The sequence below is a fragment of the Mycobacterium sp. NTMscope_MAC_269 genome (assembly GCF_976985695.1).
This window is the reverse complement of sequence record NZ_OZ335668.1, coordinates 897,330-1,123,440: the sequence shown is the minus strand read 5'-3', so window position 1 is coordinate 1,123,440 and position 226,111 is coordinate 897,330. Positions and strand designations below refer to the sequence as shown.

Annotated in this window: 223 protein-coding genes and 3 pseudogenes (2 of these 226 only partly in view); 96 read left to right on the top strand and 130 right to left on the bottom strand. The window is 68.7% G+C overall.

Features of this window, described 5'->3' with window-relative positions; all coding sequences use genetic code 11:
* Positions 1-1,244: the 5' portion of a sigma-54-dependent Fis family transcriptional regulator gene (locus ACZ50Z_RS05665; RefSeq protein WP_464482650.1), read on the bottom strand. It extends 541 nt beyond the left edge of the window; only the first 1,244 of its 1,785 coding nucleotides appear in the window; the start codon lies at positions 1,242-1,244; the stop codon falls past the left edge of the window.
* Between the two features lie 569 nt (positions 1,245-1,813).
* On the opposite strand from ACZ50Z_RS05665, the gene ACZ50Z_RS05660 reads away from it, so the two are divergent.
* From ACZ50Z_RS05660 to ACZ50Z_RS05570, 19 genes are all read left to right on the top strand, one after another.
* Positions 1,814-4,609, top strand: a complete 2,796-nt coding sequence (locus ACZ50Z_RS05660) for an ATP-binding protein (RefSeq protein ID WP_464482649.1) — start codon at positions 1,814-1,816, stop codon at positions 4,607-4,609.
* Positions 4,610-4,699: 90 nt separating this feature from the next.
* Entirely contained in the window at positions 4,700-7,507 is a 2,808-nt protein-coding gene (locus tag ACZ50Z_RS05655; protein ID WP_464482648.1) for a helix-turn-helix transcriptional regulator, read from the top strand.
* A 680-nt stretch (positions 7,508-8,187) separates the two neighbouring features.
* Entirely contained in the window at positions 8,188-10,467 is a 2,280-nt protein-coding gene (locus ACZ50Z_RS05650; protein ID WP_464482647.1) for a LuxR C-terminal-related transcriptional regulator, read from the top strand.
* Between the two features lie 516 nt (positions 10,468-10,983).
* On the top strand, positions 10,984-11,373 hold the full coding sequence (locus ACZ50Z_RS05645; RefSeq protein ID WP_464486106.1) for a four-helix bundle copper-binding protein: 390 nt from the start codon (positions 10,984-10,986) through the stop codon (positions 11,371-11,373).
* A 58-nt stretch (positions 11,374-11,431) separates the two neighbouring features.
* The gene (locus ACZ50Z_RS05640; protein WP_464482646.1) at positions 11,432-11,899 is read left to right on the top strand and encodes a DUF5709 domain-containing protein; all 468 of its coding nucleotides are present in this window, start codon (positions 11,432-11,434) and stop codon (positions 11,897-11,899) included.
* A 36-nt stretch (positions 11,900-11,935) separates the two neighbouring features.
* A complete protein-coding gene (locus ACZ50Z_RS05635; RefSeq protein WP_464482645.1) occupies positions 11,936-13,348 on the top strand; it encodes an NAD(P)H-quinone dehydrogenase in 1,413 nt (470 codons plus the stop codon).
* On the top strand, positions 13,335-13,856 hold the full coding sequence (locus tag ACZ50Z_RS05630) for a DM13 domain-containing protein (RefSeq protein WP_464482644.1): 522 nt from the start codon (positions 13,335-13,337) through the stop codon (positions 13,854-13,856). Before ACZ50Z_RS05635 ends, ACZ50Z_RS05630 begins: the two co-directional genes overlap by 14 nt.
* Positions 13,857-14,181: 325 nt before the next feature.
* On the top strand, positions 14,182-15,309 hold the full coding sequence (gene tal / locus ACZ50Z_RS05625) for a transaldolase (protein WP_464482643.1): 1,128 nt from the start codon (positions 14,182-14,184) through the stop codon (positions 15,307-15,309).
* Positions 15,306-15,905 carry a molybdopterin-dependent oxidoreductase gene (locus ACZ50Z_RS05620; RefSeq protein ID WP_464482642.1) on the top strand — a complete coding sequence of 200 codons (600 nt, stop codon included), beginning with the start codon at positions 15,306-15,308 and terminating at the stop codon, positions 15,903-15,905. Before tal (ACZ50Z_RS05625) ends, ACZ50Z_RS05620 begins: the two co-directional genes overlap by 4 nt.
* 18 nt (positions 15,906-15,923) lie before the next feature.
* Entirely contained in the window at positions 15,924-16,664 is a 741-nt protein-coding gene (locus tag ACZ50Z_RS05615; RefSeq protein WP_464486105.1) for a ferredoxin reductase, read from the top strand.
* A gap of 14 nt (positions 16,665-16,678) precedes the next feature.
* Positions 16,679-16,954, top strand: coding sequence for a DUF6510 family protein (locus ACZ50Z_RS05610; protein WP_464482641.1), 276 nt, complete (start codon positions 16,679-16,681; stop codon positions 16,952-16,954).
* A gap of 29 nt (positions 16,955-16,983) precedes the next feature.
* Positions 16,984-17,604: an RraA family protein gene (locus ACZ50Z_RS05605; protein ID WP_464482640.1), complete on the top strand. Its 621-nt coding sequence runs from the start codon at positions 16,984-16,986 to the stop codon at positions 17,602-17,604.
* Positions 17,605-17,663: 59 nt separating this feature from the next.
* Positions 17,664-18,254, top strand: coding sequence for a GNAT family N-acetyltransferase (locus ACZ50Z_RS05600; RefSeq protein ID WP_464482639.1), 591 nt, complete (start codon positions 17,664-17,666; stop codon positions 18,252-18,254).
* Between the two features lie 215 nt (positions 18,255-18,469).
* On the top strand, positions 18,470-18,985 hold the full coding sequence (locus ACZ50Z_RS05595; RefSeq protein ID WP_464482638.1) for a YkgB family protein: 516 nt from the start codon (positions 18,470-18,472) through the stop codon (positions 18,983-18,985).
* Between the two features lie 241 nt (positions 18,986-19,226).
* Positions 19,227-19,997 carry an SDR family NAD(P)-dependent oxidoreductase gene (locus ACZ50Z_RS05590; protein WP_464482637.1) on the top strand — a complete coding sequence of 257 codons (771 nt, stop codon included), beginning with the start codon at positions 19,227-19,229 and terminating at the stop codon, positions 19,995-19,997.
* A 50-nt stretch (positions 19,998-20,047) separates the two neighbouring features.
* Positions 20,048-20,542 carry a peptide-methionine (R)-S-oxide reductase MsrB gene (gene msrB, locus ACZ50Z_RS05585; RefSeq protein WP_464482636.1) on the top strand — a complete coding sequence of 165 codons (495 nt, stop codon included), beginning with the start codon at positions 20,048-20,050 and terminating at the stop codon, positions 20,540-20,542.
* Positions 20,539-21,087 (top strand): peptide-methionine (S)-S-oxide reductase MsrA, encoded by a 549-nt coding sequence (gene msrA / locus ACZ50Z_RS05580; RefSeq protein ID WP_464482635.1) that lies wholly within the window; start codon positions 20,539-20,541, stop codon positions 21,085-21,087. The genes msrB and msrA overlap by 4 nt, the downstream gene beginning before the upstream one ends.
* Positions 21,088-21,157: 70 nt before the next feature.
* Positions 21,158-22,864, top strand: a complete 1,707-nt coding sequence (ctaD, locus tag ACZ50Z_RS05575; RefSeq protein WP_464482634.1) for an aa3-type cytochrome oxidase subunit I — start codon at positions 21,158-21,160, stop codon at positions 22,862-22,864.
* A 62-nt stretch (positions 22,865-22,926) separates the two neighbouring features.
* Positions 22,927-23,877, top strand: coding sequence for an NAD(P)/FAD-dependent oxidoreductase (locus ACZ50Z_RS05570; RefSeq protein WP_464486104.1), 951 nt, complete (start codon positions 22,927-22,929; stop codon positions 23,875-23,877).
* A gap of 15 nt (positions 23,878-23,892) precedes the next feature.
* Here ACZ50Z_RS05570 and ACZ50Z_RS05565 read toward each other — a convergent pair whose 3' ends face one another.
* On the bottom strand, positions 23,893-24,318 hold the full coding sequence (locus tag ACZ50Z_RS05565) for a hypothetical protein (RefSeq protein WP_464482633.1): 426 nt from the start codon (positions 24,316-24,318) through the stop codon (positions 23,893-23,895).
* Positions 24,319-24,452: 134 nt separating this feature from the next.
* Here ACZ50Z_RS05565 and ACZ50Z_RS05560 point away from each other — a divergent pair, with 134 nt between their 5' ends.
* Complete coding sequence (locus tag ACZ50Z_RS05560; RefSeq protein ID WP_464482632.1) at positions 24,453-24,986, top strand: DUF421 domain-containing protein; 534 nt, start codon at positions 24,453-24,455, stop codon at positions 24,984-24,986.
* Here the strand turns inward: ACZ50Z_RS05560 and ACZ50Z_RS05555 are convergent.
* Genes ACZ50Z_RS05555 through ACZ50Z_RS05525 form a run of 7 tightly spaced genes read right to left on the bottom strand, consistent with a single transcriptional unit; the run spans position 24,976 to position 31,328 of the window.
* Complete coding sequence (locus ACZ50Z_RS05555; RefSeq protein ID WP_008258091.1) at positions 24,976-25,323, bottom strand: metal-sulfur cluster assembly factor; 348 nt, start codon at positions 25,321-25,323, stop codon at positions 24,976-24,978. The genes ACZ50Z_RS05560 and ACZ50Z_RS05555 overlap by 11 nt on opposite strands.
* Positions 25,298-25,798: a Fe-S cluster assembly sulfur transfer protein SufU gene (gene sufU / locus ACZ50Z_RS05550; protein ID WP_464486103.1), complete on the bottom strand. Its 501-nt coding sequence runs from the start codon at positions 25,796-25,798 to the stop codon at positions 25,298-25,300. The genes ACZ50Z_RS05555 and sufU overlap by 26 nt, the downstream gene beginning before the upstream one ends.
* On the bottom strand, positions 25,795-27,096 hold the full coding sequence (locus ACZ50Z_RS05545) for a cysteine desulfurase (protein ID WP_464482631.1): 1,302 nt from the start codon (positions 27,094-27,096) through the stop codon (positions 25,795-25,797). Before ACZ50Z_RS05545 ends, sufU begins: the two co-directional genes overlap by 4 nt.
* Before the next feature lie 2 nt (positions 27,097-27,098).
* A complete protein-coding gene (gene sufC, locus ACZ50Z_RS05540; protein WP_464482630.1) occupies positions 27,099-27,881 on the bottom strand; it encodes a Fe-S cluster assembly ATPase SufC in 783 nt (260 codons plus the stop codon).
* A complete protein-coding gene (sufD, locus tag ACZ50Z_RS05535; protein ID WP_464482629.1) occupies positions 27,878-29,068 on the bottom strand; it encodes a Fe-S cluster assembly protein SufD in 1,191 nt (396 codons plus the stop codon). Before sufD ends, sufC begins: the two co-directional genes overlap by 4 nt.
* On the bottom strand, positions 29,068-30,522 hold the full coding sequence (gene sufB, locus ACZ50Z_RS05530) for a Fe-S cluster assembly protein SufB (protein ID WP_464482628.1): 1,455 nt from the start codon (positions 30,520-30,522) through the stop codon (positions 29,068-29,070). The genes sufD and sufB overlap by 1 nt, the downstream gene beginning before the upstream one ends.
* Positions 30,519-31,328 (bottom strand): helix-turn-helix transcriptional regulator, encoded by an 810-nt coding sequence (locus ACZ50Z_RS05525; protein ID WP_464482627.1) that lies wholly within the window; start codon positions 31,326-31,328, stop codon positions 30,519-30,521. Before ACZ50Z_RS05525 ends, sufB begins: the two co-directional genes overlap by 4 nt.
* 79 nt (positions 31,329-31,407) lie before the next feature.
* Here ACZ50Z_RS05525 and mptB point away from each other — a divergent pair.
* The 4 genes and pseudogenes from mptB (at position 31,408) to ACZ50Z_RS05505 (ending at position 36,050) form a co-directional block, all read left to right on the top strand.
* Positions 31,408-33,214, top strand: a pseudogene (gene mptB, locus ACZ50Z_RS05520) (polyprenol phosphomannose-dependent alpha 1,6 mannosyltransferase MptB).
* Positions 33,215-33,316: 102 nt separating this feature from the next.
* The gene (locus tag ACZ50Z_RS05515; RefSeq protein ID WP_464482626.1) at positions 33,317-34,252 is read left to right on the top strand and encodes an ABC transporter ATP-binding protein; all 936 of its coding nucleotides are present in this window, start codon (positions 33,317-33,319) and stop codon (positions 34,250-34,252) included.
* Entirely contained in the window at positions 34,249-35,025 is a 777-nt protein-coding gene (locus ACZ50Z_RS05510; RefSeq protein ID WP_464482625.1) for an ABC transporter permease, read from the top strand. The genes ACZ50Z_RS05515 and ACZ50Z_RS05510 overlap by 4 nt, the downstream gene beginning before the upstream one ends.
* Before the next feature lie 62 nt (positions 35,026-35,087).
* Positions 35,088-36,050 carry a COX15/CtaA family protein gene (locus tag ACZ50Z_RS05505; protein WP_464482624.1) on the top strand — a complete coding sequence of 321 codons (963 nt, stop codon included), beginning with the start codon at positions 35,088-35,090 and terminating at the stop codon, positions 36,048-36,050.
* On the opposite strand, the gene ACZ50Z_RS05500 is transcribed toward ACZ50Z_RS05505, so the two are convergent.
* Complete coding sequence (locus tag ACZ50Z_RS05500) at positions 36,000-36,653, bottom strand: hypothetical protein (RefSeq protein WP_464482623.1); 654 nt, start codon at positions 36,651-36,653, stop codon at positions 36,000-36,002. The two genes, ACZ50Z_RS05505 and ACZ50Z_RS05500, sit on opposite strands and share 51 nt — an antisense overlap.
* A 19-nt stretch (positions 36,654-36,672) precedes the next feature.
* Between ACZ50Z_RS05500 and ACZ50Z_RS05495 the strand changes: the two genes are divergently transcribed.
* The gene (locus ACZ50Z_RS05495) at positions 36,673-37,647 is read left to right on the top strand and encodes a quinone oxidoreductase family protein (RefSeq protein WP_464482622.1); all 975 of its coding nucleotides are present in this window, start codon (positions 36,673-36,675) and stop codon (positions 37,645-37,647) included.
* 98 nt (positions 37,648-37,745) lie between these two features.
* Here the strand turns inward: ACZ50Z_RS05495 and ACZ50Z_RS05490 are convergent, their stop codons facing one another.
* Positions 37,746-38,672 (bottom strand): heme o synthase, encoded by a 927-nt coding sequence (locus ACZ50Z_RS05490; protein WP_464482621.1) that lies wholly within the window; start codon positions 38,670-38,672, stop codon positions 37,746-37,748.
* A gap of 255 nt (positions 38,673-38,927) precedes the next feature.
* Here ACZ50Z_RS05490 and tkt point away from each other — a divergent pair, with 255 nt between their 5' ends.
* The 7 genes from tkt to ACZ50Z_RS05455 are packed head-to-tail and all read left to right on the top strand — an operon-like array spanning position 38,928 to position 46,762.
* Positions 38,928-41,027: a transketolase gene (tkt, locus tag ACZ50Z_RS05485; RefSeq protein WP_464482620.1), complete on the top strand. Its 2,100-nt coding sequence runs from the start codon at positions 38,928-38,930 to the stop codon at positions 41,025-41,027.
* Between the two features lie 16 nt (positions 41,028-41,043).
* A complete protein-coding gene (tal, locus tag ACZ50Z_RS05480) occupies positions 41,044-42,165 on the top strand; it encodes a transaldolase (protein ID WP_464482619.1) in 1,122 nt (373 codons plus the stop codon).
* On the top strand, positions 42,162-43,706 hold the full coding sequence (gene zwf / locus ACZ50Z_RS05475) for a glucose-6-phosphate dehydrogenase (RefSeq protein ID WP_464482618.1): 1,545 nt from the start codon (positions 42,162-42,164) through the stop codon (positions 43,704-43,706). Before tal (ACZ50Z_RS05480) ends, zwf begins: the two co-directional genes overlap by 4 nt.
* A complete protein-coding gene (gene opcA / locus ACZ50Z_RS05470) occupies positions 43,706-44,617 on the top strand; it encodes a glucose-6-phosphate dehydrogenase assembly protein OpcA (RefSeq protein ID WP_464486102.1) in 912 nt (303 codons plus the stop codon). Before zwf ends, opcA begins: the two co-directional genes overlap by 1 nt.
* The gene (gene pgl, locus ACZ50Z_RS05465) at positions 44,614-45,369 is read left to right on the top strand and encodes a 6-phosphogluconolactonase (protein WP_464482617.1); all 756 of its coding nucleotides are present in this window, start codon (positions 44,614-44,616) and stop codon (positions 45,367-45,369) included. Before opcA ends, pgl begins: the two co-directional genes overlap by 4 nt.
* Positions 45,370-45,414: 45 nt before the next feature.
* Positions 45,415-45,813 (top strand): ATPase, encoded by a 399-nt coding sequence (locus tag ACZ50Z_RS05460; RefSeq protein ID WP_464482616.1) that lies wholly within the window; start codon positions 45,415-45,417, stop codon positions 45,811-45,813.
* 19 nt (positions 45,814-45,832) lie between these two features.
* A complete protein-coding gene (locus ACZ50Z_RS05455) occupies positions 45,833-46,762 on the top strand; it encodes a histone deacetylase family protein (RefSeq protein ID WP_464482615.1) in 930 nt (309 codons plus the stop codon).
* A gap of 13 nt (positions 46,763-46,775) precedes the next feature.
* Here ACZ50Z_RS05455 and ACZ50Z_RS05450 read toward each other — a convergent pair whose 3' ends face one another.
* The 4 genes from ACZ50Z_RS05450 to ACZ50Z_RS05435 form a co-directional block, all read right to left on the bottom strand.
* Complete coding sequence (locus tag ACZ50Z_RS05450) at positions 46,776-47,765, bottom strand: aldo/keto reductase (protein ID WP_464482614.1); 990 nt, start codon at positions 47,763-47,765, stop codon at positions 46,776-46,778.
* 107 nt (positions 47,766-47,872) lie between these two features.
* Positions 47,873-48,664 (bottom strand): bestrophin-like domain, encoded by a 792-nt coding sequence (locus ACZ50Z_RS05445; protein WP_464482613.1) that lies wholly within the window; start codon positions 48,662-48,664, stop codon positions 47,873-47,875.
* A gap of 73 nt (positions 48,665-48,737) precedes the next feature.
* A complete protein-coding gene (gene ppc / locus ACZ50Z_RS05440) occupies positions 48,738-51,554 on the bottom strand; it encodes a phosphoenolpyruvate carboxylase (RefSeq protein WP_464482612.1) in 2,817 nt (938 codons plus the stop codon).
* Complete coding sequence (locus ACZ50Z_RS05435; protein ID WP_464482611.1) at positions 51,547-51,996, bottom strand: DUF1398 family protein; 450 nt, start codon at positions 51,994-51,996, stop codon at positions 51,547-51,549. The genes ppc and ACZ50Z_RS05435 overlap by 8 nt, the downstream gene beginning before the upstream one ends.
* Positions 51,997-52,082: 86 nt before the next feature.
* Here ACZ50Z_RS05435 and ACZ50Z_RS05430 point away from each other — a divergent pair, with 86 nt between their 5' ends.
* Positions 52,083-52,523, top strand: coding sequence for a MarR family winged helix-turn-helix transcriptional regulator (locus tag ACZ50Z_RS05430; RefSeq protein ID WP_464482610.1), 441 nt, complete (start codon positions 52,083-52,085; stop codon positions 52,521-52,523).
* 5 nt (positions 52,524-52,528) lie between these two features.
* Here ACZ50Z_RS05430 and secG read toward each other — a convergent pair whose 3' ends face one another.
* From secG to ACZ50Z_RS05400, 6 genes are all read right to left on the bottom strand, one after another.
* Positions 52,529-52,762: a preprotein translocase subunit SecG gene (gene secG, locus ACZ50Z_RS05425; protein WP_293044621.1), complete on the bottom strand. Its 234-nt coding sequence runs from the start codon at positions 52,760-52,762 to the stop codon at positions 52,529-52,531.
* A 30-nt stretch (positions 52,763-52,792) separates the two neighbouring features.
* Entirely contained in the window at positions 52,793-53,578 is a 786-nt protein-coding gene (gene tpiA / locus ACZ50Z_RS05420; RefSeq protein WP_464482609.1) for a triose-phosphate isomerase, read from the bottom strand.
* Between the two features lie 14 nt (positions 53,579-53,592).
* Entirely contained in the window at positions 53,593-54,822 is a 1,230-nt protein-coding gene (locus tag ACZ50Z_RS05415) for a phosphoglycerate kinase (RefSeq protein ID WP_464482608.1), read from the bottom strand.
* A gap of 4 nt (positions 54,823-54,826) precedes the next feature.
* Positions 54,827-55,846 carry a type I glyceraldehyde-3-phosphate dehydrogenase gene (gene gap / locus ACZ50Z_RS05410; protein WP_064934385.1) on the bottom strand — a complete coding sequence of 340 codons (1,020 nt, stop codon included), beginning with the start codon at positions 55,844-55,846 and terminating at the stop codon, positions 54,827-54,829.
* A 123-nt stretch (positions 55,847-55,969) separates the two neighbouring features.
* Positions 55,970-57,394 (bottom strand): phytoene desaturase family protein, encoded by a 1,425-nt coding sequence (locus tag ACZ50Z_RS05405; protein ID WP_464482607.1) that lies wholly within the window; start codon positions 57,392-57,394, stop codon positions 55,970-55,972.
* On the bottom strand, positions 57,387-59,195 hold the full coding sequence (locus ACZ50Z_RS05400; RefSeq protein WP_464482606.1) for a DUF3556 domain-containing protein: 1,809 nt from the start codon (positions 59,193-59,195) through the stop codon (positions 57,387-57,389). Before ACZ50Z_RS05400 ends, ACZ50Z_RS05405 begins: the two co-directional genes overlap by 8 nt.
* A 279-nt stretch (positions 59,196-59,474) precedes the next feature.
* Here ACZ50Z_RS05400 and ACZ50Z_RS05395 point away from each other — a divergent pair, with 279 nt between their 5' ends.
* The 4 genes from ACZ50Z_RS05395 to ACZ50Z_RS05380 all read left to right on the top strand — a co-directional run bounded on the left by ACZ50Z_RS05395 (position 59,475) and on the right by ACZ50Z_RS05380 (position 64,627).
* On the top strand, positions 59,475-60,215 hold the full coding sequence (locus tag ACZ50Z_RS05395; RefSeq protein WP_464486101.1) for a lysophospholipid acyltransferase family protein: 741 nt from the start codon (positions 59,475-59,477) through the stop codon (positions 60,213-60,215).
* A gap of 4 nt (positions 60,216-60,219) precedes the next feature.
* Positions 60,220-61,839 carry an acyl-CoA ligase FadD12 gene (gene fadD12 / locus ACZ50Z_RS05390; RefSeq protein ID WP_464482605.1) on the top strand — a complete coding sequence of 540 codons (1,620 nt, stop codon included), beginning with the start codon at positions 60,220-60,222 and terminating at the stop codon, positions 61,837-61,839.
* Positions 61,839-63,116, top strand: coding sequence for an alpha/beta hydrolase (locus ACZ50Z_RS05385; protein ID WP_464482604.1), 1,278 nt, complete (start codon positions 61,839-61,841; stop codon positions 63,114-63,116). Before fadD12 ends, ACZ50Z_RS05385 begins: the two co-directional genes overlap by 1 nt.
* A 146-nt stretch (positions 63,117-63,262) precedes the next feature.
* Positions 63,263-64,627 carry an HNH endonuclease signature motif containing protein gene (locus tag ACZ50Z_RS05380; protein ID WP_464482603.1) on the top strand — a complete coding sequence of 455 codons (1,365 nt, stop codon included), beginning with the start codon at positions 63,263-63,265 and terminating at the stop codon, positions 64,625-64,627.
* 69 nt (positions 64,628-64,696) lie between these two features.
* Here the strand turns inward: ACZ50Z_RS05380 and ACZ50Z_RS05375 are convergent, their stop codons facing one another.
* From ACZ50Z_RS05375 to uvrC, 5 genes are read right to left on the bottom strand one after another with little or no spacing between them, the layout of a single operon-like run.
* A complete protein-coding gene (locus tag ACZ50Z_RS05375) occupies positions 64,697-66,097 on the bottom strand; it encodes a WS/DGAT/MGAT family O-acyltransferase (protein WP_464482602.1) in 1,401 nt (466 codons plus the stop codon).
* Between the two features lie 53 nt (positions 66,098-66,150).
* The gene (gene whiA, locus ACZ50Z_RS05370) at positions 66,151-67,128 is read right to left on the bottom strand and encodes a DNA-binding protein WhiA (protein ID WP_026071328.1); all 978 of its coding nucleotides are present in this window, start codon (positions 67,126-67,128) and stop codon (positions 66,151-66,153) included.
* A complete protein-coding gene (gene yvcK, locus ACZ50Z_RS05365) occupies positions 67,125-68,201 on the bottom strand; it encodes a uridine diphosphate-N-acetylglucosamine-binding protein YvcK (protein WP_464482601.1) in 1,077 nt (358 codons plus the stop codon). The genes whiA and yvcK overlap by 4 nt, the downstream gene beginning before the upstream one ends.
* Entirely contained in the window at positions 68,198-69,091 is an 894-nt protein-coding gene (gene rapZ, locus ACZ50Z_RS05360; protein ID WP_464486100.1) for an RNase adapter RapZ, read from the bottom strand. The genes yvcK and rapZ overlap by 4 nt, the downstream gene beginning before the upstream one ends.
* A gap of 14 nt (positions 69,092-69,105) precedes the next feature.
* Entirely contained in the window at positions 69,106-71,061 is a 1,956-nt protein-coding gene (uvrC, locus tag ACZ50Z_RS05355; RefSeq protein WP_464482600.1) for an excinuclease ABC subunit UvrC, read from the bottom strand.
* 113 nt (positions 71,062-71,174) lie between these two features.
* On the opposite strand from uvrC, the gene ACZ50Z_RS05350 reads away from it, so the two are divergent.
* The 3 genes from ACZ50Z_RS05350 (at position 71,175) to ACZ50Z_RS05340 (ending at position 74,493) form a co-directional block, all read left to right on the top strand.
* Positions 71,175-72,350: a cupin domain-containing protein gene (locus ACZ50Z_RS05350; protein ID WP_464486099.1), complete on the top strand. Its 1,176-nt coding sequence runs from the start codon at positions 71,175-71,177 to the stop codon at positions 72,348-72,350.
* A 228-nt stretch (positions 72,351-72,578) separates the two neighbouring features.
* On the top strand, positions 72,579-74,051 hold the full coding sequence (locus tag ACZ50Z_RS05345) for a PPE domain-containing protein (RefSeq protein WP_464482599.1): 1,473 nt from the start codon (positions 72,579-72,581) through the stop codon (positions 74,049-74,051).
* Positions 74,052-74,154: 103 nt separating this feature from the next.
* Positions 74,155-74,493 (top strand): hemophore-related protein, encoded by a 339-nt coding sequence (locus ACZ50Z_RS05340; RefSeq protein ID WP_064936546.1) that lies wholly within the window; start codon positions 74,155-74,157, stop codon positions 74,491-74,493.
* A gap of 93 nt (positions 74,494-74,586) precedes the next feature.
* Here ACZ50Z_RS05340 and ACZ50Z_RS05335 read toward each other — a convergent pair whose 3' ends face one another.
* From ACZ50Z_RS05335 to ACZ50Z_RS05320, 4 genes are all read right to left on the bottom strand, one after another.
* Positions 74,587-75,054, bottom strand: coding sequence for a PH domain-containing protein (locus tag ACZ50Z_RS05335; RefSeq protein ID WP_464482598.1), 468 nt, complete (start codon positions 75,052-75,054; stop codon positions 74,587-74,589).
* Positions 75,051-75,533: a 6,7-dimethyl-8-ribityllumazine synthase gene (ribH, locus tag ACZ50Z_RS05330; RefSeq protein WP_464482597.1), complete on the bottom strand. Its 483-nt coding sequence runs from the start codon at positions 75,531-75,533 to the stop codon at positions 75,051-75,053. The genes ACZ50Z_RS05335 and ribH overlap by 4 nt, the downstream gene beginning before the upstream one ends.
* Before the next feature lie 34 nt (positions 75,534-75,567).
* Positions 75,568-76,845: a bifunctional 3,4-dihydroxy-2-butanone-4-phosphate synthase/GTP cyclohydrolase II gene (locus tag ACZ50Z_RS05325; protein ID WP_464482596.1), complete on the bottom strand. Its 1,278-nt coding sequence runs from the start codon at positions 76,843-76,845 to the stop codon at positions 75,568-75,570.
* A gap of 121 nt (positions 76,846-76,966) precedes the next feature.
* A complete protein-coding gene (locus ACZ50Z_RS05320; RefSeq protein ID WP_464482595.1) occupies positions 76,967-77,566 on the bottom strand; it encodes a riboflavin synthase in 600 nt (199 codons plus the stop codon).
* 118 nt (positions 77,567-77,684) lie between these two features.
* On the opposite strand from ACZ50Z_RS05320, the gene ACZ50Z_RS05315 reads away from it, so the two are divergent.
* Positions 77,685-78,392 carry an LppX_LprAFG lipoprotein gene (locus tag ACZ50Z_RS05315; RefSeq protein ID WP_464482594.1) on the top strand — a complete coding sequence of 236 codons (708 nt, stop codon included), beginning with the start codon at positions 77,685-77,687 and terminating at the stop codon, positions 78,390-78,392.
* Positions 78,389-79,942: an MFS transporter gene (locus tag ACZ50Z_RS05310; protein WP_464482593.1), complete on the top strand. Its 1,554-nt coding sequence runs from the start codon at positions 78,389-78,391 to the stop codon at positions 79,940-79,942. The genes ACZ50Z_RS05315 and ACZ50Z_RS05310 overlap by 4 nt, the downstream gene beginning before the upstream one ends.
* On the opposite strand, the gene ribD is transcribed toward ACZ50Z_RS05310, so the two are convergent.
* The 4 genes from ribD to fmt form a co-directional block, all read right to left on the bottom strand.
* Entirely contained in the window at positions 79,939-80,964 is a 1,026-nt protein-coding gene (gene ribD / locus ACZ50Z_RS05305; RefSeq protein WP_464482592.1) for a bifunctional diaminohydroxyphosphoribosylaminopyrimidine deaminase/5-amino-6-(5-phosphoribosylamino)uracil reductase RibD, read from the bottom strand. The two genes, ACZ50Z_RS05310 and ribD, sit on opposite strands and share 4 nt — an antisense overlap.
* Complete coding sequence (gene rpe / locus ACZ50Z_RS05300) at positions 80,961-81,668, bottom strand: ribulose-phosphate 3-epimerase (protein ID WP_464486098.1); 708 nt, start codon at positions 81,666-81,668, stop codon at positions 80,961-80,963. Before rpe ends, ribD begins: the two co-directional genes overlap by 4 nt.
* Positions 81,669-81,764: 96 nt before the next feature.
* Complete coding sequence (locus tag ACZ50Z_RS05295) at positions 81,765-83,216, bottom strand: RsmB/NOP family class I SAM-dependent RNA methyltransferase (protein ID WP_464482591.1); 1,452 nt, start codon at positions 83,214-83,216, stop codon at positions 81,765-81,767.
* The gene (fmt, locus tag ACZ50Z_RS05290; RefSeq protein WP_464482590.1) at positions 83,213-84,151 is read right to left on the bottom strand and encodes a methionyl-tRNA formyltransferase; all 939 of its coding nucleotides are present in this window, start codon (positions 84,149-84,151) and stop codon (positions 83,213-83,215) included. The genes ACZ50Z_RS05295 and fmt overlap by 4 nt, the downstream gene beginning before the upstream one ends.
* Positions 84,152-84,335: 184 nt before the next feature.
* Between fmt and ACZ50Z_RS05285 the strand changes: the two genes are divergently transcribed.
* A complete protein-coding gene (locus tag ACZ50Z_RS05285; protein WP_464482589.1) occupies positions 84,336-85,163 on the top strand; it encodes a class I SAM-dependent methyltransferase in 828 nt (275 codons plus the stop codon).
* A 5-nt stretch (positions 85,164-85,168) separates the two neighbouring features.
* Here ACZ50Z_RS05285 and ACZ50Z_RS05280 read toward each other — a convergent pair whose 3' ends face one another.
* The 3 genes from ACZ50Z_RS05280 to ACZ50Z_RS05270 all read right to left on the bottom strand — a co-directional run bounded on the left by ACZ50Z_RS05280 (position 85,169) and on the right by ACZ50Z_RS05270 (position 88,656).
* Entirely contained in the window at positions 85,169-85,654 is a 486-nt protein-coding gene (locus ACZ50Z_RS05280) for a MarR family winged helix-turn-helix transcriptional regulator (RefSeq protein ID WP_464482588.1), read from the bottom strand.
* Between the two features lie 129 nt (positions 85,655-85,783).
* Positions 85,784-87,748 (bottom strand): primosomal protein N', encoded by a 1,965-nt coding sequence (locus ACZ50Z_RS05275; RefSeq protein ID WP_464486097.1) that lies wholly within the window; start codon positions 87,746-87,748, stop codon positions 85,784-85,786.
* Positions 87,749-87,885: 137 nt separating this feature from the next.
* Entirely contained in the window at positions 87,886-88,656 is a 771-nt protein-coding gene (locus tag ACZ50Z_RS05270) for a lysoplasmalogenase (protein WP_464482587.1), read from the bottom strand.
* Between ACZ50Z_RS05270 and ACZ50Z_RS05265 the strand changes: the two genes are divergently transcribed.
* Positions 88,655-89,629 (top strand): alpha/beta hydrolase, encoded by a 975-nt coding sequence (locus tag ACZ50Z_RS05265; RefSeq protein ID WP_464482586.1) that lies wholly within the window; start codon positions 88,655-88,657, stop codon positions 89,627-89,629. The genes ACZ50Z_RS05270 and ACZ50Z_RS05265 overlap by 2 nt on opposite strands.
* A gap of 46 nt (positions 89,630-89,675) precedes the next feature.
* Positions 89,676-91,163, top strand: coding sequence for a flavin-containing monooxygenase (locus ACZ50Z_RS05260; protein WP_464486096.1), 1,488 nt, complete (start codon positions 89,676-89,678; stop codon positions 91,161-91,163).
* Positions 91,164-91,190: 27 nt separating this feature from the next.
* Here the strand turns inward: ACZ50Z_RS05260 and ACZ50Z_RS05255 are convergent, their stop codons facing one another.
* Positions 91,191-92,048, bottom strand: coding sequence for an LLM class flavin-dependent oxidoreductase (locus tag ACZ50Z_RS05255; protein ID WP_464482585.1), 858 nt, complete (start codon positions 92,046-92,048; stop codon positions 91,191-91,193).
* 170 nt (positions 92,049-92,218) lie between these two features.
* On the opposite strand from ACZ50Z_RS05255, the gene ACZ50Z_RS05250 reads away from it, so the two are divergent.
* Together ACZ50Z_RS05250 and ACZ50Z_RS05245 are read left to right on the top strand one after the other, a co-directional pair.
* Positions 92,219-93,202, top strand: a complete 984-nt coding sequence (locus tag ACZ50Z_RS05250; protein WP_464482584.1) for an Lrp/AsnC family transcriptional regulator — start codon at positions 92,219-92,221, stop codon at positions 93,200-93,202.
* 9 nt (positions 93,203-93,211) lie between these two features.
* On the top strand, positions 93,212-93,772 hold the full coding sequence (locus tag ACZ50Z_RS05245) for a pyridoxamine 5'-phosphate oxidase family protein (protein WP_464482583.1): 561 nt from the start codon (positions 93,212-93,214) through the stop codon (positions 93,770-93,772).
* Positions 93,773-93,785: 13 nt separating this feature from the next.
* On the opposite strand, the gene metK is transcribed toward ACZ50Z_RS05245, so the two are convergent.
* From metK to mihF, 5 genes are all read right to left on the bottom strand, one after another.
* Positions 93,786-94,997: a methionine adenosyltransferase gene (gene metK, locus ACZ50Z_RS05240; protein WP_464482582.1), complete on the bottom strand. Its 1,212-nt coding sequence runs from the start codon at positions 94,995-94,997 to the stop codon at positions 93,786-93,788.
* A 95-nt stretch (positions 94,998-95,092) separates the two neighbouring features.
* On the bottom strand, positions 95,093-96,358 hold the full coding sequence (coaBC, locus tag ACZ50Z_RS05235) for a bifunctional phosphopantothenoylcysteine decarboxylase/phosphopantothenate--cysteine ligase CoaBC (protein WP_464482581.1): 1,266 nt from the start codon (positions 96,356-96,358) through the stop codon (positions 95,093-95,095).
* A 21-nt stretch (positions 96,359-96,379) separates the two neighbouring features.
* Positions 96,380-96,706: a DNA-directed RNA polymerase subunit omega gene (rpoZ, locus tag ACZ50Z_RS05230; protein ID WP_464482580.1), complete on the bottom strand. Its 327-nt coding sequence runs from the start codon at positions 96,704-96,706 to the stop codon at positions 96,380-96,382.
* A 72-nt stretch (positions 96,707-96,778) separates the two neighbouring features.
* Positions 96,779-97,450 carry a guanylate kinase gene (gene gmk, locus ACZ50Z_RS05225; RefSeq protein ID WP_464482579.1) on the bottom strand — a complete coding sequence of 224 codons (672 nt, stop codon included), beginning with the start codon at positions 97,448-97,450 and terminating at the stop codon, positions 96,779-96,781.
* 88 nt (positions 97,451-97,538) lie between these two features.
* Positions 97,539-97,853, bottom strand: coding sequence for an integration host factor, actinobacterial type (mihF, locus tag ACZ50Z_RS05220; protein ID WP_007171927.1), 315 nt, complete (start codon positions 97,851-97,853; stop codon positions 97,539-97,541).
* 652 nt (positions 97,854-98,505) lie between these two features.
* Here mihF and ACZ50Z_RS05215 point away from each other — a divergent pair.
* On the top strand, positions 98,506-98,928 hold the full coding sequence (locus ACZ50Z_RS05215) for a TOBE domain-containing protein (protein WP_064940711.1): 423 nt from the start codon (positions 98,506-98,508) through the stop codon (positions 98,926-98,928).
* 23 nt (positions 98,929-98,951) lie between these two features.
* On the opposite strand, the gene pyrF is transcribed toward ACZ50Z_RS05215, so the two are convergent.
* Genes pyrF through pyrR form a run of 7 tightly spaced genes read right to left on the bottom strand, consistent with a single transcriptional unit; the run spans position 98,952 to position 107,609 of the window.
* The gene (gene pyrF / locus ACZ50Z_RS05210) at positions 98,952-99,776 is read right to left on the bottom strand and encodes an orotidine-5'-phosphate decarboxylase (RefSeq protein WP_464482578.1); all 825 of its coding nucleotides are present in this window, start codon (positions 99,774-99,776) and stop codon (positions 98,952-98,954) included.
* Positions 99,773-103,138 (bottom strand): carbamoyl-phosphate synthase large subunit, encoded by a 3,366-nt coding sequence (gene carB, locus ACZ50Z_RS05205; protein ID WP_464482577.1) that lies wholly within the window; start codon positions 103,136-103,138, stop codon positions 99,773-99,775. Before carB ends, pyrF begins: the two co-directional genes overlap by 4 nt.
* Positions 103,138-104,274 carry a glutamine-hydrolyzing carbamoyl-phosphate synthase small subunit gene (gene carA, locus ACZ50Z_RS05200; RefSeq protein ID WP_464482576.1) on the bottom strand — a complete coding sequence of 379 codons (1,137 nt, stop codon included), beginning with the start codon at positions 104,272-104,274 and terminating at the stop codon, positions 103,138-103,140. Before carA ends, carB begins: the two co-directional genes overlap by 1 nt.
* Positions 104,271-104,786 (bottom strand): PH-like domain-containing protein, encoded by a 516-nt coding sequence (locus ACZ50Z_RS05195; protein WP_464482575.1) that lies wholly within the window; start codon positions 104,784-104,786, stop codon positions 104,271-104,273. The genes carA and ACZ50Z_RS05195 overlap by 4 nt, the downstream gene beginning before the upstream one ends.
* Positions 104,783-106,075: a dihydroorotase gene (locus tag ACZ50Z_RS05190; RefSeq protein ID WP_464482574.1), complete on the bottom strand. Its 1,293-nt coding sequence runs from the start codon at positions 106,073-106,075 to the stop codon at positions 104,783-104,785. Before ACZ50Z_RS05190 ends, ACZ50Z_RS05195 begins: the two co-directional genes overlap by 4 nt.
* The gene (locus tag ACZ50Z_RS05185) at positions 106,072-107,040 is read right to left on the bottom strand and encodes an aspartate carbamoyltransferase catalytic subunit (RefSeq protein WP_464482573.1); all 969 of its coding nucleotides are present in this window, start codon (positions 107,038-107,040) and stop codon (positions 106,072-106,074) included. Before ACZ50Z_RS05185 ends, ACZ50Z_RS05190 begins: the two co-directional genes overlap by 4 nt.
* Positions 107,037-107,609: a bifunctional pyr operon transcriptional regulator/uracil phosphoribosyltransferase PyrR gene (gene pyrR, locus ACZ50Z_RS05180; RefSeq protein ID WP_464482572.1), complete on the bottom strand. Its 573-nt coding sequence runs from the start codon at positions 107,607-107,609 to the stop codon at positions 107,037-107,039. Before pyrR ends, ACZ50Z_RS05185 begins: the two co-directional genes overlap by 4 nt.
* 135 nt (positions 107,610-107,744) lie before the next feature.
* Here pyrR and ACZ50Z_RS05175 point away from each other — a divergent pair.
* A pseudogene (locus ACZ50Z_RS05175) lies at positions 107,745-107,885 on the top strand (class I SAM-dependent methyltransferase); the annotation flags it as partial.
* Between the two features lie 16 nt (positions 107,886-107,901).
* On the opposite strand, the gene ACZ50Z_RS05170 reads toward ACZ50Z_RS05175, so the two are convergent.
* A complete protein-coding gene (locus tag ACZ50Z_RS05170; RefSeq protein WP_464486095.1) occupies positions 107,902-108,510 on the bottom strand; it encodes a MerR family transcriptional regulator in 609 nt (202 codons plus the stop codon).
* 117 nt (positions 108,511-108,627) lie between these two features.
* On the opposite strand from ACZ50Z_RS05170, the gene ACZ50Z_RS05165 reads away from it, so the two are divergent.
* Genes ACZ50Z_RS05165 through ACZ50Z_RS05155 form a run of 3 tightly spaced genes read left to right on the top strand, consistent with a single transcriptional unit; the run spans position 108,628 to position 110,853 of the window.
* Positions 108,628-109,059, top strand: coding sequence for a hypothetical protein (locus ACZ50Z_RS05165; protein ID WP_464482571.1), 432 nt, complete (start codon positions 108,628-108,630; stop codon positions 109,057-109,059).
* 32 nt (positions 109,060-109,091) lie between these two features.
* A complete protein-coding gene (locus tag ACZ50Z_RS05160; RefSeq protein WP_464482570.1) occupies positions 109,092-110,306 on the top strand; it encodes a serine hydrolase domain-containing protein in 1,215 nt (404 codons plus the stop codon).
* A gap of 7 nt (positions 110,307-110,313) precedes the next feature.
* Positions 110,314-110,853, top strand: a complete 540-nt coding sequence (locus ACZ50Z_RS05155; RefSeq protein WP_464482569.1) for a GNAT family N-acetyltransferase — start codon at positions 110,314-110,316, stop codon at positions 110,851-110,853.
* Here the strand turns inward: ACZ50Z_RS05155 and ACZ50Z_RS05150 are convergent, their stop codons facing one another.
* From ACZ50Z_RS05150 to ACZ50Z_RS05125, 6 genes are read right to left on the bottom strand one after another with little or no spacing between them, the layout of a single operon-like run.
* Positions 110,854-113,568, bottom strand: a complete 2,715-nt coding sequence (locus tag ACZ50Z_RS05150) for a fumarate reductase/succinate dehydrogenase flavoprotein subunit (protein WP_464482568.1) — start codon at positions 113,566-113,568, stop codon at positions 110,854-110,856.
* Positions 113,565-114,314, bottom strand: coding sequence for an ABC transporter ATP-binding protein (locus ACZ50Z_RS05145; RefSeq protein ID WP_464482567.1), 750 nt, complete (start codon positions 114,312-114,314; stop codon positions 113,565-113,567). The genes ACZ50Z_RS05150 and ACZ50Z_RS05145 overlap by 4 nt, the downstream gene beginning before the upstream one ends.
* Positions 114,311-115,168, bottom strand: a complete 858-nt coding sequence (locus tag ACZ50Z_RS05140) for an ABC transporter permease (RefSeq protein WP_464482566.1) — start codon at positions 115,166-115,168, stop codon at positions 114,311-114,313. The genes ACZ50Z_RS05145 and ACZ50Z_RS05140 overlap by 4 nt, the downstream gene beginning before the upstream one ends.
* Positions 115,165-116,553 (bottom strand): ABC transporter substrate-binding protein, encoded by a 1,389-nt coding sequence (locus ACZ50Z_RS05135; RefSeq protein ID WP_464482565.1) that lies wholly within the window; start codon positions 116,551-116,553, stop codon positions 115,165-115,167. The genes ACZ50Z_RS05140 and ACZ50Z_RS05135 overlap by 4 nt, the downstream gene beginning before the upstream one ends.
* A 25-nt stretch (positions 116,554-116,578) precedes the next feature.
* Positions 116,579-116,809, bottom strand: coding sequence for a 4Fe-4S dicluster domain-containing protein (locus ACZ50Z_RS05130; protein WP_008258228.1), 231 nt, complete (start codon positions 116,807-116,809; stop codon positions 116,579-116,581).
* Positions 116,806-117,564 carry a GntR family transcriptional regulator gene (locus ACZ50Z_RS05125; RefSeq protein ID WP_464482564.1) on the bottom strand — a complete coding sequence of 253 codons (759 nt, stop codon included), beginning with the start codon at positions 117,562-117,564 and terminating at the stop codon, positions 116,806-116,808. The genes ACZ50Z_RS05130 and ACZ50Z_RS05125 overlap by 4 nt, the downstream gene beginning before the upstream one ends.
* 281 nt (positions 117,565-117,845) lie before the next feature.
* Here ACZ50Z_RS05125 and ACZ50Z_RS05120 point away from each other — a divergent pair, with 281 nt between their 5' ends.
* Both ACZ50Z_RS05120 and ACZ50Z_RS05115 read left to right on the top strand, forming a co-directional pair.
* A complete protein-coding gene (locus tag ACZ50Z_RS05120; RefSeq protein ID WP_464482563.1) occupies positions 117,846-118,172 on the top strand; it encodes a hypothetical protein in 327 nt (108 codons plus the stop codon).
* 144 nt (positions 118,173-118,316) lie between these two features.
* Positions 118,317-118,985, top strand: coding sequence for a response regulator transcription factor (locus ACZ50Z_RS05115; RefSeq protein WP_464482562.1), 669 nt, complete (start codon positions 118,317-118,319; stop codon positions 118,983-118,985).
* Here the strand turns inward: ACZ50Z_RS05115 and ACZ50Z_RS05110 are convergent.
* Entirely contained in the window at positions 118,967-120,394 is a 1,428-nt protein-coding gene (locus ACZ50Z_RS05110) for a sensor histidine kinase (protein WP_464482561.1), read from the bottom strand. The genes ACZ50Z_RS05115 and ACZ50Z_RS05110 overlap by 19 nt on opposite strands.
* A gap of 59 nt (positions 120,395-120,453) precedes the next feature.
* On the opposite strand from ACZ50Z_RS05110, the gene ACZ50Z_RS05105 reads away from it, so the two are divergent.
* Positions 120,454-120,738, top strand: coding sequence for a hypothetical protein (locus ACZ50Z_RS05105; RefSeq protein ID WP_464482560.1), 285 nt, complete (start codon positions 120,454-120,456; stop codon positions 120,736-120,738).
* A 4-nt stretch (positions 120,739-120,742) separates the two neighbouring features.
* Here ACZ50Z_RS05105 and ACZ50Z_RS05100 read toward each other — a convergent pair whose 3' ends face one another.
* The 6 genes from ACZ50Z_RS05100 to ACZ50Z_RS05075 form a co-directional block, all read right to left on the bottom strand.
* Positions 120,743-123,604 carry an aminotransferase class I/II-fold pyridoxal phosphate-dependent enzyme gene (locus ACZ50Z_RS05100; RefSeq protein WP_464486094.1) on the bottom strand — a complete coding sequence of 954 codons (2,862 nt, stop codon included), beginning with the start codon at positions 123,602-123,604 and terminating at the stop codon, positions 120,743-120,745.
* Positions 123,605-124,060: 456 nt separating this feature from the next.
* Entirely contained in the window at positions 124,061-124,450 is a 390-nt protein-coding gene (locus tag ACZ50Z_RS05095) for an antitermination protein NusB (protein WP_464482559.1), read from the bottom strand.
* A complete protein-coding gene (gene nusB, locus ACZ50Z_RS05090; RefSeq protein WP_464482558.1) occupies positions 124,447-124,956 on the bottom strand; it encodes a transcription antitermination factor NusB in 510 nt (169 codons plus the stop codon). The genes ACZ50Z_RS05095 and nusB overlap by 4 nt, the downstream gene beginning before the upstream one ends.
* Positions 124,953-125,516 (bottom strand): elongation factor P, encoded by a 564-nt coding sequence (gene efp / locus ACZ50Z_RS05085; RefSeq protein WP_464482557.1) that lies wholly within the window; start codon positions 125,514-125,516, stop codon positions 124,953-124,955. The genes nusB and efp overlap by 4 nt, the downstream gene beginning before the upstream one ends.
* Before the next feature lie 126 nt (positions 125,517-125,642).
* Positions 125,643-125,867, bottom strand: coding sequence for a hypothetical protein (locus tag ACZ50Z_RS05080; RefSeq protein ID WP_464482556.1), 225 nt, complete (start codon positions 125,865-125,867; stop codon positions 125,643-125,645).
* Between the two features lie 110 nt (positions 125,868-125,977).
* Entirely contained in the window at positions 125,978-127,087 is a 1,110-nt protein-coding gene (locus ACZ50Z_RS05075; RefSeq protein WP_464482555.1) for a M24 family metallopeptidase, read from the bottom strand.
* 33 nt (positions 127,088-127,120) lie between these two features.
* Between ACZ50Z_RS05075 and ACZ50Z_RS05070 the strand changes: the two genes are divergently transcribed.
* On the top strand, positions 127,121-127,822 hold the full coding sequence (locus ACZ50Z_RS05070; RefSeq protein ID WP_464482554.1) for a B-4DMT family transporter: 702 nt from the start codon (positions 127,121-127,123) through the stop codon (positions 127,820-127,822).
* Here ACZ50Z_RS05070 and aroQ read toward each other — a convergent pair.
* The 4 genes from aroQ to aroC are packed head-to-tail and all read right to left on the bottom strand — an operon-like array spanning position 127,819 to position 131,126.
* A complete protein-coding gene (aroQ, locus tag ACZ50Z_RS05065) occupies positions 127,819-128,256 on the bottom strand; it encodes a type II 3-dehydroquinate dehydratase (RefSeq protein WP_464482553.1) in 438 nt (145 codons plus the stop codon). The genes ACZ50Z_RS05070 and aroQ overlap by 4 nt on opposite strands.
* The gene (gene aroB, locus ACZ50Z_RS05060; protein ID WP_464482552.1) at positions 128,253-129,347 is read right to left on the bottom strand and encodes a 3-dehydroquinate synthase; all 1,095 of its coding nucleotides are present in this window, start codon (positions 129,345-129,347) and stop codon (positions 128,253-128,255) included. Before aroB ends, aroQ begins: the two co-directional genes overlap by 4 nt.
* 49 nt (positions 129,348-129,396) lie before the next feature.
* Positions 129,397-129,921 carry a shikimate kinase gene (locus ACZ50Z_RS05055; RefSeq protein ID WP_464482551.1) on the bottom strand — a complete coding sequence of 175 codons (525 nt, stop codon included), beginning with the start codon at positions 129,919-129,921 and terminating at the stop codon, positions 129,397-129,399.
* Complete coding sequence (aroC, locus tag ACZ50Z_RS05050) at positions 129,921-131,126, bottom strand: chorismate synthase (protein ID WP_464486093.1); 1,206 nt, start codon at positions 131,124-131,126, stop codon at positions 129,921-129,923. Before aroC ends, ACZ50Z_RS05055 begins: the two co-directional genes overlap by 1 nt.
* A 164-nt stretch (positions 131,127-131,290) precedes the next feature.
* On the opposite strand from aroC, the gene ACZ50Z_RS05045 reads away from it, so the two are divergent.
* Positions 131,291-132,364: an LLM class flavin-dependent oxidoreductase gene (locus ACZ50Z_RS05045; RefSeq protein ID WP_464482550.1), complete on the top strand. Its 1,074-nt coding sequence runs from the start codon at positions 131,291-131,293 to the stop codon at positions 132,362-132,364.
* 2 nt (positions 132,365-132,366) lie between these two features.
* Here ACZ50Z_RS05045 and ACZ50Z_RS05040 read toward each other — a convergent pair whose 3' ends face one another.
* From ACZ50Z_RS05040 to ACZ50Z_RS05015, 6 genes are all read right to left on the bottom strand, one after another.
* The gene (locus tag ACZ50Z_RS05040; protein ID WP_464482549.1) at positions 132,367-132,807 is read right to left on the bottom strand and encodes a prepilin peptidase; all 441 of its coding nucleotides are present in this window, start codon (positions 132,805-132,807) and stop codon (positions 132,367-132,369) included.
* Positions 132,808-132,817: 10 nt separating this feature from the next.
* On the bottom strand, positions 132,818-133,705 hold the full coding sequence (locus tag ACZ50Z_RS05035; RefSeq protein ID WP_464482548.1) for a shikimate dehydrogenase: 888 nt from the start codon (positions 133,703-133,705) through the stop codon (positions 132,818-132,820).
* Entirely contained in the window at positions 133,683-134,927 is a 1,245-nt protein-coding gene (locus tag ACZ50Z_RS05030) for an endolytic transglycosylase MltG (RefSeq protein ID WP_464482547.1), read from the bottom strand. Before ACZ50Z_RS05030 ends, ACZ50Z_RS05035 begins: the two co-directional genes overlap by 23 nt.
* Positions 134,920-135,438 (bottom strand): Holliday junction resolvase RuvX, encoded by a 519-nt coding sequence (gene ruvX / locus ACZ50Z_RS05025; protein WP_464482546.1) that lies wholly within the window; start codon positions 135,436-135,438, stop codon positions 134,920-134,922. Before ruvX ends, ACZ50Z_RS05030 begins: the two co-directional genes overlap by 8 nt.
* The gene (gene alaS / locus ACZ50Z_RS05020) at positions 135,439-138,150 is read right to left on the bottom strand and encodes an alanine--tRNA ligase (RefSeq protein ID WP_464482545.1); all 2,712 of its coding nucleotides are present in this window, start codon (positions 138,148-138,150) and stop codon (positions 135,439-135,441) included.
* A gap of 131 nt (positions 138,151-138,281) precedes the next feature.
* The gene (locus ACZ50Z_RS05015; protein ID WP_464486092.1) at positions 138,282-138,671 is read right to left on the bottom strand and encodes a secondary thiamine-phosphate synthase enzyme YjbQ; all 390 of its coding nucleotides are present in this window, start codon (positions 138,669-138,671) and stop codon (positions 138,282-138,284) included.
* A 165-nt stretch (positions 138,672-138,836) separates the two neighbouring features.
* On the opposite strand from ACZ50Z_RS05015, the gene ACZ50Z_RS05010 reads away from it, so the two are divergent.
* The gene (locus tag ACZ50Z_RS05010; RefSeq protein WP_464482544.1) at positions 138,837-139,460 is read left to right on the top strand and encodes a hypothetical protein; all 624 of its coding nucleotides are present in this window, start codon (positions 138,837-138,839) and stop codon (positions 139,458-139,460) included.
* A gap of 4 nt (positions 139,461-139,464) precedes the next feature.
* Here the strand turns inward: ACZ50Z_RS05010 and ACZ50Z_RS05005 are convergent, their stop codons facing one another.
* The gene (locus ACZ50Z_RS05005) at positions 139,465-139,800 is read right to left on the bottom strand and encodes a hypothetical protein (RefSeq protein ID WP_464482543.1); all 336 of its coding nucleotides are present in this window, start codon (positions 139,798-139,800) and stop codon (positions 139,465-139,467) included.
* 7 nt (positions 139,801-139,807) lie between these two features.
* Positions 139,808-141,163 carry a replication-associated recombination protein A gene (locus ACZ50Z_RS05000; RefSeq protein WP_464482542.1) on the bottom strand — a complete coding sequence of 452 codons (1,356 nt, stop codon included), beginning with the start codon at positions 141,161-141,163 and terminating at the stop codon, positions 139,808-139,810.
* 109 nt (positions 141,164-141,272) lie between these two features.
* On the opposite strand from ACZ50Z_RS05000, the gene ACZ50Z_RS04995 reads away from it, so the two are divergent.
* Positions 141,273-142,163 (top strand): hypothetical protein, encoded by an 891-nt coding sequence (locus ACZ50Z_RS04995; protein ID WP_464482541.1) that lies wholly within the window; start codon positions 141,273-141,275, stop codon positions 142,161-142,163.
* A 36-nt stretch (positions 142,164-142,199) separates the two neighbouring features.
* Positions 142,200-144,857 carry a circularly permuted type 2 ATP-grasp protein gene (locus tag ACZ50Z_RS04990; RefSeq protein ID WP_464482540.1) on the top strand — a complete coding sequence of 886 codons (2,658 nt, stop codon included), beginning with the start codon at positions 142,200-142,202 and terminating at the stop codon, positions 144,855-144,857.
* Here ACZ50Z_RS04990 and ACZ50Z_RS04985 read toward each other — a convergent pair whose 3' ends face one another.
* From ACZ50Z_RS04985 to ACZ50Z_RS04975, 3 genes are read right to left on the bottom strand one after another with little or no spacing between them, the layout of a single operon-like run.
* Complete coding sequence (locus ACZ50Z_RS04985) at positions 144,858-145,526, bottom strand: DUF6629 family protein (RefSeq protein WP_464482539.1); 669 nt, start codon at positions 145,524-145,526, stop codon at positions 144,858-144,860. It abuts the gene before it with no gap.
* Positions 145,527-145,540: 14 nt separating this feature from the next.
* On the bottom strand, positions 145,541-146,596 hold the full coding sequence (locus ACZ50Z_RS04980) for a zinc-binding metallopeptidase family protein (RefSeq protein WP_464482538.1): 1,056 nt from the start codon (positions 146,594-146,596) through the stop codon (positions 145,541-145,543).
* Positions 146,589-147,530: a transglutaminase family protein gene (locus ACZ50Z_RS04975; protein WP_464482537.1), complete on the bottom strand. Its 942-nt coding sequence runs from the start codon at positions 147,528-147,530 to the stop codon at positions 146,589-146,591. The genes ACZ50Z_RS04980 and ACZ50Z_RS04975 overlap by 8 nt, the downstream gene beginning before the upstream one ends.
* Positions 147,531-147,628: 98 nt before the next feature.
* On the opposite strand from ACZ50Z_RS04975, the gene ACZ50Z_RS04970 reads away from it, so the two are divergent.
* On the top strand, positions 147,629-148,018 hold the full coding sequence (locus ACZ50Z_RS04970; protein WP_464482536.1) for an MmcQ/YjbR family DNA-binding protein: 390 nt from the start codon (positions 147,629-147,631) through the stop codon (positions 148,016-148,018).
* A 3-nt stretch (positions 148,019-148,021) separates the two neighbouring features.
* On the opposite strand, the gene ACZ50Z_RS04965 is transcribed toward ACZ50Z_RS04970, so the two are convergent.
* Genes ACZ50Z_RS04965 through aspS form a run of 3 tightly spaced genes read right to left on the bottom strand, consistent with a single transcriptional unit; the run spans position 148,022 to position 151,299 of the window.
* Entirely contained in the window at positions 148,022-149,089 is a 1,068-nt protein-coding gene (locus ACZ50Z_RS04965) for an FUSC family protein (protein ID WP_464482535.1), read from the bottom strand.
* A 3-nt stretch (positions 149,090-149,092) separates the two neighbouring features.
* Positions 149,093-149,527, bottom strand: a complete 435-nt coding sequence (locus ACZ50Z_RS04960; protein ID WP_464482534.1) for a nitroreductase family deazaflavin-dependent oxidoreductase — start codon at positions 149,525-149,527, stop codon at positions 149,093-149,095.
* Positions 149,524-151,299 (bottom strand): aspartate--tRNA ligase, encoded by a 1,776-nt coding sequence (aspS, locus tag ACZ50Z_RS04955; protein ID WP_464482533.1) that lies wholly within the window; start codon positions 151,297-151,299, stop codon positions 149,524-149,526. The genes ACZ50Z_RS04960 and aspS overlap by 4 nt, the downstream gene beginning before the upstream one ends.
* A gap of 188 nt (positions 151,300-151,487) precedes the next feature.
* Between aspS and ACZ50Z_RS04950 the strand changes: the two genes are divergently transcribed.
* From ACZ50Z_RS04950 to ypfJ, 4 genes are all read left to right on the top strand, one after another.
* Positions 151,488-152,429, top strand: coding sequence for an alpha/beta hydrolase (locus tag ACZ50Z_RS04950; RefSeq protein WP_464482532.1), 942 nt, complete (start codon positions 151,488-151,490; stop codon positions 152,427-152,429).
* 89 nt (positions 152,430-152,518) lie between these two features.
* Positions 152,519-153,406 (top strand): oxidoreductase, encoded by an 888-nt coding sequence (locus tag ACZ50Z_RS04945; RefSeq protein ID WP_464486091.1) that lies wholly within the window; start codon positions 152,519-152,521, stop codon positions 153,404-153,406.
* Positions 153,407-153,415: 9 nt separating this feature from the next.
* A complete protein-coding gene (locus ACZ50Z_RS04940) occupies positions 153,416-153,913 on the top strand; it encodes an SRPBCC family protein (protein WP_464482531.1) in 498 nt (165 codons plus the stop codon).
* Between the two features lie 9 nt (positions 153,914-153,922).
* Positions 153,923-154,801: a KPN_02809 family neutral zinc metallopeptidase gene (gene ypfJ / locus ACZ50Z_RS04935; protein WP_464482530.1), complete on the top strand. Its 879-nt coding sequence runs from the start codon at positions 153,923-153,925 to the stop codon at positions 154,799-154,801.
* Between the two features lie 53 nt (positions 154,802-154,854).
* Here ypfJ and ACZ50Z_RS04930 read toward each other — a convergent pair whose 3' ends face one another.
* The gene (locus tag ACZ50Z_RS04930; RefSeq protein WP_464482529.1) at positions 154,855-155,739 is read right to left on the bottom strand and encodes a dihydrodipicolinate synthase family protein; all 885 of its coding nucleotides are present in this window, start codon (positions 155,737-155,739) and stop codon (positions 154,855-154,857) included.
* A gap of 36 nt (positions 155,740-155,775) precedes the next feature.
* Positions 155,776-156,573 (bottom strand): aldolase, encoded by a 798-nt coding sequence (locus tag ACZ50Z_RS04925; RefSeq protein ID WP_464482528.1) that lies wholly within the window; start codon positions 156,571-156,573, stop codon positions 155,776-155,778.
* Positions 156,574-156,650: 77 nt separating this feature from the next.
* On the opposite strand from ACZ50Z_RS04925, the gene ACZ50Z_RS04920 reads away from it, so the two are divergent.
* Positions 156,651-157,175, top strand: a complete 525-nt coding sequence (locus ACZ50Z_RS04920) for a helix-turn-helix domain-containing protein (protein ID WP_464482527.1) — start codon at positions 156,651-156,653, stop codon at positions 157,173-157,175.
* Here the strand turns inward: ACZ50Z_RS04920 and ACZ50Z_RS04915 are convergent.
* Positions 157,150-157,593 carry a hypothetical protein gene (locus tag ACZ50Z_RS04915; protein WP_464482526.1) on the bottom strand — a complete coding sequence of 148 codons (444 nt, stop codon included), beginning with the start codon at positions 157,591-157,593 and terminating at the stop codon, positions 157,150-157,152. The genes ACZ50Z_RS04920 and ACZ50Z_RS04915 overlap by 26 nt on opposite strands.
* 101 nt (positions 157,594-157,694) lie before the next feature.
* On the opposite strand from ACZ50Z_RS04915, the gene ACZ50Z_RS04910 reads away from it, so the two are divergent.
* The gene (locus tag ACZ50Z_RS04910) at positions 157,695-159,278 is read left to right on the top strand and encodes a purple acid phosphatase family protein (RefSeq protein WP_464482525.1); all 1,584 of its coding nucleotides are present in this window, start codon (positions 157,695-157,697) and stop codon (positions 159,276-159,278) included.
* A gap of 1 nt (position 159,279) precedes the next feature.
* Here the strand turns inward: ACZ50Z_RS04910 and ACZ50Z_RS04905 are convergent, their stop codons facing one another.
* On the bottom strand, positions 159,280-160,305 hold the full coding sequence (locus ACZ50Z_RS04905) for an Rv2578c family radical SAM protein (protein WP_464482524.1): 1,026 nt from the start codon (positions 160,303-160,305) through the stop codon (positions 159,280-159,282).
* 161 nt (positions 160,306-160,466) lie between these two features.
* On the opposite strand from ACZ50Z_RS04905, the gene ACZ50Z_RS04900 reads away from it, so the two are divergent.
* From ACZ50Z_RS04900 to ACZ50Z_RS04890, 3 genes are all read left to right on the top strand, one after another.
* A complete protein-coding gene (locus ACZ50Z_RS04900) occupies positions 160,467-160,766 on the top strand; it encodes a hypothetical protein (RefSeq protein WP_464482523.1) in 300 nt (99 codons plus the stop codon).
* Between the two features lie 68 nt (positions 160,767-160,834).
* Positions 160,835-161,329, top strand: a complete 495-nt coding sequence (locus ACZ50Z_RS04895; RefSeq protein ID WP_464482522.1) for an SRPBCC family protein — start codon at positions 160,835-160,837, stop codon at positions 161,327-161,329.
* A 25-nt stretch (positions 161,330-161,354) separates the two neighbouring features.
* Entirely contained in the window at positions 161,355-161,579 is a 225-nt protein-coding gene (locus ACZ50Z_RS04890) for a deoxyribodipyrimidine photolyase (protein WP_464482521.1), read from the top strand.
* Positions 161,580-161,608: 29 nt separating this feature from the next.
* Here the strand turns inward: ACZ50Z_RS04890 and ACZ50Z_RS04885 are convergent, their stop codons facing one another.
* On the bottom strand, positions 161,609-161,953 hold the full coding sequence (locus ACZ50Z_RS04885) for a hypothetical protein (protein WP_464482520.1): 345 nt from the start codon (positions 161,951-161,953) through the stop codon (positions 161,609-161,611).
* A 179-nt stretch (positions 161,954-162,132) separates the two neighbouring features.
* On the opposite strand from ACZ50Z_RS04885, the gene ACZ50Z_RS04880 reads away from it, so the two are divergent.
* A complete protein-coding gene (locus ACZ50Z_RS04880) occupies positions 162,133-163,365 on the top strand; it encodes an IS256 family transposase (RefSeq protein WP_464486090.1) in 1,233 nt (410 codons plus the stop codon).
* 55 nt (positions 163,366-163,420) lie between these two features.
* Here the strand turns inward: ACZ50Z_RS04880 and ACZ50Z_RS04875 are convergent.
* From ACZ50Z_RS04875 to ACZ50Z_RS04865, 3 genes and pseudogenes are all read right to left on the bottom strand, one after another.
* A pseudogene (locus tag ACZ50Z_RS04875) lies at positions 163,421-164,527 on the bottom strand (HNH endonuclease signature motif containing protein); the annotation flags it as partial.
* A gap of 54 nt (positions 164,528-164,581) precedes the next feature.
* The gene (gene hisS, locus ACZ50Z_RS04870; RefSeq protein WP_464482519.1) at positions 164,582-165,844 is read right to left on the bottom strand and encodes a histidine--tRNA ligase; all 1,263 of its coding nucleotides are present in this window, start codon (positions 165,842-165,844) and stop codon (positions 164,582-164,584) included.
* 3 nt (positions 165,845-165,847) lie between these two features.
* Positions 165,848-166,504: an MBL fold metallo-hydrolase gene (locus tag ACZ50Z_RS04865; RefSeq protein WP_464486089.1), complete on the bottom strand. Its 657-nt coding sequence runs from the start codon at positions 166,502-166,504 to the stop codon at positions 165,848-165,850.
* Positions 166,505-166,622: 118 nt separating this feature from the next.
* On the opposite strand from ACZ50Z_RS04865, the gene ACZ50Z_RS04860 reads away from it, so the two are divergent.
* On the top strand, positions 166,623-167,516 hold the full coding sequence (locus tag ACZ50Z_RS04860; protein WP_464482518.1) for a peptidylprolyl isomerase: 894 nt from the start codon (positions 166,623-166,625) through the stop codon (positions 167,514-167,516).
* A gap of 82 nt (positions 167,517-167,598) precedes the next feature.
* Positions 167,599-169,302 carry a protein kinase domain-containing protein gene (locus ACZ50Z_RS04855; protein ID WP_464482517.1) on the top strand — a complete coding sequence of 568 codons (1,704 nt, stop codon included), beginning with the start codon at positions 167,599-167,601 and terminating at the stop codon, positions 169,300-169,302.
* A 9-nt stretch (positions 169,303-169,311) separates the two neighbouring features.
* Here ACZ50Z_RS04855 and ACZ50Z_RS04850 read toward each other — a convergent pair whose 3' ends face one another.
* From ACZ50Z_RS04850 to yajC, 6 genes are all read right to left on the bottom strand, one after another.
* Complete coding sequence (locus tag ACZ50Z_RS04850; RefSeq protein ID WP_464482516.1) at positions 169,312-171,690, bottom strand: RelA/SpoT family protein; 2,379 nt, start codon at positions 171,688-171,690, stop codon at positions 169,312-169,314.
* 44 nt (positions 171,691-171,734) lie between these two features.
* A complete protein-coding gene (locus ACZ50Z_RS04845; RefSeq protein ID WP_464482515.1) occupies positions 171,735-172,277 on the bottom strand; it encodes an adenine phosphoribosyltransferase in 543 nt (180 codons plus the stop codon).
* Positions 172,278-172,284: 7 nt separating this feature from the next.
* Positions 172,285-173,886 (bottom strand): ABC transporter substrate-binding protein, encoded by a 1,602-nt coding sequence (locus ACZ50Z_RS04840; protein WP_464486088.1) that lies wholly within the window; start codon positions 173,884-173,886, stop codon positions 172,285-172,287.
* A 98-nt stretch (positions 173,887-173,984) separates the two neighbouring features.
* On the bottom strand, positions 173,985-175,262 hold the full coding sequence (gene secF, locus ACZ50Z_RS04835; RefSeq protein WP_464482514.1) for a protein translocase subunit SecF: 1,278 nt from the start codon (positions 175,260-175,262) through the stop codon (positions 173,985-173,987).
* Positions 175,263-175,266: 4 nt separating this feature from the next.
* Positions 175,267-177,114, bottom strand: a complete 1,848-nt coding sequence (gene secD, locus ACZ50Z_RS04830; protein WP_464482513.1) for a protein translocase subunit SecD — start codon at positions 177,112-177,114, stop codon at positions 175,267-175,269.
* Positions 177,115-177,226: 112 nt separating this feature from the next.
* Positions 177,227-177,550: a preprotein translocase subunit YajC gene (gene yajC / locus ACZ50Z_RS04825; protein WP_464482512.1), complete on the bottom strand. Its 324-nt coding sequence runs from the start codon at positions 177,548-177,550 to the stop codon at positions 177,227-177,229.
* Between the two features lie 231 nt (positions 177,551-177,781).
* Between yajC and gabT the strand changes: the two genes are divergently transcribed.
* Together gabT and car are read left to right on the top strand one after the other, a co-directional pair.
* On the top strand, positions 177,782-179,131 hold the full coding sequence (gene gabT, locus ACZ50Z_RS04820; protein ID WP_464482511.1) for a 4-aminobutyrate--2-oxoglutarate transaminase: 1,350 nt from the start codon (positions 177,782-177,784) through the stop codon (positions 179,129-179,131).
* A 139-nt stretch (positions 179,132-179,270) separates the two neighbouring features.
* Positions 179,271-182,783 carry a carboxylic acid reductase gene (gene car, locus ACZ50Z_RS04815; RefSeq protein ID WP_464482510.1) on the top strand — a complete coding sequence of 1,171 codons (3,513 nt, stop codon included), beginning with the start codon at positions 179,271-179,273 and terminating at the stop codon, positions 182,781-182,783.
* A gap of 64 nt (positions 182,784-182,847) precedes the next feature.
* Here the strand turns inward: car and ACZ50Z_RS04810 are convergent, their stop codons facing one another.
* The 6 genes from ACZ50Z_RS04810 to ruvC form a co-directional block, all read right to left on the bottom strand.
* The gene (locus tag ACZ50Z_RS04810) at positions 182,848-183,540 is read right to left on the bottom strand and encodes a hypothetical protein (RefSeq protein WP_464482509.1); all 693 of its coding nucleotides are present in this window, start codon (positions 183,538-183,540) and stop codon (positions 182,848-182,850) included.
* A gap of 132 nt (positions 183,541-183,672) precedes the next feature.
* Complete coding sequence (locus ACZ50Z_RS04805) at positions 183,673-184,056, bottom strand: DUF1304 domain-containing protein (protein ID WP_464482508.1); 384 nt, start codon at positions 184,054-184,056, stop codon at positions 183,673-183,675.
* Between the two features lie 99 nt (positions 184,057-184,155).
* Complete coding sequence (locus ACZ50Z_RS04800) at positions 184,156-184,845, bottom strand: hypothetical protein (RefSeq protein ID WP_464482507.1); 690 nt, start codon at positions 184,843-184,845, stop codon at positions 184,156-184,158.
* Positions 184,846-184,964: 119 nt separating this feature from the next.
* Positions 184,965-186,026: a Holliday junction branch migration DNA helicase RuvB gene (gene ruvB, locus ACZ50Z_RS04795; RefSeq protein ID WP_464482506.1), complete on the bottom strand. Its 1,062-nt coding sequence runs from the start codon at positions 186,024-186,026 to the stop codon at positions 184,965-184,967.
* Positions 186,023-186,631, bottom strand: a complete 609-nt coding sequence (gene ruvA, locus ACZ50Z_RS04790) for a Holliday junction branch migration protein RuvA (protein WP_464482505.1) — start codon at positions 186,629-186,631, stop codon at positions 186,023-186,025. Before ruvA ends, ruvB begins: the two co-directional genes overlap by 4 nt.
* Entirely contained in the window at positions 186,628-187,182 is a 555-nt protein-coding gene (gene ruvC, locus ACZ50Z_RS04785; RefSeq protein ID WP_464482504.1) for a crossover junction endodeoxyribonuclease RuvC, read from the bottom strand. Before ruvC ends, ruvA begins: the two co-directional genes overlap by 4 nt.
* A 181-nt stretch (positions 187,183-187,363) precedes the next feature.
* On the opposite strand from ruvC, the gene ACZ50Z_RS04780 reads away from it, so the two are divergent.
* The 5 genes from ACZ50Z_RS04780 to ACZ50Z_RS04760 are packed head-to-tail and all read left to right on the top strand — an operon-like array spanning position 187,364 to position 191,005.
* Positions 187,364-187,975, top strand: a complete 612-nt coding sequence (locus ACZ50Z_RS04780; RefSeq protein WP_464482503.1) for a DUF4178 domain-containing protein — start codon at positions 187,364-187,366, stop codon at positions 187,973-187,975.
* 19 nt (positions 187,976-187,994) lie between these two features.
* Positions 187,995-188,510, top strand: a complete 516-nt coding sequence (locus ACZ50Z_RS04775) for a DUF2617 family protein (RefSeq protein ID WP_464482502.1) — start codon at positions 187,995-187,997, stop codon at positions 188,508-188,510.
* Positions 188,507-188,938 carry a DUF4247 domain-containing protein gene (locus ACZ50Z_RS04770; RefSeq protein ID WP_464482501.1) on the top strand — a complete coding sequence of 144 codons (432 nt, stop codon included), beginning with the start codon at positions 188,507-188,509 and terminating at the stop codon, positions 188,936-188,938. Before ACZ50Z_RS04775 ends, ACZ50Z_RS04770 begins: the two co-directional genes overlap by 4 nt.
* Positions 188,939-188,963: 25 nt before the next feature.
* Positions 188,964-189,419 (top strand): DUF350 domain-containing protein, encoded by a 456-nt coding sequence (locus ACZ50Z_RS04765; RefSeq protein ID WP_464482500.1) that lies wholly within the window; start codon positions 188,964-188,966, stop codon positions 189,417-189,419.
* Positions 189,416-191,005, top strand: coding sequence for a polyamine aminopropyltransferase (locus tag ACZ50Z_RS04760; protein ID WP_464482499.1), 1,590 nt, complete (start codon positions 189,416-189,418; stop codon positions 191,003-191,005). The genes ACZ50Z_RS04765 and ACZ50Z_RS04760 overlap by 4 nt, the downstream gene beginning before the upstream one ends.
* Before the next feature lie 9 nt (positions 191,006-191,014).
* On the opposite strand, the gene ACZ50Z_RS04755 is transcribed toward ACZ50Z_RS04760, so the two are convergent.
* The 10 genes from ACZ50Z_RS04755 to thrS all read right to left on the bottom strand — a co-directional run bounded on the left by ACZ50Z_RS04755 (position 191,015) and on the right by thrS (position 200,709).
* Positions 191,015-191,770: a YebC/PmpR family DNA-binding transcriptional regulator gene (locus ACZ50Z_RS04755; RefSeq protein ID WP_464482498.1), complete on the bottom strand. Its 756-nt coding sequence runs from the start codon at positions 191,768-191,770 to the stop codon at positions 191,015-191,017.
* 125 nt (positions 191,771-191,895) lie between these two features.
* Positions 191,896-192,486: a pyridoxal 5'-phosphate synthase glutaminase subunit PdxT gene (gene pdxT, locus ACZ50Z_RS04750; protein WP_464482497.1), complete on the bottom strand. Its 591-nt coding sequence runs from the start codon at positions 192,484-192,486 to the stop codon at positions 191,896-191,898.
* Entirely contained in the window at positions 192,483-193,322 is an 840-nt protein-coding gene (gene tesB / locus ACZ50Z_RS04745; RefSeq protein ID WP_464482496.1) for an acyl-CoA thioesterase II, read from the bottom strand. Before tesB ends, pdxT begins: the two co-directional genes overlap by 4 nt.
* A 9-nt stretch (positions 193,323-193,331) precedes the next feature.
* On the bottom strand, positions 193,332-194,243 hold the full coding sequence (pdxS, locus tag ACZ50Z_RS04740) for a pyridoxal 5'-phosphate synthase lyase subunit PdxS (RefSeq protein WP_464482495.1): 912 nt from the start codon (positions 194,241-194,243) through the stop codon (positions 193,332-193,334).
* A 70-nt stretch (positions 194,244-194,313) separates the two neighbouring features.
* Positions 194,314-195,339 (bottom strand): NUDIX hydrolase, encoded by a 1,026-nt coding sequence (locus ACZ50Z_RS04735; RefSeq protein WP_464482494.1) that lies wholly within the window; start codon positions 195,337-195,339, stop codon positions 194,314-194,316.
* On the bottom strand, positions 195,339-196,463 hold the full coding sequence (locus ACZ50Z_RS04730; RefSeq protein WP_464482493.1) for a glycosyltransferase family 4 protein: 1,125 nt from the start codon (positions 196,461-196,463) through the stop codon (positions 195,339-195,341). The genes ACZ50Z_RS04735 and ACZ50Z_RS04730 overlap by 1 nt, the downstream gene beginning before the upstream one ends.
* On the bottom strand, positions 196,463-197,443 hold the full coding sequence (locus tag ACZ50Z_RS04725) for a phosphatidylinositol mannoside acyltransferase (RefSeq protein WP_464482492.1): 981 nt from the start codon (positions 197,441-197,443) through the stop codon (positions 196,463-196,465). The genes ACZ50Z_RS04730 and ACZ50Z_RS04725 overlap by 1 nt, the downstream gene beginning before the upstream one ends.
* Entirely contained in the window at positions 197,440-198,081 is a 642-nt protein-coding gene (gene pgsA / locus ACZ50Z_RS04720; RefSeq protein WP_464482491.1) for a phosphatidylinositol phosphate synthase, read from the bottom strand. The genes ACZ50Z_RS04725 and pgsA overlap by 4 nt, the downstream gene beginning before the upstream one ends.
* On the bottom strand, positions 198,078-198,662 hold the full coding sequence (locus ACZ50Z_RS04715) for an ATP adenylyltransferase (RefSeq protein ID WP_464482490.1): 585 nt from the start codon (positions 198,660-198,662) through the stop codon (positions 198,078-198,080). Before ACZ50Z_RS04715 ends, pgsA begins: the two co-directional genes overlap by 4 nt.
* Positions 198,655-200,709, bottom strand: a complete 2,055-nt coding sequence (gene thrS, locus ACZ50Z_RS04710) for a threonine--tRNA ligase (RefSeq protein ID WP_464482489.1) — start codon at positions 200,707-200,709, stop codon at positions 198,655-198,657. Before thrS ends, ACZ50Z_RS04715 begins: the two co-directional genes overlap by 8 nt.
* Before the next feature lie 97 nt (positions 200,710-200,806).
* Here thrS and ACZ50Z_RS04705 point away from each other — a divergent pair, with 97 nt between their 5' ends.
* Complete coding sequence (locus tag ACZ50Z_RS04705) at positions 200,807-202,513, top strand: Na+/H+ antiporter (RefSeq protein WP_464482488.1); 1,707 nt, start codon at positions 200,807-200,809, stop codon at positions 202,511-202,513.
* Positions 202,514-202,669: 156 nt separating this feature from the next.
* Here ACZ50Z_RS04705 and ACZ50Z_RS04700 read toward each other — a convergent pair whose 3' ends face one another.
* Both ACZ50Z_RS04700 and ACZ50Z_RS04695 read right to left on the bottom strand, forming a co-directional pair.
* Complete coding sequence (locus tag ACZ50Z_RS04700) at positions 202,670-203,296, bottom strand: PaaI family thioesterase (protein WP_464482487.1); 627 nt, start codon at positions 203,294-203,296, stop codon at positions 202,670-202,672.
* A gap of 38 nt (positions 203,297-203,334) precedes the next feature.
* Entirely contained in the window at positions 203,335-204,219 is an 885-nt protein-coding gene (locus ACZ50Z_RS04695; RefSeq protein WP_464482486.1) for an aldo/keto reductase, read from the bottom strand.
* A gap of 58 nt (positions 204,220-204,277) precedes the next feature.
* Here ACZ50Z_RS04695 and ACZ50Z_RS04690 point away from each other — a divergent pair, with 58 nt between their 5' ends.
* Positions 204,278-204,778 carry a DUF1990 family protein gene (locus tag ACZ50Z_RS04690; protein WP_464482485.1) on the top strand — a complete coding sequence of 167 codons (501 nt, stop codon included), beginning with the start codon at positions 204,278-204,280 and terminating at the stop codon, positions 204,776-204,778.
* A gap of 9 nt (positions 204,779-204,787) precedes the next feature.
* Here ACZ50Z_RS04690 and ACZ50Z_RS04685 read toward each other — a convergent pair whose 3' ends face one another.
* The 6 genes from ACZ50Z_RS04685 to fdxA form a co-directional block, all read right to left on the bottom strand.
* Positions 204,788-205,243, bottom strand: coding sequence for an Rv2617c family stress response/phage resistance protein (locus ACZ50Z_RS04685; protein WP_464482484.1), 456 nt, complete (start codon positions 205,241-205,243; stop codon positions 204,788-204,790).
* A gap of 179 nt (positions 205,244-205,422) precedes the next feature.
* Entirely contained in the window at positions 205,423-206,364 is a 942-nt protein-coding gene (locus ACZ50Z_RS04680; protein ID WP_464482483.1) for an NAD(P)H-dependent flavin oxidoreductase, read from the bottom strand.
* A gap of 5 nt (positions 206,365-206,369) precedes the next feature.
* On the bottom strand, positions 206,370-206,714 hold the full coding sequence (locus ACZ50Z_RS04675; protein ID WP_067168174.1) for a cupin domain-containing protein: 345 nt from the start codon (positions 206,712-206,714) through the stop codon (positions 206,370-206,372).
* A 54-nt stretch (positions 206,715-206,768) separates the two neighbouring features.
* A complete protein-coding gene (locus tag ACZ50Z_RS04670) occupies positions 206,769-207,194 on the bottom strand; it encodes a hypothetical protein (RefSeq protein ID WP_464482482.1) in 426 nt (141 codons plus the stop codon).
* A complete protein-coding gene (locus tag ACZ50Z_RS04665; protein WP_464482481.1) occupies positions 207,191-207,934 on the bottom strand; it encodes a helix-turn-helix transcriptional regulator in 744 nt (247 codons plus the stop codon). The genes ACZ50Z_RS04670 and ACZ50Z_RS04665 overlap by 4 nt, the downstream gene beginning before the upstream one ends.
* 23 nt (positions 207,935-207,957) lie before the next feature.
* The gene (gene fdxA / locus ACZ50Z_RS04660; protein WP_464482480.1) at positions 207,958-208,314 is read right to left on the bottom strand and encodes a ferredoxin; all 357 of its coding nucleotides are present in this window, start codon (positions 208,312-208,314) and stop codon (positions 207,958-207,960) included.
* A 57-nt stretch (positions 208,315-208,371) separates the two neighbouring features.
* Here fdxA and ACZ50Z_RS04655 point away from each other — a divergent pair, with 57 nt between their 5' ends.
* From ACZ50Z_RS04655 to ACZ50Z_RS04640, 4 genes are all read left to right on the top strand, one after another.
* Positions 208,372-208,677, top strand: a complete 306-nt coding sequence (locus tag ACZ50Z_RS04655) for a DUF2249 domain-containing protein (RefSeq protein ID WP_464482479.1) — start codon at positions 208,372-208,374, stop codon at positions 208,675-208,677.
* Positions 208,677-209,507 carry a class I SAM-dependent methyltransferase gene (locus tag ACZ50Z_RS04650; RefSeq protein WP_464482478.1) on the top strand — a complete coding sequence of 277 codons (831 nt, stop codon included), beginning with the start codon at positions 208,677-208,679 and terminating at the stop codon, positions 209,505-209,507. Before ACZ50Z_RS04655 ends, ACZ50Z_RS04650 begins: the two co-directional genes overlap by 1 nt.
* Positions 209,508-209,665: 158 nt before the next feature.
* A complete protein-coding gene (locus tag ACZ50Z_RS04645; protein WP_464482477.1) occupies positions 209,666-209,878 on the top strand; it encodes a hypothetical protein in 213 nt (70 codons plus the stop codon).
* A gap of 181 nt (positions 209,879-210,059) precedes the next feature.
* Positions 210,060-210,323: a hypothetical protein gene (locus ACZ50Z_RS04640; RefSeq protein WP_464482476.1), complete on the top strand. Its 264-nt coding sequence runs from the start codon at positions 210,060-210,062 to the stop codon at positions 210,321-210,323.
* A gap of 10 nt (positions 210,324-210,333) precedes the next feature.
* Here the strand turns inward: ACZ50Z_RS04640 and ACZ50Z_RS04635 are convergent, their stop codons facing one another.
* Genes ACZ50Z_RS04635 through ACZ50Z_RS04615 form a run of 5 tightly spaced genes read right to left on the bottom strand, consistent with a single transcriptional unit; the run spans position 210,334 to position 214,393 of the window.
* On the bottom strand, positions 210,334-211,560 hold the full coding sequence (locus tag ACZ50Z_RS04635; RefSeq protein WP_464482475.1) for a lyase family protein: 1,227 nt from the start codon (positions 211,558-211,560) through the stop codon (positions 210,334-210,336).
* The gene (gene pcaG, locus ACZ50Z_RS04630) at positions 211,557-212,123 is read right to left on the bottom strand and encodes a protocatechuate 3,4-dioxygenase subunit alpha (RefSeq protein WP_464482474.1); all 567 of its coding nucleotides are present in this window, start codon (positions 212,121-212,123) and stop codon (positions 211,557-211,559) included. Before pcaG ends, ACZ50Z_RS04635 begins: the two co-directional genes overlap by 4 nt.
* Complete coding sequence (pcaH, locus tag ACZ50Z_RS04625) at positions 212,116-212,880, bottom strand: protocatechuate 3,4-dioxygenase subunit beta (protein ID WP_464482473.1); 765 nt, start codon at positions 212,878-212,880, stop codon at positions 212,116-212,118. The genes pcaG and pcaH overlap by 8 nt, the downstream gene beginning before the upstream one ends.
* Positions 212,881-212,939: 59 nt before the next feature.
* Positions 212,940-213,425 carry a hemerythrin domain-containing protein gene (locus tag ACZ50Z_RS04620; RefSeq protein WP_464482472.1) on the bottom strand — a complete coding sequence of 162 codons (486 nt, stop codon included), beginning with the start codon at positions 213,423-213,425 and terminating at the stop codon, positions 212,940-212,942.
* The gene (locus ACZ50Z_RS04615) at positions 213,422-214,393 is read right to left on the bottom strand and encodes a Rieske (2Fe-2S) protein (protein WP_464482471.1); all 972 of its coding nucleotides are present in this window, start codon (positions 214,391-214,393) and stop codon (positions 213,422-213,424) included. The genes ACZ50Z_RS04620 and ACZ50Z_RS04615 overlap by 4 nt, the downstream gene beginning before the upstream one ends.
* 273 nt (positions 214,394-214,666) lie before the next feature.
* Between ACZ50Z_RS04615 and ACZ50Z_RS04610 the strand changes: the two genes are divergently transcribed.
* Genes ACZ50Z_RS04610 through phtC form a run of 5 tightly spaced genes read left to right on the top strand, consistent with a single transcriptional unit; the run spans position 214,667 to position 218,312 of the window.
* Positions 214,667-216,013, top strand: a complete 1,347-nt coding sequence (locus ACZ50Z_RS04610) for an aromatic ring-hydroxylating dioxygenase subunit alpha (RefSeq protein ID WP_464482470.1) — start codon at positions 214,667-214,669, stop codon at positions 216,011-216,013.
* A complete protein-coding gene (locus ACZ50Z_RS04605) occupies positions 216,010-216,528 on the top strand; it encodes a 3-phenylpropionate/cinnamic acid dioxygenase subunit beta (protein ID WP_464482469.1) in 519 nt (172 codons plus the stop codon). Before ACZ50Z_RS04610 ends, ACZ50Z_RS04605 begins: the two co-directional genes overlap by 4 nt.
* Positions 216,525-216,770: a dihydrodiol dehydrogenase gene (locus ACZ50Z_RS04600; RefSeq protein WP_464482468.1), complete on the top strand. Its 246-nt coding sequence runs from the start codon at positions 216,525-216,527 to the stop codon at positions 216,768-216,770. The genes ACZ50Z_RS04605 and ACZ50Z_RS04600 overlap by 4 nt, the downstream gene beginning before the upstream one ends.
* Positions 216,754-217,572 carry a 3-(cis-5,6-dihydroxycyclohexa-1,3-dien-1-yl)propanoate dehydrogenase gene (gene hcaB, locus ACZ50Z_RS04595; protein ID WP_464482467.1) on the top strand — a complete coding sequence of 273 codons (819 nt, stop codon included), beginning with the start codon at positions 216,754-216,756 and terminating at the stop codon, positions 217,570-217,572. The genes ACZ50Z_RS04600 and hcaB overlap by 17 nt, the downstream gene beginning before the upstream one ends.
* Positions 217,569-218,312, top strand: a complete 744-nt coding sequence (phtC, locus tag ACZ50Z_RS04590) for a 3,4-dihydroxyphthalate decarboxylase (protein ID WP_464482466.1) — start codon at positions 217,569-217,571, stop codon at positions 218,310-218,312. Before hcaB ends, phtC begins: the two co-directional genes overlap by 4 nt.
* 14 nt (positions 218,313-218,326) lie before the next feature.
* On the opposite strand, the gene ACZ50Z_RS04585 is transcribed toward phtC, so the two are convergent.
* Positions 218,327-219,142, bottom strand: coding sequence for an IclR family transcriptional regulator (locus ACZ50Z_RS04585; RefSeq protein ID WP_464482465.1), 816 nt, complete (start codon positions 219,140-219,142; stop codon positions 218,327-218,329).
* Positions 219,143-219,192: 50 nt separating this feature from the next.
* Between ACZ50Z_RS04585 and ACZ50Z_RS04580 the strand changes: the two genes are divergently transcribed.
* Both ACZ50Z_RS04580 and ACZ50Z_RS04575 read left to right on the top strand, forming a co-directional pair.
* On the top strand, positions 219,193-220,002 hold the full coding sequence (locus tag ACZ50Z_RS04580) for an SGNH/GDSL hydrolase family protein (protein ID WP_464482464.1): 810 nt from the start codon (positions 219,193-219,195) through the stop codon (positions 220,000-220,002).
* A 36-nt stretch (positions 220,003-220,038) separates the two neighbouring features.
* Positions 220,039-220,710, top strand: a complete 672-nt coding sequence (locus ACZ50Z_RS04575; RefSeq protein WP_464482463.1) for a DedA family protein — start codon at positions 220,039-220,041, stop codon at positions 220,708-220,710.
* On the opposite strand, the gene ACZ50Z_RS04570 is transcribed toward ACZ50Z_RS04575, so the two are convergent.
* Positions 220,711-221,328, bottom strand: a complete 618-nt coding sequence (locus ACZ50Z_RS04570; RefSeq protein ID WP_464482462.1) for a TetR/AcrR family transcriptional regulator — start codon at positions 221,326-221,328, stop codon at positions 220,711-220,713.
* A 153-nt stretch (positions 221,329-221,481) separates the two neighbouring features.
* Here ACZ50Z_RS04570 and ACZ50Z_RS04565 point away from each other — a divergent pair, with 153 nt between their 5' ends.
* Positions 221,482-221,919, top strand: coding sequence for an anti-sigma factor antagonist (locus ACZ50Z_RS04565; RefSeq protein WP_464482461.1), 438 nt, complete (start codon positions 221,482-221,484; stop codon positions 221,917-221,919).
* A gap of 32 nt (positions 221,920-221,951) precedes the next feature.
* Positions 221,952-223,037: a glutamate--cysteine ligase gene (locus ACZ50Z_RS04560; RefSeq protein WP_464482460.1), complete on the top strand. Its 1,086-nt coding sequence runs from the start codon at positions 221,952-221,954 to the stop codon at positions 223,035-223,037.
* Between the two features lie 26 nt (positions 223,038-223,063).
* Here ACZ50Z_RS04560 and ACZ50Z_RS04555 read toward each other — a convergent pair whose 3' ends face one another.
* The 3 genes from ACZ50Z_RS04555 to ACZ50Z_RS04545 form a co-directional block, all read right to left on the bottom strand.
* Positions 223,064-223,834: a sulfite exporter TauE/SafE family protein gene (locus tag ACZ50Z_RS04555; protein WP_464486087.1), complete on the bottom strand. Its 771-nt coding sequence runs from the start codon at positions 223,832-223,834 to the stop codon at positions 223,064-223,066.
* A gap of 72 nt (positions 223,835-223,906) precedes the next feature.
* Positions 223,907-224,848, bottom strand: coding sequence for a catalase family peroxidase (locus ACZ50Z_RS04550; protein WP_464482459.1), 942 nt, complete (start codon positions 224,846-224,848; stop codon positions 223,907-223,909).
* Positions 224,849-224,883: 35 nt separating this feature from the next.
* Positions 224,884-225,675: an SDR family NAD(P)-dependent oxidoreductase gene (locus tag ACZ50Z_RS04545; protein ID WP_464482458.1), complete on the bottom strand. Its 792-nt coding sequence runs from the start codon at positions 225,673-225,675 to the stop codon at positions 224,884-224,886.
* A gap of 154 nt (positions 225,676-225,829) precedes the next feature.
* On the opposite strand from ACZ50Z_RS04545, the gene ACZ50Z_RS04540 reads away from it, so the two are divergent.
* Positions 225,830-226,111 carry the beginning of a hypothetical protein gene (locus ACZ50Z_RS04540; protein WP_464482457.1) on the top strand. The gene runs 297 nt beyond the window's last position, so only the first 282 of its 579 coding nucleotides appear in the window; the start codon lies at positions 225,830-225,832; its stop codon lies beyond the right edge, outside the window.

The following is a 226,111-nucleotide window of genomic DNA, read 5'->3' as shown; positions in this document are numbered from 1 at the left end:
TCGGCGATCACCACCGCGAAGTCCTCGTCGGCGGCCAATGTCGCCAGTTCGGCGACGAAAGACGCGGCGCTCGCGAAGGTTTCGGTGCGCATCACGCGAATCGTTCGGTCCGGCTTCACGTACTGCCCCACCGCCTGCGCCAGCTTTGCCCGGCCGGATCCTTTTTCTCCCTCGATCATCACCCATTCTCGGTCGCGACAACACTGCCGAACCTGCTGGCAGCATCGCAGCCAGGCGCTATTGCGCCCTGCCAGGCCAGGAATATGGGTGGGTGCCAGGCGGCCGGTTTGACGCGATGGCGAGCCGGTCTCGCCGGAAAGATCAACGCGGAAAACGGCATTGGGGCACCCGCCGCGTGTCGTCGACCGGTCGGCGGCAGTGATTTTGGCGATGTGTCCCCTCGGCAGAACAACCAGCGCGGTGCCCGACAGCGTGGAGGTGAGCAGATCCGAGGCGTGTTCAAGCAGTGCGATTTGCTCGTTCCCGTCGAGCGTGCGACGCAGGTAGGGGTTCATCAACACCACATCGCCGCCGATCGCCAACACGCCGCCCGAATACCGGCGTGCCTGTTGCAGATAGGCTTCCAGAAGTGCCGTCTCGCTCTCATGAGCCACCGCGCGCAGGCGATCCTCAATGTGGCGACTGGTGCTGGTAGCCAGCGCGAGCAGCAGTGGATCGGATCGGTCGGCGAGACAGCTCAGATTGACGGCGCCGATGAGTCTGCCCGTTATCGGATCACGGATCGGTGACCCCGCGCATGCGAAACCGGTGAACATAGCGACGTAGTGCTCGCTGCCACCGATGAACGTGGGCTGTCCGGTTTCCAGGGTCGTGCCTATCCCGTTGGTGCCGGCCACCTCTTCAGCCAAGCTATAGCCCGGTGCGAGGCTCACCGTGTCCAATGCGTCGAGGATGGACACTGCCGCAGCGGTCCGGTCAACGACCACACCGTCAGCTGAGGTCAGGACGACGCTGACATCTTGTGCGGCCAGGTCAACGGTGACGCGCTGCAGCACCGGCGCAGCCGCACGCGCCAGGCGCGAACCCCTGTCGGGTGCGCGCACATAGGGCAACTCGACCTGGTCGGGGTGAACTTGCAGGGCCTGGGACCGACGCCACGAATCGAGGACGCTGCGCCGCGGAATGTCCTCATCGAGCGAGCGCATGACGTCAAGGGACTCCACGGGCAGGAAAGTTTCCTTGGCCTGCTCGAGTTCGGCCGTGCGGCGCGCCTGTGCACCCATCCCCAACTACCTCGACTCCGGGTCACCGTCGCGAAGCGGCGGGCTGGCACCCGCCGACCGCGACCGGAGACTTGGTGTCCCTTCGCTGCAGACAGCAAACATTTATCTTCGGCGATTACCCTACGCGCGCGACGGTGGCGTTGCTCAGATGAACCGGCACACCCGCCCGAAGCCAAGCGGAAAGACCATGACGGACCGTCGGCCGCCGTCTCACTTTGAGACACCCGTTCACCTCATGTTGAGACGCTCACCATCCGCACTCGGCGATGTCATGAGTTGGCAGGGGTCGATACATCGACGCAACGAGGAGACATACGGTGAGCGGGCACAGCATGGGCGCGGATCAGCAGAAAATCATGAGGTCCTTGGGGCTAGGGCCCGCCAGCAAAAGCGGGCGCACACCGGGCGTAATTGCTGGGAACGCGGATCCAGTCGGACGCGACGCACAGTGCTCGCGCAGGAGGGACACGCCTACACTGACTGCCAGCGCAAACGGTGGCGAGAACTGTGGATTGCATAACTTGGATGTCCACCGCCCGCCTACAGCACGTCGGTGGGCGGCGGTTCGTGTGAGCACCGCGAGTGCGTCGGGGCAGGTCCGCACACCGCCGATTCGCGGGCGGGCGGGCGAGCTGAAAGCCATCGATGTGCTGATCGCAGCGCTCGCTCAAGGGCGCGGGGGCGTACTGGTCATCGAAGGGCCACCGGGCATCGGAAAGAGCCGCTTGTTGACCGAGGTCTTGGCGCGCACCGAGAAGGCCGGCGTTCGGGCACTGTTCGGTGAGGCCTTCGAGTACCAGCAGACGGTGCCATTCTTTTCGCTCTTCATGGCGACCCTGCGCGCAGATCCGCCCGTCGGTGATGCGGAGGCCTTGCGCCGCTTGGGCACTTCGAGCGATCTGCGCTACTGGGTGGTGCGCGATTTGCAAGCCGCCATACATGCGGCCGCGTCCCGCACGCCCCTGGCGGTCCTCCTCGAGGACATCCATTGGGCCGACAACGCCACCCTGCTGGCGCTGCGGTCGCTGGCCGCGACCCGGCCGGATGTGCCGGTGCTGTGGGTGCTTACCGCGCGAACCGGTGCCGGCGGGCCGGTCGCTCGTGAAACGCTGACCGCGCTGGAACGCGAGGATGCCACGTTTCTGCGGTTGACGGCCATGCCGCCGAGCGCGGTCGCCGACATTGTGCAAGACGCCGTGCAAGCCAACGCGGATGCGTCGCTCTTGAGTCTGGCCGACAAGGCGCACGGCAACCCGTTCCTGCTCACGGAGCTGCTGCGCGGACTGGACGAGGAGGGCCGACTCGAAGTCAGCGGCGGCCGCGCGGGTGCCACCGGGGAGACGTTGCCACGACGACTCAGCGACACCATGCAGCAACGACTCGAGCAGCTCTCCCCCGTTGCGAGCCAAGTTGTGCGCGTCGCCGCGGTGCTGCCCGACCGGTTCTCGGCCCGGCTGCTCGCCGCGATGCTGGAACGCAGTCCGGCCGCCCTGGTATCGGCGGTCGAAGAAGCGGTCCGCGCCGACCTGCTCATCGAAGACGGTGAACAGATGAGGTTTCGCCACGACCTGCTGCGCGAAGCGACGCGACAGTCTTTGCCCCAGTCGCTGCGCCGAGCAATGGAGCGGCAGTCGGCGAGCGTCATGCTGGACATGGGTGCGGCGCCCGAGGAGGTCGCAACCCAGCTGGCCCGCAGCGCCGACGTGGGAGATCAGGCCGCGATCGCCGCGCTCCGCGAAGCCGCTCAGTCGGTGGCCAACAGCGATCCGGGCGCCGCATCGGATTTGAGCAAGCGCGCGTTGGAACTCCAGCCGCCCCAAGACCCGGGACGCGGGCCACTCGTGGCAGAAACGATCGTCCTGCTCAATCGGGCCACACGCTACGAGGAGGCGGAAAGGTTGGCCGGCACAACCCTGTCCGCCGCGCTGGCACCCGAAGAAGAGGCGGAGATTCTTCTCCGGCTCCGGACGCCGATCACCGATACGACCTCGCGGCACATCGAAGACAACCGCCGCGCACTTCAGTTGCCTCAGCTCACCGACGTCACCCGCGCACGACATGAGGCGTGGCTCGCGTACAACCTGGCGATGTACGGCCTCCACGGACAGGACAGCGCGGCAGCCGACGAGGCGGCGGCGGCCGCGGCAACCACCGGCGATCTCGAGTCGAGAATGTTGTCCGGGGTTGCACTCGCCTGCCTCGACTGCGCGAACGGGTACGCGGGTCGCGCACTGCACCGCGTCGAAGAGCTGCAAACCCTCTCGCCCGCGGGCGACATGACGGCCCACAACCTCGCCGCGTGCCACCTGGCAAACCTGCTCGCCGTGGTGGGACGACTGGAAGATGCCACGCGGCTGGTCGCGAGCCGCACGCAAAAATCCCAGCAGGAACACGACGGCATGGCGCTACACATCTGGGCCCTGACGGCGGGGGTGGTGCAGGTGGCAGCGGGCCGGTTGTCGGCTGCCCGCACCACCACCGAGCGGCTGCCCACGCCCGAGCGGACGGGATCGACCTTCGTCACAGCAATGCGCATGTTCACCCTGGCAGAGGTCGCGGCCCGTACCGACGACCGAACGTTGTTGGCAGCGATGACGGGTGAGGCGCGCGATGCGTATATCACCGGTTCACCGGCCGTGCGTCGCGGGGCGGCGTGCGCGCTGGGGCTGGCGGCGTGGCAGCGCGACGACCTTCATGACGCGGTCCGCTGGCTTGGTGGCGATATCTCGCTCGTCGTGACACCGTTCTTGCCGACGGTGTTGGATCAGCTGACCTTGACAGCTCGGGTGGCGTCGGCCGCCGGCGATGCCGGCCTGCGAGCACGTCTCCTGGACGCCGTTGACCTGCTCGAACGCGAGCGGCCGCCGGTACGGTTGTTCGTCACGGTCGCGCAGCACATTCGCGGCATCCTCGAACGTGACGCCCAGGCGCTGATGGTTGCCGCGGAGTCACTCCGCTCGTCGCAGCGTCCGCTTCTCTACGCCAGCGCGGCCGAGGACGCCGGTGGCGAACTGAGTCGCGCACAGCGCAACGCCGAGGCACTCGACCACCTCAACGGCGCATTCGACACCTACATCGGGTGCGGGGCGACCGCCGATGCTCGCCGAGTCGGCCGCGCACTGCGCCGATTGGGCGTGGAACGACGCATCGTTACCCACCCGCGGGCAAAAACGGGCTGGGACAGCCTCACCGACTCGGAACTCACGGTCATCCATCTCATCGCAGAAGGCGCCACGAACCGCTCCGCCGCACAGCAACTGCACCTCTCCCCCCATACCGTGAAAACCCACGTACGCAACGCGTTCACCAAGCTCGGCATCACGTCCCGCGCCCAATTGACGCAGCTCATGGGCGGCTTGGATTGATCCGTAGCAAATCGCTCGGCGGCCATGCACGGCCTACAATGACGTGCACTGCAACGGCAATCCGCTAACTGAACCAAGACAGGACACTCGATGGGTCCTTCAGCCGGCCTTTTCGACGTCGGCGGCCAGCGCGTGGTCACTCCACCGATCCGCGGGCGGACGGACGAGCTGAAAATGATTGGCGCACTCGTTACCGCGCTGGCCCAGGGACGCGGGGGCGTGCTGGTGATCGAAGGCCCACCGGGCATCGGAAAGAGCCGATTGCTCACCGAGGTCATGGCGCTGGCAGAGAAGTCTGGGGTGCGCGCCTTATTCGGTGAGGCGTTTGAGTATCAGCAGACGGTGCCGTTTTTCTCGCTGTTCATGGCCACGTTCAACGCCGATCCGCCGGTGGGTGACGCCGAGGCGTTGCGGCAACTCGGCGGCTCGGCCGATCTGCGCTATTGGGTGGTGCACGATCTAGCCGATGCGATTCATGCCGCGGCCGCGCAGACCCCGCTGGTGATTGTGCTGGAGGACATGCACTGGGCCGACAACGGCACTCTGTTGGCGCTGCGGTCACTCACGACCGCGCGGCCGGATGCGGCCGTGTTGTGGATATTCACCGCGCGCACCGGGGCCGGCGGGCCGGCGGCGCAAGAGACGTTGTCGGTCCTGCAACGCGCGAATGCCACATTCCTACGACTGGGGGCCATGACGCCCGATGCGGTCGCCGACATGGTCTGCGACGCCGTACGGGCGAAAGCCGATGTGTCGCTGCTGAATCTGGCCGCCAAGGCGCACGGCAATCCGTTCTTGGTCAGTGAGCTTGTCCGCGGGCTGGGCGAGGAGAACCGACTGAACGTCACCGATGGCCGCGTGGTGGCCACTGGATGTGAACTGCCGCGACGGCTCGGCGCCAGCATGCATCAACGGCTCGACCTGCTGTCCGACGCTGCTTCGGAGGTGGTCCGGGTGGCCGCGGTGCTGCCGGACCGGTTCTCGGCCGGCTTGCTGGCCGCGATGCTCGAACGATCCCCGACGTTGTTGCTGTCGGCGCTCGAGGAGGCGGTGCGCGCGGATCTTTTCGTCGAGGACGGCGAGCAGTTGAGGTTCCGGCATGACTTGCTGCGCGAGGCCACCCGGCAGTCCCTGCCACAGTCATTGCGTCGGGCGATGGAACGCCAGTCGGCGTCGGTCATGCTCGGGATGGGCGCGGCGCCGGCCGAGGTCGCCACTCAACTGGCGCGCAGCGCCGAGCCCGGCGACCGAGAGGCGATCGATGCGCTGCGCCAAGCCGCGCAATCGGTGGGCCGCGGCGATGCGAACGCGGCCGCGGACCTGAGCAAGCGCGCGCTGGAGCTGTTGCCCGCCGACGACGTCGAGCGCGGATCCCTGGTCGGGGAAACCGTGGGCTGGCTCAACCGGGCCAGCCGTTATGGCGAGGCCGAAAAATTGGCCGACGTGGCGCTCGCGGAGGCAGCGTCGCCCGAAGTCGAGGCCGAGATCCGTCTCCGGCTCCCGGTCCACACCAAGCACACCGACCAGCGGCGGGTGGCCGAGAATCGGCGGGCGCTCGAGTTGAGCGGCATCAGCGACGTCACTCGGGCACGGCATCTGGCCTGGCTGGCCTACAACCTCGTGTTCGACGAAGGTGGGCAACGCCGCGCCGCCGCCGACGAGGCTGCCGCGGCAGCAGCGGCAACCGGTGATCTCGAGGCCACGATCATGGCCGGCGTCACCCACGCACTGCTCGATGCTGGTGAGGGGTACCCGTCCCGCGCACTAGGCCGTTTCGAAGATCTCAGCCCGCTCGCTCACACGAATGACACGGCGTTGGCGCATGCCTACGCCGGCATGTACGACGCAAACCTCCTGGCGGTGATCGGCCGGTTGGACGACGCGACGGCCCGGATCGCCGGCGGCATAGAGCAAGCCCGCCGCGAAGGCAATGCGATGACCCTCGCCATGTGGGCGGTCTTCGGCGGGCTCGTCCACCTCGCTGCGGGCCGGCTGTCGGCCGCTCGCGACGCGACTGAGTCCCTTCCGCCCCCACAGCCGACGGGGGCAACCGAGCATGACGTCCTTCGCACGGTGATTCTCGCCGAGGTGGCGGCGCACACCGACGACCGAAACTTGTTGCAGCAGATGGTCAATGATGCACGCGATGCCCACTCCACTGGCTCTGCAGGAATACGCCGAGGGTCGGCGTATGTGCTCGCACGGGCGGCGTGGCAACGTGACGACCTTCATGACGCGATGCGCTGGCTTGGCGACGTCATCTTATTGGCGACACCATTTTTCCCGCATGCACTGGTCCGGCTGATCTTGGGTGCGCGGGTGGCCTCGGCCGCCGGTGATGCCGGCTTGCGGGCGCGGGTCTTGCAGGCCGCCGAGGTGCTCGAGCGCGAGCGGCCCGCGGTGCCGCTGTTGGCGGTAGTGGCGGGGTATGCCCGCGCGATCCTCGAACGTGACGCCCCGGCATTGGCGGCTGCCGCGGACGCGCTTCGGCCGTCGTCGCGGCCGCTCCTTTATGCCAGCGCCGCCGAGGACGCCGGCGGCGAGCTGAGTCGCGCACAGCGCAACGCCGAGGCGATCGACCACCTCAATGCCGCATTCGACACCTACATCGAGTGCGGGGCGACCGCCGATGCCCGCCGGGTCGTCCGCGCGCTGCGCGCGTTGGGTGTGGAACGGCGTATCCCCACGCACCCGCGGGCAAAAACGGGCTGGGACAGCCTCACCGACTCCGAACTCACCATTGTTCATCTCGTCGCAGAAGGCGCGACCAACCGCTCCGTCGCGCAACAACTGCACCTTTCCCCGCACACCGTGAAAACCCACGTGCGCAACGCGTTCGCCAAGCTCGGCATCACTTCTCGCACTCAATTGGCACAGCTCATGCGCGGCTCGGATTGACCGGTCCGTCGAACATCAAAGCCACTAGGCATACACCGGCCCCGCGCTAAAGATCACCCGTCGGGCGATGGTGCCGCCGTGTGGGCTCTGCCACCGTAGTCATTGAGCTCTGGACCGCCGCGATCGCGCGGCCGTTTAACCAGAGACCGGCGCCGGAGAGCAGCGGCGCAGAGGAATTGAGACGACGATGATGAGCACGCTGTTGGGGATGTTGATGATGATGCCGGTGGTCTTCGGCGTGGGTGGCTACGTGTTGGTGTCCCGGCGACCATGAGCGCGCCGACGACCATGGCGGGCCCCCATGCCTGCTCACGGTGTCTCCTTTCGAGACGCCCCGCATCCGCACAAGACGGTGTTATGGGTTGCAGGAGTTCAGGATTCGGTGATCACATGGGAGGGACACAGTGAGCGGGCACGGCGTGAGCGCGGCTCACCAAACCACTATTAGTCCCCCGGCGGGACGCGGGTCCGTCAGCCCGAACGGCCACCGCTCGCGTGCGCCTGCGGCATGTCCGGACAACACATCTGATTCAATAGAGTCGCCGCGACTACCGAGCAGAACGAGCCCGGGCGGCCCCGCAAGGACAAACTGGGATGCCGAGAGGGCGTCCGCCCAGGACGCGTCAACGCCGACTTTTCCCGCCCGGCTACTGGATTCAACATATTCGCGGAGTTCGGACATGAGCGGCTCAGCTGGGCGCAGCGACAACGGCGTCGGGGATGCCGCCGCGCGAGCAATCCTGCTCGCCACCAAGCTGCACGTCCCGGCCATCGGCGCGCAGCTCGTTCAACGGTCCACCCTGCTCGACGCACTATCGGCGGGCCGCCGCCGCAAGCTGACCCTATTGAGTGCGCCGGCGGGCTGGGGCAAGACGACATTGCTGGCGCAGTGGGCTTTGGGTGCGGGCGAGGACGAACAGTTCGCGTGGCTGTCGCTTGACTCGTCCGACAACGACCCGGTGTGGTTTTGGATGTACGTGGTCGCCGCGCTGCAAAAGGTCAGTCCCGGGACGGGAATTCGCGCGGTAGAACTCCTAGCGATGGGTGCCGACCCGGTGCAGGTCGTTTTGCCTACCCTGCTCAATGATCTCGACACAATCGCCAGCCCGGTGGTGCTCATCCTTGACGACTACCACCAGGTCGTGCGTCGAGCGGTGCACGAGCAGCTTGCGTTCTTCATCAGCCGGATGCCGGCCAACCTGCACCTGGTGTTGGCCACCCGATCCGACCCGACGTTGCCGTTGGCTCGGCTCAGGGCCAGCGGCGAGCTTGCCGAGGTGCGAACCGACGACTTGCGTTTCGGTCCGATCGAGGCGGACCATCTGCTGAACGATGTCCTCGGGCTGGGCTTGGCCCCCACAGACATTCACCTCTTGCACCGACGCACCGAAGGGTGGGCCGCCGGCCTCTACCTTGCCGCCCTCTCGCTTGCCGGGCGTGCTGACACCGCCGCGTTCATCAGGACCTTCGCGGGCGATAACCGTCATATCGTCGACTACCTGATGGCCGAGGTGCTCGACGGTCAGCCACCGCACCTGCGCAGCTTTTTACTACGTACGTCGGTCCTGGGACGACTCAGCGGTGCGCTGTGCGACGCGGTGCTGCAAACGTCCGGTTCCGCCTCGGTCTTGCAAGACATCGAGCGCGAAAACCTGTTTGTGGTGCCACTGGATACGTCGCGTCGTTGGTATCGCTATCACCAGCTGTTCGGCGAGCTGCTGCGCACCGAGCTGCGCCGTACCGAGCCCGATCTCGTCGCCGACCTGCACCGTCGAGCCGCGGCGTGGTTCGAGGCCGAGGGGCTCATCGATGAGGCGGTGCGCCACCTGCTCGCTGCCGGTGACATCGCGCGCAGTGCTGACCTGATCGCCGCGGACTGGGTCGGCGAATTCAATGGGGGCGGCATGTCGACCATCTCCGGCTACCTCGATCTGCTTCCCGAGGAGACCGTTCGACAGGATGCGCGGCTGAGCGTGGCCCACGCCTGGATCGCCCTCAGCGACGGTCAACTCGATGACGCCGCCGAGTGGATGGAGGCGGCCGAGACCCGAGCCACGGCCGACACCGCGGAAGGCCGCGCCATCAGCGCTCAAGTCGTCGTATTGCGCGCGATTCACTCGTTCAAGACGGCGGACGTCGCCGCGGCGCTGGAGACCGCGCGCCGGGCGCTCACCCTCGATCTCGCCGAAGTGCCGCTGGCCCAAACACGGGCCTACTGCATCTATGGTGCCGCACTGTACTTTTCGGGCGATACTCCTGAGGCGCAAGCAAACTTCCGGCGCGCCGTAGGCCTGGCCGAGAATGTTGGCGATCGTCGCGCCCGCAGCTACGGGTTGGGATACCTGGCGCTGATTTCGGCCGAACATGGCCGGCTCGCAGACGCCGAGCGTCAGATCCGCGAGGCTTCGGGCAGCTCCCGAGACCTGGCGGATGCCGAACATCTCGTGGAAGTGATGGTGGCGCTTGCCACGGCCGAACTCCTCGCCAGGCGCGGTGACGCGACTGCGGCGGTGGCCGCCGCCGACATGGCCGTCATGTCGGCCCGCCAAGGAGGAGCGATCCTCGAGGTGGCCAAGGCACTGTCGGTCAGAGCGGAGATCTTCGCGGATCTCGGCGACCACCAAGCCGCGAAGGCGAGCTTCGACGAGGTCGACACACTGGTGCGCGGTTGCCCGGACGCTTCCATCGCCTCGACGCTGATCGCTTCGGCCGAACGCAACCCCGCCGGCGCGGTGACGACGCCGCGCAACGAGGGCTACGCGGTCTGCGAGGAGCTGACTCCCAAGGAGCTTGAGGTGCTCCGCCTGCTCGCCACCCGGTTGTCGCGACGCGAAATCGGTGAGCGGCTCTACGTTTCGCTCAATACCGTGAAGACACACCAGCGCGCCGTGTACCGCAAGCTCGGCGTCGAGCACCGCGGAGCGGCGGTCAGTCGGGCGCGAGAACTCGGCCTCCTGTAATTCATCCGCCGGCACCGCGCCCGATGCGCCAGGCCACGAAACGCCTTGTCGGAGAACGTCGTTAATCAACCACCCAGGTGAACAGGCGTCGGGTTTGAGGACGCTTCACCCGATGCGGCGCCGGCCTCACAGGACAGCAGTGGACATGGCACGGTTACCGGTCGTCCGCGGTGAATTCGCGTCTGACCGGCTATGAGCACACGGTCGCTTTCGTCGAATCAGGCTGCGGGTTGCGCAGGATGCTGGCCATCATTCGCCTGCAGCAGTTCGAGGCGGTTTAGGTGCGCAACACCCGCCAGACCGGCCTGCTCCGTTGCTGGCGATTGTCAATTGTGGTTACGGCGGATCGGTCACGTCGTTTATCACCCGGGTGAGCGACTCAGGTGGGCGAGGACAGTTCACCCCTTCGTGCGCCATGCTTTTGACGTCTACACGCGCAGCCGTGCCTGTTGTGTGAGACCACCTCCAACTAGGAGGACCCTGACAGGGAGGACCAGAGTGAGCGCCGCCGGGAGAATGCTGGAGACCTATCCCCGAGATCTGGGCCGGATCGACATCGCCAAGCTGATCGCATGTATCGACGCCTGCATTGAATGTGACCAAGCATGCACAGCGTGTGCAGACGCTTGCCTCAGCGAAGATGACGTCAATCACTTGACCAAATGCATCCGTACTTGCCTTGACTGTTCGGATGTCTGCGCCACAACCGGCCGCGTCCTTTCCCGGCACACGGACTACGACGCCAACGTGACCAGGACGGTGCTCCAAACGTGCGTCACCGCATGTAAGGCAAGCGCAGACGAGTGTGACAAGCATGCGGCGAAGCACGAGCATTGCCGCGTGTGCACCGAAGTGTGCCGTCGCTGCGAACGAGCCTGCCGCGACCTCGTCGGTGCGCTCGGTTGAGACAAGCACCGAGCGGGCGCGCGCTCTCGCTGAGCGAGTGTGACCTTGCCGAGACGGAATGGAGATGGCGCTGATGGGGATTTCTGAATTCGACGACGTGCAGGCCCACCTGCTCGAGCCAGAAGAAAGCGTGGACTCTGAACAGACGGGCATCGACCTGGACGAGGGCTATTCACCTCCGGAACGCCCGCAAGAATTGCGGGCGTGGGGCCTCACCGCGAGGGAAGCGCGCACCCACGAAAGTCTGGCGCGCCGGCTGGCCCGTGAGCTGCCCGACGTGACCGACCGGTGGGACGGCGACGGAATCGGTGACAGCGCCGATAGCGACGGCGAGCCCATAGACGATCAGGTCGGCGGCAGGCGCGCAGGCCGACTCGTCGCCTTCGACGTCGACCCGACAGATCCGGCGACGGACTACCTTGCCTACGACGTCGGCATTGACGGAGGCGCCGCGTCGGCCGAGGAAGCCGCCATCCATATCGTCGGCGACGAGGACACCAACGCCGTTGGGGGATGGCGTCTTTGATGACCTGTCCTCCGACCACGCGGTGAGGTTCGAGCCGTGCCGACCCGCATTGTGATCCTCGGCGGTGGCCCGGGAGGTTACGAGGCGGCACTGGTCGCCGCCGCCCGCGGGCCCGAGGTCGCGCAGGTGAGCCTCGTGGACGCCGACGGTATCGGCGGTGCGGCCGTGCTGTGCGACTGCGTACCATCGAAGACGTTCATCGCCTCCACCGGACTACGCACCGAACTGCGCCGGGCGCCGCTGGGATTGGACATCGATATCACCGACGCCGAAATCTCGTTGCCCGAAATTCACCAGCGGGTCAAAACATTGGCCGTCGCCCAGTCCGCCGACATCACCGCCGACCTGCTCAGCATGGGCATCGAGCTGATCGCCGGTCGCGGCGAGTTGATCGACTCGACTGCCGGGCTGGCGCGTCACTGCATCAAGGTGACGGTGCCCGACGGCACCACGATGGTGCGAGATGCCGACGTGGTGCTGATCGCGACCGGCGCCAGCCCCCGAATCCTGCCGTCGGCGCAGCCCGACGGCGAGCGCATCCTGACCTGGCGCCAGCTCTACAACCTGACCGCTCTCCCCGACCACCTCATCGTCGTCGGGTCGGGTGTCACCGGCGCCGAGTTTGTCAACGCCTACACCGAACTCGGTGTCACGGTGACCGTCGTGGCCAGTCGGGACCGGGTGCTGCCCTACGAGGACGCCGACGCCGCGTGGGTGCTGGAGGAATCGTTCGCCGAACACGGCGTCAAACTTGTCAAAAATGCACGCGCACAATCGGTTTCCCGCATCGAGGGCGGAATCGTGGTCACCCTGACCGACGGGCGCACCGTGGAGGGCAGCCACGCCCTGATGACGATCGGTTTGGTGCCCAACACCGATGGCCTGGGCCTGGAGCGGGTCGGCATCGAGCTGGACCGCGGCGGCTACCTGACCGTGGACCGGGTGTCGCGAACCTCGGTGCCCGGGATCTACGCCGCCGGTGACTGCACCGGCCTGCTGCCGCTGGCCTCGGTCGCCGCCATGCAGGGCCGCATCGCGATGTATCACGCGCTGGGCGAGGGCGTCACCCCGATCCGGTTGCGCACGGTGGCGGCGACGGTGTTCACCCGCCCCGAGATCGCCGCCGTCGGCGTGCCGCAGACGATGATCGACGACGGTTCGGTGTCGGCCCGGACCATCATGCTGCCGTTTGAAACCAATGCGCGCGCCAAGATGTCGGAGCTGCGTCACGGCTTTGTCAAGCTCTTCTGCCAACAGTCCACCGGGGTGGTGATCGGCGGGGTGGTGGTGGCGCCCATCGCCTCCGAGCTGATCCTGCCGATCGCCGTGGCCGTGCAGAACCGCATCACCGTCAACGAGCTGGCACAGACGCTCGCGGTGTACCCGTCGCTGTCCGGCTCGATCACCGAAGCGGCCCGGCGGCTGATAGCTCACGATGATCTGGGCTGACGCCGGCCGACGGTTCGCGCCGCGGCTCGTAGCTCGCACGGCGCTTGTCATCGCCGCAACGCCTGTCGCCTTCTGGTGGCTGGCACCGTGGAAGTTGTTCATCAGGACCTCAATCGATGAGATGCTGCCGCGCGGAGCTCAGACCACCCAGTCAGGAGAATTCGCCAGCCACATCCACCGAACCAGCGGTGCCGCGCGGCTAGCGACCTTGCCTGATGGGTCACGGATTCTGCGGCTGGAGAATCTCCATGCCACGTTGGGACCGCAGCTGCGCGTCTGGCTAAGTGATGCACGAGTAGCCAACGGCCGTAGCCGATCTCGAAGGTTTGGTCGTGGCCATCACACCGATCTCGGTGCCCTGCGCGCCAACCGCGGCAACGCCAACTACGCCATACCCGACGATGTCGACACCGCCGGAGTCGGCAGCGTCATTCTGTGGTGCGCCCGCTTCGGTGTGTCCTTTGGCGCTGCGGAGTTGCGCCCGCTGCGGCAATTATCACCCGGGTGAACCGCGGCGGAGGGTGATGACAGCCGGGCCCGGTCCGGGCGACGCTCAGAACACCGCCCGGCAGGTGCCGATACACCGCCTGGCCATCGACCGGACGGCCATGCGTTCCGCAGCAACGGGCTTGCACGCGGGGTCGTGAAAACAACGCCCTACGAAGGCCTGGTAACGGAGGATGTGTGACCCAAACTGCGCGCCGCTTTAGCTTGACGGCGCGGGATCGGCGGATGCTGGCCGGCGCGTACTGGCCGGCCATCGCGTTCGCCGCCGCACTCGTCAGCGCACGCATCGCTCGGTGCCACCGAGACCGGCAGGAGGCCGCGGTCCAATGACACAAAACCCCACCCTGACCGCGCTGTCGGCGGCCGGCGTGTCGATTTGGCTGGACGACCTGTCCCGCGAACGCCTGGTATCTGGCAACCTACAGCGGCTGATCGACACCAGAAGCGTCGTCGGCGTCACCACCAACCCCTCGATCTTCCAGCGGGCCATCTCACACGGCCATGCCTACGACCAACAGATCACCGAACTGGCAGGACGCGGCGCCGACGCCGAATCGGCGATCCGCACCGTCATCACGGACGACGTCCGGCAAGCATGCGACGTCCTGCGCCCGCAGTGGGAAGCCTCCGCCGGTGTCGACGGGCGGGTGTCGATCGAGGTCGACCCGCGGGCGGCCCACGACGCCGAGAAGACGGTCAGCCAAGCCGTCGAGCTGTGGAAGATCGTCGATCGACCGAATCTGTTCATCAAAATTCCCGCGACCTCGGCCGGCATGTCCGCGATCACCGCCACTGTTGCCGAAGGCATTTCAGTCAACGTGACCCTCATCTTCTCGGTCGAGCGCCACCGTGCGGTGATGAACGCCTACCTGGCCGGACTGGAAGCCGCGCAACGCGCCGGCAAAGACCTCACCCAAATCCATTCCGTGGCATCCCTGTTCGTCTCCCGCATCGACACCGAAGTCGACCGGCGGCTGGAGTCAATCGGCAGCGAGGCGGCTCTGGTCCTGCGCGGACGCGCTGGAGTCGCCACCGCCCGGCTCGTCTATGCCGCCTATCAGGAGGTGTTCCAAGCCGGGCACCGCTATGCCGCGCTCGGCGCCGACGGGGCCCATGTGCAGCGCCCGCTGTGGGCCTCCACCGGGGTGAAAAACCCCGCATATCCCGACACCCTGTACGTCACCGAGCTGGTCGCACCACACACGGTCAGCACCATTCCGGAAAAAACCTTGGAAGCCCTCGCCGACCACGGCGTGATCACCGGTGACTCCATCACCGGCACGGCCACCGGCGCCCGAACGGTGCTCGACAGCGTCAGCGCAGCAGGCGTCGACCTCATGGGCGCCGCCAGGATGCTTGAAGACGACGGCGTCGCCAAATTCGAAGCATCCTGGCGGCAACTGCTCGGCTCCTATCCCGCTCCGCAAAATCCGCTGCCAGGAGGACACCAATGACTGTCGTCAACAAAGGCTTTCGCGGACGCCGAGCTGAGTCGGTCCTCGAGTTGCCGCCCGGCCAGCATCTGACCGCGGACTTCCCCGTCCTGCAGGCAGGACCGACCCCACACATCGATCTCGATCGTTGGCGTTTCACCATCCGCGACGAGCGTGGCACCGAACACGCGTGGACCTGGGCCCAGATGAAGCAATTGCCAAGCGAGCGGCCCACCGTCGACATCCACTGCGTCACCACGTGGTCCAAGCTGAACACGATGTGGGAAGGCGTATCGGTGGACACCCTCTTCGAATCGATCGACACGGCCGCCCGATTCGCGCTGGTCGGTTCCTACGGCGGCTATACCACCAACCTCCCGTTGCATGACCTTCTCGGTGGCAAGGCGTGGATCGTCTACGCCTACGGCGGTGCGCCGCTCAGCCCGATGCACGGCGGCCCGGCCCGATTGCTGGTGCCGCACCTGTATTTCTGGAAGTCCGCAAAATGGGTGACGTCCATCGAGTTGCGCGACAGCGACATACCGGGGTTCTGGGAAGGGTTGGGCTACCACAACTACGGCGACCCGTGGCGAGAACAACGCTACGCCGGGGACTGACGACAATTGACAACGACTGTGGACGTCGACGTGAAACCGACGCTACGGTGGCGGGTCGCACAGGTGTTGAGCTCGCGACCCGAGACCGAGTCTGCGCAGACGATCAGATTGACCGTCCCCGGCTGGGGCGGCCACTTGGCGGGCCAGCACATCGATCTCAAACTGACCGCCGAGGACGGTTACAGCGCACAACGCAGCTACTCACTGGCCAGACCGGCAGAAGGTGACCACATCGAGCTCACCGTGCAGCGCATCGCCGACGGAGAGGTGTCGCCGTATCTCATCGGACTCGCTGCCGGCGACGAGATCGAACTGCGCGGCCCGATCGGTGGCTGGTTCGTGTGGCGGCCGGACGTCAAGGCTCAGGTTCTGCTCGTCGGCGGCGGATCGGGAATCGTGCCGTTGATGGCGATGCTTCGTCAGCGGGTCGCGGCGGGCGGCGCCAACTTTCGGCTGGTCTATTCGGTGCGCGGCCCCGCCGATGTGTACTACGCCCAAGAGCTGTCGCGACTCGAGCGTGACTGTGATTGGCTTCAGCTGACGCTGCTCTATACCCGCTCGGCCCCGCCGCAGACCACGCGGCCGCCGGGCCGGGTGCGCGCCGCCGACCTCGCCACGACTCGGTGGGAAATCCACGAGGGGGTGCGCTCCTACGTCTGCGGCCCAACGGGATTCGTGGAATCAGTCACCGCGAAGCTGACCGAGTTGGGGCATCGGCCATCAGCCATCCGGACCGAGCGATTCGGACCGAGCAACTAATCCAGAAACGAGGAATGATGACCGAACCAATGCACGTCGACGGCAACGCGGCGGCGGGCGCCTTCGCGGAGTTTCTGGGATTCGATGTCACCACCGCGATGCTCACCTGCGGAAAATGTTGTCACGCCACGGCGTTCGCCGAGGGGCACGTCTACAACCGCGGCCCCGGCATCGTGGTGCGCTGCCCGGGCTGCGATGACGTGCTGGCCCGGCTCGTGCGAACGAGCACCGACATGTGGCTCGACTTCCGTGGCGCCCAGTCCTGGCGTGTCGCGATCCCCGACCGGTGATGGAATCTCTCGACGCACTCGCCGGTCGCGTGCGCACCGCCGACATCGTGGACGCCGTGGGGCGAGACCACCGACATCGCTGCCACCTCCTCGATCTGGTGAGCCCGACGCCGGGTCGCCGGCTCTTCGGTCCCGCCGTGACGATCTCCTACTTCCCGGCGTGCAGGGCCGCCCTCCCGCCCGAGCGCTACAGCTTCAAGAGGTTGTTCTACGACGCCATCGCAAGTGGTGCCGACGGACGCGTTCTGGTTCTGGCCAGCAACGGCTGTAGCGATGCCTCGCTGGGCGGCGGGACAAAGCTGTCGCGCGCCCAAAACCATCGGCTTGCCGGCATTCTCGCGGACGGGCGGCTGCGCGACTTTGCCGAGCTGGCGCACTACGACCTCGCCGTCTATTGCCGCGGCGAGACAACGAGGTCGGGTGGTGATTTCGTCACCCCGTACGAGGCGAACCGTCCGGTAGTGATCTCGGGGGTTGCCGTCCGTCCCGGCGACTATGTCTTCGCCGATGCGTCCGGGGCCGCGGTGATACGCGCCGAGGACGTGCGCGCCGTGCTGCGCGCCGCCAACCAGGTCGTGCTGGAGGATGCGGAGGCCATTGCCACGATCAGGTGTGAGGCGCCAAACACATTGGAAGCCAACGAGAACTGACGAACCGGGGTGAGCACCCGTCACTTTGGTTACCGCACACGACAACGCTAGGGGCCGGAATGGTTGAGCATCACCACGCCGACTGGGACACGGGCACGCGGCGCATCGAGACACCCCGGCTACTCTTGCGGCCGTGGCAGCTCGATGACGATCTCGCCGCGTACGCGACATACGGTGCGCCGGAAGTGGCGCGTTGGCTGTGTCCGGCCTTGCCTCCCATCGCCGACACGCTCGAAATGCGACACGTCCTGACGGCATGGATCGCCGAAAACGACCCGACCGGGCTGCCGTTGGGCCGGTGGGCCATCACCGACAAGAGCTCCGGACACGTGCTCGGGGGCGTGGCCCTGCTACCGCTGCCCCCGGGCGGAACGGATCTGGAGATCGGGTGGCAACTGTCTCCGGAGTCCTGGGGCTACGGGTACGGCGCGGAAGCCGGGCACGCGGTTGCCCATCAGGCTTTCGAGAACCCGGGTATCAGTGAGGTCTTCGCGGTCGTGCGACCGGAGAATCGCCGTGGTGTGGCTACCGCCCGGCGAGTTGGGATGGAATGGGTTGGCGAGACCGACAAGTACTACAACCTCACGCTGCAGGTCTACCGCCTGACGAAGGCCGATCTGGACCTCCCGGAACCGGCTTGCGCGCAATGAACAGCACTGCCGCACATCGACTTATCGTCCTCTCACCCGGGTGAATTACACGCGGGGATGAGGACAACTCACCCCGTGCGCAGACATAGTGGTCGCTGACTGAGCCGCGACCAAAACCGCCTCGATGACCGTGTGACCAACTGCACCGCCCGACCACGGCAGTGCGGGGTCGGTAGCGGTCGCGCGGTGAGCGAAACACACAGAACGGAGACCACATGTCGCAGAGTGAGGCCACCGCCATCACGAGCGCCGGACCGGGAAACTCTCGAACGACCGTCATCGCGCCCCTCGTCGCACGCTACGGTCTGGCCATAGTTCTGGCCTGGTTCGGGGCCATGAAATTCACTCATTATGAGTCCCAGGGCATTTCGCATTGGGTAGCCAACAGCCCCTTTTTGGGTTGGGTCTATGAGGCCATGTCCATCGACGCCTTCGGTCGATTGAACGGAACGGTCGAACTGATTACTGCGGCACTGTTGGCTCTCAAGCCCTGGTATCCAAAGGCTGCCGTGGTGGGCGGCATCGTCGCCTCTCTGTTCTTCGTGACCACACTGAGTTTCATGATCACGACCCCCGGTGTTGGCGAGGCGTCCGCCGGTGGCTTTCCCGTTTTGTCCGCCGACGGGGAGTTCTTGATGAAAGACATCGCGCTCATCGGCTTAGCGCTCTGGCTGCTGGTGGACGCCATCGACGCGGCCCGCGAACAGGCGAGCGTCGCCAAATCACATTGATACTAAGCGCTGATGAAGTTGCCCGCGACGAGGAATCTGGTGTCCGCCTACGGAAATCGGGCACGTAACTCCGCAGCAATCACCCGGGTGAACAGGGGGTTGGGGTGATGCCGACTCACCCCGCGGAGTTGCAGTCTCGTTAGGACTGGAAGCGGGCGGGAATGTCGGCCCGCACTCGCTCGAATCCAAGACGTCGGCGGCCCGGCTGGAGCCGTCAAGGAATCCAAGAAGGGACCCGAACATGCATTTTGACGACAAGAAGGTCATCGTTGTCGGCGGCAGCGCCGGCATGGGTCGGCAGGTCGCTCTCGATGTCGTCGACCATGGCGGCAGTGCGGTAATCGTCGGACGTTCGAAAGACCGTGTCGATGACACCGTCGCTGAGCTGACGAACCGGCGTGGCCAAGCCTGGGGCATCGCCGCCGAGTTGACGGATCGTGCCGCCGTGGCCGATGTGCAGCGTGCGCTGTCCGAGCAGCACGACGACGCGACCTTGCTCGTCAATGCGGCCGGATTCTTCATCCCGAAGCCATTTCTGGAATACGACGCGCTGACCTATGACTCCTACATGGAACTCAACTATGCGCTGTTTTTTCTGACCCAAACCGTTGTCGCGGGCATGATCGCCAATGGTGAGGGTGGGTCCATCGTCAACATCGGCAGCATGTGGGCACATCAAGCCATCGGTTTGACACCGTCGTCTGTGTATTCGATGCAAAAGGCCGGCCTGCATGCGCTCACCCACAATCTGGCCATCGAGCTTGCGGAGCACAAGATTCGCGTCAACGCGGTGGCGCCGGCGGTTGTCAAGACGCCGCTATATGAAGGCTTTATCCCGAAGGACGAAATCGACGCCACGCTAGACACTTTCGCGCCGCTTCATCCGCTGGGACGAGTCGGCACCCCCGTCGACGTCGCCAACGCCGTAACCTATCTGCTTTCCGAACAGGCAACCTGGGTCACCGGCGCGATCCTCAACGTCGACGGCGGCATCATGGCCGGCCGCAACTGAAGTTCCTGCCGCACCAGCCAATTGACCACGCACCCAGCCAAGGAGCATCAGTGTCACACGAATACAACAAAAACCCGGCGGCGATCGACGCGCTGAGTCCCGAGCAGTACCACGTCACCCAGGAGAGCGGGACCGAGCGTCCATTCTCCGGCGAATACTGGGCCAACAAGGAACCGGGCATCTACGTCGACGTCGTCTCCGGTGAGCCGCTGTTCGCATCGGTCGACAAGTTCGAGAGCGGCACCGGCTGGCCCAGCTTCACCCAGCCGATCGATGCGGACAACGTCGTCGAGAAGACCGACCGCAGCCACTTCATGGAACGCACCGAGGTGCGCTCGGCGCACGGCGACAGCCACCTCGGGCACGTCTTCAGCGACGGCCCGAGGGATCAAGGCGGCCTACGCTACTGCATCAACTCGGCGTCGCTGCGTTTCATTCACCGCGACAACCTCGACGCCGAAGGTTACGGGCAATACCTGAGCCTGTTCTCCGACGCGGCCGCAAAGCGACGCGGCGGCGCACCCGTGAGCGAGCAGCGGTCATGACACAGAAGGTTGCCATCCTGGCGGGTGGATGCTTTTGGGGCATGCAGGATCTGATCCGCAAGCAGCCCGGCGTGGTGTCCACCCGGGTCGGCTACACCGGCGGCCAGAACGCACACCCTACCTATCGCAACCATCCCGGCCACGCCGAGGCGATCGAGGTCACTTACGACCCCGACCAGACCGATTATCGGACGCTGCTGGAGTTCTTCTTCCAGATCCACGACCCGACCACCAAGAACCGCCAGGGCAACGACGTCGGGACCAGCTACCGCTCAGCGATCTTCTATCTGGACGACGATCAGAAGCGGATCGCGCTCGACACCATCGCTGACGTCGACGAGTCGGGACTGTGGCCCGGCACGGTGGTCACCGAAGTGGCCCCGGCCGGCGAGTTCTGGGAGGCGGAGCCCGAGCACCAGGACTACCTCGAGCGGTATCCGTCGGGCTATACGTGCCACTACGTCCGGCCAGGCTGGAAGCTGCCACACCGCAGCGGTTTTCGCGATGTCACGTCGCCGTCAACGCACGCGAACCGCGATGGGTGATCGCGGTCGTCCGGCGCCGACGCCGTTGACCGCCGGCGGGAGACAGATCCAGCATTAGGAGACCATTCTGATGTCCGTCGACGCACCTCCGGTGGGTGAGCTGCGCGCCCACCGGGCCTTTCCGGCGCGCATCGGGCCCAAGGGCAACCTGATCTACCGCCTGATCACCACGACCGATCACAAGCTGATTGGGATCATGTACATCGTCGCGTGCTTCGCCTTCTTTTTCGTCGGCGGGCTAATGGCGCTGTTCATCCGCACCGAGTTGGCCGCACCGGGGCTGCAGTTTTTGTCGAACGAGCAGTACAACCAGCTGTTCACGATGCACGGCACGGTGATGCTGCTGTTTTACGCCACCCCGATCGTGTTCGGGTTCGCCAATCTCGTGCTGCCCCTGCAGATCGGCGCCCCCGATGTGGCCTTTCCGCGGCTCAATGCATTGTCGTTCTGGCTCTTCGTGTTCGGGGCCCTGATCGCCCTGGCGGGATTCATCACCCCGGGCGGCGCCGCGGATTTCGGCTGGACGGCCTACACCCCGCTTTCCAACGAGGTCCATTCCCCCGGCGCCGGAGGCGACCTGTGGATCTTGGGGCTCATCGTCGGTGGCCTGGGCACCATCCTGGGCGGGGTCAACATGATCACCACGGTGGTGTGCCTGCGCGCGCCGGGTATGACGATGTTCCGCCTGCCGGTCTTCACCTGGAACATCCTGGTCACCAGCACCATGGTGATAGTGGCGTTCCCACTGCTGACGGCCGCACTGTTCGCCGCCGCCGCCGACCGCCACCTCGGCGCGCACATCTTCGACGCGGCAACCGGCGGAGTCCTGCTGTGGCAACACCTGTTCTGGTTCTTCGGCCACCCGGAGGTCTACATCATCGCGCTGCCCTTCTTCGGCATCATCACCGAGGTCGTCCCCGTGTTTTCCCGCAAGCCCCTGTTCGGCTACACCACGATGGTGTACGCCACCATCAGCATCGGAGCGCTGTCGATCGCGGTCTGGGCGCATCATCTCTATGCCACCGGCGCGGTGCTGCTGCCGTTCTTCTCATTCACGACGTTCTTGATCGCGGTCCCCACCGGGATCAAGTTCGTCAACTGGATCGGCACCATGTGGAAGGGCCAGCTGACCTTCGAGACACCGATGCTGTTCGCGATGGGCTTCCTGGTCACGTTCCTGCTGGGCGGCTTGTCGGGGGTGCTGCTGGCCAGTCCTCCGATCGACTTCCACGTCACCGACACCTATTTCGTGGTCGCGCACTTCCACTACGTGCTGTTCGGCACCATCGTGTTCGCCACGTATGCGGGAGTGTACTTCTGGTTCCCGAAGATGACCGGCCGCCTGCTCGACGAGCGGTTCGGCAAGCTCCACTTCTGGCTGACGCTGATCGGCTTTCATACGACGTTTCTGGTGCAGCACTGGCTGGGCAGCATGGGCATGCCGCGTCGGTACTCCGACTATCTGCCCACCGACGGCTTCCAGCCGCTCAACGTCGTCTCGACGATTGGCGCGTTCATCCTCGGCTTCTCGATGCTGCCGTTCGTGTGGAATGTGTTCAAGAGCTGGCGTTACGGCGAGCCGGTCACCGTCGACGATCCATGGGGACACGGCAACTCGCTGGAGTGGGCCACCTCGAGCCCGCCGCCACGACACAACTTCACCGAGCTCCCCCGTATCCGCTCCGAGCGACCCGCCTTCGAACTGCACTACCCGCACATGGTCGACCGATTGCGCGCTGAATCCCACGTGCGGTACGGGACCGCGGATGCGCGGTGAGCGTGACGACGGAATTGTTGTCGCCCAGACCTTTCGGCACGTTTACCCCGTCCGCTCCCGCGGTGCCGGCACCGGGCCGCATCCACGACGTCATCATCGTCGGCTCGGGTCCGGCGGGGTACACCGCAGGGATTTATGCGGCGCGAGCGCACCTCGACACGGTGTTGATCGAAGGGACTGCGCGTGGCGGGGCGCTGATGGCCACCACGGTCGTCGAGAACTATCCCGGCTTCCGCGAGGGCACCAGCGGGCCACTTCTGGTGCAGGACATGCGCGCCCAGGCCAAACGGTTCGGCGCCCGGCTGCATCCCGACAAAGTCGATGATTTCCGGTTAGACGGTGACGTCAAGATCGTGGGGGCCGCCGGGAAGGTCTGGCATTCCCGCGCCGTGATCCTTGCCATGGGTTCGGCCCCGCGGGCGCTTGGCGTCGCCGGCGAGAAGAGGCTACAGCGCCGAGGCGTCAGTACCACCGCCAAGGATGCGGGTTTGTTGTTGCGCGGTAAGGATGTCGCCGTTGTCGGCGGAGGGGACGCCGCGATGGAGGAGGCGCTCTTCCTGACGGGGATCGCGCGCAGCGTCACCATCATTCATCACCGCAATACCTTTCGCTCATCGCCGATCACCACCGCCCGGGTAAGCGCACACGACAAGGTCGCCGTGCTGACCAACACCTCGGTCCTCGCCGTCCAAGGGAGGCGGTGGGTGACCGGCCTGCGGCTGCGACAACGCTTCGACGGCGCCGAGCGCGATCTGCCGGTTTCCGCGGTGATCGTGGCCGCCGGGCAAGGCCCCCGTTCGGAGCTGCTTGTGGGCATCGTCGATCTCGATCCCCACGGGTATGTCCTCACTCGAGACGCGACCAGCCACACCTCGGTCGACGGCGTATTCGCCGCCGGCGACCTGGTTGACCGCCGCTACCGACAGGCCATCACCGCGGCCGCCAGCGGTTGCGCATCCTCCGTCGACGCCGAACGCTGGTTAGCGAAATCCGTTCTGGGGCAGCGTCAATGATCAAGGGTTGCCCGGCTAGATCATCACCACGACCTGCAGAATATCGGCGGCGGATCGGATCGTTCTATCGCAGGACGGGCATCGAGCGACGCGTCGGGACAGCCGCCGCGAGGGAGACGCCGGGTGCAGCTCCCGCGCGGTGCACTCGGCTGTGTACTCCAACGCATCGAGATGGCCGGCGCACACGAAACCGCAGGCATTACCTTCCTCGTCACAGTCATCGCGTTTGCAGTAACCCACCATGTGAAACTCCACATACGCCGCCGCCGGCCGGGCGCACCGAAAACCATTGTCGAGGAAGGCCAGCTGACACTGTGGCGAGAAATCGAGATGTTCGATGCCGCAGGAAGTGGCGATCGGGCTCCGCGCCCGAACCGGCGAGTCTGTGATCGTGGCGGTGGGTCTCGGCGCGACCTCCTGGGCCTCCGCAGGTCTGGTCATACAGTTGAGCCTGACGCGCGGCGGGGTTAACCGTCATCACCCCCGCCGTTCATTCACCCGGGTGATTGGTGGCGAAGGGTGATGACAGTCCACAACGGTCGGGGCCAGGCTCACAACCTGGAACGGAGGCACACGTGGACCCACTATTTCATGCCCTGCTCGGCGACTCGGCCGGTGTCGCCGGTGCCGCCATCAAATCCTCGACGCTGTTTCTCACCGCCGCAGTCCTGTTCCGCTTCACGGAGCGACGCACACTGGCCGAATTCGCGCCGTTCGACTGGATCGCCGCGGTCGCCGCAGGCGCCATCGTCGGTAGGGCCGCCACCGCCAGTGACGCGTCGTGGCTCAGCGCAACCACGGCGCTGATCTGCCTCCTTGTCGCCCACGCGGTGTTGGCGAGATTGCGCTTCATTCCGGGGGTCCGACGGTTCATCGATCCACCCCTGAAAGTGCTGGTCCGCGATGGGCAGGTAGACCGACGCAGCCTGCGTCAATGCGGGTTGACCGTCGCCGACCTCGAGGCCGTGTTACGCCTGCACGGGCACCCCAACGCCGACCGCATCAATCTCGCGATCTTCGAGGCCAAAGGCGCCATTTCCGTTCTGCGCAAAGACGATGACTGCGGAGCGGCGCGAGTTTCGAACCGATACCGGGGTTCTAGACCGTGAAGCCGAGAGCGCGCAGTTGTTCCCGCCCGTCGTCGGTGATCTTGTCCGGGCCCCACGGCGGGTTCCACACCCAGTTGATCTTCAGCTCGTCGACCAAGCCGGCACCGACGAGTGCGCTGCGCGACTGGTCTTCGATGACGTCTTGCAACGGGCAGGCCGCCGAGGTGAGCGTCATGTCGATCAACGCCACCGGGCCCATCTCGCCGTGCTCGACCTCCAAGCCGTAGACCAGGCCCAGATCCATGACGTTGATGCCGAGTTCGGGGTCGACGACGTCATGCATCGCTTCCTCGACATCGGCGAGCAACTCGTCATGCGGTGTGGTGGTCTCGCTCATCTGTAACCTCCTCGAGGGCTGCCAATTTCTTTGAGTAAGCCTGTGCCAGCGCGTCTTTGCACGCCATCCATCCCAGCAGCGCGCACTTCACCCGCGCGGGGTATTTGGCCACCCCGGCGAACGCGACCCCGTCGCCGAGCACGTCCTCGTCGCCCTCGATGGTGCCACGCGAGGACACCATCTCGGTGAACGCGGTGATCGTCTTGAGGGCATCGCCGACACTTTGACCGATCACCTGCTGGGTGAGGACCGAAGTGGCCGCCTGGCTGATCGAGCAGCCCTGCCCGTCATACGACACGTCGGCGACGGTTTCGCCGTCGTCGGATAGCGCGACGCGCAGGGTGACCTCGTCACCGCAGACCGGGTTGACGTGGAAGACCTGGGCGCCGAACGGCTCCCGCAGCCCGCGGTGCTGCGGGTGCTTGTAGTGATCGAGGATCACGTCCTGATACATCTGTTCGAGGCGCAAGGTCAGTCTCTCCCAATCCTTGGCGACGACCCGCTGTGCCCGCCGGGCTTGCGATCGCCGACGAAGAAATCCAGCGCGCGGCGCACGCCCGTCACCAACCGCTCGACCTCCTCGGCGGTGTTGTACACCGCGAAGGACGCCCGGGCGGTGGCCGCCAGTCCGAACCGGCGGTGCAGCGGCAGCGCGCAGTGGTGCCCCACTCGCACCGCGACACCATCGTCGTCGAGCACCTGGCCAACGTCGTGCGCGTGCACGCCGTCGACGACGAAAGCCACTGGCGATCCACGGTTTTCCAGCGAGGTAGGCCCGATGATCCGCACGCCGTCGAGCCCGGACAGGCCCTCGATGGCGGCGGCGACCAGCTCGCGTTCGTGCGCCTCGACGGCGTCCATGCCGATGCCCTCGAGATAGCGGGCCGCCGCGGCCAGGCCGACCACCTGCGACGTCATCGGGGTGCCGGCCTCGAACCGCTGCGGGGGCGCGGCGTAGGTGGAGGCGTCCATGGCCACGTTCTCGATCATCGAGCCGCCGGTGAGGAACGGTGGCATCGCCGACAGAAGATCGCTGCGCCCGTAGAGCACGCCGATCCCGTTGGGGCCCAGCATCTTGTGCCCGGAGAAAGCGGCAAAGTCGACGTCGAGTGCGTGGAAGTCGACCGGGCGGTGCGGCACCGACTGGCAGGCGTCCAGCACGGTGAGCGCGCCGACGGCTTTGGCGCGGGTGACCAGTTCGGCCACCGGCGCGAGCGCGCCGGTGACGTTCGAATGGTGGCTGAAGGCAACCACTTTGACGCGCTCGTCGAGCTCGAGGGAGTCCAGGTCGATGCGGCCCTCGTCGGTGATGCCGTACCAACGCAGCGTGGCACCGGTGCGGCGGGCCAGCTCCTGCCAGGGGACCAGGTTGGCGTGGTGTTCGAGCTCGGTGGTGACGATGACGTCGCCGGGACCGACGGCGCGCTCGAAGCGGTCGTCGCCCAGCACGTAGGAGACCAAATTGAGCGCCTCGGTGGCGTTCTTGGTGAAGATCAGCTCTTGCGGGTCAGCGCCGACGAACGCCGCGATGTCGGCGCGGCCCTGCTCGTAGGCATCGGTGGCCTCCTCCATCAGCTGGTGCGCGCCGCGATGCACGCCGCCGTTGGACGTCAGCAGAAATTCGCGCTCGGCGTCGAGTACCTGCAGCGGGCGCTGCGCCGTCGCCCCGGAATCCAGATACGCCAACTGATTTCCGCCGCGCATGACTCGCTTGAGGATGGGGAAGTCGGCGCGAATGGCCGCCACGTCCAGCGGAGACACGGAGGCAGACATGCTTACGCCCCGGTAACCGCCGGTTGCGAAAAGCGCACGTAGCCGTTCTGCTCGAGTTCGTCGGCCAATTCCGGCCCGCCGGATTCCGCGATGCGGCCGCCGACGAACACGTGCACGTATTCGGGGTGAATGTAGCGCAGGATCCGCGTGTAGTGCGTGATCAACAGGAGTCCGCCATGTTCGGTCTCGGCGTAGCGGTTCACGCCCTCGCTGACCACCCGCAGCGCATCGACGTCGAGCCCGGAGTCGGTTTCGTCCAGGATGGCGATCTTGGGCTTGAGCAGTTCGAGTTGCAGGATCTCGTGACGCTTTTTCTCACCGCCGGAGAAGCCTTCGTTCACATTGCGCTCGGCGAAGGCCGGGTCGATCTCGAGCGAGGACATCGCGGCCTTGACCTCTTTGACCCAGAGCCGCAACTTCGGGGCCTCGCCGCGCACGGCGGTCGCCGCCGAACGCAGGAAGTTCGACACCGAGACGCCCGGCACCTCGACCGGATATTGCATGGCCAGAAATATTCCCGCGCGTGCGCGCTGGTCGATGCTCATCTCCAGCACATTCTCGCCGTCCAGCGTGATGGAGCCCGAAGTAACCGTGTACTTGGGGTGACCGGCGATGGCGTAGGACAGCGTCGACTTGCCCGAACCGTTGGGACCCATCAGGGCATGCGTCTCACCGGATTTCACCGTCAAGTCGACGCCGTTGAGGATGGGAATCTCTTGTTCGCCCTCGGCGGCGTTCGGGTTCTCAACGCTGACGTGCAGGTCTTTGATTTCCAAAGTCGTCATGAAGCTGTCGCTCTCGATTCGGTAATGGCCAATTCATGTTCGATGGCTGCGGTGAGGCGTTCCCGTACCTCGGGCACCGCGATCTTGGAGATGATCTCGCCGAAGAAGCCGCGAACCACCAGTCGGCGGGCCTCCTCTTCGGGGATGCCGCGGGAACGCAGGTAGAACAGTTGCTCGTCGTCGAAACGTCCGGTGGCGCTGGCGTGTCCGGCGCCGACGATCTCCCCGGTCTCGATCTCCAGGTTCGGTATCGAGTCGGCGCGCGCGCCGTCGGTCAGGACCAGATTGCGGTTCACCTCGAACGTTTCGGTATCGGTGGCTTCGGCCCGGATCAACACGTCGCCGACCCAGACGGTATGGGCATCGGGGCGCTGCGATTCCGAATCACCCTGTAGCGCACCTTTATAGAGCACATTGGACTTGCAATTCGGCTGCGCGTGGTCGACGAGCAGCCGCGACTCGAGGTGCTGGCCGTCGTCGGCGAAGTACAGGCCCAGCATTTCCGCGTCCCCGCCGGGGGCCGAGTACCGCACGTTGGCCGTCATCCGCACCACCTCACCGCCGAGTGTGACGGCGACGTGGCGCAGCACCGCGTCCTTACCGAGCCTGGCGTGGTGCATGCTGACGTGCACGGCGTCGTCGGCCCAGTCGGCGAGCCACACCACGGTGAGCCGGGCGGCATCGTCGACCACGAATTCGACGTTGTCGGCCAGGGTTCCGCTGCCCCGATGGTCGATGACGACGACCGCCTCGGCGAGCTCACATACCCGGATCTGCAGGTGCCCATAGGCCACCGCACCCTCGCCGGGGCCGGTGACGGTGACGCCGACCGGCTCGGCGATGCGTGTATCGCGCTCGACGGTGATCAGCGTCGCGGAGTTGAACGAGGAAAACGCCTGTGCTGCAACACGGTCGGTCGGGACACCGCCCTGGCCGAGCCGCTCGTCACCGCGGCGGACGGTCTCGACCCGCAGGCCGGGTTGTTCGCCGGCGCTGACGTCGACTTTGCCGGTCGCGTGCGCCGAGCCGTCGTGCAGGCCGCGTAACCGGCGCAGCGGGGTGAATCGCCAGATTTCGTCGCGGCCGTGCGGAACCTCGAAGGCGTCCACATCGAACGAGGAGAACAGCTCCCCCTTGTTCAACGCGGCCAGGGCCGAGCCCTCAACCGCTTCAGTCAGATTCGTCACTAGCCGACCGCGCCTTCCATCTGCAGCTCGATCAGCCGGTTGAGCTCCAGGGCGTACTCCATGGGCAGCTCTTTGGCGATCGGTTCGACGAAACCGCGCACCACCATCGCCATGGCCTCGTCCTCGGTCATCCCGCGACTCATCAGGTAGAACAGCTGGTTCTCGCTGACCTTGGACACCGTGGCCTCGTGGCCCATCGTGACGTCGTCCTCGCGGATGTCGACGTAGGGGTAGGTGTCGCTGCGGCTGATCGTATCCACCAGCAGCGCATCGCATTTCACGCTGGATCGCGACCCGTGCGCGCCCTTGTTCATCTGCACGAGACCGCGGTATGAGGTGCGACCGCCGCCGCGGGCCACCGACTTCGAGACGATGTTGCTGGAGGTGTTGGGCGCCAGGTGCAGCATCTTGGCGCCGGCGTCCTGGTGCTGGCCGTCCCCGGCGAACGCGACCGACAGCACCTCACCTTTGGCGTGCTCGCCGGTCATCCAGACGGCGGGGTACTTCATGGTCACCTTGGAGCCGATGTTGCCGTCGACCCATTCCATGGTGGCGCCGGCTTCGGCGCGGGCGCGCTTGGTGACCAGGTTGTAGACGTTGTTGGACCAGTTCTGGATCGTGGTGTAGCGGCACCGGCCGCCGGGCTTCACGATGATCTCCACCACCGCCGAGTGCAGCGAGGCCGAGGAGTACACCGGCGCGGTGCAGCCCTCCACGTAGTGCACGTAGGCGCCCTCGTCGACGATGATCAGCGTCCGCTCGAACTGGCCCATGTTCTCGGTGTTGATCCGGAAGTAGGCCTGCAGCGGGATGTCGACGTGTACGCCCGGCGGCACATAGATGAACGACCCGCCGCTCCACACCGCGGTGTTCAGCGCGGAGAACTTGTTGTCCCCGGCCGGGATCACGGTGGCGAAGTACTGCTTGAACAGATCCTCGTGCTCGCGCAGACCGGTGTCGGTGTCGACGAAGATCACGCCCTGGGCTTCGAGGTCCTCGCGGATCTTGTGGTAGACCACCTCGGACTCGTACTGCGCCGCCACACCGGCGACGTAGCGATTCTTCTCGGCTTCCGGGATCCCCAACCGGTCGTAGGTGTTGCGGATGTCCTCGGGCAGGTCGTCCCAGGTCTGGGCCTGCTGCTCGGTGGACCGCACGAAGTACTTGATGTTGTCGAAGTCGATGCCACCGAGGTCCGAACCCCACGTCGGCATCGGCTTCTTGGCGAAGGTCCGCAGCGCCTTCAGCCGGGCTTCCAGCATCCACTCGGGCTCGTTCTTCTTCATCGAGATGTCACGCACGACCGCCTCGGACAGCCCGCGCTTGGCGCTGGCGCCCGCGACGTCCGAATCGGCCCACCCGTACTCGTACCGACCCAGCGAGGCAATCGCCTCTTCCTGGGTCAGCGGCTCGGCGTCAATAGCGGCCTTGGTGGCTTCTGGGCTGAGTGTCATAGTGACGCTCCTTCGATGCTCGTGGACTTGCGGCGCGGGCTGGGCGCCTTCGAAGTGGGCACTGTCAGTGGTACGTGCGTGGTGCAGGCGCAGTCGCCGTTGACGATGGTCGCCAGCCGCTGCACATGGGTGCCCAGCACCTCGGCCATTGCCTGCTGTTCGGCGTTACACAGCTCCGGGAATTCCTCGGCGACGTGGGATACCGGGCAGTGATGCTGGCAGATCTGCACGCCGTGGATCGGCCCGCCGACCTGCGTGGTGCTGGCGACATAGCCGGCCTTGGTCAACGCGGTGGCGATCCGTTCGGCGGCGGCCTCGACGTCCGCGTCCGCCGCGCTGTCGGCCGCGGTCACCTCGGTCAAAATGGCGTCGATCCGCTGCCGGGCGAACGCCTGAACCGCCTCTTCACCACCGATTTCGCGCAGCTGCCGCATGGCCGCCGCCGCCAAGTCGTCGTAGGCGTGGTCGAGCTTGGCCCGGCCGCCGGCGGTCAACCGGTAGCGCTTGGCGGGACGCCCGCGTCCCGCCTGCTGCCATGCCGCGGCGGCCGTGGCCTCGGCATCGCCGGCCTCGATCAACGCATCGAGATGCCGGCGCACACCGGCGGCGGCCAGGCCCAGCCGGTCACCGATCTCGCCGGCGGTGATCGATCCGGATTCCAGCAGCAGGCGCACGATGGCGCGGCGGGTGTGGCCATCCGCTGTGAGACCCGTCGATGCGCCGGCGTCGGCCGCGGCGGCACCATCGAGGCTGGTTCGGATTTTCACAACACCAGTGTGACGCAATTCCGACGATCGGTCTAGCAAGGGTCCCCTGTCTTGGCGTTGCGCTGGTCACACGCAGCGGCCCGCTCTGCGACGTTGGACCGACGGCTACGCTGCTCTGATGGCAGCCCGCCACCACACGCTGAGCTCGTCGATCGCGAGTCTGCACGGCGACGAGCAAGCGGTGGGTTCGCCGCTGAACGATACCGAGCTCACCGCGCTGCGCCGCACCCGCCTGTGCGGTGCCACCGGCACCATGCTGATGGCGATCGGCGCGCTCGGCGCCGGGGCCCGGCCCGTCGTGCAGGACCCGACGTTCGGGGTGCGGCTGCTCAACCTGCCGTCGCGCATCCAAACCGTGTCGTTGACGATGACGACGACGGGCGCGGTCATGATGGCGCTGGCCTGGCTGATGCTCGGGCGATTCGCGCTGGGCAACCGGCGGATGTCCCGCGGCGACCTGGACCGCACCCTGCTGCTGTGGGTGCTGCCGCTGCTGATCGCCCCGCCGATGTACAGCAAGGACGTCTACTCCTATCTGGCGCAGAGCCAGATCTCCCTGGAGGGCCTCGATCCGTACCGGGTCGGCCCGGCCTCGGGGCTGGGACTGTCCCACATCTTCACCCTGTCCGTGCCGACCCTGTGGCGAGAGACGCCCGCGCCCTACGGCCCGCTGTTCTTGTGGATGGGACGCGGCATTTCGGCGGTCACCGGCGACAACATCGTCGCCGCGGTGCTGTGTCACCGGCTCGTGGAGCTCCTCGGCGTCGGACTGATCGTGTGGGCGACGCCGAGGCTGGCCCGGCGCTGCGGTGTCGCCGAGGTCAGCGCCCTGTGGCTTGGTGCGGCCAATCCGCTGCTGATCATGCATCTGGTGGCCGGGGTGCACAACGAGGCCCTGATGCTGGGCATGATGCTGGCCGGGGCCGAATTCGCGCTGCGCGGCGTCTCAGACGTCGTGACGTCTGGTGGCCGGGGTGCACAACGAGGCCCTGATGCTGGGCATGATGCTGGCCGGGGCCGAATTCGCGCTGCGCGGCGTCTCAGACGTCAAAGCCCCGCGCCTGCTGCCACACTCCTGGAAATTCGGGCCCGACTGGGAACCGCTGGGCATGCTGGTGGCGGGCGCGGTCCTGATCACGCTGTCGTCGCAGGTAAAGCTGCCGTCGCTGCTGGCGCTGGGCTTCGTCACGATGGCGCTGGCCTACCGCCGGGGAGGAACCCTGCGCGCCCTGCTGCTGACGGGCGGCGGCATGGCGGCGCTGTCGCTGGCGGTGATGGCCGTCGTCGGCTGGGCCAGCGGGCTGGGCTTCGGCTGGATCTATACGCTGGGCACCGCGAACGTGGTGCGCAGCTGGATGTCGCCGCCGACGCTGCTGGCGCTCGGCACCGGGCAGGTGGGCATCCTGCTGGGCCTGGGCGATCACACCACCGCGGTGCTGGGGCTGACCCGCGCGATCGGCGTGCTGATCATCACGGTCATGGTGGCGTGGCTGCTGCTGGCCGTCTTCCGCGGCAGGCTGCACCCGATCGGCGGGCTCGGCGTCGCGCTGGGCATCTGCGTGCTGCTGTTTCCGGTCGTCCAGCCCTGGTACCTGCTGTGGGCGATCATCCCCCTGGCCTGCTGGGCCACCCGGACCGGCTTCCGGGTGGCGGCGATCGTCATCAGCCTCGTCGTCGGCATCTTCGGCCCGACCGCCAACGGCGACCGGTTCGCGCTGTTCCAGATCATCGACGCCACACTGGCCAGCACCGTCATCGTGGTGGCGCTCATCGCGCTGACCTACACGCGGTTGCCGTGGCGGCGGCCGCCGGTGCCGGCCCAGCAACCCGAGCCCCCGGCGGCCGTCGACCCCGCGTCGCCCGCGCAGCCTGCCCCGACCCCGCGGCCGGCGCCGGCCCATGACGCCTACGCTGATTCCACGTGAGCCGCGCCGACGACGATGCAGAGCGAAGCGATGAGGAGGAGCGGCGCTCGTGAGCCGCGCCGACGACGATGCAGAGCGAAGCGATGAGGAGAAGCGGCGCAGGTGACCTCCGACGTTCCTGAAACCGTCGTGCGCCTGCGCGGCGTGAGCAAGCACTACGGATCCGTCACGGCCGTCTCCGATCTCGACCTGGAGGTGCACGCCGCCGAGGTGCTGGCCCTGCTCGGTCCCAACGGCGCCGGCAAGACCACGACGGTCGAGATGTGCGAGGGTTTCGTGCGCCCGGACGCCGGCACCATCGAGGTGCTGGGCCTGGACCCGATCGCCGACAACGCGCGGCTGCGGGCGCGGATCGGTGTGATGCTGCAGGGCGGCGGCGGCTACCCCGCGGCCCGCGCCGGCGAGATGCTCGACCTGGTGGCCGCCTACGCCGCGGACCCGCTGGACCCGGCATGGCTGCTGGACACGCTGGGCCTCACCGACGCCGCGCGCACCACCTACCGGCGGCTCTCCGGCGGCCAGCAGCAGCGGCTCGCGCTGGCGTGCGCGCTGGTCGGGCGGCCCGAACTGGTCTTCCTCGACGAGCCCACCGCGGGCATGGACGCCCACGCGCGGCTGCTGGTGTGGGAGCTGATCGACGCGCTGCGCCGCGACGGCGTGACGGTGCTGCTGACCACCCACCAGCTCAAGGAGGCCGAGGAGCTCGCCGATCGGATCGTCATCATCGACAACGGGGCGACGGTGGCCTCGGGCACGCCCGCGGAGCTGATGCGCAGCGGGGCCAAGGACCAGCTGCGGTTCAGCGCGCCGCCGCGGCTCGACCTGTCCCTGTTGTCCGCCGCGCTGCCCGAGGATTACAAGGCCACCGAGGTGACGCCGGGCGAGTACCTGGTCGAGGGCCCGGTCGACCCGCAGGTGCTCGCGACGGTCACGGCGTGGTGCGCCCGGATCGACGTGCTGGCCACCGATATGCGCGTCGAGCAACGCAGTCTCGAGGACGTGTTCCTCGACCTCACCGGCAGGAAGTTGCGGCCATGAGCGAATCACCGTTTCCCGCAGGCACTTTCGCCCCCGACCCGCGCCCCAGCGCGGTGCCGAAAATGCTGGCGGCGCAGTTCGCTCTGGAGCTCAAGCTGCTGCTGCGCAACGGCGAACAGCTGCTGCTGACGATGTTCATCCCGATCACGCTGCTGGTGGGGCTCACGCTGCTGCCACTCGGCTCGTTCGGGCAGCACCGGGCCGCCACCTTCACCCCGGTCATCATGGCGCTGGCGGTGATCTCCACGGCGTTCACCGGGCAGGCGATCGCGGTCGCCTTCGATCGTCGCTACGGGGCTTTGAAACGGCTTGGCGCCACGCCACTTCCGGTCTGGGGGATCATCGCGGGCAAGTCCCTGGCCGTCGTCACTGTGGTGTTCCTGCAGGCAATCCTGTTGGGCGCCATAGGTTTTGCGCTCGGCTGGCGACCCGCCCTGATCGCGTTGGCCTTCGGCGCCGCGGTCATCGCGCTGGGCACCGTCGTGTTCGCGGCCCTCGGCCTGCTGCTCGGCGGGACGCTGCGGGCCGAGATCGTGCTGGCGGTCGCCAACCTGATGTGGTTCGTCTTCGCCGGCCTGGGCGCGCTGACCGTGGAAACCGAGATCATCCCGGCGGCGGTGAAATGGGCGGCCCGGCTGACCCCGTCGGGCGCGCTGACCGAGGCGCTCTCACAAGCGATGACCGTGTCGGTGGACTGGTTCGGGGTGATCGTCCTGGCGGCGTGGGGTGCGCTGGGCGCGCTCGGCGCACTGCGCTGGTTCCGGTTCACCTGACGGCCGCCCGGCAACCCCGGGCGTACTACGGCATGTAGTTTTCGGTGCCTTAGGATCGGGCCGTGCTTGGACGAACGCTGTTGCGGCTGGTGGACCTGCTCCCCAATCCCAGTCTGGGCGTCCAGCGGCTGATCGCCGTGGCCGTCATCCTGACCCAGGGCGGCATCGCCATCACCGGCGCGATCGTGCGCGTCACCGCCTCGGGGCTGGGCTGCCCCACCTGGCCGCAATGCTTCCCGGGCAGCTTCGTCCCGGTGGCCCACGCCCAGGTGCCGCGCATCCACCAGGCCGTCGAGTTCGGCAACCGCATGGTCACCTTCGCGGTGGTGATCACCGCGGCGCTGGCCGTGCTCGCGGTGACCCGGGCCCGGCGGCGACGCGAGGTGCTGGTCTATGCCTGGCTGATGCCGGTGTCGACCGTCGTGCAGGCCGTCATCGGCGGGATCACCGTGCGCACCGGGCTGCTGTGGTGGACGGTGGCCATCCACCTGCTGACGTCGATGACGATGGTGTGGCTCGCGGTGTTGCTCTACGTCAAGATCGGCGAGCCCGATGGAGACGGGTCCGCGGCGGTGCGCGTGCTGATCCCCACGCCGCTGCGCGCGCTGACCGCGCTTTCCGGCGTGAACCTGGCCGCGGTGCTGGTCACCGGAACGCTGGTGACGGCCGCCGGGCCCCACGCGGGTGACCGCAGCGCCACGCGGACGGTGCCGCGGCTCAAGGTCGAAGTCGCCACGCTCGTGCACATGCACTCCTCGCTGCTGGTCGCCTACCTGGCGCTGGTCGTGGGGCTGGGCTTCGGCCTGCTGGCGGTGCGGGCCACCCGCCCCGTCCTGCGGCGGCTCGGGGTGCTGCTCGTCCTGCTCTGCGCGCAGGCCGCCGTCGGCACCGCCCAGTACTACACCGGTGTCCCCGCCGCGCTGGTCGCGCTGCACGTGGCGGGGGCGGCCGCCTGCACCGCGGCCACCGCGGCGCTATGGGCCTCGATGCGAGAGCGGGCCGAGCCCGAGCCGCTCGCAACCTGACTCGACCGCCAGGGCGAAGCGGCGCTGCGCGAGCTCCCGGGTGGCGGTGTCCAACTGCCGCCAACCCATTTGCGGCGCAACGAGATCCAGCTTCACCAGCCGGTTCCCCGCCACGTCGGCGCGCGCGTAGAGCAGCTCCCGCGCGCGGATCCCAATGCGGCCGGCGGCCGCCGCCAGCGCCGCGTGGCCGAGGTCCCAGGACTCGAACTCCGGCTCGCCCGGCCAGGCGTGCGATTGCTCCCCGCCCAAGAAAACCAACGACGACTGCGCCGTCGCGCCGGGTTCCGTCGGGACCCCGTCGTCCTCGAGAGCGCCCAGATACCGCTCGGCGATATTCCAGGCGATCGCGGCGGGCGGGTTGAGCAGGTGACGCACCCGCCGGGTCCAGGTGAGGAATTCGTCACGCCGGTCCGGTTCGACGGGGGCGGCCCGCAGGATCACCAGGTCGGCCCCGGCGGTCCCCGGATCGTCCCAGGGCAGCCGGCGTGCGTGCAGGCCACGGCGGCGTAGCGCCGCCACCAGCCCCGCGTCGTCGGGGTCGTCGCCGGGCCCCGCCGCCAGCACGATGCGGGGATGGAAGACGTCCGGACGAGCGAGCTTCATGCCCGGGCATGATAAGCACATGCACGCAATCGAAGTCAGCGAAACCGGCGGCCCCGAGGTGCTGCGCTACGTCGATACGCCACAACCCTCGCCCGGCCCGGGCGAGGTGCTGATCGAGGCCGAGGCCATCGGCGTCAACTACATCGACACGTATTTCCGCTCGGGGCAATATCCGCGCCAGCTGCCGTTCATCCTCGGCCAGGAGACGAGCGGCACGGTGGTGGACACCGGCGAGGGCGTCGACGGTTTCACCGCGGGCGACCGGGTCGTCACCGCCGCGGCTTCCGGCGCGTATGCCGAATACGCCACTGCCCCAGCCTCTTTCATCGCCGCGGTGCCCGACGGAGTTGCCGCCGACGTGGCCGCCTCGGCGCTGCTGAAGGGCCTGACCGCCCATTACCTGTTGAAGTCGGTGTATCCGGTGCAGGCCGGCGACACGGTGCTGGTGCACGCGGGCGCCGGCGGTGTCGGCCTGATCTTGACCCAGTGGGCGCACCTGCTCGGCGCTCGGGTGATCACGACGGTCTCGACGCCGGAGAAGGCGCGGATGTCGGCGAAGGCCGGCGCCGACGAGGTGCTGTCCTACCCCGACGACGCCGATGAGTTCGGCGAGCGGATCCGCGCGTTGACCGATGGCGCCGGGGTGGCCGCGGTGTACGACGGCGTGGGCGCGAGCACGTTCGACGCCAGCCTGGCCAGCCTGGCCGTGCGGGGCACGCTCGCGCTGTTCGGCGCGGCCAGCGGGCCCGTTCCGCCGTTCGATCCGCAGCGCCTCAATGCCGCCGGCTCGGTGTTGTTGACCCGGCCGTCGCTGGCGCATTTCGTGCGGACCGGGCAGGAATTCAGCTGGCGGGCAGAGGAACTGTTCGCCGCGATCGCCGGCGGCGACATCACCGTCGAGGTCGGCGGGCGCTACCCTCTGGCCGACGCCGCGCGCGCCCACCAGGATCTGCAGGGACGCAAGACCACGGGGTCGATCGTGCTGGTGCCCTAGTTTCCAGCCGCCGAACGTGGGGCGTCTGGACGAATTCGAGGCGGATTCCGTACGTAGGGCCCACGTTCGGCGATCGGAGCTGAAGCGACCCCGGACCGTCAGAACAGGTGCGGCAGCCCGATGGCCGAGTCGATCGCCAACGCGCAGAACACCACCGCCAGGTAGTTGTTGGACTGCAGGAACAGCCGCAGCGGCTTGACCGGCTCACCCACGCGCACCCCCGCGTACAGCTGGTGGGCCATCGCCAGGAACCACACGCCGGCCACCACGGCGACCGCCGCGTACAGCCAGCCGGTCGCCAGCGCCAGCGCCAGCGTGGACAGCACCGTCAGCCAGGTGTAGATCAGGATCTGCTTGGTCACCTGGCGCTCGGTCGCCACGGCCGGGAGCATCGGGACGCCCGCCGCTTTGTAGTCGTCCTTGTAGCGCATCGCCAGCGCCCAGGTGTGCGGTGGCGTCCAGAAGAAAATGATGGCGAACATCACCAGGGCCGGCCAGCCGATGGTGTTCGTCACGGCCGACCAGCCGATCATCACCGGCATGCAGCCGGCGGCGCCGCCCCACACGACGTTCTGCGAGGTGCGGCGCTTGAGCAGCAGTGTGTAGACGAACACATAGAACGCGATCGTCGCCAGGGCCAACAGCCCCGACAGCAGGTTCGTCGTCCACCACAGCCAGCAGAACGACCCGACCGTCAGCACCAGCCCGAACACCAGGGCGTTGCGGGTGGGCACCGCCGCCCGGGCCAGCGGGCGGCGCGCGGTGCGCTTCATCACTTTGTCGATGTCCGCGTCTGCCACACAGTTCAGCGTGTTGGCACCCCCGGCGGCCAGCATGCCGCCGATCAACGTGTTGACGATCAGCAGCGGGTTCACCGTGCCGCGCTGGGCCAGGAGCATCGCGGGGATCGCCGTCACCAGCAGCAGCTCAACAACCCGCGGTTTGGTCAGCGCCAGATAAGCCAGCACCGTGCCTTGTACCCGGCTTGGCAATCGGCTCGGCGCGGCGCGCCCGCGAACGCTCACGCAATAACTCCTTGGGGTCGCAGCGGCGCGCAGCATCTACTACAGACGATGGTAGACCGAGTAGCGGCGATGCCCCGCCCGTGGGTCCATTCCGGCAGATTTCTCCCAGATTTCCGAACTGAATGTTAAGGCCTTTCGACGGGCGCGTAATTTTCACACCTGCCGGCCGCGGGTACCCGAAATCCTGCTCTGCAAGAGCCGGCCCTCCCGCACTAGGGTGGGATTGATCAGCTCGATGACCCAAGGACTGAGTCTGTGACGACACTCGAAGAGATCTCCACGCTGACCCAACCGCACCTCCCCGACGACTGGTCCGAGCTCGACTCGGCCGCCGTCGACACCATTCGGGTGCTGGCCGCCGACGCGGTGCAAAAGGTCGGCAACGGCCACCCCGGGACGGCGATGAGCCTGGCTCCGCTGGCGTACACGCTGTTCCAGCGGACGATGCGCCACGACCCCAGCGACACCCACTGGCTGGGTCGCGACCGGTTCGTCCTGTCATGCGGGCACAGCAGCCTGACGCTGTACATCCAGCTGTATCTGGGCGGTTTCGGTCTGGAGCTCTCCGACATCGAGTCACTGCGCACCTGGGGATCCAAGACGCCCGGGCACCCGGAGTTCCGCCACACCAAGGGCGTTGAGATCACCACCGGTCCGCTTGGGCAGGGCCTGGCGTCCGCGGTCGGCATGGCGATGGCAGCCCGCTACGAGCGCGGCCTGTTCGACCCCGACGCCGCCCCCGGCACCAGCCCGTTCGACCACCACATCTACGTGTTCGCGTCCGACGGCGACATCGAGGAGGGCGTCACCTCGGAAGCCTCGTCGCTGGCGGCGGTCCAGGAACTGGGCAACCTCATCGTTTTCTATGACCACAACCAGATTTCGATCGAGGACGACACCAACATCGCGTTGTGCGAGGACACCGCCGCGCGCTACGAGGCCTACGGCTGGCACGTGCAGAGGGTCGAGGGCGGCGAGAACGTCGTCGGCATCGAGGAGGCCATCGCGGCCGCCAAGGCCGTCACCGACCGGCCGTCGTTCATCGAGCTGCGCACCATCATCGGCTACCCCGCGCCGAAGCTGATGAACACCGGCAAGGCGCACGGCGCGGCGCTGGGCGACGAGGAGGTCGCCGCCGTCAAGGAGATCCTCGGCTTCGACCCGGACAAGAACTTCGAGGTGCGCGACGAGGTGATCGCCCACACCCGCAAGCTGGTCGACCGCGGCAAGGAAGCGCATGAGAAGTGGCAGGCGGATTTCGACGCGTGGGTGCAGCGCGAGCCCGACCGCAAAGCGCTGCTGGACCGGTTGACCGCCGAGGAGCTGCCGGACGGCTGGGACGCCGACATCCCGGTCTGGAAGCCGGGCGACAAGGACCTGGCCACCCGCGCGGCCTCAGGCAAGGTGCTCAACGCGATCGGGCCGAAACTGCCCGAGCTGTGGGGCGGCTCGGCCGACCTGGCGGGCAGCAACAACACCACCATGGACAACGTCAAATCCTTTGGCCCGCCGTCGATTTCGACCAAGGACTACACGGCGGACTGGTACGGACGCACGCTGCACTTCGGCGTTCGCGAGCACGCGATGGGCGCCATCCTGTCCGGCATCGTGCTGCACGGCCCCACCCGGGCCTACGGCGGCACGTTCCTGCAGTTCTCGGACTACATGCGTCCCGCGGTGCGGCTGGCCTCGCTGATGGACATCGACACCATCTACGTGTGGACGCACGATTCCATCGGGCTCGGCGAGGACGGGCCCACCCACCAGCCGATCGAGCACCTCGCGGCGCTGCGCGCCATCCCCAAGCTGTCGGTGGTGCGCCCGGCCGACGCCAACGAGACCGCGCACGCCTGGCGCACGATCCTGGCCCGCGGCAACGGCAGCGGCCCGGTGGGGCTGATCCTGACCCGTCAGGGCGTTCCGGTGCTCGAGGGCACCAGCGCCGACGGCGTCGCCCGCGGCGGTTACATCCTGGGGTCGGACGGTGAGGAAGCCGGCCAGGATCCCGACGTGGTTCTGATCGCCACCGGCTCGGAGGTCCAACTCGCCGTCGAGGCGCAGAAGTTGTTGGCGGACAAGGACATTGTGGCGCGAGTGGTTTCCATGCCGTGCGTCGAATGGTTCGAGTCCCAGCCCGACGACTACCGCGACAGCGTGCTCCCCCCGTCGGTGTCGGCGCGGGTGGCCGTCGAGGCCGGCGTCGCGCAGAGCTGGCACAAGCTGGTCGGTGACACCGGCAAGATCGTTTCGATCGAGCACTACGGCGAATCGGCCGACTATAAGACCTTATTCCGTGAATTCGGCTTCACCGCCGAAGCCGTCGCGGCCGCCGCGGAACAAGTAGTGGATAACTGAGGAAAGGGTAATTCACATGACCGCTCAGAACTCGAATCTGGCGGCGCTGTCCGCCGCCGGCGTATCCGTCTGGCTCGATGACCTGTCGCGTCAGCGGCTGCAGTCAGGCAACCTGCAGGAGCTGATCGACACCAAGAGTGTCGTCGGGGTGACCACCAACCCGTCGATCTTCCAGAAGGCGTTCGCCGAGGGCGACGCCTATGACGGCCAGATCGCCGAGCTGGCCGAGCGCGGCGCGGATGTCGACGCCACCATCCGCACCGTCACCACCGACGACGTGCGCAACGCGTGCGACGTGCTCAAGCGTGAGTGGGAAAACTCCGACGGCGTCGACGGCCGGGTGTCCATCGAGGTCGACCCGCGGTTGGCCGCTGAGACGGAAAAGACGATCGCGCAGGCCGTCGAGCTGTGGAAGATCGTCGACCGACCGAACCTGTTCATCAAGATTCCGGCGACCAAGGCCGGCATTCCGGCGATCACCGCGGTTCTGGCCGAGGGCATTTCGGTCAACGTCACTTTGATCTTCTCCGTCGAGCGGCACCGTCAGGTGATGGACGCCTACCTGGCGGGCCTGGAGAAGGCGCGCGAAGCCGGACACGACCTGTCCAAGATCCATTCGGTGGCTTCGTTTTTCGTCTCCCGGGTGGACACCGAGGTCGACAAGCGGCTGGAGAAGATCGGGTCCGACGATGCGAAGGCGCTGCTGGGCCAGGCCGGGGTGGCCAACGCCCGGCTGGCGTATGCGGCCTACCAGGAGGTGTTCGACGGTGGCGAGCGCTATCAGGCGCTCAAGGCCGACGGGGCTCGTGTGCAGCGTCCGCTCTGGGCGTCGACCGGAGTCAAGAACCCCGACTACTCCGACACCCTCTATGTCACCGAACTGGTGGCGCCCAACACGGTGAACACCATGCCGGAGAAGACAATTGACGCGGTCGCCGACCACGGTGAGATCAAGGGCGACACGGTCACCGGTACCGCCGGGGATGCCCAGGCGGTCTTCGACAAGCTCGAACAGATCGGCATCGACCTGACCGACGTCTTCAAGGTCTTGGAAGACGAAGGCGTGGAGAAGTTCGTGGATTCGTGGACCGAGCTGCTGGAGGAGACACAGAAGCAGCTGGGTTCCGCCTCCAAATGAGCCCAGCCCGCACCGCGCAACAATGGCATAACCCGTTACGGGACAAGCGCGACAAGCGGCTGCCGCGCATCGCCGGGCCGTGCGGGATGGTCATCTTCGGTGTCACCGGCGACCTGGCGCGCAAGAAGGTCATGCCCGCCATTTATGACCTGGCCAATCGCGGGCTGTTGCCGCCGAGCTTCTCGCTGGTGGGTTTCGCCCGCCGGGATTGGAGCACGCAGGATTTCGGCAAGGTGGTCTACGAGGCGGTCAAGGAACACTGCCGCACTCCCTTCCGGGAGGAGAACTGGGAGCGGCTGGCCGAGGGATTCCGTTTCGTGCCAGGCGCTTTCGACGACGACGAGGCGTTCGGTCGGCTCGCCGAGACCCTGGACAAGCTGGACGCCGAGCGGGGCACGGGCGGCAACCACGCCTTCTACCTGGCCATCCCGCCGAAGTCCTTCCCGGTGGTGTGCGAACAGCTGCACAAGTCCGGCCTGGCCCGCCCGCAGGGCGAGCGGTGGAGCCGGGTGGTCATCGAGAAGCCGTTCGGCCACGATCTGGAGAGCGCGCAGGCGCTGAACAAGTCGGTGAACGCCGTCTTTCCCGAGGAGGCGGTCTTCCGGATCGACCACTACCTGGGCAAGGAGACGGTCCGCAACATCCTGGCGCTGCGGTTCGCCAACCAGCTGTTCGACCCGATCTGGAACGCGCACTACGTCGACCACGTGCAAATCACCATGGCCGAGGACATCGGCCTGGGCGGGCGGGCCGGCTACTACGACGGCATCGGCGCCGCGCGTGACGTCATCCAGAACCATCTGATGCAGCTGCTGGCGCTGACCGCGATGGAGGAGCCGGTCAGCTTCAGCCCGTCGGCGCTGCAGGCCGAGAAGATCAAGGTGCTCTCGGCGACACAGCTCGCCGAGCCGCTCGACGAGACCACCAGCCGCGGCCAGTACGCCGCGGGCTGGCAGGGCGGCGAGAAGGTCGTCGGGCTGCTCGACGAGGAGGGGTTCGCCAAGGACTCGATCACCGAGACGTTCGCCGCCATCACGCTCGAGGTGGACACCCGCCGCTGGGCGGGCGTGCCCTTCTACCTGCGAACCGGAAAACGGTTGGGCCGCAGGGTGACCGAGATCGCCCTGATCTTCAAGCGGGCGCCGCACCTGCCGTTCGACGCGACCATGACCGACGAGCTGGGCACCAACGCCATGGTGATCCGCGTGCAGCCCGACGAGGGCGTCACGCTGCGGTTCGGCTCCAAGGTGCCGGGCACCGCGATGGAGGTCCGCGACGTCAACATGGACTTCTCCTACGGCTCGGCGTTCGCCGAGGAATCGCCGGAGGCCTACGAACAGTTGATCCTCGACGTGCTGCTGGGCGAGCCGTCACTGTTCCCGGTCAACGAAGAGGTCGAATTGGCTTGGCAGATACTCGATCCCGTGTTGGATAACTGGGCCGCCGGGGGCAAGCCCGAGCCGTACGAGGCGGGCACCTGGGGTCCGGACTCCGCGTTCGAGATGCTGCATCGCACGGGCCGGGAATGGCGGCGGCCCTGATGATCATCGACATGGAAGACACCACCACCACCGCGGTCAACAAGAAACTCGACGAACTGCGGGAACGCGTCGGCGCCGTCGCGATGGGCCGGGTGCTGACGCTGATCATCGCGCCGGACAGCGAGGAGATCCTCGAAGAGACGCTGCAAGCGGCCAACGACGCCAGCCACGAACATCCCAGCCGGATCATCGTCACGATGCGGGGCAATCCGTATGCGGACGAGCCCCGGCTGGACGCGCAGCTGCGCGCCGGTGGCGACACCGGCGCCAGCGAGGTCGTGGTGCTGCGGCTGTCGGGCGCGTTGTCCGGCCACGCCGCCAGCGTCGTCACCCCGTTCCTGCTCCCCGACATCCCGGTGGTGGCCTGGTGGCCCGACGTCGCGCCGGCGGTCCCCGCGCAGGACCCGTTGGGCCGGTTGGCGATTCGACGCATCACCGACGCGACCAACGGGGTCGACCCGCTGGCGGCGATCAAGAGCCGGCTGCCGGGCTACACCGCGGGTGACACCGACCTCGCCTGGGCGCGCATCACCTATTGGCGGGCGCTGCTGACCTCGGCCGTCGACCTGACCCCGCACGAACCGATCTCCTCGGCGCTGGTGTCCGGCCTGGCCACCGAACCGGCCCTCGACGTCCTGGCGGGGTGGCTGGCCAGCCGGATCGACGGCCCGGTGCGCCGGGCGGTCGGCGAGCTCAAAATCGAATTGACCCGCAGCAGCGAGACCATCGTGTTGAGCCGCCCGCAGGAAGGCAGGACGGCCACGCTCAGCCGGACGTCGCGGCCGGACGCCCTGCTTCCATTGGCGCGCAGGGAAACCGGCGAGTGTCTCGCCGAAGACCTGCGTCGCCTGGATCCCGACGAGATATACCAAACCGCGCTCGAAGGCATTGAGAAAGTGCAATACGTGTGAGCACCAGCATCGAAATCTTCCCGGACAGCCAGGCCCTGGTCGTCGCCGCCGCGACGCGACTGACCGACACCATCGCGAACGCCGTCGCGGCCCGGGGGCGCGCGCTGGTCGTGCTGACCGGCGGCGGCAACGGCATCGGCCTGTTGCAGTCGCTCATGGACCGACCGATCGAGTGGTCCAAGGTGCACCTGTTCTGGGGCGACGAACGCTACGTTCCCGAAGACGACGACGAGCGCAACGACAAGCAGGCGCGGGCCGCACTGCTCGACCATGTCGACATTCCGTCCAGCCAGGTGCACCCGATGCCGGCCAGCGACGGCGAATTCGGCGGCGATCTGGCCGCGGCCGCGCTGGCCTACGAGCAGTTGCTGGCGGCCAACGCCGCGCCCGGGCAGCCGGTACCGAATTTCGACGTGCACCTGCTGGGCATGGGCCCCGAGGGTCACATCAACTCGCTGTTCCCGGACACCCCGGCCGTGCTCGAAACCGCCCGCATGGTGGTGTCGGTGGAGGACTCCCCCAAGCCGCCGCCGCAACGAATCACGTTGACGCTGCCCGCCATTGCCCGTTCGCGTGAGGTCTGGCTGATGGTGTCGGGCGCGGGGAAGGCCGAGGCGGCGGCCGCGGCCATCGGTGGCGCCGCGCCGGTCGCGGTGCCGGCCGCCGGGGCGATCGGGCTGGACACCACGCTGTGGCTGCTCGACGAGGACGCCGCGTCCAAGCTGCCGTCGGACCCGTCCGGCGTGGCCTGACGCGATTTTCGTCCTGAGGTTTGCGGCCGGCCCGTCCGGGTCATAATGGCGGTCATGGCAGACAGAACCGTGCGCGGGGGGCAAGAGCGAAGCCGAATCAAGACGCTCACCCAGGCCGCGTTGAACGCCGACAAGACAGTGGAACAGGTCGAAGACGTCCTCGACGGTTTGAGCAACACCATGAAAGAGCTCAACAGTTCCCTGTCAGCGCTGAACGCCACGGTGGAACGCCTGGAAACCGGCCTGGACCACCTGGACGGCACCATGGCCAGCCTGGACGATCTGGCCAAGCGGTTGATCGTGCTGGTCGAACCGGTGGAGGCCATCGTCGCGCGGATCGACGAGATGGTGAAGGTGGGCGAGACCATGATGTCTCCCCTGGCGATCACCGAGCACGCGGTGCGCGGCGTGCTGGACAGGCTGCGCAACCGGACCGCGCAGTAGGCGCCCGGCGGGAACCCCGATGGCCACGTTGCTGCTGCACCACTCCGCCTTCGCCGCGCATCGGACCGCCCCCGGGCATCCGGAGCGGCCGGACCGCTACCGCGCGGTGGAAGCGGCGCTGAGCCGACCCCAGTTCGACGCGCTGGTGCGCGAGACGGCCGAACCGGCCGAGCTCGCCGCCGCGCGCTACGTGCACTCCAACCGCTACGTGGACGCGCTGGAGGCGGCGCGCCCCGAGCACGGCTACGTCTACCTCGACGGCGGCGACACCATGATGGAGCCCTCGACGTGGGAGACGGCCTTGCGCGGGGTGGGCGCCACGCTGCGGGCGGTGGACCAGGTGGTGGCCGGCGACGTACAAAACGCGTTCGTCGCGTGCCGGCCGCCGGGGCATCACGCCGAAACCGAACGCGCCATGGGGTTCTGCCTGTTCAACAACATCAGCATCGGCGCGCGGCACGCGCAGCGCAAACACGGGCTGACGCGGGTCGCCATCGTCGATTTCGACGTCCATCACGGCAACGGCACGCAGCAGATCTTCTACTCCGACCCGAACGTGCTCTACGCGTCTACGCACCAGATGCCGCTGTTCCCCGGCACCGGCGCGCCACGAGAAACCGGAGTCGGCAACATCTTCAACGCGCCGCTGGCGCCCGGGGACGGCGGCGCCGAACTGCGCGCGGCCTTCACAGACCGGATACTGCCTGCGCTGCAGGCCTTTTCGCCCGAACTGATCATTGTGTCCGCCGGGTTCGACGCGCACGAGCGCGATCCGCTCGGCTCACTGAGCATGACGGCCGACGACTTCGCCTGGGTCACCAGGGAATTGATGAAGTCGGCGGAGGCGCTCTGCGACGGCCGGCTGGTGGCGGTGCTCGAAGGCGGTTACGACCTGCAAGCTTTGGCCGATTCGGTCACCGCGCACGTCGGCGAGCTTGTGAAAGGCTGAGCCCGCCCCTAACTCAGCTCGCCTTTTTCTCGTGCATCTCGGGCGCCGGGCCGCCGACCGGCGTCGCCGACTTCATGATGTCCTCGATCGCGGCGAGGTCCGCGTCGGTCAGCGTGACGTCGGCCGCACCGGCGCTGTCCTGCAGGTAGGTGACGTGTTGCGCGCCCATGATGGCGGTGTGCACGCCCGGCTGCGCGAGCGTCCAGGCGATGGCCAACTGGCTCGTCGTGACGCCGAGATCGATGGCCAAATGCCCTAGGTCCTCAACGACTTTCAGGTTGCGCAGGTAGTCCTCACCGGTGAAGATGGGGCTCTTGCCGCGCCAGTCACCATCGGCAAAGCTGGTGTCGGGCTTCATGGTTCCCGTGAGCAGGCCGTGCGCCAGGGGTCCGTACACCATCACCCCGATGTCGTTGGCGTGGCAATAAGGCAGCAGGTCGCCCTCGATGTCACGGCGGAACAGGTGGTAGGGCGGCTGCACCGCTTCCACCGGAAGCGTGGCCGAGAGTTCCTCGATCTGGGCGGTGTCGTAGTTCGACACGCCGACGTGCCGAATCTTGCCCTCCGACACCAGTTCTGCGAGCGCTTCACCCGTCTCGGCCGCCGGCGTCGTGGGATCGGGCCAGTGCACCAGGTAGAGGTCGATGTAGTCGACGCCCAGGGCGCGCAGGCTGGACTCGACGCCGCTGCGAAGGTACTCACGGCTGGCGTCGCGGACCAGGCCCGTGTCGGTCTTGCGCAATCCGCCTTTGGTGGCGATCACCAGCTCGTCGCGGGCCCGCGCGAAATCGGCGCGAAGGGCCTTGCCGAGGATGCGCTCGGATTCGCCGAACCCGTATTGCTGGGCGGTGTCGAAGAAGTTGATCCCCAGGTCACGCGCGCGATGGATCATGGTGATCGCGGCGTCCTCGTCGGCTTGGCCCCAGTCACTACTGAACGCCCAGGTACCGAAGGCCAACCGGGAAACCTCAAGCCCCGTCTTGCCGAATGTGATGGATTTCAAATGCCAACCTCCCCCGTTGGATAGTTGTCCCTGCGTGTGCGGGCCCCCGTAGCGACGCCACGACTCAACCATAACGACGCCGCCACCACGTGCCGCAACACCAATGGTCAGCGCGGAAAGTACCGGCTGTCGTTGTCGACCGCGTCGAAAATATCCAATGCGTGCTGAAACGGCCCGGACGTGATCCGCTGATCGCTCGCATACGAGTGGTCGAGTTCGAACACGATGCACAGCAGCAGGCCGAGCAGCACCGCGACCGTGCTGGACACGACGAGGTGTCCGACGGTGCTGCCCAGCCGCAGGAAACCGGTGAAGGCGACCAGCACCACCGCGCCGAAGATCAGTCCCGCCCACATCAGGGCCGGTATGCGCGGCTTGGTGCCGACGATTCGTTCGTTGCGGTCGGACGCCAAATCGCCCAGCTGGTTGAGGAATTGCTGGTTGATCGGCTTGGCCGCGATGTTGGGCTGCTGGCGGCCGACGGTGCGGTACATCCGGGTGATCGCGGCCCGCGCGCCGTCGTCGTGCTGCTTGTTCCATTCGGGACCGGCCACCGCGCCCGCGTACTTGCGCAACAACTCCTGGATCTCGGTCCGTTCCGGTTCGGGCATGGCGACCGTTTGCCGATACATCGTCGTCAGCGCCGATGCCTCACCGGACACGACGACCTGGGTGGACGAGAAGTGCTCCCAGGTGGCCACCACGGTGAATCCCAGCAGCGCGCCGTACACAAAGCCCACGACGGTCAGATACGACGTCATCGCCGGATTCTGTTGGCTGCCATACCGCTCTTCCGGCAGGATGCGCCGCCCCAGCCACAGGGAGCCCGCCGCGATCGCGATCGCCACCGCGACGACACACACCAGCAGCAGCCACAGGGGTAGTCCGGATCCGCTCACTGGTCTCCTTGCTCGGTGCCGCGCCGATCAGCGTATTGCGGCCCGGCCGGCCCGGGACCCGATTCGCGCGTTCTCAGCCGCTGTTTCGCAGCGCGCTGGCCAGCCCGTTCATCGTCAGCAAAATCCCGCGCTGCACCAATTCGTCGTCGTCGCCGGAGCGGTAACGGCGCAGCAACTCCACCTGGAGGTGATTCAGCGGCTCGAGATACGGAAAGCGATTGAACACCGACCGCGCCAGCGCCGGGTTGTCGGCGAGCAGGTTGTCCTGCCCGGTGATGAGCTTGTGCATGGCGATGGTTCGCCGGTGCTCGTCGACGATCTTGCCGAAGACCCGGTGTCGCAGTTCCTCGTCGTCGACCAATTCGGCGTAGCGCGCCGCCAGGCCGAGGTCGCTTTTGGCCAGCACCTGAGCCAGATTGGACAGCACACTGCGGAAAAACGGCCACCGCTGGTACAGGTCGGCCAGCATGGCGACCCGCTCGCCCTCGCTCTGCGGCCCCGCCGCGATCCACTGTTCGAATGCCGACCCGGTGCCGTACCAGCCGGGCAGCATGACCCGCGACTGGCTCCACGCCAGCACCCACGGGATGGCCCGCAGGTCCGAGATCGACTCGGTCGGTTTGCGCGACGTCGGCCGGCTCCCGATGTTCAGCGAGCCGATCTCGCTGACCGGCGTGGAGGCCATGAAGTAGTCGACGAAACCCGGTGTGTCGTGGACCAATTCGGCATAGGCGCGCTGGGCCAGCGCGGCCACTTCGTCGAGCACCGCGTACGCCGGTTCCGCGGCGTCGCCCAGGCCCTCGACGTCCAGCAGCGTGGACTCCAGCGTGGCGGCCAGCAGGCTTTCCAGATTGCGTTGTGCCACTTGCGGTTCGGCGTATTTGGCGGCAATCACCTCGCCCTGCTCGGTGAGCCGCAGCGAGCCGTTCACGGCCCCGGGCGGCTGTGCCAGGATCGCCTCGTAGCTCGGGCCGCCGCCGCGGCCGACCGTGCCGCCGCGACCGTGGAAGAGCCGCAACCGGATTCCGGCTTTGCGCGCCACTTCCACCAGCGCCAGCTCGGCCCGGTACACCGCCCAGCTGGACGCCAGATACCCGCCGTCCTTGTTGGAGTCCGAGTAGCCCAGCATCACTTCCTGGATATCGCCGCGCGCGGCCACCAGCGCCCGGTAGATCGGAAGTTCGGTCATCGCGTGCAGGATCGTCGCGCCGTTGTGCAGGTCGTCGATGGTTTCGAACAGCGGGGAAATGCCCACCGGGCAATACGGCCGGGGCCCGGACGCGTCGATCAGCCCCGCCTCTTTCAGCAGGATCGCGGCCTCGAGGACGTCGGAGACCGAGCGGCACATCGAGATCACGTAGTTGGGGACGGCGGACGGCCCGTAGCGCTTGATGGCGTGCGCGGCCGCGCGCACCACGCCCAGCTCGGTGCGGGCCAGGTCGGACAGCTGCGCGTCGTCCCCGACCAGCGGGCGGCGGGTGCCCAGCTCGGCCGCCAACAGCTCGACGCGCTCGTCTTCGGGCAGCGAACGGTAATCCGGGTGCACGCCGGCCCAGGCCAGCAGCTCGCCGACCACCTCTTCGTGCGCGTCGGAGTTCTGCCGCATGTCCAAGCCGGACAGGTGAAACCCGAAGACCCGCACGCCTTCTCGGAGCAGCGCCAGGCGATCGTCGGCCAGCAGCGCGCTGCCGTGCCCGCGCAGGGACTCGTCGATGGTGTCGAGGTCGGCTCCCAGTTCGGCCGGGGTTTCATACGGCGGCAACCCCAGATCCAACAACCCCTGTGGTGTCCGGTCCAGGATCTCGGCGCTGGTCGCGCTGAGCCGGCCGCGGATCACCCGCACCGCCCGCCGGTACGGTTCGTCGGCGCGGGCTTTCTCCCCGCAGCCCTCGGCCAGGTCGATCAGCGCCGGGGTGACCGAGACCAGGCGCGCCGACATCGACAGCTCCTGCTCCAGCGCGGTCAGCTCGGCCAGGTAGTGCGCCAGCGCGGTGAACGCGGCGCTGCCGGTGGCCTGGCGCACCACGTCGGCCGTCACGTTCGGATTGCCGTCGCGGTCCCCGCCGATCCAGGAGCCGGGCTGCAGCATCGGCTCGCCCACCAGGTCGGCCTCGGGCCAGCGGGCCCGCAGGGCGTTGCGGACCTCGGCGTTGACCTGCGGGATCACCTTGAAGAACGCGGCGGCGTAATAGCGCAGGCCCACCTCGATCTCGTCGGTGATCTGCAGCCGCGACAGCCGGGTCAGCGCGGTCTGCCACAGGTTGAGGACCTGGCGGCGCAACTCGAGTTCGATGTTGCGGCCCTCGTCGGTCGCGGCGTGCCCTTCGGCGTGCAGCCGCATCAGCTCGGTGATGCGGTGCTGGGTGACGAAGACGGTGCGCCGGCGGGTCTCGGTGGGGTGGGCCGTGATCACCGGAGCGACCACGGCGCCCTTCAGCGCCTCGGCCACCGTTGCCGAATCGAGTTGTGCCTCATCGAGTTTGGCGTAGGTCGCGGCCAGGGTGCTGTCCTGCGGCGGTTCGCCGGCGGCGACGTGGACCGCGCGGCGGCGCTCGCGGTGGATGTCTTCGGCCACGTTGGCCAGCAGTGCGAAGTGGCTGAACGCGCGGATGACCGGGACGGCCTGGTGGATGTCGATGCCCTCGAACATCTCAGCCAGCTGCGCCCGGTCGATCTCGGAGCGTCGCACCCGGAACGATTCCACCCGCGCGCGTTCGACGAGCTCGAACACCTCGCGGCCGTTCTGCTCGCGCACCGTGTCGCCCAGGATGGCGCCCAGCAGCCGGATGTCGGCCCGCATCGGCTCGGTCGCCTCGCGCCCCACCAGGGTGCGCTGGACGGCGCCGATCGGTTCCAGCGTGCTGTCGGAGACTTCGGAGGCGTCAGCCATGCGTCTCAGTATCGGCGTTCGGCTCGATCGGCAGGCCGACGGCCGGATAGCTCTCGACGTAGCGCTGGTCGTCGGGCCCGAAGTAGGTGCAGGTTCGGGCCGCGGTATCGACCTCGAACCGGTATACCCCGGCGTTGAGCGCCCTTTCGACGAATTCCGGAAAACTGGATTCGCCAGCCTGGTCGGCACGCAGCGCGCGCACCAACGCGTCTTTGTCGAACGGCGGCAACTCGACCATTCCCTGCCGGATCGGGGCGCCCACCTGCAGCACGGCGCCGCCCGATGTCGTGTACACAGTCGATGCCGACGCGACGTCGAAGAAATACCCGGTGACTCCCGCGCGGCGAAGCGCTTCCGCGAGGAAGGGAAACCCACCCCTCTGCGGCCGATTCGCGGCTGCGTATTCCAGGGCCGCGCGGATGGACTGCACAGTTAAGCTCACTGGTTCTCCTGTCTGGAACGAAACTGACAACAGGAGATCATTTTGACAAATGATTGTCAATATTGCAATGAGTTACCATTAGCGCTGTGACCAAACAGATGGAGATCCTCTACTCCGAGCTTTTCGAAGCGGCCGGAGTCGGCCGGAGAATGGGCGAGGCCATCGCGGCGCGGCAGTCCCAGACCCAAGGTCGCTGGCAGGCCATGTGGACCATCGAGGAGGTGCCTCTGACGGTCCCGCAAATCGCGCGCCGGCTTGGCATGACGAGGCAGAACATTCAGCGGGTTGCCAGTGAACTGGTCGAGCGTGACCTGGCCACGTTCGTGCCCAACCCGGATCACAAGACCTCGCAGCTGCTGCAGCTGACCGCCACGGGCCGCTCAACACTGGATCGGCTCAACTCCACCGCGAATCGCTGGCACCAGGCGATACTTGCGACGTTTACCGCTGACGACGTCGCCTCGCTTCGGCGGCTGCTAGAACGATTTGTCGCTGCTATGCGCGACTTGGACGATTTACAAGCCTAGGCCGATCAGTGGTATTTGATCAGCAGGGCCATCGCGATGATGCACACCAGCCAGATGGCGGTGATGAAATACGTCAGCCGGTCCAGGTTTTTTTCCACCACGGTGGAGCCGGACAGGCTGGACTGGACGCCACCACCGAACAGCGTGGACAGGCCGCCACCCTTGGCGCGGTGCAGTAGCACCAGCAGCACCACCAGGATGCTGGTAACGACCAGGGTGATCTGCAAAGCCAACTGCATGACGGCCAGCCTACCGGCCCCGACGGCGCATCACGGCAGGGGCCCGCCGGCGGCGATGGCCGCCAGCGTGGCGAATTGCTCGCCGTCCAGCGACGCGCCGCCGACCAGACCGCCGTCGATGTCGTCGCGGGCGATGAGCTCGCCGACGTTCTTGGCGTTGACCGAGCCGCCGTAGAGCACCCGCACCGAGTCGGCGACCTCTTCAGTGGCGAGCGAGGCCAACTCCTTGCGGATCGCCGCGCACACCTCCTGGGCGTCGGCGGCGCTGGCCACCCGCCCGGTGCCGATCGCCCACACCGGCTCGTAGGCGATGACGACCTTGCCGATCTGTTCGGCCGACAGCCCGGCCAGCGAGCCGCGCAGCTGCTCCTCGCAGTGGATGACGTGGTTGCCGGCTTCGCGGACGTCGAGGTGCTCGCCGATGCAGACGATCGGGGTCAGTTCGTGCTTGAGGGCCGCGGCGGTCTTGGCGGCGACGACCGCGTCGTCCTCGTGGTGATACGTCCTGCGCTCGGAATGCCCGACGACGACGAACGTGCAGCCCAGTTTCGCCAAAAAGGCGCCGCTGACCTCCCCGGTGTAGGCGCCGGAGTCGTGCTGGGACAGGTCCTGCCCGCCGTAGGTCAGCCGCAGCTTGTCGCCGTCGACCAGCGTTTGCACGCTGCGCAGGTCGGTGAACGGCGGCAGCACCGTGACGTCGACCTTGTCGTAGTACTTGTCCGGCAGCGCGAACGCGATCTTTTGCACCAGCGCGATTGCCTCGAAGTGGTTGAGGTTCATCTTCCAGTTGCCGGCGATCAGTGGCTTGCGGCTCACGACTCAGGGCCTCCCTAGTTGTGGTCGGGCTGGGGTCGGCTCAACACCTCGATACCCGGAAGCGTCTTGCCCTCAAGGTATTCCAGCGACGCTCCCCCACCGGTGGAGATGTGCGAGAAGGCGCGCTCCGGGATGCCCAGCGCGCGCACGGCGGCCGCGGAGTCCCCGCCGCCGACCACGGAAAAGGCGCCCTTGCCGGTGGCGGCGGCGATCGCTTCGGCGACGCCCTTGGTGCCCGCGGCGAACGCCGGGAACTCGAACACGCCCATCGGCCCGTTCCAGAAGACGGTCTCGGCGTTGGACAGCAGGGTGGTGAACCGTTTGACCGATCCCGGACCGATGTCCAGGCCCATCAGGCCGTCGGGGATGGCGTCCGCGGCGACGGTCTGCGGTGTCGCGTCGGCGGCGAACTTGTCGGCCACCACGATGTCCACCGGCAGCCGCAGCACGTCGACGTAGGTGTCCAGCAGCCGGCGGCAGGTGTCCACCATCTCGGTCTCCAGCAGCGACTTACCGACCGAAAAGCCTTGCGCGGCCAGGAAAGTGAAGCACATGCCGCCGCCGATGACGATGCTGTCGGCCTTGGTGGCCAGCGACTCGATGACGCCGAGCTTGTCGGACACCTTCGACCCGCCGAGCACCACCGCGTAGGGGCGCTTGGTCGAGCTGGTCAGCTGCTCGAGCACCTGGATCTCTTCGGCCACCAGCGTGCCGGCGTAGTGGGGCAGCAGGGTGGCGATGTCGTACACGGAGGCCTGTTTGCGGTGCACCACGCCGAAGCCGTCGGAAACGAAAGCCCCTGTCGGGCCGACCAATTCGGCCAACTGCCGGGCGAGCGCGAGCCGCTCGGCGTCGTCCTTGCTGGTTTCGCGGGGGTCGAAGCGGATGTTCTCCAGCAGCAGGACGTCGCCGTCGGTCAGCCCCTCGGCGCGCGCCAGGGCGTCGGTGCCCACGACGTCTCCGGCCAACTGCACGTGGCGGCCCAGCTGCTCGGACAGCGCCGCGGCGACCGGCGCCAGCGACAGCTTCGGATCCGGTCCGCCCTTGGGACGCCCGAGGTGCGCGGTGACCACCACCTTGGCGCCCGCGTCGACGAGCGCCTTGAGCGTCGGCACCGAGGCGGTGATGCGCCCGGGATCGGTGATCTTGCCGTCATCCAGTGGCACGTTCAAGTCCGAACGCACCAGCACGCCGCGACCCGAAACCCCCTCGCCGAGAAGGTCTTTGAGAGTGTGGACGGCCACGGGGCTACAGCGACTTACCGACCAGGGCGACCAGGTCCACCAGGCGGTTGGAGTAGCCCCATTCGTTGTCGTACCAGGACACCACCTTGGCCTGGTCGTCGATCACCTTGGTCAGCCCGGAGTCGAAGATCGAGCTGTGCGGGTCGGTGACGATGTCGCTGGAGACGATCGGCGCGTCGTAGTACTTGAGGATGCCCTTCATCGGCCCCTCGGCGGCGGCCTTCATCGCGGCGTTGATCTCGTCGGCGGTGGCGGACTTCTTGAGCTCGGCGGTCAGGTCGGTGACCGAGCCGGTGGGGATCGGCACCCGCAGCGCGTAGCCGTCGAGCTTGCCCTTCAGCTCAGGCAGCACCAGGCCGATGGCCTTGGCCGCGCCGGTCGAGGTCGGCACGATGTTCAGCGCGGCGGCGCGGGCGCGGCGCAGGTCCTTGTGCGGCCCGTCCTGCAGGTTCTGGTCCTGGGTGTAGGCGTGGATCGTGGTCATCAGGCCCTTGACGATGCCGAACTCGTCGTTGAGGACCTTGGCCAGCGGCCCCAGGCAGTTCGTGGTGCACGAGGCGTTGGAGATGATGTTCTGGCTGCCGTCGTACTTGTCGTCGTTGACGCCCAGCACGATGGTGATGTCCTCGTCGGTGGCGGGCGCGGAGATGATCACCTTCTTGGCGCCGGCGTCCAGGTGGCCCTTGGCCTTGGCGGCGTTGGTGAAGATGCCGGTGGACTCGACGACGACGTCGACGCCCAGGTCGCCCCAGGGCAGCGCCGCCGGGCCTTCCTTGACCTCGAGCGCCTTGATCTTGGTGTTGCCGACAACGATGGTGTCGTCGCCCTCGAGGCTGACGTCGTGCGGCAGGCGGCCCAGGATGGAGTCGAATTTCAGCAGGTGCGCCAGGCTGGCGTTGTCGGTGAGGTCGTTGACCGCGACCACCTCGATGTCCGCGGTGCCTTGCTCCTGTTGAGCCAGCAAGGCCCGGTAGAAGTTCCGCCCGATTCGACCGAAGCCGTTGATACCTACTCGGACCGTCACTTTTCTCTCCTCTGTCTTCTTTCCTGTGTCCGCTGATTTGCGCTCGTCGCCAGCCTAGATCAGCGGCGCCAACCGTTGCCGCGCTGGTACATCAGCCGTGACGTCGGCCACAGGCGGCCGGCGCTACCGGCGGCGCTTGCGCAGCCAGCCCAGCGCCGCCTCGGCGGCGTGGTAGCCGCACAGCCCGTGGATGCCGGCCCCCGGCGGGGTGGACTGCGAACACAGGTAGACACCGGGGACACCGGTCGCGTACGGGTTGACCGAGACGCGCGGCCGCAGGATCACCTGGAGCCCGTCGTTGGCGCCGCCGATGATGTCGCCGCCGATGAAGTTGGGGTTGTAGGCCTGCAGATCGGCGGTACCGCTGGTGACGGTGGCGACGACCCGGTCGCGGAATCCGGGCGCGAAGCGCTCGATCTGGTCGGTGATGATCTCGGTGGCATCGCCGGTGTAGCCGAACGGCACGTGGGCGTAGGCGTAGATCGGGTTGATATTGCCCGCCGAGCGCGACGGGTCGGCCAGGTACTGCTGCCCAAGGATGATGAACGGCCGCCGGTACATCCGTCCTTGCGACCGCTCGCGTTCGCTGTGTGCGATCTCGGCGAATGTCCCGCCCAAGTGCACGGTGCCGGCGTGACCGCAGTCGGGATTGGTCCAGGGAATGTGGCCCTCGATGGCGTAGTCGACCTTGAAGGCCGAGGACCCCTGGCGGTAGCGCCGGTAGGAGCGCTTGATGCGGCCGGGCATGGCGTCGCCGTAGAGCCGCAGCGCCGCGGCCGGGGTGAGGTCGAGCATGACGATGTCGGCGTCGGGAATGTCTTTGCGGCTGCTCACGGTGACGCCGGTGGTGATCGCAGCGCCGTGTTCGGCCAAGACGGCTGCCAGCGCCGCGATGATCGACCCCGATCCGCCCTCAGCCACCGGCCAGCCGTAGTGGTGCCCGCTGGCCATGAACATCAGCGCCATTGCGGCCGTCAGCGGCCGGTCGAGCCGGGTGTAAGCGTGCGCGGCCTGGCCGCCGTATAGCGCGCGCACCCGCTCGGTGCGAAACCCGCGAGCCAGCACCGTGGCCGGCAGCAGCGCGCGCGGCCCGAAGGCAGCAAGCCGGATGGGGTGGCGCGGAACATGCAGGACCGGGCGCATCAGGTCTTGGCATAGCTCGTCGAAGCCGGCGGCGAGATCGCCCACCGCGAGCCGCCACCGCCGTCCGTCGTCGCCCATTTCGGCCACGGTTCGGTCGATCGACCGATACAGCAACCCCGCGGTGCCGTCGTCGAGCGGATGCGCGCAGTCGATCTCCGGCCACTTCCACACCAGCCCGTAGCGCGGCAGGTCGATCTCCTCCCAGAACGGTGAACCCACTGCCATGGGATGCGCAGCCGAGCAGACGTCGTGGACCACGCCGGGCACCGTCAGCTCGGCCGAGCGCGCTCCCCCGCCGGCGGTGTCGCGGGCCTCCAGCACCTGCACGTCGAGGCCCTGGCGGGCGAGGTGGATCGCGGCGGCCAGTCCGTTGGGCCCGGCGCCGACGACGACCGCCTTAGCCATGGGCGGTCCGCGGCGATCGCAAGCGCGGCGAAGCCGGGCCCGGCGGGTCGCCGCCACCGATGATGACGTGGACGGGATAGTCGTCGCCGGGCTCGGGCCAGGGCTGGCGGGTCAGCATGTCCGCCACGTCGACGTAACCCTGCTCGATCAGGCCGGCCTTGGCGTCGACGATGCGGTAGGCCTGCGTCTGGCGGTGGATCGGTTGGGCTTCCAGGATGATCACCCGCACGTCGCCCTCGTCGAAGTCGCAGCGCCGCTGGACCGCGGCCAGCAGCTGTTCGTTGTGCAGGTGGCCCTCGCCGAAGTTCCAGCCGATCAGCGGCCCGGCGATGATCTCGCCGTCGCGCAGCAGGTAGTCGGCCTCGTCGGCGCCCTCCGGAAGGGCGCGGGGCACCAACCCACCCAGCGCCCGCCCGTGGGTGTGCATGGATCGCCAGCCCATCAGCTTGTCGATCATGAGCTCGGCGGTGGCCGGATCGTAAAGCCTGGCAAGCTGATTGGGAGCCAGCGCCGACGCCTTGGTGACGTTCGCCTCGATCGTGTCTTCGGCGCCCTTGCGCAAGCACCAGGTGCTGGTGGCCCAGTTCCCCGCGTAGTAGCGCATCGCCGGCAGGAACGAAACCTGTTGGGGGAAGAAGTTTCCCACGATCGGCACCACCGCGAGCGCGGCGATCAGGATGGCCAGCAGCAGCGGCGAGCTCAGCCCGGTGGCCGTGACGCCGGCGTAGTGCCCGAACAGGTAGAACAGCGAGAAGATGAAGAAGACGTTCCACTCCAACGGAACTCCCATCGGAATGGTGGACGTGATGTTGAGGTGGAACAACAGCATGAAGGCGATCAAGAACCACGCCCACCGATGGCCGTCGGCGACGAACACCAGAACAAGCGGAACCAAGAATTCCGCGGTCGTTCCGCCGACGTGGGCCATCACCTTCGGAATCCACGAGGGCCGCAGGTCGTCGACCGGATCCAGATACAGCCGCCGCTTGAACCAGTTGAACGCCCGGCTGCGCAACAGCGGGCTGTTGCTCATCATGACCGCCACGACATACGGGAAGTGGTGGTTGAGCTTCGAGGTCGCCGCGCCCCACCACAGCGCCAGCATGATGATCTTGTAGGCGGCGATCTGGTCGGTGAAACCGAAGAAGAACACCAGCAGCGTCAGCCCGTAGTGTTCGCCGCGCGCCGCGAGGAAGATCGTTTTGTCCCGCAACCCCAGCAGCGCCAGCGCGACGATGGCCGGCGCGACCAGGACGGGGTCGATCAGGCCGACGTCGCCGCCCGCGGTGACCGGACCGCCGCGCCCTGGCGAGAGCAACGCCCAGACGCCCGAACCCAGCACCACGAGGTAAAGCGCGACGTCGACGATGGTGCGGTTGTCGCCGCGGGTGAACGGAACCTTGTCCGGCCACGCCGGCAGCCGAATCGTGTTGGGCCGCAACCAATACAGGAAGCCGCCGAACGGCGGCCAGAACCGGGCGGTCAGCGGCCCCGATCCGCAGCCCAGGCCCAGGATCTCGAACAGCAGCGTGAAGACGACCACCTTCTGGTACACGATCGGCTGTGTCCACCAGTCGGCGATGTGCCCGAGATCGCCGAGGCCGGGCGTCAGCGAGATGACGGCGGCAGCGCCGACGACGTACGCGGCGATCTTGAACACGTAGAACAGATACACCGCATACGGGGAGCCGAAGCCATGTTCGACCCAGTGCCGGGTCATGATCTGGCGTCTGGTCGAACGCGGCAAGCCGAGCCACGTGTCGGCCTCGACGTCGGGAAACTCCGGACTCATGAATCCCACGGGCGGCCTCGTTCCGATCGGGAAAACCAGCTGGCCCATCGAATGTATCGGCACCGCCGGCCGCGTGCGCCGATATCGCGTTGCGCCGCGGACCGCGCCGCTTACGCGGGCGAAAATGCCGAAACACCATGACAGCGGCCCCGGCCCGGTCGCTACGATCGAGGGACTCGACTCGGCGATCCGGCCCCGCGCGAGCGTCAAGGGAGGAACGTGACCGACAGCGATAACCCCGAGGGCGGGGACATCGGCAAATTCGACCCCGTCTTGACCCAGCGCCTGATGGCGGTGATGCGCCCGGTCCTCAAGACCTATTTCCGGTCGGAGGTGCACGGCCTGGATTCGTTCCCGCCCGGCGGGGCGCTGGTGGTCGGTAACCACTCGGGCGGCATGTTCCCCATGGATGTCCCGATCTTCAGCGCGCATTTCTACGACAAGCTCGGCTACGACCGGCCGGTCTACACGCTGAGCCACGACATCCTCATGACCGGCCCCACCGCGGACTTCTTCCGCCGCACCGGATACATCCGGGCCAACCGGGAGAACGCCGCCGTCGCGCTGCGGTCCGGCGGCGTGGTGATCGTGTTCCCCGGCGGCGACTACGACGCCTACCGACCCACCCTGTCGGAGAACGTCATCGACTTCAACGGCCGCAAGGGCTACATCCGCACGGCCATCGACGCCGGCGTCCCGATCGTGCCGGCGGTGTCCATCGGCGGGCAGGAGACGCAGCTCTACCTGACCCGCGGCACCTGGCTGGCCGAGCGGCTGGGTATCAAACGGTTGCTGCGCAGCGCGATCCTGCCGTTGTCGTTCGGTTTCCCCTTCGGCTTGAGCGCGGTCATCCCGCCCAACCTGCCGCTGCCGACCAAGATCGTGACCCGGGTGCTCGAGCCGATCGACATCGCCGAGAAGTTCGGCGAGGACCCCGACATCGACGAGGCCGACGAGTACGTGCGGTCGGTGATGCAGGAGGCCCTGACCGAGCTCGCCGCCAAGCGCCGGTTCCCGATTCTCGGCTGAGCCAATGCCAAACCCGTTGAGCGAGACTCTTGGTCTGATCGGCACCATGCGCCGCGCCGGACTGATCGCACCCATGCGCCCGGACCGCTACGTGCGGATCGCCGCGGCTATGCGCCGCGAAGGCATGGGCATGACCTCCGGCTTCGCCAGCGCCGCCCAGCGCTGCCCGGACCGGCCGGGGCTGATCGACGAGCGCGGCAGCCTGACCTGGCGCGAGCTCGACGAGCGGTGCAACGCGCTCGCCGCCGCGCTGCAGGGGTTGCCGTCGGGCCAGGCCCGGGTCATCGGGATCATGTGCCGCAATCACCGCGGATTCGTCGAGGCCCTGGTCGCCGCCGACCGGATCGGCTCGGACATCTTGCTGCTCAACACGTCGTTCGCCGGGCCGGCCCTGGCCGACGTGGTCACCCGCGAAGGCGTCGACGCGGTCATCTATGACGAGGAGTTCACCGCGACGGTGGACCGCGCGCTGGCCGGCACCCCCGATGCGACCCGCATCGTGGCGTGGACCGACGCCGAGCATGAGCCGAGCGTCGAGGGGCTGATCGCCGCCCACACCGGGGCGCAACCGAAGCGCACCGGGCGCAAGGGCAAGATGATCCTGCTCACCTCCGGCACCACCGGAACACCCAAGGGCGCCAAGCAATCTGGCGGCAACGCGGGAATCGGCACGCTGAAGGCGATCCTGGACCGCACGCCGTGGCGGGCCGAGGAGCCCATCGTGATCGTGGCGCCGATGTTCCACGCCTGGGGCTTTTCCCAACTGCTGCTCGCGGCGTCGTTCGCCTGCCCGGTGATCACCCGGCGCAAATTCGACCCGGAGGCCACGCTGGATCTGATCGACCGGCACAAGGCGACCGGCCTGGTGGTGGTGCCGGTGATGTTCGACCGGATCATGGAGCTGCCGGCCGAGGTGCGGCGCCGCTACAGCGGCCGGTCTCTGCGGTTCGCCGCGGCATCGGGTTCGCGGATGCGTCCCGACGTCGTCACCGCGTTCATGGACGCGTTCGGCGACGTGATCTACAACAACTACAACGCCACCGAGGCGGGCATGATCGCCACGGCCACCCCGGCCGACCTGCGCGTCGCGCCCGACACCGCCGGCCGGCCCGCGGGGGGCACCGAAATCCGCATCCTGGACCCGGAATTCAACGAACTACCCGCCGGCGAGGTCGGCAGCATCTACGTGCGCAACAACACCCAGTTCGACGGCTACACCTCGGGCAGCAACAAGGACTTTCACGCCGGGTTCATGTCGTCGGGCGACATCGGGTATCTGGACCCCGCGGGGCGGCTGTTCGTCGTGGGCCGCGACGACGAGATGATCGTGTCCGGCGGTGAGAACGTCTACCCGATCGAGGTGGAGAAGGCGCTCGCCGCGCATCCCGACGTGGCGGAGGCATCGGTGATCGGCGTGGACGACGAAGAATACGGGCAGCGGCTGGCGGCGTTCGTGGTGCTGGAGCCGGGCGCTGGCGCCACCCCCGACGTCCTCAAGCAGCACGTGCGGGACAACCTGGCCAACTACAAGGTGCCCCGCGAAATCACCGTGCTGGACGAACTTCCCCGCAGCAGCACCGGGAAGATCCTGCGCGCGGAATTGCAAGCACGGGTCGGCGGCTGATGGGGTTCACCCGGACGATCAGAAGGCCCAAGCCCCGGCCCCTGGGGCGCGCCGCGCTGGAATTGGCTAACGCCGCCAACGGATTACGGCCACTGGCCCGCAAGGGCTACAGCACCGTACTGGTGTTCTGGTTCGGTTGGCCGGCATCCGAGGTGCCGGGCGTGTACTTCTCCGCGTCGCTTTTGGACGTCCTGCGACGGGGTCGCCGCGGCGATTTCGCGGGACGGAGCGGAAAGGCGGCGCTGGCGCTGACGGCCGCGTCGTGGGCCATCCTGGCGGTGATCAAGTATCGCGGCGTCACCACCCCCGGACCGGTGCTGGAGGCGGGGCTGCGCGAGCAACTCGGCGACGACTACGAAGAGGCGCTCGACAAACTGCCGCAGTCCAAGCCCACCCGCCGTGGGCGTCGCACCCTGCCGTTGGGTAACACGGTGGCGCGGCGCCGCTACGTCGAGAAGACGAACGTGGTGTCGTACGGGCCGCACGGCCGCGCCAACCTCGCCGACATCTGGCGACGGCACGACCTGCCGCGCGACGGCAAGGCGCCGGTGCTGTTGCAGGTGCCGGGCGGCGCCTGGGTGATCGGCATGCGCCGCCCCCAGGCCTATCCGCTGATGAGCCACCTGGCCGCGCGCGGCTGGGTGTGCGTGTCCATCGGCTACCGGGTTTCGCCGCGGCACACCTGGCCCGACCACATCGTCGACGTCAAACGCGCACTGGCCTGGGTCAAGGAGAACATCTCGCGCTACGGCGGGGATCCGAACTTCGTGGCGATCACGGGCGGGTCGGCCGGCGGCCACCTGTGTTCGCTGGCGGCGCTGACGCCGAACGACCCGGCGTTCCAGCCCGGCTTTGAGGAGGCCGACACGTCGGTGGTGGCCGCCGTTCCGGTGTACGGGCGTTACGACTGGTTTTCCACCGAGGGCGAGGGGCGGCGCGAATTCGTCGAGCTGCTCGAAAAGTTCGTCGTCAAGCGGAAATTCGACACCCACCGAGACATCTACGTGGACGCCTCGCCGATCCGGCGGCTGCGCGCCGACGCACCACCGTTCTTCGTTCTGCACGGTCACGACGATTCACTGATCCCGGTGGGCGAGGCGCAGGAATTCGTCGAGGAGCTGCGCGCGGTGTCGAAGTCCCCGGTCGCCTACGCCGAATTGCCGCACGCCCAACACGCTTTCGATATCTTCAGTTCCCCGCGCGCGCACCGGTCCGCGGAGGCCGTGGCGCGATTCTTGTCGTGGGTGTACGCGACACGCCCGCCCGAGCGCGACTGAGAGGTTTCCTGCCGCCCGCCGCCCCTCTCACCCACCCGCGGGCGTTTTCGGATATCGGAAACGGATAACGAAATCCCTTGTGTCACTGTGGTTTCAGGGGCCACAAAGCGGCGATTCTTGTCGGTGGGCGCCGATAGTTTGGCGCTGTGAGTCCAAGTGGTCAGGCTGAGGTCGAGGCGGTGTTCGCCGCGCTCGACGCCGACTTGGACCGGGCTTGCGCGTTGTCGTTGGACGCGTTGAGCATTCAGCAGCAGCTGGCAGTGTTGGAGCGCTGCGAGAGGCTGCGTCGGCGGCTGCCGGTCATTGAGCATCCACTGCTCAATTCCCTTGCCCGCCAGGTCCCATCCCAGGAACTGGGCGGCGGGCTCGCCCACGCCCTGACCGAGCGCACCCTGATCAGCCGCAACGAAGCCTCTCGGCGCATCAAAGAGGCCGCCGATTTAGGTCAACGCCATGGCCTGACCGGTGAACCCCTGCCGCCCACCTTGGCCGCGACGGCCGCCGCCCAGCGCGCTGGAGATCTCGGCGCCGGTCAGGTGGGCGTGATCCGCACGTTCTACCACCAACTGCCCGGCTGGGTGAGCGCTGCGGCCCGCGAGGTCGCCGAGGCCAGGCTCGCCGAGCTGGGCACCCAGTTTCCCCCCGAACACCTCGCCGCGCTGGCCCGCACGATGACCAACACCCTCAACCCCGATGGCACCTTCACCGACGAGGACCGCGCCCGCAGCCGCGGGGTAACCCTGGGCAACCAACAACCCGACGGCATGTCGGCGCTACGTGGCCTCATTTCTCCTGAGCTGCGCGCCACCCTGGAAGCCGTGGAAGCCAAACTGGGCGCCCCGGGCATGTGCAACTTCCTCGACGAGATGCCCTGTGTGGATGGTTCGCCCAGCCAAGAAGCCATCGAGGGCGACCCCCGCTCAGCCGCCCAACGCAACCACGACGCGCTTTTGGCCGCGCTGCGCGCGCTGTTGGCCTCCGGGAAGTTGGGCCAGCACAACGGGCTGCCGGCCTCGATCATCGTGACCACCACCCTGCGTGAGCTCGAGGCCGCCGCCGGGCGAGGCCTGACCGGCGGGGGCACGATTTTGCCGATGAGTGATGTGATCCGCCTGGGTCGCCACGCCAACCATTACCTGGCGATCTTCGACAAAGGCAAGGCACTGGCGCTCTATCACACCAAGCGGCTCGCTTCACCCGGACAGCGGATTGTGCTCTACGGCAAGGACCGCGGCTGCACCGCACCGGGCTGCACCGTATCCGGCTACTACTGCGAGGTCCATCACGTCACCGACTACAGCACGTGCCGCACCACCGACGTCAACGACCTCACCTTCGCCTGCGGCCCCCATCACCGCATGCTGCAACCCGGCGGCTGGAGCACCCGCAAAAACGCCAATGGCGACACCGAATGGAAACCACCTCCAGAATTCGACCGCGACCAACCCCGCACCAACACCTACCACCACCCCGAAAAACTGCTACGCGACGGCGACGACGACGCGCCATAGCTCACGGGACCCCTTCTGCCAGAACGTCATCGAGTGGATCATGCGCGATGCCGCTGGCTGGCCGCAGGCCTAGCTCGAGTTGTTCTCCCCCGCGGCGGCCTTCTCGAGGTCGGTCAACGCCGCCTCGATCCGGTCGGCCATGTCGTCGATGTCGTTGGCCACCTCGGGCGTCGTCACGAAGCCGAAGTCCAGGTAGTCCTGATAGGAGAAGCAGGTGATGTTCAGCGCGACGTCCATCACCGGCGGGCCCAGCGGCACCAGCGAGTCCAATTTGGCGCCGGCCATGTACAACGGGAACGGCGGGCCGGGCACATTCGACACAACCAGGTTGATAGGGGCCAGGTTTCGCGATAGACCGCTGGCGGTGTAGGCCCGCGCGGCCAGCTGCAACAATCCCGGCGGTGTGGTCTCGGTCAGCCCCATGATCTGATGGGCCGACAGCGCCTTGGCCATCAGCTTGGCGTTCTGGGTGCTTTCGTGGATGGACCGCAGCCGCTTCCCGGGGTCTTCGATGTGGGTGGCCAACGAGACGGTCATCGAGCTCACCTTGTTGCCGATGTCGTCCTTGTTCTCGTCGGTGCGCGTCGACACGGGGATCTGCGCGATGAGCGGTTTGGCAGGCAGCTCACCACGTTTGAGCAAGTAGTCACGCGCCGCACCGGCCACCAACGCCAGCACGACGTCGTTGAGCTTGACGCCGTACGCATCCTTGATGGCCTTGGCGCGGGCCAGTTCGACGCGGCAGCCGGTGATGCGCCGGTGCGGCGACACCGACGCATTGAAGCGGGTTTTCGGGGCTTCGAAGTAGCGCGGCGGCCTGCTGCTCACACCCAGCGTCGCGATCTGTTGGCGCACGGTCTGCTCGACCAGCCGCGCGACACGGAACGGCGTCTTGACGCCGACGTTGATCAGCGCGCCCACCGCGCGCCGTTCGATGCCCGGAATCTGCAATCCCACCAGGGATCCCACCGTTTCCTGTTGCGGTGGCCGCGGTTCCGGCGTGACGTCCAAAAGGATTTCACCCAGGCCGGCACCCGAGACGCCGTCGACGATGGCGTGGTGCATCTTGGTCAGCGACGCGATCCGGCCGCCCTCGACGCCCTCGATCACCCACATCTCCCACAGCGGCCGCGAACGGTCCAGCTTGTAGGACATCAACCGGCCGACCAGTTCCTCGACCTCGCGGCGACCACCGGGCGCGGGAACGCCGATGCGCCGGATGTGGAAGTCGGGGTCCAGGTCCTCGTCCTCGACGAACCACGGCCGGTCCAGGCCGAGCGGCGCGCCGGTGACCCGCCACCGCAACTGTGGCAGCTCCGGCAGCCGCTCAATGATCAGCTCGCGCAGTCGCTGAAAGCTGTACTCCGGCGCGTCCTTCGGGTCGCAAATCGCGAGTGCGCCCACATGCATGTGCCAGCCCGCGGTTTCGGCCGACCAAAACGCCGCATCAACGCTCGAAAGCCGTTTCATTCCCCGACCGTAGCCCTCCCCCACCCGTTGTGCCCAGCAAATTCGCTGGTTCGTCAGGCGTCTTCCAGCAAATCCGGCGTCACCGCCGACTCGGTGTCGGGAATGCCCTCGATCTTCGCCTTGCGGTCGGCCATCGACAGCAACCGCCGAATACGGCCGGCCACAGCGTCTTTCGTCATCGGCGGATCGGCGAGCCTACCGAGCTCCTCCAGCGACGCCTGCCGGTGCTCGACGCGCAGCTTGCCGGCCGAGGCCAGATGGTCGGGGACGGTGTCGCCGAGGATCTCCAGCGCCCGCTCCACCCGGGCGGCCGCCGCGACCGCCGCCCGCGCCGAGCGGCGCAGGTTGGCGTCGTCGAAATTGGCGAGCCGGTTGGCAGTCGCGCGCACCTCGCGGCGCATCCGGCGCTCCTCCCACACCAGCCGGGTGTCCTGGGCGCCCATCCGGGTCAGCAACGCGCCGATCGCCTCGCCGTCGCGCACCACCACCCGGTCGGCGCCGCGCACCTCGCGGGCCTTCGCGCTGACCCCCAACCGGCGCGCCGCGCCCACCAGCGCCAGCGCCGCCTCCGGGCCGGGGCAGCTGACCTCCAGCGCCGAGGACCGTCCCGGCTCGGTCAGCGACCCGTGCGCCAGGAAGGCTCCCCGCCACGCGGCTTCGGCGTCGCCGACGCTGCCGCCCACCACCTGCGCCGGCAGCCCGCGTACCGGGCGGCCGCGGTTGTCGAGCAGCCCGGTCTGGCGGGCCAGCGCCTCACCGTCATTGGCCACCCGCAACACATATCGGGTGCTCTTGCGAATCCCGCTGGCGGACAACACATGCACGACTGCGGTGTAGCCGTAGAGTTCGAAAATGTCCTTGCGCAGCCGCCGCGCGACGTTGCCGAGATCGACCTCAGCCTCGACCACGACGCGACCGCCGACGATGTGCAGCCCGCCGGCGAACCGCAGCAGGGACGTGACCTCCGCCCGGCGTGCGCTGACCGATTTCACGACCAGGCGGCTCAGTTCGTCCTTGACTTCGGTCGTCATCGCCACGAGTCGTCACCCCTTGGTCCGCTGCCGGCCGGCCCGTCCCCACCTGGTGGTGGGCTTGCACCGTCGACCCGAATATCCGCGGTGGCCGTGACGGGAGCCGCTTCCGGAGCCTTGCGGGCCGCCCGGACCCCGTCCAGGGCCGCCGCGAGCTTGCCTGGATCATGTAAAGGTGTACCAGGTCGGGCCACGTCGGCGAAGTGGACCTCGGCATGCAGCAGGGTGGCGGTGCGGCGCAGTTGCTCGCGTTCGCGCTCACTCGGCACCCGGTCGGCGTCGATGATGATGTCGTGCACGCTGAATTCCGGTGCGTGCTGGGCCAGCACGTGCAGATGACGCTCGACGGAGAAGCCGGCCGTCTCCCCCGGCTCGGCCACCAGGTTCAGCACCAGGGCGCGCCGCGCGGTCGTCGCCCGCAGCGCCGCCGCCAGCTCCGGCACCAACACGTGCGGGATCACGCTGGTGAACCACGAGCCGGGACCCAGCACCACCAGGTCGGCCGCCATGATGGCGTCGACGGCCTGCCGTGTGGCCGGGGGGTGATCGGGCAGCAGCCGGACCCGGCGCACCTTGCCCGGGGTGGTCGCGATCGCCACCTGGCCGCGGATTACCCGGAACATCCGCGGGTCGCCTTCCAGACCGGACACGTCGGCCTCGATCTGCAGCGCGATCGGGCACATCGGCAACACCCTGCCCTTGACGCCCAGGATGCGGCCGAGCTCGTCGAGGGCGGCCACCGGGTCGGCCAGCACCTCGGACAGGCCGGCCAACATCAAGTTGCCGATCGGATGCCCGGCCAACGCGCCGCTGCCGCCGAACCGATGCTGCAGGATGGTCGCCCACAGCCGCCCGTGGGGGCTGTCAGATGCCAAGGCCGCCAACGCCATTCGCAGATCACCGGGCGGCACCACGCCGAGTTCGCTACGCAGCCGGCCCGAGGATCCGCCGTCGTCGGCGACGGTCACCACCGCGGTGACGTACGGGGTGAGCCGGCGGGCCGCCGACAACGTCGCGTACAGGCCGTGTCCGCCGCCCAGCGCGACGATGCCCCGGTTGAACGGCTCGCTCATTCGCGACCCAGATCCCGGTGCAGCACCCGCACCGACAGCTGGTGATCGGCGTTCAGCAACTGCATCAATTGCTCGGCGATCGCGACACTGCGATGCTTTCCCCCCGTGCAGCCGATGGCGACCGTCATATAGCGCTTGCCCTCCCTGCGGTAGCCGTCCACGACCAGAGATAGCAGTCGATGGTAGGCCTCGAGAAACTCGGCCGCGCCGGGCTGGCTCAAGACGTAATCCCGCACCGCGGGATCCTGCCCGGTGCGGGGGCGCAATTCGTCGACCCAGTGCGGGTTCGGCAGGAATCGCACGTCCATCACCATGTCGGCATCCATCGGCAGGCCGTACTTGAAGCCGAACGACTCGACCGTGACGCTGGTGGTCGCGCCGGTGTCGCCGCCGAACGCCCGCTCGATGGTCTCGCGCAGGCCCCGCACCGACAGCGTCGACGTGTCGATGATCAGGTCGGCGGTGGCGCGAACCGACGCCAGCATCCGGCGCTCGGCGGCGATGCCCTCGGCCAGCGTCTGATCGCCCTGCAGCGGATGGCTGCGCCGATTCTGCTCGTAGCGGCGCACCAACATGTCGTCGGATGCTTCCATGAACACCACCCGCGGGGCGATGTTTCGGGTCGCCAGTTCGGTGCGCACCGAGTCCAGATCCCCGGTGAAGCCCCGCGAGCGCACGTCCATCACCACCGCCAGCTGGGTGATCCGCGACCCCGCGTCCATGCCGAGATCGACCATCCGGGTGATCAGTTGCGGGGGCAGGTTGTCGGCCACATACCAGCCGAGGTCCTCGAGCACCTTGGCCGCGGTACCCCGCCCGGCCCCGGACAATCCCGTCACCAGAACGACGTCGATGCCGGCCGAGGCGTCCACCGAGTGGTTGCCCGCCAACTCACCCGGGCCCGTCAATGCGCGGCCCTGGACTCATCGGGGGCCTGCTCGGGTCGCAGCGCCTCGAGGACGGCGGTGGCGGTGGCGACGCCGATGCCGGGGACGGCGGTGATCTGGTCGACGGTGGCCTCCTTGAGGCGGGCTATCGATCCGAAATGGCTTACCAATGCCTTACGGCGATGTTCTCCCAATCCTGGCACCGAATCCAGCGCCGATGCCGTCATTCGCTTGGATCGCTTGCTGCGATGGTAGGCGATCGCGAACCGGTGGGCCTCGTCGCGGACACGTTGCAGCAGGTAAAGCCCCTCGCTGTTGCGCGGCATGATGACGGGGTCGGGTTCCGACGGCACCCACACCTCTTCCAGCCGTTTGGCCAGCCCGATCACCGCCACATCGGTGATGCCGAGGCCTTCGAGGACCGCGCTGGCCGCGTTCACCTGTGGCGCGCCGCCGTCGACGACGTACAGGTTCGGCGGATAGGCGAAGCGGCGGGACTTCCCTTCCGGCGAAAGCATATTCGGGTCATTCTGTTCGCTCAGGTGCCGCGCGAAGCGGCGGCGGGTCACCTCGGCGATGGAGGCGACGTCGTCGGAGCGTCCCTGTCCGGCGGCCTCCCGGATGCTGAAGTGCCGGTAGTCCGATTTGCGCGGCAGACCGTCCTCGAACACCACCAGCGAGCCCACCACGTCGGTCCCCTGCACGTGGCTGATGTCCACGCATTCGATGCGCAGCGGCGCCTCGGACAGCCCAAGGGCTTCCTGAATGTTCTGCAGCGCGGCGGATCTGGCGTTGAAGTCACCGGCCCGCTTCAGCTTGTGTTGCTGCAGCGCCTCTTTCGCGTTGCGCTGCACGGTTTCGGCCAGCGCGCGCTTGTCGCCGCGGCGCGGCACCCGCAGTGCCACCCGGGACCCGCGCAGGCCGGACAACCAGCTCGTCAGCTCGTCGCTGTTGGACGGCAGGCAGGGCACCAGCACCTCGCGCGGCACCGGGTTCACCGATTCGTCTGCGGCGCCGCCTAATTCGGCCTGATCGCCGTAGAACTGCGTCAAAAACTGCTCGACCAACTGCTCTTCGCCGGAATCGCCCGGGTCGGCAGACTTTTCGACGATCCAGCCGCGCTGACCGCGGACCCGGCCACCGCGCACGTGGAACACCTGCACCGCGGCCTCGAGATCGTCGTCGGCGAAGGCCACCACGTCGGCGTCCGTGCCGTCGCCGAGCACGACGGCCTGTTTTTCCATCGCCCTCTTCAGCGCGCCGAGGTCGTCGCGCAGCCGCGCGGCCCGCTCGAAATCGAGCCGCTCGGACGCGGCGTTCATCTGCTGTTCCAGCTCGCGGGCGAACCGATCGGTCTTGCCCGACAGGAAGTCGCAGAAATCGTCCACGATCTGGCGATGCTGTTCGGCACTGACCCTGCCGACACACGGCGCCGAGCATTTGTCGATGTAGCCGAGCAGGCAAGGACGGTCAATCTGCTTGTGCCGCTTGAACACGCCCGCCGAACAGGTACGCGCCGGGAACACCCGGGTGAGCAAGTCCAGCGTTTCCCGGATGGCCCAGGCGTGCGAGTACGGGCCGAAATAGCGGACGCCTTTGCGGCGCGGACCGCGATAGACCATCAGTCGCGGGAATTCCTCGTTGAGGGTGACCGCCAGCACCGGATAGGACTTGTCGTCGCGGTAGCGGACGTTGAACCGCGGGTCGAATTCCTTGATCCAGTTGTATTCGAGCTGCAGCGCCTCGACTTCGGTGTTGACCACCGTCCACTCGACCTTGGCCGCGGTGGTGACCATCTGCCGCGTTCGCGGATGCAGTCCGGAGATGTCGGCGAAGTAGGACGTGAGCCGGCTGCGCAGACTCTTGGCCTTGCCGACGTAGATGACGCGGCCGTGCGGATCCCGGAATCGGTAGACGCCCGGCTCGACCGGGATGGACCCGGGCGCGGGGCGGTACGTGGCGGGATCTGGCACAGATCCAGGCTAGTAGCCGGGCACGACGTGCCGAGAATGGCAGGCGGGTGCGGGCGCCGGTCTACTGTGGTGCCCACGAACCTCCGGGGAGGCCGGGAGGGTTGGGAGGAAAGTTGGCCGCCGAGTCCTCGCTCGCCTGGTTGCTGCAGCCGGTGCCGGTCGAGGTGTTCCTCGACGAGATCTGGGCTACCCGGCACCACCACATCCAGCGGGGCGAGCCCGGCTACTTCGAACGCCTGCTGCCCTCGACCGTGGACGAACTCCTCGAGCAGATGCGACCGGAACCGTCCGCCGTGCGGCTGGTGAAGGGCGGCCAGGACAAGGATCCGGCAAGCTACCGCCGCGGCGACGGTAGTCTCGACCCGGCCCGCGCCCGCGACGGCCTGGCCGACGGGTACACCATCGTGCTGAACGGTCTCGAGCGATATTTGCGCACCGTGGCGACGCTGTCGCATTCCCTCGAAGTCGAGCTGAATTTCCCGACCCGGGTCAACGCCTACGTCACGCCTCCGGACTCCACGGGCTTTGTCCCCCACTACGACCCGCACGACGTGCTGGTCCTGCAGATCCAGGGATCCAAGACGTGGCATGTGTCCACCGGCGCCCCCGTGCCGCCACACGAGATCCAGAGCCGCAAAGGGGTCGGGACGGACGGGCTCTCGGTAGCGGCCGACGTGCGGCTGCGCGCCGGCGACGTGCTGTATCTGCCGCGCGGACAAGTGCATTCGGCCGAAACGCGCTCGGAGTCATCGATCCACTTGACGATCGGTCTGCACGCGCCGACCGTGCTCACGCTCGTCATGCACGCGCTCTACGCGCTGAGCCTGCGGGACCCCGGCCTGCACACCCGCCTGCCGGCGCGGCACCTGGACGACGCGGACGTCCGCGGTGGGCTGGGTGGCCTGGTGCGCGACACCCTGCGAACCCTCGAAGGGCCCGACGTCGCCGCGGACGGCCTCGGCGCATTGGAGGACGTCTTAGCCCGGCGCGGCCGGTGTCCACCGGTCGGACGGGTCAGCGACACCGCCGGCATCGACGCCCACACGCTGGTGCGCAAGCACCAGCCGCTCTACGCGCGCGTGACCTGCGCCGCCGATCGCGTTGTGCTGCACTTCGCTCAGTTGTCCGTGGCCGCCGGGCTCGACCACGACGCCGCGATGCGGTTCCTCGCCTCGAGCACCGAGCCATTCCGGGTCGGCGAACTGCCCGGGTTGAGCGCCCCGCAGCAGACGGGACTGGTTCAGACGCTCCTGCTGAACGGCTTCCTCGCCCGGCTGTCCAATGACTGACAATTAGCTTCGTATTTCCGGTGAAAGCCGCGAATCTTATCCGTATTTGCGGTTCCTCTAGGGATAAGCTTCACGACATGCGGACGGCTGTCCGCACCGCGGCCGCCCGTACCGCCCAGCTGACCCGTCGCAGCCCATGGACACGTCAGTTGACCCGAGTACCACGCGATACCGGCGCCGGAGCCTTGGACCGAGATCGCAGCTTCGCAACGACGAGGGTGGCCAACGATGACGATGCCGATCTGGGCGGCCTTTCCGCCGGAAGTGAATTCGGCGGCGCTCTCCACCGGCCCGGGGCCCGCCTCGTTGTTGAACTCGGAGACGGCGTGGCTGAACTTGAGCGCCGAATACGACACGGCGGCTACCGAACTCAGTGACTTACTGGCCGAGGTGCAGGCCGGGACGTGGCAGGGCCCCACCGCAGAGGCCTTTGTGGCCGCGCACGTGCCGTACCTGGCCTGGCTTTTGCAGAACAGCGCCAACGCCACGGCGGCGGCCCTCGAGCACGACACCGTGATCGCGGCCTACCAGGCCGCGTTGGCGGCCATGCCGACGCTGGCAGAGATAGCAGCCAACAAAGCCCTGAACGCCTCTCTGATAGCGACGAACTTCCTTGGCGTCAATACGATTCCTATCGCGCAAAACGAGTTCGAGTATTTGCAGATGTGGCTGCAGGCGGCCACCGCGATGGCGATGTATGAAGCGGTGTCCCAGACAGCGATGACGTGGGTCCCGCCCACCGCGCCACCCCCGCCGATCCAGCTGACCGACCCCCCCAACCAAGATGCGGGCGGCGGGGCAAATCAGCTGAGCTGGTGGGTAGATCGCGTGCAGATGGTCGCCCAAGAACTCACCACGGATCTGAACCAGCCTGGGTCCAACCCGTCTACGGCCATTCACAGCCTGCTGACTGACCCGCTACTCCTCAAGGTTCCGCACTGGGCGGGCGAGTCGCTTTACACCTTCATTCCCCAGGCGCCGCAATTGACGCAGCTCTCGGTCGGGCTGATCGCCCCGTTCCTGCCCGTCGCGGGGGCGGCCGGCCTGGCGGGGCTGGCCGGGCTGGCCGGCGTCGCGCAGCCCGCGCCGGCGCTGCCGGGGGTGGCGGCCGCGCCGGCACCGTCCCACACGGGAGCGCCGGTCGCGATGGCGCCCGGGCTGAGCGCACCCACGGCGGCCCCGGCACCGGCCCCGGCGCCCGCGCCCGCACCGGCGGCGGCCCCGGCATCCGTCGCGGCGCCCGTGGCGGCACCCGCGACCGCCGTGCCGGGCTTCAGCCCCCCGTACGTCGTCGGCCCGCCGGGCCTCGGGGCCGGCGCGGACGTCCGGGCGGCCGCACGGGTCGAGCAGAGATCGGCCGAGCCCGCCGCCGCGGCCGCGGCCGCCCTCCCGGCCCAGCGGGACCAGGCCCGCCGCCGGCGCCGGCAGCGTCCGGGCGTGATCGACCCCGGGCACCGCTACGAATACCTCGACGCGGACCCGGGCGCGGATGCCGCCGGCAAAACCCAGGCGACGGCCTCGGGCCAGGGCGCGGGGCCTCTAGGGTTCGCCGGCACCGTCCACGCGGCGGAAGCCGCCCCGGTGGGATTGACCACAATCGGCGGCGATCCATTGGGCGACGGACCCCGAATGCCGCTGCTACCGAGCAGCTGGGGCCCCGAAACCGGGGAGCCGGACTCGGGGCCGACGGACGCCCCCTGAGCGCGCCGCACGCGTTGCCGGCGGTTTGGGCGGCCTCCGTTCTGGCTACCAAGCTTCTAACTCAACGTTAGAGTGGGGGCACAGCAATGGAGGGAGTCCGTAAATGATGAAGCGCTCGTTGGCCAAACTGGCCGTCACCGTGGGCGGCCTGGCTTTGGCGTCGACCGCTGGGGCCGGGGTCGCATCCGCCAGTCCCGATTACGGTCCGATGATCAACACGACCTGTAGCTATGACCAGGCGATGCGGGCGGTGCACGCGGAGAACCCGATGGCCGCTCAGTACCTCGACCAGTCGCCGCCGAACCAGCAGTTTTTGCAGCAGTACCTGGCTTCGTCGCCCGATCAGCGCGTGAATCTGCTGCACGCGATCGAGCACAACCAAGGGGCCCAGCAGGCCCTGCCGATTTTCCAGCAGATGATGACGGACTGCACTCGCTACTGAGTGCCTCCGATAGGCGTATTCCGACTCAAGCGTTAGGTCGTCAGGCGGCGGGCCGCTGCGGATAAGCAGCGCGCCCGCCGACCTGTTCGGCGCTCAGGTGCTCGGCAGGTCCGGCCGATAGCGCGCCAGCAGCGCGCGCACCGTGTCCATCGCGTCCACCGCGCGGCCCTTGTCGACGGCCTGGATGGCCATCACCGGGATGTACTCGTCGTCGGGCAGGTCGATGCGCGCCCACCGGTGGCCCACCGGAAACGAGACGTCGACGACATCGCGCCACTCGATCAGCTTGTCTCCCAGAAGATTTCGTACCGATACGCCCGACGGCCCGACTCGCAGCCGGGGGCGGGCGAACAACAGCACGATGCCGGCGATGACCAGGCCCAGCACCGCGATCGCCACCTGGTCAGAGGTCTGAAAGACCACGCCGGTGGATTTCACCTTGAGCAACAGCCCCACCACGATGTGCGCGCCGGCGATGAGCACCGCCGCCCCATAGGCGAATAACGGCGTGCGGTGAGGACGCAGCACCGCATCCCAGCTTTCGCGGTCCCGAGACGTCACGACCGGGCGCGCAACTCGCGCAGCGTGAGCGCGGCGGACAGCGCCGCCCCGGCCGCCTGGGCGCCCTTGTCCTCGTCGGACGCCGGAAGCCCAGCGCGATCCAGCGCCTGCTCCTCGTTGTCGGTGGTCAGCACGCCGTTGGCCACCGGTGTCGAGGCGTCCAGCGAAACCCGGGTCAGGCCCTGGGTCACCGCGTCGCAGACGTACTCGAAATGTGGTGTCTGCCCGCGGATCACCACGCCCAGCGCGACGACGGCGTCGTGGTTGCGAGCGAGCTCCTGGGCCACCACCGGGATTTCGATGGCGCCGAGCACGCGGACCACCGTGAGGTCCTCGACGCCCGACTCGGCGGCCACTTTGCGCGCACCGGCCAGCAGCGCGTCGCAGATCTCGCTGTGCCAGGTGCTGGCCACGATGCCGAGCCGCACACCAGAGGCGTCAAGCGCCGGCACTTCCGGCACGCCGGCGCCACCACTCATCGGCGCCGCTCTCCCCCACTAGCGGGCCCGGGGCTCACAAAGCACCGCCGAATTCACCTGGCAAATGGACGGATTCGTGAAAGTCGTCCAGCCCGGCCAAATCGTGACCCATCTTGTCCCGCTTGGTCATCAGGTACCGGATGTTCTCGGCGTTGGCGCGCACCGGAAGCGGCACCCGCTCGATGATGTGCAGGCCGTACCCGTCCAGGCCGACGCGCTTGGCCGGGTTGTTGGTCAGCAGCCGCATCGAGCGCACGCCGAGGTCGACCAGGATCTGCGCGCCGATCCCGTAATCCCTTGCGTCGGCGGGCAATCCAAGCTTGAGATTGGCGTCGACGGTGTCTTCACCGGCGTCCTGCAGCTGATAGGCCTGCAGTTTGTGCATCAGGCCGATGCCGCGGCCCTCGTGGCCGCGCATGTAGAGCACGATGCCGCGCCCCTCGCGGGCGACCATCGCCATGGCGGCGTCCAGCTGGGGCCCGCAGTCGCAGCGGCGCGAACCGAAGACGTCACCGGTCAGGCACTCGGAGTGCACCCGCACCAGCACGTCGTCGCCGTCGGAATTCGGCCCGGCGATCTCGCCACGCACCAGCGCGACGTGTTCGACCTCCTCGTAGATGCTGGCGTAGCCGATGGCACGAAACTCCCCGTGCCGGGTCGGGATCCGGGCCTCGGCGATGCGGGCAATGTGCTTCTCGTGCTTGCGCCGCCACTCGATCAGGTCGGCGATGGTGATCATGGCAAGGTCGTGTTCGTCGGCGAACACCCGCAACTCATCGGTCTGCGCCATCGAGCCTTCGTCTTTTTGGCTGACGATCTCGCAGATGGCGCCCGCGGGCTGCAGGCCGGCCATCCGGGCCAGGTCGACAGCGGCCTCGGTGTGACCCGGGCGGCGCAGCACGCCACCGTCCTTGGCGCGCAACGGAACCACGTGACCGGGGCGGGTGAAATCGTCGGCCACGCTGGTGGGGTTGGCCAGCAACCGCATCGTGGTCGCACGGTCCGAAGCCGAAATCCCGGTGCCCACACCATCTTTCGCATCCACCGTGACGGTGTAGGCGGTGCCGTGCTTGTCCTGGTTCACCGCGTACATCGGCAACAGCCCCAGGCGGTCGCAGATCGCCCCGTCCAACGGCACGCACAGGTATCCCGAGGTGTAGCGCACCATGAACGCCACCATCTCCGGCGTCGCTTTCTCGGCGGCGAAGATCAGATCGCCCTCGTTCTCGCGGTCCTCGTCGTCAATGACGATGACGGCCTTGCCTGCCGCAATGTCGGCAACCGCCCTCTCGACGGAGTCCAACCTCGTCATCTCTGCTACCTCGCCGTCCCCGCTTTCCGGCGGGAACACTGTCAAAACGGCTCACACGAGAAGCCCACGTGTTGCATTCAGTATGAACCACGCCGACGGCGCGGTTATTGCGACGGCTTGATCAGCGGGACATCAACCGCTCGACGTATTTCGCGATCACGTCCACTTCGAGGTTCACCTGCGTCCCCACCGGCGCCTGGCCCAGGGTTGTCAGTTCGCGGGTGGTGGGAATCAGCGAGACCTCGAACCAGTCTTGCTGGTCACTGCCGAGCCCGGACACGGTCAACGAGATCCCGTCGACGGTGATCGACCCCTTCTCGACGACGTAGCGGGCGACCTCCGCGGGGATCTCGATGCGGACGACCTCCCAGTGCTCGGACGGCGTACGCGCCACGATCTGCCCGGTCCCGTCGACGTGTCCCTGCACGATGTGCCCGCCCAGCCGGCTGTTGACGGCCGCGGCGCGCTCGAGGTTCACCCGGCTGCCGACCTGCAGTTCGCCGAGATTGGACCGGTTCAGCGTTTCGCCCATCACGTCGGCGGTGAAATGGCCCCCGGGCAGCAGCTCGGCGACGGTCAGGCACACGCCATTGACGGCGATCGAGTCGCCGTGGCCCGCGTCGGCGGTCACGACGGCTCCGCGGATCGTCAGCCGAGCCGCGTCGGAAAGGACGTCGCGGCCCGTCACCTCCCCGAGTTCCTCGACAATTCCGGTAAACATCACTCAAGGCTAATTGGCCCATCCCGACGCGGATGAGCAGGGCAAACACCGCCGCGCGGGCGACACCGGGGCCCCGCGTTCACCAGGGCAGTCACCGGCACCCTCTACGATGCAGAGTATGCAGACCCGCCGCCGTCTATCGGCCGTCATCGCATCCCTGACCCTCGCCACCGCTTTGATCGCCGGCTGCTCGTCGGGCTCAAAGCAGAGCGGCGCACCGCTCCCCGACGCCACGACCTTGGTCAAGCAGTCGGCCGACGCCACCAAGAAGGTGAAGAGCGCGCACATCGCGCTGAGCATCCAGGGCAAGATCCAGGGGCTCCCCATCAAGACGCTGCAAGGTGACCTCACCACGGCGCCGGCCACCGCCGCGTCGGGCAACGCCACCATCACCCTGGGCGGCTCCGACATCGACGCCAACTTCGTGGTCCTCGACGGAACCCTGTACGCCACGCTGACCCCGAACAAGTGGAGTGACTTCGGCAAGGCGTCCGACATCTACGACGTATCGGTGCTGCTGAACCCGGACAGCGGGCTGGGCAACGCGCTGGCGAACTTCAGCGACGCCAAGGCCGAGGGCCGCGAAACCATCGACGGGCAGAGCACCATCAAGGTCAGCGGGAATGTCTCGGCAGACGCGGTGAACAAGATCGTGCCGCAGTTCAACGCGACCCAGCGGGTGCCGAGCACGGTGTGGATCCAGGAGACCGGCGACCACCAGCTGGTCCGGGCCAACCTGCAGAAGAGCGAGGGCAATTCCGCCGAGATCAGCCTGTCGAAGTGGGGCGAGCAGGTTCAGGTCACCAAGCCCCCGGTGAGCTCGTGAGTTCACAAACCGGACGCCGCGTCACGATCAGCGCCGGCAGTCTCGCGGTACTCCTGGGCGCCCTGGACGCCTATGTCGTCGTCGGGATCATGCGCGACATCATGACCGACGTTCACATCCCGATTAACCAGCTGCAGCGGATCACCTGGATCATCACGATGTACCTGCTGGGCTACATCGCCGCCATGCCGCTGCTGGGGCGGGCGTCCGACCGGTTCGGCCGCAAGCTGGTGCTGCAGCTCAGCCTGGCCTTGTTCATCGTCGGCTCGGTGGTCACCGCGCTGGCCGGTCACTGGGGTGATTTCCACCTGCTGATCGCCGGCCGCACCATCCAGGGTGTGGCCAGCGGCGCGCTGCTGCCGGTCACCCTGGCGCTGGGCGCCGATCTATGGGCCCAGCGCAACCGCGCCGGGGTGCTCGGCGGCATCGGCGCCGCCCAGGAGCTCGGCATGGTGCTGGGCCCGCTGTACGGCATCTTCATCGTCTTCTTGTTCCACGACTGGCGCTACGTGTTCTGGATCAACGTCCCGCTGACCCTCATCGCGATGGCGATGATCCAGTTCGGCCTGCCGCCGCACGAGCGGGCCGACGAGCCCGAAAAGGTCGACCTGGTCGGCGGTGTGCTGCTCGCGGTCGCGCTGGGTCTCGCGGTGATCGGCCTGTACAACCCGCAGCCCGACGGCAAGCAGATCCTGCCCAGTTACGGGTTGCCGCTGGTGATCGGCGCGGTCGTGGTCGGGGTCCTATTCCTGCTCTGGGAGCGTTTCGCGCGCACCCGGCTGATCGAACCGACCGGCGTGCGCTTCCGGCCCTTCCTTGCCGCGCTGGGCACCTCGCTGTTCGCGGGTGCGGCGCTGATGGTGACGCTGGTCAATGTCGAGCTGTTCGGTCAGGGCGTGCTGCAGATGGACCAGGCGCAGGCCGCCGGGCTGCTGGCGTGGTTCCTGATCGCGCTGCCGATCGGGGCGGTGCTGGGCGGTTGGATCGCCACGCGGATCGGTGATCGCGCGATGACCTTTATCGGGCTGCTGATCGCGGCCTACGGCTACTGGCTGATCCACTACTGGCGCCAGGACGTGATGAGCCAAAAGCACCACCTTCTCGGGTTCGACGTGCCCATCTTGCATGCCGACCTGCTGGTGGCGGGTTTCGGCCTCGGCCTGGTGATCGGGCCGCTGAGCTCGGCGGCGCTGCGGGTTGTCCCGTCGGCCCAGCACGGCATCGCCTCGGCGGCCGTGGTGGTGGCCCGGAATACGGGCATGCTGATCGGTGTGGCCGCGCTCAGCGCGTGGGGCCTGTACCGGTTCAACCAGATCGTGGCGGGCATGACGGCCGCGATCCCGGCTGACGCCAGCCTGCTGGAGCGGGTCGCCATCCAGGCAACGATGTACCTCAAGGCGTTCGCCCAGATGTATGGCGACATCTTCGCCGCCACCGTCGGCATCTGTATCGTGGGCGCGCTGCTCGGCCTGCTGATCGGCGGCCGCAAGGAACACGCCGAGGAACCGGAAATCCCCGAGCCGCAAGAAGTTTCGCTGAGCGAGCGCTAGCCGCTGCGCGGCACCAGGCTGAGTATCACGTCGGGCCCCACCCGATCGATCCCGTCGAACTGCCAGCGCAGCGCCCGCGCGATCGTCGGCACCCCGACGTCGTCGACCGCGGTGACCGGCCCCCCCAACAGGGTCGGCGCGACGTAGGCCAGGATTCGGTCCACCGCGCCGGCCCGCAGGAACGCGCCCGCCAGGGTCGGCCCGCCTTCCAACAGCACGTCGGTGCGGTCCGCAACCGCCTTGAGCACCTCCGTGGGGTCGTGCGTGCGGATCAGCATGGTTCGCGAATCGTCGTTGAGAACCTTTGCCTCTGAAGGTATTTCACGCATCCCCACGACCACCCGCAGCGGCTGCCGCTCGGCCAGCGAGCCGTCGGGCAATCGGGCGGTCAGCGCCGGATCGTCGGCCAGCACCGTGCCGGTGCCCACCACGATCGCGTCGCACGCCGCGCGGCGGCGGTGCAGGTCCAGCCGGGAGGCCTCGCTGGAAATCCACTGGCTGGAGCCGTCGGCGGCCGCGCTGCGGCCATCGACGCTGCTGGCGTACTTCCACGTCAGATGCGGCAGCCCGGTCCGCTGCTTGTGCAGCCACTCCCGCAGCGGCCCGCCGGCGACCTCATCGGCCAGCACGCCCGAGCGCACCGCGACGCCCGCCTCCTCGAGCCGGGCCGCGCCCCCGGCGGCCTCCGGGTTCGGGTCGGCAACCGCGTAGACCACCGTGCCCACCTTCGCGTCCAGCAGCGCGTTCACGCACGGCGGGGTCCTGCCGTAGTGGTTGCACGGCTCGAGCGTGACCACGGCGGTCCCCCCCGCGGCCAGCTCGCCGGCGCGCCGCAGCGCCAGGATCTCGGCATGATCGCCGCCGGCCGGTTCGGTGCCGCCCACGCCGACCACTTCGCCGCCGGCGTCCAGGATGACCGCGCCCACCGGGGGATTCGGATACGTCGTTCCCTTGACGAGATGGGACTGCTCGATCGCCAAGCGCATCGCGGCGTCAAGGCCCTCACCCGGCGAAACGGTCATCGACGCAGATGGGGGGACGCGGCGGCGGCCTGCCGCCGCAACGCGTCGATCGCACCCTCCGGGTCGGCGGCGCCATACACGGCCGACCCGGCGACGAAGCAGTCGACGCCCGCCTCGGCGGCCTGCTCGATGGTGTCCTCGTTGATTCCGCCGTCGATCTCGACCAGGATCGTCAGCTCCCCCGCCTCGATGAGCTTGCGGGCGGTGCGCACCTTGCTCAGGACGTCGGGGATGAAGCTCTGCCCGCCGAAACCGGGCTCCACCGACATGATGAGCAGGGTGTCGAACTGCGGCAGGATTTCCAGGTACGGCTCGAGCGGCGTGCCCGGCTTCACGCTGATCCCCGCTTTGGCGCCGGCGGCGCGGATATCGCGTGCGACCGCGATCGGGTTGTCGGTGGCCTCGGCGTGGAAGGTGACGTTGTAGGCCCCCGCCTCGGCGTAGGGCGGCGCCCACCGGTCTGGATCCTCGATCATCAGGTGGCAGTCCATCGGGATGGCGGTGGCCGCCAGCAGGCTCTCCACCACCGGCAGCCCGAGGGTCAGGTTCGGCACGAAGTGGTTGTCCATCACGTCGACGTGCAGCCAGTCGGCGCCGGTCACGGCGGCGGCTTCGTCGGCGAGCCGGGAGAAGTCAGCGGAAAGGATCGACGGCGCGATCAGGGGTCCCTTCGATGATTCCGTGTTGCCAGGCATGAGCGCCAGACTACTGAGCCGCGCGGCTCGGTTCACATCTGGCGGCGCTACCCCGCTTCGCGGCGCAGCGCGGCGGCGGCCGGGTCCGTTCTTGTCGCCGCGGCGCTACCCCGCTTCGCGGCGCAGCGCGGCGGCGAACATCGCATCGGTGCCGTGCCGGTGCGGCCACAACTGCACGTGGGGCCCGTCCCCGACCTCCGCGACCGGCTCGAACAGCGGCCGGGTGTCCAGCGCGCTCACCGGATAGCGGCGCAGCGCGTCGGCGACCACCCCGACGGTTTCGGCCAGGTGCGGCGAACAGGTGGCGTAGAGCACCACGCCGCCGGGGCGGGTCAAAGCGATCGCCGCGCCCAGCAACTCGCGCTGCAGCTTGGTCAGCGCCGGCACGTCGGCCGGTTGACGGCGCCACCGCGCCTCGGGGCGGCGGCGCAGCGCGCCCAGCCCGGTGCAGGGCGCGTCGACGAGCACCCGGTCGAACGCCGGCTCGAGGTCGGTGTGCCGGCCGTCGACCCGCAGCACGTCGACCGGCAGGCCGCGGGTGTTCTCGGCCACCAGGTCGGCGCGACGCGGGGCCGGCTCCACCGCGGTGACCCGGGCCCCCGACCCGGCGCCCAGCGACGCCAGCAGCGCCGTCTTCCCACCCGGCCCGGCACACAGATCCAGCCAGCGTCCGGCGTCGCCGTCGACCGGCGCCAGCGTCAGCGCGCGGGCCACCAGCTGGCTGCCCTCGTCCTGAACGAGCGCGACACCGTCGCGCACCGGAGCGAGGCGTCCGGGGTCGCCGCCCGGCAGGTACACCGCGTACGGCGAATAGCGCCCGACGGTGCCGCCCACCGCGTCCGCCAGTTCGGCGGCGGTCAGCGCTCCGGCGCGGGCGGCCAGATGCACCTGAGGCCGCTCGTCATCGCTGGCGAGCACCGCGTCGAGCTCGCCCGCGGCCCCGCCCAGCGCGTCGGCGAAGGCCTGGGCGATCCACCGGGGATGGGCGTGCACGAACGCGGCGTGTCCGATCGGGTCCCGCGCCGGGTCCGGGGCCAGCTCCTCGACCCAGGACCGCTCGTCACGCCCTGAGATGGTGCGCAGCACCCCGTTGACGAAACCCGCTCGCGCCGAATCGAATTCGATGCCCGCCTGTTCGACGGTGGTGGACACCGCGGCGTGCGCGTCGACCCGGGTGCGCAGCAGCTGGTACGTGCCGAGGCGCAGCAGGTCGAGCAGGACGGGATCGATGGCTTCCGGGGCACGCCCGGCGGCCGCGCCGATGACCGCGTCGAGCAGGCCGCGGCTGCGGCAGGCGCCGTAGGTCAGCTCGGTGGCGAATGCGGCGTCGCGGCCGGTGATTCCGCGTTCGCGCAGCAGCGCGGGCAGGGCCAGGTTCGCGTAGGCGTCGCGTTCGCTGACGGCGCGCAGCACCTCGAACGCGGCCGCCCGGGCCGGATCCAGGGGCCGACGGGCGGGCCGGCGATCCCGCTGCGACGGCCGGCGGTCGCGTTGCTGCGGGCGCGGCGGCGTGCGGTCCTTCCGGTTGCGCTGCCGTCCGTCACGGCCGGTACTCATGTCGCCCGAACCGCGGGGTCGAGCCGCGCACCGCGCGCCCAGTCGACTGCGTTCATGAATTTCTTTCCGGGCGGCTGGATTTGGCCGAGGCGAACCGGATCGGAACCGGTGCCGACCCACACACTTTTGCGGTCGACGTGAATAGCGCCGGGCGGCAACGGTCCCGGGGACCCGGATGCCTCGCCGGCGTCGACCGGCCCGAGCTTGACGCGCAGGTCGCCGATCACCGTCCAGGCGCCGGGGCTCGGCGTGACGGCGCGGATGCGGCGTTCCACCACGAGTGCCGGCAAGTCCCAGCGCACGCGGGCCTGCTCGACGGTGATCTTGGGCGCGACGCTGACCCCCTCGGCGGGTTGCGGTCGCGGTGTCAATGTCGAGTCCGCGATGCCGTCCAGCGTGGTCGACAACAGTGCCGCGCCCGAAATAGCCAGTCGCTCAAGCAGTTCCCCGGCGGTATCGGCGGGACGGATCGTCTCCGTCACCACCCCGTAGATCGGGCCCGAGTCCAGGCTCGGCTCGATCTGAAACGTCGAGGCCCCGGTGATGGCGTCCCCCGCGGCGATGGCAGCTTGGACCGGCGCGGCGCCGCGCCAGGCGGGCAGCAGCGAGAAATGCAAATTGATCCAGCCCCGCGGGGGCACCGCCAGCAGGTCGTCGCGCAGCAGCGCGCCGTACGCCACGACCGCGCAGCAGTCCGGCTCCAGCCGCGCCAACTCCGCGACGAATTCCGGGGAGTTGGGCCGCGACGGCCGCAGCACCGCAATGCCGCGGTCGAGCGCCTCACGGGCAACCGGCGACGGCTCCGGCTTGCCGCGCCGCCCGGCGGCGGCGTCGGGCCGGGTCAGCACCGCGATCACCTCGTGGCGTGGCGAGTCGATGAGCAGGCGCAATGCGGGCAGCGCGGGTTCGGGAGTACCGGCGAAGACGAGGCGCACCGGCCCAGTCTAGAAAGCGCCGGACGGCGGCCGGACCCGCCCGACACGGCCGGATGTGCGTGCGTACACTATTGCTTATAGCTACTGTTTCTGGCAGTCATTATTTGGTGGCGTGAACCGCGCCGCCGTTCCGTGTCGACATCGACGTCGAGAGACAACCTTTCCCTTCCCCCAAGGAGGTCTGATGACCGTCGACTCCACCATCAGAGACGCCAGCGTCGCCGCCACGCATCGCACGGTTTGGGCACTGGGCGACTACGCCCTGATGGCCGAGGAAGTGATGGCCCCGCTCGGCCCCGCCCTTGTCGAGGCCACCGGCATCGGGCCCGGCCTACGCGTCCTCGACGTCGCCGCCGGCTCGGGCAACATCTCGCTGCCGGCCGCCGCGGCCGGCGCCGCCGTCGTCTCCACCGATCTCACCCCCGAGCTGCTCCTGCGCTCGCGGGACCGGGCCGCGGCGCAGGGCCTGACGATCGACTACCGCGAAGCCAATGCGCACGCGCTGCCCTTCGGCGACGGCGAATTCGACGTCGTCATGTCCGCGATCGGCGTGCAGTTCGCGCCCGACCAGCAACGCGCCGCCAGCGAGCTGGTCCGGGTGTGCCGGCCGGGCGGCACGATCGGCGTGATCAGCTGGACCCCGGAGGGCTTCTTCGGCCGGATGCTGGCCACCATCCGGCCCTACCGGCCGAGCCTGTCGCATCCCGTGCCCCCGGCGGCGCTGTGGGGACGGCCGGGCTATGTCACCGCGCTGCTGGGCGAGGGTATCGGCGAAATCGCCACGGCGCGTGGCATGTTGGCGGTGAACCGGTTCGGCAGCGCCGAGGCGGTGCATGCCTACTTCAAACGCCACTACGGCCCGACGATCGAGGCCTACGCGAACATCGGCCACAATCGGGTGCTGGCCGCCGAGCTCGACGCCCAACTCGTCGAGCTCGCGCAGCAACACCTGGTCGACGGCACCATGGGCTGGGAGTACCTACTGGTCACTGCCCAAAAGGGCAGCGACTAGCCAACTTACAGCTCGATGTCGGCATCCAGGTGCACGTCGGGCTCGCCACCGGCCGCGGTGAAGGCCGTCAGCGCGCGCACCAGCCCGTGGCGCTCGGGCGGGGGCATCTTCGCGACGATGGCCGCGATCTCGGTGCGCCGGTGCGCGGTGACCTGGTGGACGACGTCGCGGCCGCGCGTGGTCAGCGCCGCGAGCAGCTCGCGGCGCGAGGTCGGGTGCGGCAGGCGGTCGATCAGTCCGGCGGCGACCAACCGGTCCACCATCCGGCCGGTGGCCGACGGCTGCACGCCCAGCAGGCCCGCCAGGGTGGCCAGGTTCACGGGGCCGCGGTTGGACAGGATCACCAGCGTCCGGAACTGCGCGATGGTGATGGTCTCGTCGACCTGCCCGACGGAGCGGGCCGAGATCGCCATCAGCAAACGGGAGGCCGTCAGCAAAGCATCGGTGATGACATCCAATGACTCGTCAACAGTCGCGTTGTCCGCTGTCATATCGCCCCTCCCCGGATGGCTTCCGGCCTCTCGGCGGCTAAGGAATAGAAAGTGTAGCAACCTTCGAATGTCGTAAACAGAGAATATTGCATGCACATACTGTCGCCCAGGGTAACTGTTTGTGAAGGTTTAGCCGATGTGCAGCGGATCGACCTGGACCCGGGCGGGCTCATGGGTTTGCCGGGCGCTGAGCACACCGACGCCGCGGCGCAGCGCGGCCGCCAGCGCCAGGCCCTGCCGCCGGGGCACGCGCACCAGCATCCTCGTCACCGCGACGCCGGGCGGGCTGCCCGCGGGGCGGCGCACGCCGGCCGGCAGGTCCACCGGCCCGAGCAGGTCGGCATCGAGGTCGGCCAGCCGGACCTCGTCGAGCAGCGCGCTCACCGCGTCAGGCGTCCCGTCGATGGCCGCCATGTGCACGCTGGGCGGCAGGCCCACTTCGGCGCGGGCGGTCAGTTCCGACTCCGCGTGCCCCACCGGGTCCCAGCGGATCAGGGATTGCACTGTGGGAAGCGAGGATTCGGCGACCACCAGCACCACGCCGCCGTCGCCGCGGGCACGCACCAGCGCGGCGGCGCTCATCCAGCGCCATAGCGCGTCCTCGGAGGCCCGCAGATCCTGCCGGCCCAGCAGCGCCCACGTGTCCAACAGCAGCGCCGCCCCGTAGCCGCCGGACGCGTGCGGTTCGGCGCCCGGGGTGGCGACCACCAGGGCGGGCCCGGGCGCGACCTCGGGCACGACACCGTCGCCCGACGAGGTGAACACCGCGATGCCCGGAAACGCGCGGCCGAGCTCTTCGGCGGTGCGCCGGGCCCCGACGACGACGGCGCGTACTGCATCCGACCCGCAGCGCGCGCACCGCCGCGTCGGGTCGAGTCGCCCGCACCAGCGGCAGAGCAGCGCCGCGCCCCCCTCCTGCGACGGCTCGGCGAGAGAGAGCGGCCCCGTGCAGTGCCGGCAGCGGGCGATCGTGCGGCAGCGCGCGCACGCGAGCGACGGGACGTACCCGCGCCGCGGGACCTGCACCAGCACCGGCGCCCCGCCCTGCAGCGCCGAGCGGGCCGCGCGCAGTGCGATCGAGGGAATGCGTGCCGTGCGCGCCGCCGGATCCCGCTCGTCGGCGTAGCCGCTGTCGTCGAGCGCGCTCACCCGCGGGGTGCGGGCACGGACCACGGGCCGCGCCGCGACGATGTCGTGCGCCCATCCGCTGCGCACCAGCGCGTGGGACTCCGCGGTGCGCGCGTAGCCGCCGATCAGCGCCGCGCACCGGGCCTGGTGCGCGCGCAGCATCGCCACCTCGCGGGCGTGCGGATACGGCGCACGCGGCTCGGCCAGGCTGTCGTCGGCGTCGGACCACACCATGACCAGACCCAGATCGCTCAGCGGCGCGAACACCGCGCTGCGGGTGCCGATCACCAGCCGCGCGGTGCCGCGCAGCGCCGCCAGCCAGCGGCGGTACCGGGCCGCCGGCCCCAGGCCGGCCGACAGGGCCACGACGCTGCGCTCGTCGATCCGTGTCGTCGCGGCCCGCCACAGGGCGTCCAGGTCGCGCTGGTCGGGAACGATCGCCAGCGCGGCGCGGCCGGCCCGCACCGTTTGCGCGGCCGCCTCGGCGAATCGATCGGTCCACGGCTCGCCGGGCAGCGCCTGCCACACCGCCCGGGCGGCACGCGATTCTGCGAGGGCGGCCAGGAATTGGGCGCCCCGCCCGTAGCCGTCCCAGCCCGACGGGTCGACGGGCGCCGGGATCGCCGCGCCCGGCTCCCGCCCCACGACGGGCTCCCGCTCCACCCTGGCGTGGCGGGCGGGCACGGCCAGCCGCAACACGTCGGGTCGGGTGCCCGCGTAGCGCGCGGCCACCGCGTCGACCAGCCTGCGGATTTCCGGGGTGAGCACCGGTTCGGCCGACACGACGCGATCGAGCCAGCCCAGCTTGCCCGGGTGGTCGGTGTCATTGCGGCGCTCCAACACGAACCCGTCGACCAGCCGGCCATGGAAGCGCACCCGAACGCGCACCCCGGGCTGGGCGTCGTCGGACTGCTCGGCCGACACCAGATAGTCGAACTCGCGGTCCAGGTGCGGCACCGACAGCATCGGCAGCACGCGAGCGATGGGTTCCACCTCGACCGGCGTGCGCGCGCTGGGGCTCACGACGCCCTCGGGCCGCGAATCATGGTGCTATCCAATGTCTTTACCGTTCGGCCCGCAGCGTACCGGGCACATGCGACAAATCAGCCTTCGGTGGGAGCCGGGGCGTCCCCGGTTTCCGGCCCTGAAAGCTCGCGGCCGAAGAAGAATCCCGCCGTGATCAGGATCTGGGCCGCCGCGTATGACCACCAGATCGGCACGGCGAGCGCCTCGTTGCCCAGGATGAAACGGCTGATGGCGATCATCGAGTCCGACGCCGCGAAACACACCGCCCCGACAGCCGTCCAGATCGTCGGCAGCTTCGCCAGCAGCGCCGTGCACACCATGGCGGTCAGCACCACGATGTAGACCGTCACCGGCAGCGTCAGCTTGTCCGGGCCCAGGTGCGGCCAGAACCACACCAGCAGCGCGATCGACACCAGGCACATCAGGACCACCGCGGCGACGCGCGGCGCCGAGGGCCGCTCGGCGTCCGACGACCACGACAACGGCGGAACCAACGGCAGCAGGGCGGCGATAAAACACAAGTGCGCCAACAGGAATGCCGCCAGACCGACCTCGAAGGACAGCGTCCACCACGGAACCGCGAGCACCCAGTCGCCGACGGCCGACAACAGCAGCGCCGGCATCAGCCAGCGCCGCTCGCGGACCTCGGCGTGGCCCGCCGCGGCCAGCATCAGCAGGAACGCCATCGAGGCCTTGAACGCCGGCTGTAGCACCCAGTGCCCGGTCAGCTCCGTTCCCGGCGGGGAGCGCAGCGCCAGCACGGTCAGGTAAATGCCGTAGCCGAGGGCCACCCAGCCGGCCACCACCCAGGCACCGGCCACCAGACGAGGTGCGTACGGTACGTCCATGCCCAGCTTGGATAACACAGCCGACGAGAAACCCGCGATCGACCCCATCCTGCAGAAGGTACTGGATGCGGTTCCCTTCCGGCTATCCACCGAGGACGGAATCGACGCGGCGCGGCAGCGCTTCCGCGACCTGCCGCGCAGGCCGTTGCATCCCGAGCTACGGGTCGAGGACCGCACGATCGCGGGCCCGGCGGGTTCGGTCGCGATCCGGATCTATTGGCCACCAAGCCATTCCGATGGCCATACCGGGGTCCCCCCGGCGCCCGTCGTACTGTTTTTCCACGGCGGCGGCTTCGTTATCGGCGACCTGGACACCCACGACGGCGCGGCCCGCCAGCATGCGGTCGGCGCGGACGCGATCGTGGTGTCGGTCGATTACCGCCTGGCCCCCGAGCACCCCTACCCCGGCGCCGTCGAAGACGCGTGGGCCGCAACGCTTTGGGTTGCCGAGCACGCCGCGGACCTGCACGGCGACTCCGGCCGGATGGCCGTCGCCGGGGATTCGGCGGGCGGCACCATCGCCGCCGCGGTGGCGCAACGGGCACGCGACCATGGCGGCCCGGCCTTGAAATTCCAGCTGTTGTGGTACCCGTCGACCATGTGGGACGCCACGCTGCCGTCCTTCGCCGAAAACGCCACCGCGCCGATTCTGGACGTCAAGGCCGTCGCCGAGTTCTCTCGTTGGTACGCGGGCGAAGTCGACCTGTCCGACCCGCCGTCGGACATGGCGCCGGGCCGGGCCAAAAACCTGAGCAACGTGCCGCCGGCCTACATCGGCGTCGCCGGCTATGACCCGCTGCGCGACGACGGCATCCGGTACGGCGAACTGCTGGCGGCCGCCGGGGTGCCCGCGGAGGTGCACAATGCCGAAACGCTGGTGCACGGCTACCTGGGCTATGCCGGCGTAGTGCCCGCGGCCACCGCGGCGCTCGAGCGCGGGCTGTCGGCGCTGCGAACCGCCCTGCAGGGCTGAGTCCGGGGCGTACGGTGAGTCCATGACGGAGCGCACCTTCGCCCAAATGGACGGAGAATCCCCCGACTACCACACGCTGATCATCGGCGCCGGATTCTCCGGCATCGGCGCCGCCATCAACCTCGACAAGGCCGGGCTGCGCGACTACCTGGTGCTCGAAGCCGGCGACGGGGTCGGCGGCACCTGGCACTGGAACACCTATCCGGGTATCGCGGTGGACATTCCGTCGTTCTCCTACCAGTTCTCCTTCGAGCAGAGCCGGCACTGGTCGCGCACGTACGCGCCGGGCCGCGAGCTCAAGGCCTACGCCGAACACTGCGCCGACAAGTACGGCGTCCGCTCGCGGATCCGGTTCAACACCAAGGTGCAAGCGGCCGAGTTCGACGACGAGCGCGGCCTGTGGCGGGTGCAGACCGACCCGGAGGGAGAGATCACAGCGAGGTTTTTGGTCAGCGCCTGCGGCGTCCTGACGGTGCCGAACCTGCCCGACATCGACGGGGTGGACTCCTTCGCCGGCATCACCATGCACACGGCGCGGTGGGATCACCACCAGGACTTGAGCGGCAAGCGCGTCGCAGTGATCGGGACCGGCGCCTCGGCCGTGCAGGTGATTCCCGAGATCGCGCCAATTGTCTCCTCGCTCACCGTGTTTCAACGCACCCCGATCTGGTGTTTCCCGAAGCTGGACGTCCCCTTGCCGGCGCCGGCGCGCTGGGCGATGCGCATCCCCGGCGGCAAGGCGCTGCAGCGGCTGCTCAGCCAGGCATACGTGGAACTCACCTTCCCGATCTCGGCGCACTACTTCACGGTGATTCCCTTGGCCAAGAGAATGGCCACGCTGGGGCGGGCCTATCTGCGACGGCAGGTCCGCGACCCGGCGGTGCGCGAGCAGCTCACCCCGCGCTATGCCGTCGGCTGCAAGCGGCCCGGCTTCCACAACGGCTACCTGTCCACGTTCAACCGCGACAACGTGCGGCTGGTCACCGAGCCGATCGACAAGATCACGCCCGGCGCGGTGGCCACCACCGACGGCGAAACCCACGAGGTCGACGTGCTCATCCTGGCGACCGGCTTCAAGGTGATGGACCCCGATAACGTCCCCACGTTCGCGGTTACCGGCAGCGGTGGCCGGTCGCTGAGCGGGTTCTGGGACGAGCACCGTTTGCAGGCCTACGAGGGCGTCACCGTTCCGGGCTTTCCCAACCTGTTCACGGTGTTCGGCCCCTACGGTTACGTCGGCTCTTCGTATTTCGCGCTGATCGAGGCGCAGACCCATCACATCGTGCGGTGCCTCAAGCGGGCCGAACGCCTGGGCGCGACCCGCGTCGAGGTGAGCGAGGAAGCCAATGACCGCTACTTCGCCGAGATGATGAGCCGGCGGCACCGGCAGATCTTCTGGCAGGACAGTTGCCGGCTCGCCAACAGCTATTACTTCGACAAGAACGGCGACGTGCCGCTGCGGCCGGGCACCACGCCGGAGGTGTACTGGCGCAGCCGTCGATTCGACTTGGACGACTACCGCTTCACCGGCTGAGCACAGGGCAGCGCCGCACGGCAACCGCTAGAGAATCGCGTCCGCGAGGTAGTCGACCTGCTCGACCGATGTCGAGGTCGGATGAAAGAGCAAGCGGTCGAAGCCGAGGTCCCGATATCGGCTGACGGTGTCACGGGCATCGGCTGCGGAACAGACCATGTCGGCGACGTTTACCTGGGCATACCCCGGTGCGAATGCGTAATACCGCGCCAGGTGGTCCCTTCCGGACGCTACGGTCTCGGCCGGACCCAGCCCGAAATTCACCGATGCCTGCAAATATGGGCGCGCGGGCCGACCCGCCTTTTGCCAGCCCCTGCGGATGCGCGCCGCCAACTCCACCTGTTCGTCATAATGGCGCACGGCTCCGGCCGCCCACCCGTCACCGGTGGTGATGACCCGTCGCACAGTAGCCGCGGACCGCCCACCGAACAACAGCGGAATCGGCACGGGGGCAGCACATAACGCGGTGCCATCGGCGAGCGGTTCGCCGGCCCACAGGTTGCGAAATCGCTCGACCTGCGCATCGAGGGTCCGGCCACGCCGGTGAAAGTCGCTGCCGGTTTCGGCATATTCGTCGCGCCGGTTACCCACGCCCAGTCCGACGGCCAGCCGACCGCCCGAGACCTGCGCCAGGCTGACGAGTTGCTTGGCCAGCGGGATGACGGGATACATTGGGGCCAGTAGGACATTCGTCACCAGGCTTAGTGCGTTCGTGGCACCGGCGGCGGTGGCCAGCGCGATCAGCGAGTCAACGCCCGAAGAGAACAGCCGATCGATCGTCGCGACCGCCTCGAAGCCGAGCTCTTCGCTGCGACGTGCCCACTGCGCGACGGCGGGTCCGGGAACGTCGGCGATGTGGTTCGGTAGGCCGATTCCCAGTTTCACAGCACATCCTCGGTCGCCTGGATGGTGTTGCGGGCCAATTGCATTGGGTGCCTCCGATGCTGAATGTATGTGGGTCCATGGTGAGCGGCATCGCAAACTTTGGCCAACAAAAGCACGTTCGACGTCAAAAATAGGACGGTCATCGCCAATTCATGTAGATTCTCGTCACGATGGAAGCGCTAGACGGTCATATTCTGCACGCGCTGCAGCTGTCACCGCGGGCGCCGTTCCGGCGTATCGCCGAGGTGATCGGCGCCGGTGAACAGACCGTCGCACGTCGCTATCGCGCGCTGCGCCGCGATGGAGTGCTCCGCCCGGTCGGCGTGGTCAACCCGCGGGTATACGGCGAGTGTCAGTGGATAGTCCGGGTGCGCGCCAAGCCCGACGACCTGCTCCGGCTCGCAGCAGCGCTGGTCCGCCGACCCGATGTCACCCACGCCAACGTGTTGTCGGGAGGCACCGAGCTGGTGTGCGTTGTCCGCGCCCCCCTGGACGACGCGGAGGCGGGGCTGCTGCACCGCCTGCCTCGCACCTCAACGGTCATCGATATGCGGGTTGACTTGGTAATCAACGCATTTGGGTCATCGATGTACGCACACTGGACCGGACATGGATACGCCTTGGATAGGCACCAGGTCGCCGCACTGCAGCCACCGGACTGCGCGCATCCAGATCGGCCCGTCGGCCCGACGTCCGAGGATCAGCCGCTGCTGGATGCGTTGGCCGATGACGGCCGTATTTCCGATAGCGCCCTGGCTGGGCTCACCGGGTGGTCACCGGCCCGCGTCAAGCGCCGGATGGTCGCCCTGCAGGACTGCGGCACCCTGTCCTTCGACCTCGACGTACTGCCGGAGCGGCTCGGATTCGTGCTGCACGCAATCATCTGGATATCGGTTGTACCGCAACACCTGACGTCGGTGGCCGAGCAGATCCTGCGGCACGACGAGGTCGCGTCGGTCGCCACGGTCAGTGGCCCCGCCAATCTGATGGCCGTGGTGATCTGCCGCAACCCCGAACACTTCTACCACTACCTTGCTGAGCGTCTGGCCACCGTCGACCACATACAGGCGTACGACGTCAGCGTCCGCAGCAGGCGACTCAAGCAAGTCGGCTCGCTGATCGCGCACGGCAGGTTGGTCCGCGCCGCACGCTAGGCTCTGCGCATGGCGAAGGAATTCGGGAGCATCGACGAGTCGCTACGCGACTTCATCCGCGAACAGGCCGTCTTCTTCGTCGCCACCGCACCCTCCGACGGTGGACGAATCAACCTGTCCCCCAAGGGGTATTGCGACACGTTCGCCGTGCTCGACGAGCACACCGTGGCCTACCTGGATCTGTTCGGCAGCGGCGTGGAGACCATCGCCCATCTGCGCGACAACGGCCGCATCACCGTCATGTTCTGCTCGTTCACCCGCAACTCACGAATCCTTCGACTATTCGGCACCGGGCGGGTGCTACGCCCCGATGACGCCGAATTCGCCGATCTCATAGGCCATTTCGACGGCCGGCATGCGGGCATCCGCGCCATCATCGTGGTCGACGTGGAGCGCATCGCCGACGCCTGCGGATTCGCGGTGCCCTATTACGAGCTCGTCGACGAACGACCGGTGCTCGACGCGCATCACCACAAGGCGTCCGACGAGGCCTACGCGCGGCTGATCAACCGCAACCGGCGCAGCATCGACGGGCTGCCCGCGCTCGATTCCGACCACCCGCCGCCGTAGCGGCGGGGCGCCCCTAGACGGCGCGCTTGAGGTCGTCGACCTTGTTGAGCTGTTCCCAGGGCAGCTCGATGTCGGTGCGACCGAAGTGGCCGTACGCGGCGGTCGGCGCGTAGATCGGGCGCAGCAGGTCCAGGTCGCGGACGATCGCGCCCGGCCGCAGGTCGAAGACCTCGGGCACGATCTTCTCGATCTTGACCGGGTCGACCGTCGCGGTGCCGAACGTCTCGATGAACAGCCCGACCGGAGCGGCCTTGCCGATGGCGTAGGCCACCTGCACCTCGACGCGCTCCGCCAGCCCGGCGGCGACGATGTTCTTGGCCACCCAGCGCATCGCGTACGCGGCCGAGCGGTCCACCTTGGACGGGTCCTTGCCGGAGAAGGCGCCGCCGCCGTGGCGGGCCCAGCCGCCATAGGTGTCGACGATGATCTTGCGGCCGGTCAGGCCGGCATCGCCCATCGGGCCGCCGACGACGAACTTGCCGGTCGGGTTGACCAGCACGCGGGTCGTCGAGGAGTCCAGCGTCTCGTGCGCCAACTCCTTGAGCACGGTCTCGAGGACGTGCTTGCGAATGTCGGGATCCAGCGTCTTCTCCAGGTCGATCCCGTCGGCGTGCTGAGTGGAGACCACCACGGTGTCCAGCCGGGTCGGCACGTTGTCCTCGTACTCGATGGTGACCTGGGTCTTGCCGTCCGGGCGCAGGTAGTCCAGCGTGCCGTTCTTGCGGACCTCGGTCAGCTTGCGCGACAGGCGGTGCGCCAGCGCGATCGGCAGCGGCATCAGCTCCGGGGTGTCGCTGATCGCGTAGCCGAACATCAGGCCCTGGTCGCCGGCGCCCTGCAGGTCCAGCGGGTCCGCGGCGCCCTCGACGCGCGTCTCGTGGGCGGTGTCGACCCCCTGGGCGATGTCGGGCGATTGACGGCCGATGCCGATGTTGACGCCGCAGGTCTCGCCGTCGAAGCCCTTGTCGGAGTGGTCGTAGCCGATGTCGAGGATGCGCGCACGAACGGTGTTGGTGATGTCGGCGAAGGCTTCCTTGGCGGTCGTGGTGACCTCGCCGATGACATGAACCTGACCGGTGGTGACGGCCGTCTCGACGGCGACACGTGAGCGCGGGTCTCCGGCCAGCAGGGCGTCGAGGACCGAGTCGCTGATCGCGTCACAGATTTTGTCGGGATGTCCCTCAGTCACCGACTCACTGGTAAACAGGCGACCATTTTCGCTCATGCCAATCCTTCCAAATAGTTAGTCAACCGAATTATATCGGCTCGCATCAGCCCGGCCGGCACCCCGTCCCCGGTGCCGAGAAGAACTCGACCGCTTTACCCGCTGTCCCCGTGCAGGAACGCGGCGATCGCATCCACGATACGACTGGCCATCAACGTCTTGGAGCCGTGCTGCAGCGCCGACTCAGTGCCGTCGGACGCCAGCAGCCAGCCGTCGTTGCTGTCCACCTCGAACGCGCGGCCCTCGCCGACGGCGTTGACCACCAGCAGATCGCAGCCCTTGCGCTGCAGCTTGGCGCGGGCGTGAAACAGCACATCTCCTTCTGCGTCGCCGGTCTCGGCGGCAAAGCCCACGATGGCCCGCATGTTGGGCAGCTGCCCGTGAGCGCGGGCCCGCACCGCCCCGGCGAGCACGTCGTCGTTGCGCACCAGCTCGATCGTCGGGGGCGCGTCCGAGCCTTTCTTGATCTTGGCGGCGGCAACGTGCGCGGGCCGGAAATCGGCGACGGCGGCGGCCATCACCAGCACGTCCGCCTCGGGGGCGCGCTTGGACACCGCATCGCCCAGCTGGCCCGCGGAGCTGACGTGGACGACCTCGACGCCGGCGGGATCGATCAGGCCGGCGGTGTGCCCGGCGATCAGAGTGACCTCGGCGCCGCGCTGGGCCGCCACCCGCGCCACGGCATAGCCCTGCTTGCCGGAACTGCGGTTGCCGATGAAGCGCACCGGATCGACCGGTTCGCGGGTGCCGCCGGCGGTCACCAGCATCTTGCAGCCGGCGAGGTCGTAGGGCAGCGCGTCGTGGCGTTCCAGCAGCAGGTGGGCCAGGGTGGTGATCTCTTCGGCCTCGGGCAGCCGGCCCGAGCCGCTGTCCGTCCCGGTGAGACGCCCGGCGGCGGGCTCGAGCACCACCGCACCCCGGGCGCGCAACGTGGCCACGTTGTCGACGGTGGCCGGGTGCAACCACATCTCGGTGTGCATGGCGGGCGCGAACAGCACCGGGCATCGGGCGGTGAGCAGGGTCGCGGTCAGCAGATCGTCGGCCCGGCCGTGCACCGCGCGGGCCAGCAGATCCGCCGTGGCCGGGGCCACCAAGACCAGGTCGGCCTGCTTGCCGAGCTGGACGTGCGGGACCTCGGGAACGTCGTTGAAGACGCCGGTGTGCACCGGCTGGCCGGAGAGCGCCTCAAAGGTCGCCGCGCCGACGAAACGCAGCGCGGACTCGGTCGGAATGACCCGGACGGAATGGCCGGCCTCGGACAGCTGACGGACGACGGTGCACGCCTTGTAGGCGGCGATGCCGCCGGAGACACCGACGATGACTCGTTTGGAGACTCGTTTGGGGATCCGCGTGCGGTCCACAGCGCGCCCGGCCCGGTCCTGTTACTCGCCCTCGGTGTGCTCGAGCAGGTCGCCGTGGATCTCGCGGAGCGCGATCGAGAGCGGCTTTTCCTGCAGCCCCGGCTCGACCAGCGGTCCCACGTACTCGAGGATGCCCTCGCCGAGCTGGTTGTAGTAATCGTTGATCTGACGGGCCCGTTTGGCCGCGTAGATGACCAGGGCGTACTTGCTCGAGACGCGGTCGAGCAGCTCGTCGATGGGCGGGTTGGTGATGCCCAGCGGAGTGTCGTATGCGCCCTGCACCCCGGCGGCAGGATCGAACCGGTCGGGGACGGCGGCCAGGGCCGCGTCGGACTGCGGAATAGTCACTGAGGTCAATCTCCTCTGCGTGAAAGGCGGGCTAGAGCCCCAAACGGCTGATCGCCGCTGAAAGTTCGGTGCTCACTCTTGATTGGATGTGGTCTGGGTTTTGGTCTGGCCAGCCGGGTCATGCCGGTCCGGCGCAGTTCCCACCAGCAAGGATACCAATTCGGCGCACGCAGACTCCAATCGACGGTTGACGACCACCCGGTCGAAGTCGTCGCGAGCCGCCATTTCGATGCGGGCCGTCTCGAGACGCCGCCGCATGACCTCCGCGGTCTCGGTGCCGCGGCCGACCAGCCTGGCCTCCAAGTCCTCCCAGCTGGGTGGGGCCAAAAACACCGTCAGGGCCTCGGGCATCGCCTTCTTCACGGCCCTGGCACCGGCCAGGTCCACCTCGATCAGGACGGGGAATCCGCGGGCGGTGGCAGCCCGAACCGGCGCGGCCAGGGTCCCCGAGCGGTGCAGGCCAGCGTGGATGTCGGCCCATTCCAGCAGGGCGCCCTCGTCAATGAGCTGCTGGAAGCGGGCGGGACTGACGAAGTGGTAGTCGACGCCGTCGACCTCGCCGGGCCGGGGCGCCCGCGTGGTGGCCGAGACGCTGAAATGCAGGTCCGGGACCCGCTCGCGCAGGCACCGGACCACCGTCGACTTGCCGACCGCGGAGGGACCGGACAGCACGACCACACGTCCGTCGCCGGATGGTTCAGGACGTGCCCCCTGCTGGATGTCCGGTCCCCCGCTGCCGCTCACCGGCGCTCCCGGGCGGGTGCACCCACGGCTCGGGTCGGATTGCCCGCCGTCTCCTCAGGCCGTTCGGCCTGCATCGTCGGCGGCCGGGTTAGGAGCCGAACTTTTCCAGCAGGGCCTTGCGCTGACGATCGCCGAGACCGCGCAGGCGGCGGGTGGGGGCGATCTCCAGCTCAGTCATGATTTCCTGCGCCTTGACCTTGCCCACCTTGGGCAACGCCTCGAGAAGCGCAGAAACCTTCATCTTGCCCAGGACTTCGTCGGTCTCGGCGTCCTTGAGCACCTGGGTGAGGTTGGTGCCGCCACGCTTCAGCCGGTCCTTGAGCTCTGCTCGTGCTCGACGTGCGGCAGCCGCCTTCTCCAACGCGGCCGCGCGCTGCTCGTCGGTCAACTGGGGAAGGGCCACGATTCCTCCGTATCTGATCAATCAATTCAATCGATCTCATTTTGTCTCGCCGGTTCTTCTGCCAGCGCAGACGACCGTACTCAGGCCTCCTGACGAAATCTAACCCGCCCCCCTGCTAAACGGGGCAAACTCCCAGCATGTAACGCCGCGTGTCCGGCTAAAGCGGCCCGCCAGGCGGCATCGGCGTCGCCGCCTCGGCGACCTCCCGGCGGCACCGGCGCGGCCGGGATCCGCCCGTAAGCAAGCTTTCTACCAGCGGTTTTAACGATTCGTTCGGCGTTGGTCCCGGCGCCGGGCCCGCTCGGCACTGGGCCGGCGCGCGCTCGCGCGGGCCGGTGCGAGGGATCACGCATTCGTCACGGCGTGTCGCGCGTGTCGCGCTCGCCGGTCAAAGGGCAGGCCAGGGCGGCCGCCTCGCCGCTACGACGGCGTCGGTGGGCGCCGTGGGGTGGTGTGGGCGCGGGCCCGCGGCAAGCGGCGGGCACGAACCGTGCCCCCCGACCGGCCATCGGTTCCGCGGATCCGCACTAAAGGACGCCATGGCGGCGCAAAGACGTGACCATTCCCGAAAAGACTCCGTGCCTGCGGAAACTCGGCCGCGCCGAGCCGTGTGTCCGCTAATCGGCGGTCCTCCATCGGATACGATCGGGGCGTGTCCAACCTGCGAATTCGCCAGGCGGCCGAGCTGCTCGGCGTCAGTGATGACACGGTGCGGCGCTGGATCAACCAGGGGGCGTTGGAGGTCAGTCACGACGCCGCCGGCCGCAAGGTGATCGCCAGCGAGGACCTCGCCCGCTTCTCCCGCAGCAACGCGCCCGCGCCGCCGGCCGACCCGCTCAGCATCGGCAGCTCGGCCCGCAATCGCTTCGTCGGGCTGGTCACCTCGGTGGTCAGCGACAAGGTGATGACCCAGGTGGAGATGCAGTGCGGCCCGTTCACCGTCGTGTCGCTGATGAGCACCGAGGCCGCCGAGGAGTTGCAGCTGCGTCCCGGCAGCGTCGCGGTGGCCGTCGTCAAGGCCACCACCGTCATCGTCGAAACGGCCCAGCCCAGCACGGCGCTGGCGTCCGACTAACGGATCGCCGCATACCGTCTGGCTCACACCGCCAGGTAGGCGACGGCGTCCAGCATCCGTTCGGCCGCCCCGCGCAGCTCCGCCACCCCCGGCCCGGCCCGCAGCACCTCGCGCGCCACTGCCGGCAGCAGCTGCCCCGGCTCGGCCCCGCCCAGCCCGGCGAGGGCCTCGGGCCGCCCGCCCTGCACCCCGAGCCCGGGCACCAGCACCGGGCCGCCCAGGGCGCTGAGATCGGGCGCCTGCAGCACCGTCGCGCCCACGACGACGCCGACGTATCCGGGCCCGGAGGGGGTCGCGGACCGATTCACCACGGCCGCCTGGTCGACGACCAGCTGGGCCACCGTGCGGCCGTCGAACGCGGCCCGCTGCACGGTCGCGCCCTCGGGGTTGGAGGTGGCGGCCAGCACGAAGACGCCCCGGTCGTGGGCCGCGGCGGCTTCCAGCAGCGGCCGCAACGACCCGAATCCCAGGTACGGCGTGGCCGTCACCGCGTCGGCGGCCAGCGGCGAATCCCCCGCCCACGCGGCGGCGTAGGCGGCCATCGTCGTTCCGATGTCGCCGCGCTTGGCGTCGGCTAGCACCAGCACCCCGGCCGACCGCAGGGCCGCGATGGTGCGTTCGAGCACCGCGAATCCGGCGGCGCCGTACGCCTCGAAGAACGCCACCTGCGGCTTGACGACGGCGAACCCGGAGAACGCCTCGATGCAGGTGTCGCAGAACGCGGCCAGCCCGTCGGCGGTCGTGGGCAGGCCCCAGGCCCGCAACAGCTCGGGGTGGGGGTCGATGCCCACGCACAGCGGGCCGCGTTCGGCTTTCGCCTCGCTCAGGCGGACCCCGAAGCCGGTCACCGGGCCCCGTTTCCGGGCAGCCCGCCCTGGCCGATCTGGCTGTGCAACTCCTGCAGGCTCCGCACCCCGATGTCGCCGCGGATGCCGGCTTCGATGCCCTGCACCGCGGCCGACGCGCCCTGCACCGTGGTGACGCAGGGGATGTTGACCGACACTGCCGCCGAACGGATTTCGTAGCCGTCGATGCGCGGCCCGGAGTTGCCGTAGGGCGTGTTGATCACCATGTCGACCTCGCCGGCCTTGATCGCGTCCACCGCCGACTGCGCGGGGCGACCCGGCTGCGGGTCCTCGAAGTGCTTGCGCACTTCGTCGCACGGAATCCCGTTGCGGCGCAACATCTCCGCGGTGCCCTCGGTGGCAAGGACGCGGAATCCCAGGTCGGCCAGGCGCTTGACGGGGAAGACCAGCGAGCGCTTGTCCCGGTTGGCGACCGACACGAAGATGGTGCCCTGCGCCGGTAGCGACCCGTAGGCGGCGGTCTGGCTCTTGGCGAACGCGCTGCCGAAGTCGCGGTCGATCCCCATCACTTCGCCGGTGGACTTCATCTCCGGGCCGAGCAGCGAATCGATCGCGGCGCCGTCGGCGCGGCGGAAGCGGTGGAAGGGCAACACCGCCTCCTTGACCGCGATCGGGGCGTCCAGCGCCGCGTGGGCCCCGTCCCCGGATGCCGCCAGCAGCCCCTCCTCGCGAAGCTCGGAGATGCTGGCGCCCAACATGACCCGGGCGCACGCCTTGGCGAGCGGGATCGCGGTGGCCTTGGACACGAACGGCACCGTGCGGCTGGCGCGCGGGTTGGCCTCCAAGACGTAGAGCACGTCGTCCTTGAGCGCGTATTGCACGTTGAGCAGCCCGACCACGCCGATGCCGTGCGCGATGGCCTCGGTCGCGCGGCGCACCTTCTCGATGTCGCTGCGGCCCAGCGTGACCGGCGGCAGCGCGCATGCCGAGTCGCCGGAGTGGATGCCGGCCTCCTCGATGTGCTCCATGATGCCGCCGATGTACACCTCGGTGCCGTCGCAGAGCGCGTCGACGTCGATCTCGACCGCGTCTTCGAGGAAGCGGTCGACCAGCACCGGGTGCTCGGGCGAGAGCTCGGTGGCGCGGGTGATGTAGCCCCGCAGCGTCTCCTCGTCGTAGACGATCTCCATGCCGCGACCGCCCAGCACGTAGGACGGCCGCACCAGCACCGGGTAGCCGATGTCCTCGGCGATCCGGCGGGCCTGGTCGAAAGTGGTTGCGGTGCCGTACTTCGGCGCCGGCAGGCCGGCCGCGGTCAGCACGTCGCCGAACGCGCCGCGGTCCTCGGCCAGGTCGATGGCCTCCGGCGGGGTACCGACGATCGGTACGCCCGCGTCGGCGAGGCGTTGGGCCAGCCCGAGCGGGGTCTGGCCGCCGAGTTGCACGATCACCCCGACCACGCCGGGCCCGTCCCCGGCGGACTGCTGCTCGGCGTGGAAGACCTCCAGCACGTCCTCGAAGGTGAGCGGCTCGAAGTACAGCCGGTCGGCGGTGTCGTAATCGGTCGACACCGTCTCCGGGTTGCAGTTGACCATCACGGTCTCAAAGCCGGCCTGCGACAACGTCGTTGCCGCGTGCACGCAGCTGTAGTCGAATTCGATGCCCTGGCCGATCCGGTTGGGGCCCGACCCGAGGATCAGCACCTTGGGTTTCTCGGCCTGCGGGGCCACCTCGGTCTCGGCGCCGGGGTCGAGTTCGTAGCTGCTGTAGTGGTACGGCGTTTTGGCTTCGAACTCGGCAGCGCAGGTGTCGACGGTCTTGTACACCGGGTGCACGCCCAGGCGTTCGCGCAGCGAGCGCACCCCGTCCTCGCCGGCCAATTCCGGGCGCAGGGCGGCGATCTGGCGGTCCGAGAGCCCGCTGTGCTTGCCGCGCCGCAGCAGGTCGGCATCGAGGACGGGGGCGGCGATCAGCTCGGTGCGCAGCGTGATCAGCTCGCCGATCTGCGCGACGAACCACGGGTCCACACCGCTGGCCTCGGCGACCTGCTCCACCGACGCGCCCAGCCGCAGCGCGAGTTCGATGTCGTAGAGGCGGCCCTCGGTCGGTGTCCGCAGCCGGGTCAGCACCTCATCGACCCCGCCGTCGGGGTCGGGCTTGGTCCAGAAACCGGCGCGACTGGTCTCCAGCGACCGCATCACCTTGCCCAGCGCCTCAACAAAGTTGCGGCCCAATGACATTGCCTCGCCGACCGATTTCATCGTGGTGGTCAGGGTGGGGTCGGCGCCGGGGAATTTCTCGAACGCGAAGCGCGGCGCCTTGACCACCACATAGTCCAGGGTGGGCTCGAAGCAGGCCGGCGTTTCCTTGGTGATGTCGTTGACGATCTCGTCGAGCGTGTAGCCGATGGCCAGCTTGGCGGCGATCTTGGCGATCGGGAAGCCGGTGGCCTTGGACGCCAGGGCGCTGGACCGCGACACCCGGGGGTTCATCTCGATGACGATCAGCCGGCCGTCGGCCGGGTTGATCGCGAACTGGATGTTGCAGCCCCCGGTGTCCACGCCGACCTCGCGCAGGATCGCGATGCCGAGGTCGCGCATCCGCTGGTATTCGCGGTCGGTCAGCGTCATGGCCGGCGCGACGGTGACCGAGTCACCGGTGTGCACGCCCATCGGGTCGAAGTTCTCGATCGAGCACACCACGACGACGTTGTCGTTGCCGTCGCGCATCAGCTCGAGCTCGAATTCCTTCCAGCCGTAGATCGATTCCTCGATGAGCACGTTGGCGCTGGGGCTTTCGGCGAGCCCGGCGCCGGCCATCCGGTCGACCTCCTCGACCGATCGCGCCATCCCCGAACCGAGGCCGCCCATGGTGAAGCTGGGCCGCACCACCACCGGCAGGCCCAGCTCCTCGACCGTCTCGCGGACCTCGTCCATGGTGAAACACACTCGGCTGCGGGCGGATTCACCGCCGACCTTGGCGACGATGTCCTTGAACATCTGCCGGTCCTCGCCGCGCTGGATGGCGTCGAAGTCAGCGCCGATCAGCTCGACGCCGTGGCGCTCCAGCGCCCCGTTCTCGTACAGCGCGACCGCGGTGTTCAGCGCGGTCTGGCCGCCCAGGGTGGCCAGCAACGCGTCGATCTTGTTGCCGCGAGCGGCCTGCTGGGCGATCACCTTCTCCACGAACGCCGCGGTGATCGGCTCGACGTAGGTGTGGTCGGCGTACTCCGGATCGGTCATGATGGTCGCCGGATTGGAGTTGACCAGGCTGACCTGCAGGCCCTCGGCGCGCAGCACCCGGCAGGCCTGGGTACCCGAGTAGTCGAACTCGCAAGCCTGCCCGATCACGATCGGGCCCGAACCGATGACCAGGATGTGGTTGAGGTCGGTGCGACGCGGCACTACCGCCCCTTTCCGCGGTTTGGGGCCGCCATCAACTCGATGAATTGGTCGAACAGGTAATTCGCGTCGTGTGGCCCGGCGGCGGCCTCCGGATGGTATTGAACCGAAAAGGCCCGTCCGTCGGCGAGTTTGACGCCCTCGACCACCCCGTCGTTGGCGCAGGTGTGGCTGACGATCGCTGGGCCGAACGGCGTGTCGAAGGACTGGCCGGCCTCCCCCTCGAGCGCGAAGCCGTGATTCTGTGCGGTCACCGCCACCCGCCCGGTGGCGTGGTCGATCACCGGGATGTTGATGCCGCGGTGACCGAACACCATCTTGTAGGTGGACAGTCCCAGCGCCCGGCCCAGGATCTGGTTGCCGAAACAGATGCCGAACAACGGGATTCCGGCACCCAGCACCTCGCGGGTCACCGCCACGATGTGGTCGGCGGTGGCGGGGTCACCGGGGCCGTTGGACAGGAACACGCCGTCCGGATTGATGTCGGCGATCTGCTGGTAGGTCGCCGACGACGCCAGCACGTGGGTGCGGATGCCGCGTTGGGCGAAGTTGCGCGGCGTGTTGGTCTTGATGCCCAGGTCCAGCGCGGCCACCGTAAACCGGGGCGTGCCTTCGGGTTCCACGATGTAGGTAGCCGGCGTGCTGACCTCGCCGGCCAAATCGGCGCCCAGCATGGACTGCTGTTCCCGCACCCGCCGCAACAGTTCGTCCGGGTCGGCGAGCGCATCCCCGGAGAACACCCCCGCCTTCATCGACCCGCGGGTGCGCAGATGCCGCACCACCGCCCGGGTGTCGATGCCGGCAATCCCCACGACGTGCTGGCGGATCAGTTCGTCTTCCAGCGTGCCGGTGGCCCGCCAGTTCGACGGGCGCGGCGAGGGGTCGCGCACCGCGTAGCCGGCGACCCAGATCTTGTCGCCACGGCTCTCGGCGTCCTCGTCGTTCCAGCCGGTGTTGCCGATCTGCGGCGCGGTGGCCACCACGATCTGCCGGTGGTAGCTGGGATCGGTCAGTGTCTCCTGATAGCCGGACATGCCGGTGGAAAACACGGCCTCGCCCAGCGTTTGGCCGACCTTGCCGAACGAAGTGCCGGTGAAGACGCGGCCGTCTTCGAGTACCAATAGCGCCTTAGGGCTCACGCGACCTCTTTCTCCTGGCCATCCCGGTCCTCCAGCCACCCGTCGTAGTCGTGGCGGTCATTCGCCCGGAAACCGGTGTCGATCTCGACGCCTGAGGGCAGCCGCCAGCGGATCGCCAAGATACCGATCCGGGCCGGCCTGACCGCCATTCCGCGCTCCATGCGGATGGCCGTGATCGACTCCTGTGGAATCCAAATCGGTTGGGCCCGTAAGCGTTCCACCATGATTCCGCCGGCGTAGCGGGTCAGCACCGCTTTGCTGCGGTAACCGAGATCGCCTGCCGCGATTCGCTCGCTCCAGCCCGGCGCGATCATGGACCCGCAGTAGTGGCCCCGGGTGGTGATGGTCGCCGCACCCACCTCGTCCGGGATCTGCGGTAGGTCGCCGATCAGCTCCGCCTGCCGCTGCGCGCGCCGCTGCCAGCTGCGCATCATCAGCTGAATCACCACCGTGATCACCACCACCAGCACGGCCGCGAAGATCAGCGACCCCACCAGCGTGCCTGAATTCATACCGGGCACTTCCCATCTCGGGCGGTGACCTTGCCGCGCAACAGAGTCGCGGTCACGGTGGCGGGCAGGGTCATCGCCTCGTAGGGCGTGTTGGCCGACCGGCTGGCCAGGTCGGGCCCGGCGACGGTCCACGAGGCGTCGGGGTCCACCACGGTCAGGTTGGCCGGCTCCCCCACTTCCAGCGGCCGGCCGTGATCGGGAAGGCGCGCGATGCGCGCGGGGTTTTCGCTCATGCCCCGGGCGAGGCCGCGCCAGGTGAGCAGCCCCGGGATGACCATCGTCTGCACCACGATCGACAGCGCCGTCTGCAGCCCCAGCATGCCGGGCCGCGCCGCGGAGAACTCCACGCACTTCTCGTGCTCGGCGTGCGGGGCGTGATCGGTGGCCACGCAGTCGATGACGCCGTCGGCCAGCGCCTGGCGCAGCGCCACCGCGTCGGCCGCCTCGCGCAGCGGCGGATTGACCCGATTACGCCCGTCGTAGCTGGCCAGCCGGCTGTCGTCGAGCATCAGATGGTGCGGGGTAACCTCGGCGGTGATCGAAATCCCCTGCTCCTTAGCCCATTTCACGATCTCGACGGTGCCCGCGGTGGAGGCGTGGCAGATGTGCACCCGGGCGCCGGCGTCGCGGGCCAGCAGCGCGTCGCGGGCGACGATGGATTCCTCGGCCGCCCGCGGCCATCCCGACAGGCCCAGCCGGGCGGCGGTGGGTCCCTCGTGGGCAACCGCGCCGACGGTCAGCCGGGGCTCCTCGGCGTGCTGGGCGACGAGCACGCCCAGGCCGGTGGCGTACTCGAGGGCGCGGCGCATCACCAGCGGGTCGTGCACGCAGATGCCGTCATCGGAGAACATCCGCACCTGCGCGGCCCCGGCCGCCATCATGCCCATCTCGGTGAGCTCTTTACCGGCCAGCCCGACGGTCACCGCACCCACCGGGTGCACGTCGACCAGGCCGACCTGCTGGCCCCGATGCCAGACGTGGTCGGTGACCACCGGGCTGTCGGCGACCGGGTTGGTGTTGGCCATCGCGAACACCGCGGTGTAGCCGCCCAATGCGGCGGCGGCCGAACCGGTTTCGATGTCCTCGGCGTATTCGCGGCCCGGCTCCCGCAGGTGGGTGTGCAGGTCGACGAACCCGGGCAGCAGCACCTGGCCGGTCGCGTCGATGACGTCTGCGGTATCGGGAATCGGTAGCCCCGCGCCGATTTCGGCGATCTGCCCGTCGTCGACGAGCACGTCGACTCGATCGCCTTCGCCGTAGAGGCGCACACCGCGGATCAGTACGCTCACGCCGCACCCTCTTCCCCGGCCAGTTCGGTGCCGACCAGCACATGGAACAGCACCGCCATCCGCACGTGCACACCATTGGAAACCTGTTGCAGCACAGCCGATTGCGACGAATCGGCCACCGACGAGGCGATCTCCATGCCGCGCAGCATCGGCCCGGGGTGCAGCACCACGGCGTGCCCGGGCAGCATCGCTTGCCGGCGATCGGACAGCCCGTAGAGCGAGGAGTATTCGCGCACCGACGGGAAGAAGCCGCCGTTCATCCGCTCGGCCTGCACGCGCAGCATCAGTACCGCATCGGCGGCGGGCAACTCGGCGTCGAAGTCGTTCGACACGGTGACCGGCCAGCCGTCGACGCCGACCGGCAGCAGCGTCGGCGGTGCCACCAGCACCACCTCGGCGCCCAGGGTCGCCAGCAGCATGACGTTGGAGCGGGCGACCCGGCTGTGCAGGACGTCGCCGACGATCACGACGCGCCGCCCCTCGATGCCGCCGAGCCGCTGGCGGATGGTGAGCGCGTCGAGCAGCGCCTGCGTCGGGTGCTCGTGGGTGCCGTCGCCGGCGTTGATCACCGAGGGGCCGGAATCACCGGAATCGCCGTCGGCGCATGTCCATTCGGCGAGCAGGTGCGCGGCGCCTGAGGCCGGGTGCCGGATGATCAGCGCGTCGGCCCCGGCCGCCCGCAGCGTCAGGGCGGTGTCGCGCAGGGATTCGCCCTTGCCCACCGAGGATCCGGCGGCGCTGACGTTGATCACGTCGGCGCTCATCCACTTGCCGGCCACCTCGAAGGACACCCGGGTGCGGGTCGAGTTCTCGTAGAACATCGTGACGATGGTGCGGCCGCGCAGCGTCGGCAGTTTCTTGATCTCGCGGCCGACCAGGGCCTGGGCGAAGCGGTCGGCGTCGTCGAGGATGGCGGTGGCGTCGTCGCGGCTCAGGTCGCCGGCGGCGAGCAGGTGGCGGGTCATCGCGAGATCACCACCCCGTCGTCGCCGTCGCTCTCGCTCAACAGCACGTGCACGCTCTCGCTGCGGGAGGTGGGGACGTTCTTGCCCACATAGTCGGCGCGCAGCGGCAGTTCGCGGTGGCCGCGGTCGACCAGCACCGCCAGCTGCACGACCCGGGGGCGGCCGACGTCGCGCAGGGCGTCGAGGGCGGAGCGCACCGAGCGGCCGGAGTAGAGGACGTCGTCGACCAGGATCACCAGCGCGTCGTCGATTCCCCCGGCCGGGATCGAGGTGGCTTCCAGCGGCCGCGGGGGTTTTTGCATCAGGTCGTCGCGGTACAGGGTGATGTCCAACGCGCCGTGGCCGACCTCGATGCCGCTGTATTCGCCGATGTTGCCGGCCAGACGTTTGGCCAGGATGACGCCGCGAGTGGGGATTCCCAGCAGCACGACCCGCGGCGCGTCGGGGCCGTCGAGGGCCGTCTTTTCGATGATCTGGTGTGCGATACGGGAAATGGTGCGGCCCACGTCGGCCGCCGACATCAATTCCCGGGAATCACTGACTGAGCTCGTGTCGCCCGCAGCACCCATACGAAACTTGACCTCCTTCTCCGCCTCACCGGACGGATCGTTAAAGGATGTCGACTGCACGGCAGCGTAGCACTAATTTCGGGGGCGGCGGGGCCGGCCGTGTGTGGCGCGCATCGCTTGCCACGTGCGCCCCCGGTGTCCGGGCAGACGCTGCGCGACGTCCTCGGCGGCGCGGGCTGGGATATCGAATCGAACCAACCGGCCACCATGCGCCGCGAATTGGACGGCGACGACGCCGAAATGGCGTTCTGGTGCGTCGACGCGCGGCGACGGTAGCCGACCACTGGGCGGCTCACCCGCCCTCGGCCAATCGTTGCGCGGTCAGGTCGGCATGCGCGATGCGGCGCAGTGCCGCGAGGATCGGCTCGTAGAAAATTGTCCCGAGGACGGCGTATTCGATTGCTGCCGTTGGGGGTTTCAGCGGCATCTGCTCGATGTCGTACGCGGCGATGGCACTGATGTGTGGCGCGTATGCGCGCAATCGATCCTCGGTCATCGGCACGCCCGCGGCCTCGGCGTCGGCGAGGGCACGACCGAGCTGCGCTACCGCGGGAAGATCGCCGGGCACCTCGAAGTCAAGCGCCGAGAGCGCGGCTCGAGCCCGGGCGAAATCCCCCGCACTTGCGGGTTGAGTGGGACGCGAAAGCGCCGCTGTCGCCGCGCCCAGCGTCGCGAAAAGCGACCGGCCCGGGTGGTTGATGAGTTCGACGACCGATCTGATTTGGGAGATCGAGAGGCCGAGCGCGGACAGCGCCCTGATCAGCGCGATCCGTCGGACGTGTAACTCGTCGTAATGGGCGCGCGTCGAGTTGACGGCGCGCCCCGGCATCAGCACGCCCTCCCGCAGGTAAAACTTGATCGTCGGCACCGACACATGGGTGCGACTCGCCAGCTCCGACATCAGCACCAAAGCGCTCCTTCACAAGGTTGCCAGGACATCTTGACATTGGATACTTCTACTATCCACTATTGGATATCAGAAGTATCCAATCAATCAATATGATTTCAGGAAGTTTTTATGAGCACCTCGCTGATCACTCCAGTCATGAGCATCACGCTGGGGGCCACCATCATCTCGGTCGTCACCATCGCGTCCGGCGGCGCCTTCTTGCTGCGCGTGGTCACCGGCAACCACGAAGCCAACGACCTGCAGAAATCGTTCTTTCGAGCGGGCCATGCGCACGCGGGTGTGCTCGTGATGCTGGGCTTGGTTCTGTCGGTAGTGGGCAACGCGGCGGGCGCGAGCCCCGCTTGGGCAAACGGCGGGGCGATCGCCGTGCTCCTGGCCGCCATCATGATGCCCGCGGGCTTCTTCCTGTCGGTGCTCGGCCGCAACCCCGCGCGCCCGAACCGGCTGATCGCCAGCGTGTGGCTCGGCGCGACGCTGTTGCTCGCGGGCGTGCTCGCGTCGGGAGTGGCCACCCTGATAGCGGGAATCGACCGAATCTGAGGACCGCCCGACGGGCCCGCTAACCTGACCGGATGCATCGCTCCAGCCTGGATGGTAACGCGGCCTCCGTCCGCGAAGTGTGCGACGCCGGCCTGCTCGCGGGCGCGGTGACGGTGGTATGGCAGCGCGGAGAACTGCTGCAGGTCAACGAGATCGGCTATCGCGACGTGGACGCGGGCCTGCCGATGCAGCGCGACACGCTGTTTCGCATCGCGTCGATGACCAAGCCGGTGACGGTCGCGACGATCATGAGCCTTGTCGACGAGGGCAAGCTGAAGCTCACCGATCCGGTCGTGCGCTGGGCGCCGGAGCTGGCCGACGTGCGGGTGCTCGACGACCCGCACGGCCCGCTGGACCGCACCCACCCGGTGAACCGCGCCATCTTGATCGAGGACCTACTCACCCATACCAGCGGCCTGGCATACGGCTTCTCGGTGTCCGGGCCGATCGCCAAGGCCTACATGCGGCTGCCGTTCAACCAGGGCCCGGACGCCTGGCTGACCGAGCTGGCCAAGCTGCCGCTGGTGCACCAGCCCGGTGACCGGGTCACCTACAGCCATTCCATCGACCTGTTGGGCGTCATCGCCGCCCGCATCGAGGGCAAGCCGTTCCATCAGGTTCTCGACGAACGCATCCTGGGTCCGGCGGGCATGACCGACACGGGGTTCTTCGTCACGCCCGAGGCCCGGCGTCGCGCGGCGACCATGTACCGCCTCACCAACGAGCACCGGCTGCAGCACGGTGTGATGGGCCCGCCGCACCTCACGCCGCCGTCGTTCTGCAATGCCGGCGGCGGCTTGTGGTCGAGCGCCGACGACTATCTGCGCTTCGTGCGGATGCTGCTCGGCGGCGGAACCATCGACGGTGTGCGGGTGCTCTCCGAGGAGTCGGTCCGGCTGATGCGCACCGACCGACTCACCGACGAGCAGAGGCGGCACAACTTTTTGGGCGCGCCGTATTGGGTCGGGCGCGGCTTCGGGCTGAACCTGTCGGTGGTGACCGATCCGGCAAAAAGCACACCGCTATTCGGGCCCGGCGGCGTCGGCACGTTCAGCTGGCCGGGCGCCTACGGGACCTGGTGGCAGGCCGACCCGGCCGCAGACCTGATCCTGATCTACCTCATCCAGAATCTGCCGGATCTGACCGTCGACGCGGCCACGGCCGTCGCCGGCAACACGTCGCTGGCCAAACTCCGCACGGCCCAACCGAGATTCGTCCGCAACACCTATCGCGCGCTCGGCCTGTAGGAGCGGAATGCCCGACTACCCGCCCGACCGCATCAACGGGCCGCGGCTGACCCTGCGGCTGCCCACGCTCGACGACGCCGGACCGCTCTACCAGCGGGTCGCCCGCGATCCGCAGGTCACCAAGTATCTGCTGTGGGCACCGCATCCCGACGTCGCGGCGACGCGGCGGGTGATCACCGAAAAGCTCAACACCGGCGCCGACGAGAAGACCTGGGTGATCGAGCTGCGGCACCGCGGCGAGGTCGTCGGGCTGGCGAGCTGCCGGCGCACCGCACCGCACTCGGTCGAGATCGGCTACTGCCTGGGCCGGCGGTGGTGGGGCAAGGGTCTGATGTCGGAGGTGCTCGGCATGCTCCTCACCGCGCTCGACGCCGATCGCGAGGTGTATCGCGTCTGGGCCACCTGCAGCGTCGACAACGAACGCTCGGCGCGCCTGCTCGAGCACGCCGGCTTCTTCCTGGAAGGCCGACTGGCCCGGCACGCCGTCTACCCCACCATGGGGCCCGAGCCGCAGGACAGCCTGCTCTACGCCAAGATCCTGCGTTGACTAGCCGCTATGCGGCGAGCCGTCGCGCTCCAGCGCCCTGCGCGCGTAGGCGCGCACGTCGGCGTCGCTGTCCTTGAGCGCGATCCCGAGCGCGTCGCGGGCGTCGGGATCGGCCGCCCAGCGGGTCAGGCTGAGCACCGCCGCCTTGCGCACGTCCAGATGCGCGTCGCCGAGCGCCTCGGACAGCTGGGGCACCGCGAAGTCCGCCGCCGCGCCGGCCAGCGCGCGCGCCGCGCCCTCGCGCACCTGCCACGCCGGGGCCCGCAGCGCCTGCTTGACCGCGGCGTAATCGTCTTGGCCGCAACCCAATTCGCCCAGTGCGGCGAGGCCGGCGGCCCGAACCAGCGGATCGGTGTCGGCGACCAGCCGACGCACCGCCGGGCTAGCCGGGGCCGCCACCGCCGCTAACGTCGCCAGTCCGGCGGCCGCGGCGATCCGGACCTCGCGGTTCTCGTCGCCGGCGGCGTCGACGACGCCCTGCACGTCGTCGACGGACACCAGCGCGCGCACGGCCTCGATGCGCACCCGGTGGTCGGCGTCGGCGAGGGCATGACGGTATCGGGCGCCGTCGCCGGCGCGGCGCGCGGCCAGCACGTACAGCACCGCCGCCCGCACCACGCGGTCGGCCGAATCCAGGTATTCCCTTGCCTTTTCGGGGTCGGGCAGCACCTCGACCAGCTCGCGGATCCCGTCGGCGGCGGTCCGGCGGACCGCGGCGTCGTCGTCGCCCAGCGGGGCCAGCAGGGCGGGCGCGTACCCGTCGGGGATGTGCTCGGTCAGCGTCGCCACCGCCGTGCGGCGCACACCGGGATCGGAGTCGGAGAGGTAGCGCGCCAGGTCGGCGACCGTCGGCTCCTCGAGCGACAGCACTTCGGCGATGCGGGGCGAGGGCGCCTCGAATGCCGTTGGGGCCGGGGAGATTCGGGACACCGCCGTGGCCGGGGCCTGCCCGCCGATCAGCGGCGGCTCCTCCACCGGGTACACGCTCTGGTCGGTGGGCGGCAGGCTGTCCAGCTCGGGGACCGCGACGAAGTACGGCGCCACCGGCCGCTTGAGGAACACCATCTGACCGTCGGCGCCCTTGCGCAGGTTGAGGTGATAGCCCCACCGGGTGTCGTCGCGGCCGGGCAGATCGGCGCGGTCGTGGTAGAGGCCCCACCGCGATTCGGTGCGGGTGTGTGAGGATCGGGCGGCCATCTCGGCGCAGTCCCGGATGAACGACACCTCCACGGCGCGCATCAGCTCGTGCGGGTTGCGGGCGCCCATCTCGGCGATCTCCTCGCGCATCCGGTCGAAGGTGCGGATCGCGAGCGACAGCTTGGCCGCCGTCTTGGGCGGCGCGACGTAGTCGTTGACGAAGCGGCGCAGCTTGTATTCGACCTGGGGCTGCGGCGGCCCGTCGGGGTGGCGCAGCGGCCGGTAGATCAGCTCGTGCGCCTCGCGCACCTGGTCGTACGGAAGCTGTTGCAGCGCAGCGACATCAGCCAGGGTGGACGCGGCGTGCGTGCCGGCCAGGTCGCCGAACACGAACGCCCCGATCATGTAGTTGTGCGGGACGCAGGCCATGTCCCCCGCGGCGTACAGGCCGGGCACCGTGGTGCGGGCCTGCTCGTCGACCCACACCCCGGAGGCGGAATGACCGCTGCACAAACCGATCTCGGAGATGTGCATCTCGATGTCGTGGGTCCGGTAGTCGTGGCCGCGGTTGGCGTGGAACGTGCCCCGGGTGGGCCGTTCGGTGGTGTGCAGGATGTTCTCCAACGCGGTCAGCGTCTCGTCGGACAGGTGCGTCACCTTGAGATAGATGGGCCCGCGCGCGGAGTCGATCTCGCTTTTGACCTCGGCCATCATCTGCCCCGACCAGTAGTCGGAGTCCACGAACCGCTCGCCGTGCGCGTTGACCTGGTATCCGCCAAAGGGATTGGCGACGTAGGCGCACGCGGGACCGTTGTAGTCCTTGATCAGCGGGTTGACCTGGAAGCATTCGATGCCCGACAGCTCCGCGCCCGCGTGGTAGGCCATCGAGTAGCCGTCGCCGGCGTTGGTCGGGTTCTCGTAGGTGCCGTACAGGTAACCCGAGGCGGGCAGCCCGAGCCGCCCGCACGCCCCGGTCGCCAGGATGACCGCCTTGGCGCCGACGGTGACGAACTCGCCGGTGCGCGTGTTCAGCGCGGCGGCGCCGACGGCACGGCCGCCGTCGACCAAAACCCGGACCGGCATCAGCCGGTTCTCGATCCGGATCTTCTCGCGCATCGACCGTTGCCGCAGCACCCGGTACAGCGCCTTTTTCACGTCCTTGCCCTCGGGCATCGGCAGCACGTAGGACCCCGAACGGTGCACCCGGCGCACGGCGTATTCACCGTGGGAGTTCTTCTCGAACTTCACCCCGTAGCGCTCGAGGCGCTGCACCATCGCGAAGCCGCGGGTGGCGGTCTGATACACGGTGCGCTGGTTGACGATTCCGTCGTTGGCGCGGGTGATCTCGGCGACGTAGTCCTCGGGCTCGGCCTTGCCGGGGATCACCGCGTTGTTGACCCCGTCCATGCCCATCGCCAGGGCGCCGGAGTGCCGCACGTGGGCCTTCTCCAGCAGCAACACCTGGGCGCCGTTCTCGGCGGCCGACAACGCCGCCATGGTGCCCGCGGTACCGCCGCCGATGACCAGGACGTCGCAGTCGAGACGGACCGGTGCCGCCGGGTCGGGAATCTGCATCATGCCGCCTCCGCGTGGTTCAGCGCGGCGATGATCTGCGCGCGCAACTCCTCCTGCGGCCGGTCGCTGCGCGGATCCGGCACATCGATCGACGCGCGCAACGGCTCACCGGCCCGGCCGAACACCACGATGCGGTCTCCCAGCGCCAGCGCCTCGTCGACGTCGTGGGTGACGAACACGATCGTGGTCGGATGGGTGAGCCAGGTGTCGATCAGCAGCCGCTGCATGGCGGCGCGGGTTTGGGTGTCCAACGCCCCGAACGGCTCGTCCATCATCACCGCGCGCGGCGCCCCGGCCAGGCCGCGCGCGAGCTGGACGCGCTGGCGCATCCCGCCGGACAGGCTCTTGGGCAGGTAGTTGCCGAATCCGGTGAGTCCGAGTTCGTCGATCCAGCGTTCGGCGGCGGCGCGCCGGCCGGCCCGGGGTGCGCCGCGCAGGCGCAGCGCCAGTTCGATGTTGGATCGCACGGTGCGCCAGGGCAGTAACGCGTTGTCCTGGAACACCATTCCCCGGTCACCCGAGGTGGTTGCGACGGCGCCGCCGTCGGCCAGCACGCGCCCGCCGTCGGGTGCGAGCAGGCCGGCCAGGGCGCGCAGCACCGTCGACTTGCCGCAGCCCGACGGCCCGGTCAGCACCAGGATCTCCCCCGGCCGCACCACCAGGCTCAGCTCGTCGATCACCGCAGGACCGTTGTAGGACAACCGAACCCGGTCCAGCTCGAGACTCATCCCGGTTTTCGTCGCGGTCATCGCGCTCCCCCCTGTGCGCGCGGCAGCCAGCGGGTCACGCGGCGCCCCACCACTTCGACGGCGGCCGACGTCACGAATCCCAGCACGCCGATCGTGATGATGCCGACGAACACCTGCGGGTAGGCCAGCACGGTGTAGTCCTGCCAGGTGCGGTAGCCGACGCCGAGGCGCCCGGAGATCATCTCGGCGGAGATCACGCAGATCCAGGCCACCCCCATGCCGACGGACAACCCGCCGAAGACACCCGGCAGGATGCCCGGCAACACCACCTGCGTCAGCACCTCCCAGCGGCCGCCGCCCAGCGTGCGCACCGAGTCCTCCCACAGCGTGGGCAGCGCGCGCACCGCGTGCCGGGTGGAGACCATGATCGGGAAAAAGGCCGCCAGGAACGTGATGAACACGATGCCGGCCTCGTCGGTCGGGAACAGCAGGATGGCCACGGGCACCATCGCGATGGCCGGGATGGGCCGGGCCAGCTCCGCCAGCGGCCCGAACACGTCGGCGAACAAGCGCGAACGGCCCAGCAGCACCCCGGTCGCCACGCCGATGACGGCGGCCAGACCGAATCCGGTCAAAATGCGGATCAGCGACTGCGCCAGGTCGAGCCAGTATTCGCCGGCGCCGAGCCTGCGGTGCAGCGCGCCGACGATCTCGGTGACGGTGGGCAGCGTGTCAAAGCGCAGCAACAGCCGCACCTTGTCCGCGGTGAGCACCTGCCACAGCCCGATCGCGGCGGCCACCGACGCCAGCCGCAGCAGCCGCGACTGCCACCGCGCGGTGATCCGCCGCGGCCGCGTCACCGCAGGCGCCGAGACGACGCCAAGGACTTGATCGGCCACCACTTGGGCAGTCATACCGAACCTCCCAGTGCCTCTTGGTAATCCATCGCGACACCGCCCGGGTGACCGGCGAGGTACCGGTCCGCCCCGGCCGCGGTGCCGAACGGCAGATAGTTCTGCCCGTCTTTGACCCAGAACGCCTTGTCGGCGAACCAGCGGGTGCCCAGTTCGGCGTCGGGAACGTAGGCCGCGCGGACTGTGGCGCCGTGGCTGACCGCATCCCGCACGGCCCGCAGCAGGGCCGTCGGGGTTGCGGCCGTCTGCGTGGCGTCGGCCCCGTCCAGCCACAGCTCGCTGGCCAGCGCGGGGTCGCCCCGCAGCGCCGACGGGTTGGCGGTGCGCGCCCGCGACGCCGCGTAGTCGAGCCCGCGGGCGGTGAACACAGTCCGCAGCGGTTCGTCAACCACGAACTTCGCCACATCGAGATCGGCGAAGTCGCCGATCGACTTCAGGTACGGCACATCGCTTTTCAGCGCCTCGATCAGTGACGGCTTCAATGTGGTGTCGAACGACGTGCCGCCCGGACCGTTGTAGAGGTACACGACCTCCTGCGGCAGCCCGCTTTCCTTGGCCACGATGCGGGCGGCCTGCAGCGGCTTGTCGTTCAGGAAGTCGGTGGCGTCCAGTTGCGCCTGCAGGAAGGCGCCCAGCACCTCCGGATGCGCCGATGCGTAGGAGCGGCGCACCACCACACCGTGCAGGGTGGGCAGGTTCAGCTCGGCCCCGTCGTAGAGCAGTTTGGCCTTGCCCTGGTACACCAGCAGGCCCGGCCAGGCGACGAACTGCGAAAGCGCTTGCACCTGACCGGATTCCAGCGCCGACGCGCCGACCTGCGGTTGCTGGTTGAGCACCTCGACACCATTGACGCCGGCCCTGCTGAGCGCGCGCATCAGCGTGCCGTGCCCGGCCGACCCGACGCTGGCCGAGACCTTGGCGCCGGCGAGGTCGGCCAGGCCCTTGGCGCGCGAATCCGGCGTCACCACCACCATGTTGAGCGCGCCTTTGGGGTTGTAGCCGGTGATGGAGACGATCTCGGTGCGGGCCAGCGGGTTAGCCTGCGTCTTGGAGCCGTTGATCAGCATCGGGTAGTCGCCCATCGAGCCGATGTCGATCTTCTCGGCGAGCATCTGCGCGGTGATCGGGGCGCCGGTGTCGTAATCCTGCCACCGCACCGCGTATTTGGTGCCGGTGCGGGTGGTTATGTCGGCCAGGCGGTGCTCGAGGTAGCCCTGCGCGCGCAGCAACGTACCCGCGGTGACGGTGTTGATGGTCTTGGACTGGTATCCCACCACCACGTTGACCACACCGGATGACTGCGACAGGGATTCCAGCGAGCACCCGGAGAGCAGCGCGGCGATCGCGATCATCACCGACGCCGGCCAGACGGCGTGTCGTTTCATCGAAGATCCTGGGGATAAACGCTTTTCAGCGAAGGAGATAGGGCATGTTGACGGTGACGGCGCCGGTCGGACAGCGGGCCGCGCAGGGGCCGCAGTACCAGCATTCGTCGACATGCATGAAGGCCTTGCCGGTGTCGGGGTTGATGGCCAGCGCGTCGAGCGGGCAGACCTCCACGCACAGCGTGCAACCGTCGATGCACAGCGACTCGTCGATCGTCACCGGTACGTCCGCGCGCGTGTTGTTGATCAGCGTCATGGGTTGCTCCTCGTTTCGGCTCGGACAAGATTGCCGCGCATGGTGATTCGGTCGCCGCGCATCCGGATGTACTCGAGGTCGACGGGCGTGCCGTCGGCCAGGCTGGTGAGGCGCTCCAGCATCAGCAGCGCCGCACCGTCGGGGACCTGCAGCGTCGCCGCCGAATGCGCGTCGGCGGGGATGGCCTCGAGCGCCAGCGCCGCCGACCCCAGCCGCTGCCCGCTGACCTCCTCGATGAGCGCGAACAAATCGTCGGTCTCCAGGGGGTGGTTCAACACCTGGGTGCCGATATCCGGGGCGAGGTAGGTGAGGTCGAGGCTGAGCGGCAGGTCACCGAGGTAGCGCAGCCGTTCGACGAACACCGCCCGCTCCCCCGGCTTCAGCCGCAACCGGCGGGCCACCGACGGCGGCGCGGTGACCGGCATGGCCGCCCGCACCTCGTTGCGCACCTCACCGAGATCCTTGAACGTCTCCTTGAGCCCCAGCAGCGCGTCGAGCCCGTGGGCGTACTTGCGCTGCGCGACGTGGGTGCCGACCTTGGGGCCGCGGTCGATGAGGCCCTCGTGCTTGAGGACGGTCAGCGCCTCGCGGACGGTGTTGCGCGAGACCGAGAATTCGGCGGCCAGATCGAGTTCGGCCGGCAGGCCGTCCGGGTAGGCGTCGGCGTGGATCTGCTGGCGCAACACGTCGGCGACCCGGCGGGCGCGGCTGGCCCGCGAGCCCTGAACATCCCCGACGGGTACTGGTTGCGCCACGCCGTCACGCTAACGCAGCTCAGGGGCCCTTTCCGGGCCGCCGGCGCGGGGCTGCGACGGCGGCCGCGCCCATTGCGCCGGGTCGCGTTCGGGTCCGACCAGCGAAAACCCCGGGCCGGCCCGCCATTGCGCCACCTGCGGCGATCCGCCGGCGTTGTGATCTGGGTGAGCAGAACCCGACGCGCGCGACCCCGCGACACTCTCAACGATTTCTCAGCGTGGTGGCCGTACGGTTTTCCGGCGGCGGTCAGCCGGCGATCGGGTAGAGGTAAGGAGCGCGCATGCCCCCCGTCACGCAGCAGCTGGTAGGGACACCCCTGATGATGCTTCCCCCAATAGGGTTGCGAGACCGTCGGATTGACGAATGCCCGACGATGTGGTTCAACCGTGACTTTTTCGAATGCCCCTGGCCCGGCTGGCAAGTGGACGTGGACGCGGGCGCCCCGACAACGTTCGTCAGCCATACCAACCCCGGGGAGTCCATCGTCGGCCATCCGGCGCGCATCACGCTGAAAAAGCCCCGCGTCGTGTGGCTGTCGACAAATCGTTTCTGCCGCATGGGCGGCCCCTTCGCCGAGGTGCTCATTGAGGCGCGCTGGCCCGACTAGTGGTGATCGCGGGCGCGGCCGCGGCGATCGCAAGCGCGGTGCGACCGGGCGAAGCGGGTCGCCGCCAACAGACGGAGCCGGGCGAAGCGGGTCTGCCACCGTCGAAACTAGGAGCGCGCACGCCACTCGACGTAGCGTTGAGACATGAGGGTCCTGCTCGTCGAGGACGAGCCGCGGCTGGCGGCGACGGTGGCCAGGGGGCTGCGGGCGGAGGGATTCGTCGTGGTCGTCGCCGACAACGGCGTCGATGGCCTTCAGGAGGCCGCCGAAAGCGGCTTTGACGTAGTGGTTCTCGACATCATGCTGCCCGGGCTCAGCGGGTACGAGGTGCTGCGCCGGATGCGGTCGCACGACGTGTGGACGCCGGTGCTCATGCTGACCGCCAAAGACGGGGAGTACGACGAGACCGATGCGTTCGATCTCGGTGCGGATGACTATCTGACGAAACCGTTTTCGTTCCGGGTGCTGGTGGCGCGCCTGCGGGCGCTGGTTCGGCGCGGCGCTCCGGCGCGGCCGGTGGTGTTGAAGGCGGGGACGCTGTCGCTGGATCCAGCGCGGCACACGGTCCAGCGTGGTTCCACCCCGATCGCCCTGACACCCCGCGAGTACGGGGTGCTCGAGTTCTTGATGCGCAATAAGGACGTGGTGGTGACCAAGGCCGAGATCTTGCAGAACGTGTGGGACGCACACCATCACGGGCCCGACAACGTGGTCGAGGTCTACGTGGGATATCTGCGTCGCAAGATCGATGCCCCCTTCGGTACCAACACAATCGAGACGGTCCGGGGCGTCGGCTATCGATTGCTGTGCTGAGGCAACCTCACAATCATCTTGGTTCCGCCGCAGGACGGGCCATCGATGGTCACGACGCCCCCGTGCGCGGCGACGACCTCGGCGACGATCGCCAGGCCCAGTCCGGTACCTCCCCCGCTACGAGCCCGATCGGAATCCAGGCGAACGAAACGTTCGAATACCCGGCTCCGGTCGGCGGGGGCGATTCCGGGACCGTCGTCGCTGACGGTGAGGCTCGCCGTTTCGTCTTGTCCGACGACTTCGATGGCGACACACGAAACCGCATGGCGGACGGCGTTTTCGATGAGATTACGGATCATGCGCGCGATGGCCACCGGGTCGCCTTCCAGGCGAACCGGACGGATATCGGTGTGGATCACGCATTGCGTGTCACGCCGCGCACGCTCGACCTCGGCGTGCGCGAGGTCATCGAATGCCACCTGCTCCTTGCGCCGCAGCAGGTTTCGCTCGTCGGCGCGGGCCAGCAGCAGCAGATCTTCGACCAGCGTGCGCATGCGCTGCGCCTCGGGAAGCAACGTGTTGACCGCCAACTCGGCATCGAGCAGATCGGGGTGCGCCTCGGCCACTTCCAGTCCGGAGATGATGGTGGTCAGCGGGCTGCGCAGTTCATGGGAGGCGTCGCCGACGAAGCGTTGCTGCGCTTGGTGACCCGCTTGTAGACGCGAAAGCATCTCGTTCATGGTGACAGCCAGGGCCGCGATCTCGTCGTCGCTGTCGGGGACCGGCACCCGTTGCGCCAGATCCGATGTCGAGATGGCGGCCACCTGCGCACGGATCGCGTCGACCGAGCGCAGCGAACGGCGCACCAGCCAGTAGGTCGCGCCGGCCACGACCGCGACGATGATCGGCGCGCTGCAGGCCAGCAGGATGGCCAGAGTCCGTGCGGTCGCCTCGACCGCCTCGCTGCCCCCGCCCACCAGCACCGTGTACACACCGGAACGGGTGGCGACCCGTTGGCCGCTGACCCGCATGTCGTCGCTCGCCACCGCGTCGTCGGACATGCGGCGCCGCAACGTGAAGTCGAATTCGGTGACGGGGACCAACGGTGTCGCAGGCGCCAATCCGGACCGTTTGACCACGGCGCCATCGGGGCCGATCACCTGGGTCGCGACCACCCGTTGATCGGTGGTCAGCAGGGCGTTGTCGAGGGTGTCGAACGAACCGGACGCCAGGGCCTTCGAGATGTCCCGAACCCGTTCGGCGGAGGCGTAATCGACGCCCGCCAACAACGACCGATACAGGATCACGTCCAAGCCGGCTCCGGCGACGGTCAGTGCGCAGAACACGACGATCGCCGAGACCGCCGCCGAGCGAGCGGAGATGCCCAGGCGCGACCAACGCCGCGCCCGCCCGCCACCGAACACCCGCATGCCCTTGATTGTGCAGGCCGGTGGCCCGGCTGAAAACATCGAGCTCAGCGCGCCTCTCAGCGCCCTCTCAGCGGCCGGGCAATACGCTGGGACCGGTCATGTTGGGCACTGCACGCCGCGCGCGTCGCAACGGTCGCGCGATCACCGCATTCCTGGTCGGCGCCGCCGTCGCGTTCGGCTCCGGTGCGCCGGGGTCGGCGCCGGCCGGCGCCGACCCGAGTGCGTTCAGCACCCTTCGTTCGGGATGCCAAGACACAGGTCCGGCAGACGGGGACGCCATCGTCCGTGGAATCCGGCACGGGATCGCCGACTGGCCGGCGCCCGCGGCGCACACCTCGGCCCGCACCGCGTGCGACGCGCACCCGACCCGCGCTGCCGGCTGAGCGCTCAGGCGTTGTCGGCGACCGACGGCACCGCCCGGACCTCGTCGGCGCCGTTGCGCGCCCCGTTCATGCCGGAGGCGTCGGCGGGCAGCTCGAACGCCGCGGTCACCGAGCCGACCGCGGCCTGCGCGGCGTTGCGTTGCGCTTCCATGCGTGCCAGCGCGGTCTCGGTAAAGACCGACAGCCCCAAATCCGGGTTGTATCCGTGGATTTCCTTGACGTCGAGCTGGGCGAGGAAGTAGACGATCTCCTTGGAGACCACCTGGCCGGGCACCAGCACCGGGAAGCCCGGCGGGTAGGGCACCACGAACGTGGTCGACACCAGCGTCTTGCCCTCGGCCAGGCGTCGCCCGGCCATGCCGATCAGCACGTGTTCGCGATCGGACTCCTCGTAGCCGGCGTAGAACGCCGAGCGCATGTCGCCGAAGTTGCACTCGTCGACGGGCCGGAAGGCGACGTCGAATTCGCTGAAGTCGGGCAGGTGCGGCAGGTCCTCGGTGATCTCCTCGATGTGGCGTTCCTGCAGCGCCCGGTCCGCCACGCTTGCCGCCTTTTCGGTGCGGTCGAAATCGATTGCCACCCTTCGTAACACGTCGAGCAGGTAGTGCACGCTCGACCAGGTGACCCCGATCGTGAAGATCAACAGCACGCTGTTGATCGACGTCTTGTTGATCTGGATGCCGAACCGCTCCATCAGGATCTTTTCGCGGAAGTCGTAGCCGTTCATCCCAGTCGCGCCGACGAACAGCGTCACCCGCGTCGCGTCCAGCACGAACTGGTCCGAGCGCCACGCCTCGTTCCATTCGGCCAGCGCGCCCTGCCTGACCTCGCGGTACGAACTGACCGACGACTCCCGGAATTCCTCTGGCACCAGGTCGGATTCGTCGAGGATGCGGAACCACTTGCTGATCAGCCGGTCTTTGCGGACCCGGTGCCGGAAGACCAGCGCCATGTCGTAGACCTGCCGGACCAATTGGAAGCCTTCGATGTCGACCTGGCGGCGCGCCAGGTCCAGCGACGCGAGGAGCTGCTGGTTCGGCGAGGTCGACGTGTGGGTCAAGAACGCCTCCCCGAACGCGTCGCGGGTGAGCGCGTTGAAATCCTGGTCACGGACGTGGATCATCGACGCCTGCCGCAGCGCCGACAGCGACTTGTGCGTGGAATGCGTCGCATAGACGCGGACCCTCGCGCTGGCCGGGTCGGGCATCAGCTCACGCTCGATCCACTCCGACCGGTCGACGCCTTCCATGGAGGCGGCCCATTTCCGGTACTCCTCAATGTATTCCGGCGACACCAGCATGTGCTCGAGGCGCTCGGCGGCCACCATCGCGGTCCGCTGCCGGGCCCACGGCACCGCCGTGGCGAAGGCGTACCACGCCTCGTCCCACAAAAAGCAGATGTCGGGCTTGATCGCCAGCACCTCCTGCATGACCTGCAGCGGGTTGTAGACGACGCCGTCGAAGGTGCAGTTGGTCAGCAGCAGCATCCGCACGCGGTGCAACTGACCGGCGGCCTCCAGATCCAGCAGCGTCTGCTTGATGGTGCGCAGCGACACCGCCCCGTAGATCGCGAACTGCGGCAGCGGGTAGGCGTCCAGGTACAGCGGGTAGGCCCCGGCCAGCACCAGCCCGTAGTGGTGCGACTTGTGGCAGTTGCGGTCGATCAGCACGATGTCGCCGGGCCGGGTCAGCGACTGCACGACGATCTTGTTGGCGGTCGACGTCCCGTTGGTGACGAAGTAGGTGTGGTCGGCATTCCAGGTGCGCGCGGCCTTGTCCATCGCCTTCTTGATGTTGCCGTGCGGGTCGAGCAGCGAGTCCAAACCGCCGGAGGTGGTGGAGGTTTCGGCCATGAAGATGTTGCGGCCGTAGAACTCTCCCATGTCCTGCAGCGATCTGGAGTTGAAGATGCTGGCGCCGCGCGCGACGGGCAGCGCGTGGAACTGGCCGACCGGCGCCGCCGCATACGCCCGCAGCGCGTCGAAAAACGGTGTGGCATAACGATTCCGCAGCCCGGCGAGCACTGTGCTGTGCAGGTCGGTGACGTCGTTGAGCCGGTAGAACGTCCGATCGTAGACGTCGGGTTCGCTGTCGTCGCCCGCCGCGATCGACTCGTCGGTGAGCAGATACAGGTCGATGTGGGGCCGCAGCTCCCTGATCCACTCGCCGCACTCCACCCAGTCGTTGGCGCGATCGGGAATCACTCCGTCCGCGTCCTCGTTGGGCCCGAGCAACGTGTTCATCAGCGGCAACCGGTCGCGGGAGCGCAGCGGCAGGTCGTCGCGGATGATCGCGGCCTGGATCTCGCCGTTCAGGGCGACCGCGGTGATGGCGTCCTCGACGCTGGGGACCACCAGGATCTCGAACTGCACGTCGTCGGACGGACAACGCAGCGCTCGCAGGCACTCGGCCAAGCTGTCCGGCGCCGTGCTCGGGGCGTCGTCGGCGAGTAACACGGTGTAGAAATGCTGCTGTTTGGCCTGGGCCACCAGCTCCTGGTCATCCAGCGGCGCCGAGGTGTCGAAAAGGCCTGCGCGGTCCCCGTATTCGCTCAGCAGCCGCACGGCCAGCGAGACCTCTTCGGTGAGCCGCACGGTGGACAGGCTCTCCAGGTGCGCGCGGAAGACCGCCAGATTCGCGGCGCCCGGGTACAGCCAATAGCGCTCGTAGGCGGCGATGCGATCCATCAGGCGCTTCACGCGGGCCACGTCATGGGTTTTGTCCAACCCGGCGAGGTCCACCTCGGCGAGGTGACGGCAGGCGTCGTCGAGCAGGTTCCAGGTGTCGACGCGGGCGTACGACGGATTGGCCACCGCCGCCAACGCGGAGACTCGAAGTCGTCGCGGCTGGGAGCTGTATCGGTTCATAGCCACGCGGCTATTTTGTCAACCCGGGGCGCCCACGTCTGGCCAACGCTCGATTGACACACCCACGTTCACGGCTTGCCCCAGTGGCCGGGCGGAGGAACGAACGGAAGCTGGTTGACCTGGCCGGGCGGTAGTGGCGAAACCTGACCCGGTGGTAGTCCCGGGCCCCCGCCGGGTATACCGGGTCCCGGTATCCCTGGTCCAGGCCCGGGTTCATGTGGCCCCGGCTGGTAGGGGAAGGGATTAGCCTGGACCAGACCCGGTCCGACCGCTATCGCAGCGAAAGCCAACACCGCGGCTACTGCCGCCAATACCGGGACCTTCTGCAGATTCATCATCGTGGACTCCCGTTGTGGCGTAGGGCAATACTTATTCTAGCTGCAGCCGGGGCAACGGGCCGCCGGGGCGACCTGCTGACGGTGACACTGCAACCGGATTGAGCATTGCGAAGTGCACCTAGCGGTCCGGCTCGTCGTCACCTTCGATCATCCGCCGGTTGCCGCGGGCGTTGTCCGCCCACCGCAGCACGGGTAGCTCCCGGCGGCGGGACGGCAGGTCGGTGACGTCGCTGAGGGCCCGCACCACGCCCTGCGTCAGGCCCATGATCGCGGCCATCACCGGCAGCAGCGGTTGCAGCGGCCGGGCCGCCGAACGCACGGTGCTGATGCGGCGGGCGACGACCACCCGTTCGGCGCAGTGATAGAGCCAGGCGCCCACCCCCAGCGCGAAGATCGAGAGCACCGAGGCGACGATCGTCCACCCGTAGGCGGCGCACACCACCGCACCCACCACCACCGTCGCAGCCAGCACGGCCGCAACGACCAGGCGCAGCTCCAACCGGCTCATGGCTGCGGTCCGTGGTCCTCCGTTGTGCCGGCGGCGTCGGAACCCACCGCGCCCCGAACGGCCTGGGCGGCCGCCCTGATCTGCGGGGTCACCAGCATGACGTGGCCGAGCACCCCGTTGACGAAGCTCGGCGAATCGTCGGTGGACAGCTCCTTGGCCAGCTGGACGGCCTCGTCGACGGCGACCGGTTCCGGCACGTCGTCGGCGTAGAGCAGTTCCCACACCGCGACCCGCAGGATGGCGCGGTCGACGGCGGGCAGCCGGTCCAGCGTCCAGCCCTGCAGATGCGAGCTGATCAGGTCGTCGATGTGTGCGGCGTGTTCGCCGACGCCCCGCGCCACCGCGGCCGTATACGGCTGCAGGGGCGCGATTTCGGGGTTCGCCTCGGCCAGGCCGGTGCGGACGTCGACCACCTCCGCGGGGCTCAAGCCACGCGCCTCGGCTTCGAACAACAGGTCGACGGCGCGCTTGCGAGCCTGATGTCGCCCTTTAACGGGCCGGCTCACGCGTTGACACGTCCGAGGTAGCTGCCGTCGCGGGTGTCCACCTTCAGCTTGTCCCCGGTGTTGATGAACAGCGGCACCTGGATCTCCGCCCCGGTTTCCACGGTCGCGGGTTTGGTGCCGGCGCTGGACCGGTCGCCCTGCAGGCCGGGCTCGGTATGGGTGACCTCCATCTCGACCGACACCGGCAGCTCGAGGTACAGCGGCGACCCGTTGTGGAACGCCACCTGCACCGGCAGGCCCTCCAGCAAAAACCGGGCGGCGTCGCCGACCAGCGACTCCGGCAGCGGGTGCTGCTCGTAGTCCTGGCTGTCCATGAACACGAAGTCGCTGCCGTCGCGGTACAGGTAGGTGGCGTCGCGCCGGTCCACGGTCGCGGTCTCCACCTTCACCCCGGCGTTGTAGGTCTTGTCGACCACCTTGCCCGAGAGGACGTTCTTCAGCTTGGTGCGCACGAACGCCGGGCCCTTGCCGGGTTTGACGTGCTGGAACTCGACGATCTGCCACAGCTGGCCGTCGATCACCAGCACCAGTCCATTCTTGAAATCGGCAGTGCTTGCCACGGTTCGGTATGTCTCCTCGGGGATGGACAGTCGTCTGCGGAACTGTCTGTGACTTGTCGGCCAGTTTAGAGTGCTCGCCGGCCAGCGCCCGCGGCCCGGGGTCGGGGGGCCGACGGGCGGAACGCGTCAGCGGTGGGCCCGCTGGCCGTCGACCCGAAAAGGCTCCTCGGGTGACGGCAACGGCTTGATCATCGTCAACAGCGGGACGCGCAGCGTGACGCCGCTGGCGAAGGGCAGGTGCACGGCGAGATAGACGATGTGCATCTCCAGCCGTGTCTCCCGTAGGGGTTGGGCGTACATGTCCCACCGGAAATCCCGCAGGCGCGCCAACCCCCGTGCCACCCCGTTCACGCCCCCGACCTTACTCGCGCGCGCAACCCCCGGACCGGCTCGCAAGGCTGGTCTAGTGCCGATCACAAGCGCGGCGCAGGCGCCGGGCGCAGCGGGTCGGCACCGTCGGGTCAGGAGAGAACGGCCAGCTCCTTGGGGAATTTGGTGAGCAGTTCCGGGGTCTGGTCGCGACCCTTTTCCGGCACCACCAAGGTGTCCTCGATGCGCACCCCGCCGCGGCCGGGCAGGTAGACACCCGGCTCCACGGTCACCACGGATTCGGCCAGCAGGGTGCCGGTGGACGTGGCGCCGATGCCCGGCGCCTCGTGGATTTCCAGACCCACGCCATGGCCCAGGCTGTGGCTGAATTGCTCGCCGTAGCCGGCGTCGGCGATCACCTTGCGGGCCGCGGCGTCCACCCCGCGCAGGTCGGCCCCGGCGCGCAGCGCCTCCCGTCCGGCCCGCTGCGAGTCGGCGACCAATTGGTAGACCTCCAGCTGCCAGTCGGCGGCCTTGCCGAGCACGAACGTGCGCGTCATGTCGGAGTGGTAACCGCCGACCAGCGCACCGAAGTCGATCTTGACGAAGTCGCCGACCGCCAGCGTCGCGTCGGTGGGGCGATGGTGCGGGATCGCCGAGTTCGGCCCCGCGGCCACGATGGTCTCGAACGAGATCGCGTCGGCGCCGTGGTCGAGCATCAGGGCCTCGAGTTCCCGGCTGACCTCGCGTTCGGTGCGCCCGGGCCGCAGCCCGCCGCGCGCCACCAGGTCGGTGAGCGCGGCGTCGGCGGCCTCGCAGGCCAGGCGCAGCAGGGCGACTTCGCCGGCGTCCTTGACCTCGCGCAACGCCTCGACTGTCCCGGCGGCCTTCACCAGCTCGGTGGGCGCCTTGCGGCCGTCCAGCTCCCCGGCGAGCGCGTCGAATCCGTCGACGGTCACCACGTTGCTCTCGAAACCCAGCTTCCGCGCGCCCGCCTCGGCCGCCTGGCCGACCAGGTAACGCCCCAGCGCGCGTTCGATGGCGACTTCCATGTCCGGCGCCTGTTCGGCGGCCTGGGTTCGGTACCGGCCGTCGGTCGCCAGCACGGGGCCCCGATCGTCGGCGAACACCAGCAACGCGCCGTTCGACCCGGTGAATCCGGACAGATAACGGACGTTGACCAGGTCCGTGACCAGCAGCGCATCCAATCCGCTGGTCTCGAGCCGCGCTCTGAGCCTGTCTCGACGCTGTGAATGTGTCACGGGTCTTGACGGTACTCGCTACGCTTTTGGGCCATGAGTAACTGGATGCTGCGCGGATTGGTGTACGCCGCGGCGATGGTCGTCGTTCGATTATTCCAAGGTGCGCTGATCAACGCGTGGCAGACGCAGGCCGGTCTGTTCAGCGTGGTGCTGCTGATTCTGTTCGTCATCGCCGTGGGCGTGTGGGGGGTTATGGACGGCCGGGCCGACGCCATCGCCAACCCCGACCCGGATCGCCGCGGCGATCTGGCGATGACCTGGCTGCTCGCCGGCCTGGTCGCGGGCCTGCTCAGCGGAGCCGTGTCCTGGCTTATCGCGCTGGTGTACACCGGCCTGTACACCGGGGGCCTGCTCAACGAGGTGACGACGTTCGCGGCGTTCACCGCGCTGTGCGTCTTCCTGCCCGGCATCATCGGCGTGACCATCGGCCGGTGGCGGGTGGACCGCAATCCCCCGCCGCGCCGCCCCGGAAGCGACGACGAGCGCGCCGACACCGACGTGTTCTCCGCGGTGCGCGCCGACGACGCGCCCACCGGTGAGATTCCCGCGCAGGCGTCCCACGCGCAAGCCGAAGCGCGGACCTCCGCGGTCGCCACGGCCGAGCGCGAGGGGCCCACGGAGACGATGCCCACCGAGGAATCCCCCACCGAGACGATCGCCAAGACCGAGGACGACCCGAAGACCGAGGTCATCCCGACGGCGGGCGAGCCGGGCGCAAAGCCGAAAAAGGACTAGCTCGGCGTGGCGGCCAGGTAGCGCAGGGCGAGCAGGTAGCCCTGCACGCCCAGCCCCACGATTACTCCGGTCGCGACCGGGCTGAGGTAGGAGTGCCGCCGAAACTCTTCGCGCGCATGGACATTCGAGATGTGCACCTCGATCAGCGGCGCGCTCAACTCGGCACAAGCGTCGCGCAGCGCCACCGAGGTGTGGGTGAGACCGCCGGCGTTGAGGATCACCGGTTCTTTCGCGTCGGCCGCCGCGTGGATCCAGTCCAGTAGCTGCGCCTCGCTGTCGCTTTGTCGCACAACGGCTTTCAAGCCCAGCGCGGCGGCTTCCCGCTCGATCAGCGCCGCCAGCTGCTCGTGCGTCGTGTCCCCGTACACGTCGGGCTCGCGCCGGCCCAGCCGGCCCAGGTTGGGCCCGTTGATCACGTTCACCGTGGCGCTCATGGGCGTGCCTCCGCGAGCCCGGCGTACGCCGCCGCCAACAGCGACGGGTCGGGGCCGGCCAGCCGGCCCGGCTTGGCCAGCCCGTCGAGCACCACGAACCGCAGCACACCCGCGCGCGACTTCTTGTCGCCCGCCATGTACTCCAGCAACTGCGGCAGCGCGTCGGCGTCGTAGCTGACCGGCAGGCCGAGCGCGGACAACACGGTGCGGTGGCGCTGCGCGGTGGCGTCGTCGAGGCGTCCGGCGAGGCGGGCCAGTTCCGCGGCGAAGACCAGGCCCACCGATACCGCCGCGCCGTGGCGCCACTCGTAGCGTTCACGGCGTTCGATCGCGTGCCCCAATGTGTGTCCGTAGTTGAGGATTTCGCGCAGCTCCGACTCCTTCTCGTCGGCGGCGACGACCTCCGCCTTGACCGCGATCGCGCGGCGGATCAGCTCCGCGAGCACCTCGCCCGATGGGTCCACCGCGGCCTTCGGGTCGGCCTCGATGAGGTCGAGGATCACCGGATCGGCGATGAAGCCCGCCTTGACGATCTCGGCCATCCCGGCGACGAGTTCGTTGGGCGGCAACGTCTGCAGCGTCGCCAGGTCGACCAGGACCGCGCGGGGCTGATGAAATGACCCGACCAGGTTCTTGCCCGCGTCGGTGTTGATGCCCGTCTTGCCGCCGACCGCCGCGTCGACCATGCCCAGCAGCGTCGTGGGCACGTGCACGATGTCGACGCCGCGCAGCCAGGTGGCCGCCGCGAAGCCGGCGACGTCGGTGGCCGCGCCGCCCCCGAGACTGACCAACGCGTCCTTGCGCCCGATCCCGATGCGGCCCAACACTTCCCACAGAAAGCCAACGACCGGCAGGTCCTTGCCGTCCTCGGCGTCCGGGATTTCGATCCGGTGCGCGTCAACGCCCTTGTCCGCCAAGCGGCTTCGGATCAACTCGGCCGTCTCCGCCAGGACCGGTTGATGCACGATGGCCACCTTGTGCCGGTCGCAAAGGAGCTCTTCGAGCTCTCCCAACAGACCGGTGCCGATGATCACCGGGTACGGCGGGTCGACGGCCACCTCGATGGTGACCGGGTCATTCTGCGGGGTCATCTGGCGCCGCTCCTCCCCGTCGCTTCGCTCCGCATCGTCGCCGGCGCGGTCATGTTGCCGCCCCTGCCGGGGCCTGCAACCGCGAGACGATGTAGCGGACCACCGCGCCGGGGTTGCGCCGATTGGTGTCGACGCGGATGGTCGCCGCCCGGCGGTACAGCGGACTGCGTTCGGCCATCAGCGCGCGGTATTTGTCCGCGCGGTCCGGCCCGGCCAGCAGCGGGCGCACCGTGTTGCCGCCGGTGCGCCGGACTCCTTCGGTGGCGCTGATCTCCAGGTAGATGACGGTGTGACCGGCGAGCGCCGCCCGGACCCCGGCGCTGGTGACGGCGCCGCCGCCCAGAGAGAGCACGCCGTCGTGGTCGGTCAGCGCCGCGCGCACCACGTCCTCTTCGATGCGCCGGAATTCTTGCTCGCCGTCGGCGGCGAAGATTTCGTCGATGCGGCGCCCGGTCCGCTGCTCGATCGCGGCATCGGTGTCGACGAAGCCGACGTCGAGCGCCTTGGCGAGCCGCCGCCCGATGGTGGACTTGCCCGACCCCGGCAACCCGATCAGGACCGCTTTGGGCGCCATCACGCGGTGCCCCGGGCGGCCGGCGACTCCCGCTCGGCAACCGCCCTCCGGTAGGCCTCGACGTTGCGCCGGGTTTCGGCCAGCGAGTCGCCGCCGAATTTCTGCAGCGCCGCGCGGGCCAGCACCAGCGCGACCATGGCCTCGACGACCACGCCGGCGGCGGGCACCGCGCAGACGTCCGAACGCTGGTGGATCGCGACGGCTTCGTCGCCGGTCGCCATGTCGACGGTGGCCAGCGCCCGCGGCACGGTGGAAATCGGCTTCATCGCCGCGCGCACGCGCAGCGGCTGGCCGTTGGTCATGCCGCCTTCGAGCCCACCCGCGCGGTTGGTCGAGCGGACCACACCGTCGGGGCCGGGGTACATCTCGTCGTGGGCGCGGCTGCCGCGGCGGCGCGCGGTCTCGAACCCGTCGCCGATCTCGACGCCCTTGATCGCCTGGATGCCCATGACGGCGGCGGCGAGCTGGCTGTCGAGCCGGTTGTCGCCGCTGGTGAACGAGCCCAGCCCGACGGGCAGGCCTACGACCACCACCTCGACCACACCGCCGAGGGTGTCGCCGTCCTTTTTGGCCGCTTCGATCTCGGTGATCATCGCCTGCTCCGCCGCCGCGTCGTAGGCGCGAACCGGGCTGGCGTCGATCGCGGCGAGGTCCCCGGGGCCCGGCGGCGGGCCGTCGTAGGGCGCCGACGGGCCGATCGCGATCACGTGCGAGAGCACCTCGACGCCCAGCGCCTGCCGCAGGAACGACCGGGCGATGGTCGCCGCGGCGACGCGGGCCGCGGTCTCGCGCGCGCTGGCCCGCTCCAGCACCGGCCGGGCGTCGTCGAAGCCGTACTTGAGCATGCCCGCGTAATCGGCGTGGCCGGGCCGCGGCCGGGTGAGCGGCGCGTTGCGCGCGCTGTCGGCCAGCTCCCCCGGGTCGACCGGATCGGCGGCCATCACGGTCTCCCACTTCGGCCATTCGGTGTTGCCGATCTCGACGGCGATGGGCCCGCCCAGGGTGACACCGTGGCGCACCCCGGACAGCACGCTGACCGCGTCCCGCTCGAAGGCCATCCGGGCCCCGCGGCCGTAACCGAGCCGACGGCGGGCCAGCTGTTCCGAAATGTCGAGGGAAGTCACCTCCACGCCGGCGACCATGCCCTCGAGCACGGCCACCAGCGCACGGCCATGCGACTCCCCGGCGGTGATCCAACGCAACACGCGTCCCATCTTCCCATGTCGGCTTCCGAAAGGCCGATTCGCGCAGCCTGCGGCCGTGGTGAGCCGACGCGGGGTCTTTCATCCGCGCTGATTCCAGGGATGACCACACGATTCGTTCCGAAGCCGCGCCGAGCGGGCGCGGTCGTGTGCCAGCATCTTCTCTGGTGGGTCAATTTCTCTGGTACATACCGAATACCGTCGAACCGGGCCATCGAGGCGACGACACCGTCGACGGCTGGGGAAGCCTGGACTATTCGGTCGACCTGGCGTTGCGCGCCGAGCAACACGGCTGGGACGGGGCGCTGATCGGCACCGGCTGGGGACGTCCGGACACCTTCACGATCGCGACCGCAATCGCCGCGCGTACCAACAACTTCGCGCCGCTGGTGGCGGTCCGTCCCGGGTACTGGCATCCGGCGCATTTCGCGAGCGCGGCGGCGACCCTCGATCGACTCAACGACGGCCGGCTGCTGGTCAACATCGTCAGCGGCGCCGACGATCCGGCGGCCTACGGTGACGTCGAAGTCGACAAGTCACGCCGCTACGACCGCACGCGGGAATTCATCCGGCTGCTCCGCCGGTTGTGGCGCGAGGACGACGTCACCCACCGCGGCGAGTTCTTCACCGTCGAACACTCGACCCTGCAGCCGCGGCCGCTCGGTGCGGCCGAGGGCCGGTGGCCGACGCTGTATTTCGGTGGCGCGTCGGCGGCCGCCGAGCAGGTCGCCGCGACCGACGCCGACGTCCAGCTGTTCTGGGGCGAGCCGCTGGACGGGATCGCCGAACGCATCGACCGGCTGAAGTCGTTGTCCGACAAGCTCGGTCGCGAGCACGCTCCGCTGGAATTCGGCCTGCGGGTCACCACGCTCGTGCGCGACACGTCCGAGCAGGCCTGGCGCGACGCCGAGGAAAAGGTCGCCACGCTGGCCGGCACGCCCACCATGCAGCTGTTGCACGATCCGGCCGGCTCCGCGGGCCAGCGGCGGCTATCCGGCCTCGCCGGGCGCGGCGAGGTGCTGGATTCCTGCCTGTACACGACGCCGAGCAAATACGGCGGGGAGGGCGCCGGGACGACGTGGCTGGTGGGGTCGGCCGACGAGGTCGCCGCGGCGCTGCGCAAATACGCCGACCTCGGGGTGAGCCATTTCGTGTTGTCGGACACCCCGTACAAGTCGGAGACGGTCAGGCTCGGCGGTCAGTTGCTGCCTCTGCTGCGCCCCACCGTAGTCGGAAACTGAGGTCAGAGCAGCGACAGGCCGACGCCCGCCGCGCTGGCCAGACACATCGACGGCCCGTGCGGCACCGCGCGGCCCGCGGCGTGGGCAGCGCCGCGGAACCGGGCAACCATCCCGATCAGCGCGGTCAGCAGCGGCGCAGCCAACGCCGCCAGGAACCACGCGCCGACACCCCCACAGCCGGTCAGCGCACCCAGGCCGAGGGCGAGCTTGACGTCGCCGGCGCCCATCCCGTCCGGCGCCACCGCGTGGACCAGCAGGTAGATCGCGGTCAGCGCCGCCGCCCCGGCCAGCGCCGGCCACCCGCGCCCGGCCAGCGCGGCCACCGCCAGGATCGCCGCGGCCCCGGTCAGGGTCAGCGCGTTGGGCAGCCGTCGCTCGCGGATGTCGTAGGAGCTCAACGCCGCCAGCCAGGCCAGCACCAGACACCCCGCCGCAATCCGCATGCGCGGCAGGCTAATCCGACGCCTCCAGCGCGCAAGTCATGGCCTGGCGGGGCGCGGGCAGGCCGGTGAACTGTTCGACCTGTGCGAAGGCCTGATGCAGCAGCATCTGCACGCCGTTGATCACCCGGCCCCCCGCGGCGGTCACCGCGGCGGCCAGCGGCGTCGGCCACGGGTCGTAGACGGCGTCGAGCAGCACACCGATGCCGGACAAGGTGTCGGCGTAGCGGGCGGCCACGTCGGCCGGGATCGTGCTGACCAGCACGGCGGCGGCCGCGACCTCGTCGGCCAGCCCGCCGCCGGCGAGGTCGCAGAACCGCGTCGCGACGCCCATCGCGTTGCCCAGCTCCACCAGCCGGGCCGCCTTGTCGGGATTGCGGGCCACCACGGTGATGCCGTCGACGCCCAGTTGCGCCAGGCCCGCGACGGCCGCCGGCGCGGTGCCGCCCGATCCACAGACCAGCGCCCATCCCGAGGCCGCCGACCCGAGCGCCCCCGCGACCCCGTCGATGTCGGTGTTGTCGGCCCGCCAGCCCGTCGGGGTGCGCACCAGGGTGTTGGCCGATCCCACCCGCCGGGCGCGGTCGGTGCGCTCGTCGGCGAACCGCAGGGCGGCGAACTTGCCCGGCATGGTCACCGACACCCCGACCCATTCGGGACCCAGCCCGCCGACCACCCCGGGCAGCTGGTCGGCGTCGCATTCGATGCGCTCGTAGGTCCAGCCGGTCAGGCCCAGCGCGCGGTAGGCGGCCAGGTGCAGCTGCGGGGATTTCGAGTGGGCGATGGGTTTGCCGAGCACCGCCGCTTTTCGGGGCGCGCGGCTGGCTTGACCGGACGGCGACCCGCTGCGCCCGGCTCCGCCGCGCTTGCGATCGCCGCTAGCGGGCGGAGTCGAGGACACCGTTGTGCTTAGCCAGCTCGATGTTGGCCAGATGCTGCTGATAGTCCTTGGTGAACAGCGTGGTCCCCTGGCCGTCGATGGTGACGAAGTACAACCAGTCACCGGGTTCGGGATGCTCGGCGGCGTTGAGCGCGTCGACGCCGGGCGAACAGATCGCCGTGGCCGGCAGGCCCTGCGACACGTAGGTGTTCCACGGCGTCTTCTGGGCGCGGTCGCCGTCGGTGGTGGCCACCTCCCGGCGGTCCAGCGGGTAGTTGACGGTCGAGTCGAACTCCAGCGTGTGGTGGGCGTGCAGCCGGTTGTAGATGACCCGCGCGACCTTCGCGAAGTCCTGCGTCTTGGACTCCTGCTGCACCAGCGACGCGACCACCAGGATGTCGTAGGGCGACAGACCCATGGCCTGGGCGGTGTCGACCAGCCCGGACTTCAGGTACTCCACCGCCCCGGCGCTGATCAGGTTCGACAGGATGGTCTCGGGCGGCGCGGACGGGTCGACGTTGAAGGTCCCCGGCGCGATCAACCCCTCGATGCGGCGGTGGTCCTTGCCGAGCTCACCGACGGGTTCGGTGGCCCAGGGCGGCACCGCCAACGCCAAGGGAGAACTGTTGGTGGCGGCCGCGCGCAGGTCCGGCACCGAGACGCAGCGCTGGTTCCCGTCGAAATCCACGCAGGTGGCCCGCGAGATCAGGGTGAAGATGCCGGGGTTGACCACGTTGGTCTTCATGTCGGTGGTGTCGTCGAGCTGACGGCCCTCCGGGATGACCAGCCGCCCCACCCGGCTGTTCGGGTCGGCCAACCGCGTGACGGCGTTGGCGGCCGGGATCTCGGTGCGCATGCGGTAGAAGCCGGGCTGGATCGAGGAGATCTTGCTGTTGCCGTGCGCGGCGTTGACGAACGCGCGGACGGTCTTGATCACGTGCTCGTTCTGCAGCGTCTCCCCGACCATGGTGGTCGAGTCGCCATCCTTGATCTGAATCACGATGTCGCGCTTGCCGTTTCCGGTGTAGTCGTCGCCCGGCCCGAACACGGCGTGCCACAGCTTGCCGCCCGCGAAAACACCGGCCACCACGATCACGGCGACGAGCGCCAGCGCGGATCGCAGGGCGACGCGCCGCCGCCGGCGGCCCCGCTCCGCCTGATTGCGGGCGGCGCGGCTCGACCGGCGCCGGGGCGGACCCACGGCCTCGGGCTCGGCTCGTTCACGCCGTGCGCTGTCAACCATCGGTGCGCTCCCCCGCCGTCGGCCCGGACAGGATCGCGCGGCGTTGATCCAGCCAACTCTGCAGGATGGCCACCGCCGCCGCCTGATCGATCACGGCGCGCTGCTCCCTGGCCCGCACGCCGGCCGCGCGCAGCGATCGCTGCGCGCTCACCGTGGTCAGCCGCTCGTCGGCCAGCCGCACGGGAATGGGGGCGATCCGCTCGGCCAACGCGTCGCCCAGCTCGATCGCGTCGAGCGCCGAGGGGCCGGTGCGGTCGGCGAGTGTGCGCGGCAACCCGACGACCACCTCGACCGCCTCGAGTTCGGCGGCCAGCGCCGCGAGCCGGCGCAGGTGTTTGCCGGAGCGGTCGCGGCGCACGGTCTCCACCGGTGTGGCCAGGATGGCGTCGGGATCGCTGCAGGCCACGCCGATGCGCACGCTGCCCACGTCGACGCCGAGCCGTCGGCCCCGCCCGGGGTCCTGGTCAGGATCGCCGGGCCGGTCGGGGGCGCGGTGCTGTGTGGAAACCACTCAACCGACCCGCGCTATCGCGGCGATCCCGGACCGGATCGCGTCGAGGGCGGCGTCGATGCCGGTCGCGTCCTTGCCGGAGCCCTGCGCCAGGTCGGCCTTGCCGCCGCCGCGGCCGTCGACCGCCGCGGCCAGCTGCTTGACCAGGTCATTGGCGTGCAGCCCCAGGTCCTGGGCGGCCTTGTTGGCGGCGACCGCATACGGCACGGTGGAGCCCTCGTCCCCAGAAAGCACAGAGATCAGCGCGACCACCGCGGGATCGCTGCCCAGCTTGCCGCGGACGTCGCCGACCAGGGAGCGCAGGTCGCCCGCCGTCATCCCGCCCGACATGCGTTGCGCCACCACGCGGACGTTACCGATGCGCTGCGCGCCGGCCGCGGCGTCGGTGGCGGCGGCCTTGGCGCCGGCCAGCCGGGCGCGCTCGAGTTCCTTTTCGGCGGCCTTGAGCCGCTCCACCAGGTTGGCCACCCGGGCGGGCACCTCGTCGGACGGCACCTTGAGCGACGACGCCAGCCCGGCCATCAGCGCGCGCTCCTTGGCCAGGTGCCGGAAGGACTCCAGCCCGACGTACGCCTCCACCCGGCGCACGCCTGAGCCGACCGAGGATTCGCCCAGGATCGTCACCGGCCCGATCTGCGCGGAGTTGTGCACGTGGGTTCCCCCGCACAGCTCCAGCGAGAAGGGCCCGCCGATCTCCACCACCCGGACCTCGTCGGGGTACGCCTCGCCGAACATGGCCATCGCACCCATCGCCTTGGCCTTCTCCAGCTGCTCGGTGAACGTGTGCACCTCGAAGTCGGCCTGCACGGCCTGGTTGGTCACCTCTTCGACCTGGGTGCGCTGCTCGTCGGACAGCGGCCCCTGCCAGTTGAAGTCGAAGCGCAGATAGCCCGGCCGGTTCAGCGATCCGGCCTGAACGGCGTTGGGGCCCAGCACCTGTCGCAGCGCCGCGTGCACCATATGGGTGCCCGAGTGGCCCTGGGTGGCGCCGTGCCGCCATTGCGGGTCGACCGCCGCGACGACGGTGTCGCCTTCCACGAACTCTCCCGACTCGACGTTGACCCGGTGCACCCACAGGGTTTTGGCGATCTTCTGCACGTCGGTGACCGCGGCCCGCGCGCTCGCGCTGGCGCCCGTCCCGCTGATGGTGCCCTCGTCGGCGATCTGGCCGCCGGCCTCGGCGTAGAGCGGGGTGCGGTCCAGCACGAGTTCGACGCGATCGACCCCCTCACCTCCGTGCGTGACGACCGGCACCCGCATGCCATCGACGAAGATGCCCAAAATCCTTGCTTCGGACGTCAATTCGTCGAAACCGGTGAACTCGGTGGGTCCGGCGTCCACCAGTTCGCGGTACGCGGTCAGGTCCGCGTGCGCGTGCTTGCGGGCGGCGGCGTCGGCCTTGGCGCGGCGGCGCTGTTCGGCCATCAGCTCGCGGAATCCGACCTCGTCCACCTGCAGCCCGGCCTCGGATGCCATTTCCAGCGTGAGCTCGATCGGGAACCCGTAGGTGTCGTGCAGCGTGAACGCGTCTGAACCCGAAATCGCCTTCGTCCCTGTGGCTTTGGTGGTGCCGGCGACCTCGTCGAACAGTTTCGATCCCGCTGCAAGCGTGCGATTGAACGCGGTCTCCTCGGCGACGGCGATGCGGCTGATCCGGTCGAAATCGGCGACGAGTTCGGGATACGACGGTCCCATCGCGTCGCGCACCGTGGCCATCAGGTCGCCGACGATGGGGCCCTCGATGTCGAGCAGCCGCGCCGAGCGGATCACCCGGCGCAGCAGCCGGCGCAACACGTAGCCGCGGCCGTCGTTGCCGGGCGTGACGCCGTCGCCGATCAGGATGGCCGCGGTGCGGCTGTGGTCGGCGATGACCCGGTAACGCACGTCGTCGTCGTGGTTGCCCGCGTCGTATCCGCGGGGTGCCCGTGCGGCCACCGTGTCGATGACCGGACGCAACAGGTCGGTCTCATAGACGTTGTGCACGCCCTGCAGGATGAACGCGACCCGCTCCACGCCCATGCCGGTGTCAATGTTCTTGCGGGGCAACGGTCCGAGGATCTCGAAGTCTTCCTTGCCGGTCCCCTCGCCGCGCTCGTTCTGCATGAACACGAGGTTCCAGATCTCGATGTAGCGGTCCTCGTTGACCACGGGGCCGCCCTCGACCCCGAATTCCGGTCCCCGGTCGTAATAGATCTCCGAGGACGGACCGCACGGCCCGGGGATGCCCATCGACCAGTAGTTGTCGGCCATGCCGCGGCGTTGGATGCGCTCCTCGGGTAGCCCGGCGATTTCCCGCCACAGCTGCACGGCCTCGTCGTCGTCGAAATAGACCGTCGCCCAGATACGTTCGGGGTCCAGGCCGTAGCCGCCCTGCTCGACGCTATTGGTCAGCAGCGTCCACGCCAGTTCGATGGCGCGGCGCTTGAAATAGTCGCCGAACGAGAAATTGCCGGCCATCTGGAAAAACGTGTTGTGCCGGGTGGTGATCCCGACCTCGTCGATATCGGGGGTGCGGATGCACTTCTGGATGCTGGTGGCGGTCGGGTACTCCGGTGTGCGCGCACCCAGGAAGTAGGGCACGAACTGGACCATGCCCGCGTTGACGAACAGCAGGTTGGGGTCGTCGAGGATCACCGATGCGCTCGGCACCTCGGTGTGGCCCGCCTTCACGAAATGATCAAGAAACCTTTTCCTGATCTCGTGTGTCTGCACTTTTTCAGTCCGCTTCTTTCGTTTGCTTCGACGTCTTGTTCCCAGCCTATTCGCCGGAGTATGGGAAGCCCGTCTAACGACGCATTTCGACCGCTCACAGTACCTGCTCCGTGGCGTCGGCTAGCGGGCCGCTAACCCTCCAAAAAGCTCAGCCGGACCGAGCGTTGCGGGTTGTCGCGGTTCAGGTCGACCAGCACGATGCTTTGCCAGGTCCCCAGCATCGGCTCCCCGCCGGAGACCGGAACCGTCACCGACGGCGCGACGAGCGCGGGCATCACGTGGTCGGCGCCGTGGCCCTCGGAGCCGTGCGAGTGCCGGTAACGGTCGTCGCGCGGCAGCAGCCGTTCCAGCGTGTCGACCAGGTCGTCGTCGGAGCCGGCGCCCGTCTCGATGACGGCCACCCCCGCCGTGGCGTGCGGGACGAACACGTTGCACAGGCCGTCCCCGCGCGACCAGCAGAACCCGCGCACCGCCTCGGTGAGATCGACGATGCGGCGGCGCGAGGTGTCGACGTCCAGCACATCGGTATGCATCCGAACCAGCCTACGGCGCGCGCGTCGCGACCAGCCAATCGTCTGTGAGCGGGGCCACAGTTGGGCATTGCGACGTGCAAGCGGCAGGAGGAAGGTAACTGGTGGAACCGGTGGCGCCGCCGGGGTGCCACCCCGATACGGAAGGGGTCGACCGTGTACGCACGCTCCACCACCATCCAGGCGCAACCCCTGTCGGTCGACATCGGAATTGCGCACGTTCGCGACGTCGTCATGCCCGCGCTCAAGGAGATCGACGGGTGGTTGGGGCTGTCGCTGTTGGTCGACCGGCAGTCCGGCACCTGCATCGCCACCAGTTCGTGGGAGACCATGGAGGCGATGCGGGGCAGCGCCGAGCGGGTCGCGCCCATCCGCGACCGCGCCGCGCTGATGTTCGACGGTAGTGCGCGGATCGAGGAATGGGACATCGCCCTGCTGCACCGCGACCACCCTTCCCGCCAGGGCGCGTGCGTACGCGCCACGTGGCTCAAGGTGGTGCCGGATCAGCTGAGCCGGTCCCTGGACTTCTACCGCATGGCGGTGCTACCCGAGATGGAGAACCTGGACGGGTTCTGCAGCGCCAGCCTGCTGGTGGATCATCCGGCCTGCCGCCGGGCGGTGACCTGCTCGACGTTCGACTCGATGGACGCGATGGCTCGCAACCGCGACCGCGCCACCGAGCTGCGCAGCCGGCGGGTGCGCGAGCTGGGGGCCGAGGTGATCGACGTCGCCGAGTTCGAGCTGGCGATCGCCCACCTGCGGGTGCCCGAGCTGGTCTAGCTCGTCAAGGCAAGGCGTCCCCGGGGAAGCCCCGGCAGGCGTGCACCTGGTAGACGAACACCCCCGCCGCCACCCCGGGGTCGTCGGCCATGATCGCGGCGGTCTCGTCGACGGTCGCGGCGAACACGCCGACGCCGCAGACGTCGGACTCGTCGGTGACCGGCAGCACGACCGCGAGCACTCCGTCGTCGCGCAGCCCGAAGTTGCGCCGGCCGTGCTCCCAGATGATCGCCGGCGACGACTCGTCACCGAACCTCGGGCCGCGCTTGAGGATGACGACGCTGTAGGGCTTGGCGGTGGGCAGCAGTTGGCCCATCTCTTCGTCGGTGAAGGTTTTCATTCCTTCGTCACCCCCGTTTCCGTCGGATGATCGCGCGCAGCCGCTCCAGCCGGCCGGCCATCTCCCGCTCACCGCCGCGGCCGGTGGGCCGGTAGTAGTCGACGCCCACCAGCTCGTCAGGCGGATACTGTTGTGCGACAACACCGTCGGGGTTGTCGTGGGAGTATTTGTAACCCTGCGCATTGCCCAGTGCCTCCGCGCCGGAATAGTGGCCGTCGCGTAGATGGGGCGGCACGAGGCCGGCCTTGCCCGCCCTGATGTCGGCCATCGCCGCGCCCAGCGCGGTGGTGACCGCGTTGGATTTCGGCGCGGTGGCCAGGTGAATCGTGCAGTGCGCCAAGGTGAGTTGCGCCTCGGGCATACCGATCAGCGCCACCGTCTGCGCGGCAGCGACCGCGACCTGCAGCGCGGTCGGGTCGGCCATGCCGACGTCCTCACTGGCCAGGATCATCAGCCGGCGCGCGACGAACCGCGGATCCTCTCCCGCGACGAGCATGCGGGCCAGATAGTGCAGCGCGGCGTCGACGTCCGAGCCGCGCACCGACTTGATGAAGGCGCTGATGACGTCGTAGTGCTGGTCGCCGTCGCGGTCGTAGCGCACGGCGGCTTCGTCGAGGGACTGCTCGATGGCGCTGACGGTCAGCTCGCCGTCGGGCGGCACCGCCTCGGCCGCGACCTCCAGCGCCGTCAGCGCGCGCCGGGCGTCACCGGCAGCCAAGCGCACCAGCAGGTCGATGGCGTCGGGCGCGACCGCGACCTGCCCACCGAGGCCGCGCGGGTCGTCGATCGCGCGCTGCACGACGGTGCGGATGTCGTCGGCGCTCAGCGGCCGCAGCTGCAGGATCAGCGAGCGGGACAGCAGCGGCGCCACCACCGAGAAGGACGGGTTCTCCGTGGTCGCCGCCACCAGCAGCACCACCCGGTTCTCCACGGCCGACAGCAGGGCGTCCTGCTGGGTCTTGGAGAACCGGTGCACCTCGTCGATGAACAGCACCGTCTGCTCGCCGCGAAGGATCGCGGTGCGCGCCTTTTCTATCACCGCCCGAACGTCTTTCACGCCGGCCGACAACGCCGAGAGTGCCTCGAACCGGCGGCCGGTCGCCTGTGAGATCAGCGCGGCCAGCGTGGTCTTGCCGCTGCCGGGCGGCCCGTAAAGGATGGCCGACGCCACGCCGGAACCCTCGACCAGGCGGCGCAGCGGCGACCCGGACGCCAGCAGGTGGTCCTGCCCGACCACCTCGTCCAGCGACGCCGGACGCATGCGGACGGCCAGGGGCGAACCGCTCGACACGCCCAAGCCATGATCGTCTGGCGGCGGCGCGCCGGGCAGGTCAAACAGACCGTCGGACACGGCTTCAGGCATACCACGAGGGACGGACGTCCGCGCCGGCCCCGGCAATCCGCGCGCCCCGGGCGCATCTTTGCTAAGTTCGGCGTTTGCCAAGTTCAGCGCGCGTTCAGCAAGGACGGACATGAGCCAGCCTCCCGAATATCCAGGCACGCCCGCAGATCCTCAGGGCGAAAGCCAGAACCCGCCCGGTTATCCGCCGCCTCCCGGTTATGGCGCGCCTCCCCCGCCGCCCCCGGGCTACGGCCCGCCCCCGGGCTATGGGCCCCCGCCCGGCTACGGCGGCGCGCCCACCCCGGCGTTCAGCATTGGTGACGCGTTCGGCTGGGCGTGGAACACGTTCACCAAAAACGCGGTGGCACTGGTGGTTTCGGCTCTGCTGTACGTGGTACTGATCGACGTGGCCTCCGCCCTGATCGGCCTGAGCCAAAGCGTGGGCACGACGACGACCGGCTCCGACGACGACTTCTTCACCTTCACGGCGAACCTCAATGGCGGCGGGCTGACGCTGCTCATCCTCGGCTACCTGGCCGGGTACCTCGTTTCCGCGTTCGCCCACGCCGCCTTCCTGTCCGGCTGCCTGGATCTGGCCGACGGACGTTCGGTGACCATTGGCTCATTCTTGAGGCCGCGCAACTTCGCGATGGCGTATGTCGCCGCGCTGATCGTCGGCATCCTCACCTCGATCGGCCTATCGCTCTGCGTCGTCCCAGGCCTCATCGTGAGCCTTTTCCTGCAGTTCACCATCTTGTTCGTGGTGGACCGCTCGGAGTCGGCAGCCAAGGGCATCAATTCCAGCGCTTCGCTCGTCGGCTCGAACTTCGCCAACGCCCTGTTGGTGTGGCTGGTGGTCCTGGCAGCCACCTTCGTCGCCCTGGCGACATGCGGCCTCGGCGCGCTGGTGACGGCTCCCCTCGGCGCGCTCGTGCTGACCTACGCCTACCGCAAGCTTTCCGGTGGGCAGGTCGTCCCGCTGCAGCAGACGGGTTACCAGCCCGGACCGCCTCCGGCGTAACGGTTCCCCGCGCCGCGTGCGTACCGTGCAGCAGTAATGGCGTTTGCGGACATGACATTCGGCACCGGTGCGGCCCCGGCCGGCGCCGGCGGCCGCTATGACGCCGACCGGTTGCTGGCCGGCTATCGGGCCGCCCGGGCCCAGGAAGCGCTCTTCGATCTGCGGCGCGGCCCGGCGAGCGGCTACGACGAATTCGTCGACCGCGACGGCAACGTGCGCCCGGCGTGGGCGGAGGTGGCCGACGCCATCGCGGAACGCGGCCGCGCCGGGCTGGACCGGCTGCGCTCGGTGGTGCACGGCCTGATCGACAACGACGGCATCACCTACACCGACGTCGTGCCCGGCGGCCGTGGCCAGGAGCCGAGGCCCTGGCAGCTGGACACCCTGCCGCTCGTGCTGTCGGCGGCCCACTGGGAGCTGCTCGAGGCGGGGCTGCTGCAACGGTCCCGGGTGCTCGACGCCGTGCTCGCCGACCTGTACGGGCCGCGCAGCCTGCTCACCGACGGCGTCCTTCCCCCCGAGCTGCTGTTCGCCCACCCGGGCTACGTGCGTGCCGCCAACGGCATCGAGATCCCCGGGCGCCACCAACTTTTCATGCATGCGTGTGATGTCAGCCGTCGCCCCGACGGCGCCTTCGTCGTCAACGGCGACCGGACCCAGGCGCCCTCGGGGGCCGGCTATGCGCTGGCCGACCGGCGCGTCGTCGCGCACTCGCTTCCCGACCTCTACGAGAGGATCGCGCCGCGGCCCACCACCCCGTTCGCGCAGGCGCTGCGGCTTGCGCTGATCGACGCCGCGCCCGACGACGCCCAGGACCCGGTGGTGGTCGTCCTGTCGCCGGGCATCTACTCCGAAACCGCGTTCGATCAGGCCTATCTGGCCACGCTGCTGGGCTTCCCCATGGTCGAGAGCGCGGACCTGGTGGTGCGCGACGGCATGTTGTGGATGCGCTCGCTGGGCACCCTGAAGCGCGTCGACGTGGTGCTGCGCCGGGTCGACGCCGACTACACGGACCCGCTGGATCTGCGTGCCGACTCACGCCTCGGGGTGGCCGGTCTGGTGGAGGCGCAACACCGCGGAACGGTGACCGTCGTCAACACCCTGGGCAGTGGGATTCTGGAAAACCCGGGGCTGCAACGTTTCCTGCCCACGTTGGCCGAGCACCTGCTGTCGGAGACCCTGTTGCTGCCCAGTCCGCCAGCCTACTGGGGCGGCATCGCCGCCGAGCGCTCGCACTTGCTGGCGAATCTGTCGTCGTTGTTGGTGAGGTCGACGGTCGGCGAGAAAACCCTTGTCGGACCCGAGCTTTCGTCTCCGCAGCTGGCGCAATTGGCAGCCAGGATCGAGGCGATGCCGTGGCAGTGGGTCGGCCAGGAACTGCCGCAGTTCTCGTCCGCTCCGACCGACCACGCCGGCGTGTTGTCGTCGGCGGGTGTCGGTATCCGGCTGTTCACCGTCGCCCAGCGGGGCGGCTACGCGCCGATGATTGGTGGCATCGGCTATGTGTTGGCCCCCGGGGACGCCGCCTATACGTTGAAAACCGTTGCGGCAAAAGATGTCTGGGTGAGGCCCACCGAGCGCGCGCGGGCCGAGGCGATCAGCCCGCCGAGCGTGGAGCCGCCGGCGAAGACGGCCGCGGGCACCTGGGGTGTCAGTTCACCGCGGGTGCTGTCCGACCTGTTCTGGATCGGCCGCTACGGCGAGCGCGCCGAGAGCATGGCGCGGTTGCTCATCGTTGCCCGCGACCGGTTCCACGTGTACCGGCACCACCAGCACAGCGAGGAAAGCGAGTGCGTTCCGGTGCTGATGGCCGCGCTGGGCCGCATCACCGGAATCGACACCGCCGCCGACGGCGACGGCGATCACGCCGAGATGATCGCCGTGGCCCCCTCGACGCTGTGGTCGCTCACCGTCGACCCGCACCGCCCCGGCTCCCTGGTGCAGTCGGTGGAGGGCCTGGCGCTGGCCGCCCGCGCGGTGCGCGACCAGATGTCCAACGACACCTGGATGGTGCTGGCCGCGGTGGAGCGCGCGCTGGCCCTCGACAGCGAGCCGCCGGACTCGCTCGCCGAGGCCGACGCCGCGCTGACCCGGGCGCAGGCCCAGACGTTGGCCGGGATGCTGACCCTGTCGGGGGTGGCCGGCGAGTCGATGGTGCGCGACGTGGGCTGGACGATGATGGACATCGGCAAGCGGATCGAACGCGGCCTGTGGCTGACCGCGTTGCTGCGGGCGACGCTGACCGTGGCGCGCGGCGCCGCCGCCGAACAGACCGTCATCGAGTCCACCCTGGTGGCGTGCGAGTCCTCGGTCAGCTACCGGCGCCGCACGGCGGGCAAGATCAGCGTGGCCGCCATGGTTGAGCTGATGCTGTTCGAGGGGCAGAACCCGCGGTCGCTGCTGTACCAATTGGACAGGCTGCGCGCCGATCTCGGGGACCTGCCCGGCTCGTCGGGGTCGTCGCGGCCCGAACGGCTGGTGGACGAGATCGGCACCCTGCTGCGCCGATCCCATCCCGCGGAGCTGGAACGGGTCGGCGACGACGGGCGGCGCGGCGAGCTGGCGGATCTGCTCGGCGCGGTCCATGCCGAGCTGCGCAACCTGGCCGAGGTCATCACCACCACGCAGCTGGCCTTGCCCGGTGGGATGCAACCACTTTGGGGGCCCGACGTGCGCCGGGTGATGCCCGCCTGATCACGCGTTCGACGTCGCCCGATCCTCGGCGATTCCGTGGTAGCGGTGTGGATCGGGCAGCCGCCGGCGCCGCACCATATGCACCAGCGCCAACACCGAGAGCGTCGCGGCGTAGATGCACCACAGCGACGCGAACGCATGCACGTAGAGGACGGCAACCACGCTCAGCCCCACCAGGTTCGCTATCCCGAAGACCACGATGGAGCGATAGCCCGACATCACCGCCGGACCGATGGCAGCGATGACGTAAAGCACCGCCCACACGTAGCCGCCCTGCACGCCGGTCTGGTACTGCAGCGCATGGGGACCCATCGTCACCTTGACCGGCTCGGTGAGCACGACGACAGCCAGATAGGCCGACACGACGGTCCCGAGCACCGCAAACGGCGCCACCCGCAACCGGGCGCCGCGCGGTTCCAGCAGCAGGATCGCCCACGGCACCAGCGCGGGAAGCAGCGGCAGCGCGATGAAGACATAGGCGAGCATCGCCAGGTGTTTCATCCCCGGGGAGACGACGTCGTTGGGCCACACCGCCGCCTCGATGAACTGATGGACCGAGAACACCGTCGGCAGCAGGGCAAAGGGGACTTCGCGCCAGTGCTTCACCTCGCGCAGGGTCGCCACGGCGACCGGCACGAGGGCGGCGCCCACCACCAGATCCGCCGTCATCGAGAAGCACATGGCTAACCCGCCACCGACGCGGGGCCCCGGGATTCCGACGTCGCCTCGTCGACGACGGTGTGGATGAACTTCATCTTCTCCAGCACCGCGGCCGGCAGCACGAACGGGTACAGGTCGTCGTGCCCCATCGACCGGTTCACCATGTTCAGCGACCACGACAACGGCAGCCACATGTCGATGATCGTCTGAAATGCGCTGGGCCCCAGCGCCGGACGGTCGAAGGTGGCCGACGCCGCCGCCAGTCCGCACCACGCCGAGGTGTCCAGCGCGTCGCGGATGTGCAGGTAGTGGGCGAACGTCTCGGCCCAATCCTCGCTCGCATGCATGGTGGCGTAGGACGAGACGAAGTCGTTTTGCCAGCCCTCCGGCGCGCCCTCGCTGTAGTGGCGGTCGAGCGCCTCGGAGTAGTCGGCGTCGGGATCGCCGAAGAGCTCGTTGAACCGCTCGAGGTGCTCGGGGTACGGGGCGATCAACCGGTAGAAGTAGTAGTGCCCGATCTCGTGACGGAAGTGTCCCAGCAAGGTCCGGTACGGCTCGTCCATCTCGACGCGCAGCTGCTCGCGGTGCACGTCGTCACCCTCGGCCAAATCGATGGTGATGACCCCGTTCGCGTGTCCGGTCATCACGTTTTCGTGTGCGCTGGACAGCAACCGGAAGGCCAGCCCGTAGTCGGGATCCTTGTCCCGGCCGACGATCGGCAGCTTCAGCTCGTGCAGCTCGGCGATCAGCCGTCGTTTGGCCGCCTCGGCCCGGGCGAACTCGGCCAGCCCCACGGCGTCGGCGTCGTTGGGCCGCTCGGCGGTCAGCGCGCACGACGGGCACAACAACCGCGGGGTGTTGACCGGCACCAGCCAATTGCATTCGGCCAGACGAAGATTGGCGCACAGCTGATACTGACTGGCGGGCACGAAACCGGCGTGCTCGGTTGCCTCGTCCTCCGAGATCACCAGCAACGCCATCTGCTCGAGCGAAAACCCCAGCGCACTACCGCAATTCAGGCACGTCGAGTTCTCGAACGTCAGGCGCTGGCCGCACTTCGGGCAGGTGAAGTCACGCATGCGAGAAGTCACCTTCGATGGGGTTCGAATAGGGCACCACGTCGACGGCGACGTCGATCACGCTGTGCACCGAGTCGGTGTAGATGATGCCGCGCAACGGCGGGACATCCGCGTAGTCGCGGCCGCGCCCCACCACGATGTAGCGCTCGTCGACCATCTGATCGTTGGTGGGATCGAGCCCCAGCCACTCGAATTGGCCGGGGTCCTGCGGAGTCCACACCGCGGCCCAGGCGTGCGTGGCGTCGATGCCGATCATCCGATCCTTTCCGGGCGGCGGGTCGGTGGCCAGGTAGCCGGACACGTAACTGGCCGCCAACCCGTTGGCGCGCAGACAGGCGATCGCCAGCCTGGCAAAGTCTTGACATACCCCCTCCCGGGCCGCCAGAACCTCCTTGACTCCCGTGGAAATCGTCGTCGACCCCGACCGGTAGGTGAAGTCGGTGAAGATCCGCGACGCCAGATCGCGCAGGACGTCGATCAGCGGACGTCCGGGCGTGAAGCTGGGCGCCGCGTACTCGCGGACCTCATCGGTGATCTCCGGCGGATCGAGGTCCAGGGTGAACTCGGCCGCGAGCGCCCCCACGCGCCCCACCGGCCGGGCGTCCTCCCACGGCTGGAGCGCCGCCCCGCCGGCGTACAGGCCCGGCGCCGGCGGATGGACGTCGACGACGGAATCGCTGACCACTTTCAAGACGCTGTGCGGCTCGGTCACGTGGAAGTAGGAGCTGATGTTCCCGTAGGTGTCCGTGCTGGTGGAACTGTCGGCGGGGGCCGGCTCGATGACCAGCCGGTGCGCGACGCGTCGCTGCCGCAGCGAGTCGCGCGGGGTCAGGAAGCCGCGACCGTAGGAGCTGGTCACGACGTCGGAGTAGCGGTACTCGGTGCGGTGGGTGACTCGATGCCGTCGGGCAACCCCGGCGTCAGGTTCAGACACAACGCTGATCACATCACATGGCGCGCCCCCGCGCGCCCGGTCGTCGGCGGTTTGCCGATACGACGGCAACCGTACGGAAACGGGAGCACAATCGAGTAGTGGCCACGTGGGACGAGGTCGCCCGCATCGTCGGCGAGCTGGCCCTCACCTCCGAGCCGTCACCGCACGACTGGCGGGTCGGCAAGAAATTGCTGGCCTGGGAGCGGCCGCTGCGGCCCTCGGAGCGCGAGGCCTTGGCGCAGGGCGGCCCGGGAGCCCCGCGGGGCGACATCCTCGGTGTCCGGGTGTCCGACGAGGGCGTCAAGTTCGCGCTGATCGACGACGAGCCGCAAACCTACTTCACCACCCCACATTTCGACGGCTACCCTGCGGTGCTGGTCAACCTGGCCGAGATCTCGGTGCGCGACCTGCAGGAGCTGATCACCGAGGCGTGGCTGACGCAGGCGCCGAGGAAGCTGGTGCAGGAGTTCCTGGCCGACTCGCGGTGAGACTCACACGGGCCGAAGGTCGATGACCCGTTGCAGGTCGTCGATGCACGCACTGACGGCGTCGGCGAGGATCGCCTGCGTTTTCTCGCCTGCACCCGACGGCAACTGCGACGCGTGATGGCGGGCCGACGCGGTGTACGCGCAGGCGCCGGCGGCATCGCGGTCGGCGAGTGCGGTCGCGGCGGCGAGCACGACCAACACCGTGTGCACGGGCCGGTCCCGCCGGCCGCGCCCGCCCGCTGAGTCGGGGCCGACCGCGCGGGCCAGCTGCAGCACCGAGCCGGCCAGCAGGGCCACGTGCACGGCCTGGTGATCGGCGGCGTGCACGGCGTCGCGCAGGGGCCATCGCCGCGGGGCGATGGTGACGACGTGGCGGGCGGTCGTCCGCGCCTCGAGCAGGCCGCTGAGCTGCTCGTGCACCCGGTCGACGGCCGTCAGCGGCCAGTCGGGCGGGGCGGCGTTGCGTCCGGCCGCGACGTCGGCGGCCCGCGCCAAGACGTCGTGCAGCACCGCCAGCACGCCGGCGCGGGCGTCGCGCAGTACCGTTCGCGGGTCGGCGGGAAACAGCAACACGGCGAAGACGATGGCCACCGCGCCGCCGATCAGCGCGTCGAAGATGCGTTCCAGGCCGATCCCGCCGTGGTAGAGGGCCAGCACCAGGATCGCGGACACGATGGTCTGGTTGGCGAACATCATCCCGTGTCCGATGAAGCCGCCGCCGATGAACACCGCGGCGCCGAGCGCGATCAGCGCGGCGATGGCGATGGGCACCGCGCCGGGCCCCAGCAGCCCCTGCACCGCCGAGCCCAGCCCGATGCCGAGGGTCACCCCGATCATCATCTGGATCGCGCGTTGCGCGCGCAGCACGTTGCTGGTCGACAGCGACACCGCGGCGGCGATCGGCGCGAAGAACGGTTGTGGGTGGCCGAGGACGTCGTGCGTCAGGTACCAGGACAACCCCGCGGCCGCCGACGTCTGCACCAGGTTGAACCAGACCGCGCGCAACCGATTGCTGCCCGCGCGCGCGGCGGCGAGAACCCTCGTGGGCACCGCCGGCCGCGCAGCGCCCACCGGCTAGGTCCGGATTAACTCGAACAGCGGAATGACCCTGCTGGTCTTGGCCTGGTACTCGGCGAAGCCGGGCGCCGCGGCGGTGACCTTGTCGAAGAGCTCGTCGCGCTCGTCGGTCGGCAGCTCGCGCGCGGTGACGTCGAACTGATCGGTACCGACCTCGACGCGGGCCTGCGGCTTGGCGCGCAGGTTGTGTACCCAGGCCGGGCTGACCGGGGCGCCGGCGAAGGAGCCGATGATGATGAGCTTGCCGTCGATGTGGAAGTAGGCCAGCGGGGACACCCGCGGCCGGCCGGACTTGGCGCCAGTGGTGTGCAGCAGCAGCAGGTCGGCGCCTTGGAACTGGCCGCCGACCTTGCCGCCGTTTTCCCGGAACTCGGCGATGATCTGCTCGTTGAAATCGTTGACGAAGCCGCTGTCCGGTGTCTGTTGAGTCATGCCCGGTCAACCTTTTCGGGCTTGGCGTCTATTCCGGACTCCTTGCGCTGCTGGGCGGTGATCGGCGCCGGCGCGTCGGTGAGCGGGTCGACGCCGCCGCCGGTCTTCGGGAACGCGATGACCTCGCGGATGGAGTCGACCCCGGACAGCAGGGCGTTGATCCGGTCCCAGCCGAACGCGATGCCGCCGTGCGGCGGCGCGCCAAAGGTGAACGCCTCCAACAGGAATCCGAACTTTTCTTCGGCCTCGGCGTGGTCGAGCCCCATCACCGCGAACACCCGCTCCTGGATGTCGCGGCGGTGGATACGGATCGAGCCGCCGCCGATCTCGTTGCCGTTGCAGACGATGTCGTAGGCGTCGGCGAGCACGGTGCCCGGATCCGTGTCGATGGAGTCCTCGTGACCCGGCTTGGGTGACGTGAACGCGTGATGCACCGCGGTCCACGCCCCCGAGCCGACGGCCACGTCGCCCGCCGCGGTCGCGTCGTCGGCGGGCTCGAACAGCGGCGGGTCCACCACCCAGACGAACGCCCAGGCGTCCGGGTCGATCATGCCCAGCCGGTGGGCGATCTCGCCGCGCGCCGCCCCGAGCAGGGCCCGCGACGGCTTCGGCGGGCCCGCGGAGAAGAAGACGCAGTCCCCCGGCTTGGCCCCCACGTGCGCGGCCAGCCCGTCACGCTCGGCGTCGGACAGGTTCTTGGCGACCGGGCCGCCGAGCGTGCCGTCGTCGGCGATCAGCACGTAGGCCAGCCCGCGGTGGCCGCGCTGCTTGGCCCATTCCTGCCAGCCGTCCAGCGTCCGCCGGGGTTGCGAGGCGCCGCCGGGCATCACGACGGCGCCGACGTACGGTGCCTGGAAGACGCGAAATGTAGTGTCGGAGAAGAACTCTGTGCAGTCGACGAGCTCGAGTGCAAATCGCATGTCGGGCTTGTCGGAGCCGAACCGTTGCATCGCCTCGGCGTAGCTGATGCGCGGGATGGGCCTCGGAATCTCATACCCGATCAGAGCCCACAGCGCCGACAGGATCTCCTCGGAGATGGCGAGGATGTCCTCGGTGTCGACGAAGCTCATCTCCATGTCGAGCTGGGTGAACTCCGGCTGGCGGTCGGCGCGGAAATCCTCGTCGCGATAGCAGCGGGCGATCTGGTAGTAGCGCTCCATCCCGGCCACCATCAGCAACTGCTTGAACAGCTGCGGGCTCTGTGGCAGGGCGTAGAACGAGCCGGGCTGCAGCCGGGCGGGCACCAGGAAGTCCCGGGCGCCTTCGGGTGTCGACCGTGTCATCGTCGGCGTCTCGATCTCGACGAAATCATGCTGCGCGAGCACCGCGCGCGCGGCGGCATTCACCTTGGAGCGCAACCGAATTGCCGCTGCGGGGGCGTCGCGGCGCAGGTCGAGGTACCGGTATTTCAGCCGGGTTTCCTCGCCGGCGGGCTCGTCGAGCTGGAACGGAAGCGGTGCGCTCTCCCCCAGCACATTCAGCGCGGAGGCGTTGACCTCGATCTCGCCGGTGGCGATCTCGGGGTTGGCGTTGCCCTCCGGGCGGATCTCGACGACGCCGGTGACCGCGACGCAGAATTCGGCGCGCAGCCGGTGCGCCTGGGCCAGCACGTCTTCGGCGCGAAACACCACCTGGGTGATCCCGGAGGCGTCGCGCAGGTCGATGAAGATGACACCGCCGTGGTCGCGGCGGCGCGCCACCCAGCCGGCCAGCGTCACCTGCCGCCCGGCATCGCCACTCCTCAGCGAACCCGCGGCATGACTGCGCAGCACGAAACACTCCCTATTTCCCGATGGTGTTGCACCTGGCCAGAACGACTGCTCAGTCTAAAGGGCACCACCATGCGGGCACGCAGCGCCGTGGGGACCACGGGCAGCGACACCGCGCCGATCTAGCCAGATTCCGGCGCCGGGGGCAGGATTACTGACCGACGTTGCCGCTGACGGCTTCAGGAGTGCACATGACCACCTATGCGTTCGACCCGGAAATCGCCGCGGTCGTTCCACTCCTACCCGACCTCCCGGGCGCCGATCCGTTGGCCATCCGGGCGGCGCTGTCGGAGATGATCGCCGCGCTTCCGCCACCGGACACCACCGGAGTGCAGATCGAGGACCGTCGAATCCCCGGCCGCGATGGCGATCCGGCGGTACCGATCCGCATTTACCGGCCCGAGCAGCGCAGCGCTCCCGCCGCGGTCTACAACGTGCACGGCGGCGGATTCGTCGCCGGCGACCTCGACACCGAGCACGCCTCCAACGTCAAGATTGCCCGCGAGCTGGGCGTCGTCGTGGTATCGGTCGACTACCGGCTCGCACCGGAAACCCCGTTCCCGGGTGGGCTGGAGGACGTCTACGCCGGGTTGGTCTGGACGGCGGCGCACGCCGACGAATTGGGCATCGACCCCCGGCGCATCGCCATTCAGGGCACCAGCGCCGGCGGCGGGCTGTGCGCGGCGCTCGCGCTGTTGGCCCGTGACCGTGGCGGCCCGCACATCGCCTTCCAGTTTCTTTCCGTGCCGGAACTGGACGACCGGCTGATCACGCCGAGCATGACCGCGTTCACCGATACCCCGCTGTGGAGTCGGCCCCGAGCGGTACTGAGCTGGGACTGCTACCTCGGACCCGGTCGCGCCGGCACCGACGACGTCCCGATCTACGCCGCGCCGGCCCGCGCCACCGACTTGGCGGGCCTACCGCCGGCCTACGTCTCCGTCATGCACTTCGACCCGCTCCGCGACGAGGGCATCGCCTATGCGCTGGCCATGCTCGCGGCGGGGGGGAGCGTCGAATTGCATTTGTTCCCCGGGACTTTCCACGGCTCGATGTTGATTCAGGATGCGGCGATCTCCCAGCGCGAGCAGGCCGAGACGATCGCGGTACTGCGCCAGGCGTTAGCGCTGTAGCGCCAGGCGATCACAGCGCCCGCAGTCACCGCCCGCACAGCCACGGGCCGCGTCGGCGTCGGGCACCGTCGATCGGTACGTTCGGGTGTATCGCCACAAAAATCGCACTCGTCGGTCCGGGCGCGGTCGGTACGACGGTCGCCGCGCTGTTGTCCCGGGCCGGACATTCGGTCGTGGTGTGCGGCCGCTCGCCGCGCGAGCGCATCGAACTGCGGCCCGACGGCGCCGAGCCGATCGTCGTCCCCGGTCCGGTGCACACCGACCCCGACGACGTTTCCGGCCCGGTCGACGTCGTGCTGCTGGCCGTCAAGGCCACCCAGAACGACGCGGCGGCCGACTGGCTGGCCCGCCTGTGCGATGTCCACACCATCGTCGTGGTGCTGCAAAACGGTGTCGAGCAGGTCGAGCAGGTGCAGCCGCACTGCCCGCACTCCCCCGTCCTCCCCGGCATCGTCTGGTATTCGGCCGAAACCCGGCCTGAAGGCTGGGTGCGGCTGCGCGGCGAGGCGGCCCTGGTGCTGCCGAGCGGGCCCTCGGCCGAGACGGTCGCCGAACTGCTGCGCGGCGCCGGCTGCCGGGTGGACTGCGACCCCGACATCATCACCGCGACCTGGCGCAAGCTGCTCACCAACGCGCTGGCCGGGTTCATGGCGCTGTCGCGACGGCGGTCGGGGATGTTTCGCCGCGACGACGTGGCCGCGCTGTCGCGCCGCTATGTGGCCGAATGCCTGGCCGTCGCGCGGGCCGAGGGCGCCCGGCTGCCCGACGGGATCGTCGACGAGCTGGCCGACATGTTCCGCAACGTCGACGAGGACATGAGCACGTCGATCCTCACCGACGCGGAAAACCGGCGGCCGATGGAATGGGATGTCCGCAACGGCGTGATCATCCGCAAGGCCCGCACCCATGGCCTGGCCACACCGATCAGCGACGTCGTGGTGCCGTTGTTGGCCGCGGCCAGCGACGGCCCCGGCTAGATTACTTTCATGTTCCCCTGCGAGCGCGTCGACGTGAACTTCGTCAACACGGCGCCATTTGCTTTCCGCAACAGCGTCGACCTGGCCATCACCCCCGAGCAGCTGTTCGAGGTGCTCTCCGACGCGGGATCCTGGCCGCGGTGGGCGAAGGTGATCACCAAGGTGACCTGGACCAGCCCGGAGCCGCGTGGCGTCGGCACCACCCGCGTCGTCGAGATGCGCGGCGGCATCGTGGGCAACGAAGAATTCCTTGCGTGGGAACCCTTCACGCACATGGCATTTCGCTTCAATGAATGCTCGACCAAATCCGTGGCGGCCTTCGCCGAGGACTACCGGGTCGAGGTCATCCCGGGCGGCTGCCGGCTGACGTGGACCATGGCGCAGAAGCCGGCCGGCCCGGCGAAGCTGGCGATGGTCGTGGTCGGGCCGCTGCTGAACCTGGCCCTGCGCCGCTACCTGCGCAACCTGCGCAGCTACACCGACTCCCTTGCGACCCGGCAACCTTAGGAGCGTGTCATGACCTTCAACGAGGGCATGCAGATCGACACCAGCAACGCGTCGTCGTCCGGCGGCGGCGGGATGGGGATGGCCGTCGGGGGCGGCGGGCTCGGGCTGATCATCCTGCTCGGGGCGCTGTTCCTGGGCGTCGACCCCGGTCGGGTGATGAACCAGCCACAGACCAACACCGGCGGCTACTCCGCCCCCGGCTTCGACCTGAGCCAGTGCAAGACCGGCGCCGACGCCAACAAGTACGTGCAGTGCCGCGTGGTCGCCACCGGCAACTCCGTGGACGCGGTGTGGCATCAGCTGATGCCGGGATACACGCGACCCCACGTGCGCCTGTTCAGCGACCAGGTGAGCACCGGCTGCGGACCGGCCACCACCGACGTCGGGCCGTTCTACTGCCCGGTGGACCAGACGGCCTACTTCGACACCAGCTTCTTTCAGGACGTGCTGGTCAAGCAGCTCCATTCCAGCAACGGCGCTTTCGCACAGGAATACGTCGTCGCCCACGAATACGGTCATCACGTGCAACAGCTACAGGGCACTTTGGGCCGATCCCAGCAGGGAGCCAAGGGCGCCGGCGGCAACGGCGTACGCACCGAGCTGCAGGCCGACTGCTACGCCGGCATCTGGGCGCACTACGCCGCCACGGTCAACCAGAAGGACGGCACGCCGTTCCTGAATCCGTTGACCGACGACGACATTCGCGACGCGCTGTCGGCCGCCGCGTCGGTCGGCGACGACCGCATCCAGAAACAGGCGACCGGGCATGTCAACCGGGAAAGCTGGACGCACGGCTCGGCCGAGCAGCGGCAGCATTGGTTCACCGTCGGCTATCAGACCGGTGATCCAAAGCAGTGCGACACCTTCTCGGCACCCGACTTGGGTTAGCCCTACGACGATGCAGCCCGCGCAGCGGGGTGAGCGGGAGTAGGGCAATCGGGTTAGGCCCCAAGCAGTTTCCGTAGCTCGGCGCGGCCCTCCTCGTCGAGCGGGAGCAGCGGCGCGCGCGGGTCCCCGACCGGGAAATCGAGCAGTTCCAGACCGGCCTTCACCGTGGTGGCCAGCCCACCCGCGACGATGAACTGCAGCAGCGGCTTGAGATCGTCGTAGAGCTTCTGCGCCGTGTCGAGGTCGTTCGCACGGACCGCCTCGTACAGGTCGATGCACGGCTGTGGCCGCAAACACGGTGCGGCCGTGCACCATCCGGAGGCCCCGGCCTTCAGCGCGTCGAGCACCAGCGGGTTGCTGCCGTTGTAGAAGGGCAGCCGGTTACCGGACAGTTCGGCGATGCGCTGCATCCGGGTCAGGTCGCCGGTGGACTCCTTGACCATGGTGACGTTGTCGATCGATTCGAACATGCGTACCAGCAGCTCGGGCGGCATGTCGACGCCGCTGGTTGCCGGGTTGTTGTAGGCCATGATCGGGATCGAGATGGCATCGCTGATGCTCCGATAGTGCTGGAAGATCTCCCGCTCGGTCAGCTTCCAGTAGGACACCGGCAGGATCATCACCGCATCGGCCCCGGCCTGCTGCGCATACGTGGCGCGCCGAATGGTCTTGGCGGTAGTCACATCCGAGACGCCCACGACCACCGGCACCCGGCCCGCGACGGTGGCGATGGTGGTGTCGACGACGGTGTCGAATTCGGGTTCGTCGAGGTAGGCCAGTTCGCCGGTGCTGCCCAGTGGCGCGATCGCGTGAACATCAGCGGACACCAGCCGGTCGACCAGCGCCGCAAGGCGTTTCGTATCGATGCCGTCCCCGGTGAACGGGGTCACCGGGTACGCGATGATGCCGTGGATCTTGGGCTCAGACGGTTGCGCCACAGGTGGACTCCTCGAATTCGGTTGGCGGATAACGGATTAGCTGGTCAACACATCCGGATGCCGGGCCAGGGCCCGGCGCGCGTAGTAGGCGAAGTTGGCGCGGCTGCGCTGCGGTGACAGCGTCCAGTCGTGGGCCTCGCGCGCCAGTTCTTCGGGTAGCTCCTTGACGGCGCCGGCAGCCATCGCGGCCAGCTGCAGTTTGGCGGCGCGCTCGATGAGAATTCCCAACGAGCACGCCTCCTCGATGCTGGCGCCGGCGATGACGTGGCCATGGTGGGCCAGCAGGACCGCCTTCTTGTCACCGAGGGCGGCGGAGATGATCTCGCCCTCTTCGTTGCCGACCGGCACGCCGGGCCACTTTTCCAGAAACGCGCAGTCTCCGTAGAGGGGCGTGGTGTCCATGTGCGACACGATCAACGGGACCTCCAGCATCGACAGCGCCGCCACGTGGAAGGCGTGCGTGTGCACGATGCATTGCACATCGGGGCGCGCACGATAGATCCAACTGTGAAAACGGTTGGCGGGGTTGGCCATTCCATCGCCATCAAGGACATTGAGGTCCTCGTCGACCAGGAGCAGGTTGGCATCGGTGATCTCGTCGAACCCCAGACCGAGGCGCTGGGTGTAGTAGGTGCCGTCGGCCTCGGCGCGGGCGGTGATCTGCCCGGCCAGCCCGGAGTCATGCCCGGCGTCGAACAGGGCGCGGCACGTCAGGGCGAGCTTTTGGCGGGTGGTCAGCGACGAATCGGCGACGTCTTGGGATTGAAAGGCCGTCAACTGCTCGGCGGCCCGGCGCATCAAGTCGGATTTCGAATCGGTGAACGTGCTGGCCATAACGAAGCTCCCTCGGCGCGAACGTGTGACACAATGGTATCACTATAGGAAACTTTGTGTCATGAGAGGGGCGGCGCGTGACGGCACTGCTGCGTGCGGTCCGCAAGCAACGCGGCCTCACCCTGGAGGCCCTGGCCCAGCAGACCGGCCTGACCAAGAGCTACCTGTCCAAGATCGAACGCCGACGCAGCACGCCGTCGATCGCGGTCGCCCTCAAGGTCGCCAAGGCCTTGGACGTCGACGTCGGCCGCCTGTTCTCCGACGAGGCGGCGCACGAGAAAATCACCGTCGAACGTGCCGCCACCGCCGAGCGCGAGCGCTACCGGGTGCTGGCCTCGTCGCTACTGGGAAAGTCGATGTCGCCGTTCGTGGTTCGCCCGACGGAGAAGCTGGCCGACGACCCCCATCCCGAGCACGCGGGCCAGGAATTCATGTTCGTGCACACCGGGACCGTCGAACTCGACTACGGGGATCAGACGTTCACGCTCGGGCCCGGCGACAGCGCCTATTTCGACGCCTCGATCAGCCACACGGTGCGGACCGTCGGCGCCGAGCCCGCCGAGGTCGTCGTCGTGGCTACCAGGGACGCGTCGAGCAGGTGACGCCGGTGGTAGCGCTCTGGGTCACCACGACCTGGCCGTCCACCGCGATCTGGCACTGAATCTGCGGCGTGTTCGACGAGTCGCAGTCCGGCCAGTGGCATCCGCCGCTGGCGTTGACGAACGCCCACTGGTTGGGGTCCGCCAGCGTCGCGTTGTAGACGAGCGGCTGGTTGGCGGCGAACGCCGTCGGCACGGTGGTCAGGAACTGTGACGAGTTCGAGTTGAAGGCCGCCTGGCTGGGCGGATCGCTGTTCATGTACCTGACGTTGCCGGTCAGGTTGCCGGTAGCGGTGATCGTGTACGTCACCTGGTGGCCGGTGGGATCCGCGTGGGAGATCGCGGGCGTCGCAGTCATCGCGGCGGCCGCGGCAAACGTCGCCGCCGCGATCCCCGTGGTCACAATTCGCACGTTCGTCATATCTCAAACGCTACCGAATCCGTTACCGCCGTACCCGGGAAACGGCTTCTACCACGCGGGGCGTTCACCTTCAGGTTGCCCGGCTGCGGTATGAAGCAGGAGTGAGCAACGATTCGGAACCGGCCGGCATCAGCCGCCGGCGGTTACTCACATCGACTGCGGCCTCCGCGGTTCTCGGCGGCGTCGGGGTCGGCGGCGCCGCGCTGCTGTGGTCACAGTCGGCAAGCTCCCGCGGGCCCGCGGCCTGGCTCCAGCCCGACCGCCACGGCGCGTCGCCGGTCGGCGGCCTGCACCTGCAATTCGGCAAGGACGCCGCCACCGAGGTGGTGGTGTCCTGGCACACCACCGACGCCGTCCGCAACCCACGCGTCATGCTCGGCACGCCGACATCGGGGTTCGGCCGCACCGTGGCCGCCGAGACCCGCACCTATAGGGACGCCAAGTCCAACACCGAAGTTCGCGTCAACCACGCCCGGCTGACCAACCTGACCCCGGACGCCGACTATGTGTACGCCGCAGTGCACGACGGCGCCGAGCCGGAACAGGGAACCGTGCGAACGGCGCCGAAGGGGCGAAAACCCTTGCGTTTCACCAGCTTCGGCGATCAGTCCACCCCGGCGCTGGCCAGGATGCCCGACGGCCGCTATGCCACCGACAACATCGGCTCGCCGGCGGCCGCCGACACCACCATGGCCATCGAGCGCCTCGGCCCGCTGTTCAACCTGGTCAACGGCGACCTGTGCTATGCCAACCTGGCCCAGAACCGGATCCGCACCTGGTCGAACTGGTTCGACAACAACACCCGCTCGGCGCGCCACCGGCCCTGGATGCCGGCGGCCGGCAACCACGAGAACGAACTGGGAAACGGGCCGATCGGCTACGGCGCCTACCAGACCTACTTCGCGGTGCCCGATTCCGCGTCCAGCCCCGAGACCCGCGGCCTGTGGTATTCGTTCACCGCCGGTTCGGTGCGGGTGATCAGCCTCGCCAACGACGATGTGGCCTACCAGGACGGCGGCAACTCCTACGTGCACGGCTACTCCGGCGGAGAGCAAAAACGCTGGCTGACAAGCGAACTCGCCGCGGCCCGGCAGGAACCGGATATCGACTGGGTGGTCGTGTGCATGCACCAGACGGCGATCTCCACCGCCGACAAGACCAACGGCGCCGACCTGGGCATCCGGGAGGAATGGCTGCCGCTGTTCGACCGGTATCAGGTCGATCTGGTGGTGTGCGGCCACGAACACCACTACGAGCGCTCGCACCCGCTGCGGGGCGCGCTCGGGAGCGACACCCGAACGCCGATTCCCGTCGACACCCGAGGCGATCTCATCGACACGACCCGGGGAACGGTGCACCTGGTCATCGGCGGCGGTGGCACCTCGGCGCCGAGCAACGCGATGTTCTTTGCCGAACCCCGGTGCCGGGTGGTCACCGGGGTGGGGGCGTTCGACCCCGGGCTCCGGCGCAAGGCGCCGATCTACGTCCTCGAGGACGCACCGTGGTCGGCGTTCCGCGACCGCGACAACCCCTACGGTTTCGTGGCTTTCGACGTCGATCCGGGCCGGCCCGGCGGCAATACCTCGATCAAGGCGACGCATTACGCGGTGCGGGGCCCGCTGGGCGACATGGTCGTGATCGACGAATTCACGCTGACCAAGCCGCGCGGTGACAAGCCGCGCTAACTCAAAACAACGTCTGCTGAACGGGTTGCGGCGCCGCGGCCGACACCGCCTGGGAGAACGGGCGGTGATCGCCGGCCAGCCGGTACTTGGCAATCAGCGGGGCGGCCCGCTGTCGCAACATGTCGCGATAACCCTGCGGCAGGTAGGCGCCCCGCCGGTACAGCTCGCGGTAGCGGCCGACCAGTTCGGGATGTGAACGCGCCAGCCACGACATGAACCAGCCGCGGGTCGAGCTGCGCAGGTGCAGGCCGAACACCGTCGCACTGCCGGCGCCGGCCGCCGCGATCTGGCCGAGCAGCCCGTCGAGATGCTCGACGGAATCGGTGAGATACGGCAGCACCGGCGCGACCATCACGTGGCAGTCCAGCCCGGCGGCGCGGATCGCGGCGATCAGGCCGAGTCGCGCCTGTGGCGTGGGTGTGCCGGGCTCGACGTCGCGGTGCAGCGCGGCGTCCCCGACCGCCAGCGACACGGCGACCGACACCGGGACGTGCGCCGCGGCGTCGGCGATCAGCGGCAGGTCGCGGCGCAGCAGTGTGCCCTTGGTCAGGATCGAGAGCGGGGTACCCGATTCGGCCAGGGCGCCGAGGATGCCGGGCATCAAGGCGTAGCGGCCCTCGGCCCGCTGATAGGGATCGGTGTTGGTGCCCAGGGCGACGGTCTCGCGCTGCCACGACGGCCGGCGCAGCTCGCGGCGCAGCACCTCGACGACGTTGGTCTTGACGACGACCTGGGTGTCAAAGTCGTTGCCGCAGTCCAACTCCAGGTATTCGTGGGTGGGCCGGGCGAAGCAGTACCGGCAGGCGTGCGAGCAGCCGCGGTAGCCGTTGACCGTAAAGCGAAACGGTAGGGCCGCCGCGTTGGGCACCTTGTTCAGCGCCGACTTGCACAGCACCTCGTGAAAGGTGATTCCCTCGAACTGCGGAGACCGCACGCTGCGGACGAAGCCGATACGTTGCAGCCCCGGCAGGGCCCCGTCCTCCACCGGCTGCCCGTTGACCGCGACGGCCTGATTTGCCCACCGCATCCCGTTATTCGAACATCCGTTCGAGGCGGAGTCAAGTGCCGCGCCGCCGCGGGGGGCTTGGCGCGTCCTCCGCACCCGTCGTGCGCCCGCGACGCCAGGCTTGTGCGCCGTAGCAAACCAGTTTATTTTCGGTTAACCGATGCGAAGGCGGGTGTGCAGGCATGCGTTTGATCCATGTTGCGGCGGCTGTTGGCATTTCCGTCGTTGTGTTGATGGGGGCGTCGCCGGCTCGCGCGGAGACAGGCGTCGTTGGTTACGCACAGTGCGTCGGAGGTGACACGAAGCCCCCGCCGCCGGGGGTGAGCGCAGACGTGTGGTTCCCCAGCGTCCATGTGATTGACCACGACATCATTTCGGGTGTGCCGGCCGCCGAAGTGGTTCAGAGGTTGGTGAACATGGGAGTCAAGCCCGAGGACGCCACTCGACGCGTGCAGTGCTATCTGGTCAACTCCCCGCATTAGCCCCGATACCTCGGCTGGATCCGAGGCTAAGCTTCGGATCATCGCCCCTCCGTTAGCCACGAGGACCTATGACCGAACGTATCGAGACTTCCCGCACCATCGCCGCACCGGCTCCGGACATCTTCGCCGTGCTGTGCGACCCGCAGGGCCACGTGGCGATCGACTCGTCCGGGATGCTCCAAGATGCCGACGGCAATCCGGTGCGCGGCGTGGGCGACAGCTTCGTCGTGCACATGGACCGCGAGTCGTTGAATGACTTTCCGCAACTGGGCAAATACGACGTCACCGTCGACATCAGGCAGTTCGAACAGGACCGCCTGATCGCGTGGACGGTGCTCGGCCAGATCCAGCCGCCGATCGGCCATGTGTACGGCTATGCGCTCGCGCCGACCGAAGACGGATCGGCCACCGTGGTCACCTCGTTCTACGACTGGTCGGACATCGATCCCAAGTGGCGGGACGCCGGGATTTTTCCGATCCTGTCGGAGGGCGCACTGCGCGCGACGCTGGGAATTCTCGACCGCACCGTCCGCCGCGGCTATCCGCGCGGAATTGTCCTGTAAGTGCCACGGCGAGAAAGGATTCGACATGTTGCATTCGGTGGTTCTGGCGAGTGCGGACCCCGTCGCCGCCGGCTTCATTCTCCGTGGCATCAAAGGGATTTTCGTCGCGATCGGCAGCATCATCGCCGCAATAGTTTGCGGCGTCATCGCCATGATGAAGGGCCGCAATCCCCTGGGATGGGGAATCCTTGGGCTGTTCTTCTCGATCCTCACGTTGATCGTGGTGATCATCATTCCCAGCAAGAAATGACCCGGGCCGCGCCGTCTGACGCCGGCGCGTTAGAACGGCGGCGGTTCCCCATCCCCCACGGCGTGGGTTGACTCGGAATACCAAACGTACGAAGGCTTTTCGACCTGGCGCGCCATTCGGTTGTGTTTGCGTTCTGTGGCGATGCGGGTGGCGCGGTCGTGGGCGCGGGTGCGGCGGCGTTGGGGCATCATCGCGGTGCGATCCCCACACCGCTCAGCGGCCGCGGGCGCAACAACCTCGCGGGTGGGTGCGCACAGGCTGGGGAACAGCAGGGCGCTGCCCGGGAAGGTGACGTAGGTGCGCGCGGCCGGTGAGGTCCAGATCAGCGTGCCATCGGGTAGCTGCTGGTCGCGCCAGCCCCAAAACGTTTTCACCAAATGATGCGTGCGGCATAAGCATTTGAGGTTCGAGGCCTGGGTGGGCCCGCCGGGGGCGTGTCTCATTGACTGTGTAAGTGGTTGGGCCTGAATGGTGGTCAGGCATGCTGGCCACCGGACAGGAGTGAATCGCTTTGTCTCGATCGGATCCATCGCGCGATGAGGCTGCCAAGCAGTTGGCGCAGGTGCTGCCCCCGGCGGCACTTGATGCCTTGCTTGCCGACGCCGAGGCCTCCGGCATGCCTATCGACGGCCCTGATGGGCTGTTGTCCCAGATCACCAAGAGTGTTCTCGAACGCGCCCTCGATGTCGAGATCGCCGATCACCTTGGCTATGAGCACGGCGATCCGGCCGGCAATGGCTCGGGCAATTCGCGCAATGGCCACGGACGCAAGACCGTGCTGACCACCGCCGGCCCGGTGGATCTGGAAGTGCCTCGCGACCGCAATGGCACCTTCGATCCGGTCATTGTGCCTAAGCGCAAACGCCGGCTCGGCCAGGTCGAGGACATGATCTTGTCGCTCTACGCGCGCGGCATGAGCACCCGTGACATCACCGAGCACCTGGCCGAGGTCTATGGCGCCAGTGTCTCAGCGGCCACGGTCTCGCGGGTCACCGAGGTGGTGGCCGACGAGATCGCCGCCTGGCAGTCCCGGCCGGTCGATCCGGTCTATCCGATCCTCTACATCGACGCGATCCGGCTCAAGATCCGCGATGGCGGCGTGGTGGCCAACAAGGCCGCCCACGTGGTGATCGGGGTCGATGTCGAGGGCATCAAGCAGGTCTTGGGGGTGTGGATTCAGCAGACCGAAGGGGCGAAGTTCTGGCACGGCGTGCTCACCGAGCTGCGCAATCGGGGGTGCCGGGATGCGTTGTTCGTCTGCTGTGACGGGCTGACCGGGCTGCCGGAATCGATCGCCGCCGTCTGGCCCCAGGCGGTCATCCAAACCTGTGTCGTGCACTTGTTGCGGGCCAGCATGCGCTACGCCTCCTATACCGACCGCAAGAAGATGGCCGCCGCGCTGCGCCCGATCTACACCGCAGCCACCGAACAGGCCGCTGCGGTCGCCCTGGAGCAGTTTCGGTCTGAATGGAAGACCAAATCCCCGGGGGCGGTCGCGGTCTGGGACCGGGCCTGGGCGGAGTTCGTGCCGTTTTTGGCCTTCCCCGTCGAGATCCGCAAGATCATCTACACCACCAACGCCATCGAATCGCTGAACTACCAGCTGCGCAAAGTCACCAAGGCCCGCGGCTCATTCCCGTCTGACGCCGCGGCGATGAAACTGCTGTATCTGGCCATCCGCAACATCAACCAGAAACGAGGATCAGCCCAAGGACAAGGAACCTACCGCTGGACCGAAGCGCTCAATGCTTTCGCGATCCAATTCCCCGACCGACTCCCACTATGACAACCCACTAAACACCAACGGCCACAACTACTTACACAGTTATCTTGACAAGCCCCCCGCCGGCGGCATACGGGATCGTATGGTCCACATCGCAGTCGGTGGCCGGTCGATCACACCCGGGCCAGCGACACGTCAGATCCCGACACCGCACGAAATCAGCCAGCGCCCTCGACGGCACATACCGGTGCTCGGCGGGGGCATCACCGGGGTGGATCAGCGCCACCAGGCGCGCCGAGGCCGCCAACTCGGCGATGAGTTCGGGTGGGATCAACCCCTCAGCGCCAAACTCGTAGCCGTGGGTCGAACCGGCGCCATCGAGGCCGGTCTGGCCGGCGATCACATGGATCACCACCGGCCCCGCCGCCCGGCCCCCGGCCGCACAATCGGCGCGCCCGCACCGGCAGCCGAGGCGGTCGGCGCCGGCGGCCAACGCGCCCAGCGCATCGGCGCGGCGCTGCTCGCGGGTGCGCGGGTCGTGCGCACACACCGTGGCCGCCAACGCATCCAAGCGGCGGTCCAGCGCGTGGGCATCCGGGCTGGCCAGCGTGCCCTCCAAATGGGCCAGGCCCTCGCCCATGTCGGCGAACCACACCTCCCGACCGGCGATGCGCTCGGTGCGACGGCGCACCGCATCGGCGTCGGCTTTGGCGACCACCTTGTCGACCTGGGCGGCCAGCCGGGTCTGACTCAACGACGGCCACCGGCCCACCGAGGCCGCCAACTGCGCATCCACCGCCGCCAACACCTGCAGGTCATCGATCAAATCCGTGCGGAACACGATCGTCTGAAACACCCGCAAGTCGATATCCCCGGCGCCAAACACCGCCCCCACCTCGGGTAGCCGCTCCCGCAAAGCCCGGGCATAACGCACCCGACTCGCGGCCAACCCCGGGCCGATCCGCAACTCGGCGGCCACCTCCGCAGCCACCGCCGCCTCGGTATCGACCGCCCACGCCTCGGTCTCCGCACACCGGGACAACCGATAGGCAAACAACTCCCCGATCGCCACCAACTGCGCCGCCGCCGCCCGATTCTCCACCCGCCCCACCACACCGATGCAGTCCAGCAGCGCCGCCGACTCCGGCGTCGCCGACGGATGACAGCGCTCGATGAGCTCATCAAGGGCCGCGATCCCCGCAAGCCGCCCCGCTTCATCGAACATACGTTCGACAATGCCACAAGGCACCGACAACCTGCCTACCTGGCCCGAAACGGACTACCGGTCGAGCCGGGCGAGCACGTCGGCGACGACGGACTCCAGACCGATGGCCGATTGCTCCCCGGTCCCGAGGTTCTTCACGCCGACGGTGCCGGCCTCGATATCGCGGTCGCCCAGCACCAGGGCGATCCGGGCGCCCGAGCGGTCGGCCGCGCGCATCGCGCCCTTGAGCCCGCGGTCGCCGTAGGCCAGATCGACGCGCACCCCGGCGGCCCGCAGTTGACCGGCCAGCACCGCCAGCCGCAGCTTGGCCTGCTCGCTCAGCGGCACCCCGAAGACATCGCAGCGGGTGGTCTCCCCCACGCTCTTGCCCTCGGCACGCAGCGCCAGCAGGGTCCGGTCCACGCCGAGCCCAAATCCGATGCCGGACAGGTCTTGTCCGCCGAGCTCGCGCATCAGGCCGTCGTAGCGGCCGCCGCCGCCGATGCCGGATTGCGCGCCCAGGCGAGAGTGCACGAACTCGAAGGTGGTCTTGGTGTAGTAGTCCAGCCCGCGCACCATGCGCGGGTTGATGACGTACGGGACCCCGAGCGCATCCAGGTGTGCCAGCACGGTGTCGAAGTGCTGCTTGGCCGCATCGGACAGGTGGTCGAGCAGCACCGGGGCGTCGGCCGTCATGGCTTTGACCTGCGGGCGTTTGTCGTCGAGGACCCGCAACGGGTTGATCTCGGCGCGTCGGCGCGTCTCTTCGTCGAGATCAAGCCCAAACAGAAACTCCTGCAACAATTCCCGATATTGCGGTCGGCAGCTGTCATCCCCCAGCGAGGTGATCTCCAGGCGGAACCCGTCGAGCCCCAGGGAGCGGAATCCGGCGTCGGCGACGGCGATGACCTCGGCGTCCAGCGCCGGGTCGTCGACGCCGATCGCCTCCACGCCGACCTGCTGCAGCTGCCGATAGCGGCCGGCCTGCGGGCGTTCGTAGCGGAAAAACGGTCCCGCGTAACAGAGTTTGACGGGCAGCGCGCCGCGGTCCAGCCCGTGCTCGATCACGGCGCGCACCACGCCGGCGGTCCCCTCGGGCCGCAGCGTCACCGAACGGTCGCCGCGGTCGGCGAACGTGTACATCTCCTTGGACACCACATCGGTGGATTCGCCGACTCCGCGCGCGAACAGGGCGGTGTCCTCGAAGATGGGTAACTCGATGTCGCCGTACCCGGCGCGGCGGGCGGCGCCCAACAGGCCGTCGCGCACGGCGACGAACTGCGCCGAGTCGGGCGGGATGTAGTCGGGCACGCCCTTGGGCGCAGCAAACTCCGGCACGGGCTAGAGGCCTTCGAGGAAGGGGTTGAGGCGCCGCTCGGCGCCGATGGTGGTGGAGTTGCCGTGACCCGGCAACACCACGGTCGCGTCGTCGAGGACCAGGAGCTTATCGACGATCGAGGTCAGCAAGTCGCGCCCGCTGCCGCCGAACAGGTCGGTGCGCCCCACCGATCGCTCGAACAGCGTGTCACCGGTGAAAACGAGGTCCTTGTCCCCGGTCACCCGGAACACCACCGATCCGCGCGTGTGTCCCGGGGTGTGGTCGACGTTGACCGTAACGCTGCCCAGGTCGAGCTTGTCGCCGTCACGGTCCAGCTCGACGACCTGCTTGGGCTCCCGCCAGAAGGCACCCGCCGCCAGCTGCGCCAGGCGCGGGCCCAGGCCGTAGATCGGGTCTTTGAGCATGAACCTGTCCTCGGGATGGATGTAGGTGGGGCAACCGTAGGTGTCGGAGACCTTCTGCGCGGACCACATGTGGTCGATGTGCCCGTGGGTCAGCAGCACCGCGGCCGGCGTCAGCCGGTTCTTGTCCAGGATGCGCCGCAGCGGGGCCATCACCCGCTGCCCCGGATCCACGATGACGGCGTCCGTTCCCGGCCGCTCGGCCAGCACGTAGCAGTTGCACTGCAACATGCCGGCGGGAAATCCGGTGATCAACACGGCTCCCATTTTCCCATGGGGCCCACTTGACACGAGTCGCGGCGCCCACATTAGCCTGAGCTGGCCACCTCACGGGTTTATGGGGCTCCGACTTCACACGCATGGAGGCATAGCGGCCGTGCCGACCAATGAACAACGACGTGCCAACGCCAAGCGAAAGCTCGAACGCCAGCTGGAGCGGCGCGCGAAGCAAGCCAAGACGCGCCGGATCGTGCTGATCGCGGCCGGCTCGATCGTGGCCGTGGCCGTGGTCGTGGCGGTGGTGCTGACGATCGTCAACACCAAGCACGAACACAAGAGCAACACCGCGTCGACGACGACCACCAGCGCCAGCTCGCCGGAATCCACGACCCCCGCCGGCCCGACGCCGTCGGCGCCGCCGTTACCCGCGTTCAAGGCGTCGGCCGAGGTGGGCGCCAACTGTCAGTACCCGGCTACGCCGGAACCGGCGGCCAAGCAGGTCAACCCGCCGCGGACCGGCAAAGTGCCGACGGATCCGGCGCAGGTGAGCGTCAGCATGGTGACCAACCAGGGCCACATCGGTTTGATGCTCGCCAACAACGAATCACCCTGCACGGTCAACAGTTTCGCGAGCCTGGTCGGCCAAAAATACTTCGACAACACCAAATGCCACCGGCTGACCACGTCGCCGGGGCTGGGCGTCTTGCAGTGCGGCGACCCCAAGGGCCAGGGCACGGGCGGCCCGGGCTATCAATTCGCCAACGAATACCCGACCGACCAGTACCCGCCGAACGATCCCAAGGCGCAGGAGCCCGTGCTTTACCCGCGCGGCACCCTGGCCATGGCCAACGCCGGCCCCGGCACCAACGGCAGCCAATTCTTCATGGTCTACAAGGACTCCCAGCTGCCGCCGCAATACACCGTGTTCGGCACCATCCAGTCCGACGGGCTGGCCACCCTGGACAAGATCGCCAAAGCCGGCGTCGCCGGCGGCGGCGAGGACGGGGCACCCGCCACCGAGGTCACCATCACCTCGGTGCTGCTCGACTGATCTGATCCGTAGCGGCGCGAAACTCCCTCTGATCGGCGGAATTCAAGCCCGTCGCGCACCACCGACGGCTTATGGTCGTCAGGTGAACATCGACCCGGACACGTTCGGTCATTACCGAATACTGGACTTGTTGGGACGCGGCGGCATGGGGCGCGTGTACCGCGCCTACGACGCGACCACGGATCGGGTCGTGGCGCTCAAAGTGCTCCCCCCGCACCTGGCCGAGGATCAGGACTTCCAGCACCGTTTCCGCCGCGAGGCTCGCATAGCGGCGGGTCTCAACGATCCCCATGTGGTGCCGATCCATGGCTACGGCGAGATCGACGGCCGGCTCTATGTCGACATGCGGCTGATCGAGGGCCGCGACCTGGTCGACTACATCACCGAAAACGGCGGCCGCCTTAGCCCGGAGCGGACTGTCGCGGTGGTCGAACAGGTTGCGGCGGCGCTGGATAGCGCGCGACAGGCCGGGTTGATCCACCGCGACATCAAGCCCAAGAACATTTTGGTCACCACCGCACGCGATTTCGTCTATCTGATCGACTTCGGTCTCGCCCGCGCGGAGGCCGACACCCAGCTCACGCAAACCGGCGCCACGATGGGCACGGTCGCCTACATGGCGCCCGAGCGCTTCAGAGGCACGACGGATCATCGCGCCGACGTCTATTCGTTGGCTTGCGTCCTGCACGAGTGCCTGACCGGCAATCGGCCCTTTGCGGGCGACAGCCTCGAAGAACAACTCAACGCGCACCTGAACGCTCCGCCGCCGCGACCGTCGGCAACCGCACCGGGCGTGCCTTCGGCCTTCGATGCGATCGTCGCCCGCGGCATGGCCAAGGATCCCGAGCAGCGCTACCAAACGGCGATGGAGCTCGCCGCGGCCACCAGAGCCGTATTGACCGGTCCCCCAAGCGGATCCATCGCGACGCCGCCGCCCTATCATCAGCCGACGCATTCACGACGTCTGCTCATCGGCATCGTCGGTGCGTCGGCCCTGGCCCTGGGCGCGGTGATCGCGTTGGTCATCGCATTGGTGGCCCAGAGTCACGGCTCGAATGGCGGCCAGGCGTCCAGCGCCCCGACGAGAGCCCGGGCTCCCGTCAGGACCGGATCGAATCCCGGTGCGAGCGGCCAGGCCTCGGCGACGGTGCCGCCGCTGCCGGCTTTCGCACCACCGGCCGACCTGGGCGCCAACTGCCAGTACCGGCCGGTGCCGGATCCGGTTTCGCGGCCCGTCAACCCGCCGCCGTCGGGCCGGGTGTCCACCACCCCCGCGCAGATCGGCGCCGTCATCTCCACCAACTTCGGCGACATCTCAATGCAGCTCGCCAACTCCGAGTCCCCGTGCACGGTCAACAGTTTCGTCAGCCTGACCAAGCAACAGTTCTTCGACAACACGCAGTGCGCCCGGCTGATCAGCTCGCCGGACGGCGGGTCGCTGTTGTGCGGCGGCCCCGACGTAGACGGTTCCGGTGGCCCCGGTTACGAATTCGCCGACGAGTACCCGGCGAACCAGTACCCGCCCGACGATCCCGCGCTGAGAGCGACCGTGGTGTACCCGCGCGGTACCGTCGTCATGGCCACCGAGGGCCCCAACACCAGCGGCAGCCAATTCGCGTTGATCTTCAAGGACTCCGAGATGGATCCGCAGAGCACGGTATTGGGCACGATCGATCAGGCGGGGCTGGCGACGCTCGACAAGATCGCCCGCGCCGGAATCGCCGGCAACCGCCAGAGCGGCGCTCCCACCAACCCGGTGACGATCAGCTCGGTGCGGCTGAGTTAGCGCGCCCGCTCAGGCGGCGGACGTCACGCGGTAGACGTCGTACACGCCCTCGACGTTGCGCACCACGTTGAGGAGATGGCCGAGGTGCTTGGGGTCACCCATCTCAAAGGTGAACCGACTGATGGCAACTCGATCACCGGACGTCGTCACCGACGCGGACAGGATGTTGACCTTCTCGTCGGCCAGCACGCGCGTGACGTCCGACAGCAGCCGATGCCGGTCGAGCGCCTCGACCTGAATGGCCACCAGGAACACCGACGACGGCGACGGCGCCCAATTCACCTCGATGATCCGCTCGGACTGCTGCTGCAGCGAGGCGGCGTTGGTGCAGTCGGTGCGGTGCACGCTGACGCCCCCACCGCGGGTGACAAACCCCATGATCTGGTCGCCGGGCACCGGCGTGCAGCACTTCGCCAGCTTGGTCAGCACGCCCGGGGCGCCGGGGACCGAGACCCCGACGTCGTCGCTGCTGCGGGGTCGCCGCAGCATGGTCGTCGGCGTGGACCGTTCGGCGAGATCTTCCTCGGCCTGGTCGATTCCGCCGAGTTCGGCCAGCAGCCGCTGCACGACGTGCCGGGCCGACACATGCCCCTCACCGATCGCGGTGTAGAGGGCGGAGACGTCGATGTAGTGCAGCTCGCGGGCCACCGCCGCCAGGGTTTCGCCATTGACCAAGCGCTGCAACGGAAGTCCGCCGCGGCGTACCTCGCGGGCCATGGCATCCTTGCCGGCCTCCAGCGCCTCCTCGCGGCGTTCCTTGGCGAACCACTGCCGGATCTTGGCCTTGGCGCGCGGTGACACCACGAACTGCTGCCAGTCGCGCGACGGCCCGGCATTGGCCGCCTTGGAGGTGAAAACCTCGACCACTTCGCCGTTTTCCAGCTTGCGTTCCAGCGCCACCAGGCGCCCGTTGACCCGGGCGCCGATGCAGCGGTGGCCGACCTCGGTGTGCACGGCGTAGGCGAAGTCGATCGGGGTGGAGCCGGTCGGCAGGGTGATGACGTCGCCCTTGGGGGTGAACACGAAGATCTCTTGGACCGCAAGGTCATACCGCAGCGACTCGAGGAATTCGCCGGGGTCGGCGGCCTCCCGTTGCCAGTCGAGCAGCTGGCGCATCCACGCCATGTCGTCGATCTCGGCGGCGGCGTGCGGGTGCGGAAGGCCGTTGCGGCCCTTGGCCTCCTTGTAGCGCCAGTGCGCGGCGATGCCGTATTCGGCGGTGCGGTGCATGTCGCGGGTGCGGATCTGCACCTCCAGCGGCTTGCCCTCGGGTCCGACGACGGTGGTGTGCAGCGACTGGTAGACGCCGTACCGGGGCTGGGCGATGTAGTCCTTGAACCGGCCGGCCATCGGCTGCCACAGCGAATGCACCACGCCCACAGCGGCATAGCAGTCCCGGATCTCGTCGCACAGGATGCGGATGCCGACCAGGTCGTGGATGTCGTCGAAGTCGCGGCCCTTGACGATCATCTTCTGATAGATCGACCAGTAGTGCTTGGGCCGACCCTCCACCGTCGCCTTGATCTTCGACGCGGTCAGCGTGCTGACGATCTCGGCGCGGACCTTGGCCAGGTAGGTGTCCCGCGACGGCGCGCGCCCGGCGACCAGCCGAACGATCTCCTCGTACTTCTTGGGATGCAGGATGGCGAACGACAGGTCTTCCAATTCCCACTTGACGCTGGCCATACCCAGCCGATGCGCAAGGGGCGCAATGACTTCCAGTGTTTCACGGGCCTTGCGGGCCTGCTTCTCCGGCGGCAGGAACCGCATGGTGCGCATGTTGTGCAGCCGGTCGGCGACCTTGATCACCAGCACGCGTGGGTCGCGCGCCATGGCGGTGATCATCTTGCGGATCGTCTCGCCCTCGGCGGCACTGCCCAGCACCACGCGATCCAGCTTCGTCACGCCGTCGACGAGGTGGCCCACCTCTTCCCCGAATTCCTCGCTCAACGCGTCCAGGGTGTAGCCGGTGTCCTCGACGGTGTCGTGCAACAGGGCGGCCACCAAAGTGGTGGTGTCCATGCCCAATTCGGCCAGGATGGTGGCGACGGCCAGCGGGTGGGTGATGTAGGGGTCACCGGAGTGGCGCAACTGGGTGGCGTGGCGCTGGTCGGCGACCTCGAAGGCGCGCTGCAGCATCGACACGTTCGCCTTCGGGTAGATCTCCCGGTGCACCGCCACCAGCGGTTCGAGGACCGGGTTGAGCGTGCTGCGCTGCGCGGTCATCCGCCGGGCCAGCCGCGCCCGAACCCGCCGCGACGCGCTGCTGGACGTCTTCAGGGATTCGGTCGGCGGCTCCGGCGCCTCCATCGGCTGCGTGATGGCAGGCGACTCGGTGACGTGAGTGGGCGCGTCGAGCGCTTGCGCCGCGCTGTTGTCATCCGCCACGTTTGGTCACCTCCGAATTCGAGGATATCTCCGATGTGAGTGGGCTACTCGTACATCAGGCTGTGGACCGGCACTGGCGCGACCGCGTCCCGGCCGCCCAGCCCGCCCAGTTCGAACAGCACCACCGCGGCGGTCACGTACGCCCCGGCGCGCCCGAGCAGCCGGGCTGACGCCGCCAGGGTGCCGCCGGTGGCCAGCACGTCGTCGATGATCACGATGTTGCGTCCGCGCAGGTCGAGGCCGTCGCCGGGGATCTCCAGGGTCGCGGTGCCGTATTCCAGCTCGTACCGCTCGGCGTGCACCGGCGGTGGCAATTTCCCGGCCTTGCGGATGGCCAGCACGCCCGTGCGCAGCCGGTCGGCGACGGCCGCGGCCACCAGGAATCCCCGGGCCTCGATACCGGCCACCAGATCGGCGCCGGCCGCGAGCTCGGCCACCGCGCCGGTGATCGCCGTCATCGCCGTGGCGTCGGCGAACACCGGGGTGAGGTCCTTGAACTGGATCCCCGGCTTGGGGAAGTCGGCCACCTTGCGCGTCAGCGACGCGATGAGCTCGGCCACGGGCGTCCGCCCACCGACATCCGTCATCGCAACCTCACTGCACCAGCGCCCATCGGTCCATGTTCCAGCCCACGCCCCACCGGGTCGGGTTGTTGCTCACCGCGTACATCTTCTTGGACATCAGCAGCGTGCGCTGCTGGCGGTACAGCGGCAGGGTGGGCATGTCGCCCCACAGTATCGGCGCGGTTTCGGCCAGCAGCCTGACCCGCTCGGCGGCGTCGGCGGACACCGCCAGCGCGCCGATCGCGCTGTCGACCTGGGGATTGGAGTATCCGGACAGGTTGTTGCCGTTGCCGCTGTGCAGGGCGTAGGCGTCCAGCGCCGAGGAGCCCGTCGAGCCGCTGCCGGTCGCGCCGCCCGTGCTGGCCAGCAACGCGTCGATCTTCCCGTCGCGCAGCGCTTGCGGGCCCGATTTGTCCAGGATGACGCCGGAGACGGTGATCCCGGCCGCCGCGCACGATTTGGTGATGACCCCGACGTTGACCGCGAGGCGCGCGTTGGGGCCCTGGTAGCCGATCCGCACCGCCAGCGGCGCACCCCCCAGCGCGTTGCGCGCGGCGACCGGATCCGCCTTGCCGAACGGGCCGGCCTCGGCGGCCCCGTCCGCCGCGGTGACGGCGTCGTCGCCGGCCGGGCTCAGGCGTGAATTGGCGATCGGTGTGCCCGCGTCGTGGGCCAGCGCGTCGCGCGGCGTGCACAGCGCGACGGCCCGGCGGGCCTTGGGCGCCGACAGCGGCCCCTGCGGGGAGAAGATCAGCTGCTCGATGCCGTCGGACGGCGCGTCGGTGCGCTCGTAGTTGTCGGGGGTGGCCAGCGTTCCCGACGAACCCGCGGCGACGTCGACCACGTCGACGGTGCGGTTGTTGACGCGGTCCTGGATGTCGGGCCCCTGCGGCCAGACCGTGATCCGCTTGGTGATGGCCCTGGGCCCCCACCACCGGTCGTTGGCGACGAGCACCACCGCGCCGCCCTCGAGGACGGAGGCGATTTTGTAGGGCCCCGACGACGGAAAGCGCTTCAGGTCGACACCCGGTTTGAGGTCCCAGATGGTGTTCCACAGCTTCGCGATCTGTTGCACCAGCGGCGCGTTGTGGCTGAGCAGCGCCGCGGTCACGTCGACGTTGAGTTGGTCGGCGATGACGTGCGACGGCATCAACGAGGTCGCGCTGAACAGCTGGTTGTAGTCGACGACGCCGCGGTCCGGGACGAACGACACCCGCGCCTTCTTTTGCCCGGGGATGCACTCGACGTTGGCGATGTCGATGTAGCCGCCCTGGGTGGCCGCGTTGAATTCCGGGAAGCGGCCGGACTGGGCCGCCCAGGCCAGCACGATGTCGTCGCAGGTCAACGGCTTGCCGTCGGAGTAGACGGCGTTGTCGGCGATCTGGTAGTCCAGCACCAGCGGCGTGCCGCCGACCACCGAGACGGTGCCGAAGTCGCGGTCGGCGACGATTTGCCCGCCGGGCCCGTGGTAGCTGAACCCGGTGAGCGTGCGGGCGAAGGCCTGCGCTCCGGCCGAGGCGGCGCCGACGACGGTGTTGGTGTTGTAGGTGCTCAGCGGGCCGTCGACCACGTAGTCGAACTCGGAGGCGGCGCTACCCGAGCACGCCGTCACCAAGAAGCCCGCGGCCAGCATCACCGCCAGCCCGGCGCTGATCCACAGCGCGATGCTCCGCCGGCCGGTTAGCGCGCCACGATCGGCCCCAGTTCCCCGGTACCTGGTGGCCATCGCGCCTACCGCCGGCCGACGTTCCGCTTGCCGGTGGGACGGCGCGTCCCGGTCGGCCGCACGGGACGGGCACCCGGGGCCGGCTTGCTCGGCACGGGCTTGGACGGCTCCGACGGCTCTGACGGCTTCGGCGCCGAACCGCCGGCAGCCTCGTCATCGGTGTCGTCGGTGCCCGGGGCGTTCTCGGCGCCCGCGCGCGAACCCCCGGCGCGCCGCCGCATGACGCGGCGGGTGTGGGTGCGCACCAACTCGGTGCGTTCCCGCATGCTGACCAGCAGCGGCGTGGCGAAGAAGATCGAGGAGTAGGTGCCGACGATGATGCCGATCAGCTGCACCAGCGCCAGGTCCTTCAGGGTGCCGACGCCCAGCAGCCACACCGCCACCACCATCAGCGCCAGCACCGGCAGGACACCGATGAGGCTGGTGTTGATGGACCGCATGAACGTCTGGTTGATCGCCAGGTTGGCCTCTTCGGCGAAGGTGCGCTTGGGTTTGTGCTGGAAGCCGTGGGTGTTCTCCTCGACCTTGTCGAACACGATGACGGTGTCGTAGAGGGAGAAACCGAGGATCGTCAGCAGGCCGATGACGGTGGCCGGGGTGACCTCGAAACCCACCAGCGAGTACACCCCGGCCGTGACGGCCAGGTCGAAGAACATCGCCGCGATCGCGGCCAGTGTCATGTACCGCTCGTAGCGGATCGTGATGTACACGCCGACCAGCGCCAAAAACACCACCAGGGCGAACAGCGCCTTCATGGTGATCTGGTCACCCCAGGTCTCCGAGACCGCCGAGTCGCTGATGGCCTGCTTGCTGGGCTTGCCGTCGGGCCCCTTGGGCTGAAACGCGTCGAACAGCGCATTGCGCAACTTGGTCGTCTGGTCGTTGGACAGCGTCTCGGAGCGGATCTGCACGGTCGCCGCGGCGCCGTTGCCGACGACGACCACCGATTCCGCGTCGTTGCCGAGGGTCTTGCGGAACACGTCTTGGACCTGGGAGGTCTGCACCGTGCCCTTGGCCCCGTCGGCGGGCATCGAGACCGTCGTACCGCCGTTGAAGTCGATGCCGAAGCTGAAGCCCCGCAACACGATCGAAAGGAGCGCGACCGCGACAATCGCGCCGCTGATGCCGAACCACAGCCGCCGCCGCCCGACCACCTCAAACGCGCCGGTGCCGGTGTAGAGGCGCGACAGGAAGCTATGGTGCGGCGCCCCGGCGGTGCTGTCGGTCAATTCGACTGTGCCCTCGGAGGTTTCGGTGATCTCGGTCGCGTCTTTGGAGGCCATCACGTCATCCCCGTCCCGTCTTGACCTGCGACGCACCCCGGCGTTCGCGGGCGACCTGCTGGATTGCGCCCAGGCCGTTGTACGCGGGCTTCGCCAACGTCGGTGACTTCGAGGCCAGATAGACCAGCGGCCAGGTCACCAGGAACACCACCACCAGGTCGAGGATCGTGGTGAGCCCCAACGTGAATGCGAAGCCCTTCACCTGGCCGATCGCCAGCGCGTAGAGCACCGCGGCGGCCAGGAAGGTGACCGCGTTGCCCGACACGATCGTCTTGCGCGCCCGCGTCCAGCCTCGCGGCACCGCCGACCGGAACGAACGCCCTTCGCGGATCTCGTCTTTGATGCGTTCGAAGAAGACGACGAATGAGTCTGCGGTGGTACCGATACCGATGATCAGACCCGCGATGCCCGCCAGGTCGAGGGTGTAGTTGATCTGACGGCCCAGGATCACCAGGATCGCGAAAACCATTGCGCCGGAAGCGGCGAGCGACAGCGCCGTGAGCAGTCCCAGCACCCGGTAGTAGAGCAGCGAATACAGCAGCACCAGGACCAGGCCGATCGCGCCGGCGATCAGCCCGGCTCGCAGCGAGGTCAAACCCAGTGTCGCCGAGACGGTTTGGGCCTCCGACGCTTCGAACGACAGCGGCAGCGAACCGTATTTCAGGACGTTGGCCAGCTGCTTGGCGGTCGCCGCGGTGAACGGCGGGTCGCCACCGCTGATCTGGGTGCGGCCGCCGGGGATGGCCTCTTGGATCATCGGGGCGCTGACCACCTGGGAGTCCAGGGTGAACGCGGTCTGGGTGCCGATGTGGGCGGCGGTGAAGTCCGCCCAGGTGTTCGCCGCGGCGGACTTGAACTGGACGTCGACGACGTAGCCGATGCCGCGCTGGTTCTGGCTCGAGGTGGCGTCCTGAATCTGGTCGCCGCTGATGATGGACGGCCCCAGCAGGTAGGCCATCTTGTGGTCGGTCGAGCAGGTGATCAGCGGCTGGGCGGGGTCGTCGTTGCCGGCCAGGATGTCCTCTTTGTCGCAGCGCGTCGCCTGGAACTGCAGCGCCAGGAACTGGATGCCCTGCCGGGTGCTCTGCCGCCACTTCTTCTCATCGGCGATGCGCTCGGCGAGGTCCTTGCGCGGATCCGGCGACGCGGGCGCCTCGGCGGGCGACGCCTCACCGGCCGGTGCGCCGGGCGCCGGAGCCGGCGCGGGCGCGGGGGCGGGCGCTCCCGGGGCGGGTGCGGGGGGCGCGGGGCTGGGCGCCGGCGGCGGGTCCTGCGGGTAGGGCCGGGGCTGGGCGCCCGGCTTGCCGCCCGGCGCGGGCTGTCCGGCCGGCGGCGGAGCCGGCTGGCCGGGCGCGGGCTGGCCGCCGGGCGCGGGTTCTCCGGGCGCCGACTGGCCGGGTGCGGGCTGGCCGCCGGGCGCGGGCTGGGCGGGGGCCGGCTGGCGCGGCGCCGGCTTGGGTTCGGCGCTTTGGGCCGGCATCGAGTTGAGCACCGGACGGATGTACAGCCGGGCCGTCTGGCCCAGGTTGCGGGCCTCGTTGCCGTCGGTGCCGGGGACCGTGATGATCAGGTTGTCGCCGTCGACGACGACCTCCGAACCGGAGACGCCGAGCCCGTTGACCCGGGCGCCGATGATCTGCTGCGCCTGCGCCAGCGCCTCGCGGCTGGGGCGCGAGCCATCCGGGGTGCGCGCGGTCAACGTGACGCGGGTGCCGCCCTGAAGGTCGATCCCGAGCTTGGGGGCGGCGCGCTTGTCGCCGGTGAGGAACACCAGCAGGTAGACGCCGATGAGCAACACCAAGAAGACCGACAGGTAGCGGGCAGGGTGCACCGGCGCCGAAGACGATGCCACGTTCCTTCTATCTCCTCGAGAATCGGTTAGTTACCCCGGACAGAGCCTAGAAAAGCCTACGTGGCCCCGAGGAGGCCGTCGCGCAAGCCGTCCTCCCCCGAAGTATTTGGCGTCAGGAATCCTTGGCGACCGAGCCCTCGTCGGCGGAGTCGTCCCCGCCGACCAGATCCTCGTCGTCGGGCAGGATCCGGTCGCGGATCGCCAGCTTCATCCAGGTGGTCACCACGCCCGGCGAGATCTCCAGGTCGACGGTGTCGTCGGTGATCGCGACGACGGTGGCCTGCAGGCCCGACGTGGTGTGCACCCGGTCGCCCGGGCTCAACGACTCGTGCAGGTCGATGGTGGCCTGCATCGCGCGCTTCTGGCGCCGCGACGCGAAGTACATGAACCCGCCCATGATGAGCAGGAACGGCAGGAACAGGATCAAACTCTCCATGGGCGTGCCCGTCTTTCTTCGTGATTTTCGGAGGTATTTCCGGAGGTTTCGCGGGAAAAGGTGCCGGTCCGACTCGAGCGTCGCGCACCTCGTCACGGTCCAGTGTGCCCGTTCAGTCTGGCAGGCCGCGGCCCGTCGCCGGCCGCCGCGGTGCGACCGGTGCCCGCCGCCGGCAAGCTCGATACGCTTTCAGGCGTGGCGTGACACGCGCGCCGCGGGGAGGAGTACGTGGTGGCCAGCCTCGAGCAGACTCGCCAACTGGTCACCGAGATCCCCGGCCCGGTCTCGCTGGAACTGAGCAAACGCCGGGCGGCGGCGGTGTCGCACGCGGTCAACGTCTCCGTCCCCGTCTTCGTGGCGCGCGCCGGCGGCGGCATCATCGAGGACGTCGACGGCAACCGGTTGATCGACCTCGGTTCCGGCATCGCGGTGACGACCATCGGCAACTCCGCACCCCGGGTGGTCGACGCGGTGCGCGCACAGGTCGCCGAGTTCACCCACACCTGCTTCATGGTGACGCCGTACGAGTCGTATGTCGCCGTGGCCGAAACGCTCAACCGCATCACCCCGGGCTCCGGCGAGAAGCGCTCGGTGCTGTTCAATTCCGGCGCCGAGGCCGTCGAGAATGCCGTCAAGGTCGCGCGCGCCTACACCCGCAAGTCCGCCGTGGTGGCGTTCAACCACGCCTACCACGGCCGCACCAACCTGACGATGGCGCTGACCGCGAAGTCCATGCCCTACAAGGCCGGCTTCGGCCCGTTCGCGCCGGAGGTCTACCGGGCGCCGCTGTCCTACCCGTATCGGGACGGCCTGATCGACAAGGAACTGGCCACCGACGGGGAGAAAGCGGCCGCGCGGGCCATCAGGGTCATCGACAGCCAGATCGGCGCCGACAACCTGGCCGCCCTCCTCATCGAGCCGATCCAGGGCGAAGGCGGGTTCATCGTTCCGGCCGAGGGATTCCTGCCCACCCTGCTGAACTGGTGCCGCAACAACGACGTGGTGTTCATCGCCGACGAGGTGCAAACCGGCTTCGCGCGGTCGGGCGCCATGTTCGCCTGCGAACACGAGGGCCCGGAAGGTCTAGAACCCGACCTGATCTGCACCGCCAAGGCCATCGCCGACGGGCTGCCCCTGTCGGCGGTCACCGGCCGGGCCCAGATCATGGACGCGCCGCACGTCGGCGGGCTGGGCGGCACCTTCGGCGGGAATCCGCTGGCCTGCGCGGCCGCGCTCGCCACCATCGAGACGATCGAGAACGACGGTTTGGTCGAGCGAGCCCAGCATCTGGAACGCCTCATCACCGAACCGCTGCTGCGCCTGCAGGCCGGCGACGACCGGATCGGCGACGTCCGCGGCCGGGGCGCCATGATCGCGATCGAGTTGGTGAAGTCGGGGACCGCCGAGCCGGACAGGGAACTGACCCAGAAGCTGACCGTCGCGGCCCAGGCGGCCGGCGTGATCGTGCTGACCTGCGGCATGTTCGGCAACGTCATCCGGCTGCTGCCGCCGCTGACCATCGGCGACGAGCTGCTGGCCGAGGGCATCGACATCCTGAGCGGGTTGTTGCGCGACCTGTAACGCCCCGCGCCCGTGGGCAATCTCACAATGACGCCACGGGACGTATCATGGTGGAATACCGTTACTTTAGCTAACGTTCTATGTGTCAGCGCCGACGCGCCTATTGACTCGCTATCTTTCATTCGCAAGGGATCTGTTTATGTCGACTGCCATTCATGACGAACAACTCGACCGCCGTATCGAGGAACTCATCGCCAACGACCCCCAATTCGCCGCCGCCCAGCCCAACCCGGCGATCACCGCCGCCACCGAAGCGCCCGGGCTGCGGCTGCCGCAGATCATCCGGACCGTGCTGGACGGCTACGCCGACCGGCCCGCGCTGGCGCAGCGCGCGGTGGAGTTCGTCACCGACGCCACGTCCGGACGGACGACGGCTGAGCTGCTCCCCCGCTTCGAGACCATCACGTATGGCGAACTCGGCGAACGGGTTTCGGCCCTTGGGCGCGCGTGGGCAACTGACTCGGTGCGCCCCGGCGACCGGGTCTGCGTGCTCGGCTTCAACAGCGTTGACTACGCCACCATCGACATCGCGCTGGGCACCATCGGGGCCGTGTCGGTGCCGCTGCAGACCAGCGCGGCGATCTCGTCGCTGCAGCCGATCGTCGCCGAGACCGAGCCCAGCTTGATCGCCTCGAGCGTCAACCAGCTGCCCGACGCCGTGGAGCTGATCCTGGCCGGCGAGCACGTGCCCGGCAAGCTCGTCGTGTTCGACTACCAGCCCGAGGTCGACGACCAGCGTGAGGCCGTGGAAGGCGCCGCCGCGCGGTTGGCCGCCACCGGCGTCGTGGTCGAGAAGCTGGCCGACGTGTTGCAGCGCGGCAAAGCCCTGCCGGCCGTTCCCGAGCGGCAGACCGACGAGGACTCGCTCGCGCTTTTGATCTACACCTCCGGCAGCACCGGCGCGCCCAAGGGCGCCATGTACCCGCAGAGCAACGTCGGCAAGATGTGGCGCCGCGGCAGCAAGAACTGGTTCGGGGAAAGCGCCGCGTCGATCACTCTCAACTTCATGCCGATGAGCCACGTCATGGGACGCGGAATCCTCTACGGCACATTGGGAAACGGCGGCACCGCGTACTTCGCCGCGCGCAGCGACCTGTCCACCCTGCTCGAGGACCTCGAGTTGGTGCGGCCCACCGAGATGAACTTCGTCCCGCGCATCTGGGAGACGCTGTACGGCGAATTCCAGCGCCAGGTCGAACGCCGTCTGACCGACGGTGCCGATCGCGAGGCGGTCGAGGCCGACGTGTTGGAAGAACAGCGTCAGTACCTGCTGGGCGGGCGGTTCATCTTCGCGATGACGGGCTCCGCACCGACCTCCCCGGAGCTGAAGGCGTGGGCCGAGTCGCTGTTGCAGATGCACCTGCTGGACGGCTACGGCTCCACCGAGGCCGGAATGGTGTTGTTCGACGGGGAGATTCAGCGCCCGCCGGTCGTCGACTACAAGCTCGTCGACGTTCCGGATCTGGGCTACTTCTCCACCGATCGCCCTCATCCGCGCGGCGAGCTGTTGCTGCGGACCGAGAACATGTTCCCCGGCTACTACAAGCGTGCCGAGACCACGGCCAACGTTTTCGACGACGACGGGTACTACCGCACCGGTGACGTGTTCGCCGAGATCGCTCCGGACCGGCTGGTGTACGTCGACCGCCGCAACAACGTGCTCAAGCTCGCGCAGGGCGAATTCGTCACCCTGGCCAAGCTGGAGGCGGTGTTCGGCAACAGCCCGCTGATCCGCCAGATCTACGTCTACGGCAACAGCGCCCAGCCCTACCTGCTGGCCGTGGTGGTGCCGACCGAAGAGGCGTTGGCGGACAATGGAATTGATGTGCTCAAGCCGAAGATCGCCGACGCGCTGCAGAAGGTCGCCAAAGAGGCCGGCCTGCAGTCCTACGAGGTGCCGCGCGACTTCATCGTCGAGACCACGCCGTTCACTCTGGAAAACGGTCTGCTGACCGGGATTCGCAAGCTGGCGTGGCCGAAGCTCAAGGCGCACTACGGGGAACGGCTCGAGCAGATCTATGCCGACCTGGCCGCGGGACAGGCCAACGAGTTGGCCGAACTGCGTCGCAGCGGCGCGCACGCGCCGGTGCTGCAGACCGTGAGCCGCGCCGCCGCCGCCATGCTGGGCGCATCGACCGGCGATTTGTCCGGAGACGCCCACTTCACCGATCTGGGTGGAGACTCGTTGTCGGCGTTGACCTTCGGCAACCTGCTGCGCGAGATCTTCGATGTCGACGTGCCGGTGGGCGTGATCGTCAGCCCGGCCAACGACCTGGCGGCCATCGCCGCCTACATCGAGGCCGAGCGGCAGGGCTCCAAGCGGCCGACATTCGCCGCCGTGCACGGACGCGGCGCGACCACGGTGCGCGCCGGTGACCTCACGCTGGACAAGTTCCTCGACGAGGCGACCCTGGCCGCCGCGCCGAGCCTGCCCAAGCCGGCCACCGAGGTGCGCACCGTGCTGTTGACCGGCGCGACCGGCTTTTTGGGCCGCTACCTGGCGCTGGACTGGCTCGAGCGCATGGACATGGTCGACGGCAAGGTCATCGCCCTGGTGCGCGCCCGCTCCGACGAAGAGGCGCGCGCCCGGCTCGACAAGACCTTCGACAGCGGCGACCCCGAACTGCTGGCGCACTACCAGCAGCTGGCCGCCGACCGCCTGGAGGTCATCGCGGGCGACAAGGGTGAGGCCAACCTCGGCCTGGACCAGCAGACCTGGCAGCGACTGGCCGAGGAGGTCGATGTCATCGTCGACCCCGCCGCGCTGGTCAACCACGTGCTGCCCTACAGCGAGCTGTTCGGGCCCAACGCCCTGGGCACCGCGGAGCTGATCCGGATCGCGCTGACGTCCAGGCAGAAGCCGTACACCTACGTGTCGACGATCGGCGTGGGCGATCAGATCCGGCCGGGCGAGTTCGTCGAAGACGCCGACATCCGGCAGATCAGCGCGACCCGCGCGATCAACGACAACTACGCCAACGGCTACGGCAACAGCAAGTGGGCCGGCGAGGTGTTGCTGCGTGAGGCGCACGACCTGTGTGGGCTGCCGGTTTCGGTGTTCCGCTGCGACATGATCCTGGCCGACACCACCTATGCCGGGCAGCTCAACCTGCCGGACATGTTCACCCGGCTGATGCTGAGCCTGGTCGCCACGGGTATCGCGCCCGGGTCGTTCTACGAGCTCGACGCCGACGGCAACCGGCAGCGGGCGCACTACGACGGACTGCCGGTCGAGTTCATCGCCGCGGCGATCTCGACGCTAGGGACACAGATCCTCGACAGCGACACCGGTTTCCAGACGTACCACGTGATGAACCCGTACGACGACGGCATCGGCCTGGACGAGTACATCGACTGGCTGGTCGAGGCCGGGTATTCGATCGAGCGCATCGGCGATTACTCGGAATGGCTGCGGCGTTTTGAGACGTCGCTGCGGGCCCTGCCGGATCGGCAGCGTCAGTACTCGCTGCTGCCGCTGTTGCACAACTACCAGGAGCCGGAGAAGCCGATCAACGGATCGATGGCGCCCACCGACGTGTTCCGCGCGGCGGTGCAGGAAGCGAAAATCGGCCCCGACAAAGACATTCCGCATGTGTCGGCGCCGGTGATCGTCAAGTACATCACCAATCTGGAGCTGCTCGGACTGCTCTGAGGTAAGCCGAACAGCAAGTTGCCCAGCCCTTTTGGGGCTGGGCAACTTGTTTGTAGTGTGCTGACTACTGCTGCGGGTGCGGCCACCGCAGATACGCGGCGTTACCCCCCGATCCCGCACCTGCGCGGTGGCGACGCCATCCCCGCTTTGGTTCGGGGTCAGACGACGCGCGCGGCTTGGTCAGCGCACCCGAGGAGACCTCGGCCGGCTGCTCGTAAACCGAATCCCGATACGGCTCAACGGCCGGAACGCCTGAGGCGGCCGGCGCCGAAGGCTGCACGTCGCGCGCCAGGCGTACGGCGGTGCGGGCCAACACGACGCCGCCCACGAAGATGATCAGCGCGCCCAGGCCCGAGAAGTAGGTGACCTCGAGCACCGCGCGCTTGCGGTCGGTCGCGGCGATCGGGTCGCCGGCGGAGCCGATTCCGAGCAGCGGGGCGACCTCGCCGCCCACGACGAACCAGGCACCGGCCAGCACGGCCAGCCACCCGCCGAGCATCGCGGCGACGCGGTTGCCGGCAACGATCAAAAGGAGGCCGCCCAGTGCGGTGGCCGCTCCCGGCGCGACTTCCAGCCAGCCCCGGGCCGAGCTCCACGCCCAGTTTCGGTCCGGCGTGTACGCGAAGTTGAAGTGTGGACCGACAAACGGTATTAACGCCCCCCAAGCTCCCAGAATGACCAGGAGCAATCCGCTGACCGCGCCTCGCGAGCGCGGCATGCTCAGCCCGCGGGTTCGGCCGTCTTCTGCGTATTTCATGACATCCCCTCGTTGAATACCGGGCCTGTTTCCGGCTCGAGATGGGTACCCGGCGACTTCCACTAGTAACCCACGCGGCAAACGAAAGCCAACCCACGCCCGTGGTTATTGAGGCTGGTGGGACTGGTGTTACTACTGAAGGCCGAGCAACAGCAGCACTATCGCCATCGCCGGGAAGGTGCCCTGGGTCAGCGCGGCCCGCCCCTTGTCGGGTGCGGAGGCCAGCAACACCACCGCGGCCGCGGCCATCGATCCGACGCCGGCGAACACGAGCGCCGCGCCAACGTCCTTGTGCCCCAGAGCAATTACCGCGATGCCGATGCCGGTGACGAGGGCGAGGAACAAGTTGTAAAAGCCTTGGTTGAAGGCGAGCAGCTTGGTCGTTTCGGCTTCCTCGGCGGTGGTGCCGAACGTGGCGCGGGTGCGCGGCGAGGTCCAGGTCAACGATTCCATCACGAAGATGTAGACGTGCAGTAACGCCGCCAGCGCGGCGAACAGCAGCGCGGTCGTGATCATCGCGTCCTCCTCGCCGGTGCGGTTGCTCGGTCTACCTTGGCGCAAAACGGCACCGGCAGCCAAGGGCTGCCGGTGCCGTTTTGCGTTGTCGGCTACGGCCTAGACGCCGGCATGGTGGTGCCGGTGGAACAGGCCGCCGCCCTGACGGCGACGGAACAGGCCCCGCCCGCCGCGCTCCCGGGGCGCCGCGTCCGCGGTCACCGCGTCCGTCCGTGCGGACGTCATGCCGCTGGTCTCGTCATACATGGCCGGTTGGGCCGCCGGCACGGCCTCGCCCGCCACGGGCGCCGGTTGGGTCGCCACCACGTCGCGCGCGTGGCGAACCGCCAGGCGCGCCACCGCGGCCCCGCCCAAGAACACGATCAGGGCGCCGAGACCGGTGAAGTAGGTGACCTCGAGCAGGGCCCGCTTCAAGTCCGCTGAGGCCATCGGCTGACCGACGTCCCCGATGCCCAGCGTCGGGGCGAACGCGCGACCGACGACGAACCAGGCGCCACCCAGGACCGCCAGCCAGCCCCCGAAGACCGCGTTGGCGCGATTGCCGGAGAGGAGCACCAGCAGGCCACCCACCGCCGCGGCGGCCCCGGGAAGCACCTCCAGCCAGCCCTTGGCCGCCGTCCAGGTCCATGCCGGGTCCACGGCGTAAGCCCAATCGATGTTGGGTCCGAAGAACGGAACCAACGCACCCCAAGCACCCAAAAGGATCAGGAGTAACCCGGTTAGCGCGCCACGGGTACGTGGCATGTACAGCGCGCGAGGGCGTTCATAGTCGTGGCGCCTGTTCCTCATCTTCAGTCTCCTTCACGAGGCATTACTGCTGTGAGGTTGGTTACCCACGTCGCCACGATGTAACCCGACGCGGGCCACGCGATTGTTTGCTGCGCGCGCCGGACCTACGGTCGGGATCGCTACTCGAACAGCCCGGGCTGCCCGAGACCGGCGGCCCCGGCCGGTGGCGCCATGCCCAGATGCGTCCACGCCTGGGCGGTGGCCACCCGGCCGCGCGGGGTCCGGGCCACCATGCCGGCGCGGACCAGGAACGGCTCGCACACTTCCTCGACGGTGGTGGCCTCCTCGCCGACCGCCACCGCCAGCGTCGACACCCCGACGGGGCCGCCGCCGAAGCTGCGGGTCAGCGCGGAGAGCACCGCCCGGTCCAGCCGGTCGAGCCCCAGTTCGTCGACGTCGTAGACCGCCAGCGCGGACTTGGCGACGTCGCGGGTGATCACGCCGTCGGCGCGCACCTCGGCGAAGTCCCGCACCCGGCGCAGCAGCCGGTTGGCGATTCGCGGCGTACCGCGCGAGCGCCGGGCGATCTCCTCGGCCGCGTCGGCGCCGAGTTCGATTCCCAGGATCCCGGCGGAGCGCGCCAGCACCCGCTCCAGCTCGGCGGGCTCGTAGAAGTCCATGTGCGCGGTGAAGCCGAATCGATCCCGCAGCGGGCCGGTCAGCGCGCCGGACCGGGTGGTGGCCCCGACCAGGGTGAACGGCGCCACCTCCAGCGGGATCGACGTCGCGCCGGGGCCCTTGCCGACGACCACGTCCACCCGGAAGTCCTCCATGGCCAGGTAGAGCATCTCCTCGGCGGGCCGCGCGATGCGGTGGATCTCGTCGATGAATAGAACGTCGTGCTCGACCAGATTGGACAGCATGGCCGCCAGATCCCCGGCGCGTTCCAGCGCGGGGCCCGACGTCAGCCGCAACGAGGAGCCGAGCTCTGCCGCGATGATCATGGCCAGCGACGTCTTGCCCAGCCCCGGCGGACCGGACAGCAGGATGTGATCCGGTGTGCCGCCGCGGTTTTTGGCCCCCTCGATCACAAGCTGCAGCTGTTCACGGACCCGTGGCTGACCGATGAACTCGCGCAGCGAGCGCGGCCGCAGGCTGACGTCGATGTCACCCTCGCCGGGTGCCAGCGCGCCCGAGACGTCCCGGTCCGACCAGTCGTCGCCGAGGTCGTCGGGGGTCATCGGGACTTACCCAGCAACGAGAGTGCGGCGCGCAGCGCACCGGAGGTGGTTGCGTCGTGGTCGGCGGCCAGCACCTTGTCGGTGGCGTCTTCGGCCTGCTTGGCCGCGAACCCGAGTCCGACGAGCGCCTCCACCACCGGCCCGCGGACCGCGTGGCCATTGAGCCCGCCGCCGGCGGCGCCTGCCGCTCCCCCGCCCGCCGCGCCGGCACCCACCTTGTCCCGCAGCTCCAGGACCATCCGTTCGGCGCTGCGTTTACCGATCCCGGGCACCCGGGTCAGCGCGGTGACGTCGCTGTCGTGCAGCGCCTGGCGCAGCGCGCCGGCGTCGTGCACGGCCAGGGTCGCCATCGCCAGGCGCGGCCCGACCCCCGAGACCGACAGCAGGGTCAAAAACAGGTCGCGGGTGTCGGTGTCGGTGAAGCCGTACAGCGTCATCGAATCCTCGCGGACGATCATCGCGGTGATCAGCCGTGCCTCGGTCCCGGTCCGCAGCGTGGACAGCGTCGACGGCGTCGCGTTCACCCGGTAACCGACGCCGGCGGCCTCGATCACCACGTGATCGAGCGCCACCTCGAGCACCTCGCCGCGCACCGCGGCGATCATCGGGCGGCCTTCAGCTTGGCCTGGTACTTCTGCCGCTGCTCGGCGGCCAGCGCCTCGGCGGCCGCCATCCGGGCGATCATCGGCGCCCGCCAGCAGTGACAAATCGCCAACGCCAGCGCGTCGGCGGCATCCGCCGGTGTCGGTTTGGCTTGCAGCGCAAGGATTCTGGTGACCATCGCGGTGACCTGGGCCTTGTTGGCCGCGCCGTTGCCGGTGACCGCGGCCTTGACCTCGCTGGGGGTGTGGAAGTGCACGTCGATGCCGCGCTTGGCCGCCGCCAACGCGACCACGCCGCCGGCCTGGGCGGTGCCCATCACGGTCGACACGTTCAGCTGGGAGAACACGCGCTCGACGGCGACGACGTCGGGCTGATGCGTGGCGAGCCAGTGCTCGACGGCGTCGCTGATGGTCAGCAGCCGCTCGGCGAGCGGCGCGTCCGACGGCGTGCGCACCACGTCGACGTCGAGGGCGACGACGGTGCGCCCGCGCCCGCTTTCGACGACCGACAGCCCGCACCGGGTCAGGCCGGGGTCGACGCCCATCACCCGCATTACCCGCTCCCACCTAGTAGAACAGCTGTTCGATACCCTAGCGGCCGGCACCGACGGCCCCGGGTGCGACACGCGGCGGTGCCGCCGATTCCCGGGCCGCGAGGTTACCGCGCCGAACCCGCGCAAAAGCTGTTAGCTTTAGCCCACGTTCGCTCAAGCATTGTGGCAACGGGAGGCTCGCATGGGATCTCTGCTGGTCATGCTCGCCATCGTGCTGTTCATCGCGTCCATCGTCGTGCTCGTCATCGCTTTGCGGCGCCCCAAGCAACGCGCCCAGCCCCCAGGCCGCCCGGATCCGCTCGCGTCGGACGCGATGCCCCAGTTCGGGCCGCGCCAACTCGGCCCCGGCGCCATCGTCAGCTTCGGCGGCACCGACTACATCGTGCGCGGATCGGTCACCTTCCGCGAGGGACCGTTCGTCTGGTGGGAACATCTGCTCGAGGGCGGCGACCAGCCGATCTGGTTCAGCGTCGAAGACGACGACGGGCGGCTGGAACTGGCGATGTGGGTCACCCGCAAGGACGTGCCGCTGCGCCCCGGCGACCCCTACGTCGTCGACGGGGTGATGTTTCACGAAACCGAACGCGGCCGCGCCTCCTACACGACCGAAGGCACCACCGGGCTGCCGGCCGGCGGCGAGATGGAATTCGTGGACTGCACCAACGAGGACGAGACGGTCCTGCTCTCCTTCGAGCGCTGGGCCGCGGACATGCCGTGGGAGGTGTCGACGGGCAAGTCCGTGTCGCCCGGCGAACTCACGGTGTACGCGGCGCCCCCGCCCAGCCCCGCCTAACGCGCGCGAGGTCAGGCCGGTGCCCCTTCATCAGCTCGCCGTGACCCCGGCGGACGTATCCGGGGAGAGGCTGGGACTCGCGCTCAACGCGCCCGTCCCGCCGCCGCTGGCCACCTGCCGCCTGGACCACCCCGGCGGCGCGGGGGCGCTGCTGCTCGGGGTGCTCGGTGCGTCGCACGTCGTCGCGGTCGAGCACGCCGCGGGCCGGTTCTCCGAGCAGGTCTCCTGCACCGCCCGCGGCCTCGGGGCCGACCTGCCCGAACGCACCGATGCCCCCGGCTACCGACTGCAATCGCGCACCGACACCCGCGACGAGGCGGCCTTCCGCCGCCTCGCGCGCGACCTGCGCGCCCGCTGCGCCCGACAACCGGGCTGGCTCGGTGGCACATTCCCCGGCGACGACGCCGCGCTGACCGTGCTGGCCGCCGAACCCGACGGCGCCGGATGGCGTTGGCAGACATGGCATCTGTACCCGGGGCATCCCGTCGGCACCGGCGGGACGGTGGTGCACACCGCGAGCCGGTGGCAACCGTGAGCCGAACCCGCCTGTTCGTGATCGCCGGCCTGCTGGCGGCCGGCGCCGTGGTGTGCCTGCTGATCGGAATCATCTTGCTGCAGAAGAACATCGCGTCCTACGTCGCCGGCCACTATCACGAGTACGCCCACGACGTGAACGGCACACGCTACCAGTGCAGCGGATCGCCCCGACAGACGGCCGACGCGCTCGTCGCATACGCGCGGCCCGAGGCGCGCGCCGACAACGGCAACACCGAATACCTGCGCTACAGCAACAACATCGTGATCGTCGGCCCCGACGGCACCCACCCGTGCAGCATCCGCGTCGAGCCGCTCAGCGCCGGCTACAGCCACGGCGCGTTCATCTTCCTCGGCCCCGGATTCACCCCCGGCTCCCCGTCGGGTGGTTCCGGAGGCAGCCCCGGCGGCCCGGGCGGAACCAAATGATGGCACCACCGCAAAGGAGAGAACCATGTACCTCGCCGTCGACATCGGAACCGTCGACCTCAATCCCGTCCTGAAAGGCGCGGTCGCGACGATCCTGTACTTCGTCGTCGGCATGGCCGTCCTGCTGGTCGGGTTCTACGTGGTCGATGTGCTGACCCCGGGAAAGCTGCGCCACCTGGTGTTCATCGACCGCCGCCCCAACGCCGTCATCGTCGCGGGCGCGATGTACATCGCGCTGACCGTCGTCATCATCACCGCGATCGCCAACAGCTACAGCCAGCTGGGCCAGGGGCTCCTCGGCGTGGCGGTGTACGGGCTGATGGGCGTGATCCTGCTCGGGATAGCGCTGCTCACAATGCATTTGCTGATCCCCGGAAGTTTCCACGAGCACATCGACGAGCAAGTGCTGCATCCCGGCTCGTTCGCGGTGGCGCTGATACTGCTCGCCGTGGGAGGGGTGACCGCCGCGGCGGTGTCATGAGCTCCGTCAGGTCAGCGGGCGATGTGGCCACGCCCCCGGCGGCGCCGTCCGCGGCGGCGTCGGGGAGGTGGCGGGCGCTGCTGTTGGCGGCCGTGGCGGCGTGCGCGGCCTGCGGCATCATTTACGAACTCGCGCTGCTGACGTTGTCGGCCAGCCTCGACGGCGGCGGCATCGTCGCCACCTCGCTGATCGTCGCGGGCTACATCGCCGCGTTGGGCGTGGGCGCCCTGCTGGTCAAGCCGCTGCTGGCGCACGCGGCGATCACCTTCATCGCCGTGGAGGCGGCCCTCGGCGTCATCGGCGGGCTGTCGGCCGCGGCGTTGTACATGGTGTTCGCGTTTCTGGACGGCTCGGTCGGTTCGACGTGGGTGCTGGCGGTGAGCACGGCCCTGATCGGCGGGCTGGTCGGTGCCGAGGTGCCGCTGCTGATGACGTTGCTGCACCGGGGGCGGACGGCTGGCGCAACCGATGCCGGACGCACGCTGGCCAACCTCAACGCCGCCGATTATCTCGGCGCGCTGCTGGGCGGGCTGGTCTGGCCGTTTTTGCTGCTGCCGCAACTGGGGATGATCCGTGGCGCGGCGGCCACCGGCGTGATCAACCTGGCGGCGGCGACCGTCGTCGCGATTTTCCTGCTGCGCCAAGTGGTTTCGACGCGCCAGCTGCTGCTGGCACTGTGCGCGCTGGCCGCCGCGCTAGGGCTGCTCGCCACCCTGCTGCTGCGTTCGGCCGACGTCGAAACCACCAGCAGGCAAAGGCTTTACGCCGATCCGATCGTCGCCTACCGGCACACGCCCTACCAGGAGATCGTGGTGACTCGCCGCGGCAACGACACCCGGCTTTACCTCGACGGCGGCCTGCAGTTCTCCACCCGCGACGAATACCGCTACACCGAAAGCCTCGTCTACCCCGCGCTCGGGAAAGGCGCGTGTTCGGTGCTGGTTCTCGGCGGCGGCGACGGCCTGGTGGCTCGCGAATTGCTGCGCCAGCCCGGCATTTCCACGATCGTGCAGGTCGAGCTCGACCCCGCGGTGATCGACATCGCGCGCACCACGCTGCGCGGCGCCAACGGCGGCTCGTTGGACAACCCGCGGGTGCGAGTGGTGACCGAGGACGCGATGACCTGGTTGCGCGGGCCCGACGTCGACCGGTTCGATGCGATCATCGTCGACCTTCCCGATCCCGACACGCCCGCGCTGGGTCGGCTGTATTCGACCGAGTTCTACGCGCTGGCCGCCCGGGCGCTGGCCCCCGGCGGGCTGGTGGCGGTGCAGGCGGGCAGCCCGTTTTCCACCCCGACGGCGTACTGGCGCACGGTGTCGACGATCCGGGCGGCGGGCTACGCGGTCACGCCGTATCACGTGCACGTGCCGACGTTCGGTGACTGGGGATTCGCGCTGGCGCAGCGCGCGGACACCGCGCCCGTACCGACGGTGCCGCCCGACGCTCCCCCGCTACGATTCCTCAACCAACAGGTGCTCGAGGCCGCAGGCGTGTTCCCCGGCGACATCGCGCCGCGGCCCATGGAGCCGTCGACCCTGGACAATCCGCGCATCGTCGAGGACATGCGGCACGGGTACGACTAGTCCTGAGGGTCAGTCCTCGTCGAGGGCGGCGAGCACCTCGTCGGACAGGTCGACGTTGGTCCACACGTTCTGCACGTCGTCGCTGTCCTCCAGCGCGTCGACCAATTTGAACACCTTGCGGGCGGCGTCGACGTCGACCGGCACGCTGACCGACGGCTGGAAGCTGGCCTCGGCGGATTCGTAGTCGATGCCGGCGTCCTGCAGCGCGGTACGCACCGCGACCAGGTCGGTGGGCTCGGAGATGACCTCGAAGCTCTCGCCGAGGTCGTTGACGTCCTCGGCCCCGGCGTCGAGCACCGCCGTCAGCACGTCGTCCTCGGTCAGGCCGTTCTTCTCGAGCGTGACGACGCCCTTGCGGGTGAACAGGTAGGACACCGAGCCGGGGTCGGCCATGTTGCCGCCGTTGCGGGTGACGGCCACCCGGACCTCGCCGGCCGCGCGGTTGCGGTTGTCGGTCAGGCACTCGATCAGGACCGCGACGCCGTTGGGTCCGTAGCCCTCGTACATGATCGTCTGGTAGTCGGCGCCACCGGCTTCCTCACCCGCGCCGCGTTTGCGGGCACGCTCGATGTTGTCGTTGGGCACCGAGGTCTTCTTCGCCTTCTGGATGGCGTCGTAGAGCGTCGGGTTGCCGGCCGGGTCACCGCCGCCGGTGCGGGCGGCGACCTCGATGTTCTTGATCAGCCGGGCAAACTCCTTGCCGCGGCGCGCGTCTTTGACGGCCTTCTGGTGCTTTGTGGTGGCCCACTTGGAATGGCCGCTCATTGCTGTCCTATCTGGGAGTCCTCTTGTTTTTGTGGCCAGACGAGTCTACGTGGACCGCGAGACTGCAACTGCCGACGGCTCCACTCGGGCGAATGCGTTGCCAGTTACAGTTTCGCGGCGTTAGGTCAGCCGGTGACGAGGTCGACGAACAGCTGGTGAATGCGCCGGTCGCCGGTCACCTCGGGGTGAAACGCCGTCGCCAGCTTGCGGCCCTGGCGCACCGCGACGACGTGACCGGCGGCGCTGGCCAGCACCTCCACGCCGTCACCCGCGCGCTCGACCCACGGCGCGCGGATGAACACCGCGCGCACCGGGTCCGTCAGCCCGGCGAACGGGATGTCCCCCTCGAACGAGTCGACCTGACGCCCGAAAGCGTTGCGCCGCACGGTCATATCGATCGCACGCAGGGGCAGCGCCTCCCGCCCGCCGGCTCCGGCGTCCAGGATCTCGCTGGCGAGCAGGATCATCCCGGCGCACGCGCCGTAGGCGGGCAGCCCGTCGGCCAGCAGCCCGCGCAGCGGCTCCAGGAGGCCGAGATCGAGCAACAGGTGGCTCATGGTCGTCGATTCCCCACCGGGAATGACCAGCCCGTCGACCGCCTCCAGCTCGCCGCGCCGGCGCACCGGCATCGATTCCGCGCCGGCTTCGCGCAGGGCCGCCAGGTGCTCGCGGGTGTCGCCCTGCAGCGCGAGGACCCCGATCCGGGGGGCACTCACTGCTGATGTCCCCGCTTGAAGCGGGTCAGCCCCTCCTGCATGACCGCCGCGACCATCTCGCCGGACTGGGTGAAGATCTTGCCCTGGCACAGCGCGCGCCCGCCGTTGGCCGACGGCGAGGACTGGTCATACAGCAGCCACTCGTCGGCCCGGAACGCCCGCATGAACCACATCGCGTGGTCCAGCGACGCGACCTGCAGGTGCTCCCGCACGTCGAGGTGGGTGACCTGCGCCGACCCCAGCAGCGTCAGGTCGCTCATGTAGGCCAGCGCGCAGATGTGCAGCACGGGGTCGTCGGGCAGCGGGTCGCGGTGGCGGAACCAGACCTGCTGCTGGGCGGCCTTGCCCGGCGAGAGCTGCAGGCGCTCGCGCGGCACGATGCAGACGTCCCACTCGGCGAATTGCTGAAACCCGGCATCGTCGAAGATGCCGCCCTGCGAGATGAAGTTGGGTAGGTCGTCGGGTGGCACAGCGAACGGCATTGCGTCCTGGTGGTGGATGCCGTCCTGGTCGGTCTGGAAGGACGCGCCCATGCTGAAGATGATCTCCCCGTGCTGGATCGCGTTGACGCGACGGGTGGCAAACGAGCCGCCGTCGCGGGTGCGCTCCACGATGAAGACCGTGCGCGCTAAAGCGTCCCCTGGCCGCAGGAAGTATCCGTGCAGCGAGTGGACCTGGTAGCGCGGGTCGACGGTGCGCACCGCCGACACCAGCGACTGGCCTGCCACGTGGCCCCCGAAGGTGCGCTGCAGGAATCCTGATTCCGGGCTGAAGATGCTGCCGCGGTAGATGTTGACCTCGAGTTGCTCGAGATCGAGGATCTCTTCGATCGCCACGGACTGTTTTTACCAGCCGCGTTCGGCCAGCCGGTGGGGCTCCGCGATCTGCTCGACGTTGATGCCGACCATCGCCTCGCCCAGCCCGCGTGAGACCTTGGCCAGCACGTCGGGATCGTCGTAGAAGGTGGTGGCCTTGACGATCGCCGCGGCGCGCGCGGCGGGGTCGCCGGACTTGAAAATGCCCGAGCCCACGAAGACGCCTTCGGCGCCGAGCTGCATCATCATCGCCGCGTCGGCGGGGGTGGCGATGCCGCCCGCGGTGAACATGGTGACCGGCAGCTTGCCCGCCCGGGCCACCTCGACCACGAGTTCGTAGGGCGCCTGCAATTCCTTTGCGGCGACGTACAATTCGTCTTCGGACAGCGATGTCAGGCGGCGGATCTCGCCGCCGATCGCGCGCATGTGCGTGGTCGCGTTGGAGACGTCCCCGGTGCCGGCCTCACCCTTGGAGCGGATCATGGCCGCGCCCTCGTTGATGCGCCTTAGAGCCTCGCCCAGGTTGGTCGCCCCGCACACGAACGGCACGGTGAACTTCCACTTGTCGATGTGGTGGGTGTAGTCGGCCGGGGTGAGCACCTCCGACTCGTCGACGTAATCCACGCCCAGGCTCTGCAGGATCTGCGCCTCGACGAAGTGCCCGATGCGGGCCTTGGCCATGACCGGGATGGTCACCGCGGCGATGATGCCCTCGATCATGTCCGGATCGCTCATCCGCGACACCCCGCCCTGGGCGCGGATGTCGGCGGGCACGCGCTCCAGCGCCATCACGGCGACGGCGCCGGCGCCCTCGGCGATCTTGGCCTGCTCGGGGGTGACGACGTCCATGATGACGCCGCCCTTGAGCATCTCGGCCATGCCGCGCTTGACGCGTGCGGTCCCGGTTCGCCCGCTGCCGTTCGGTGGGTGGGCGGTATTCACTGCTTGATCTCCTTCAACCGTTGTCGATCCAGTCTAATGAGGCGCTTTGGCCCGCGTTGAATCCACGGAGTCAGCGGATCGAGAGCAGCGGGCCGGGCGTCCGGCCGCCGGCGAGCGCGGCCGCGTCGGTGAGCAGTCCGGATAGTTGCATGGGGTACACCGTCTCCCCCGACGCGACGAGTGCGGCGATGTCGGCAGCGTCACACCAGCGGTGCCCGTGGATGTAGCTGCGTTCCAGTTCGGTGCGGCCGGTGCGCGACGGCTCGAACCGGCGGGTGCGGTAGACGAAGTAGAACTCCTCGCTGTCGATCAGCGAGCCGTTGAATTCGAAGACCTGGTCGCGCCGCCACACCGGACCGACCATGTCGGCGGGCGCGACCCGCAGGCCGGTCTCTTCGGCGAGCTCGCGCGCGGCGGCCTCGGCCAGCCGCTCCCCCCGCTGCACTTCGCCGCCCACGGTGAACCACCACTTGGGCGGGTGCTGGTCGGCCAGCGCCGGATCCGACCCGCGCAGCAGCAGCACCGCGCCGCCCTCGTCCAGCAGCACCACGCGCGCCGAGGTGCGGTGGTTGAGCACGCCGTGATCGCCGTGGGCCAGCGCGTGCGGCCGCTCGACGATCTCGAAATAGCTGGGCAGCCCCGCGGTCCCGCCCAGGTGGAACAACCGCACCAGGGGCCGCTCGGCCAGCGCCAGCGTGTCGCGCACCGCGTCGTTGTGGAAGCGGCGGGCCAGCAACACCCGGGCCTCGGCGTCGGCCAGCTCGGCGATCAGCCCGGCCGGCAAGGACGCCGGGTCGACGACGGCCAGCGCGGCCGACAGCTCGTTTTCGCACGTCTCCCGCGCGGGCCGGGCCGCGCCCTCGGCGGCGTCGGCCAGCGCCGCCAGCCGCCGCCCCTCGGACGCGCCGCCGTAGGCGTCGATGGCCACGGCGCGCGCCACCACCGCGCGCCGCGCCAGCGCCCCGTCGAGCGCCTGCCACGACAGGTCGTAGCGGACGTGCAGCCGGTCGAGTCGGTTGGCCGTCCGGTACGCCCAGGCGCCGAAGACGGCAAGCAGCGCGACCAACACCGCGATGGCGACGATCAACCATGTCATCAACTGGCCACCTCAACCTTGGCGCCCGACGCGGCGACCGTCTCGTACACCCGCAGGATCTGGCTGGCCACCACCGACCAGTCGTAGCGCTGGACGGCGGCCGACCCGGCCGCCACGTAGCGATCCCGCAGCACATCATCGCGCAGCACCGCGATCAGCGCATCGGCAAGCGCGGCGCCGTCTCCGACGGGCACCAGGCGACCCACGTCGCCGCCGGCCAGCACGCGCCGGAAGGCGTCCAGGTCGCTGGCCACCACCGGGGTACCGGCGGCCATGGCCTCGACCAAGACGATGCCGAAGCTTTCCCCGCCGAGGTTGGGTGCGCAGTAGACGTCGGCGCTGCGCATGGCCGACGCCTTCCCGGGGTCGTCGACCTGACCGAGGAAGCGAATGTGCTTCACGAATTCGCCTGCCTGCGTGCGTAATTCGTCCTCATCACCGCGTCCGACGACGAGCAGCTGCACGTCGGCGAACTGCTCCACCAGCCGCGGCAGCGCGTCGAGTAACACCGCCATGCCCTTGCGCGGCTCGTCGTAGCGGCCCAGGAACAGCACCGTCTTGCCGGGCCGCGGGTAGCCCTGAAGCGGCGGCGCGGTGGCGAACGCGCCGACGTCGACGCCGTTGGGGATCTCTACCGCGTCGGTGCCCAGCGCCTCCATCTGCCAGCGCCGCGCCAGGTCGGAGACCGCGATCCGGCCGACGATCTTTTCGTGCATCGGCCGCAATATGCCCTGAAAGACCGTCAGCGTCAGCGATTTGGTGGTCGACGTGTGAAACGTCGACACGATCGGGCCTTCGGCGATGTTGAGGGCGAGCATGGACAGACTCGGCGCGTTGGGCTCGTGCAGGTGCAGCACGTCGAAATCGCCTTCGGCGAGCCACTTTTTGACCTTGCGGTGGGTGGCCGGGCCGAACCGCAGCCGGGCCACCGACCCGTTGTAGGGAATCGGGACGGCCTTGCCCGCCGAGACGACGTAGTCGGGCAGCACGGCGTGCGGCGAGGCCGGCGCGAGCACGCTGACGTCATGCCCGCGGGCCCGCACCACCTCGGCCAGCTGTAGGACGTGCGACTGCACCCCGCCCGGAACATCGAACGAGTAGGGACAGATCATCCCGATGCGCATCAGGCGTCCTCGGTCGGGGCCAGCTTGACCCGCCTTTCAGTGGGGAGGTCGGCCAGCCACTGCGGCTGCATCATGTGCCAATCCTCGGGATGGGCGGCGATGTTCTTCTCGAAGTGATCGGCCAGCAGCTGGGTGATCGCCTGGACGTCACCGCCGGTGCAGTCCAGGGGCGGCGCGATGTCGAAGCGCCACCCGTCGCCCTCGAAGTAGACGTGCACGGGCAGCAGCGCCGCCCCGGTGGCGACCGCGAGCTTGGCCGGCCCGGCCGGCATCCGGGTGGGTTCGCCGAAGAAGTCGACCTGCACGCCGGTGCGCGTGAGGTCGCGGTCGGCCATCAGGCACACCACCCGGTTGTCGCGCAGCCGGTCGCACAACACGTCGAAGGCCGGCCGCTCGCCCCCGGACAGGGGCAGCACCTCGAAGCCGAGGCTTTCGCGGTAGGCGATGAACCGCCGGTACAGCGACTCGGGTTTGAGGCGTTCCGCGACGGTGGTGAACGTGCCGTGCGACTGGGCCAGCCACACCCCGGCGATGTCCCAGTTGCCGCTGTGCGGCAACGCGCACACCACACCGCGCCCCAGGGCCAGCGCGGCGTCTATGTTGTCGTCCCCGATCGCCGAGTCCTGCAGCTCGCGGCCGAGTGCGGCCAGGTCCATGCTCGGCAGGCGAAACGCCTCACGCCAGTAGCGGGCGTAGGAGGCCAGCGAGGCCCGCATCAGGGAGTCCGGAACATCCTTGGGGGGCACGCGCAGGACGCGAGCCAGATTCTTGCGCAACTGGTCTGGGCCGCCGCCACGGGCTGCGTAACGTGCTGCGGCGCCAAATGCGTTGCGCGCGGCGAACTCCGGCATCGCGCGCACGGCCAACCAACCGGACGCGTAGGCCCAGTCGGCGCCGACTCCGCTCAACCGGCCCGCGACGCGGCCCGCGAGGCGACCGGGTGCGGTGATCGCGTTCATGCCCGGCGGAGTGGGAATCATGGCGCAACCGATCCGCGGTCGGTCGCACCCGGCGAGGTGCGCACCGTGTGCAACCGCTGCGCGCAGGTGACCAGGCTGGCGGCCGCCAACAGCCACATCGCCAGGGGCAGCGCCCACGGCAGCGGGTAGACCGGAAGGTCGGACAGGCCGGCGCCGACCAGCACGATGATCAGCCGCTCGGGCCGTTCGATGATGCCGCCGTCGCCGCGCAGGCCGCTGGCTTCGGCCCGGGCCTTGATGTAGGAGATCACCTGCGAGGTGACCAGGCAGATCAGCGTGGCCGCCGCCAGCAGTTTGTCGTGCAGGCCGAAGACGATCCACCACAGCAGCCCGCAGAACACCGCGCCGTCGCTGACGCGGTCACAGGTGGCGTCGAGCACCGCGCCGAACCTTGTGCCGCCGCCCCGCTCCCGGGCCATCGCCCCGTCGAGCATGTCGAAGAGGACGAAGAACCAGACCACCAGCGTGCCGATGAACAGCTTGCCCATCGGGAAGAAGGTCAGCGCGCCGGCCACGGCCACGACGGTGCCCAGGATCGTGACGACGTCGGGAGTCAAGCCCACCCGCAGGCACGCTTTTGCGGTCGGGGTGGTCAGCCGCGCGAACGCCGCCCGGGACAGGAACGGCATGCGACTCATCGCTGCTTCGTCCACTCCGTCGCCAGCAGCTGGCGGGTTTCGCGCAGCAACTGCGGGATCACCTTCGACCCGCCGATGATGGTGATGAAGTTGGCGTCGCCGCCCCAGCGCGGCACGACGTGCACGTGCAGGTGCTCGGCCAGCGACCCGCCGGCCGAGGTCCCCAGGTTGAGGCCGACGTTGAAGCCGTGCGGGCGTGACACGTTTTTGATGACGCGAATCGCCTTCTGGATGAAGGACATCAGCTCCGCGCTTTCCGGATCCGTCAAATCCTCCAGCTCGGAGACGCGTCGGTAGGGCACCACCATCAGGTGCCCGGGGTTGTACGGGTAGAGGTTGAGCACGGCGTAGACGAGCTCGCCGCGCGCGACCACCAGGCCGTCCTCGTCGGCCAGGTGCGGGATGTCGGTGAACGGCTGCTCGGTTTTTCCCGACGAGTTGGGGTCGCGCTTCATCGGCGCTTCGGCCAGGTAGGTCATCCGGTACGGCGTCCACAGCCGCTGCAGATGATCGTCCTCGCCGACACCCCTGTCCAGGATCGTGTCGTCAGTGCGCGGCTCGGCGCGGTCGCGATCACCCACCGGTCGCGACCTTCACGAGTTCTGCGGTGGGAGCGGCGTTCTCGCGATCGGCGATCCACTTCACGATGGCGTCGACGGCGGCGTCGCGGGGCACGCCGTTGATCTGGGTGCGGTCACCGAAGCGGAAGCTGACCGCGCCGGCCTCGACGTCACGGTCGCCGGCCAGCAACATGAACGGCACCCGCTGGTTGGTGTGATTGACGATCTTCTTGGCCATCCGGTCGTCGCTGCCGTCGACCTCGACCCGCACCCGGTGCGAACGCAGTTGCGCCGCAACATTATTCAGGTAGTCGACGTGCTCGTCGGCCACCGGGATACCGACCACCTGTACCGGCGCCAGCCACGCCGGGAAGGCGCCGGCATAGTGCTCGGTGAGGATGCCGAAGAATCGTTCGATGGACCCGAACAGCGCCCGGTGGATGAGCACCGGCCGCTGGCGCGACCCGTCGGCCGCGGTGTATTCCAGCTCGAACCGGTCCGGCATGTTGAAGTCGAGCTGGATGGTCGACATCTGCCAGCTGCGGCCCAACGCGTCCTTGACCTGCACCGAGATCTTCGGGCCGTAAAACGCCGCACCGCCGGGGTCGGGAATCAGCTCCAGCCCGGAGGCCACGCCCACCTCGCGCAGGACTTCGGTTGCCTCGTCCCACATTTCGTCGGAGCCGGAGTACTTCTCCGGATCCTTGGTGGACAGCTCCAGGTAGAAATCGTTGAGCCCGTAGTCGGCCAGCAAGGCGAGCACGAACCGCAACACCGACTCCAACTCGTCGCGCATCTGCTCGCGCGTGCAGTAGATGTGGGCGTCGTCCTGGGTCATGCCGCGCACCCGGGTCAGCCCGTGCACCACGCCCGACTTCTCGTAGCGGTACACGCTGCCGAACTCGAAGAGCCGCAACGGAAGCTCGCGATACGAGCGTCCGCGCGACCGATAGATCAGATGGTGCATCGGGCAGTTCATCGGCTTGAGGTAGTAGTCCTGCCCCGGCTTGCGCACGGTCCCGTCCGCGTTGAACTCCGCGTCGAGGTGCATCGGCGGGTACATGCCGTCGGCGTACCACTCGAGGTGGCCCGACGTGATGTACAGCTGCTCCTTGGTGATGTGCGGGGTGTTGACGAACTCGTAGCCCGCCCGCTCGTGCTCGCGGCGCGAGTACTCCTCCAGCTCCCGACGCACGATGCCGCCCTTGGGGTGGAAAACGGCCAAGCCGGAACCGATCTCGTCGGGGAAGCTGAACAGATCCAGCTCGACGCCCAGCTTGCGGTGGTCGCGGCGCTGGGCCTCCTCGAGCAGCGTCAGGTGACGCTCGAGGGCTTCCTGCGACTCCCAGGCCGTGCCGTAGATCCGTTGCAGGCTGGCGTTGCTCTGGTCGCCGCGCCAGTAGGCGGCCGAGCTGCGGGTCAGCTTGAACGCCGGGATGTGCTTGGTCGTGGGGATGTGCGGACCCCGGCACAGGTCACCCCAAACCCGTTCCCGCGTACGGGGATTGAGGTTGTCATACGCGGTGAGCTCGTCGCCGCCGACCTCCATGATTTCGGCGTCCCCGGACTTGTCGTCGACGAGTTCGAGCTTGTAGGGCTCGTCGGCCAGCTCCGCGCGGGCCTGGTCCTTGGACTCGTAGACGCGACGCTCGAACAGCTGGCCCTCTTTGACGATCTGGCGCATCCGCTTTTCCAGCGCCGCCAGGTCCTCGGGCGTGAACGGCTCCGGCACATCGAAGTCGTAGTAGAAGCCGTCGGTGATGGGCGGACCGATGCCCAACTTGGCTTGCGGGAACAGCTCCTGGACGGCCTGGGCCAACACGTGGGCGGCCGAATGCCGGATCACGCTGCGGCCGTCGTCGGTGTTGGCCGCCACCGGCACGACCTCCGCGTCGGCGGCGGGCGCCCAACTCAGGTCGCGCAGCTTCCCGTCGGCGTCGCGCACCACGACGACGCCGTCGGGCGCCCCGCGGCCCGGCAACCCCGCCTCCCGCACCGCGGCGGCCGCGGTGGTCCCGGCGGGCACCCGGATCGGGGCTTGCCAGGAAGGGTGTGCGGGGACGGTCATTGTGGCGGTCTCCAAGGCTCGATGGGTCGACGACCATGCTATCCGGGCCGTTCGGAGCCGAGCAGGGCCGTCGAGCACCGCCCACAAGTCCGGCAAGATGGGGTCGATGGGGGCGCAGACGGCGATGACGTTGCTGCTCGGCGCCATCGCGGTCATCGTGCTGGTCAACTGGATCGGCGAACGCACCGGGCTGCCCAGCGCGACGCTGCTGGTTCTCGTCGGCATCGGTTATGCCCTGGTGCCGGGGCCGAACATCAGCCTCGAGCCCGACGTCGTGATGACCTGCATCCTGCCGCCGCTGCTCTTCAACGCGGCGCTGGAATCGTCGCTGGTCGGCATCCGGCGCAATCTGCGCACCGTCATCAGCCTGTCGGTGGTCCTCGTCCTGCTGACCGCGGCGTCGGTCGGCGTCGCGTTCGGCCTGCTCGTCAGCGGCGCGACGCTCGCGGTGGGCATGGTGCTGGGCGCCGCGGTCGCGCCGACCGATCCGGTGGCCGCGCTCGCCGTGGCCCGCAAGGAGGGCCTGCCGCTCAACATCGTCACCCTCATCGAGGGCGAGGGGCTGCTCAACGACGCGACCGCGCTGACCACCCTGTCGGTGGCCATCGCGGTGGCGCGCGGCGCCGCGTTCTCCGTGCCGTCGGCCATCCAGGAGTTCGCGCTGGCGGCGCTGGGCGGCCTGGCGGTGGGCATGGTGTTCGCGTACTTCCGGCGGCTGCTCCGCCGGTTCAGGCACGACGTGCTGACGGCCAACGCGATCTCGCTCGCCACACCGTTTGTGACCTATCTGGTGGCCGAGGAGCTGTCCGCCTCCGGCGTCTTGGCGGTCGTGGTGTGTGGATTGATCGTCGGCCACGACTCTCCGCGGCTGGAATCGGGGGCGAGCCGGTTGCAGACCCGCGCCGTCTGGCGGCTGGTCAACTTCCTGCTCGAGGGCCTGGTGTTCTTGCTGATCGGCCATCAGTTGCCGGCCATCCTGGACGACCTGGGCGGCTATCAGCTGTCGACGATCGTCGTGGCGGTCAGCGTCACCGTCGCGGTGGTGCTCGTGGTGCGGCCGGTGTGGTTGCTGCTCACGCAGTCGCTGCCGCGCCCGTTGCGCACTCGGCTGGGCAACGTCTCGGGCTCCGAGGGATCCGACGAAGGCGAGAAGGCCGACGAACGACCGAGCCGCACCTCCGAGCGCCTCAGTGGCCGTGAAGTCTTCGTACTGAGCTGGGCCGGCACCCGCGGGGTGGTCAGCCTCGCGGCGATCTTCGCGGTTCCGTTCGTGACCGACCGCGGCGCACCGTTTCCCGACCGGGACCTGTTGCTGTTCTGCACCCTGGTCGTCGTGCTGGTGACGCTGATCGGACAGGGCATCACCTTCGGCCCGCTGGTGCGCGCGCTGGGCCTGCGCGCGAATGCCGCCGACGAGCTGCGGCTGCGCAACCGGGCACGCGCCGCCGCCGTGCAGGCCGCGCTGGACCGGCTCGACTCGCTGGACCAGAACGACGACGCGGAGGTCGATCCTCGGGTGATCGACGGTGTGCGCCAACAGTTGTCGGCGCGGCTCGAGCGGTATCAGCACCGGCTCGATCTCTTGTCGGACGCCGGCGAGACGCCCGCCGCGCCCCGCTACGAGGCCGCGGTCGCCATTCGCCGGGTCGCCATCGACGCCCAGCGCGACGAGCTCGTGCGCTGGCGGGATGCGGGCATGCTGCCCGACCAGAGCCTGCGCGCGATCGAACGCGAACTCGACCACGAGGAGAGCACGCTGCCGATGCGGACGCGGCGATCACGTCGGCGTGCTCAAAACCCTTAATTCCCAACTCGTTTCAGGACCACACCCCACCGGGCCGGCGCAGCGACCGTCAACGCCTGGGCGCCGGCGTCGAGCGTGGACTCCCCGTGCGGCGAGGCCCGACGAAACGCCTTGCGGGCCACACCAACCGGGGTACCCAGCCGGGGCCCGCCCCGGTCAGGGCTGGCCGGGTTTGAGCCGCACGAACAGCGCGTCGGCCTCGGTGAGCAGGCGCTCGCCGTCGGTCAACCGGCCCGACACGAAGATCTTGCGCCCGTCGACGCGGTCGACGCCCGCCTCGAATTGCAGTTCCTTGTCGACCGGGACGATGCTGCGATAGTCGATCTTGAGGTAGGCGGTGCGTTGGCGCGGGTTGCCGGTGAGCACGGCGGCGCTCAACCCCAACACGGAATCGAACAGCATCCCCAGCGCGCCGCCGTGCACGGCGCCGTTGCGCCCGAGATGGAACCGGGCGAAGCGGGCCTCGCCATGGACGCGGCCGTCGTCGCCCTTGCGGGCCGCCATCGGGATCGTCAGGATGTTGCCGCGCATCGGCAGGTCCATCCGGCGCCCCGACGGGGAGGCCCACTCGTCGGCGTCGAACGGCGCCAGCAACGACGACACCTTTTCCAGCAGGTCGGCGGCCTCGGTGATCACCTCGTCGGGGGCGTCGGCGGCGCGGGCGTGATCCTGCAACCTGCGCACGGCGTCGATGAACCTGCCGTAGTCGGGCCCGCCTTTGGTGGTGGGTTCGGGCGGGTTGAAGCCCCCGCCGGGGTGTCGCTGATGTTCGGCCACCACCACACCGTATTGCCCGGCGGCCGCGCGCTTTCGCGTGGTGGCTAGCCGGTCTGCTGGGCGCCGGCGGCCGACAAGGTTTCGAACTCGTCGTCGGACAGCGTGATCTCGGCGGCGGCGACGTTCTCCTCCAGGTGCGCCACCTTCGACGTCCCCGGAATGGGCAGCATCACCGGTGATCGCTTCAACAGCCACGCCAGGGCCAGTTGTGAGGGAGTCGCGTCGTGTTCGGCGGCGATGCGCTGCAGCGGCCCGTCGGGGGCGGCCAGCGGCCCAGCGGCCAGCGGGAACCACGGGATGAAACCGATGCCCTGTTTGGTCACGGCGTCCAGCAGCGGCTCGGCGTCACGGGCCGACAGGTTGTACATGTTCTGCACCGACACGATTTCGGTGATTTTTTGCGCCGCACCGAGCTGCTCGACATCGATCTCGGACAGACCGATGTGCCGGATCTTGCCTTCGTTTTTCAGGGTGAGCAGCTCGCCGACCTGATCCTCCAGCGGGAAGTTCTTGTCGATGCGGTGCAACTGGAACAGGTCGATGGTGTCCACGCCGAGCCGGCGCAGGCTCAGCTCGCATTCCTGGCGCAGATAGCTGGGATTTCCCAACGGAATCCAGACGTCCGGGCCGGTGCGCAACAGCCCCGCCTTGGTTGCGATCACCAGACCCTCGTAGGGATGCAGCGCCTCGTGGATGATCTCCTCGGAGAAGTACGGGCCGTAAGAATCGGCGGTGTCGATGAAGTTCACCCCGAGTTCGACGGCGCGGCGCAGCACCCGGACGCATTCGTCGCGATCGTCGGGTGGGCCCCATACGCCCTTCGCGGTCAGGCGCATCGCCCCGAAGCCGAGTCGGTTGATGGTCAGATCTCCACCGAGGGTGAATGTTCCCGACGCCCCGGCAACGGTTTTCGACTGTTGTGCGGTCATTTCTCCGACCGTACTCGCCGGACGCCGCCGCGCATCGTGGGCGTGGCAAGCTGAACGCGTGGACCTACGAGCGCTCGAGGAACTTCCGCTGACCTATCGGGAAGTGGGTGCGACGGCGGCCGGCGAGCTGCCGGCGGGATACGACCATCAACACGCGGCACGCCAAATCGGCACGGGCCGGCAGCGTTTCGAGCAGGCCGCCGACGCCGTCCTGCGCTGGGGCATGCAACGCGGCTCGGGGCTGCGCGTGCAGGCCAGCTCCGAGGTCGCCGTCGTGGACGCGGTGGTGGTGGTCCGGATGGGTTTTCTGCCGGCGCCCTGCCGCGTCGTGTACGTCGTCGACGAACCCGACATTCGCGGCTTCGGCTACGGCACCCTGCCAGGTCACCCGGAGTCGGGCGAGGAACGTTTCGTGGTGCGCTACGACCCGAGCACCTCCGCGGTCTACGCGGAGGTGTCGGCGTTCTCCCGCCCGGCGACCTGGTGGAGCAAGGCCGGCGGACCGGTGGTGCGGGTGACCCAGCGCCTCATCGCCAAGCGCTACCTGCGGGCGGTGTGACGCGCCGGGCTACCGGGCCGCGATGCCGGCTCCGATGCTGCCGCTGTGCACGCCCTGCGCCAGCCGGGCCAGCGCGATGGCGCCGACGAACAACCCGAAGTCGCGCAACGCGACGTCGTAGAAGCCGGGGCCGGTGACCAGGTCGATGATGATCCCGGCCAGCCAGGCCGCGACCACCCAGGCGCCCAGCCGCGGGGCCACCGCCACCACCACCCCGGCCACGATCTCGATGATCCCGACCAGGTACATGCACTGATCGGCCGTCCCGGGAACCAGGTCGTCGATCCAGCCGGCCAGATACATGCTCCAGTGGTGCGGGTGGGTCAGCAGGTTGAAGAACTTGTCCAGCCCGAACACGATCGGCGCGATCGTGAACACGGTGCGAAGCGCGAGGTAGGCCGAATAGGCCGGATCCCGCAACTGCTCGGCGAGGGCGGGGGCCGCGCCGACTTGGTGGGTGCTCATGGAAGCCTCCATTTCTAACGGATAATATTTTGAACGGTAGAACGCCCAAGACTGTAGCGTCAAGCATTTTGTCTGTTAGAAATGGCGAATGGCGGGGAGCGCCTGCGGCGCGACAACGCCGAGAGTCACACCGGCGTGACGGACCTACGCCCCCGCCCGACCTACGCCCCCCGGACGGACTACGTCCCCCAGCCGGACAGCAGCCGTGCCGCGCCCGTACACATCTCGTCGATGACCTCGCGCACCGACGCGTCGTCGCGGATCATCCCGACGCCCTGACCGGCATCCACGGGCGCGATCCGGCAGTCCCCGGCGGCGATCGCCGCGGTCAGTTCCTCGCAGGCGCCGGGGTCCAGCGCTTCTTCGTGACCCGTCCAGTGCTCGACGAAGTCGTTGGCCAGCACCCGCGACGGGAATCGCGCCGGCCAGGGCAGCCCTTTGGCGACGTCGAAGACGCGGGTGACCGCCGTGTCGGTTTCGGTGGCCGCGACCAGGGCCCTTCGGCCGGCGTCGCCGGTCAGCGCCTCCGGGCAGGCCGACAAGCGGGTGCCCACCCACGCGCCGCTGGCGCCGGCGGCCAGCACGGCGGCCAGGCTGCGCGCCGACGCGACGCCGCCCCCGGCCAGCACCGGCACCGTGACGGCGTCCAGGACGGCGTCCAGCAGCGGCAGCAGGCCCAGCTTGACCTCGCCGTGCCCGCCGCCCTCGGACCCGCGAGCGACCAGGATGTCGACGCCGGCGTCGACGGCTTTTTGGGCCCCGTCGCTGTCGTAAACCTGTGTGACGGTGGGGATTCCGGCGTCATGCGCTGTGGCGACCCAGGACCAGTCGGTTCCGAAACTGACCGACAACAGGGCGGGCCTCGCGGCGAGCGCATCCTCGAGCAGACCGGCCTCGTTGCGCATCACCCAGTCGACCAGGCCGATGCCGAACCGGCCGTTGACGTGCCGTAGCTGCTCGGCCAGCAGTTCCCGGGTCGCGACGCTGCCCATGCCGACCATGCCCAGACCGCCGGCCGCCGTGACCGCCGCGGCCAGCCGGCCGCCGGCGACCCCGCCCATCGGGGCGTTGACGATAGGTGCCCGCAGACCGAAACTCGTTGCCCAGGGCGTCGAGAGCATCGGCGCTAGTGCGCCGAGGGGATGGTCTTCAGCACGGTCAGCAGCACCACCGAATCCTCGATCGCGTGCAGGGCGTGGCGTTCCGGCGGAATCGCGAGGTACCCGCCGGCCTTGCCCTCCCAGGCGTCGCCGCCGGTGGTCAGGCGGACGTGGCCGCGCAGCACCTGCAGGGTGGCCTCGCCGGGGCTGTCGTGTTCGGAGAGGTCGTGGTCGGCCAGCAGGGCCAGCACGGTTTGCCGAAGCTCGTGGCTGTGTCCGCCGTGGATGGTGTGCGCGGCCCGTCCGCTGTGCGATTGTTTGGCCTCGGCGAGCTTTTCGGACGCGAGGTCGGTCAACGAAATGGAATCCATCGTGAGTCCTTCGTAGTTGCAAGGCCTTTCACGAACGGCCTTGTGGGTTGCAGGTTAACCGCTCAGTAGCAGTATCCCCGCCGCGATGAGGCCGGCCACCTTGACCGCCTCCAGCGCGACGTAGCCGTAGTGGGCCCGGGAGCGCGGTCCGTCGGATCCGGCCAGCACCCGGTCGGCACGACGGGTCAAGGCCGGCCGCACGGCGACGAGCTGGATCGCCAATGCGACGACGGCGACGGCAATCGCCGCGATGACGCCCGCCGGGCTGGGGCCCGCGATCACGATCGCCCCGATGACGAGCGCGAACGCCACCTCGACAGTGTTGAGCGCTCGGAAGACCAGCCGGCCGATGCCGAGCCCGATCTGCAACGTCACATTGGGCGCCCGAAACTTCAGCGGGGCTTCGAGGAACGAGATGGCCAGCACCATGCCCAGCCAGACGAAGGTGAGCGCGACGGCGATCGCCGTTCCGGTCGTCATTTGGCCGCCCCTTGCAGCGTCAGGTGAGCCAGACACAGGTCCGGCTCCACGAACGGGTCGAGCCGGTCCACCGAGACCGGCGCCCCCCAGGTTTCCACCGCTCCCTGCATGAGGCCGAGGTGCACCGGGCAGACGACGCTCGACCGGTTTTCGGCCAATTCCAGAAACGGGCAGTGCCGCAGCCCGACTTGTTGCTCTCCGTCGACCACCCGGCGCTCGGGCGCGAAGCCGAGTTCGTCGAGCACGTCGATCAGGCGGGCGATGACCTCCTCGGCGTTGGCGGGGGTCTCGGGCGGCGGATTGAGCTCGGCATCCACCTTGCGCCCCCAGGCACGGCCGGCGGCCAGAGCCTTGGGGCCGGGGTCACGCTCGGTGGCGAAAGCCATGGTCAAGATCTCGGCGAGCAGCCGGTAATGCCGCGTTCCGCCGCGATCCATCTGCCGGACCGCGCGGAACATCAGCGGCGGGCGCCCCGGCCCTTTGCGGTCCAGCTCGACGTGTTCCACCTGCCCGTCGGTGACCAGGCTGTCGAGGTGGAAGCGGACGGTGTTGGGGTGCACACCCAGCTCCTCGGCGATCCCGGCGATGCTCATCGGTTCCGGCGATGCCCGCAACAACCGCATCACCGCGCGGCGCCGTCCGGCCGATTCGCCCGTGACCGAACCCTGAAGCTCCTGGAGTTTCTCCAACTGCCGGGCCTTCTGAGCTTTCTGCGTCTTCTGGGTTCTCTGGGTCTTCACCGGATCCTCACACTGCTCGTCCTTCACGCCCCGTCCGAATTCGCGGCACTGGGTTGACCTGCCACCAGCGGTGTGTCGACGCCGAGCGGGCCGACCTTGGCCGCCCCGCCCGGGGAACCCAGGGGTTCGTCGCGTCCCGGCAGCGTCTCGGCGAAGAATGCCGCATTGTCGGCCAGGTGCGGCTGGAGGTCCTCGGGTAGGTCATCTTCGTAGTAAATCGCCTCCACCGGACAAACCGGCTCGCACGCGCCGCAGTCGACACACTCGTCTGGATGAATGTAGAGCGCCCGGCCGCCCTCGTAAATGCAATCCACGGGGCACTCGTCGACACACGAGCGATCCATCACATCGATGCATGGCTTCCCGATCACGTAGGTCATGGGCTAAAGTTTACACAAGATGCCTTGTAAAAATTGGATAATCGAGGCCGGAGGACCATGACTGCCAACGAACTTGACGTACGCGAGTTGCGTAAGCCGGACAAGCACCCGACGATCTTCGCGGCCTACGGCGCGCTGCGGGTCGGCGAATCGTTCGTCCTGGTGAACAACCACGATCCCAAGCACCTGCGCGAGGAATTCGAGGCCGACTATCCGGGTGGCTACGAGTGGGAATACCTCGACAAGGGCCCCACCTGGCGGATCCGGATCGGTAAGCTCGTCGACACCCCACCCCCAGCACGCCATGGACACCACGAGCTGGTTCTGGAGTCACCGCAACGCGCTGCGCGACAGGAGATCTGATGCCAGGACAACGAGCAGGTTCCGAACTTCCGCTGCCGGCATCGCGCCGTGACGACAGAGCGGTCGCCGGCCATTGGCTGCTGGCCCGGCTCGGCAAACGCGTGTTGCGCCCCGGCGGGGTCGAGCTGACCCGCACGCTGCTGTCGCGTGCGGAGCTGAGCGGCGCCGATGTGGTCGAGCTGGCGCCGGGCCTGGGCCGCACCGCCACCGAGATCGTGGCCCGCGGGCCCCGGTCGTACGTCGGCGCCGAAGGCGACCCCGACGCGGCCAACATGGTCCGCGGCGTGCTTTCCGAACTCGGTGCGCAGAATGCCGCCGTGCGGGTGGCCGACGCGGCCGAGACCGGTCTGCCCGACGCCAGCAGCGATGTCGTCATCGGAGAGGCGATGCTGACCATGCAGGGCGACGCGGCCAAAGGGGCCATCGTCGCCGAGGCGGCGCGCGTGCTGCGGCCGGGAGGTCGCTACGCGATCCACGAACTCGCGCTCACCCCGGACACGGTGTCGGAGGAGATCAGCACCGACATCCGGCAGGCGCTCGCGCGTTCGATCAAGGTGAACGCGCGTCCGTTGACGATTGCGGAATGGTCGAAACTGCTCGCCGAGCACGGATTGGTGGTCGACAACGTCACCACCGCGCCGATGGCGCTGCTGCAGCCCCGCAGGCTGGTCTCCGACGAGGGCCTTCTCGGGGCGCTGCGGTTCGTCCGGAACGTGCTTGTGCACCCCGATGCCCGCAAGCGGGTCCTGGCGATGCGCCGCACGTTCCGCAAGCACCGCAAGCAACTGGCCGCCGTGGCGATCGTCGCCCACAAGCCGGCCGCCGGCTAACCGTTCGCCTTTGCGCCGCTTCCGACATCGGGTCCCGACTTTGGGCCCGTTCCGCAATCTTCGCGTGACGGTTTAGTGACGCCCCCTGACGTAACTTGGCTGCGGCAGTTGTGGGGAGAACAAGGGAGATTGCCGGCATGGGGGCTAGCCCACCGTCGTTGACGGATTCCGACCTCGACGCGTTGGCGTCGGATTTCCTGCAGTCGCATTACCTCGGCTCCATCTACGCCGATTGGTCACCCGATCGGCGGCTCGACGTGTTCCTGAGGCGGCGCGGCCTCGCCAGGGTGGCCAACGACGGCGACCTGTCTTACAACGTCTTGCAACGCATCATGTCCCGGGCGGGCCGTGCCTCATTGGCGCGGCATTGATCGGCCTGCTCTTCTGCAGCAGAACCAGGTAGGCAACCGCGATGAACAAAATCCGTGAAAAAGTTCGAGTTTTGACCGCCGAAATGACGACCCTCGCATTGGTACAGACGTACTATTGCGCCCTAGAGCTGAAAGTGCCGCCGGGGACGGGTGGGGCGTCGAGGCTAGCGGGGAGGGGACGATGAATTCACCGAAATGGACGGTTCATTGGCCGCAGCGCAGGCCGACGGCCACGATCTACCAGCTGACCGACCGACTCCACCGGGGCCATGTCGCCCGGGTGCCCGCCCACCAGATCACCGCGACGGTGTCGGCATGGCTGGCCGACCTGGGCGCCGACAGCCCGTTGGTCGACGAACTCGAGCGCGCCGTGTGCGGTGGCGACTGGGCGGCCGCGCACGCGCTGGGCGAGTGCTTGTCCATCGAGATCGCGGTGGCCGACTGAAAATCGCCGGTCAGCGCGCAGCGAGTATTCGCGCGGCGCGGCTCAGGCTGTCGTCGATCAGTCGATCGACGGCGCCGAAGTAGGTCGGCGAGGCTGGTTTGCCCACCAGCTCGGCGATCGCTTGCTGCTCCCCCAAAACATCTGCGGCGTCGAGGTTTTCGGCCATGCGCTGCGTGTGCACGGCCAGTCCGGCCAGCAACTCCGCCGTTTGAGAACCCGCGACCACGGTGCGCCTTCCCAGGGTGCGCAGGGTGTCCCATTCCGCATGCCAGGCCCCGTCGGGCCGTTCGTCGTTGGCCAGCGCCGCGGCGGTGTGCAGGGTTGCGGCCAGCGGCGGCGCCGACAGGGCGGTGCGCCGGATCAGGATGGACAGCACGGGGTTTCGTTTGTGCGGCATGGACGACGAGCCGCCCCGGTTGTCCGCCGCCGGTTCGCTGACTTCGGCGATTTCCGGGCGGGCCAGCGTGACGATGTCGGAGGCGATGCGGCCCCAGCAGTCGGTGCAGCCGAGGAAAGCGTTGCCCGCACCGGTGATCGGCGCGCGGGCGGTGTGCCACGGCGGCCGCGGCGCCAGGCCCAACGCGGCTGCCGTGTCCGCGGCGAGGCCGGCCGACACCGAGGCCGGGTCGGAAACGCCGGTGAGCAACGCCGCCAACTCGGTGGTGGCGGCCGATGTCCCTGCCGCGCCGCCGATCTGGATGGGCGTGTTCAGCGTGGTGATCCGCTCGAACGCGTCGACGACCCCGTTGAGCCAGCCGGCGGCCTTGGCGCCGAAGGTGGTGGGCGCGGCGTGCTGGGTGAGGGTGCGGGCCACCATCGGCGTGGCCCGGTGCCGGGTGACGAGTTCGGACAGGGCGGCAATCTGCTCCCTGAACTGTGTGATCAGGTCATCGGCGACCGCGCGCGTGGCCAGCATCAGGCTGGTGTCCAGGACGTCCTGGCTGGTGAGTCCGCGGTGAATCCACGGCGCAACGGCCGGGTCCGCGCGTTGGCGCAGCAGCTTCACCAGGGGGATGACGGGATTGCCGCCGTCTTCGGCGGTGACGGCGAGCGCCGCACAGTCGTTGTCCGTGACCAAGTTCCGCAAGTCCGCGCCGCGGCAGTCGGCGGGTGCCAATTCGGCGCCCGTCAGCGCGGTCAGCCACGCGGATTCCACCGCGACCATCGAGCCCAGCAGTGCCTCATCGGTCATGTGCTCGCCGGCTCGGTGGTCTCCGGGCCACAGCAGGTTCGTCATCGCGCATCTACCCGGTACGCCAGAAACACGGTCTCGACCGGGCCCTGCAGGTGGATGTCGAAACGGTATGTGGTGCCGTTATTTTCGGCCATACAGAACATCGTGGGCAGTCGCTCCGCGGACACGGCCGCCAACAGCGGATCGGCGTCCGGCTCGGCCCCGGGTAGATAGGCGCGGGCGAACAGCCGGTTCAGCAGGCCCCGCGCGAACACGGCGAGGGCGAAGTACGGCGGCCGGCCGTCGATCACCGAACCGGGCGTCAGGGTGGTGAACACGTAACGTCCGGCCTCATCTGTCGCGCACCGGCCCCAGCCGGTGAACGAGGGGGTGTCCCGCCGACGCAGCGAACCCGCTTGCCGCGCAATGCGTCCCGCGCTATCGGGCTGCCAGAGTTCGACCAGCGCGTCGGGGACCGCGGCGCCGCGCCCGTCGTACACCGTGCCGTGCAGCCGGATGGCCTGCGGATGGCCGTCGCCGACCAGCGCGCTGTCACCGGGATACGGCAATCCCAGGTCGAGGAACGGTCCGACCGTTTGCCCTGGCGTGCAAGCTGTTTCAGTCATGCGTGCCTTCGGTGGGGGTGGGTGCGCCGCCGGCCAGCACGACGTCCCATCGGTACCCGGTCGCGTACTCGGGCTCGGTCAGCTCGTGGTCATAGCGGGCGATCAGGCGTTGCCGCGCGGCCGGGTCGAGGATCGACTGGAAGATCGGGTCCAGCTCGAACATGGGGTCGCCCGGAAAATACATCTGGGTGACCAGGCGCTGGGTGAACGCGGTTCCGAAAATGGAGAAATGGATGTGCGCCGGGCGCCAGGCGTTGTGGTGGTTGCGCCACGGGTAGGGGCCGGGCTTGATGGTCAGGAATCGATACGAGCCGTCCGGCCCGGTCAGGCAGCGGCCCGCGCCGGTGAAGTTCGGGTCGAGCGGGGCCGGATGCTGGTCACGCTGGTGGCGGTAGCGCCCGCCGGCGTTGGCCTGCCAGATTTCGATCAGCTGACCCGCCACGGGCCGGCCGCCTTCGTCGAGGATGCGTCCGGCCACCACGACGCGCTCCCCGAGCGGCTCGCCCGGATGCCCGGCCGTCAGGTCGGCGTCGAGCGGGTCGACGTCCTGATGGCCGAAGCACGGCGCCCACAGCTCGACGCCCTCGGGATCGACGGCGACCAAAGGTTGCGTCGGATGGCGCAGCGACGTGCCGCGGTACGGCGGATAGTCGAGGCGCGGCTGCCCGTCTCCCCCATCGGAACCCGGGTATTGCGCTGCGATGCGGGCGATCTCCGCCGTGATGTCAGCCTGAGAAGCGACACACTCGGCGTCCATGAGCCGTGACGCTACTCTCGATGCTCCCCCGAAACCCGCAAGCGGGCGGTGTCGTCGGGCTAGAGGGAGCGCACCAGCGCCGCGCGACCCTTGGTGCGCATCTTGTACGCCGCGGAGCCGCGGTATTGCTCCATCTTCGCGGCCATTTTGTTGCCGAGCTCTTCGAGTTCGTCGTCGGTGATTTTCACCTCCGGCGGGGCCGGGATCATGTCGCGTTCCTCTTCGTCGGCGTGCGCCTCGAGCACGGTCTTGAAGGAGTTCCACTCGTCCTCGTAGCCGGGAGAGCCCTGTGGCGTTCTCAGCAGCACGGAAAGCTGGTCGACCACCTGGCGGTGTTCGGCGTGGGCGACCGCGATCAGCTTGGTGGCCGCGCGCAGCGCCGGGTAGTACAGGTCGTCCTCGATCCGGAAGTGGATGTCGAGTTCGATCAGCAGGTCGTCGAAAAGCTCATGTCGCTCTTCGGAATTCACCGGTGCATCACTGATCTTGCGGCCGAGGCCCTTGATCACGATGTGGTGTTCCTTGAGCACGTCGTAGGCGTTCAATTGACTCCTCCTTTAGCGATTCCGACCGCGCCGCCGGGGGCGGGCTGCTGCTCACCGCGGACCTCGACCACTCCGTCGACCAACCGAGCCTCGTAGCACGGCAGCGGCGCCGCTGCGGGACCACGCACCACCTCGCCGGACTCGGCGGCGAACCATGAGCCGTGCCAGGGGCACACCAACCGGCCACGGTCCATCCAGCCGTCGGCCATCGGGGCGGCCAGGTGCGGGCAGAATTCTCCGTACGCCGCGACTTCACCGGGTTTGGTCTGGCAGACCACCAGGCCCACCCCGTCGACCTCGACGCGCACCGGTTTGCCGTTCAACGAGCTCGCGGGCAGCACCGGCGTCCAGGTGGAGGTGCGCAGCCGCGGACCCGACTGGTCGATGCCGATGCCGGAGTCGAAGACCAGCGCCCCGCCGAGGTAGCTGCCGGCGACGGTGATGCCGTAGCCCAGCGCGGTGAGCACGATGCCGCGCCCGTGACGTCCCCTGCGCCGGTCCCACCACGACTGCATGTACAGCGCGGTGGCGGCGACGTTCAACAGGCCGTGCACCGCGCCGACCCGGCGGTCCTCCTCGTGGGTGTGCTGCCAGTCGGTGACGCCGGTGACGGCCGAGCCCAGGCTCGCCAGGATGCCGACCCCGAGGGCGCGGGAGGCGAACCGCGAGGCGTCGACGACCTCGGAGGCGGGTTGGCCCGGCAGCACGCTGAGTGCGTCCAACGCCACCGTCGTGCCGAGGGCGCCACTGGTCAGCGACGCCAGGGGCGGGTGCACCGGGTGCCCGAGCCACACTCCGTTGAGTGCGTTGGCGACGGTATTGCGGGCCCCGCCCAGGCCGTTGTAGGCGAAGCTGAGCAGGTGTTCGAACCGATAGCTCGGCCGATCCATCCACTCCTGGCGCCCGATAGCGGCCAGAACCTTCGATCCGACCTGCTGCAATCGACCCCCTCGTGGCCGACCCACCATGGCACCCCGCCTTTCCTCAAATCAGTGGAAAATAACCGTTAATAACCGCAAAACCGAACGATTACCCGCAGTTTACTCCGCGCTCACATACACCGAACGGTTGCCGTGACCCACCGTAGCCGCGGGTTTCCGGCGGTTAGTTGTGTGCAACCTGTGAATCGGCTCCAAGGATTCTGGCGGGCCCCCGTCGACGCCTGCCTCCGGTGATTGACCGGCGCCGAAGGCTGCGGGATTCTATTGAGCGGAGAGTATTTCTTTACAACAGAGGGCGTGATGGCGAGCGAGAGCGACGAATGGGTCGGGGTCTTCGACAACGTGCGCCGCGGGATGGTCCCCGCGCACATCTACAACGACTCCGAACTGTTCGCCCTGGAGAAGGAGCGGTTGTTCGGCCGGGCGTGGACGTTCGTGGGACACGCGTCCGAAATCCCGCATGACGGCGACTACGTGGTGCGCCGGGTCCTCGACGACTCGTTCATCATCACCCGGGATTCCGCCGGCGAGCTCCGGGCCCTGTTCAATATGTGCCTGCATCGCGGAATGCAGGTCTGTCGCGCGGAGATGGGCAACGCCTCCAACTTCCGCTGCCCCTACCACGGCTGGACCTACCGCAACGACGGCCGGCTCACCGGGCTGCCGTTCCACCGGGAGGCCTACGGCGGCGACGAGGGATTCGACAAGGGCCAAACCCTTTTGCCCGCACCCAATTTCGCGAGCTACAACGGCCTGCTGTTCATCAGCCTGGATCCGAATGCCGAACCACTGGAAGACTTCCTGGGTGACTTCAGGTTCTACCTGGACTACTACACCAAACAAAGCCCCGGCGGCGTCGAGGTGCGGGGCCCGCAGCGCTGGCGGATCAAGGCGAACTGGAAGATCGGCGCGGAGAACTTCGCCGGCGACATGTACCACACCCCGCACACCCACGCGTCGATCGTCGACATCGGACTGTTCCGCGAGCCAAAAGCCCAGAAGCGCAAGGACGGAGCCACCTATTGGGCGCACCGCGGCGGAGGAACCACCTACAAACTCCCGCCCGGCAGCTTCGAGGAGCGGATGCGCTATGTCGGCTACCCCACCGAGATGATCGACCGGATCAAAGACGTGTGGACGCCGCAACAGCAGCGGGTGGTCGGCGAGGACGGGTTCATGATCTCGGCCGCGACCTGCTTTCCGAACCTGAGTTTCGTGCACAACTGGCCGAAGGTGGCCGACCGCGAAGATCAAGTGCTGCCGTTTATCTCGATCCGGCTGTGGCAGCCCATCAGCGAGAACGAGACCGAGGTGTGTTCGTGGTTCGCCGTGGACTCCACCGCTCCCCCGCAGTACAAACAGGATTCGTATAAGGCATACCTGATGTGCTTCGGGTCGACGGGCATGTTCGAGCAGGACGATGTGGAGAACTGGGTGTCGCTGACCACCACCGCGGGCGGCTCGATGGCGCGGCGACTGCTCCTCAACAGCCGCATGGGCCTGCTCGCCGACGACCGGCCCGTCATCGAGGCGTTGGCGCCCAACGCCTTTCACGGACCAGGACGCGCGCAGGTCGGCTACAACGAGCACAACCAGCGCGCGCTGCTGGCCATGTGGGCCGACTACCTGCAGAGGGCCGACACATGAGAAAACCCTTGCCGTTCAACGACACCCGGCACCTCGAGGCGCATCAGTTCCTGGTCGACGAGGCGTACCTGCTCGACGCCCAGCAGTATGAGTGGTGGCTGGACACGCTGACCGACGACGTCCGCTACACCATGCCGGTGCGGGTCACCACCGCGCGCGGGGCCGGGTTCGACACCAGTCCGGGCATGGACCATTTCGCCGAGGACAAGTACTCCCTGACCCAGCGGGTCGCGCGGATGGGCACCGAGCACGTGTGGGCCGAGGACCCGCCGTCGCGGCTGCGGCATTTCATCACCAATGTGCGCACCTTTGCGGGAGACGACCCAGCGCACCTGGTGGTGGAGTCGGCCGAGCTGCTGTTTCGCAGCCGCGGCGACGTGAACGACGCCGCCCTGATGTCCTGCGGACGCGAGGACGTGCTGCGCCGGTGTGGCGATCGCTGGAAGCTGGCCCGCCGCATTATCCTCACCGACGAGTCGGTGCTACGCATGCAGAACCTGGCGGTGTTCCTATGAGCGACGAACCCATCACGATCGCCAACGAATTCACCGAAGTCGTGGTGCGCCGCATCGACACCCGCAACGGCTCACGCCTGCTGATCAGCGCCCCCAGGTCCGGGCAGTGGATCACTCTCGACGCGCTCGAGGTCGAGGCCTTGACCTGGCAGAACCCCCGTACGCTGGCCGCCATGGTCGGCAATTCTCACGCGCCGCTGCTGCCCGACGACCCCGAGGAGCGCGATGACGGGCTGGCTTGACGGCAAGCGCGCGCTGGTCGTCGGCGCCGGCTCGGGGATTGGCCGCGCCGTCGTCGACGCGTTTCGCAGCGAGGGATCCAAAGTCGCTGCGCTGGAACGCGATCGGGAAAAGTGCGGCACGCTGCGCGCGCAGCTGCCCGACGTCCCCGTCGTCGAGGGCGACGCGACCACCTACACGGCCAACGAACGGGCCGTGACCGCCGCCGTGGACGCCTTCGGCGGGCTGGACACGCTGGTCAACTGCGTCGGGATCTTCGACTTCTACCGGGGCATCGGCGACATCGAGCCCGACGACCTGCCCGGCGCGTTCGACGAGATGTTCCGCACCAACGTGCTCAGCCATCTGCAGTCGGTGAAAGCGGCGATTCCGGCGCTGCGGGCCGAGACGGGATCCTCGATCGTGTTGACCGGGTCCGCCTCGTCGTTCTATCCGGGGCGCGGCGGCGCGCTGTACGTCTCCTCGAAATTCGCGGTGCGCGGGTTGGTTTCGGCGCTGGCTCACGAGTTGGCGCCGCATGTCCGGGTCAATGGGGTGGCGCCCGGCGGTACCCTGAACACCGATCTGCGCGGCCTCACCAGCCTGGGGCTGGGCGACATCCGCCTCGACGACAGCCCCGACCGGGCCCGCGACGTGGCGGCCCGCACTCCCCTGCACGTCGCGCTCACCGGCGAAGACCACGCGTCCAGTTATGTGTTCCTGGCGTCCGACCGCTCCCGCGGGATCACCGGCGAAACCGTCCGCCCCGATGGCGGATTCGGCCTCGGCGCAACAGAATCCGGACCAAAACGGACCGACCGATGACCGACCGGCTGGAGCGGCAACGCACCCTGGTCGCGCTGGGCTGCCGCGTCGCGGCGGCCCGCGGCCTGGTCGACGGCATCCTGGGTCACCTGAGCCAGCGGGTCGACGACGAGCGCCTGTTGGTGCGCTGCCGCAGCGACACCGACGACGGGGTGGCGTTCACCCGGCCCAGCGACATCCGGCTCGTCCGGTTCGACGGCACCGCGGGTGCCCCAGGCGAACTCGACGGGTACCGCGTTCCCAACGAATTGCCCATCCACGTCGAGACCATGCTGGCCGACCCGCGCCACACGGCCGTCGCACACCTGCACCCGCCGGCGGTGGTGGCCGCCGACCTGGCCGGCATCACCATCCGGCCCATCTACGGCGCCTACGACATTCCCGGGGCCTGGCTGGCGCGCGGCGGCGTCCCCGTCTACGAACGCGCCGTGCTGATCCGGGATACCCGCCTGGGCAAGGAGATGGTGGCGGCCATGCGCGGGGAGCCCGTGGTGATCTGCCGCGGGCACGGAATCACCAGCGCCGCAGCGACGGTGCCGCAGGCGGTGCTGCAGGCGATCAGCGTTGACGCGCTGGCCCGCATGTCGTTGCGGGTGCGCGCGGCCGGCGGAACGCTGCGCGACATCGACGACGCGGACTGGGACGACTTGCCGGATCTGGGGCCCGCGCTCACCGCCGAGGCGGCCTGGCGCCACGAAGTGGCGCGGCTGCCGACGGGACCCGCATCGTCGCCAGCCTGACGAGCTTAGCCGGACTAGCCGAGCTGATCGCCAATCTCCTTGGCGGCGTTGACAAGTGCGGCGGCCACCGCGGGATAGCGGGAGGCGTCCAGCCGGTGTTGCGGCGCGGCGGCGTTGAGCGCGAGCCGCAGTCCGGGCGCCCGGGTCGGGATGGGTACGGCGACAGAGGCGACGCCCTCCTCGCTTTCCTCCCGGTTGGTGGCGTAGCCGCGCTCGCGGATGCCGGACAGCTCGGCTTCCAGTTCGTCGCGGCTGGCGATCGAATGCGAGGTGATGCGCTCGAGCCGCTCGCGCGGCAGCAGCGCACGCAGTTCCGGTGGCGACAGCTGGGCCAGCATCACCTTGCCCGTCGAGGTGCAGTGCGCGGGCATGGCGCGGCCCAGCCGGGAGGCCACCCGCACCGCCGAGGGCCCCTCGACGGCGGCGACGAAGCGGACACTGGCGCCGTCGAGCATTCCGACGTGCACCGTCTCGCGAAGTTGCTCGCTGAGCCCGCGCATGATGGGTGCCGCCGATCGCGCGATGTCGATGCGCCCGAAGATCGCGAACGCCACCCCGGTCAACGACGGGCCGGGCAGGTACGCCTTGGACACCGGATCTTGGCGGACGAACCCACGGTAGGACAGCATCGCCAGCAGCCGGTGCGCCGTCGATGACGCCACGCCGAGATAGCGGGTCGCCTCGCTCAACCGGATCTGGGGTTGCTCGCCCAGCAGCAACAGCAGCTTGAGCGCATTGTCGACCGACTCGATCGGATACTGCGGCGCAAGCGAATCGGCGCGCGCCGCCGCGGCGGCATCCCGTGCGGGGCGCTCGCGCTTGGGTGGCATGGCTCAACGGTAACCAGTTGTGGGCGCGAGTTCGCGTTATTCTCGGCTTCGTGAGCGGGGCGATGCACGCCGGATACCGCCGTTACGTCGCGATCGGCGACAGCCAGACCGAGGGCCTGTGGGACGGTGACGACGCCGTCGGCCTGCTCGGATTCGCGGACCGCCTCGCCGTGCGGGTCGATGCGCTCTACCCCGGCCTGCAATACGCCAACCTCGCGATCCGCGGCAAACGAATCCGCCACGTGCTCACCGAGCAGGTTCCGCGAGCGCTGGCGATGCGGCCGGACCTGATCACCGTGTGCGCCGGGATGAACGACGTCATCTGGCCGGGGCGCTCGTTTGGTCCCGCCCTGAGCGACCTCGAGGACGTTTACGCCGCACTCGCCCGATCGGGGGCCACGGTGGTGACGACGACCTTCCCGAACGTCGCGCAGTTCCTCCCGCTCGGGCGACTCGTGGCCGGACGGCTTGCCCGCATCAACGCGGCGATCACGGCGGCCGCCCATCGCTACGGATTCCGGCTCGTCGACCTGTACGAGGCTGCCTCGATGCGTCAGTTGGACACCTGGGCCCTCGACCGCGTGCATGCCTCGACCAAGGGGCACGTGTTGTTCGCGGCCGCGGCCGCCGAAGCGCTCAATTTGCCTGGTAGCAACCATGATTGGGCCCGGACCGACGTTCAGCTCGCCCGGCGTGCCTTTGTGGCGGGCGCCTACGAGCAGTGGCGCTGGACGCGGGAGAGTTTCGTCCCGTGGGTCTGGCGGCGGCTGCGCGGCCACTCGTCGTATGACGGGCGCGAACCCAAACGCCCGCGATTGGAAGGTCTGGGCGTCCCAAGCGAATTGAAACGCACACCTTAGGGCGCGGATCGCGGGCCGGTCAGGCATCCTTGACGCATGAATGTGGAGCCCTTGCTGCACTCGATCCCGCCGCTCGCGGTCTACCTGGTGGTCGGCGGTGTAGTCGGGATCGAGAGCTTGGGCATCCCGCTGCCGGGCGAGATCGTGTTGGTGACCGCGGCGCTGATGTCGTCGCACCACGACCTGGCCGTCAATCCGATCGGGGTCGGCGTCGCCGCGGTGATCGGCGCGGTAACCGGTGATTCGATCGGGTACGCGATCGGGCGCCGGTTCGGCATGCCGCTGTTCGACCGGCTCGGCCGGCGGTTCCCGAGACACTTCGGCCCCGGGCACGTCGCCCTTGCCGAGAAGCTGTTCAACCGGTGGGGCGCTCGGGCGGTGTTCTTCGGCCGGTTCATCGCGCTGCTGCGGATTTTGGCCGGGCCGCTGGCGGGCGCCCTCAAAATGCACTATCCGCGGTTCCTGGCGGCCAACGTCTCGGGCGCCATCTGCTGGGCGGGCGGCACGACCGCGCTGGTGTACTTTGCCGGAATCGCGGCCGAACGCTGGCTGGAGCGGTTCTCCTGGATCGGGCTGGTGGTCGCCGTGGTGGCCGGCCTCACCGCGGCAATCCTGTTGCGCGAGCGCACATCACGGGCGATCGCGGAACTGGAGGCCGAGCATCACCGAAAGACCGCCGCCACGGAGACCGCGCCCGACACGGTCTGACTACACGGCCTCGCCGGTGTCGGCCACCAGAGGCGGCCGGTGCTCGTCGATCAGGGCGCGGGCCATCCGGCGGGCGCGCTTCGCCGCGTCGAGATCCCCAACGGCGGCCAGAATGATGGCGCCCTTCATCAGGATGTGCCAGGACGAGGCGAAGTCCTCGACGTCGGTCAGGCCCGCCGCAACCGCGCGGCGGCGCACGATGTCGCGGACGTGGTCGATGTGGGTGATGCAGGCCTGTCCGGCCGGATGATCCGGCCCCACCTCGAGCAGCACGTTGATGAACGAGCAGCCTTCGTATCCGTCGCGGAGCTGGAACCAGTCATGCATGACGTCGAAGATCGCCAGCAACTGTTCCTCGGGGGTGGTGCCGCGCCGCCGCGACTGCTCCTCGATCAAACCGTGCGTCCAGAGCTCCTCGCGGCGCTCCAGCACGGCCAGCACGAGATCGTTCTTGGTGGCGAAATGCCGGTACAGCGTGGCCCGGGCGACGCCGGCCCGCGCGATCACCTCGTCGGTGCCCACTGCGCGGATGCCACGCCGGCTGAACAGCTCATATGCGGCGGTCAGTACGCGTTCGCGCGCCGACGCGGCAGGCGTTCCGACATCGGAAGTTGTCATCAGGCCTTACCGTACTCTTAGCCCCGGACCCGTAGACAGACCGCCCTGTCTCGTTATACAAATGAGATTCGCATCCGCGAACAGTCTGTCTTCAGACAATAGGACGGGCATCCGTCGCGGCGTCACCGACGCCGGTCGATCAGGGGGTCCATCATGAACTCAGCCATTGCGGAACAATTGCCCACCACTCACCTCATGCTGAGCACCAAATTGGTCTATGAGCTGGGCGATCCCAACAGCACGCTGCGGGCGACCGCCGATCGCAGCGGTCCGGCGGTGCTGATCTACGCGGGGGGCGAGGTCGACGCCTGCAACGAGGACACGTGGCGCCACCTGGTCAGTGAGACGGCCGGCGTCGTCACCGCTCCCGGCCCGTTCGTCGTCGACGTCACCGGGCTCGAGTTCATGGGTTGCTGCGCGTTCGCGGTGCTCGCCGACGAGGCCAAACGCTGCCAGGAACGCGGCATCGATCTGCGGCTGGTGAGCTGCGAGCCGATCGTCGCCCGCATCGTCGACGCGTGTGGGCTCGGCGGTGTGCTGCCCATCTACCCGACGGTCGACTCCGCGTTGTCGGCGGCCGCGCGCTGGTAACCACTCGGCACTGCTCGGCCGTAATCGGCTGAATGAGCGGCCATCCCACCATCGGCGCGGAGGAGGAGTTCCTCCTCGTCGACCCCCGAACCGGTGAGCCGTCCCCGGAGAACGCCGCCGTGGCCGCCGAGGCCGAACGGCGCGGCGTGAAGCTGCAGCTGGAACTGAGCAGCTGCCAGGTGGAAACGACCTCCGACGTGGCGGCGAGCGCCGCCGAGCTCGGTGAAGAGCTGCGCCGGTTGCGCCGCACCGCGGCGCAAGCCGCGCAGGCCGTCGGCGTTCAGCTGCTGGCCTGCGGGCTTCCGCCGGTCACCCCGCACCAGTTTCCGGTCACCGATACCCCGCGCTACCGCCGGATCGGCGAGGAGTTCGGCATGGTCGCCCACGAGCAAGGCATCTGCGGATGCCATGTGCACGTGCAGGTGCCCGACCGCGCCGCGGCCATCCATGTCAGCAATTGGCTGCGGCCGTGGCTGCCGTCTTTGCTTGCGCTGTCGGCCAATTCACGCGTGTACCGCAATGCCGACAGCGGCTACGCGAGCTGGCGCAGCGTGCTGTGGCGGCGCTGGCCGGCGGCGGGAGCGCCGCCGTTTTTCGCCTCGCCCGACGAGTACGACGACGCGGTACGCATGCTGGTCGACACCGGGGTGATCCTCGACAAGGACATGATCTATTGGGACGTGCGCCCTTCGGCGGAATTCCCGACGGTGGAGGTCCGGGTGGCCGACGTGCCCGCCACCGTCGACGAAACCGTGCTGCTCGCCACCCTGATCAGGGCCGCCGTGATGACGGCGCTCGACTCCCCCGACGACATCGGGCGCCTGCCGCCCGGCGCGCTGCGCGCGGCGTATTGGAAGGCCGCCCACGACGGGTTGTCCGGGCACACACTCGATCTGATCCACGGGCGCGGGGCGGTGCCGGCGCGGGAGCAACTGGGAGCACTGGTGCAACGGGTACGCCCCGCCCTGGAGTCGCTGGGAGAACACGAACACGTGGTCCACGAAATCGACCGCGTCACGGCCCGCGGCAATGGGGCGATGCGTCAGCTGCGGGCCTGGCACCGACGCGGCGAGGCGAGCGACGTCATCGCCGAAGCCGCCGCGGCCACGTTGAGTTGAACATCGTTGTCGCACAAGAGATCTCGTCAGGCCACAGCGAGCAGCCGATACAACCCGATCAGGCCGACGACCACGATGATGGCGCGCAGCGCGTTCCCCGATAACCGGCGCCCGTAGCGCGCGCCGAGCAGGCCGCCGACCAGCGAGCCCGCCGCGATCAGCCCGGCGGCCGGCCAGCTGATCCGATCGAACGCCGCCACCGTATAGGCAATCGCGGCAACCACATTCACCGCCAGGGCCAGGAGATTTTTGGCCGCGTTCATGCGCTGCACCGACTCCGGCAGCAACGCCCCCATCAGGCCGACCAGCAAAATGCCCTGGGCGGCGGTGAAATAGCCGCCGTAGACGCCGACGGCGAATGTGCCCAACACCAGTGTTGCCATCCGCCCCGCCGGGACGTGCTCGGGTGAGCGGCCTGCCTGCGCGGCGCGCCGGGCGGTCCACGCCTGGATCCGCGGCCCGATCACCACCAGTGCCAGCGCCAGCACCAACAGCACCGGCACGATCTCGGCGAACACCTTCTCCGGCAGATGCAACAGCAGGTAGGCGCCCAGCGTCGCGCCGGCCAGCGACGCCGGCAGCTGCCAGCGCAACCGGTCCTCTTGACCGCGCAACTCGGCGCGATAGCCCCAGGTGGCCGAGACGCTGCCGGCGACCAGGCCCGTGGCGTTCGACATGGTGGCCGTCACCGGCGGAAAGCCGAGCGCAACCAGCGTCGGGAAGGTGATCAGGGTGCCGGAGCCGACGAGAGCGTTGATCGCCCCGGCCGCCAGCCCGGCCAGGCATATGAGGAACATCTGAAACGGCGACACCGGAGAAAAACCTTAGCCTGCCGCCGATTTCGTCGCGAGGGCGACTACTCGCTCCGCTCAGGTGGGCGGGCCTTCGGCGCCGCGCTCGACCCCGGTGCGCAGCTTGACCGACGCCGAATACGCCAGCGTGCGAAACCGCAGGACCGGATCGTCGGAGGGTTCGATGCCGTCGGTCACGCGCATCGGGTCGAACACCACGATGTCGCCGCCGTGCTCGCGCTCGGTGTCCACACCGGTGACTTCCAGGGAGCCGACGGTGACGATCTGGGTGCTCTGCCATGCCGAGGACGGGTCCACCGTCGAGTCGGTGGGCCCGGCGATCTGCACCCGGAAGTCGAACCGCACCGGAGCGCCCTGTAACCGCGTGGCCAGCTCGTCGGTGAGGAAGTCCGGATCCTTGCCGTGGGCGTCGGGGACCGACAGGTATTCCTCGGCCGCCGTCGGAACCAGGTGGTAGCGAACGAATCTGGCGCTGCCATCGGCGGCGACCCAGCGGAACGCGTGCAATCCGTGGTATTCGGTGGTGGCGTAGCTGGCCGGGATCCGGTTGGCCTCCCGCAGGATGGGCAGCGCGCCAAGCAGCTTCGGGTGGGTGAGCAGGTGCGTGGCCATGCGCAGCGGCGTCGTCAGTCCAGGCCGCATCGCCTTGAGCAGATCGATGAAGCCGTCCGGTGTGCTGGAGACGAAGAGCCGGGCGGTCTGCGTCGAAACGTCGGTGGTGGAGCCGTCGGGCAGGGTGAACTTCACCGCCATCCCGCGCACGCCGGGACGGCCGTCGCGCTGCTTGGGGTTGCCCGATCCGTTGGAGAAGCGGATCAGCGCCGGGACCGGCGAGCCATCGAGATGACTTGCGCGCGAAAGCATTACCGCGTCAGAGGTCGCGGTGAATGTGCCGCGATAGAGGGTTCCTTTGGCGTGCAGTGCGCGGCAGCCGGGCTGAGCACCCCCGGCGCCCCGGATGGCCTCGATCGCTTGGTCAGGGGTTAATCCACCGCTCATGGACGAATCTTAGTGGCATTTGAATCCCAGTGGTATCAGGTGGGAAAGCCGAAGAGTTCGACGACACCGTGATCGCGACCGGCCGTATAGCCCCCGTCGACGGCGAGGGCCTGACCGCTGACGAACGAGGCGTCGGGCGACAGCAGGAAGGCGGCCATGGCCGCGATCTCCTCGGGCTGCCCCAGCCGCTGCAGCGCGTGCTCCCTGGTGATCGAGGCGAGCGGGCCCTCCATCCCGGGAATGCTGAAGACGCTGTGCGCCATGGGCGTTTCGATGAAGCCGGGACAGATGACGTTCGCCCGGATGCCGCTCGGCCCGTAGTCGAGGGCGATGTTCTTGGTGAGCAGCACGACGCCGCCCTTGGCCGCGTTGTAGGAGCTGCCGCCCGCGGTGCCTTCCAGGCCCTCGACGCTGGCGACGGTCACGATCGAGCCCCGTTCGCCGTCAGCCCGGGGTTGTTCGATCATTTTGGCCAGGGCCGCCTTGGCCACCAGGAAGGTGCCGGTGAGGTTGACCCCGATCACCCGGTCCCATTCGGCGCGCTCCAGCAGGTGCACCGGGCCTCCCCCGGCGACGCCGGCGGCGTGGAAGAGGCCGTCGAGCCGGCCCGGCACGGCGGCCAGCACCGCGGCGATCGCGGCTTCGTCGGTCACGTCGGCGGGCACGAAGGTGAACCGCGGGCCCAGCTCCTCGGGCGGTGCGGCGAGGTCGGCGCCGACCACGGTGCCGCCCTCGGCCAATAACCGTCGCGCGGTGGCCAACCCGATTCCGGAGGCGGCACCGGTCACGACGAACGTGCGCGAGCGGGCGCGATCGGGGTTCGCCAATGTCGGCTCCTTTGTCGGGCGGGTCCGTCGCGTTCGGCAGCGGCCCAGTCATGGTGACACACAGAGCAAAACCCATCTTGGACTTTGCTCGGGTTGCCGGAGGACGATGGGAGCGAGCTCGGATCCCGCGCCGCCCAGAGAGTGAGGAACGACGATGTCATCGACTCGGCCGCAGGCTTTCTTCTCCGCCGTCCCCGGGGCGCTGGGCGCTGTGGTGGCCGCGGTGGTCATCGCGGCCGGCCACCCGGCCACCGCTGGGATAGCGCTGGCCTCCGACGAGGCGATCGCCATCGCGCAGGGCGTCTCGGTCACCCCCGCGCCCGGCTGGACACTGGGAAACCGCGGCCCGAACTGGGTGGCGCTGAACAACGCCGACACCAGCGCGCAGATGCGGATCACGGTCAAGCAGGCCGGCGGGGCTGATGCCGCCGCGGTT

Excerpts from the sequence above, each read along its gene's own strand:
- ACZ50Z_RS05655 (WP_464482648.1), top strand. The coding sequence starts at position 4,700 with ATGGGTCCTTCAGCCGGCCTTTTCGACGTCGGCGGCCAGCGCGTGGTC.
- ACZ50Z_RS05650 (WP_464482647.1), top strand. The coding sequence starts at position 8,188 with ATGAGCGGCTCAGCTGGGCGCAGCGACAACGGCGTCGGGGATGCCGCC.
- ACZ50Z_RS05645 (WP_464486106.1), top strand. The coding sequence starts at position 10,984 with ATGCTGGAGACCTATCCCCGAGATCTGGGCCGGATCGACATCGCCAAG.
- ACZ50Z_RS05640 (WP_464482646.1), top strand. The coding sequence starts at position 11,432 with ATGGAGATGGCGCTGATGGGGATTTCTGAATTCGACGACGTGCAGGCC.
- ACZ50Z_RS05630 (WP_464482644.1), top strand. The coding sequence starts at position 13,335 with ATGATCTGGGCTGACGCCGGCCGACGGTTCGCGCCGCGGCTCGTAGCT.
- tal (WP_464482643.1), top strand. The coding sequence starts at position 14,182 with ATGACACAAAACCCCACCCTGACCGCGCTGTCGGCGGCCGGCGTGTCG.
- ACZ50Z_RS05620 (WP_464482642.1), top strand. The coding sequence starts at position 15,306 with ATGACTGTCGTCAACAAAGGCTTTCGCGGACGCCGAGCTGAGTCGGTC.
- ACZ50Z_RS05610 (WP_464482641.1), top strand. The coding sequence starts at position 16,679 with ATGATGACCGAACCAATGCACGTCGACGGCAACGCGGCGGCGGGCGCC.
- ACZ50Z_RS05600 (WP_464482639.1), top strand. The coding sequence starts at position 17,664 with ATGGTTGAGCATCACCACGCCGACTGGGACACGGGCACGCGGCGCATC.
- ACZ50Z_RS05595 (WP_464482638.1), top strand. The coding sequence starts at position 18,470 with ATGTCGCAGAGTGAGGCCACCGCCATCACGAGCGCCGGACCGGGAAAC.
- ACZ50Z_RS05590 (WP_464482637.1), top strand. The coding sequence starts at position 19,227 with ATGCATTTTGACGACAAGAAGGTCATCGTTGTCGGCGGCAGCGCCGGC.
- msrA (WP_464482635.1), top strand. The coding sequence starts at position 20,539 with ATGACACAGAAGGTTGCCATCCTGGCGGGTGGATGCTTTTGGGGCATG.
- ctaD (WP_464482634.1), top strand. The coding sequence starts at position 21,158 with ATGTCCGTCGACGCACCTCCGGTGGGTGAGCTGCGCGCCCACCGGGCC.
- ACZ50Z_RS05565 (WP_464482633.1), bottom strand. The coding sequence starts at position 24,318 with ATGACCAGACCTGCGGAGGCCCAGGAGGTCGCGCCGAGACCCACCGCC.
- ACZ50Z_RS05555 (WP_008258091.1), bottom strand. The coding sequence starts at position 25,323 with ATGAGCGAGACCACCACACCGCATGACGAGTTGCTCGCCGATGTCGAG.
- ACZ50Z_RS05545 (WP_464482631.1), bottom strand. The coding sequence starts at position 27,096 with ATGTCTGCCTCCGTGTCTCCGCTGGACGTGGCGGCCATTCGCGCCGAC.
- sufC (WP_464482630.1), bottom strand. The coding sequence starts at position 27,881 with ATGACGACTTTGGAAATCAAAGACCTGCACGTCAGCGTTGAGAACCCG.
- sufB (WP_464482628.1), bottom strand. The coding sequence starts at position 30,522 with ATGACACTCAGCCCAGAAGCCACCAAGGCCGCTATTGACGCCGAGCCG.
- ACZ50Z_RS05510 (WP_464482625.1), top strand. The coding sequence starts at position 34,249 with ATGAGCGAATCACCGTTTCCCGCAGGCACTTTCGCCCCCGACCCGCGC.
- ACZ50Z_RS05500 (WP_464482623.1), bottom strand. The coding sequence starts at position 36,653 with ATGAAGCTCGCTCGTCCGGACGTCTTCCATCCCCGCATCGTGCTGGCG.
- ACZ50Z_RS05495 (WP_464482622.1), top strand. The coding sequence starts at position 36,673 with ATGCACGCAATCGAAGTCAGCGAAACCGGCGGCCCCGAGGTGCTGCGC.
- tal (WP_464482619.1), top strand. The coding sequence starts at position 41,044 with ATGACCGCTCAGAACTCGAATCTGGCGGCGCTGTCCGCCGCCGGCGTA.
- zwf (WP_464482618.1), top strand. The coding sequence starts at position 42,162 with ATGAGCCCAGCCCGCACCGCGCAACAATGGCATAACCCGTTACGGGAC.
- opcA (WP_464486102.1), top strand. The coding sequence starts at position 43,706 with ATGATCATCGACATGGAAGACACCACCACCACCGCGGTCAACAAGAAA.
- ACZ50Z_RS05460 (WP_464482616.1), top strand. The coding sequence starts at position 45,415 with ATGGCGGTCATGGCAGACAGAACCGTGCGCGGGGGGCAAGAGCGAAGC.
- ACZ50Z_RS05455 (WP_464482615.1), top strand. The coding sequence starts at position 45,833 with ATGGCCACGTTGCTGCTGCACCACTCCGCCTTCGCCGCGCATCGGACC.
- ppc (WP_464482612.1), bottom strand. The coding sequence starts at position 51,554 with ATGGCTGACGCCTCCGAAGTCTCCGACAGCACGCTGGAACCGATCGGC.
- secG (WP_293044621.1), bottom strand. The coding sequence starts at position 52,762 with ATGCAGTTGGCTTTGCAGATCACCCTGGTCGTTACCAGCATCCTGGTG.
- ACZ50Z_RS05405 (WP_464482607.1), bottom strand. The coding sequence starts at position 57,394 with ATGGCTAAGGCGGTCGTCGTCGGCGCCGGGCCCAACGGACTGGCCGCC.
- ACZ50Z_RS05395 (WP_464486101.1), top strand. The coding sequence starts at position 59,475 with ATGGCGGTGATGCGCCCGGTCCTCAAGACCTATTTCCGGTCGGAGGTG.
- fadD12 (WP_464482605.1), top strand. The coding sequence starts at position 60,220 with ATGCCAAACCCGTTGAGCGAGACTCTTGGTCTGATCGGCACCATGCGC.
- ACZ50Z_RS05385 (WP_464482604.1), top strand. The coding sequence starts at position 61,839 with ATGGGGTTCACCCGGACGATCAGAAGGCCCAAGCCCCGGCCCCTGGGG.
- ACZ50Z_RS05375 (WP_464482602.1), bottom strand. The coding sequence starts at position 66,097 with ATGAAACGGCTTTCGAGCGTTGATGCGGCGTTTTGGTCGGCCGAAACC.
- whiA (WP_026071328.1), bottom strand. The coding sequence starts at position 67,128 with ATGACGACCGAAGTCAAGGACGAACTGAGCCGCCTGGTCGTGAAATCG.
- yvcK (WP_464482601.1), bottom strand. The coding sequence starts at position 68,201 with ATGAGCGAGCCGTTCAACCGGGGCATCGTCGCGCTGGGCGGCGGACAC.
- ACZ50Z_RS05345 (WP_464482599.1), top strand. The coding sequence starts at position 72,579 with ATGACGATGCCGATCTGGGCGGCCTTTCCGCCGGAAGTGAATTCGGCG.
- ACZ50Z_RS05340 (WP_064936546.1), top strand. The coding sequence starts at position 74,155 with ATGATGAAGCGCTCGTTGGCCAAACTGGCCGTCACCGTGGGCGGCCTG.
- ribH (WP_464482597.1), bottom strand. The coding sequence starts at position 75,533 with ATGAGTGGTGGCGCCGGCGTGCCGGAAGTGCCGGCGCTTGACGCCTCT.
- ACZ50Z_RS05325 (WP_464482596.1), bottom strand. The coding sequence starts at position 76,845 with ATGACGAGGTTGGACTCCGTCGAGAGGGCGGTTGCCGACATTGCGGCA.
- ACZ50Z_RS05320 (WP_464482595.1), bottom strand. The coding sequence starts at position 77,566 with ATGTTTACCGGAATTGTCGAGGAACTCGGGGAGGTGACGGGCCGCGAC.
- ACZ50Z_RS05315 (WP_464482594.1), top strand. The coding sequence starts at position 77,685 with ATGCAGACCCGCCGCCGTCTATCGGCCGTCATCGCATCCCTGACCCTC.
- ribD (WP_464482592.1), bottom strand. The coding sequence starts at position 80,964 with ATGACCGTTTCGCCGGGTGAGGGCCTTGACGCCGCGATGCGCTTGGCG.
- ACZ50Z_RS05295 (WP_464482591.1), bottom strand. The coding sequence starts at position 83,216 with ATGAGTACCGGCCGTGACGGACGGCAGCGCAACCGGAAGGACCGCACG.
- ACZ50Z_RS05285 (WP_464482589.1), top strand. The coding sequence starts at position 84,336 with ATGACCGTCGACTCCACCATCAGAGACGCCAGCGTCGCCGCCACGCAT.
- ACZ50Z_RS05280 (WP_464482588.1), bottom strand. The coding sequence starts at position 85,654 with ATGACAGCGGACAACGCGACTGTTGACGAGTCATTGGATGTCATCACC.
- ACZ50Z_RS05275 (WP_464486097.1), bottom strand. The coding sequence starts at position 87,748 with ATGCTGTCGGTGCCGCACCTGGACCGCGAGTTCGACTATCTGGTGTCG.
- ACZ50Z_RS05265 (WP_464482586.1), top strand. The coding sequence starts at position 88,655 with ATGCCCAGCTTGGATAACACAGCCGACGAGAAACCCGCGATCGACCCC.
- ACZ50Z_RS05270 (WP_464482587.1), bottom strand. The coding sequence starts at position 88,656 with ATGGACGTACCGTACGCACCTCGTCTGGTGGCCGGTGCCTGGGTGGTG.
- ACZ50Z_RS05260 (WP_464486096.1), top strand. The coding sequence starts at position 89,676 with ATGGACGGAGAATCCCCCGACTACCACACGCTGATCATCGGCGCCGGA.
- ACZ50Z_RS05250 (WP_464482584.1), top strand. The coding sequence starts at position 92,219 with ATGGAAGCGCTAGACGGTCATATTCTGCACGCGCTGCAGCTGTCACCG.
- ACZ50Z_RS05245 (WP_464482583.1), top strand. The coding sequence starts at position 93,212 with ATGGCGAAGGAATTCGGGAGCATCGACGAGTCGCTACGCGACTTCATC.
- metK (WP_464482582.1), bottom strand. The coding sequence starts at position 94,997 with ATGAGCGAAAATGGTCGCCTGTTTACCAGTGAGTCGGTGACTGAGGGA.
- ACZ50Z_RS05195 (WP_464482575.1), bottom strand. The coding sequence starts at position 104,786 with ATGAATTCAGGCACGCTGGTGGGGTCGCTGATCTTCGCGGCCGTGCTG.
- ACZ50Z_RS05185 (WP_464482573.1), bottom strand. The coding sequence starts at position 107,040 with ATGACCCGCCACCTGCTCGCCGCCGGCGACCTGAGCCGCGACGACGCC.
- pyrR (WP_464482572.1), bottom strand. The coding sequence starts at position 107,609 with ATGGGTGCTGCGGGCGACACGAGCTCAGTCAGTGATTCCCGGGAATTG.
- ACZ50Z_RS05170 (WP_464486095.1), bottom strand. The coding sequence starts at position 108,510 with ATGTCGGAGCTGGCGAGTCGCACCCATGTGTCGGTGCCGACGATCAAG.
- ACZ50Z_RS05165 (WP_464482571.1), top strand. The coding sequence starts at position 108,628 with ATGAGCACCTCGCTGATCACTCCAGTCATGAGCATCACGCTGGGGGCC.
- ACZ50Z_RS05160 (WP_464482570.1), top strand. The coding sequence starts at position 109,092 with ATGCATCGCTCCAGCCTGGATGGTAACGCGGCCTCCGTCCGCGAAGTG.
- ACZ50Z_RS05155 (WP_464482569.1), top strand. The coding sequence starts at position 110,314 with ATGCCCGACTACCCGCCCGACCGCATCAACGGGCCGCGGCTGACCCTG.
- ACZ50Z_RS05150 (WP_464482568.1), bottom strand. The coding sequence starts at position 113,568 with ATGATGCAGATTCCCGACCCGGCGGCACCGGTCCGTCTCGACTGCGAC.
- ACZ50Z_RS05145 (WP_464482567.1), bottom strand. The coding sequence starts at position 114,314 with ATGACCGCGACGAAAACCGGGATGAGTCTCGAGCTGGACCGGGTTCGG.
- ACZ50Z_RS05140 (WP_464482566.1), bottom strand. The coding sequence starts at position 115,168 with ATGACTGCCCAAGTGGTGGCCGATCAAGTCCTTGGCGTCGTCTCGGCG.
- ACZ50Z_RS05135 (WP_464482565.1), bottom strand. The coding sequence starts at position 116,553 with ATGAAACGACACGCCGTCTGGCCGGCGTCGGTGATGATCGCGATCGCC.
- ACZ50Z_RS05130 (WP_008258228.1), bottom strand. The coding sequence starts at position 116,809 with ATGACGCTGATCAACAACACGCGCGCGGACGTACCGGTGACGATCGAC.
- ACZ50Z_RS05120 (WP_464482563.1), top strand. The coding sequence starts at position 117,846 with ATGCCCCCCGTCACGCAGCAGCTGGTAGGGACACCCCTGATGATGCTT.
- ACZ50Z_RS05115 (WP_464482562.1), top strand. The coding sequence starts at position 118,317 with ATGAGGGTCCTGCTCGTCGAGGACGAGCCGCGGCTGGCGGCGACGGTG.
- ACZ50Z_RS05110 (WP_464482561.1), bottom strand. The coding sequence starts at position 120,394 with ATGTTTTCAGCCGGGCCACCGGCCTGCACAATCAAGGGCATGCGGGTG.
- ACZ50Z_RS05105 (WP_464482560.1), top strand. The coding sequence starts at position 120,454 with ATGTTGGGCACTGCACGCCGCGCGCGTCGCAACGGTCGCGCGATCACC.
- ACZ50Z_RS05100 (WP_464486094.1), bottom strand. The coding sequence starts at position 123,604 with ATGAACCGATACAGCTCCCAGCCGCGACGACTTCGAGTCTCCGCGTTG.
- ACZ50Z_RS05095 (WP_464482559.1), bottom strand. The coding sequence starts at position 124,450 with ATGAGCCGGTTGGAGCTGCGCCTGGTCGTTGCGGCCGTGCTGGCTGCG.
- ACZ50Z_RS05070 (WP_464482554.1), top strand. The coding sequence starts at position 127,121 with ATGAGTAACTGGATGCTGCGCGGATTGGTGTACGCCGCGGCGATGGTC.
- aroQ (WP_464482553.1), bottom strand. The coding sequence starts at position 128,256 with ATGAGCGCCACGGTGAACGTGATCAACGGGCCCAACCTGGGCCGGCTG.
- aroB (WP_464482552.1), bottom strand. The coding sequence starts at position 129,347 with ATGACCCCGCAGAATGACCCGGTCACCATCGAGGTGGCCGTCGACCCG.
- ACZ50Z_RS05055 (WP_464482551.1), bottom strand. The coding sequence starts at position 129,921 with ATGGCGCCCAAAGCGGTCCTGATCGGGTTGCCGGGGTCGGGCAAGTCC.
- ACZ50Z_RS05040 (WP_464482549.1), bottom strand. The coding sequence starts at position 132,807 with ATGCGGATTGCGGCGGGGTGTCTGGTGCTGGCCTGGCTGGCGGCGTTG.
- ACZ50Z_RS05030 (WP_464482547.1), bottom strand. The coding sequence starts at position 134,927 with ATGGTTGACAGCGCACGGCGTGAACGAGCCGAGCCCGAGGCCGTGGGT.
- ACZ50Z_RS05005 (WP_464482543.1), bottom strand. The coding sequence starts at position 139,800 with ATGAAAACCTTCACCGACGAAGAGATGGGCCAACTGCTGCCCACCGCC.
- ACZ50Z_RS05000 (WP_464482542.1), bottom strand. The coding sequence starts at position 141,163 with ATGCCTGAAGCCGTGTCCGACGGTCTGTTTGACCTGCCCGGCGCGCCG.
- ACZ50Z_RS04995 (WP_464482541.1), top strand. The coding sequence starts at position 141,273 with ATGAGCCAGCCTCCCGAATATCCAGGCACGCCCGCAGATCCTCAGGGC.
- ACZ50Z_RS04990 (WP_464482540.1), top strand. The coding sequence starts at position 142,200 with ATGGCGTTTGCGGACATGACATTCGGCACCGGTGCGGCCCCGGCCGGC.
- ACZ50Z_RS04985 (WP_464482539.1), bottom strand. The coding sequence starts at position 145,526 with ATGACGGCGGATCTGGTGGTGGGCGCCGCCCTCGTGCCGGTCGCCGTG.
- ACZ50Z_RS04980 (WP_464482538.1), bottom strand. The coding sequence starts at position 146,596 with ATGCGTGACTTCACCTGCCCGAAGTGCGGCCAGCGCCTGACGTTCGAG.
- ACZ50Z_RS04960 (WP_464482534.1), bottom strand. The coding sequence starts at position 149,527 with ATGACTCAACAGACACCGGACAGCGGCTTCGTCAACGATTTCAACGAG.
- ACZ50Z_RS04950 (WP_464482532.1), top strand. The coding sequence starts at position 151,488 with ATGACCACCTATGCGTTCGACCCGGAAATCGCCGCGGTCGTTCCACTC.
- ACZ50Z_RS04940 (WP_464482531.1), top strand. The coding sequence starts at position 153,416 with ATGTTCCCCTGCGAGCGCGTCGACGTGAACTTCGTCAACACGGCGCCA.
- ypfJ (WP_464482530.1), top strand. The coding sequence starts at position 153,923 with ATGACCTTCAACGAGGGCATGCAGATCGACACCAGCAACGCGTCGTCG.
- ACZ50Z_RS04925 (WP_464482528.1), bottom strand. The coding sequence starts at position 156,573 with ATGGCCAGCACGTTCACCGATTCGAAATCCGACTTGATGCGCCGGGCC.
- ACZ50Z_RS04915 (WP_464482526.1), bottom strand. The coding sequence starts at position 157,593 with ATGACGAACGTGCGAATTGTGACCACGGGGATCGCGGCGGCGACGTTT.
- ACZ50Z_RS04905 (WP_464482524.1), bottom strand. The coding sequence starts at position 160,305 with ATGCGGTGGGCAAATCAGGCCGTCGCGGTCAACGGGCAGCCGGTGGAG.
- ACZ50Z_RS04900 (WP_464482523.1), top strand. The coding sequence starts at position 160,467 with ATGCGTTTGATCCATGTTGCGGCGGCTGTTGGCATTTCCGTCGTTGTG.
- ACZ50Z_RS04895 (WP_464482522.1), top strand. The coding sequence starts at position 160,835 with ATGACCGAACGTATCGAGACTTCCCGCACCATCGCCGCACCGGCTCCG.
- ACZ50Z_RS04890 (WP_464482521.1), top strand. The coding sequence starts at position 161,355 with ATGTTGCATTCGGTGGTTCTGGCGAGTGCGGACCCCGTCGCCGCCGGC.
- ACZ50Z_RS04845 (WP_464482515.1), bottom strand. The coding sequence starts at position 172,277 with ATGACGGATGTCGGTGGGCGGACGCCCGTGGCCGAGCTCATCGCGTCG.
- ACZ50Z_RS04840 (WP_464486088.1), bottom strand. The coding sequence starts at position 173,886 with ATGCTGGCCGCGGGCTTCTTGGTGACGGCGTGCTCGGGTAGCGCCGCC.
- secF (WP_464482514.1), bottom strand. The coding sequence starts at position 175,262 with ATGGCCTCCAAAGACGCGACCGAGATCACCGAAACCTCCGAGGGCACA.
- yajC (WP_464482512.1), bottom strand. The coding sequence starts at position 177,550 with ATGGAGAGTTTGATCCTGTTCCTGCCGTTCCTGCTCATCATGGGCGGG.
- car (WP_464482510.1), top strand. The coding sequence starts at position 179,271 with ATGTCGACTGCCATTCATGACGAACAACTCGACCGCCGTATCGAGGAA.
- ACZ50Z_RS04810 (WP_464482509.1), bottom strand. The coding sequence starts at position 183,540 with ATGAAATACGCAGAAGACGGCCGAACCCGCGGGCTGAGCATGCCGCGC.
- ACZ50Z_RS04805 (WP_464482508.1), bottom strand. The coding sequence starts at position 184,056 with ATGATCACGACCGCGCTGCTGTTCGCCGCGCTGGCGGCGTTACTGCAC.
- ACZ50Z_RS04800 (WP_464482507.1), bottom strand. The coding sequence starts at position 184,845 with ATGAGGAACAGGCGCCACGACTATGAACGCCCTCGCGCGCTGTACATG.
- ruvB (WP_464482506.1), bottom strand. The coding sequence starts at position 186,026 with ATGACCCCCGACGACCTCGGCGACGACTGGTCGGACCGGGACGTCTCG.
- ruvA (WP_464482505.1), bottom strand. The coding sequence starts at position 186,631 with ATGATCGCCGCGGTGCGCGGCGAGGTGCTCGAGGTGGCGCTCGATCAC.
- ruvC (WP_464482504.1), bottom strand. The coding sequence starts at position 187,182 with ATGCGGGTGATGGGCGTCGACCCCGGCCTGACCCGGTGCGGGCTGTCG.
- ACZ50Z_RS04780 (WP_464482503.1), top strand. The coding sequence starts at position 187,364 with ATGGGATCTCTGCTGGTCATGCTCGCCATCGTGCTGTTCATCGCGTCC.
- ACZ50Z_RS04765 (WP_464482500.1), top strand. The coding sequence starts at position 188,964 with ATGTACCTCGCCGTCGACATCGGAACCGTCGACCTCAATCCCGTCCTG.
- ACZ50Z_RS04760 (WP_464482499.1), top strand. The coding sequence starts at position 189,416 with ATGAGCTCCGTCAGGTCAGCGGGCGATGTGGCCACGCCCCCGGCGGCG.
- ACZ50Z_RS04755 (WP_464482498.1), bottom strand. The coding sequence starts at position 191,770 with ATGAGCGGCCATTCCAAGTGGGCCACCACAAAGCACCAGAAGGCCGTC.
- ACZ50Z_RS04735 (WP_464482494.1), bottom strand. The coding sequence starts at position 195,339 with ATGACATGGTTGATCGTCGCCATCGCGGTGTTGGTCGCGCTGCTTGCC.
- ACZ50Z_RS04730 (WP_464482493.1), bottom strand. The coding sequence starts at position 196,463 with ATGCGCATCGGGATGATCTGTCCCTACTCGTTCGATGTTCCGGGCGGG.
- ACZ50Z_RS04725 (WP_464482492.1), bottom strand. The coding sequence starts at position 197,443 with ATGATTCCCACTCCGCCGGGCATGAACGCGATCACCGCACCCGGTCGC.
- pgsA (WP_464482491.1), bottom strand. The coding sequence starts at position 198,081 with ATGAGTCGCATGCCGTTCCTGTCCCGGGCGGCGTTCGCGCGGCTGACC.
- thrS (WP_464482489.1), bottom strand. The coding sequence starts at position 200,709 with ATGACCGTCCCCGCACACCCTTCCTGGCAAGCCCCGATCCGGGTGCCC.
- ACZ50Z_RS04705 (WP_464482488.1), top strand. The coding sequence starts at position 200,807 with ATGGGGTCGATGGGGGCGCAGACGGCGATGACGTTGCTGCTCGGCGCC.
- ACZ50Z_RS04695 (WP_464482486.1), bottom strand. The coding sequence starts at position 204,219 with ATGACCGCACAACAGTCGAAAACCGTTGCCGGGGCGTCGGGAACATTC.
- ACZ50Z_RS04685 (WP_464482484.1), bottom strand. The coding sequence starts at position 205,243 with ATGAGCACCCACCAAGTCGGCGCGGCCCCCGCCCTCGCCGAGCAGTTG.
- ACZ50Z_RS04680 (WP_464482483.1), bottom strand. The coding sequence starts at position 206,364 with ATGCTCTCGACGCCCTGGGCAACGAGTTTCGGTCTGCGGGCACCTATC.
- ACZ50Z_RS04675 (WP_067168174.1), bottom strand. The coding sequence starts at position 206,714 with ATGGATTCCATTTCGTTGACCGACCTCGCGTCCGAAAAGCTCGCCGAG.
- ACZ50Z_RS04670 (WP_464482482.1), bottom strand. The coding sequence starts at position 207,194 with ATGACGACCGGAACGGCGATCGCCGTCGCGCTCACCTTCGTCTGGCTG.
- fdxA (WP_464482480.1), bottom strand. The coding sequence starts at position 208,314 with ATGACCTACGTGATCGGGAAGCCATGCATCGATGTGATGGATCGCTCG.
- ACZ50Z_RS04655 (WP_464482479.1), top strand. The coding sequence starts at position 208,372 with ATGACTGCCAACGAACTTGACGTACGCGAGTTGCGTAAGCCGGACAAG.
- ACZ50Z_RS04650 (WP_464482478.1), top strand. The coding sequence starts at position 208,677 with ATGCCAGGACAACGAGCAGGTTCCGAACTTCCGCTGCCGGCATCGCGC.
- ACZ50Z_RS04640 (WP_464482476.1), top strand. The coding sequence starts at position 210,060 with ATGAATTCACCGAAATGGACGGTTCATTGGCCGCAGCGCAGGCCGACG.
- ACZ50Z_RS04635 (WP_464482475.1), bottom strand. The coding sequence starts at position 211,560 with ATGACGAACCTGCTGTGGCCCGGAGACCACCGAGCCGGCGAGCACATG.
- pcaG (WP_464482474.1), bottom strand. The coding sequence starts at position 212,123 with ATGACTGAAACAGCTTGCACGCCAGGGCAAACGGTCGGACCGTTCCTC.
- pcaH (WP_464482473.1), bottom strand. The coding sequence starts at position 212,880 with ATGGACGCCGAGTGTGTCGCTTCTCAGGCTGACATCACGGCGGAGATC.
- ACZ50Z_RS04615 (WP_464482471.1), bottom strand. The coding sequence starts at position 214,393 with ATGGTGGGTCGGCCACGAGGGGGTCGATTGCAGCAGGTCGGATCGAAG.
- ACZ50Z_RS04610 (WP_464482470.1), top strand. The coding sequence starts at position 214,667 with ATGGCGAGCGAGAGCGACGAATGGGTCGGGGTCTTCGACAACGTGCGC.
- ACZ50Z_RS04605 (WP_464482469.1), top strand. The coding sequence starts at position 216,010 with ATGAGAAAACCCTTGCCGTTCAACGACACCCGGCACCTCGAGGCGCAT.
- ACZ50Z_RS04600 (WP_464482468.1), top strand. The coding sequence starts at position 216,525 with ATGAGCGACGAACCCATCACGATCGCCAACGAATTCACCGAAGTCGTG.
- hcaB (WP_464482467.1), top strand. The coding sequence starts at position 216,754 with ATGACGGGCTGGCTTGACGGCAAGCGCGCGCTGGTCGTCGGCGCCGGC.
- phtC (WP_464482466.1), top strand. The coding sequence starts at position 217,569 with ATGACCGACCGGCTGGAGCGGCAACGCACCCTGGTCGCGCTGGGCTGC.
- ACZ50Z_RS04585 (WP_464482465.1), bottom strand. The coding sequence starts at position 219,142 with ATGCCACCCAAGCGCGAGCGCCCCGCACGGGATGCCGCCGCGGCGGCG.
- ACZ50Z_RS04575 (WP_464482463.1), top strand. The coding sequence starts at position 220,039 with ATGAATGTGGAGCCCTTGCTGCACTCGATCCCGCCGCTCGCGGTCTAC.
- ACZ50Z_RS04570 (WP_464482462.1), bottom strand. The coding sequence starts at position 221,328 with ATGACAACTTCCGATGTCGGAACGCCTGCCGCGTCGGCGCGCGAACGC.
- ACZ50Z_RS04565 (WP_464482461.1), top strand. The coding sequence starts at position 221,482 with ATGAACTCAGCCATTGCGGAACAATTGCCCACCACTCACCTCATGCTG.
- ACZ50Z_RS04560 (WP_464482460.1), top strand. The coding sequence starts at position 221,952 with ATGAGCGGCCATCCCACCATCGGCGCGGAGGAGGAGTTCCTCCTCGTC.
- ACZ50Z_RS04555 (WP_464486087.1), bottom strand. The coding sequence starts at position 223,834 with ATGTTCCTCATATGCCTGGCCGGGCTGGCGGCCGGGGCGATCAACGCT.
- ACZ50Z_RS04550 (WP_464482459.1), bottom strand. The coding sequence starts at position 224,848 with ATGAGCGGTGGATTAACCCCTGACCAAGCGATCGAGGCCATCCGGGGC.